At 60.2% G+C, this 230,686-nt stretch carries 197 protein-coding genes, 2 tRNA genes and 5 pseudogenes (2 of these 204 cut by a window edge); 108 read left to right on the top strand and 96 right to left on the bottom strand.

The features are described 5' to 3' along the window. Positions 1-132, top strand: the end of a protein-coding gene (gene betT, locus V6607_RS01270; protein WP_003211865.1) for a choline transporter BetT. Its footprint begins 1,830 nt before the window's first position; only the last 132 of its 1,962 coding nucleotides appear in the window; its start codon lies beyond the left edge, outside the window; it ends in the stop codon at positions 130-132. Between the two features lie 3 nt (positions 133-135). Here the strand turns inward: betT and V6607_RS01275 are convergent, their stop codons facing one another. Both V6607_RS01275 and V6607_RS01280 read right to left on the bottom strand, forming a co-directional pair. Then, complete coding sequence (locus V6607_RS01275) at positions 136-384, bottom strand: hypothetical protein (RefSeq protein ID WP_134325541.1); 249 nt, start codon at positions 382-384, stop codon at positions 136-138. A 177-nt stretch (positions 385-561) separates the two neighbouring features. Then, entirely contained in the window at positions 562-1,293 is a 732-nt protein-coding gene (locus V6607_RS01280) for an SDR family oxidoreductase (protein WP_134325543.1), read from the bottom strand. A gap of 119 nt (positions 1,294-1,412) precedes the next feature. Between V6607_RS01280 and V6607_RS01285 the strand changes: the two genes are divergently transcribed. The 3 genes from V6607_RS01285 (at position 1,413) to mgrA (ending at position 4,940) form a co-directional block, all read left to right on the top strand. Further along, on the top strand, positions 1,413-2,303 hold the full coding sequence (locus V6607_RS01285) for a LysR family transcriptional regulator (protein WP_008435806.1): 891 nt from the start codon (positions 1,413-1,415) through the stop codon (positions 2,301-2,303). Between the two features lie 161 nt (positions 2,304-2,464). Then, positions 2,465-3,793 (top strand): OprD family outer membrane porin, encoded by a 1,329-nt coding sequence (locus V6607_RS01290; RefSeq protein ID WP_134327613.1) that lies wholly within the window; start codon positions 2,465-2,467, stop codon positions 3,791-3,793. A gap of 109 nt (positions 3,794-3,902) precedes the next feature. Beyond that, positions 3,903-4,940 carry an L-glyceraldehyde 3-phosphate reductase gene (gene mgrA, locus V6607_RS01295; RefSeq protein WP_003211877.1) on the top strand — a complete coding sequence of 346 codons (1,038 nt, stop codon included), beginning with the start codon at positions 3,903-3,905 and terminating at the stop codon, positions 4,938-4,940. Between the two features lie 147 nt (positions 4,941-5,087). On the opposite strand, the gene tauD is transcribed toward mgrA, so the two are convergent. From tauD to V6607_RS01330, 7 genes are all read right to left on the bottom strand, one after another. Next, the gene (tauD, locus tag V6607_RS01300; protein ID WP_003213162.1) at positions 5,088-5,924 is read right to left on the bottom strand and encodes a taurine dioxygenase; all 837 of its coding nucleotides are present in this window, start codon (positions 5,922-5,924) and stop codon (positions 5,088-5,090) included. A gap of 21 nt (positions 5,925-5,945) precedes the next feature. Then, positions 5,946-6,782: a taurine ABC transporter permease TauC gene (gene tauC, locus V6607_RS01305; RefSeq protein WP_134325545.1), complete on the bottom strand. Its 837-nt coding sequence runs from the start codon at positions 6,780-6,782 to the stop codon at positions 5,946-5,948. Further along, positions 6,779-7,558, bottom strand: a complete 780-nt coding sequence (gene tauB, locus V6607_RS01310) for a taurine ABC transporter ATP-binding subunit (RefSeq protein WP_023659332.1) — start codon at positions 7,556-7,558, stop codon at positions 6,779-6,781. The genes tauC and tauB overlap by 4 nt, the downstream gene beginning before the upstream one ends. 18 nt (positions 7,559-7,576) lie before the next feature. Next, positions 7,577-8,554: a taurine ABC transporter substrate-binding protein gene (gene tauA, locus V6607_RS01315; protein ID WP_003213167.1), complete on the bottom strand. Its 978-nt coding sequence runs from the start codon at positions 8,552-8,554 to the stop codon at positions 7,577-7,579. A 246-nt stretch (positions 8,555-8,800) separates the two neighbouring features. Further along, a complete protein-coding gene (gene gshA / locus V6607_RS01320) occupies positions 8,801-10,384 on the bottom strand; it encodes a glutamate--cysteine ligase (RefSeq protein WP_003213168.1) in 1,584 nt (527 codons plus the stop codon). A 214-nt stretch (positions 10,385-10,598) separates the two neighbouring features. Beyond that, positions 10,599-10,982, bottom strand: coding sequence for a PaaI family thioesterase (locus V6607_RS01325; RefSeq protein WP_003213170.1), 384 nt, complete (start codon positions 10,980-10,982; stop codon positions 10,599-10,601). Continuing rightward, on the bottom strand, positions 10,982-13,306 hold the full coding sequence (locus tag V6607_RS01330; RefSeq protein WP_102367889.1) for a Tex family protein: 2,325 nt from the start codon (positions 13,304-13,306) through the stop codon (positions 10,982-10,984). Before V6607_RS01330 ends, V6607_RS01325 begins: the two co-directional genes overlap by 1 nt. A 357-nt stretch (positions 13,307-13,663) precedes the next feature. On the opposite strand from V6607_RS01330, the gene ompR reads away from it, so the two are divergent. Together ompR and V6607_RS01340 are read left to right on the top strand one after the other, a co-directional pair. Then, positions 13,664-14,404, top strand: a complete 741-nt coding sequence (ompR, locus tag V6607_RS01335) for a two-component system response regulator OmpR (RefSeq protein ID WP_003213175.1) — start codon at positions 13,664-13,666, stop codon at positions 14,402-14,404. 116 nt (positions 14,405-14,520) lie between these two features. Continuing rightward, a complete protein-coding gene (locus V6607_RS01340) occupies positions 14,521-15,834 on the top strand; it encodes an ATP-binding protein (protein WP_003213176.1) in 1,314 nt (437 codons plus the stop codon). A 124-nt stretch (positions 15,835-15,958) separates the two neighbouring features. On the opposite strand, the gene rimK is transcribed toward V6607_RS01340, so the two are convergent. From rimK to V6607_RS01355, 3 genes are read right to left on the bottom strand one after another with little or no spacing between them, the layout of a single operon-like run. Next, complete coding sequence (gene rimK, locus V6607_RS01345; RefSeq protein WP_003213178.1) at positions 15,959-16,864, bottom strand: 30S ribosomal protein S6--L-glutamate ligase; 906 nt, start codon at positions 16,862-16,864, stop codon at positions 15,959-15,961. Further along, positions 16,861-17,310, bottom strand: coding sequence for an ATP-dependent zinc protease (locus V6607_RS01350; protein WP_172834587.1), 450 nt, complete (start codon positions 17,308-17,310; stop codon positions 16,861-16,863). Before V6607_RS01350 ends, rimK begins: the two co-directional genes overlap by 4 nt. A 49-nt stretch (positions 17,311-17,359) precedes the next feature. Beyond that, positions 17,360-18,139 carry an EAL domain-containing protein gene (locus V6607_RS01355; protein WP_134325546.1) on the bottom strand — a complete coding sequence of 260 codons (780 nt, stop codon included), beginning with the start codon at positions 18,137-18,139 and terminating at the stop codon, positions 17,360-17,362. A 116-nt stretch (positions 18,140-18,255) separates the two neighbouring features. Between V6607_RS01355 and V6607_RS01360 the strand changes: the two genes are divergently transcribed. Next, positions 18,256-18,663: a S4 domain-containing protein gene (locus V6607_RS01360; protein WP_003213184.1), complete on the top strand. Its 408-nt coding sequence runs from the start codon at positions 18,256-18,258 to the stop codon at positions 18,661-18,663. Between the two features lie 42 nt (positions 18,664-18,705). Here the strand turns inward: V6607_RS01360 and V6607_RS01365 are convergent, their stop codons facing one another. Further along, a complete protein-coding gene (locus V6607_RS01365; protein WP_134325547.1) occupies positions 18,706-19,506 on the bottom strand; it encodes a phosphatase PAP2 family protein in 801 nt (266 codons plus the stop codon). Positions 19,507-19,631: 125 nt separating this feature from the next. Between V6607_RS01365 and hslO the strand changes: the two genes are divergently transcribed. Next, on the top strand, positions 19,632-20,534 hold the full coding sequence (gene hslO, locus V6607_RS01370; RefSeq protein WP_134325548.1) for an Hsp33 family molecular chaperone HslO: 903 nt from the start codon (positions 19,632-19,634) through the stop codon (positions 20,532-20,534). Positions 20,535-20,713: 179 nt separating this feature from the next. Continuing rightward, the gene (locus V6607_RS01375) at positions 20,714-22,255 is read left to right on the top strand and encodes a phosphoenolpyruvate carboxykinase (RefSeq protein ID WP_003213191.1); all 1,542 of its coding nucleotides are present in this window, start codon (positions 20,714-20,716) and stop codon (positions 22,253-22,255) included. A 57-nt stretch (positions 22,256-22,312) separates the two neighbouring features. Here V6607_RS01375 and V6607_RS01380 read toward each other — a convergent pair whose 3' ends face one another. After that, a complete protein-coding gene (locus V6607_RS01380; protein WP_087692724.1) occupies positions 22,313-23,164 on the bottom strand; it encodes a DMT family transporter in 852 nt (283 codons plus the stop codon). 39 nt (positions 23,165-23,203) lie between these two features. Here V6607_RS01380 and V6607_RS01385 point away from each other — a divergent pair. Further along, positions 23,204-23,296: pseudogene (locus tag V6607_RS01385) on the top strand (outer membrane lipoprotein carrier protein LolA); the annotation flags it as partial. Here the strand turns inward: V6607_RS01385 and V6607_RS01390 are convergent. The 3 genes from V6607_RS01390 to V6607_RS01400 all read right to left on the bottom strand — a co-directional run bounded on the left by V6607_RS01390 (position 23,286) and on the right by V6607_RS01400 (position 24,712). Then, positions 23,286-23,639 (bottom strand): DUF1493 family protein, encoded by a 354-nt coding sequence (locus V6607_RS01390; protein WP_134325549.1) that lies wholly within the window; start codon positions 23,637-23,639, stop codon positions 23,286-23,288. The pseudogene V6607_RS01385 and the gene V6607_RS01390 sit on opposite strands and share 11 nt — an antisense overlap. Before the next feature lie 309 nt (positions 23,640-23,948). Next, a complete protein-coding gene (locus V6607_RS01395; protein ID WP_003213199.1) occupies positions 23,949-24,542 on the bottom strand; it encodes a putative adenosine monophosphate-protein transferase Fic in 594 nt (197 codons plus the stop codon). Next, positions 24,542-24,712 carry a YhfG family protein gene (locus tag V6607_RS01400; RefSeq protein ID WP_003213201.1) on the bottom strand — a complete coding sequence of 57 codons (171 nt, stop codon included), beginning with the start codon at positions 24,710-24,712 and terminating at the stop codon, positions 24,542-24,544. The genes V6607_RS01395 and V6607_RS01400 overlap by 1 nt, the downstream gene beginning before the upstream one ends. 209 nt (positions 24,713-24,921) lie before the next feature. Between V6607_RS01400 and V6607_RS01405 the strand changes: the two genes are divergently transcribed. The 3 genes from V6607_RS01405 (at position 24,922) to V6607_RS01415 (ending at position 28,323) form a co-directional block, all read left to right on the top strand. Then, positions 24,922-26,859 (top strand): RecQ family ATP-dependent DNA helicase, encoded by a 1,938-nt coding sequence (locus tag V6607_RS01405; RefSeq protein WP_134325550.1) that lies wholly within the window; start codon positions 24,922-24,924, stop codon positions 26,857-26,859. A gap of 114 nt (positions 26,860-26,973) precedes the next feature. Then, on the top strand, positions 26,974-27,831 hold the full coding sequence (locus tag V6607_RS01410) for a M15 family metallopeptidase (protein WP_134325551.1): 858 nt from the start codon (positions 26,974-26,976) through the stop codon (positions 27,829-27,831). A 60-nt stretch (positions 27,832-27,891) separates the two neighbouring features. Beyond that, positions 27,892-28,323, top strand: a complete 432-nt coding sequence (locus tag V6607_RS01415; protein WP_134325552.1) for a thioesterase family protein — start codon at positions 27,892-27,894, stop codon at positions 28,321-28,323. Between the two features lie 165 nt (positions 28,324-28,488). Here the strand turns inward: V6607_RS01415 and V6607_RS01420 are convergent, their stop codons facing one another. The 4 genes from V6607_RS01420 to V6607_RS01435 form a co-directional block, all read right to left on the bottom strand. Beyond that, entirely contained in the window at positions 28,489-28,971 is a 483-nt protein-coding gene (locus V6607_RS01420; RefSeq protein WP_134325553.1) for a YMGG-like glycine zipper-containing protein, read from the bottom strand. 231 nt (positions 28,972-29,202) lie between these two features. Continuing rightward, the gene (locus V6607_RS01425; RefSeq protein WP_102367895.1) at positions 29,203-31,551 is read right to left on the bottom strand and encodes an FdhF/YdeP family oxidoreductase; all 2,349 of its coding nucleotides are present in this window, start codon (positions 31,549-31,551) and stop codon (positions 29,203-29,205) included. Then, positions 31,548-32,387 carry a formate dehydrogenase accessory sulfurtransferase FdhD gene (fdhD, locus tag V6607_RS01430; RefSeq protein ID WP_134325554.1) on the bottom strand — a complete coding sequence of 280 codons (840 nt, stop codon included), beginning with the start codon at positions 32,385-32,387 and terminating at the stop codon, positions 31,548-31,550. The genes V6607_RS01425 and fdhD overlap by 4 nt, the downstream gene beginning before the upstream one ends. 95 nt (positions 32,388-32,482) lie before the next feature. Beyond that, positions 32,483-33,370 carry a LysR family transcriptional regulator gene (locus V6607_RS01435; protein ID WP_134325555.1) on the bottom strand — a complete coding sequence of 296 codons (888 nt, stop codon included), beginning with the start codon at positions 33,368-33,370 and terminating at the stop codon, positions 32,483-32,485. Positions 33,371-33,500: 130 nt separating this feature from the next. Between V6607_RS01435 and lysM the strand changes: the two genes are divergently transcribed. Beyond that, positions 33,501-33,941, top strand: coding sequence for a peptidoglycan-binding protein LysM (gene lysM / locus V6607_RS01440; protein WP_003213215.1), 441 nt, complete (start codon positions 33,501-33,503; stop codon positions 33,939-33,941). Positions 33,942-34,061: 120 nt separating this feature from the next. On the opposite strand, the gene yrfG is transcribed toward lysM, so the two are convergent. Next, positions 34,062-34,724 (bottom strand): GMP/IMP nucleotidase, encoded by a 663-nt coding sequence (gene yrfG, locus V6607_RS01445; protein ID WP_003213217.1) that lies wholly within the window; start codon positions 34,722-34,724, stop codon positions 34,062-34,064. 87 nt (positions 34,725-34,811) lie between these two features. Between yrfG and nudE the strand changes: the two genes are divergently transcribed. Both nudE and cysQ read left to right on the top strand, forming a co-directional pair. Then, positions 34,812-35,378 carry an ADP compounds hydrolase NudE gene (gene nudE / locus V6607_RS01450; protein WP_076018169.1) on the top strand — a complete coding sequence of 189 codons (567 nt, stop codon included), beginning with the start codon at positions 34,812-34,814 and terminating at the stop codon, positions 35,376-35,378. Continuing rightward, complete coding sequence (gene cysQ / locus V6607_RS01455; protein WP_008435771.1) at positions 35,375-36,211, top strand: 3'(2'),5'-bisphosphate nucleotidase CysQ; 837 nt, start codon at positions 35,375-35,377, stop codon at positions 36,209-36,211. The genes nudE and cysQ overlap by 4 nt, the downstream gene beginning before the upstream one ends. Positions 36,212-36,324: 113 nt before the next feature. Here cysQ and V6607_RS01460 read toward each other — a convergent pair whose 3' ends face one another. The 7 genes from V6607_RS01460 to rfbB are packed head-to-tail and all read right to left on the bottom strand — an operon-like array spanning position 36,325 to position 43,409. Next, positions 36,325-36,780 (bottom strand): YiiD C-terminal domain-containing protein, encoded by a 456-nt coding sequence (locus V6607_RS01460; protein WP_003213222.1) that lies wholly within the window; start codon positions 36,778-36,780, stop codon positions 36,325-36,327. 27 nt (positions 36,781-36,807) lie between these two features. Beyond that, positions 36,808-38,193, bottom strand: coding sequence for a sigma-54 dependent transcriptional regulator (locus V6607_RS01465; protein ID WP_003213224.1), 1,386 nt, complete (start codon positions 38,191-38,193; stop codon positions 36,808-36,810). Next, positions 38,190-39,998, bottom strand: coding sequence for an ATP-binding protein (locus V6607_RS01470; RefSeq protein ID WP_023659335.1), 1,809 nt, complete (start codon positions 39,996-39,998; stop codon positions 38,190-38,192). The genes V6607_RS01465 and V6607_RS01470 overlap by 4 nt, the downstream gene beginning before the upstream one ends. A 36-nt stretch (positions 39,999-40,034) precedes the next feature. Then, positions 40,035-40,916: a dTDP-4-dehydrorhamnose reductase gene (gene rfbD, locus V6607_RS01475; protein WP_134325556.1), complete on the bottom strand. Its 882-nt coding sequence runs from the start codon at positions 40,914-40,916 to the stop codon at positions 40,035-40,037. Continuing rightward, a complete protein-coding gene (gene rfbC, locus V6607_RS01480) occupies positions 40,913-41,458 on the bottom strand; it encodes a dTDP-4-dehydrorhamnose 3,5-epimerase (RefSeq protein WP_003213229.1) in 546 nt (181 codons plus the stop codon). The genes rfbD and rfbC overlap by 4 nt, the downstream gene beginning before the upstream one ends. Further along, entirely contained in the window at positions 41,455-42,330 is an 876-nt protein-coding gene (rfbA, locus tag V6607_RS01485; protein ID WP_003213231.1) for a glucose-1-phosphate thymidylyltransferase RfbA, read from the bottom strand. Before rfbA ends, rfbC begins: the two co-directional genes overlap by 4 nt. Further along, complete coding sequence (gene rfbB / locus V6607_RS01490; RefSeq protein WP_003213232.1) at positions 42,327-43,409, bottom strand: dTDP-glucose 4,6-dehydratase; 1,083 nt, start codon at positions 43,407-43,409, stop codon at positions 42,327-42,329. The genes rfbA and rfbB overlap by 4 nt, the downstream gene beginning before the upstream one ends. A 180-nt stretch (positions 43,410-43,589) precedes the next feature. Here rfbB and V6607_RS01495 point away from each other — a divergent pair, with 180 nt between their 5' ends. From V6607_RS01495 to V6607_RS01510, 4 genes are all read left to right on the top strand, one after another. Beyond that, positions 43,590-46,499 (top strand): aminotransferase, encoded by a 2,910-nt coding sequence (locus V6607_RS01495; RefSeq protein ID WP_134325557.1) that lies wholly within the window; start codon positions 43,590-43,592, stop codon positions 46,497-46,499. Positions 46,500-46,624: 125 nt separating this feature from the next. Continuing rightward, on the top strand, positions 46,625-47,503 hold the full coding sequence (gene aguB, locus V6607_RS01500) for an N-carbamoylputrescine amidase (RefSeq protein WP_134325558.1): 879 nt from the start codon (positions 46,625-46,627) through the stop codon (positions 47,501-47,503). Positions 47,504-47,509: 6 nt separating this feature from the next. After that, complete coding sequence (gene aguA / locus V6607_RS01505) at positions 47,510-48,616, top strand: agmatine deiminase (protein WP_102604451.1); 1,107 nt, start codon at positions 47,510-47,512, stop codon at positions 48,614-48,616. Between the two features lie 243 nt (positions 48,617-48,859). Continuing rightward, entirely contained in the window at positions 48,860-49,072 is a 213-nt protein-coding gene (locus V6607_RS01510) for a hypothetical protein (protein ID WP_003213240.1), read from the top strand. Between the two features lie 169 nt (positions 49,073-49,241). Here V6607_RS01510 and V6607_RS01515 read toward each other — a convergent pair whose 3' ends face one another. Then, positions 49,242-51,314 carry a TonB-dependent siderophore receptor gene (locus V6607_RS01515; protein WP_134325559.1) on the bottom strand — a complete coding sequence of 691 codons (2,073 nt, stop codon included), beginning with the start codon at positions 51,312-51,314 and terminating at the stop codon, positions 49,242-49,244. A 225-nt stretch (positions 51,315-51,539) separates the two neighbouring features. Between V6607_RS01515 and V6607_RS01520 the strand changes: the two genes are divergently transcribed. Both V6607_RS01520 and V6607_RS01525 read left to right on the top strand, forming a co-directional pair. Further along, positions 51,540-52,247: a DsbA family protein gene (locus V6607_RS01520; protein WP_102367902.1), complete on the top strand. Its 708-nt coding sequence runs from the start codon at positions 51,540-51,542 to the stop codon at positions 52,245-52,247. Between the two features lie 272 nt (positions 52,248-52,519). Beyond that, positions 52,520-53,806, top strand: a complete 1,287-nt coding sequence (locus tag V6607_RS01525; RefSeq protein WP_003218115.1) for an OprD family porin — start codon at positions 52,520-52,522, stop codon at positions 53,804-53,806. A gap of 72 nt (positions 53,807-53,878) precedes the next feature. Here the strand turns inward: V6607_RS01525 and V6607_RS01530 are convergent, their stop codons facing one another. Continuing rightward, positions 53,879-54,652, bottom strand: a complete 774-nt coding sequence (locus tag V6607_RS01530) for an alpha/beta hydrolase (protein WP_177028481.1) — start codon at positions 54,650-54,652, stop codon at positions 53,879-53,881. A 259-nt stretch (positions 54,653-54,911) separates the two neighbouring features. Here V6607_RS01530 and V6607_RS01535 point away from each other — a divergent pair, with 259 nt between their 5' ends. Genes V6607_RS01535 through V6607_RS01545 form a run of 3 tightly spaced genes read left to right on the top strand, consistent with a single transcriptional unit; the run spans position 54,912 to position 56,516 of the window. Further along, entirely contained in the window at positions 54,912-55,127 is a 216-nt protein-coding gene (locus V6607_RS01535; RefSeq protein ID WP_003218111.1) for a 4-oxalocrotonate tautomerase family protein, read from the top strand. After that, positions 55,124-55,774, top strand: a complete 651-nt coding sequence (locus tag V6607_RS01540) for a DsbA family oxidoreductase (RefSeq protein ID WP_134325560.1) — start codon at positions 55,124-55,126, stop codon at positions 55,772-55,774. The genes V6607_RS01535 and V6607_RS01540 overlap by 4 nt, the downstream gene beginning before the upstream one ends. Positions 55,775-55,805: 31 nt before the next feature. Continuing rightward, the gene (locus V6607_RS01545; protein WP_003218108.1) at positions 55,806-56,516 is read left to right on the top strand and encodes an SDR family oxidoreductase; all 711 of its coding nucleotides are present in this window, start codon (positions 55,806-55,808) and stop codon (positions 56,514-56,516) included. A gap of 166 nt (positions 56,517-56,682) precedes the next feature. Here the strand turns inward: V6607_RS01545 and V6607_RS01550 are convergent, their stop codons facing one another. Further along, positions 56,683-56,964 carry a DUF3077 domain-containing protein gene (locus tag V6607_RS01550; protein ID WP_134325561.1) on the bottom strand — a complete coding sequence of 94 codons (282 nt, stop codon included), beginning with the start codon at positions 56,962-56,964 and terminating at the stop codon, positions 56,683-56,685. 550 nt (positions 56,965-57,514) lie between these two features. Here V6607_RS01550 and V6607_RS01555 point away from each other — a divergent pair. Then, positions 57,515-59,269: an anti-phage dCTP deaminase gene (locus V6607_RS01555; RefSeq protein ID WP_218571481.1), complete on the top strand. Its 1,755-nt coding sequence runs from the start codon at positions 57,515-57,517 to the stop codon at positions 59,267-59,269. 376 nt (positions 59,270-59,645) lie between these two features. Here the strand turns inward: V6607_RS01555 and V6607_RS01560 are convergent, their stop codons facing one another. The 6 genes from V6607_RS01560 to V6607_RS01585 all read right to left on the bottom strand — a co-directional run bounded on the left by V6607_RS01560 (position 59,646) and on the right by V6607_RS01585 (position 64,836). After that, complete coding sequence (locus V6607_RS01560; RefSeq protein ID WP_134325562.1) at positions 59,646-59,945, bottom strand: hypothetical protein; 300 nt, start codon at positions 59,943-59,945, stop codon at positions 59,646-59,648. 185 nt (positions 59,946-60,130) lie between these two features. Then, entirely contained in the window at positions 60,131-60,898 is a 768-nt protein-coding gene (locus tag V6607_RS01565) for a hypothetical protein (protein ID WP_134325563.1), read from the bottom strand. A gap of 16 nt (positions 60,899-60,914) precedes the next feature. Further along, entirely contained in the window at positions 60,915-61,730 is an 816-nt protein-coding gene (locus tag V6607_RS01570) for a phosphatase PAP2 family protein (protein WP_134325564.1), read from the bottom strand. A 14-nt stretch (positions 61,731-61,744) separates the two neighbouring features. After that, positions 61,745-62,587 (bottom strand): MipA/OmpV family protein, encoded by an 843-nt coding sequence (locus V6607_RS01575; protein WP_134325565.1) that lies wholly within the window; start codon positions 62,585-62,587, stop codon positions 61,745-61,747. A gap of 73 nt (positions 62,588-62,660) precedes the next feature. Continuing rightward, positions 62,661-63,695: a DUF1254 domain-containing protein gene (locus tag V6607_RS01580; protein WP_338742988.1), complete on the bottom strand. Its 1,035-nt coding sequence runs from the start codon at positions 63,693-63,695 to the stop codon at positions 62,661-62,663. A 157-nt stretch (positions 63,696-63,852) separates the two neighbouring features. Then, on the bottom strand, positions 63,853-64,836 hold the full coding sequence (locus V6607_RS01585) for an AraC family transcriptional regulator (protein WP_134327615.1): 984 nt from the start codon (positions 64,834-64,836) through the stop codon (positions 63,853-63,855). Between the two features lie 664 nt (positions 64,837-65,500). On the opposite strand from V6607_RS01585, the gene V6607_RS01590 reads away from it, so the two are divergent. From V6607_RS01590 to V6607_RS01615, 6 genes and pseudogenes are all read left to right on the top strand, one after another. After that, positions 65,501-65,776, top strand: a complete 276-nt coding sequence (locus tag V6607_RS01590; protein WP_338742989.1) for a hypothetical protein — start codon at positions 65,501-65,503, stop codon at positions 65,774-65,776. Positions 65,777-65,973: 197 nt separating this feature from the next. After that, positions 65,974-66,165: a hypothetical protein gene (locus V6607_RS01595; protein WP_122509346.1), complete on the top strand. Its 192-nt coding sequence runs from the start codon at positions 65,974-65,976 to the stop codon at positions 66,163-66,165. Continuing rightward, positions 66,165-69,587, top strand: a complete 3,423-nt coding sequence (locus tag V6607_RS01600; protein WP_338742991.1) for a hypothetical protein — start codon at positions 66,165-66,167, stop codon at positions 69,585-69,587. Before V6607_RS01595 ends, V6607_RS01600 begins: the two co-directional genes overlap by 1 nt. A gap of 349 nt (positions 69,588-69,936) precedes the next feature. Then, positions 69,937-70,493 (top strand): annotated as a pseudogene (locus V6607_RS01605) (recombinase family protein). Positions 70,494-70,598: 105 nt separating this feature from the next. After that, positions 70,599-72,755, top strand: coding sequence for an AAA family ATPase (locus tag V6607_RS01610; RefSeq protein WP_338742992.1), 2,157 nt, complete (start codon positions 70,599-70,601; stop codon positions 72,753-72,755). 185 nt (positions 72,756-72,940) lie between these two features. Next, positions 72,941-73,456 (top strand): hypothetical protein, encoded by a 516-nt coding sequence (locus V6607_RS01615; protein WP_338742993.1) that lies wholly within the window; start codon positions 72,941-72,943, stop codon positions 73,454-73,456. 256 nt (positions 73,457-73,712) lie between these two features. On the opposite strand, the gene V6607_RS01620 is transcribed toward V6607_RS01615, so the two are convergent. The 4 genes from V6607_RS01620 to V6607_RS01635 form a co-directional block, all read right to left on the bottom strand. Further along, positions 73,713-73,988 carry a hypothetical protein gene (locus tag V6607_RS01620; RefSeq protein WP_338742994.1) on the bottom strand — a complete coding sequence of 92 codons (276 nt, stop codon included), beginning with the start codon at positions 73,986-73,988 and terminating at the stop codon, positions 73,713-73,715. Next, a complete protein-coding gene (locus V6607_RS01625) occupies positions 73,985-74,965 on the bottom strand; it encodes an integrase domain-containing protein (protein ID WP_338742995.1) in 981 nt (326 codons plus the stop codon). Before V6607_RS01625 ends, V6607_RS01620 begins: the two co-directional genes overlap by 4 nt. Before the next feature lie 928 nt (positions 74,966-75,893). After that, positions 75,894-77,213, bottom strand: a complete 1,320-nt coding sequence (locus tag V6607_RS01630; protein WP_338742996.1) for an integrase arm-type DNA-binding domain-containing protein — start codon at positions 77,211-77,213, stop codon at positions 75,894-75,896. Between the two features lie 162 nt (positions 77,214-77,375). Further along, a tRNA-Thr gene (locus tag V6607_RS01635) sits at positions 77,376-77,451 on the bottom strand. A 138-nt stretch (positions 77,452-77,589) separates the two neighbouring features. Here V6607_RS01635 and V6607_RS01640 point away from each other — a divergent pair. Further along, positions 77,590-77,800: pseudogene (locus tag V6607_RS01640) on the top strand (hypothetical protein); the annotation flags it as partial. Positions 77,801-77,938: 138 nt separating this feature from the next. Here the strand turns inward: V6607_RS01640 and V6607_RS01645 are convergent. Further along, positions 77,939-78,169: a DUF2790 domain-containing protein gene (locus tag V6607_RS01645; protein WP_003218078.1), complete on the bottom strand. Its 231-nt coding sequence runs from the start codon at positions 78,167-78,169 to the stop codon at positions 77,939-77,941. 691 nt (positions 78,170-78,860) lie between these two features. Between V6607_RS01645 and bcsQ (V6607_RS01650) the strand changes: the two genes are divergently transcribed. The 10 genes from bcsQ (V6607_RS01650) to bcsQ (V6607_RS01695) all read left to right on the top strand — a co-directional run bounded on the left by bcsQ (V6607_RS01650) (position 78,861) and on the right by bcsQ (V6607_RS01695) (position 94,367). Next, a complete protein-coding gene (gene bcsQ, locus V6607_RS01650) occupies positions 78,861-79,844 on the top strand; it encodes a cellulose biosynthesis protein BcsQ (protein WP_134325574.1) in 984 nt (327 codons plus the stop codon). Beyond that, positions 79,841-82,060 (top strand): UDP-forming cellulose synthase catalytic subunit, encoded by a 2,220-nt coding sequence (gene bcsA / locus V6607_RS01655; RefSeq protein ID WP_003218076.1) that lies wholly within the window; start codon positions 79,841-79,843, stop codon positions 82,058-82,060. The genes bcsQ (V6607_RS01650) and bcsA overlap by 4 nt, the downstream gene beginning before the upstream one ends. Next, complete coding sequence (bcsB, locus tag V6607_RS01660) at positions 82,057-84,315, top strand: cellulose biosynthesis cyclic di-GMP-binding regulatory protein BcsB (protein ID WP_134325575.1); 2,259 nt, start codon at positions 82,057-82,059, stop codon at positions 84,313-84,315. Before bcsA ends, bcsB begins: the two co-directional genes overlap by 4 nt. Continuing rightward, complete coding sequence (bcsZ, locus tag V6607_RS01665; protein ID WP_008435713.1) at positions 84,312-85,508, top strand: cellulose synthase complex periplasmic endoglucanase BcsZ; 1,197 nt, start codon at positions 84,312-84,314, stop codon at positions 85,506-85,508. The genes bcsB and bcsZ overlap by 4 nt, the downstream gene beginning before the upstream one ends. Beyond that, entirely contained in the window at positions 85,490-89,326 is a 3,837-nt protein-coding gene (locus V6607_RS01670) for a cellulose biosynthesis protein BcsC (protein WP_134325576.1), read from the top strand. The genes bcsZ and V6607_RS01670 overlap by 19 nt, the downstream gene beginning before the upstream one ends. 16 nt (positions 89,327-89,342) lie before the next feature. Then, on the top strand, positions 89,343-90,014 hold the full coding sequence (locus V6607_RS01675; protein ID WP_003218072.1) for an SGNH/GDSL hydrolase family protein: 672 nt from the start codon (positions 89,343-89,345) through the stop codon (positions 90,012-90,014). Then, positions 90,014-90,679: an alginate O-acetyltransferase AlgF gene (locus V6607_RS01680; protein WP_008435711.1), complete on the top strand. Its 666-nt coding sequence runs from the start codon at positions 90,014-90,016 to the stop codon at positions 90,677-90,679. The genes V6607_RS01675 and V6607_RS01680 overlap by 1 nt, the downstream gene beginning before the upstream one ends. Positions 90,680-90,696: 17 nt before the next feature. Further along, complete coding sequence (locus V6607_RS01685) at positions 90,697-92,112, top strand: MBOAT family protein (RefSeq protein ID WP_134325577.1); 1,416 nt, start codon at positions 90,697-90,699, stop codon at positions 92,110-92,112. Positions 92,113-92,124: 12 nt separating this feature from the next. Then, complete coding sequence (locus tag V6607_RS01690) at positions 92,125-93,252, top strand: cell division protein FtsQ (RefSeq protein WP_008435708.1); 1,128 nt, start codon at positions 92,125-92,127, stop codon at positions 93,250-93,252. Positions 93,253-93,425: 173 nt separating this feature from the next. Then, positions 93,426-94,367 carry a cellulose biosynthesis protein BcsQ gene (gene bcsQ, locus V6607_RS01695; RefSeq protein ID WP_102604463.1) on the top strand — a complete coding sequence of 314 codons (942 nt, stop codon included), beginning with the start codon at positions 93,426-93,428 and terminating at the stop codon, positions 94,365-94,367. A gap of 242 nt (positions 94,368-94,609) precedes the next feature. Here bcsQ (V6607_RS01695) and V6607_RS01700 read toward each other — a convergent pair whose 3' ends face one another. From V6607_RS01700 to V6607_RS01720, 5 genes are all read right to left on the bottom strand, one after another. Then, positions 94,610-95,824 (bottom strand): methyltransferase, encoded by a 1,215-nt coding sequence (locus tag V6607_RS01700; RefSeq protein ID WP_102604464.1) that lies wholly within the window; start codon positions 95,822-95,824, stop codon positions 94,610-94,612. Then, a complete protein-coding gene (locus V6607_RS01705; RefSeq protein ID WP_032899447.1) occupies positions 95,805-96,494 on the bottom strand; it encodes an ABC transporter permease in 690 nt (229 codons plus the stop codon). The genes V6607_RS01700 and V6607_RS01705 overlap by 20 nt, the downstream gene beginning before the upstream one ends. A gap of 38 nt (positions 96,495-96,532) precedes the next feature. Then, positions 96,533-97,228, bottom strand: coding sequence for an ABC transporter permease (locus V6607_RS01710; RefSeq protein WP_003218063.1), 696 nt, complete (start codon positions 97,226-97,228; stop codon positions 96,533-96,535). A 73-nt stretch (positions 97,229-97,301) separates the two neighbouring features. Then, a complete protein-coding gene (locus V6607_RS01715) occupies positions 97,302-98,054 on the bottom strand; it encodes an ABC transporter substrate-binding protein (protein WP_003218061.1) in 753 nt (250 codons plus the stop codon). 13 nt (positions 98,055-98,067) lie between these two features. Continuing rightward, positions 98,068-98,841: an ABC transporter ATP-binding protein gene (locus V6607_RS01720; protein ID WP_134325578.1), complete on the bottom strand. Its 774-nt coding sequence runs from the start codon at positions 98,839-98,841 to the stop codon at positions 98,068-98,070. A gap of 554 nt (positions 98,842-99,395) precedes the next feature. Here V6607_RS01720 and gabP point away from each other — a divergent pair. After that, positions 99,396-100,787 (top strand): GABA permease, encoded by a 1,392-nt coding sequence (gabP, locus tag V6607_RS01725; RefSeq protein ID WP_003218057.1) that lies wholly within the window; start codon positions 99,396-99,398, stop codon positions 100,785-100,787. A 135-nt stretch (positions 100,788-100,922) separates the two neighbouring features. On the opposite strand, the gene V6607_RS01730 is transcribed toward gabP, so the two are convergent. Then, positions 100,923-101,336 (bottom strand): hypothetical protein, encoded by a 414-nt coding sequence (locus V6607_RS01730; RefSeq protein ID WP_134325579.1) that lies wholly within the window; start codon positions 101,334-101,336, stop codon positions 100,923-100,925. A 73-nt stretch (positions 101,337-101,409) separates the two neighbouring features. Next, positions 101,410-102,330 (bottom strand): alpha/beta fold hydrolase, encoded by a 921-nt coding sequence (locus V6607_RS01735; protein WP_102604466.1) that lies wholly within the window; start codon positions 102,328-102,330, stop codon positions 101,410-101,412. 172 nt (positions 102,331-102,502) lie between these two features. Here V6607_RS01735 and V6607_RS01740 point away from each other — a divergent pair, with 172 nt between their 5' ends. From V6607_RS01740 to V6607_RS01750, 3 genes are all read left to right on the top strand, one after another. Beyond that, positions 102,503-103,468, top strand: coding sequence for an arsenic resistance protein (locus V6607_RS01740; RefSeq protein ID WP_134325580.1), 966 nt, complete (start codon positions 102,503-102,505; stop codon positions 103,466-103,468). Between the two features lie 87 nt (positions 103,469-103,555). Beyond that, positions 103,556-105,196, top strand: a complete 1,641-nt coding sequence (locus V6607_RS01745; RefSeq protein ID WP_166742136.1) for a glycosyltransferase family 39 protein — start codon at positions 103,556-103,558, stop codon at positions 105,194-105,196. A 252-nt stretch (positions 105,197-105,448) separates the two neighbouring features. Beyond that, positions 105,449-105,724, top strand: a complete 276-nt coding sequence (locus V6607_RS01750) for a hypothetical protein (protein ID WP_008435692.1) — start codon at positions 105,449-105,451, stop codon at positions 105,722-105,724. Positions 105,725-106,326: 602 nt separating this feature from the next. Here V6607_RS01750 and V6607_RS01755 read toward each other — a convergent pair. The 4 genes from V6607_RS01755 to V6607_RS01770 form a co-directional block, all read right to left on the bottom strand. Continuing rightward, positions 106,327-107,889 carry an anti-phage dCTP deaminase gene (locus V6607_RS01755; RefSeq protein WP_134325581.1) on the bottom strand — a complete coding sequence of 521 codons (1,563 nt, stop codon included), beginning with the start codon at positions 107,887-107,889 and terminating at the stop codon, positions 106,327-106,329. Positions 107,890-107,900: 11 nt separating this feature from the next. Beyond that, positions 107,901-108,071, bottom strand: coding sequence for a hypothetical protein (locus V6607_RS01760; RefSeq protein WP_166742137.1), 171 nt, complete (start codon positions 108,069-108,071; stop codon positions 107,901-107,903). 770 nt (positions 108,072-108,841) lie between these two features. Beyond that, positions 108,842-109,066, bottom strand: a complete 225-nt coding sequence (locus tag V6607_RS01765; protein ID WP_134325582.1) for a hypothetical protein — start codon at positions 109,064-109,066, stop codon at positions 108,842-108,844. A 933-nt stretch (positions 109,067-109,999) separates the two neighbouring features. Then, complete coding sequence (locus V6607_RS01770) at positions 110,000-110,611, bottom strand: hypothetical protein (RefSeq protein ID WP_134325583.1); 612 nt, start codon at positions 110,609-110,611, stop codon at positions 110,000-110,002. A gap of 421 nt (positions 110,612-111,032) precedes the next feature. On the opposite strand from V6607_RS01770, the gene V6607_RS01775 reads away from it, so the two are divergent. Then, positions 111,033-111,380, top strand: coding sequence for a hypothetical protein (locus V6607_RS01775; protein WP_134325584.1), 348 nt, complete (start codon positions 111,033-111,035; stop codon positions 111,378-111,380). 15 nt (positions 111,381-111,395) lie between these two features. Here the strand turns inward: V6607_RS01775 and V6607_RS01780 are convergent. After that, positions 111,396-112,546, bottom strand: a protein-coding gene (locus V6607_RS01780) for an IS3 family transposase (protein ID WP_134326149.1) whose coding sequence is annotated in 2 segments (ribosomal slippage) — positions 111,396-112,312 and positions 112,312-112,546 — 1,152 coding nt in all. Because the reading frame shifts where the segments join, the coding sequence is not laid out codon by codon here. A gap of 209 nt (positions 112,547-112,755) precedes the next feature. Between V6607_RS01780 and V6607_RS01785 the strand changes: the two genes are divergently transcribed. Further along, positions 112,756-113,532, top strand: a complete 777-nt coding sequence (locus tag V6607_RS01785) for a hypothetical protein (protein WP_134325586.1) — start codon at positions 112,756-112,758, stop codon at positions 113,530-113,532. 167 nt (positions 113,533-113,699) lie between these two features. Here the strand turns inward: V6607_RS01785 and V6607_RS01790 are convergent, their stop codons facing one another. The 5 genes from V6607_RS01790 to V6607_RS01810 all read right to left on the bottom strand — a co-directional run bounded on the left by V6607_RS01790 (position 113,700) and on the right by V6607_RS01810 (position 119,123). Then, positions 113,700-114,806: a hypothetical protein gene (locus V6607_RS01790; protein ID WP_134325587.1), complete on the bottom strand. Its 1,107-nt coding sequence runs from the start codon at positions 114,804-114,806 to the stop codon at positions 113,700-113,702. 588 nt (positions 114,807-115,394) lie between these two features. Then, a tRNA-Phe gene (locus V6607_RS01795) sits at positions 115,395-115,470 on the bottom strand. 103 nt (positions 115,471-115,573) lie between these two features. Further along, positions 115,574-115,846 (bottom strand): oxidative damage protection protein, encoded by a 273-nt coding sequence (locus V6607_RS01800; protein ID WP_087693327.1) that lies wholly within the window; start codon positions 115,844-115,846, stop codon positions 115,574-115,576. Continuing rightward, positions 115,843-116,910, bottom strand: coding sequence for an A/G-specific adenine glycosylase (mutY, locus tag V6607_RS01805; RefSeq protein WP_087693328.1), 1,068 nt, complete (start codon positions 116,908-116,910; stop codon positions 115,843-115,845). The genes V6607_RS01800 and mutY overlap by 4 nt, the downstream gene beginning before the upstream one ends. Then, positions 116,907-119,123 carry an AsmA family protein gene (locus V6607_RS01810; RefSeq protein WP_134325588.1) on the bottom strand — a complete coding sequence of 739 codons (2,217 nt, stop codon included), beginning with the start codon at positions 119,121-119,123 and terminating at the stop codon, positions 116,907-116,909. The genes mutY and V6607_RS01810 overlap by 4 nt, the downstream gene beginning before the upstream one ends. Before the next feature lie 295 nt (positions 119,124-119,418). On the opposite strand from V6607_RS01810, the gene V6607_RS01815 reads away from it, so the two are divergent. The 7 genes from V6607_RS01815 (at position 119,419) to V6607_RS01845 (ending at position 125,191) form a co-directional block, all read left to right on the top strand. Continuing rightward, entirely contained in the window at positions 119,419-121,080 is a 1,662-nt protein-coding gene (locus V6607_RS01815) for an OFA family MFS transporter (protein ID WP_003218039.1), read from the top strand. Between the two features lie 240 nt (positions 121,081-121,320). Then, a complete protein-coding gene (gene hisB / locus V6607_RS01820) occupies positions 121,321-121,914 on the top strand; it encodes an imidazoleglycerol-phosphate dehydratase HisB (protein ID WP_003218037.1) in 594 nt (197 codons plus the stop codon). After that, complete coding sequence (gene hisH, locus V6607_RS01825) at positions 121,914-122,552, top strand: imidazole glycerol phosphate synthase subunit HisH (RefSeq protein WP_003218034.1); 639 nt, start codon at positions 121,914-121,916, stop codon at positions 122,550-122,552. Before hisB ends, hisH begins: the two co-directional genes overlap by 1 nt. Beyond that, positions 122,552-122,809 carry a DUF2164 domain-containing protein gene (locus V6607_RS01830; RefSeq protein WP_003218033.1) on the top strand — a complete coding sequence of 86 codons (258 nt, stop codon included), beginning with the start codon at positions 122,552-122,554 and terminating at the stop codon, positions 122,807-122,809. The genes hisH and V6607_RS01830 overlap by 1 nt, the downstream gene beginning before the upstream one ends. A 39-nt stretch (positions 122,810-122,848) precedes the next feature. Continuing rightward, on the top strand, positions 122,849-123,586 hold the full coding sequence (gene hisA, locus V6607_RS01835) for a 1-(5-phosphoribosyl)-5-[(5-phosphoribosylamino)methylideneamino]imidazole-4-carboxamide isomerase (protein WP_008435688.1): 738 nt from the start codon (positions 122,849-122,851) through the stop codon (positions 123,584-123,586). A gap of 9 nt (positions 123,587-123,595) precedes the next feature. Next, entirely contained in the window at positions 123,596-124,366 is a 771-nt protein-coding gene (gene hisF / locus V6607_RS01840; RefSeq protein WP_003218030.1) for an imidazole glycerol phosphate synthase subunit HisF, read from the top strand. 66 nt (positions 124,367-124,432) lie between these two features. Continuing rightward, positions 124,433-125,191: an ABC transporter substrate-binding protein gene (locus V6607_RS01845; RefSeq protein WP_003218028.1), complete on the top strand. Its 759-nt coding sequence runs from the start codon at positions 124,433-124,435 to the stop codon at positions 125,189-125,191. Here V6607_RS01845 and V6607_RS01850 read toward each other — a convergent pair. From V6607_RS01850 to V6607_RS01865, 4 genes are all read right to left on the bottom strand, one after another. Beyond that, on the bottom strand, positions 125,144-126,448 hold the full coding sequence (locus tag V6607_RS01850; RefSeq protein ID WP_134325589.1) for a Vps62-related protein: 1,305 nt from the start codon (positions 126,446-126,448) through the stop codon (positions 125,144-125,146). The genes V6607_RS01845 and V6607_RS01850 overlap by 48 nt on opposite strands. A gap of 74 nt (positions 126,449-126,522) precedes the next feature. Further along, on the bottom strand, positions 126,523-127,305 hold the full coding sequence (locus tag V6607_RS01855) for a divergent polysaccharide deacetylase family protein (protein ID WP_008435686.1): 783 nt from the start codon (positions 127,303-127,305) through the stop codon (positions 126,523-126,525). Position 127,306: 1 nt separating this feature from the next. Then, on the bottom strand, positions 127,307-128,614 hold the full coding sequence (locus tag V6607_RS01860) for a S41 family peptidase (RefSeq protein ID WP_003218023.1): 1,308 nt from the start codon (positions 128,612-128,614) through the stop codon (positions 127,307-127,309). A gap of 31 nt (positions 128,615-128,645) precedes the next feature. Further along, positions 128,646-129,950: a murein hydrolase activator EnvC gene (locus tag V6607_RS01865; RefSeq protein ID WP_087693335.1), complete on the bottom strand. Its 1,305-nt coding sequence runs from the start codon at positions 129,948-129,950 to the stop codon at positions 128,646-128,648. Between the two features lie 296 nt (positions 129,951-130,246). On the opposite strand from V6607_RS01865, the gene V6607_RS01870 reads away from it, so the two are divergent. Then, positions 130,247-130,759, top strand: coding sequence for a PBECR2 nuclease fold domain-containing protein (locus V6607_RS01870; RefSeq protein WP_166742138.1), 513 nt, complete (start codon positions 130,247-130,249; stop codon positions 130,757-130,759). Between the two features lie 217 nt (positions 130,760-130,976). On the opposite strand, the gene gpmI is transcribed toward V6607_RS01870, so the two are convergent. Beyond that, complete coding sequence (gene gpmI / locus V6607_RS01875; protein WP_003218015.1) at positions 130,977-132,503, bottom strand: 2,3-bisphosphoglycerate-independent phosphoglycerate mutase; 1,527 nt, start codon at positions 132,501-132,503, stop codon at positions 130,977-130,979. 151 nt (positions 132,504-132,654) lie between these two features. On the opposite strand from gpmI, the gene V6607_RS01880 reads away from it, so the two are divergent. The 3 genes from V6607_RS01880 to secB are packed head-to-tail and all read left to right on the top strand — an operon-like array spanning position 132,655 to position 133,852. After that, entirely contained in the window at positions 132,655-133,068 is a 414-nt protein-coding gene (locus V6607_RS01880) for a rhodanese-like domain-containing protein (protein ID WP_003218014.1), read from the top strand. Position 133,069: 1 nt separating this feature from the next. Further along, the gene (gene grxC / locus V6607_RS01885) at positions 133,070-133,324 is read left to right on the top strand and encodes a glutaredoxin 3 (protein ID WP_003218011.1); all 255 of its coding nucleotides are present in this window, start codon (positions 133,070-133,072) and stop codon (positions 133,322-133,324) included. A 42-nt stretch (positions 133,325-133,366) separates the two neighbouring features. After that, complete coding sequence (gene secB, locus V6607_RS01890) at positions 133,367-133,852, top strand: protein-export chaperone SecB (protein ID WP_003218009.1); 486 nt, start codon at positions 133,367-133,369, stop codon at positions 133,850-133,852. Positions 133,853-133,984: 132 nt separating this feature from the next. On the opposite strand, the gene V6607_RS01895 is transcribed toward secB, so the two are convergent. Continuing rightward, positions 133,985-134,440: a tRNA (cytidine(34)-2'-O)-methyltransferase gene (locus tag V6607_RS01895; protein WP_003218007.1), complete on the bottom strand. Its 456-nt coding sequence runs from the start codon at positions 134,438-134,440 to the stop codon at positions 133,985-133,987. Here V6607_RS01895 and V6607_RS01900 point away from each other — a divergent pair. After that, on the top strand, positions 134,439-134,879 hold the full coding sequence (locus V6607_RS01900; RefSeq protein WP_134325590.1) for a hypothetical protein: 441 nt from the start codon (positions 134,439-134,441) through the stop codon (positions 134,877-134,879). The two genes, V6607_RS01895 and V6607_RS01900, sit on opposite strands and share 2 nt — an antisense overlap. A 624-nt stretch (positions 134,880-135,503) precedes the next feature. Here V6607_RS01900 and ntrC read toward each other — a convergent pair. From ntrC to glnA, 4 genes are all read right to left on the bottom strand, one after another. Then, complete coding sequence (gene ntrC / locus V6607_RS01905) at positions 135,504-136,940, bottom strand: nitrogen regulation protein NR(I) (RefSeq protein ID WP_003218003.1); 1,437 nt, start codon at positions 136,938-136,940, stop codon at positions 135,504-135,506. Then, a complete protein-coding gene (gene glnL / locus V6607_RS01910) occupies positions 136,937-138,022 on the bottom strand; it encodes a nitrogen regulation protein NR(II) (protein WP_003218001.1) in 1,086 nt (361 codons plus the stop codon). The genes ntrC and glnL overlap by 4 nt, the downstream gene beginning before the upstream one ends. A 390-nt stretch (positions 138,023-138,412) precedes the next feature. Beyond that, positions 138,413-138,949 carry a chorismate mutase gene (locus tag V6607_RS01915; protein WP_134325592.1) on the bottom strand — a complete coding sequence of 179 codons (537 nt, stop codon included), beginning with the start codon at positions 138,947-138,949 and terminating at the stop codon, positions 138,413-138,415. A gap of 189 nt (positions 138,950-139,138) precedes the next feature. Next, positions 139,139-140,545, bottom strand: coding sequence for a glutamate--ammonia ligase (glnA, locus tag V6607_RS01920; RefSeq protein ID WP_003217999.1), 1,407 nt, complete (start codon positions 140,543-140,545; stop codon positions 139,139-139,141). Between the two features lie 333 nt (positions 140,546-140,878). Between glnA and thiI the strand changes: the two genes are divergently transcribed. Both thiI and typA read left to right on the top strand, forming a co-directional pair. Next, positions 140,879-142,333, top strand: coding sequence for a tRNA uracil 4-sulfurtransferase ThiI (thiI, locus tag V6607_RS01925; protein ID WP_023659343.1), 1,455 nt, complete (start codon positions 140,879-140,881; stop codon positions 142,331-142,333). A gap of 139 nt (positions 142,334-142,472) precedes the next feature. Continuing rightward, a complete protein-coding gene (gene typA, locus V6607_RS01930; protein WP_003217997.1) occupies positions 142,473-144,293 on the top strand; it encodes a translational GTPase TypA in 1,821 nt (606 codons plus the stop codon). A gap of 203 nt (positions 144,294-144,496) precedes the next feature. Here typA and V6607_RS01935 read toward each other — a convergent pair whose 3' ends face one another. Then, the gene (locus V6607_RS01935) at positions 144,497-144,931 is read right to left on the bottom strand and encodes a YkgJ family cysteine cluster protein (protein ID WP_003217996.1); all 435 of its coding nucleotides are present in this window, start codon (positions 144,929-144,931) and stop codon (positions 144,497-144,499) included. Between the two features lie 235 nt (positions 144,932-145,166). On the opposite strand from V6607_RS01935, the gene V6607_RS01940 reads away from it, so the two are divergent. The 6 genes from V6607_RS01940 (at position 145,167) to V6607_RS01965 (ending at position 154,797) form a co-directional block, all read left to right on the top strand. Next, positions 145,167-147,617: a glycogen/starch/alpha-glucan phosphorylase gene (locus tag V6607_RS01940; RefSeq protein WP_003217995.1), complete on the top strand. Its 2,451-nt coding sequence runs from the start codon at positions 145,167-145,169 to the stop codon at positions 147,615-147,617. A 170-nt stretch (positions 147,618-147,787) separates the two neighbouring features. Beyond that, positions 147,788-151,324: a DUF2339 domain-containing protein gene (locus V6607_RS01945; protein WP_134325593.1), complete on the top strand. Its 3,537-nt coding sequence runs from the start codon at positions 147,788-147,790 to the stop codon at positions 151,322-151,324. Beyond that, on the top strand, positions 151,324-152,679 hold the full coding sequence (locus V6607_RS01950; protein ID WP_008435679.1) for a DUF3999 domain-containing protein: 1,356 nt from the start codon (positions 151,324-151,326) through the stop codon (positions 152,677-152,679). Before V6607_RS01945 ends, V6607_RS01950 begins: the two co-directional genes overlap by 1 nt. A 107-nt stretch (positions 152,680-152,786) precedes the next feature. Then, entirely contained in the window at positions 152,787-153,797 is a 1,011-nt protein-coding gene (locus V6607_RS01955; protein ID WP_003217989.1) for a class 1 fructose-bisphosphatase, read from the top strand. 143 nt (positions 153,798-153,940) lie between these two features. Then, positions 153,941-154,195: a hypothetical protein gene (locus tag V6607_RS01960; protein WP_003217986.1), complete on the top strand. Its 255-nt coding sequence runs from the start codon at positions 153,941-153,943 to the stop codon at positions 154,193-154,195. A 32-nt stretch (positions 154,196-154,227) separates the two neighbouring features. After that, positions 154,228-154,797, top strand: a complete 570-nt coding sequence (locus V6607_RS01965; protein WP_134325594.1) for a lipocalin family protein — start codon at positions 154,228-154,230, stop codon at positions 154,795-154,797. 129 nt (positions 154,798-154,926) lie between these two features. Here the strand turns inward: V6607_RS01965 and V6607_RS01970 are convergent, their stop codons facing one another. Further along, a complete protein-coding gene (locus tag V6607_RS01970) occupies positions 154,927-156,291 on the bottom strand; it encodes a formimidoylglutamate deiminase (RefSeq protein ID WP_087693348.1) in 1,365 nt (454 codons plus the stop codon). A gap of 78 nt (positions 156,292-156,369) precedes the next feature. Between V6607_RS01970 and hutC the strand changes: the two genes are divergently transcribed. The 22 genes and pseudogenes from hutC to V6607_RS02080 all read left to right on the top strand — a co-directional run bounded on the left by hutC (position 156,370) and on the right by V6607_RS02080 (position 182,377). Further along, positions 156,370-157,149 carry a histidine utilization repressor gene (hutC, locus tag V6607_RS01975; RefSeq protein WP_173406113.1) on the top strand — a complete coding sequence of 260 codons (780 nt, stop codon included), beginning with the start codon at positions 156,370-156,372 and terminating at the stop codon, positions 157,147-157,149. Beyond that, positions 157,146-157,706, top strand: coding sequence for a HutD family protein (locus tag V6607_RS01980; protein ID WP_003217978.1), 561 nt, complete (start codon positions 157,146-157,148; stop codon positions 157,704-157,706). Before hutC ends, V6607_RS01980 begins: the two co-directional genes overlap by 4 nt. 325 nt (positions 157,707-158,031) lie before the next feature. Continuing rightward, positions 158,032-159,702 carry a urocanate hydratase gene (gene hutU / locus V6607_RS01985; RefSeq protein ID WP_102370210.1) on the top strand — a complete coding sequence of 557 codons (1,671 nt, stop codon included), beginning with the start codon at positions 158,032-158,034 and terminating at the stop codon, positions 159,700-159,702. Positions 159,703-159,844: 142 nt separating this feature from the next. Then, on the top strand, positions 159,845-161,284 hold the full coding sequence (locus V6607_RS01990) for a cytosine permease (RefSeq protein ID WP_087692903.1): 1,440 nt from the start codon (positions 159,845-159,847) through the stop codon (positions 161,282-161,284). A gap of 21 nt (positions 161,285-161,305) precedes the next feature. Then, positions 161,306-161,418, top strand: a pseudogene (locus V6607_RS01995) (histidine ABC transporter substrate-binding protein); the annotation flags it as partial. Between the two features lie 71 nt (positions 161,419-161,489). Further along, on the top strand, positions 161,490-162,341 hold the full coding sequence (locus V6607_RS02000) for a proline/glycine betaine ABC transporter permease (RefSeq protein ID WP_003209260.1): 852 nt from the start codon (positions 161,490-161,492) through the stop codon (positions 162,339-162,341). Then, positions 162,338-163,162, top strand: a complete 825-nt coding sequence (locus V6607_RS02005) for a glycine betaine/L-proline ABC transporter ATP-binding protein (RefSeq protein ID WP_134325595.1) — start codon at positions 162,338-162,340, stop codon at positions 163,160-163,162. Before V6607_RS02000 ends, V6607_RS02005 begins: the two co-directional genes overlap by 4 nt. A gap of 146 nt (positions 163,163-163,308) precedes the next feature. Then, the gene (gene hutH, locus V6607_RS02010) at positions 163,309-164,832 is read left to right on the top strand and encodes a histidine ammonia-lyase (protein WP_102367932.1); all 1,524 of its coding nucleotides are present in this window, start codon (positions 163,309-163,311) and stop codon (positions 164,830-164,832) included. A 114-nt stretch (positions 164,833-164,946) separates the two neighbouring features. Further along, positions 164,947-166,485, top strand: coding sequence for a histidine ammonia-lyase (gene hutH / locus V6607_RS02015; RefSeq protein ID WP_085984627.1), 1,539 nt, complete (start codon positions 164,947-164,949; stop codon positions 166,483-166,485). A gap of 182 nt (positions 166,486-166,667) precedes the next feature. After that, the gene (locus tag V6607_RS02020) at positions 166,668-168,077 is read left to right on the top strand and encodes an amino acid permease (protein ID WP_003209267.1); all 1,410 of its coding nucleotides are present in this window, start codon (positions 166,668-166,670) and stop codon (positions 168,075-168,077) included. 16 nt (positions 168,078-168,093) lie between these two features. After that, entirely contained in the window at positions 168,094-169,299 is a 1,206-nt protein-coding gene (hutI, locus tag V6607_RS02025; protein WP_134325596.1) for an imidazolonepropionase, read from the top strand. 11 nt (positions 169,300-169,310) lie between these two features. Continuing rightward, positions 169,311-170,111 carry an N-formylglutamate deformylase gene (gene hutG / locus V6607_RS02030; RefSeq protein WP_087692905.1) on the top strand — a complete coding sequence of 267 codons (801 nt, stop codon included), beginning with the start codon at positions 169,311-169,313 and terminating at the stop codon, positions 170,109-170,111. 259 nt (positions 170,112-170,370) lie between these two features. After that, the gene (locus V6607_RS02035; protein WP_008439284.1) at positions 170,371-171,318 is read left to right on the top strand and encodes a choline ABC transporter substrate-binding protein; all 948 of its coding nucleotides are present in this window, start codon (positions 170,371-170,373) and stop codon (positions 171,316-171,318) included. A 154-nt stretch (positions 171,319-171,472) separates the two neighbouring features. Then, complete coding sequence (locus V6607_RS02040; protein WP_134325597.1) at positions 171,473-172,408, top strand: alpha/beta hydrolase; 936 nt, start codon at positions 171,473-171,475, stop codon at positions 172,406-172,408. A 103-nt stretch (positions 172,409-172,511) separates the two neighbouring features. Then, complete coding sequence (gene pip / locus V6607_RS02045) at positions 172,512-173,483, top strand: prolyl aminopeptidase (RefSeq protein WP_008439282.1); 972 nt, start codon at positions 172,512-172,514, stop codon at positions 173,481-173,483. Continuing rightward, a complete protein-coding gene (gene dtd, locus V6607_RS02050) occupies positions 173,480-173,917 on the top strand; it encodes a D-aminoacyl-tRNA deacylase (RefSeq protein WP_134325598.1) in 438 nt (145 codons plus the stop codon). The genes pip and dtd overlap by 4 nt, the downstream gene beginning before the upstream one ends. A 267-nt stretch (positions 173,918-174,184) precedes the next feature. After that, positions 174,185-175,936, top strand: a complete 1,752-nt coding sequence (locus V6607_RS02055) for a glucan biosynthesis protein G (RefSeq protein ID WP_008439280.1) — start codon at positions 174,185-174,187, stop codon at positions 175,934-175,936. Then, positions 175,929-178,504, top strand: a pseudogene (gene mdoH / locus V6607_RS02060) (glucans biosynthesis glucosyltransferase MdoH); the annotation flags it as partial. The gene V6607_RS02055 and the pseudogene mdoH, both read left to right, overlap by 8 nt. 237 nt (positions 178,505-178,741) lie before the next feature. Further along, entirely contained in the window at positions 178,742-179,545 is an 804-nt protein-coding gene (locus tag V6607_RS02065; RefSeq protein WP_338743036.1) for a transporter substrate-binding domain-containing protein, read from the top strand. A 219-nt stretch (positions 179,546-179,764) separates the two neighbouring features. Then, positions 179,765-180,562 (top strand): transporter substrate-binding domain-containing protein, encoded by a 798-nt coding sequence (locus V6607_RS02070; RefSeq protein ID WP_003209284.1) that lies wholly within the window; start codon positions 179,765-179,767, stop codon positions 180,560-180,562. A gap of 128 nt (positions 180,563-180,690) precedes the next feature. Beyond that, positions 180,691-181,650, top strand: coding sequence for an amino acid ABC transporter permease (locus V6607_RS02075; protein ID WP_134325599.1), 960 nt, complete (start codon positions 180,691-180,693; stop codon positions 181,648-181,650). Next, the gene (locus V6607_RS02080; protein ID WP_134325600.1) at positions 181,643-182,377 is read left to right on the top strand and encodes an amino acid ABC transporter ATP-binding protein; all 735 of its coding nucleotides are present in this window, start codon (positions 181,643-181,645) and stop codon (positions 182,375-182,377) included. Before V6607_RS02075 ends, V6607_RS02080 begins: the two co-directional genes overlap by 8 nt. Positions 182,378-182,503: 126 nt before the next feature. On the opposite strand, the gene V6607_RS02085 is transcribed toward V6607_RS02080, so the two are convergent. The 11 genes from V6607_RS02085 to ubiE all read right to left on the bottom strand — a co-directional run bounded on the left by V6607_RS02085 (position 182,504) and on the right by ubiE (position 192,695). Further along, positions 182,504-184,411 (bottom strand): methyl-accepting chemotaxis protein, encoded by a 1,908-nt coding sequence (locus V6607_RS02085; protein ID WP_134325601.1) that lies wholly within the window; start codon positions 184,409-184,411, stop codon positions 182,504-182,506. Positions 184,412-184,583: 172 nt separating this feature from the next. After that, positions 184,584-186,500, bottom strand: a complete 1,917-nt coding sequence (locus V6607_RS02090; protein ID WP_008439275.1) for a methyl-accepting chemotaxis protein — start codon at positions 186,498-186,500, stop codon at positions 184,584-184,586. A 178-nt stretch (positions 186,501-186,678) separates the two neighbouring features. Then, positions 186,679-187,386, bottom strand: a complete 708-nt coding sequence (locus tag V6607_RS02095) for a 16S rRNA (uracil(1498)-N(3))-methyltransferase (RefSeq protein WP_003209293.1) — start codon at positions 187,384-187,386, stop codon at positions 186,679-186,681. Next, on the bottom strand, positions 187,383-188,174 hold the full coding sequence (gene tatC / locus V6607_RS02100) for a twin-arginine translocase subunit TatC (RefSeq protein ID WP_026078063.1): 792 nt from the start codon (positions 188,172-188,174) through the stop codon (positions 187,383-187,385). The genes V6607_RS02095 and tatC overlap by 4 nt, the downstream gene beginning before the upstream one ends. Further along, positions 188,171-188,617 carry a Sec-independent protein translocase protein TatB gene (gene tatB, locus V6607_RS02105; RefSeq protein ID WP_134325602.1) on the bottom strand — a complete coding sequence of 149 codons (447 nt, stop codon included), beginning with the start codon at positions 188,615-188,617 and terminating at the stop codon, positions 188,171-188,173. The genes tatC and tatB overlap by 4 nt, the downstream gene beginning before the upstream one ends. Before the next feature lie 10 nt (positions 188,618-188,627). Then, positions 188,628-188,906 (bottom strand): twin-arginine translocase TatA/TatE family subunit, encoded by a 279-nt coding sequence (locus V6607_RS02110; RefSeq protein WP_003209298.1) that lies wholly within the window; start codon positions 188,904-188,906, stop codon positions 188,628-188,630. Between the two features lie 25 nt (positions 188,907-188,931). Next, positions 188,932-189,264: a phosphoribosyl-ATP diphosphatase gene (locus V6607_RS02115; protein WP_008439273.1), complete on the bottom strand. Its 333-nt coding sequence runs from the start codon at positions 189,262-189,264 to the stop codon at positions 188,932-188,934. Positions 189,265-189,266: 2 nt separating this feature from the next. Then, positions 189,267-189,659 carry a phosphoribosyl-AMP cyclohydrolase gene (gene hisI, locus V6607_RS02120; protein ID WP_003209300.1) on the bottom strand — a complete coding sequence of 131 codons (393 nt, stop codon included), beginning with the start codon at positions 189,657-189,659 and terminating at the stop codon, positions 189,267-189,269. Positions 189,660-189,700: 41 nt separating this feature from the next. Next, positions 189,701-191,305, bottom strand: coding sequence for a ubiquinone biosynthesis regulatory protein kinase UbiB (gene ubiB, locus V6607_RS02125; RefSeq protein WP_003209302.1), 1,605 nt, complete (start codon positions 191,303-191,305; stop codon positions 189,701-189,703). Then, positions 191,302-191,925: an SCP2 sterol-binding domain-containing protein gene (locus tag V6607_RS02130; protein ID WP_003209304.1), complete on the bottom strand. Its 624-nt coding sequence runs from the start codon at positions 191,923-191,925 to the stop codon at positions 191,302-191,304. The genes ubiB and V6607_RS02130 overlap by 4 nt, the downstream gene beginning before the upstream one ends. Next, positions 191,925-192,695, bottom strand: a complete 771-nt coding sequence (ubiE, locus tag V6607_RS02135; protein WP_003209306.1) for a bifunctional demethylmenaquinone methyltransferase/2-methoxy-6-polyprenyl-1,4-benzoquinol methylase UbiE — start codon at positions 192,693-192,695, stop codon at positions 191,925-191,927. The genes V6607_RS02130 and ubiE overlap by 1 nt, the downstream gene beginning before the upstream one ends. 143 nt (positions 192,696-192,838) lie before the next feature. On the opposite strand from ubiE, the gene V6607_RS02140 reads away from it, so the two are divergent. The 3 genes from V6607_RS02140 to V6607_RS02150 all read left to right on the top strand — a co-directional run bounded on the left by V6607_RS02140 (position 192,839) and on the right by V6607_RS02150 (position 194,677). After that, complete coding sequence (locus V6607_RS02140; protein ID WP_008439272.1) at positions 192,839-193,114, top strand: polyhydroxyalkanoic acid system family protein; 276 nt, start codon at positions 192,839-192,841, stop codon at positions 193,112-193,114. Between the two features lie 105 nt (positions 193,115-193,219). Then, positions 193,220-193,642, top strand: a complete 423-nt coding sequence (locus tag V6607_RS02145; protein WP_134325603.1) for a phasin family protein — start codon at positions 193,220-193,222, stop codon at positions 193,640-193,642. Positions 193,643-193,654: 12 nt separating this feature from the next. Next, the gene (locus V6607_RS02150; protein ID WP_134325604.1) at positions 193,655-194,677 is read left to right on the top strand and encodes a phasin family protein; all 1,023 of its coding nucleotides are present in this window, start codon (positions 193,655-193,657) and stop codon (positions 194,675-194,677) included. Between the two features lie 171 nt (positions 194,678-194,848). Here the strand turns inward: V6607_RS02150 and V6607_RS02155 are convergent, their stop codons facing one another. The 10 genes from V6607_RS02155 to V6607_RS02200 all read right to left on the bottom strand — a co-directional run bounded on the left by V6607_RS02155 (position 194,849) and on the right by V6607_RS02200 (position 207,844). Continuing rightward, a complete protein-coding gene (locus V6607_RS02155; protein ID WP_003209312.1) occupies positions 194,849-195,469 on the bottom strand; it encodes a TetR/AcrR family transcriptional regulator in 621 nt (206 codons plus the stop codon). A gap of 27 nt (positions 195,470-195,496) precedes the next feature. Further along, on the bottom strand, positions 195,497-197,179 hold the full coding sequence (gene phaC, locus V6607_RS02160; RefSeq protein ID WP_134325605.1) for a class II poly(R)-hydroxyalkanoic acid synthase: 1,683 nt from the start codon (positions 197,177-197,179) through the stop codon (positions 195,497-195,499). A 101-nt stretch (positions 197,180-197,280) separates the two neighbouring features. After that, positions 197,281-198,126 carry a poly(3-hydroxyalkanoate) depolymerase gene (phaZ, locus tag V6607_RS02165; protein WP_003209316.1) on the bottom strand — a complete coding sequence of 282 codons (846 nt, stop codon included), beginning with the start codon at positions 198,124-198,126 and terminating at the stop codon, positions 197,281-197,283. A gap of 189 nt (positions 198,127-198,315) precedes the next feature. Beyond that, on the bottom strand, positions 198,316-199,995 hold the full coding sequence (phaC, locus tag V6607_RS02170) for a class II poly(R)-hydroxyalkanoic acid synthase (protein ID WP_003209318.1): 1,680 nt from the start codon (positions 199,993-199,995) through the stop codon (positions 198,316-198,318). A 249-nt stretch (positions 199,996-200,244) separates the two neighbouring features. Beyond that, the gene (locus tag V6607_RS02175) at positions 200,245-200,622 is read right to left on the bottom strand and encodes a DUF971 domain-containing protein (RefSeq protein WP_003209319.1); all 378 of its coding nucleotides are present in this window, start codon (positions 200,620-200,622) and stop codon (positions 200,245-200,247) included. 162 nt (positions 200,623-200,784) lie between these two features. Next, positions 200,785-202,122 (bottom strand): ATP-dependent protease ATPase subunit HslU, encoded by a 1,338-nt coding sequence (gene hslU / locus V6607_RS02180; RefSeq protein ID WP_003209321.1) that lies wholly within the window; start codon positions 202,120-202,122, stop codon positions 200,785-200,787. Between the two features lie 38 nt (positions 202,123-202,160). Next, positions 202,161-202,691 (bottom strand): ATP-dependent protease subunit HslV, encoded by a 531-nt coding sequence (hslV, locus tag V6607_RS02185; protein ID WP_003209323.1) that lies wholly within the window; start codon positions 202,689-202,691, stop codon positions 202,161-202,163. Positions 202,692-202,947: 256 nt separating this feature from the next. Next, positions 202,948-203,652: an SPOR domain-containing protein gene (locus V6607_RS02190; protein ID WP_003209324.1), complete on the bottom strand. Its 705-nt coding sequence runs from the start codon at positions 203,650-203,652 to the stop codon at positions 202,948-202,950. Position 203,653: 1 nt separating this feature from the next. After that, entirely contained in the window at positions 203,654-205,390 is a 1,737-nt protein-coding gene (gene argS / locus V6607_RS02195; protein WP_003209327.1) for an arginine--tRNA ligase, read from the bottom strand. Between the two features lie 234 nt (positions 205,391-205,624). Further along, positions 205,625-207,844 carry a primosomal protein N' gene (locus V6607_RS02200; RefSeq protein WP_008439257.1) on the bottom strand — a complete coding sequence of 740 codons (2,220 nt, stop codon included), beginning with the start codon at positions 207,842-207,844 and terminating at the stop codon, positions 205,625-205,627. A 297-nt stretch (positions 207,845-208,141) separates the two neighbouring features. Between V6607_RS02200 and rpmE the strand changes: the two genes are divergently transcribed. From rpmE to V6607_RS02215, 3 genes are all read left to right on the top strand, one after another. Then, positions 208,142-208,372 (top strand): 50S ribosomal protein L31, encoded by a 231-nt coding sequence (gene rpmE, locus V6607_RS02205; RefSeq protein WP_003209330.1) that lies wholly within the window; start codon positions 208,142-208,144, stop codon positions 208,370-208,372. A 41-nt stretch (positions 208,373-208,413) separates the two neighbouring features. After that, positions 208,414-209,202 carry a thermonuclease family protein gene (locus V6607_RS02210; RefSeq protein WP_134327619.1) on the top strand — a complete coding sequence of 263 codons (789 nt, stop codon included), beginning with the start codon at positions 208,414-208,416 and terminating at the stop codon, positions 209,200-209,202. 181 nt (positions 209,203-209,383) lie between these two features. Further along, the gene (locus V6607_RS02215; RefSeq protein ID WP_003209334.1) at positions 209,384-210,652 is read left to right on the top strand and encodes a malic enzyme-like NAD(P)-binding protein; all 1,269 of its coding nucleotides are present in this window, start codon (positions 209,384-209,386) and stop codon (positions 210,650-210,652) included. A 191-nt stretch (positions 210,653-210,843) separates the two neighbouring features. Here the strand turns inward: V6607_RS02215 and V6607_RS02220 are convergent, their stop codons facing one another. After that, positions 210,844-213,303 carry a penicillin-binding protein 1A gene (locus V6607_RS02220; protein WP_003209336.1) on the bottom strand — a complete coding sequence of 820 codons (2,460 nt, stop codon included), beginning with the start codon at positions 213,301-213,303 and terminating at the stop codon, positions 210,844-210,846. Positions 213,304-213,520: 217 nt separating this feature from the next. Between V6607_RS02220 and pilM the strand changes: the two genes are divergently transcribed. The 10 genes from pilM (at position 213,521) to hemE (ending at position 228,024) form a co-directional block, all read left to right on the top strand. Next, positions 213,521-214,174 carry a type IV pilus assembly protein PilM gene (gene pilM / locus V6607_RS02225; protein WP_087692533.1) on the top strand — a complete coding sequence of 218 codons (654 nt, stop codon included), beginning with the start codon at positions 213,521-213,523 and terminating at the stop codon, positions 214,172-214,174. Then, the gene (locus V6607_RS02230; protein WP_003209339.1) at positions 214,174-214,725 is read left to right on the top strand and encodes a PilN domain-containing protein; all 552 of its coding nucleotides are present in this window, start codon (positions 214,174-214,176) and stop codon (positions 214,723-214,725) included. The genes pilM and V6607_RS02230 overlap by 1 nt, the downstream gene beginning before the upstream one ends. Further along, positions 214,722-215,747 carry a pilus assembly protein PilP gene (locus V6607_RS02235; protein WP_134325607.1) on the top strand — a complete coding sequence of 342 codons (1,026 nt, stop codon included), beginning with the start codon at positions 214,722-214,724 and terminating at the stop codon, positions 215,745-215,747. Before V6607_RS02230 ends, V6607_RS02235 begins: the two co-directional genes overlap by 4 nt. A 69-nt stretch (positions 215,748-215,816) precedes the next feature. Then, entirely contained in the window at positions 215,817-217,154 is a 1,338-nt protein-coding gene (locus tag V6607_RS02240; protein ID WP_134327620.1) for a type IV pilus secretin PilQ family protein, read from the top strand. Between the two features lie 4 nt (positions 217,155-217,158). Continuing rightward, complete coding sequence (gene aroK, locus V6607_RS02245) at positions 217,159-217,677, top strand: shikimate kinase AroK (protein ID WP_003209345.1); 519 nt, start codon at positions 217,159-217,161, stop codon at positions 217,675-217,677. 147 nt (positions 217,678-217,824) lie between these two features. After that, positions 217,825-218,925, top strand: coding sequence for a 3-dehydroquinate synthase (aroB, locus tag V6607_RS02250; RefSeq protein WP_003209346.1), 1,101 nt, complete (start codon positions 217,825-217,827; stop codon positions 218,923-218,925). Between the two features lie 10 nt (positions 218,926-218,935). Beyond that, positions 218,936-220,468: an AAA family ATPase gene (locus V6607_RS02255; protein WP_134325608.1), complete on the top strand. Its 1,533-nt coding sequence runs from the start codon at positions 218,936-218,938 to the stop codon at positions 220,466-220,468. A 349-nt stretch (positions 220,469-220,817) separates the two neighbouring features. Further along, positions 220,818-225,263 (top strand): glutamate synthase large subunit, encoded by a 4,446-nt coding sequence (gene gltB / locus V6607_RS02260; protein ID WP_003209351.1) that lies wholly within the window; start codon positions 220,818-220,820, stop codon positions 225,261-225,263. A gap of 32 nt (positions 225,264-225,295) precedes the next feature. Further along, positions 225,296-226,714, top strand: coding sequence for an FAD-dependent oxidoreductase (locus V6607_RS02265; RefSeq protein WP_003209353.1), 1,419 nt, complete (start codon positions 225,296-225,298; stop codon positions 226,712-226,714). 242 nt (positions 226,715-226,956) lie between these two features. Next, positions 226,957-228,024, top strand: a complete 1,068-nt coding sequence (gene hemE / locus V6607_RS02270; RefSeq protein WP_087692524.1) for a uroporphyrinogen decarboxylase — start codon at positions 226,957-226,959, stop codon at positions 228,022-228,024. A gap of 53 nt (positions 228,025-228,077) precedes the next feature. On the opposite strand, the gene V6607_RS02275 is transcribed toward hemE, so the two are convergent. After that, positions 228,078-229,352: an MFS transporter gene (locus tag V6607_RS02275; RefSeq protein WP_134325610.1), complete on the bottom strand. Its 1,275-nt coding sequence runs from the start codon at positions 229,350-229,352 to the stop codon at positions 228,078-228,080. Positions 229,353-229,476: 124 nt separating this feature from the next. On the opposite strand from V6607_RS02275, the gene V6607_RS02280 reads away from it, so the two are divergent. Continuing rightward, a complete protein-coding gene (locus tag V6607_RS02280; RefSeq protein WP_003209358.1) occupies positions 229,477-230,370 on the top strand; it encodes a LysR family transcriptional regulator in 894 nt (297 codons plus the stop codon). A gap of 161 nt (positions 230,371-230,531) precedes the next feature. Here V6607_RS02280 and V6607_RS02285 read toward each other — a convergent pair whose 3' ends face one another. Continuing rightward, positions 230,532-230,686: the end of a hypothetical protein gene (locus V6607_RS02285; protein ID WP_003209360.1), read on the bottom strand. The gene runs 286 nt beyond the window's last position; 155 of the gene's 441 nt are visible here — the last part of the coding sequence; its start codon lies off the right edge, out of view; its stop codon occupies positions 230,532-230,534.

Here is a 230,686-nt window from a genome sequence, read left to right on the forward strand (position 1 = left end):
TACCGGGCGGAAGTGCACTTGAGCGAGGGCAGTCAGGACTACGATCTGGTGGGCTACACCAAGGAGCAGATCATCAACGACATCCTCGACCAGTACGAACGGCACATGCAGTTCCTGCACCTGGTTCGTTAAGGCTCAGGCCCTGATAAACAGGGCCAGTGCCACCAACGGCGCACCGAATACCCCGCTGCCGATCACCAGCTCCGAGATCAGGGGCTGGCCGGCAGTGACCACGCCTACCGCGCCGTTCACCACCGACACCACCAGCCAGATCCCGACAAAGCTGTAGGCCAGAATGTGCCGGCTGACGCCCAGCTTTTGGCCGATGAACAGCATCAGCGCGAGGAGGATCAGGCCGCAGGTGATGACGAGGGCGGTGTGCATATCTGAAGTCTCCTGATACCCGCTGATTTTCCATGGACAGCAAACCTGTGGCGAGGGAGCTTGCTCCCGCTGGGCTGCGCAGCGGCCCCAAAAAAGATGGGAGCGCTGCGCACTCCAGCGGGAGCAAGCTCCCTCGCCACAATAGTAGTTTGCCGTTGAACGAGCGTTTGCCGGCCTTCAGACCAAACCACCATTGGCCCGCAGGATTTGCCCGTTCACCCAACCACCGGCCGGGCTCACCAGGAACGCCACCACGCTGGCGATATCTTCCGGTTGGCCCAGGCGTTCCAGCGGTGCCATCTTGGCCAGGCCCTGGATCTGCTCTTCGCTTTTGCCATGCAGGAACAGTTCGGTCGCCACCGGCCCCGGGGCAACGGCGTTGACGGTGATGCGCCGGCCGCGCATTTCCTTGGCGAACACCTGGGTCAGGGATTCCACCGCTGCCTTGCTGGCGATGTACACCGCATAACCGGGGAAGTTGAGGCCGACGGTGCTGCTGGAGAAATTGACGATGCGCCCGCCGTCGTTCAGGCGGGTGGCGGCTTCACGCAGGGCGTTGAAGGTGCCGCGGGTATGGATGTCGAAGTTCTGGTTGTAGAGCTCATCGCTGTGTTGGGCCAGCGGCAGCACCTTGAGGATCCCGGCGTTGTTGATCAGCACATCAACCTTGCCCAGCTGGGCTTCGGTCTCGTCGAACAGGCGCTTGACGTCGGCGGCGCTGGCCACGTCGCCCTGGATCGCTATGGCTTGGTGGCCGGCCTGGCGCAACTCCACTACCAGCCTTGACGCTTCGGTGGCGCTGTTGGCGTAGTTGATGGCGACGGCATAACCGTCGGCGGCCAGTTGTCTGGCAACCACGGCGCCGATGCCGCGTGAGGCGCCGGTAACGATAGCAACTTGGGTAGTCATGATCGGGTTTCCTTGGGGCAGTGGTTGGGTGTGGAAGCAGATTCACATGTTTACCCAGGCCGATAAATGCGCCAGAGTTGCCTTGACTGTTCAAGAATCGCCAACAATGGAGACGCGCCGTGGACCAGGTCAAAGCGATGAAAGTGTTCGTGAGGATTTACGAACGCAGCAGCTTCACGCTGGCGGCCGATGACCTGAACCTGCCGCGCGCCACCCTGACCCACACCCTCAACCAGTTCGAGGCCTGGCTCGGCACGCGCCTGCTGGAACGCAGCACCCGCCGCGTCCGCCCCACGCTGGATGGCGAGGCCTACTACCTGCGCTGTGTGCAACTGCTGGCGGAGCTGGAAGAGGCGGAACTGGCCTTCCGTTCGGTGGCCCCCAAGGGCCGCCTGCGGGTGGATTTGCACGGCACCCTGGCCAAGTACTTCGTGATTCCGGCGCTGCCGCAATTCATGGCGCGCTACCCGGAAATCGAGCTGTCCATCAGCGAGGCGGACCGCTTCGTCGACCTGATCGCCGAAGGCGTGGATTGTGTGCTGCGGGCGGGCACCCTGGGGGATTCGGCGTTGATCGGTCGCCGGGTTGCGACGCTGCGCCAGGTGACCTGCGCGAGCCCGGCCTACCTGCGCAAATACGGCGAGCCGAAGCGCCTCGCCGACCTGGGCGAGCACCGTGCGGTGAACTATGTTTCACGCACCACCGCGAAGCTGTTCCCCTTCGAATTCATGGTCGACGGCCAGGTGCAGGAAGTGACGATCGAGGGGGCGCTGTCGGTGTTCGGCGCAGAGATTTATGCCGCCAGCGCAGTCGCCGGACTGGGCATTATCCAGTGCCCGCACTACCGCATCGCCGAGCTGATCAACCAGGGCGTGATGCAGGAAATCCTCATTGATACACCACCGCCGCCCATGCCGGTTTCGGTGCTCTACCCGCAAAACCGACACATGTCGCCGAGGGTGCGAGTGTTCGTCGATTGGCTCGCCGAAATCTTCGCCACTGCCCGCTAACCCGCGTCTTTACTGGGTTTCTTAAATTTAATTTCATCCGGGTAAAGGGTGTTTTGACTCCGAACTGTCACATGGCCATCGCCTAATTGTGTGAAGCGTTTGACGCTTTCATTTCAGAACAGTGACGGAGACCGGTACCAATGAAGACGTTATTAAGCCCCATGGTGGGTGCCGCCATGGCGAGCTTTATGCTGTCCGCCCACGCCGATTTTATCGATGACAGCCACGCCGACGTGACCCTGCTCAACCGCTACCTCAACCAGCAGGGGCGGGATGTGGTGAACAGCAATAACAAGGCCCACAGCATCCGCGATTGGGGCCAGGGTTTTGAGTTCAACTTCAAGTCCGGCTACACCGATGGGCCGGTGGGCTTTGGCCTGGACCTGCAGGCGTTCTACGGTTTGAAACTGGACTCCGGCGGCGACCTCAATGACAAGGATCACCAGGGCCGCTACCCCGGCAGCATGTTCCCGCTGGATAACGGCAAGTCGGCCGACCAGTTCGGCGTGCTCAGCCCGACCTTCAAGATGCGCTTCGCCCAGGATGAATTGCGCGTCGGTACGCTGTACGGCAACAGCCCGGTGCTGGCCAACACCGACGGCCGCCTGTACCAGCAGACCAACACCGGCGTGCAGTTGGTTTCCAAGGACTTGACCGACTTCACCTTTACCGCCGGTGACATCCTCAAGACCAAGATCCGCAACGAAACCGGCGACCAGGGCATGATCACCGCCGGCGGTACCAAAGAGAGCGATCGCTTCCTCTACGGCGGCGCGGACTACAAAGGTTTGCCGGACACCACCGTCAGCCTGTGGTACTCCAACCTTGAGGATTACTACCAGCAGTTCTTCCTCGGTGCCAAGCGCCATGACGCCTTGCCTGTCGGCGCGATCGACACCGACGTGCGCCTGTACCGCAGCCTGGGTGTGGGTGAAAACGCCGCGGGCGACAAAGACTATTCGGCTGCGGGTCTCTACGGCGATGGCACCTCCAAGGGCCGCATCAACCAGTCCACCGTCAGCCTGTTGGAAAGCTACAGCCTGGACGGCCACACCGTCGGCCTGGGCATCCAGAAAAACAGCGGCGACAGCGACTTCCCGTACCTGGATTCCGGCCTGAACAGCGGTGCCAGCAACCAGGGCCCGGGCTCGGGCGCCGACACCCCGGCACTCACCAACATGCAACTGAACAAATTCCAGCATGCCGGCGAGCGCACCTGGCTGGCGCAGTACAAATATGACTTCGGCAAACTCGGCCTTAACGGCCTGACCTTCGCCACGTCCTACGCACACGGCGATGACATCCGCACCACCCAAGGCACTACCAGTGAATGGGAACGTAACGTCACCGTGGCTTACCAGGTGCCCACCGGCACCCTCAAAGGCCTCGGCGTAACCTGGCGAAATGCCCACGCCAGCCCGGATATCACCGGTGCCACGGTGCAAGATGAAAACCGCTTCTATGTAAGCTACGTCGTTCCACTCTGGTAGGACTTTGCTGTAAAAGGGATAGGCAGACTTAAGCGATTCAGCTGCTTAAAAGGCCCGGGAATATGCTTATTCCCGGGCCTTATTTGCCCCAAGTCCAAGAGAGGATTCGATGACTTACATTGCTGCCGAAAACCGCTATGAATCTATTCCTTACCGCCGCGTAGGTCGCAGCGGACTGGTGCTGCCGGCACTGTCCCTGGGGCTGTGGCACAACTTTGGCGACAGCACCCCGATCGATACCCAGCGCGCCTTGCTGCGCACCGCGTTCGACCTGGGTATCAACCACTTCGACCTGGCCAACAACTACGGCCCTCCATACGGCAGCGCCGAGATCAACTTCGGTCGTTTGCTGCGGGAAGACTTCAAGCATTACCGCGATGAACTGATCATCTCCAGCAAGGCGGGCTGGGACATGTGGCCGGGCCCTTATGGCCAGGGTGGCGGTTCGCGCAAGTACGTGCTGGCGAGCCTCGACCAGAGCCTGCAACGCCTGGGCGTCGACTACGTGGACATCTTCTACTCCCACCGTTTTGATGCCGACACCCCGCTGGAAGAAACCGCCAGCGCACTGGCCACCGCCGTGCAACAGGGCAAGGCGTTGTACATCGGGATCTCGTCCTACTCCGGCGTGAAAACCCGGGAAATTGCGGCGCTGCTCCAGGAGTGGAAAGTCCCGCTGCTGATCCACCAGCCGGCCTACAACCTGCTCAACCGCTGGGTGGAAAAAGACCTGCTGGACGTCACCGAAGAACTCGGTGCCGGGGTGATCGCGTTCACGCCATTGGCCCAGGGCCTGCTGACCGACAAATACCTCAACGGCGTACCGGCGGATGCGCGGGTCAATCGTCCGGGGGGTGGTTCGTTGCAGGCCAAGCACTTGTCCGAGGCCAACATCGCCCACGCCCGCGCGCTGAATGAAATTGCCAAGCGCCGTGGCCAGAGCCTGGCGCAGATGGCGTTGGCGTGGACGTTGCGTGATCCACGGGTCACCAGCGCCCTGATCGGCGCGAGCCGGCCGGAGCAGATCATTGAAAACGTCGGTGCGTTGCAGAACCTGAGCTTCAGCGCGCAGGAACTGGCGGAGATTGATCGGTTTGCCCAGGAAGGCGGGATTAACTTGTGGGAGAAGCCGTCTACGGCTGAATAAGCGGTAGAGCCCGATTCCTGCATCAACCTCTACCCAATGTGGGAGCGGGCTTGCTCGCGAAAGCGGAGTGTCAGTCACTGGATGTGTCGACTGATTCACCGCTTTCGCGAGCAAGCCCGCTCCCACATTTGATTTGTGGTGTGCCTGCTAGAACGGCACATCTCCAAGAATCGTCGCCCGATGCATCACCCGCCGCTGCGGCCGGTAATCATCCACCGCGTAATGCTGGGTCACGCGGTTATCCCAGAACGCCACGTCATTTTCCTGCCAACGCCAGCGAATGGTGAATTCCGGCCGTGTTGCATGGGCAAACAGCAGCTTCAACACCACGTCGCTTTCCGCCGGCTCCAGTTCGTTGATCTTGCTGGTGAACCCCTCGCTGACGAACAGCGACTTACGCCCGCTCACCGGGTGGGTACGAATCACCGGATGAGACAGCGGCGGGTTCTTGCGCCGGGCTTCTTCCCAGCGCGCCAAATCTTCCGGCGTGTTGCCATAACGCTCCAGCGGGAAGGAGCGGGTGAAGTCATGGGTTGCCGTCAAACCGTCCAACAGTTTCTTGAACGGCTCGGACAGCGCCTCATACGCGGCAATCCCGCTGGCCCACAACGTATCGCCACCAAACTCCGGCAGCAGCTTGGCGCTGAGCACCGCGCCGAGGGCCGGGGTCGGGAGGAAGGTCACGTCGGTGTGCCAGATGGCGTTGTCGCGCACGTCGGTCACGGCGGTGTCGAGGATCAGCACTTCTGGCTGCTCCGGCACGTTGGGGTAGATCGGGTGAATGTGCAGGTCGCCGAAATTCGCCGCGAACCGCGCCTGTTGCTGCGGGTTGATCGGCTGGTTGCGGAAGAACAGCACCGAATGCTTGAGCAGCGCCTGTTCGATGGCGTCGCGGTCTTCAATGTTCAACGGTTGGGTGATGTCGACGCCACTGATCTGGGCGCCAAGGGCGGTGCTGAGAGGTGTTACGGTCAGGCTGCTCATGGGATTCTCGTCGAAAATTTTTCAGTGTGCCTGGCCATGCCACGGCACCAATTTGCGCTGCAGGGCACGCAAGCCCATTTCCATGGCGAAGGCGATCAGCGCGATCACCAGAATCCCCAGCACCACCACGTCGGTGACCAGGAATTGCGCGGCGGACTGCACCATGAAGCCCAGGCCGCTGGTGGCCGCGATCAATTCTGCGGCTACCAGGGTCGACCAACCCACGCCCAGGCCAATTCGCACGCCGGTGAGGATGTCGGGCAGGGCGCTCGGCAGGATCACATGGCGAATCAGTTGTGCCCGGGTAGCGCCCAACGACTGCGCAGCGCGCAGTTTGGCCGGGTCGACGGTACGTACGCCGGTGGCGGTCGCGATGGCGATCGGCGCGAAAATCGCCAGGTAGATCAGCAGTACTTTGGACAACTCGCCGATGCCGCACCAGATCACGATCAGCGGCAGGTAGGCCAGTGGTGGAATCGGCCGGTAGAACTCGATCAGCGGGTCGAGAATGCCCCGGGCGATGCGGTTGGAACCGATGGCAATCCCCACCGGCACGGCGGTCAGCACGGCAAAGCCGAGGCCCAGGCCGATGCGCTTGAGGCTCGCGCCCAGATGCTGCCACAGGGTGGAGTCCATGTAGCCGGTGGTCGCCAGCAGCCAGCCTTTTTGCAGCACGGCCGAAGGCGGTGGCAGGAACAGCGGCTCGATCAGCCCGCTGGCGGTCACGGCCCACCAGATGGCAACCAGGGTCACCAGGGTCAGCACGCTGATCCAGCGGGTGCTCAGGCTGCGGCGCACGGGCACGACGGGTTTGCTCACCGGCTTGGCGGCCGTGGCCGGTAATTCGTAACTGCTCATGCGGACACCTGCCTTTGCGAGAACACCTTGCCCAGCACGTGTTCGCGGGTTTCGATAAAGCGCGGGTCGGACTTGATCGCGCGTGCCGACTCACCGGCGGCGTAGCGCTGGCCGAAGTCCAGGCTCAGGCGCTCGACGATCTGGCCGGGGTTGGGCGCCAGCAGAATCAAATCCGTGGCGAGGAACACCGCTTCTTCGATGTCGTGGGTAATCAGGAATACCGGTTTGGCCGTGCGCCGCCAGACTTGCAGCAACAGCTCCTGCATCTGTTCGCGGGTGAAGGCATCAAGGGCGCCGAAGGGTTCGTCCATCAGCAGTACGCGGGGGTCGGCAGCCAATGCACGGGCCAGGCCGACACGTTGCTTCTGGCCACCGGAGAGTTGCCAGATACGACGGCTGTCGAAACCGGCGAGGTCCACCAGGGCGAGCATTTCCCGGGCGCGGATTTCCCGCTGGTCCTTGGGCACGCCTGCCAACTCCAGGCCGAAGCCGACGTTGGCCAGCACGTCCTGCCAGGGCAGCAGGGCGTCGTCCTGGAACACCACGCCGCGTTCGGCGCTCGGTCCTTTTACCGGCACACCGTCAAGGGTGATGCGCCCGGCGCTGGGTTCGACAAAGCCGGCAATCAGGTTCAACAGCGAAGTCTTGCCACTGCCGGAAGGGCCGAGGGCCACCAGCAATTGCTGGGGCCCAAGGCTCAGGGAAATATCTGCCAGTACTGGCTCCGGGCTGCCTGGGTACTGTGCGCTGATGCGCTCCAGTTGTAGCAAGGCCATCGCGGTTAACTCCTGGTATCAGTTAGTGATGAACTTCGGGCTGACGTACGGGGCGTAGTCCGGCAGTACGGCGTCGACCTTGCCTTGTTCCTTGAGGAACGCGGCGGTATCGGTGACAGCCTTGGTGGTCGGTGCGCCGAGCAGGGTGACCTGGTCAGCCGCCAGCGGGTAGACGTTGCCTTGCAGCAGCAGCGGAATGTCGCTGGCCTTGGCCCCGGAGAGCTTCACCAGTTTGTCGACGTTGCCTTTGTCAGCCAGCCAGGCTTGTGGGTCTTTGCGGTAAGCGGCATAGGCATCCAGGGTGACCTTGGCAAAAGCCGTGACGATTTCCGGGTGCTTCTCGGCGAAATCCTTACGCACGATCCAGGCATCGAAGGTCGGCGCGCCGAACTTGGCCAGTTCGCCGGAGGTGATCAGCACCTTGCCGTTTTCCTTGGCCACGCCAAGCGCTGGGTCCCACACGTAGGTGGCGTCGATATCACCACGTTTCCAGGCGGCGATGATGGCCGGCGGGGCGAGGTTGAGGATGGTCACTTTGGACGGGTCGATGTTCCAGTGCTTCAACGCGGCCAGCAGGCTGTAGTGGCCGGTGGAAACGAATGGCACGGCGACTTTCTTGCCGATCAGGTCCTGCGGGCTGTTGATCCCGGAACCGTTGCGGGCCACCAGGGCCTCGGCCCCGCCGATCTGGGTGGCGATCAGGAAGGTTTCCACCGGAACCTTGCGGGTCACGGCAGCGGTCAGCGGGCTGGAACCGAGGTAGCCGATCTGCACGTCACCGGAAGCGATGGCGGCGATGATGTCGGCACCGTTGTCGAATTTGCGCCAGTCGATCTTGGCGTTGGTGGCTTTTTCGTACGCGCCGTCGGCCTGGGCGACTTTCGCCGGGTCAACGGTGGTCTGGTAAGCGATGGTCACGTCGGCGGCCTGGGCAAACAGGCTGGCACCGGCCAGGGACAACGCCGCCAAGAGGCGAAGGGGGAAGTGCAGTTTCAAGGGGGAAGTCCTCATCAGGCGGCCGGAGGTCGGCGTGTGAGAAGACTAAATGATCTAAGAATCCGAAAATAAATAACATTTTCGAATTAGCTTATGAGGAGAAACTCGCGCGCCAGGCTAGAAGGCGCGTAGGTCAAATGTGGGAGCGGGCTTGCTCGCGAAAGCGGTGAATCAGTCACCGAATACATCGACTGATACAACGCTTTCGCGAGCAAGCCCGCTCCCACAGGGGTCTGTGTCAGGCTTTTAGTTGCTGATGGCGAGGATGCTCGCCTGGTACGACCCGACAAACACGTCAAAATCGCCCACTTCGTTCTGCTCAAGCTCCGCCTGCTGCGCCAGCGAACTGCGCGCCAGCTCCTCAAAACGTGCCTGTTCCTCTGCCTTCAACGGCTCGCTGCGGAAGTACTCCGCATGCACCTGGCTCTGATGCAGCGAGAACTGCGCAAAGCTCTCTTTACGCTCGCTCATCGCCGCCAGCACCTGGGCCGACGGGGTCAGGGACGAATCCTTGACCTTCGCCAGCTGCGCGTCCAGCGCCTGGCTGTGTTCATTGATGCCCTGGCTCTGGTCCAGCATCGCCGCCAGCGGAGCAATCTGCTCCAGCAGCTCTGCCGCCCATTCCTTCATGTCCACCGATTCGCCACGGCGCTGCAATTGCAGGCCCGGACGGCGGCCTTCCTTGACCACGCTGAGGAAGTTGGAGGTGGCGTTGCCGCACTCATTGTCGGCGAACAGCGGGCTGTCATTCAGCGCGCAATACAGCAGGAACGCATCGAGGAAGCGCGACTCTTGCAAGTCGATGCCCATCGGCAGGAACGGGTTGATGTCCAGGCAGCGCACTTCAATGTACTGGATGCCACGGGCCATCAGCGCCTGGATCGGCCGTTCGCCGGTGTAGGTCACGCGCTTGGGCCGGATGTTGGAGTAGTACTCGTTTTCGATCTGCAGGATGTTGGTGTTGAGCTGAACCCACTCACCGTCCTTATGGGTGCCGACTTCGACGTACGGTGCGTAGGGTGTTGCCACAGCTTCGCGCAAGCTGTCGGTGTAGCTCGCCAGGTCGTTGTAGCACGGCGTCAGGCCGGCCTGGGCGTTGCTCTGGTAACCCAGGTCGCTCATGCGCAGGCTGGTGGCGTACGGCAGGTACAGGGTGTCGGCGTCCAGCACTTCGAGCTGGTGCGAACGACCGCGCAGGAAACCCGCGTCCAGGGCCGGCGAGGCGCCGAACAGGTACATCAGCAGCCAGCTGTAGCGGCGGAAGTTGCGGATCAGCGCGATATAGGCCGTGGACTGGTAATCCCGGTCGGTGCCCACAAAGCCTTCGGCTTCCTTGAGCAACGGCCAGAGTTCTTCCGGCAGGGAAAAGTTGTAGTGGATCCCGGCGATGCACTGCATGGTCTTGCCGTACCGCAGGGCCAGGCCCTTGCGATACACGTACTTGAGCTGTCCGATGTTGGAGGTGCCGTAGTAGGCAATCGGAATATCTTCCTCGGCCGGCAACGGGCACGGCATCGATGGACTCCACAGGTACTCGCTGCCGAGCTTGCTGTAGGCAAAACGGTGGATCTTGTCGAGGCTGCTCAGGGTATCGGCCGGGTTGGGCAACGCCGGCGTGATGAACTCAAGCAGCGACTCGGAATAGTCGGTGGTGATCTGTTCGTGGGTCAGTGCAGCGCCCAGGGCCTCGGGATGCGGCGTTTGTGCCAGTCGGCCTTCACCGGTGACGCGCAGGCATTCGCGCTCGATGCCGTGCAGGCATTGCTCGAGCAAAGAGAGGTGTTCGTGCTTGCCGAGCAGGGCCAGGCGGCGGTTGAGAAGTTCGCTCAAGTTGGATTCCTTCACGCGTCAGTCGCCCCAATATGGGGGTGGTCAGGACGGTCTACAAGGGTGAAGTGGAAACTGGCGTTATCGCCTGGTTTTTGAGCCGGATTGACCCACTCTGAAAGAGCCGCCCTCGTCCCTGAATCTGGCTATCGCGCACGAGGAAAAGTTCGGCGCAACTTTCGAAGCGCCGAAATTAACTCAAATCGATGACAGGGAGCTATAGGACAGCGAAGGTGCCTTGTGCTTTTGCGACCAGTTTTTCGTCCTGGTACACGTCCGCCTCGACCACCAGCGTGCGCCGACCCGGGTGAATCACTCGGGCGGTGCACAGCACATCGCCGTCGGAAACGGCGCGGATGTAGTTGATCTTGCATTCGATGGTCGCGCTCTGCTGGTCGAAACCATGGGAGCTGGAACACGCCAGCCCCATGGCAATGTCCACCAGGCTGAAGATCGCCCCGCCATGGAGCTTGCCAGCGCGGTTGCGCAACTGCGGTTCCAGGGTCAAGGCCACCTCGGCAACACCGGTTTCCAGGCGCTGCAGGCGGCAGCCAATGAGTTCGCTGAACGCGCTGTGGGTCAAGCCGGCTGGCAGTTCCATTAACGTTTCTTCAGTTGTTTGGCGTTGGCGAACAGCGAAGCCATGGCGTTGTTGGCCGGGGCTGGCGCAGCGGTTTCCTTGCGGGGGGCGGCGCCTTGGGACTGGCGTGGCGCCGAGCCCGGGCGTGCGCCGCGGGCACCGTCGATTTTCTCGCCCGGGGTGTCGCTCATGCGCATCGACAGGCCGACGCGTTTGCGCGGGATGTCGACTTCCATGACCTTGACCTTGACCACATCACCGGCTTTCACCGCTTCACGCGGGTCCTTGATGAACTTCTCCGAAAGCGCAGAGATGTGCACCAAACCGTCCTGATGCACGCCGATATCCACAAACGCGCCGAAGTTGGTCACGTTGGTCACCACGCCTTCGAGGATCATCCCCAGTTGCAGGTCCTTGAGGTCTTCGACGCCTTCCTGGAATTCGGCGGTCTTGAACTCGGGACGCGGGTCGCGGCCAGGTTTTTCCAGCTCTTGCAGGATGTCGGTGATGGTCGGCACGCCGAAGGTTTCGTCGGTGTACTTCTTCGGGTCCAGGCGCTTGAGGAATGCGGCGTCGCCGATCAGCGAGCGGATGTCGCGGTCGGTTTCAGCGGCGATGCGTTGTACCAGCGGGTAGGCTTCCGGGTGGACAGCCGAGGAATCCAGCGGGTTGTCACCGTTCATGACGCGCAGGAAGCCGGCGGCTTGCTCGAAGGTTTTTTCGCCAAGGCGTGCGACTTTTTTCAGCGCTGCACGGGTCTTGAACGCACCGTTTTCGTCGCGGTGGGTCACGATGTTCTGCGCCAGGGTGGCGTTGAGACCGGAAATGCGGGCCAGCAGCGCAACCGAAGCGGTGTTTACGTCCACGCCCACGGCGTTCACGCAGTCTTCAACCACGGCGTCCAGGCCGCGAGCCAGTTTCAGCTGCGACACGTCGTGCTGGTACTGGCCGACGCCGATGGATTTCGGGTCGATCTTCACCAGCTCGGCCAGTGGGTCCTGCAGGCGGCGAGCAATGGACACGGCGCCACGGATCGACACGTCGAGGTCCGGGAATTCCTTGGAAGCCAGTTCAGACGCGGAGTACACCGAAGCGCCGGCCTCGGAGACCATCACCTTGGTCATCTGCATGCCTGGGTATTTTTTGATCAGCTCGGCGGCCAGCTTGTCGGTTTCACGGCTGGCGGTGCCGTTGCCGATGGCAATCAGGTCCACCGAGTGCTTGGCGCACAGGGCGGCCAGGATGGCGATGGTCTGGTCCCACTTGTTGTGCGGCACGTGGGGGTAAACCGTGGCGTGATCCAGCAGCTTGCCGGTGGCGTCGACCACGGCAACCTTGCAGCCGGTGCGCAGGCCCGGGTCGAGGCCCAGGGTCGCGCGTGGGCCGGCGGGTGCGGCCAGCAGCAGGTCGTGCAGGTTGTGGGCGAATACGCTGATGGCTTCGGTTTCGGCGCCGTCGCGCAACTCGCCCAGCAGGTCGGTTTCGAGGTGGGTGTAGAGCTTGACCTTCCAGGTCCAGCGCACGACCTCACTGAGCCACTTGTCCGCAGGACGATTCTGATTCTGGATGCCGAACTGTTGACCGATCATGCCTTCGCACGGGTGCATGGTGCCTGGCAGCTCGTCGCCGACTTTCAGCGCGGAGCTCAGGATGCCTTCGTTGCGGCCGCGGAAAATCGCCAGTGCACGGTGGGACGGCATGCTTTTCAGCGGCTCGTCGTGTTCGAAGTAATCGCGGAACTTGGCGCCTTCCTCTTCCTTGCCGGCGATTACGCGGGCACTGAGGGTGGCTTCCTGCTTCAGGTAGTTGCGCAGTTTTTCCAGCAGGTTGGCGTCTTCGGCGAAGCGCTCCATGAGGATGTACTTGGCGCCTTCGAGGGCGGCCTTGACGTCGGCCACGCCTTTTTCGGCATCGACAAAGCGTGCAGCTTCGGTTTCCGGGGCCAGGGACGGGTCGTTGAACAGACCGTCGGCCAGCTCGCCGAGGCCGGCTTCCAGGGCGATCTGGCCCTTGGTGCGGCGCTTCTGCTTGTACGGGAGGTACAAGTCTTCGAGGCGCGTCTTGGTGTCGGCGAGCTTGATGTCGCGTTCCAGCTGCGGGGTCAGCTTGCCTTGCTCTTCAATGCTGGCGAGGATGCTGATACGCCGTTCGTCGAGTTCTCGCAGGTAGCGCAGGCGCTCTTCCAGATGCCGCAACTGGATATCATCGAGGCTGCCGGTGACTTCTTTACGGTAACGGGCGATGAAGGGCACTGTGGAGCCTTCATCCAGTAGAGCGACGGCCGCTTCGACCTGTTGTGGGCGTACGCCGAGTTCCTCGGCGATGCGGCTGTTGATGCTGTCCATAAAACCACCTGAAATTCTGAAAGCAGGCTCGCAGGCCCGGAAAACAAGGCTCGCGAGGCTGGTTGAGCGGCCCGTCTGGCGCCGCTGCCTGGGTCAAGAGGCAGCCTATTGACCCTCGAAATCGAAAAAATCACTACAAGCGGGTGAAAAAAATCCCCTGGCAGTAAACGGTAACGAACTGACGTTGCCCTGCACAAAGGCGCCGCATTATAACCAGCGTTCTGCCCTTGGGGGGATTGCCGCCAAGGTTGTAGGGCGCGGGTTCGCTGGCGGTAGAGGAAAAATCTGCTAACAATGCACACGGTGCGTATAACGGCAGCTACGCCATAATGCGCGCCGAGATAAGAGGAGCATCTAATGAGCAGCACTGCACAAACTGCTGAAGGCGAAAAAATTCTCATCGTTGATGACGATCCGGGGCTGAGCAGCCTGCTGGAGCGTTTCTTCAACTCCAAGGGCTACCGTGCCCGCGCGGTGCCAAACACCGAACAGATGGACCGCCTGTTGGGACGTGAAGTCTTCAACCTGGTGGTGCTGGACCTGATGCTGCCCGGCGAAGACGGCCTGACCGCCTGCAAACGCCTGCGCGGCGCCAACAATCAGATCCCGATCATCATGCTGACCGCCAAGGGCGATGAGCTGAGCCGCATCAAGGGCCTGGAACTGGGCGCCGACGATTACCTGGCCAAGCCGTTCAACCCGGACGAGCTGATGGCACGGGTCAAGGCCGTACTGCGTCGCCAGGCCGCCCCGGTACCGGGCGCTCCAGGCAGCGAAGACGAAAGCGTGACCTTCGGCGACTATGAGTTGTCGCTGGCCACCCGTGAGCTCAAGCGTGGCGATGAAGTGCACATGCTGACCACCGGCGAATTCGCCGTGCTCAAGGCACTGGTGATGAACGCTCGCCAGCCGCTGACCCGCGACAAGCTGATGAACCTGGCCCGTGGCCGCGAGTGGGACGCCCTCGAGCGCTCCATCGACGTACAGATCTCCCGTCTGCGCCGGATGATCGAGCCCGATCCATCCAAGCCGCGTTATATCCAGACGGTGTGGGGTGTGGGTTACGTGTTTGTGCCGGATGGCACTGCAACCAAGTGACCGATGATTTGCAGAGGCGGGCGTGCCGGTGATGACTCGATAAGAGTCAGCCGGTTGCCCGGCGTTTGCAATTCTGCGAGCTTGGCTCGCTCCTGCAAGGTGTCCAGCTGTCTTTTATGAAAACCCCGTTGTGGTTCCCGCAGAGTTTCTTCTCACGCACCCTTTGGCTGGTGCTCATCGTCGTACTGTTTTCCAAGGCCCTGACACTGGTTTATCTGTTGATGAACGAAGACGTGCTGGTGGACCGGCAGTACAGCCACGGTGTCGCGCTGACCTTGCGCGCCTACTGGGCCGCAGATCCCGAGAACCGCGAGAAGATCGCCAAGGCCGCTACCCTGGTCCGGGTCGCGGGCGCGGGCGTGCCCGAGGGCGAGCAACATTGGCCCTACAGCGAAATCTACCAGCGCCAGATGCAGGCCGAACTGGGTGAAGACACCGAGGTGCGGCTGCGCATGCATGTGTCGCCGGCGCTGTGGGTACGAGCGCCGAGCCTGGGGGAGGACTGGCTGAAAGTGCCGCTGTATCCGCATCCCTTGCGGGGGCAGAAGATCTGGAACGTGCTGGGCTGGTTCCTGGCGATTGGCTTGCTTTCCACCGCGTCTGCCTGGATTTTCGTGCGCCAGCTCAACCAGCCGCTCAAGCGCCTGGTGTTTGCCGCACGCCAGCTGGGCCAGGGCCGCAGTGTGCGCCTGCCCATCAGCGATACGCCGAGTGAAATGACCGAGGTGTACAGCGCGTTCAACCAGATGGCCGAGGATGTCGAACAGGCGGGGCGCGAGCGCGAGCTGATGCTGGCGGGGGTGTCCCATGACCTGCGCACGCCGCTGACGCGTCTGCGGCTTTCCCTGGAACTGATGGGTAACCACACCGACCTTACCGACGACATGGTTCGAGACATCGAGGACATGGACGCGATTCTCGACCAGTTCCTGGCGTTTATCCGCGATGGCCGGGACGAGGTGGTGGAAGAGGTCGACCTGACGGACCTGGTACGTGAGGTGGTGGCGCCCTACAACCAGAACGGTGAGCAGGTGCGCATGCGCCTGGAGCCGATCCAGCCGTTCGCGTTGCGTCGGGTTTCGATGAAGCGCCTGCTGAATAACCTGATTGGTAACGCGCTGCATCACGCCGGTTCCGATGTGGAAGTAGCAGCCTACGTTTCCGGGGATACCAGCGCGCCTTACGTGGTGCTGAGTGTCATGGACCGTGGGGCCGGTATCGATCCGGCGGAACTGGAAGGTATCTTCAACCCGTTCACCCGAGGCGACCGTGCCCGGGGTGGCAAAGGCACGGGCCTGGGGCTGGCGATTGTGCGGCGGATTGCTTCGATGCATGGCGGCAATGTCGAATTGCGCAACCGGCCGGATGGCGGCCTGGAAGCGCGAGTGCGCTTGCCGTTGGGGCTGATGTTGCCCAGGGACGCGGTCTAAATGTGGGAGCGGGCTTGCTCGCGAAGGCGGTGGGCCAGTCCATAGAAATGTCGACTGATCCACCGCCTTCGCGAGCAAGCCCGCTCCCACACTGGTTTTGCGGTGCTTTATAGGTCGGGTGTATTCAGCCCTTGCCTTTGGTGCGCGTCATATTCGGCCCACCACTCTTCTCCAGATGCTGAATGATGATCCCCGCCACATCCTTGCCGGTGGTGGTCTCAATTCCTTCCAGGCCCGGTGACGAGTTCACCTCCATCACCAGCGGCCCGTGGTTGGAGCGCAATATATCCACACCCGCCACGCTCAACCCCATGACCTTGGCTGCCCGCAGTGCGGTCATGCGTTCTTCCGGGGTGATCTTGATCAGGCTGGCACTGCCGCCACGGTGCAGGTTGGACCGAAACTCACCCGGCTTGGCCTGGCGCTTCATCGCGGCAATCACCTTGTCGCCCACCACGAAGCAGCGGATATCCGCACCGCCGGCTTCCTTGATGTACTCCTGCACCATGATGTTCTGCTTGAGGCCCATGAACGCCTCGATCACCGACTCGGCCGCAGTCGCGGTTTCACACAGCACCACGCCGATGCCCTGGGTACCTTCCAGCACCTTGATCACCAGCGGCGCGCCGTTGACCATCTCGATCAGGTCGGGAATGTCATCCGGGGAGTGCGCAAAGCCGGTGACCGGCAAGCCAATGCCACGGCGCGACAGCAACTGCAGCGAGCGCAGCTTGTCCCGCGAACGGGCGATAGCCACCGATTCATTGAGGGGAGACACCCCCATCATTTCAAACTGGCGCAGTACCGCGCAGCCATAGAACGTCACGGAAGCACCGATACGCGGGATCACCGCATCGAAGCCTTCCAGCGGTTTGCCCCGGTAGTGGATCTGCGGCTTATGACTGGCAATGTTCATATAGGCGCGCAACGTATCGATCACCACCATCTCATGGCCACGTTCGGTGCCGGCCTCGACCAGGCGACGGGTGGAATACAGACGCGGGTTACGCGACAGCACAGCGATCTTCATGCAGCACCTGTGGCAGAGGTAGTAGAGACCGGGAACACCGGCTTGTCTTGAACGTATTTGACGCCGGGACTGACCACCAGTTGGCCGTCAATCAGGGCCTTGGAGCCCAGCAACAGGCGGTAACGCATGGCCTTGCGGCAGGCGAGGGTGAATTCCACCCGCCATACCCGATCGCCCAGGGCCAGGGTGGTGCTGATCACATACCGCACCTGGGCCTGGCCGTTGGAGCTTTTAATGGTTTTCATCGCCACCAGCGGTGCTTCGCAGCGCCGGTGACGCAGTTGCACCACGCTGCCCAGGTGCGCGGTGAAGCGCACCCACTTTGCACCGTCGCGCTCAAATGGCTCGATCTCGGTGGCATGCAGGCTTGAGGTACTGGCGCCGGTGTCGATCTTGGCGCGCAGGCCTGCCACTCCCAAGTCGGGAAGTGCCACCCACTCACGCAGACCCACAACGGTCAAATGGTCAAATGTCTTCAATATGAATAACCGGCAATTAATTCGCCCAGGCGGCGGGTGATACCTCGGCCAGGGCTTTGAATGCAGGCTTGGCGAACCAGTAGCCCTGCATCAGAAATATTCCACAGTCGGCGAGAAAGTCCCGCTCGCCGGCACTTTCGATGCCCTCGGCGATGACAGTAACGCCCAACTGCTCACAGATTGTGACAATCCCCCGGACGATCACCTGACGGACACGATCACGGTCGACATCGCGGATCAGCGCCATGTCGAGTTTGATCAGGTCAGGTTGGAAATCGGCCAGCAGATTCAGCCCCGAATAGCCCGCCCCGAAATCGTCGATGGCGGTCTTGAAGCCGAATTCGCGGTATTCACGCAGAATATTCGTCAAATGGCGATAGTTATCTACATGCTCGCTTTCCAGGGTCTCGAAAATCAGCCGATCCAACGGAAAATTATGCGCGCGGGCCGCCTCCAGGGTGCTGCGGATGCACAGTTCTGGTCGATAGACCGCATTGGGCATGAAGTTGATTGAAAGGTGCGTCTGCATGTTGAGTGTCGAAGCGGTGGCGATCGCGCGGGTGCGGCATTGCTGGTCGAAACGGTAGCGATTGCTGTCGTTGACCTGATCCAGCACCGACATCGCGCCCTCACCATTCACGCCGCGCACCAAGGCTTCATGGGCAAAGATCGACTGGTTACGCAGGTCCACGATAGGCTGATACGCAAAGGCGAACTCAAAGCCCAGCGGCTCACTTTGCTGGCAGCCCGCACAGGCTTGTTTGGGCGAGGTCAGTGAAATGGGAAAGTCGGTCACACGTTAACCTCGCGAAAACAGGATGCTACCTGGCGTATCTTAGGTGAGCTCAAGGGTTTATGCGTTGAAGGGTTTCAACGGTAAAGTTGCGACATTTTTCAGAGCGAGGAATTCAAGTGGCTCAGAAGCAGGAAGAGGAAGAAAAAGTCCGTTTGGACAAGTGGTTGTGGGCGGCGCGTTTCTTCAAGACCCGTGCCTTGGCCAAGGCGGCGATCGAGAGTGGCAAGGTGCATTGGCGCGGCGAGCGTTGCAAGCCCGGCAAGGAGCCACGCATCGGCGATGAGTTTCAGATCCGTGCCGGGTTTGATGAGCGAACCGTCGTGGTCCAGGCCCTTTCAATTGTGCGAAGGGGCGCTCCCGAGGCGCAGGCGTTGTATACCGAGACCGAAGCCAGCATCGCCAAGCGCGAAAACGCGGCGGCCATGCGCAAGGCCGGCTCCCTGGGCATGACCACCGACGGCAAGCCAAGCAAGAAACAGCGGCGCGACCTGTTCAAGTTTCGCGGCAGTGGCAATGATGATTAATCGGCAGACCGCAGGAGCCAGGCCGGCTCCTGCTATTCCAATTCAAACGCTGCGAATCACGCTCAAGCGATTAACCAGCGGTACTCGCCGAAACAACTCAAACACCGGGCCCGTCACTCGCACCAGCCCCCGCGAAACCTTCGCTGCAAAGGGCGTGTAGTAACCCCAGCCCAACGCCAACAGCGCCAGCAACACCCCACCGATATAATCGTCCTGCCCCCAATGCGCACCGGCTACCAGCCGCGGCATCATGAACAGCAGCGCCAAGCCCCAGATCACCAGCACCTGCCCGATCCGCTTGGCAAACACGGTCATGAACATCCCCCAGATCAACAATACCGATGCATGATCCCCCGGGAAGCTCTGGCTGGAGCGGTCCTTCAACTCCCATGTCTTCTCCAGGCCCGGGAAATAGTCGCTCATCTGAATCGCGCCGCTGATCACCATCGACGGGCTATGGTGTTGCCAGCCCATTTGCGCCGCCAGCTTGGAAAACAGCATGCGGATAAACAGCAACAGCAGCAAAATGCCCAGGAAGCCGAAAAACGCCTGGCGCACTTCAATCGCCTTGAACACCCAGTCGCCACGGATCAACAGCGTCAGCAGAATCACCCCGACCACCGCGTCAAACGGCCGCAAACTGGCCACCGCCCACACATGCAGCCACGCCGAGCTGCTTGCCAGCGGGTCATTGAGCAGATGAAACAGCCACTCGTCGAAAACCGTGCAGAGCGCCTGGCCCGCCGGCCAGAGCCAAAAACACAGCAGCCCCACAGCGAGTAAATTACACAGGGCCAATCGCCCGAGGTCCCACCTGGCTTGGAACAAACCCGGATTGTTCATAAACTGTTTCCTCTTTGCTTTAAAGCGCTTCGTTTTCCCGCAGAAGGCCGCACCAAAACGGTGCTAAAGCGTGTAATTCTATAAACCTTGTCATCTTTTTGTCATCAATTCAGATACCCAGACCTATGACTGATCTACCGGATACCGACTTCACCCAACGCTTCATCTTCGACGACAGCGACGCCCGCGGCGAACTGGTCGCCCTGGAGCGCAGCTATGCCGAAGTCCTCGCCAAGCACCCCTATCCGGAGCCGGTCGCGCAATTGCTCGGCGAACTGATGGCGGCTGCCTCGCTGCTGGTGGGCACCCTGAAGTTCGATGGCTTGCTGATCCTGCAGGCCCGTTCCGAAGGCCCGATCCCGCTGCTGATGATCGAATGCTCCAGCGAGCGCGAAATCCGTGGGCTGGCCCGCTACGACGCGGACCGCATCGCCGCCGATGCGACCCTGGCTGACCTGATGCCAGACGGCGTGCTGGCCCTGACCGTCGACCCGACGGTAGGCCAGCGTTACCAGGGTATCGTCGACCTCGACGGCGAAACCCTGTCCGACTGCTTCACCAATTATTTCGTGATGTCCCAGCAAGTGGGCACCCGCTTCTGGCTCAACGCCGACGGCAAGCGCGCCCGTGGCCTGCTGCTGCAACAACTGCCGGCTGACCGCATCAAGGACGAAGAAGACCGCGCCGACAGCTGGGCCCACATCACCGCCCTGGCCGGCACCCTGAAAGCCGAAGAGTTGCTGGGCCTGGATAACGAAACCATCCTGCACCGCCTCTACCACGAAGAGGCCGTGCGCCTGTTCGACGTGCAGTCCCTGCGCTTCCACTGCAGCTGCTCCCGCGAACGCTCGGCCACGGCCCTGGTCAGCCTGGGCCTGGAAGATGCGCAGGACCTGGTGGTGGAACACGGTGGCACCATCGAGATCGACTGCCAGTTCTGCAACCAGCGCTACCTGTTCGACGCTGCCGATATTGCTCAATTATTCGCCGGCGCGGGCGTAGATACCCCTTCAGGCACCCGCCACTAAAACGTTTAAGCACAGGTAAATCACCTGACAAACGCCGGATTTCCGCCGTTCTGACCGGAGGGCCCTACTCTTTTTGGGCTTTTCTGGCATAATCCGGCCCACTTTTTTCGCGGTAGTAGTGCGCAACTTTCTACTACAAAACGTTTGGAGCACTCGGCCACTGGCCGACGGGGAACCTCATGACGCAAGCCAATAACGCCGTATACACCGATCTGAGTGTTGACGATCTGGTCAAAGAAGCCCTGCAGCGCGGTGAAGGCGTGCTTGCCGATACCGGTGCGCTGGTCGTAGAAACCGGTCATCGTACCGGCCGTTCGCCAGTTGACCGCTTCATCGTTGAAGAGCCTTCCACCCAGGCTGCCATTGCCTGGGGCCCGATCAACCGCAAGTTCCCGGCCGACAAGTTCGATGCCCTGTGGGCTCGCGTCGAGGCATTCAACAACGCGCAAGAGCATTTCGTTTCCCACGTTCACGTAGGGGCTGCAGAAGACCACTACCTGGCCGTGAAAATGACCACCCAGACTGCCTGGCAGAACCTGTTCGGTCGTTGCCTGTTCATCAACCCGGCCCAGTACAACCCGGCCGGTCGTGAAGAGTGGCAAGTGCTCAACGTGGCCAACTTCGAATGCGTGCCAGAGCGTGACGGCACCAACTCCGACGGTTGCGTGATCCTCAACTTCGCCCAGAAAAAAGTCCTGATCGCCGGCATGCGTTACGCCGGTGAGATGAAAAAAGCCATGTTCTCGGTGCAGAACTTCCTGCTGCCGGCCTCCGACGTGCTGCCGATGCACTGCGCAGCCAACATCGGCGAAGCCGGCGACGTGACCCTGTTCTTCGGTCTGTCGGGCACCGGTAAAACCACCCTGTCCGCCGACGAAAGCCGCTACCTGATCGGCGACGACGAACACGGCTGGGGCGAAGGTGTGGTGTTCAACATCGAAGGCGGTTGCTATGCCAAGTGCATCGACCTGTCCGAGAAGAACGAGCCGGTGATCTGGAAAGCCATCAAGCACGGCACCGTGCTCGAAAACGTGGTGATCGACGATGCCAAGCACGCCGACTACACCAACGTCAGCCTGACCCAGAACAGCCGCGCCGCCTACCCGCTGGAGCACGTGGCCAAGCGTTCCGAGAAAAACCTCGGTGGCGAGCCAAACGCTGTGATCTTCCTGACCTGCGACCTGACCGGCGTACTGCCGCCCGTGTCGATCCTCAGCGAAGAACAAGCGGCCTACCACTTCCTGTCCGGCTACACCGCTCTGGTGGGCTCGACCGAAATGGGTTCGGGCGGCGGCATCAAGTCGACCTTCTCCACCTGCTTCGGCGCGCCATTCTTCCCACGCCCGGCTGGTGAATACGCAGAACTGCTGATCAAGCGCGTGCGTGGCTTCGGCTCCAAGGTCTACCTGGTCAACACCGGCTGGACCGGCGGCGGATACGGCGTTGGCAAGCGCTTCAACATCCCGACCACCCGTGGCGTGATTGCAGCGATCCAGAGCGGTGCGTTGATTGGTGCCGAGACCGAGCACCTGGATACCATCAACCTGGACGTGCCATTGGCTGTACCGGGCGTCGAGACTGGCCTGTTGAACCCACGTAACACCTGGGCTGACAAGGCTGCCTACGATGAAGCGGCGAAAGCGCTGGCGGGTCTGTTCATCGAGAACTTCAAGAAGTTTGAAGTGAGCGATGCGATCAAGGCTGCGGGTCCGAAGTTGTAAGATTCGGCCGTTGTGAAAAAGCCGCCCCTAGTGGGCGGCTTTTTTGTGGGCGAAGGATCAGTCGACGAGGTGCAGAACCACGGCTCCCACTAACACCAGCACCACACCGGTCACTTGCACCGCTGACAGCCGCTCCTTGAAAAACACAAACCCCAGAATCGCGGCGATCCCACCGGACAGGGTGCTGATCACCGTCACCACGGAAACCGACCCCGCCATTGCGCCCCACGAGAACGCCGAGAACCCACCCAGGTTCATCAGGCTCGCGCTGGTCAGCGTTGCGCAGTTTTTCAGCGGTGGGATTTTCAGGCCGTCTTTGATCTTAAGCACCATCAACACCAGGACGCACAGGCCAACCAAATACCCAAGCCAAAGCATCGTGACCGGGCCAAGCGTCGGCAGGGTGTAGCGGCCCTGTACCCAAAAGCTTGTGCCGTAGAGCAACGCTGCGAGCATCGCGTAGGCGATTGAGCGGCTGGAACTGTTGTGAGGGACGCCATTGTCCTTGTGAATGCTGGACAGGATCACGCCAATTACGCAGAGAGCGATGCAGCCGAGCTGGATCAGGCTGATGTGTTCGCCGCTGGCCCATGACAGCAAAGTAGTCACGACACCGTAGGACGTCACCAGCGGCGCGACAATCGCCGCTTTGCCCAGCGAGAAGGCCTTGGACAGCGCAAGGGCGCCGGAGACGGTCAGCAGGGCTGCTGCGGCTCCCAGGAGCCACACACTCAAAGGCGCCGCGAGGGATTTGACGAGGAAGGCCGGGAATATGACCAGCAGCAGGGTCATGATCAGGAAGCCCAGCGCCTGGCCGAAGTACACCGCGCGTTTGACGCCGACAGCTCGGGCGTTGAGGCCCACGAGGAAGTCCGTGCCGCCCCAGAGCAGGGCGGCCAGCAGGCCCATTAGTACGTCCATGTAAGGTCCTTGGTTGTAGGTGCGAGCTTGCTCGCGAAGGTTGTTAACGATAATGCGGGCTTTCAGGGGGAACGCGGCGCTCTCAGGTTTTTCGCGAGCAAGCTCGCTCCTACAGGTTTTCCAGGGTTTGCGTGTCCCAGCGTTGGGCCTTGATAGCCAGGTAAAGCATGCCGATGGTCAGCGGGATTTTGTCGCCGCGGCCTTTGGCTCTGTGCTTCAGGAAGACATCGAAGACGGGAGGTTGGAAATAACGATAAGCGTCGTAGTCGTTCAAGTCGACAGCGAAGTCTTGCTCCAGAGCTTCCATCAATTGATTGGCTTCGGTGCCGTCGCAGCCCAGTTCGAGGTTGATGGCGGTTTCAAGGCGCAACGTCTTATGTTCGGGCAGGCCAATTTCTTCATGCAGCAGTTGCAGGAGCTGCTGCATCGCGATGTCTTCGGGGAAGTTGGGGGCCAGGTTCATGGTGGTTACGCGAGAGTGGGTGGAGGCGACCGACTTTATCGATGGCACCGCGATCCTTCAAACGAAACTGGTCAAATGTGGGAGGCGGGCTTGCCCGCGATGGCGGTGTTTCAGTGGGAAAGGTGTTGTCTGACACTCCGCTATCGCAGGCAAGCCAGCTCCCACATTTGATCGTTCCCACGCTCCGCGTGGGAATGCATCCCGTGACGCTCCGCGTCACCAGTGTTCATGGCTTGGGTCGTGCGCGGATGACGGGACGCGGAGCGTCCCTGGCGGCATTCCCACGCGGAGCGTAGGGAACGATCGGGGCTAGCGCGGGGTGCTGATACACCGCTCGAAAATCGCCTCCAACCCCCGATAATCACACGCCACCGCATCAATGTTCGCCGGTATCCACGCTGCGTTCTTCACCAGCCACCAGTTCACTGAAAACCCGGCATTCACGATGATCTGCTCGAACAGAATCCGCTGCGCCCGGCCATTCCCTTCGCGAAACGGGTGGATCACGTTGAGGTCGCCATAGGCCTCGGCAATTTGCGTCACCAACTCCGCCTGGGTAACCCCGACAAACCAGTTGGCCTGCGCCATGTGCTGGATGATCTTGCTCGCCTCAGGCGGGATACGCTCCGGTGTGCAGAACAGCGTGTCGCCTTTCTGGATGTTGACCGTACGCAGTTCCCCGGCCCATTCGTAAATGTCTGCGAACAGGGTGCGGTGGATGTGTTGCAGGCGTTCCAGGTCGTAGGGCGGGGGATACAGCGGAAGGCTGCCGACAGCGATTTCAGACAGTTCCCGCTCGGCCTGGTGCAGGCGTTCTTCGTCGAACAAATCGAGGCGGTTACGCAGGACGCTGCTACCGGGGTAGCAGTACGGGTCCTGGCCCACGCCATATTTGTCGAGCATCAGCGTGGGGTGTTGCGGTACTTGGCGAGGACGGCTTCGCGGGTCGGCAGGGGTTTGTCGACGTCGGCGGGCTGGGTGTCGAACCCTTCCAGGCGCAGGCTGGCGAGGTAGTTGGAACGACGGATCTTGTCGTAGTGATCCTGCTTTTGCTCAAACGTCAGTTCGGCCATGACAGCGTCCTCTCGGTGCGAAGGTTGATTGTAGCGCAATGAGTTTCGAGATGCGTCCCGCGTAAGGTTGGAACGATTCTTACGGGTGCCTACTCCACCTCCCAGGCTGTGTATCATCCAGACTCTTTTTTCCTTGCGACCTTTCTCGATTCGCTGAATGCGCTGGTCTATGTTTTGGGCTCGTTCAGCGGTCAATGGAGTGACAGCTTATGCACAACACCCTCCAACAGGTCTTTGGTTATCCACAGTTTCGTTTGGGCCAGGAGGCGGTGGTCAGTGCCGTGCTGGCCGGCCGTTCGGCGGCGGCGATTTTTCCCACCGGTTCCGGCAAGTCCCTGTGTTATCAACTTTCCGCTGTGTTGCTGCCGCACCTGACGCTGGTGGTGTCGCCGTTGCTGGCGCTGATGCAGGACCAGTTGGGTTTCCTGCAGCGCCACGGTATCTCGGCGGGCAGCATCGACTCGGCCCAGAGCCACGATGATGCCAATGACGTCATGGCCCGGGCGCGTTCGGGCGAGCTGAAGATCCTGATGGTTTCCGTGGAGCGCTTGAAGAACGAGCGCTTTCGCAACTTCCTGCAAAGCGTGCCGATCTCGCTGCTGGTGGTGGATGAGGCTCACTGCATTTCCGAATGGGGCCATAACTTTCGCCCGGACTACCTGAAGCTGCCGGATTACCAACGCCAGTTCCGCATCCCCCAGGCGCTGCTGCTGACCGCCACGGCGACGCCCAAGGTGATCGCTGACATGCAGGCCAAGTTCGCCATTGCACCTGACGATGTGATCACCACCGGGTTCTACCGCTCCAACCTCAACCTGCTGGTTGAGCCCGTCAGTGGCCAGGACAAGCGACGACGGCTGGTGACGTGGATGCAGGAGCGAGCCAATCAGCCAAGCATCGTCTACGTCACGCTGCAAAAAACCGCGGAGCAGATTGCCGAGCATTTGAATCGCAATGGAATCCAGGCCGAGGCTTATCACGCGGGGCTGGCTCACGATAAGCGGGAAGCCATTCAGAAGCGATTCATGGGCGGGCAGTCCAACTGCATCGTCGCCACCATTGCCTTCGGCATGGGCATCGACAAAAGCGATATCCGCAACGTGGTGCACTTCGACCTGCCCAAATCCATCGAGAACTACAGCCAGGAAATCGGCCGTGCCGGGCGTGACGGGCAGCCGTCTGAGTGTCTGGTTCTGGCCAACCGCGACAGCCTGAATATCCTGGAAAACTTTGTGTACGGCGATACGCCGGAACAGGAAGGTATTCGCCGAGTCCTGGAGGAAATACAGGCGGTCCGTGCCGATGGACAGTGGGAGTTTATGCTCCGGTCACTGTCGGACCACAGCAACATCCGTGAACTACCGCTGAAGACCTTGCTCGTGCAGCTTGAACTCAAGGCTGTGATCGCGCCGCGCTACGCGTTTTATGCCGAATACCGCTTCAAGTATTTGATTGAACCAGAGGCATTGCTGGCGCGTTTTGCCGGCGAGCGGCAGCAGTTTGTCGCAGCGATTATCCAGGTCTGCAAACGGGCGAAAACCTGGGCGACGGTGGACTTCGACGCGCTGTATCAACAGCACCAGGCCGAGCGCAGCCGGGTGGTGAAGGCCCTGGATTACTTTCAGGAACAAGGCCTGATCGAGATGGAAAGCCGGCAGATGACCGAGGTTTACGCCCTGCTGAATACCGACTTCGATCCACAGGCGCTGAGCACGGAGTTATACACAGGCTTCAAGCAGCATGAGGTGACGGAGGTGGCGCGAATTCACGCCATGCTGGATCTGTTCGCGACACAGGAGTGCCTGGGTTACCGCCTGGCGCACTATTTCGGCGATGAAAACGCGCCCCGGCAGTGCGGGCACTGCTCGGTGTGCCACGGTAACGTCGCCCACTTGCCGGCGCCGCCGAGCTTGCCGCCGCTTGTGGATAAAAACTTTCTCGCGCTTTGCGGTGAATTTATCCACAGCCACCATGAGTACAGCGGCGACTTGCCAAGCGCGGAGCGGCTGACACGGTTTTTATGCGGTCTCAGCGTGCCGTTGTTTACCAAGCTGAAGGCACGAGGGATTCCAGGTTTCGCGGTACTGGAGGAGTATCCCTATGCAGAGGTTCGTGAATGGGCGGAGGCAGGGTTGGAGGCACTCTGATTTCCGGTCTTGAGGGTCGCGCTTTCCCTTCCAGTGGCAGACGCCGCCGACAGCCGGACCGTGCCCGCAGGTGAGAAGGTTTGACGCTTCACTTCTTCTGCAAAGGAATTGCCCATGGCTTTTGGTTTTTCTCGTGGTGTTGTCCCCGGCGTCTTGCTGTTCGCCGGGTTGCTGGTGGCACAAGGCACGCTGGCCTCGGTCATCCCGTTGAGCGTGAATGACTGTCGGCAGATGCAGCTTCGCAACACTATCACCGCCGCCAATCCATTGCCCTGCGCACGCCTGGCGCGGGTGACGTTCAGCTATGTGGACTTTGGCGGAGTGCTGCATAACAACGGGCAGCTCGTGGTGCTGGATGCCATCGCACCCCATGTGGAGGAGATCTTCAGGCAGTTGCTGCAACGTCGGTTCCCGGTGCATCAGGCGGTCAGGCTGGAAACCTATCGAGGCAACGACAAGGTCTCGATGGCCCGCAACAATACCAGTGGTTTTAATGGGCGCCAGGTCAGTGGCGCTTCGGGGTGGTCGCTGCACGCCTATGGCGCCGCAATCGACCTTAACCCTCTGCAAAACCCATTCGTTTTGTTCGGGCGTAACCCGCGAGGTGAATTCACCGGCCAGGCCACTGTTGAGCCCAGGGCAAGTACCGCGACTGCCGTTAACCGCCTGGATGCCCGCCCCGGCAAGCCGGCGCGCCCTGGCCGGGCAGAAGAGGTGATTGACCTGTTCGCCGAACACGGCTTTTTGACCTGGGGTGGTTATTGGGATTTTCCGCTGGATTACCAACACTTCCAGATCGGCCGGCGTTCGTTCGTGGAGTATCTGGCGCGGGTCACGCCGCAGCAGGCCAGCGCTGCAGTCGAGACCTATATCACCGCCTATCGCCAGTGCCTGCAGCAATCGGCCGAGACGGATCAAGCGCTCAAGCGTATGGCGTGCGTCCAGCAAACGATTGAGCAAAGCCCAACCTAGGCTTGCGGGTAGTGCTTGAACCCAGTATCAAGAGAGCCTCCTCCTACCCGGGTTTTACCGATGACCAACGTCATGCCACAACGCGCCGATTACCGCCACTTCCAGCCGATCATCACGCGCTGGCACGACAACGATGTATATGGCCATGTGAATAACGTCACCTACTACAGCTTCTTCGACACCGCGGTGAATACCTACCTGATCGAGCAGGGCGGGTTGGATATTCATGACGGCGAAGTGGTTGGGTTTGTGGTGAGTTCGGCGTGCGACTACTTCGCCTCGATTGCCTTTCCGGACCGCATCGAGATCGGCCTGCGGGTGGGCAAGTTGGGCAACAGTTCGGTGCAGTATGAGTTGGCGGTGTTCAAGGCGGGAGAAGAAGATGCCTGTGCTGCGGGGAGGTTTGTGCATGTGTTTGTGGATCGGGCGTCGAACCAGCCGGTGACGATCCCGGGGATGTTGCGCGAGGCGTTACAGCGATTGGTGATCTGAATACGATCTGCGAAGCAATGAAAATCCAATGTGGGAGCGGCGGTGCGACGATTCGACTTGCTCGCGAAGGCGTTGTATCAGCCAATACATCCGGCGACTGATCCACCGCCTTCGCGAGCAAGCCCGCTCCCACATTAAACCCGCGTTGTTCTTTCGATTCGCGTGTTACCGGTGGTGGCGATAGTGATGCTTGTTTTTGCGATGCCCATAAGCATGGCCGTGCCCGCGATGGTCATCGCGGTCATAACGGCGGTTATCACGCCCACGGTAACGACGATCATCGTCATCGCTCTTGTTGCCCATGTAGTTGCCCAGTGCACCACCGGCGCCACCGCCGGCTGCTGCGCCGATCAGGCTGCCGGTGCTGCCGCCGACACTGCGACCCACCACGTTGCCGCCGGCCGCGCCCAATGCGCCGCCAATGGCTGCTTCACCGCGGCTGCGCTTGTCTGCGCCCACCGCACTGCCGCCTGCGCCGCCAAGAGCCGCACCGATGGCTGAACCAGTGTTACCGCCCAACTGCTGACCTACGACAGAACCTAGAACCCCGCCCAATGCGCCGCCCACACCGGCTTCGGTGGTGCCACCGGCCATGGCTGCGCCACTGACCAGGCCAAGGGACAACAAGAGAATCGAGGAGAACTTCATAGAGGAACCTCAAGAGGATGACGGCGCGATCCTGAGGTTGTATCGAGACGGTGACAATCGAAACCCGACCAGTGGTATGGGTTGTATACAATTCTCTAAGTTACTGTTTTGTATGAGGAACTTAAGTGAGTTTTGCGAGTCTTTAGTTACTTCGGAACGGCCGCTTTTATGCAAAAGCGGCCTTTTTTGTGCCCGTAAGAAACTCGGGTGCTGTCTGTGGCGAGGTGTCGCTTAGGCCGACTTCGCCATGATCAAGCCGGTCGCACTCGCTGCTTCCAGGCGGATCGCCACAAACTTCGACGTTGGCGTATGGCTGCCATCCCCCGTGCTTTCCAGCGGCACCAGCGGATTCACTTCCGGGTAATAAGCCGCAGCCTGCCCCGCCGGAATATCAAATGCCAGCAAGGTAAAGCCCTTCACCCGACGCTCACGGCCGTCGTCCCAGATCGACACGATGTCAGCCTTCTGCCCCGGCTTGAAGCCCAGGCGGATGATGTCGGCTTCGTTGACGAACAACACATCCCGCTGGCCCTTGACCCCGCGATAGCGGTCGTCCAGGCCATAGATGGTGGTGTTGTACTGATCGTGGGAGCGCATCGACTGCATGATCAGGTCCGGCAATTGCCCGGTGTTGCGGGTGCGTTCGTGCACCAGGTCCTTGGGCAGGATGTTCGGGCGGAAGTTGGCGCGGCCCGACGGGGTGTTCCAGCGACGGGCGCCAGCCGAGTTGCCCAGGTAGAAACCGCCCGGGTTTTTCAGGCGCTCGTTGAAGTCCTTGAAGCCCGGAATGGTGTCGGCGATCAGGTCGCGAATACGGTCGTAATCGGCCACCAGCCAGTTCCAGTCCACCGGCTTGCTGCCCAGGGTGGCGGCGGCAATGCCCGCCAGAATCGCAGGCTCGGATTTCATCTGTTTCGACAGCGGCTGCAGCTGGCCGTTGGAGGCGTGGACCATGCTGAACGAGTCTTCAACGGTCACGGCTTGCGGGCCTTCGGCCTGGATGTCGATGTCGGTGCGGCCCAGGCATGGCAGGATCAGCGCGTCCTTGCCATGCATCAGGTGGCTGCGGTTGAGCTTGGTGCTGATCTGTACGGTCAGGTCGCAATTGCGCAGTGCTTCAAAGGTGCGTGGGCTGTCCGGGGTGGCTTGGGCGAAGTTGCCGCCTAGGCCGATAAAGACCTTGGAGCGGCCTTCGAGCATGGCGTGAATCGCTTCCACCACGTTGTGGCCGTTATCGCGCGGTACCTGGAACTGGAAACGACGCTCCAGGGAATCGAGGAACGCCACCGGTGGCCGTTCGTTGATGCCCATGGTGCGGTCGCCCTGCACGTTACTGTGGCCACGCACCGGGCACAGGCCTGCGCCCGGGCGGCCGATGTTGCCGCGCAGCAGCATCAGGTTGGCGATTTCCTGGATGGTCGGCACCGAGTGGCGATGCTGGGTGATGCCCATCGCCCAGCACATGATCACGTTCTTGCCTTTGGCGTACATGCGCGCCGCTTGCTCGATCTCCACCAGGGTCAGGCCGGACTGCTCGACGATTTCATCCCATGAGGTGTCGTCGATCTTGCCCAGGTAATCCAGCACGTTGGCGGTGTGTTCGTTGAGGAAGTCGTGGTCGAACACGGCCTCCTTGCCTTCGGCCTGGGCCTGGCGTTCCCACAGCAGCAGGAACTTGGCCATGCCTCGCAGGATGGCCATGTCGCCTCCCAGCGCCGGGCGGAAGTAGGCGGTGTTGGTTGGCTTGTCGCCGTTGGTGAGCATTTCCAGCGGGTGTTGCGGGTGCTGGAAGCGTTCCAGGCCACGCTCTTTCAGCGGGTTGATGCACACCACCTGGGCGCCGCGTTTTACCGCTTCGCGCAGTGGCTCCAGCATGCGTGGGTGGTTGGTGCCGGGGTTCTGGCCCCAGACGAAAATCGCGTCCGCATGCTCGAAGTCATCGAAGGTCACGGTGCCTTTGCCCACGCCCACGCTTTGCGCCAGGGCGACGCCGCTGGCTTCGTGGCACATGTTCGAGCAGTCCGGGAAGTTGTTGGTGCCGTAGGCGCGCACAAACAGTTGATACAGGTAAGCCGCTTCGTTGCTGGCCCGGCCCGAGGTATAGAACTCGGCCATGTCCGGGTTTGGCAGCGCATTGAGGTGCTTGCCGATCAAGTCGAAAGCCGATTCCCAGCTGATGGGTTTGTAACGGTCGGTTTCGGCGTCGTAGCTCATCGGCTCGGTCAGGCGGCCCTGGTACTCAAGCCAGTAGTCGCTCTGCTCCAGCAGCGCGCTGACGCTGTGCTTGGCGAAGAATGCCGCGTCGACCCGGCGCTTGGTGGCTTCCCAGTTGACCGCCTTGGCGCCGTTCTCGCAGAACTTGACCATGCCGCTTTCCGGCGAGTCGCCCCAGGCGCAGCCCGGGCAGTCGAAGCCGCCGTTCTGGTTGGTCTTGAGCATCATGCGGATGTTTTTCAGCGCGTTGTCGCTGGTCAGCCAGGCTTGCGCCACGCTGATCAGTGCGCCCCAACCACCCGCCGGGCCTTTATAGGGCTTGTAGCGCGGGGTGGGTTTGTCGTCGGCTTGATGATGATTACTCACGCTTGATTCTCCATCGCAGGGCTATAGACCCGCGGCGCACTTTTCTGCGGCAGGTGGATGAGATTGAGGTTGTGCCGGCGAGCCCATTGCAGGGCCAGGCCGGTGGGCGACGACAGGCTGACCAGGGTCTGGATGCCCGCACGCAAGACTTTCTGGATCAGTTCGAGGCTGCAGCGACTGGTAACAATCGCCAGGCCGCCGTCGGTCGGAATCTTTTGGCGGATCAGCGCACCGATCAGCTTGTCGAGGGCGTTATGCCGGCCGATGTCTTCACGGCCCAGCAGCAATTCGCCCTGGTTGTTCATGAACACCGCCGCATGCACCGCGCCGCTGTACTGGCCCAGCGGTTGGAACGCGCTGATGCGCTGGCGCAGGCCATCCAGCCATTCGGCAGGCGGCAACGGCGCGCCGGGCAACACCTTGAGGTTGGGCAGCGCCTGCTCCACGGCTTCTACGCCGCACAGCCCACAGCCACTGGTGCCGGCGAGTTGCCGGCGCTGCTGCTTCATATTCCAGAACGCGCGGCTGGAAATCTGCACCTGAGCGTATTGGGTCGAGCCCGAACCGCTGATTTTCAGGTCATAAATGTCGCTAACGTCTTCGATAATGCCGCTACCGATGCTGAATCCGACAATAAAGTCTTCAAGATCGGTCGGCGTCACCAGCATCACCGCCTGGCTGATGTCGTTATAGGCAATCGCCAACGCGACTTCCTCGGCAAGCGCGGTGCTGTCCGATTCGGTGTGTTCGAGATTACAAAACTGGTAGCTCTGGCTGGCGGCGGGCGCGGGCGTTTCGAGGGCGGGCGCCGCGCAGACTGGGCGCTGGGCGTTCATTGGGCATTACCACCGGGAGTATTCAGCTGTAAGACTAGGCGCGACAAAGGGTCGCGTCTAATCGTCAGTACTGATCTACCGATAGATGCCGTCGATCAAGTCTCGATCAGCGATTTCTGATACAGCGCAAAACACGCTTCCGCCAAGGCCGAACGGGGTGCACTGCGGCGCATGATCAACCCCAGGCGAGCCAAAGTTTGAGCGTCTTCAATGGGTTGCAGGCGCAGGTGCTCGGTGAGGGCATCGAGGCCGCCGTCCAGTGGCATCACCGCGCAACACAGGCCGCCGTGCACCGCTTGTAACAATTGATGGACGGCATCGGTCTGTAACAGTGGCTGCGGGTTGAGGCCACGGCTGTGGAAATTGTGGTCGATGGACTGGCGAAAGTGCATGCCGCTGGTGAGCATGCCCAGGGGCAGTTCGATCAGCGCCTCCCAACTCAGGGGCTTGTCGCCGAAGCTGAAGAACCGTTGGTCGTACAGCAGGCCCATGCGGGTTTCGCCCAGGGCCAGGGAGTCGAAACGTTCGGCGTCCAGGCGCTCGAGGTACGACACACCGAGGTCCAGGCGGTTGCTGGCAAGTTGTTCAAGGATTTGCTCGGAGCTTAACGCGGACAACTCAAAGCGCAGGCTGGGGTGTTCCTTGTGCAGCTTCTGCATCAACGCCAGCGGATCGAAGCTCGACAACGGCACCACCCCCAGGCGCAACGTGCCTACCAGGTTGCCGCGACACGCAGCGGCCTCGGCCTGCAAGCCGTCATAGGCCGCCAGCACCGTGCGTGCCCAGGCCAGCACGCGTTCGCCGGGGGCGGTAAAGCCTTCGAAGCGCTGCCCGCGATTGACCAGCGGCAACTGCAGCTCTTCCTCCAGGCTGCGCAGGCGCATCGACAGGGTCGGCTGGGTGATATGGCAGCGCGCCGCCGCCTGGCCGAAGTGACGGGTTTCGTCGAGGGCGATGAGGAATTTCAGCTGTTTGATGTCCATCTTCGCTCCGGGCTTATTCCAATGCGGTGGGATTCTAGCGTGTTTGGGTCTTTGGTCAGGCTGGAACCCAATTCTGTAGGACTGGTCTAGTCTTTGGCATCTGGAAATTAAATCCCAAGGAGAGTGCACCATGAGTCTTTTAAGCTTTGTTAAGGAAGCAGGCGAGAAGTTGATTGACCTGTTGACACCGGGTAATGCCAACGCGAGCGAGCAGTTAAAAGAGCACGTGGCCAAGGTTGGATTGGGTAACCCCAATGTGCAAACCACCGTCGACGGTGACAAGGTGACCGTGACAGGTGAAGTCGCCAGCCAGGAAGAGAAAGAGAAGATATTGCTGGCGCTGGGCAACATCGCCGGCGTTGCGAGTGTTGATGACCAGATCACCGTTTCCGGTCCTGCTGTCGCGGCGGCCCGCTTTGTCGTGGTGAAAAAGGGCGACACCCTGAGCGCTATTTCGCTGGCGGTGTATGGCAACGCCAACCAGTACAACAAAATCTTCGAGGCCAACAAGCCGCTGCTGTCCCATCCGGACAAAATCTACCCAGGGCAGACGCTGCGTATTCCTGAGTAATCCGCGGACCCAATGTGGGGGCGGGCTTGCTCGCGAAAGCGGTGGATCAGTCAATATATTCAGTGGCTGACACACCGTATTCGCGAGCAAGCCCGCTCCCACATTGGACCTTCAGTGTTGTTACAAACCTACGATCAAGTCCCGGTAATCCCCAACCGCCGCAAACTCCGCCGTGTCCTTGGGCCCCTTCCGGCTGTCCGGTTCCTTCACCGCCAGCAAGTGCCCCACGCCAAAATCCCGGGCGCTGCGCAGGATCGGCAAGGTGTCGTCGATAAACAGGCTGCGGGCCGGGTCGAAGGCGATGTCGGCGTGCAGGGCGTCCCAGAACTGCGGGTTTTCCTTGGCGAAACCATAGTCATGGGAGCTGATCAGTCGCTCGAAATAAGGCGCCAACTCGATGCGTTCCAGCTTCAACGACAGCGAATCCCGATGGGCGTTGGTGATCAGGATCACCCGCTTGCCCGCCTGTTTGATCGCCGCCAGGAAGGTGTCGGCATCCGGGCGCAAGGCAATCAGGTGTGCGGTTTCCAGCTTGAGCTCGCGCACCGGGATCTTGAGTTCGGCGCTCCAGAAATCCAGGCAATACCATTGCAACTGTCCGGCGTTACGCTCGAACAGCGGCTGCAGCTCCATCTCGGCCATGGCCCGGCTCACACCATGCAACTCGGCATAGCGCTGGGGCAGGTGCTCCATCCAGAAATGGTTGTCGAAGTGCAGGTCGAGCAAGGTGCCGTCCATGTCCAGTAGGACGGTGTCGATGGCGTGCCAGGGCAATGGAGGCATAAAGAACACTCATGTAAGAAAAGATATCCGACACAGACAATCGGAAAAGCCACGGTATAGTAACCCGATCACGCCAAGGAGCCGCTCATGCGCCAGAAACCCACCGTCCTCGCCCGCGAAATAGTCGCCAGTAGCCGTTTGTTCCGCGTGGAGGAAGTGCAATTGCGCTTTTCCAATGGCGTGGAGCGGACCTACGAGCGCCTGGTGGGCAGGGGGGCCGGTTATGGCGCGGTGATGATCGTGGCGATGATCGACTCGGACCATGCGTTGCTGATCGAAGAATATTGCGGCGGCACCGACGAGTATGAACTGTCACTGCCCAAGGGCCTGATCGAACCGGGCGAAGACGTGTTGGCGGCAGCCGACCGTGAGCTCAAGGAAGAAGCCGGTTTCGGCGCCCACCAGTTGGAGCACATCACCGAGCTGTCGCTGTCCCCCGGCTACATGAGCCAGAAAATTCAGGTGGTGCTGGCCACCGAACTGTATGAAGAGCGCCTGGAAGGCGACGAGCCCGAGCCGATGCGCGTCGACCGGGTCAACCTGCGGGAGCTCTCGCAGTTGGCGCAGAACGAGCAGTTCAGCGAGGGCCGCGCGTTGGCCGCGCTGTACCTGGTACGCGACCTGTTGACTCAACGTGGAGCGTTCCAGCCATGAGCGAACTGTTCCTGGGTCACCCGTTTATTGCCCCCGCGATCGAATTGGCCCGCCAGGCTGGCGAGGTCATCCTGCCGTATTGGCGCGCCGATGTTGCCGTCACCACCAAGACCGATGATTCACCGGTCACTGCCGCCGACTTGGCTGCCCATCACTTGATCCTCGCCGGGCTGACTGCGTTGGACCCGAGCATTCCGGTGCTCTCGGAGGAAGACGCCGACATTGACCAGAGCGTGCGCGCCGGTTGGCAGCGCTGGTGGCTGGTGGACCCGCTGGATGGCACCAAGGAATTCATCTCCGGCAGCGAGGAGTTCACCGTCAACATCGCGCTGATCGAAAAAGGTCGCGTGGTGTTCGGTGTGGTGTCGATGCCTACCAGCGGTCGGTGCTACTTCGGGGGTGCCGGGCTGGGTGCCTGGCGTTCCGATGTAGGTGCTGCGCCCAAGCAAATCCAGGTGCGCCAGACCCCGGCGAGCGGTGAAGCATTTACCGTGGTTGCCAGTCGTCGCCATACGAGCCCTGAACAGGATCGCTTGCTCGCTGGCTTGAGTGCCGGATTGGGCGAGCTGAAGCTGGCCAATATCGGCAGTTCTTTGAAGTTTTGCCTGTTGGCTGAGGGCAGCGCCGATTGCTATCCGCGCCTGGCGCCCACCTCGCAGTGGGACACGGCGGCCGCGCAAGGGGTGCTGGAAGGGGCGGGTGGGGAAGTGCTGGAGCTGGATGGGCAGCCTTTCAGTTACCCGGCGCGGGCGTCGTTGTTGAACCCGTTCTTCCTGGCATTGCCGGCTAAAGCGGAGTGGCGTGAGCGGTTGCTGACCCTGGCCCGGTCTTAAGCACAGCGCCGATCAAAAATGTGGGAGCGGGCTTGCTCGCGACGGCAGTGTGTCAGTCACCAGATGTATTGGCTGATCCGCCGCTTTCGCGAGCAAGCCCGCTCCCACATTTGTTATGTGTGCAGGACGTACTGCCCGGTAAAGGCCACGGCCCGCTCTTCACTGCCCTCGTTGACGATCCACGTCTCCAGCGCCAAGCGCGCCCGGCCATAACGCTTGTAGGTGGCGACGAATCGCTTCCACACCTTGTCATCAGGCGCCTGGCAAATCGCCGTCGCATCGGTAGTCACCGGCAGCGGATAACTGATCTGCCCTTCCTGAATCACGATGTGCCCGTCTTCAATCCCTTCCTCGCGCAACTGCAAATGCAGCCAGCCCCAACCTGCCAGCACGGCGCCGCAATACAGGCTGCCGCCAAACATGGTGCTCTTGTGGTTGATGTTGGCGTCGAGAGGCAAGCGCAGTTGCAGCTGCCGGTCCTGCCAGTCGATAACCTTGAGGCCCATTTCCCGGGTCAGGGGAATGTCGTGGTGAAGGATCGATTCCAGGTAACGGCTATCGCGACTCATGGTGGCCTCGTGGCAGGGGGAAAAGGGTCATTCGTCGTCAGCGTGACTGTTGCCGCTGTCAGCGAAGTTCAGCCCGTGCTTGCGCAGTTTGTCGTGCAGGGTTTTACGCGGCACGCCCAATGCCTCGGCGAGGCTGCGCATGGAATTGTGGGTGCGCGCCAGTTCGGCGGCGATCAGGCTTTTTTCAAACTGTTCGACCTGTTCGCTCAAGCCGCCGGGCGTGCTGGTGAGGATGCCCGGCGAAGGGCTGTCCGGGGTGCTGTCCAGCGCCAGTTCAAGGCCCAGGGCGAAACGCTCGGCGGCGTTTTGCAGCTCGCGCACATTGCCCGGCCAGCTGTGACGCAACAACAGCGCGCGCTGGCCCGGTTGCAGCTCTTTCATCGGTAGCCCGTGGCGCGTGCTGGCTTCGTCGGCAAAGTGCTGGAACAGCATCAGCGCATCCTCACCCCGTTCGCGCAGCGGTGGAATGCGCAGCGGCGCAACGTTGAGGCGGTAATACAAGTCCGCCCGGAAGCGCCCCTGGTCGGCGGACTGGCGCAGGTCTTCCTTGGTGGCGGCGATGATGCGGATATCCAGCGGGATCAGCTGGTTGCCCCCCAGACGCTCGACCACACGCTCCTGCAACAGCCGCAGCAGCTTGACCTGCACATCCAGGCTCATGCTTTCGATTTCGTCGAGAAACAGCGTGCCGCCGTTGGCGAATTCGAATTTGCCGATGCGCCGCTTCTGGGCGCCGGTAAAGGCCCCGGGCTCATGCCCGAACAACTCGCTTTCCACCACCGACTCGGCCAGGGCGCCGGCGTTGATCGCCACAAACGGGCCGCTGCGGCGGTTCGACAGATCGTGCAGCGCACGCGCTACCACTTCCTTGCCGGCACCGGTTTCACCGAGGATCAGCACATCAGCCTTGGTCGCCGCCAGCGCGCCAATCTGCTCGCGCAGGCGCAGCATTTGCGGGGAGTGGCCCACCAGGCGTGTACTCAATTGCTGACGGTCGCTCAGGGCCAGGCGCAGGCTGCGGTTGTCCAGCACCAAGCGGCGCAGGGCCAGGGCGCGGCGCACGCTGTCGAGCAGGGCGTCACTGGCGAAGGGTTTTTCCAGGAAGTCGTAGGCGCCGGTGCGCATCGCCTGCACCGCCAGTGGCACGTCGCCGTGGCCGGTGATCAGCAGTACCGGCAGCTCCGGGTCCTGGGCGTGGAGTTCCTTCAACAGTTCCAGGCCGTCCATGCCGGGCATGCGGATGTCGCTCACCACAACCCCCGGCCAATCCCGGGACAGGCGCGCGGTCAGGCCCTGGGCTTCGCCGAGGGTCAGGACTTTCAGCCCGGCCAGGTCCAGGGTCTGGCAGAGGGCCTGACGCAGGTGTGGATCATCGTCGATCAACACCACCTGAATCTGGTTATCGATACTCATACACTGCGGTCCTCGGACGGTTGCAGACTGACACCCGGTGCTCCGGCGCGCAGTTTCAAGGTTAACAGTGCGCCGCCTTCCTTGTGGTTGGCGAACAACAGTTCACCGCCAAAGGCGCGCATCAGGGTGTCGCAGATCGCCAGGCCCAGCCCCAGGCCCTGGGTGCGGGTCTTGGTGGTGTAGAAGGGCTCGCTGGCGCGGCCCAGGGCTTCCATGCAGAAACCCGGGCCGTTGTCGCGAATGTACAGGTTGACGCCCTGTTCGGTGGTTTGGGCACTCAGCCAGAGTTTGCGCGGCGGGCCTTTTTCGGTCAGGGCGTCCAGAGCGTTGGCCAACAGGTTGCCCAGCACCTGGCGCAGGCGGGTTTCGCCGGCCGCCACCCACAAGGTGGCCTCGGGCAGGTCGCGGATCAGTTCCACTTCCATTGCCCGCCGCCGCTTGGCCAGCAGCGCCAGGGCATCGTCCAGGGCCGGTTGCAGGGCCACGCTTTCCGGCGCATGCCGGTCGCGCCGGGCGAAGGCGCGCAAGTGAGCGATGATCGAGGCCATGCGCCCGGTCAGTTCGCTGATCAGTTTGAGGTTGCCACGGGCGTCGTCGGTGCGCTCATGGTCGAGCAAAATCCCGGCGTTTTCCGCGTAGCTGCGAATCGCCGCCAACGGCTGGTTGAGTTCATGGCTGATACTCGCCGACATGGTGCCCAGCGCCGACAACTTGCCGGCCTGCACCAGGTCGTCCTGGGCGCGCACCAGTTCCTGCTGGGCATGTTCGCGTTCCAGCACTTCCTGCTTCAGCCGTCGGTTGAGGCCTTCCAGGTCGCTGGTCCGCTCGATCACGCGCATCTCCAGCTCGCGACGGGCCTTGGCTTCGAAGGCGATGCGTTCCAGGTAGTGACGACGGCGCTGCATCATCAGGCCGAGCAACAGCATCAGCACCAGCAAGGCGGCGCCACCCACCGCGACCACGGTGCGCACCGGGCGGCTGATCAAGGTGCGCGGCGCGAGAATCTCGACTTTCCAGCCGGTTTCGGCGATGTCGGTGGATTGGCGCACCCACGCCGTCGGGCTGAGGCTCAGCGGCTGCGGGTCGCGGGTCGGATAGGGCTGGATGGCGATGATGGCGCGGCGTTCTTCATCCGTCAGCGGCCGGGTGGCACGAAAGCGCCATTGCGGGCGCGAGGTCAGGATCACCACGCCGTTGTGGTCGGTGACCAGCAGTTGTTCGGGGGTGTTGCCCCACAGGCTTTCGGTGTGGTCCAGGTCGACCTTCACCACCAGCACGCCGATGATCTTGTCACCATCTCGCACAGCGGCGGCGAAGAAGTAACCGCGTTTGGCCGAGGTGGTGCCCAGGCCGAAGAAGCGCCCGAGGCGCCCGGCCATGGCTTCGCTGAAGTAGGGGCGAAAGGAAAAATTACGCCCGACGAAGCTGTCCTGCTTGTCCCAGTTGGACGCGGCGAGGGTCTTGCCGGTGGTGTCCATCAGGTACATCACTTCCACCCCGGCCTGGGCGGCGACGTCCTTGAGCAGGTGGTTGGCGTTGACCAGGTTGGTGCTGACGTGAGGCGCGTCGATGGCGGTGCGCAGGGCCGGCAGGTCACCGAGGATTTGCGGCAACACTTCGTAGCGGTGCAGGGTGCCCAGCAGGTTGGCGACGTACAGGTCCAGCGTCTGGCGGTTCTGGCCGGCCAGTTCGTTGCGGTAATAACGCTCGGCCAAGTGCTCCAGCGGCCACAACAGCGGTGCCAGGCATAGCGCCAGCAATGCCAGGCTGCGCCAGCGGGGTCTTCGCGGAAGGGGTGGAGTCATGGGAGTCATGCGCCTGTGGGTACAGGCGCATTATGCCTAGTGCTGCTCGGCAAGACACTCGCGCAATGCGTCATGCCACTGCGGTTGCGAGACATGCCATTGCTGTTGCAGGCGGCTGCAATCGAGGCGCGAGTTCAGCGGGCGCCTGGCCGGCGTTGGATAGGCGCTGGAGGGAATCGCTTCCAGCTCGGCGCAGGCACGACCGTTGGCCCGTAGTTGCTTGCCGATGGCCTGGGCAAAGCCGAACCACGAGGTCTCGCCCTGGGCCGTCAGGTGGTAGACACCCCAATCCCCGGCCTGGCCCGCCTGCCAGCGCTCGATCAGTGTACGGGTGCTGTTGGCGATGGTCCCGGCCCAGGTCGGCGCGCCGATCTGGTCGGCGACGATGCGCATCTGCGGTTTTTCCTGCAGCAGGCGTTGCATGGTCAGCAGGAAGTTCTTGCCGTGGGTCGAGTAGACCCAGCTGGTGCGCAGGATCAGGTGTTCACCGCCGACGGCCGCGATCGCCTGTTCGCCCGCCAGCTTGCTTGCGCCATAGACGCCCAGCGGGTTGGTTGCGTCGTCCTCGTTGTAGGGCGCGGCCTTGCTGCCGTCGAACACGTAGTCGGTGGAATAGTGAATCAGCGGAATGCCCAGTGCCTTGGCTTCCTCGGCAAAAATCCCGGGCGCGGTGGCGTTGATGGCGAAGGCCACGTCCGGCTCGCTCTCGGCTTGATCGACGGCCGTATGGGCGGCTGCGTTGATGATCAGGCCCGGGCGATGGGCGCGTACTTGGTCGCGGACCTGCTCGGGACGGGTCAGGTCAAGCTGGTCGCGGCCCAACACGACCAACTCGCCCAGGCCCTGGAGGCGCTGTTGCAGCTCCCGGGAGACCTGGCCGTGTTGGCCGCTGATGAGGATTTTCAACGGGCTGTTCATGGGAACAGGTCGGCTTCTTTCAGGCTTTTACCGTTCTGGTCCTTGGCGGACAAGGTTGGCGTGCCGGTCAGTTGCCAGTTGATGTTGAGGTCCGGATCGTCCCAGCGAATGCAGCGTTCTGCCGAGGGCGTGTAGTAATCCGTGGTTTTGTAGAGGAACTCGGCGTAGTCGCTGAGCACCACAAAACCATGTGCAAATCCCGGTGGAATCCACAGCTGGCGATTATTCTCCGCGGATAAATGCACGCTGGCCCATTTGCCGAAAAGTGGTGAGCCGCGACGGATATCCACCGCCACGTCCAGCACTTCACCGGCGGTTACACGCACCAGCTTGCCTTGAGCGTGTTCCACTTGGTAATGCAGGCCACGCAGCACACCCTTTTGAGAGCGCGAATGGTTGTCCTGCACAAACTCTTGTTGCAAACCGGTCGCCTGGGCGAAAGCCCGGGCGTTGAAACTTTCATAAAAAAAGCCGCGCTCATCGCCAAAAACCTTCGGCTCGATGATCAATACACCGGGCAGTTCAGTGGCGGTTACATTCATTTAGTTTCCCCAGCGAGAGTGAACAAGTACTGACCATAGCCGGTTTTGCCAAAATATTTGGCCCGTTCCAGTAAATGATCACGGTCGATCCAGCCGTTCTCGTAAGCGATTTCTTCCAGGCACGCCACTTTCAGGCCTTGGCGGTGTTCGATGGTCTGAACGTACGTCGAGGCTTCCAGCAGGCTGTCGTGGGTCCCGGTGTCCAGCCAGGCAAAGCCACGGCCGAAGCGTTCTACGTGCAGGTCGCCGCGCTGGAGGTAGGCGTTGTTGACGTCGGTGATTTCCAATTCGCCGCGCGGCGATGGCTTGACCGCCTTGGCGATCTTGATCACGTCGTTGTCGTAGAAATACAGGCCGGTCACCGCGTAGCTCGACTTTGGCTTGGCGGGTTTTTCCTCAATGGAAAGTGCGCGGCCTTCGCTGTCGAAATCGATCACGCCGAAACGCTCCGGGTCCTTCACCCAGTAACCGAACACCGTGGCACCAGATGGGCGCTCTGCAGCAGTGCGCAGTTGGTCGCCGAAATGCTGGCCGTGGAAGATGTTGTCGCCCAGGATCAGGCACACCGGATCATCGCCGATGAACTCTTCGCCAATCAAGAACGCTTGTGCCAGGCCGTCCGGCGACGGTTGTTCGGCGTAGGTAAAACGCACGCCAAACTGGCTGCCATCGCCCAGCAGGTTGCGGTATTGCGGCAGGTCTGCCGGGGTTGAGATCACGAGGATTTCCTTGATCCCGGCCAGCATCAGCACCGAGATCGGGTAGTAGATCATCGGCTTGTCATACACCGGCAGCAGTTGCTTGGAAACACCCAGTGTAATGGGGTGCAAACGGGTGCCGGAGCCACCGGCCAATACGATTCCCTTCATCATGCGATCAGATCCTTAAAGTCAGTGTTACCCAGTCGTTCACCCTGATAACTGCCGTCCTGGACCCTGCGGCACCATTCCAGGTTATCGAGGTACCACTGCACGGTTTTGCGCAGGCCGGTTTCAAAGGTTTCTTCGGGCACCCAGCCCAGCTCGCGTTCGATCTTGCTGGCGTCGATCGCGTAGCGCTGGTCGTGGCCCGGGCGATCCTTGACGAAGGTGATCAGGTCAGTGAATTTCTCCACGCCCGCCGGGCGTTGTGGCGCCAACTCTTCCAGCAGGCCGCAGATGCTGCGCACCACATCGATATTCTTCTGCTCGTTGTGACCGCCGATGTTGTAGGTCTCGCCTACCACACCTTCAGTCACCACTTTGAACAGCGCGCGGGCGTGGTCTTCGACGAACAGCCAGTCGCGCACTTGCAGGCCATCGCCGTACACCGGCAACGGTTTGCCCGCCAGGGCGTTGAGGATCACCAGCGGGATCAGCTTCTCGGGGAAGTGGAACGGGCCGTAGTTGTTCGAGCAGTTGGTCAACAGCACCGGCAGGCCGTAAGTGCGCTGCCAGGCGCGTACCAGGTGATCGGACGCGGCCTTGCTGGCCGAGTACGGCGAGCTTGGGGCGTAGGGCGTGGTTTCGGTGAACAGGTCATCGACGCCGTGCAGGTCGCCATACACTTCATCGGTGGAGATGTGGTGGAAGCGGAAGGCACTCTTGGCCGGCTCTTCCAGCTTCTGCCAATAACCGCGTGCGGCCTCCAGCAGGCTGTAGGTGCCGACGATATTGGTCTGGATAAAATCCGACGGGCCGTCGATGGAACGGTCCACATGGGACTCGGCCGCCAGGTGCATGATCGCGTGGGGCTCAAAGCGCGTCAGTATGGCGCTGACGGTGGCCTGGTCGATGATGTCGGCCTGGACGAACTCATAACGGCTATCGCTGGCGATGCTGGTCAGCGACTCAAGGTTGCCTGCGTAGGTCAGTTTGTCCAGGTTGAGCACTTCGTGCTCGGTGTGTTGAATCAGGTGCCGGATCAGAGCGGAACCGATGAATCCGGCGCCGCCGGTGATGAGAATGCGCATGTCGGAAGCCCTTTTCCTTAGACGGACATTAAGCGAATGGAGCATAGCTTGAGTTGTGGCGCGAGACGGTGCAAGGCCCGATGGCAATTTGCGTGCCGAAACACCGTATTTGCAGGGGTTGCGTAACCCCCTTCAACAATGGCGATATAGGCGCCTGATAAAAACACCAGGGGTCTTCACATGTTGCTCGCCACGTTGATTCATCGCGCCAGCCTGCCTTGCCCGCAAGTCGGGCCTGTGCCTGCGACGCAGCTACTTGAGCAGCATTACGGCCTGGGTGGGGCGTTGCAGTCCCTCGGCAGCCAGCAAGACCTCAATTACCGTATCGACAGCGAGCGTGGCCGCTTTGTGCTGAAAATCTGCCGGGGCGACTACGCCGCCGTCGAGTTGCAGGCTCAGCACGCCGCTTTGAAGCATCTGCAGGGCCATTCGGATGTACGGGTGCCCAAGGTGATCTCGTCGCTTGCTGGCCAAGAATTGCTGACCGAGACCATCGCCGGGCAAACCGTGCACCTGCGGTTGCTGGACTACATCGACGGCCAGCCGCTGACCCATCTGCCCCATCTGGGGCGCGAGGTGATCGCAGGCTTCGGCGAACTCTGCGGGCGGATGAGCCAGGCGCTGGCCGACTTCGAGCATCCGGGCCTGGAACGTACCCTGCAATGGGACCCACGCCATGCCCTTGAGCTGATCACTCATTTGCTGTCGACCCTCGAAAACCTCCCGCATCGGGCCGGGCTGGAGCGCGTGGTGGAGCAGGTCGGGCAGCGTCTGCGGCCGTTGGCCGACCGCCTGCCCTGGCAAGCCGTGCACATGGACATCACCGATGACAACGTGGTCTGGCAGCGTGATGCCCAGCGGCATTGGCAGATTGAGGGGGTGATCGATTTTGGCGACCTGGTGCGCACCTGGCGCATTGCCGACCTGTCGGTGACCTGCGCGGCGCTGCTGCATCATGCCGAGGGTGATCCGTTCGCAATCCTGCCGGCGATCCAGGCGTGCCACCGGATCACGCCGTTGCAGCGCGAAGAGTTGCAGGTGCTATGGCCGCTGATCGTCGCGCGGGCCGCGGTGTTGGTGCTGAGCAGTGAACAGCAGCAACGCCTGGACCCGGATAACGCGTACCTGTTGAAGAATGCCGAGCATGAGTGGGAAATTTTCCACGTAGCCACCTCGGTGCCCTTTGAATTGATGGAGGCGGCGATCCTGAACTGCGTCGGTGCCGAATTGCCGCCGATTGCCGGTGAAGGCTTCGCGCCTTTGTTGCCGGGGCTCGTTGGGCGTGAATTCGCGTTGATCGATCTGGGCGTGCTCAGCCCGCATTTCGAGGCCGGTAACTGGGAGCAGGAGGGCATTGATCGCCGATTGCTGGAACAAGCGGCCGTGGTCCATGGCCTGGCAGCCAGTCGTTATGGTCAATACCGTCTGTCCCGCACCCAACCCGACAGTGCCGTCGAGCCCGACACCTTCGCGCTTCACGTAGAACTGCACATGCCCTTGGGCGCCACGGTGGAAGCACCGTTCGCCGGCACCTTGGGCTATGGCGCCGAAGGCCTGCTGAGCCTGCATAGCGCCCAGTTGAGTGTTCGGTTGTGGGGCGTGAACGCCTTGTTGAAGCACGACGCCGCAGTGGTAAAAGGCCAGGTAATCGGCGACGTGGTCGCTCCGCTGACAGTACAACTGTGCCGCGCCGAGCTTGAGCCGCCGCTGTTCTGCACGCCTTCCCGGGCGCCGGCATGGCAAACGCTCTGCCCATCCCCGGCTACCTTGCTGGGGCTGGCCTGCGACGCCGAGCCGGAGCTGGACCCCGAAGCCCTGCTGGCGCGTCGGGATGCCAGCTTCGCCCGCTCGCAGAAGCACTATTACGTCGACCCGCCGCGCATCGAGCGCGGCTGGCGCAACCATTTGATCGACATGCAGGGCCGTTCCTACCTCGACATGCTCAACAACGTCGCCGTCCTCGGCCACGGTCATCCGCGCATGGCCGAGGTGGCGGCGCGGCAATGGTCGCTGCTCAACACCAACTCGCGCTTCCACTATGCGGCGATTGCCGAATTCTCCGAGCGTTTGCTGGCGCTGGCGCCGGACTCCATGGACCGGGTGTTCCTGGTCAACAGCGGCACCGAGGCCAACGACCTGGCGATTCGCCTGGCCTGGGCCTACAGCGGTGGGCGCGACATGCTCAGCGTGCTGGAGGCGTACCACGGCTGGTCGGTGGCGGCGGATGCGGTGTCGACCTCGATTGCCGACAACCCCCAGGCCTTGAGCAGCCGCCCGGACTGGGTGCACCCGGTGACCGCGCCGAATACCTATCGCGGCGAGTTTCGCGGGCAGGACAGCGCCCCCGACTACGTACGCAGCGTGGAACACAACCTGGCGAAAATCGCCGCGCAGAATCGCCAGCTGGCGGGTTTCATTTGCGAGCCGGTGTACGGCAATGCCGGCGGGATTTCTTTGCCGCCGGGATATTTGCAGCAGGTGTACGCGCTGGTTCGTGAGCAGGGCGGCGTGTGCATCGCCGACGAAGTGCAGGTGGGTTACGGCCGCATGGGGCATTTCTTCTGGGGCTTTGAAGAGCAGGGCGTAGTGCCGGACATCATCACCATGGCCAAGGGCATGGGCAATGGCCAGCCGTTGGGCGCGGTAATCACCCGCCGGGAAATCGCCGAGGCGCTGGAGGCCGAGGGTTACTTCTTCTCCTCATCGGGAGGCAGCCCGGTGAGTTGCCGGATCGGCATGGCGGTGTTGGATGTGATGGACGAAGAAAAGCTGTGGGAAAACGCCCAGGAGGTGGGCGGACACTTCAAGGCGCGGTTGGAGGCGCTGGTCGAGCAGTATCCATTGGTGGGCGCGGTGCATGGTTCCGGGTTTTACCTGGGGCTGGAATTGGTCCGCGATCGACAGACCCTGGAACCGGCCACCGAAGAGACTGCGCTGCTGTGTGACCGGCTGCGGGAGCTGGGGATCTTCATGCAGCCCACCGGCGACTACCTGAACATCCTCAAGATCAAGCCGCCGATGGTCACCTCACGGCACAGTGTGGATTTCTTCGTCGACATGCTGGCGAAGGTTCTGGAGGAAGGCTTGTAACAATAAACTCGATTGTTATCGGTAAAATTTGATCATTTTTCGATGAGCGGATATTTATTAGCTTCAAAAGCCGATTTTTATCCGCTATAAAGGCGTCCACTTGCCCGCCGCCGAGGAGATGATTCATGAGCCGTATCGTTACCGTTGCCGCGACCCAGATGGCTTGTTCCTGGGACCTTGATGCCAATCTCGAAACCGCTGAAAGGCTGGTGCGTGAGGCCGCCGCCAAGGGCGCGCAGATCATCCTGATCCAGGAACTGTTCGAGGCCCCGTACTTCTGCCAGAAGCCGAACCCGGACTACTTGCAACTGGCGACCACGGTTGAAGATAACGTCGCGATCAAGCACTTCCAGAAGGTCGCCCGGGAACTGCAGGTGGTGTTGCCCATCAGTTTCTATGAACTGGCCGGCCGCGCGCGTTTCAACAGCATTGCGATCATCGACGCTGACGGCTCCAACCTCGGGATTTATCGGAAAAGCCACATCCCGGACGGCCCGGGCTACCATGAAAAGTATTACTTCAACCCCGGCGACACCGGCTTCAAGGTGTGGAACACCCGCTATGCGAAGATCGGCGTGGGCATCTGCTGGGACCAGTGGTTCCCGGAGGCAGCACGCAGCATGGCGCTGCAAGGCGCGGAAATCCTGTTCTACCCGACCGCCATCGGCAGCGAGCCCCACGACAAGACAATTTCGTCCCGTGACCACTGGCAGCGGGTACAGCAAGGCCATGCCGGCGCCAACCTGATGCCGCTGATCGCCAGCAACCGCATCGGTAACGAAAAGCAAGACGGCTACGACATCACCTTCTACGGCTCGTCCTTCATTGCCAATCAGTTCGGCGAGAAAGTAGAAGAACTCAACGAAACCGAAGAAGGCATCCTGGTGCACCGCTTCGATCTCGATGAACTTGAACACATTCGCAGCGCCTGGGGTTCGTTCCGCGACCGCCGTCCGAACCTGTATGGTGCGCTTAAAACCCTCGACGGTTCCCTGGAGTCCTGAATCGCCATGACCACTTTGCACAGCACCCCCCGCGCCGACGGCTTCTACATGCCTGCCGAATGGGCGCCACAGACCCAGACCTGGATGATCTGGCCCGAACGCCCGGACAACTGGCGCCTGGGCGGCAAGCCGGCGCAGGCCGCCCATGTGGCGGTGGCCAAGGCCATCGCACGTTTTGAACCGGTGACCGTGGCGGTCTCGGCCGGCCAGTACGAAAACGCCCGGGCGCGCCTGGACGTGCCGAATATTCGCCTGGTGGAAATGTCCAGCGACGACGCCTGGGTCCGCGATACCGGGCCGACCTTCGTGATCAACAACAGCGGTGAAGTGCGCGGTGTGAACTGGGACTTCAACGCCTGGGGCGGTTTTGATGGTGGCTTGTACTCGCCGTGGAACCGCGACTCCCAGGTGGGCGGCAAGATCCTCGAGATCGAGCGCAGCCCGCGTTATCGCACCGAAGGGTTTGTGCTGGAAGGCGGTTCGATCCACGTCGACGGCGAAGGCACCCTGATCACCACCGAAGAATGCCTGCTTAACCGCAATCGCAACCCGCACCTGCAGCGTGAGGAAATCGAAGCGGTGCTCAGCGCCAACCTGGCGGTGGATAAGATCATCTGGTTGCCGGATGGCCTGTTCAACGACGAAACCGATGGGCATGTGGATAACTTCTGCTGCTACGTACGCCCAGGCGAAGTGTTGCTGGCCTGGACCGACGACCCGCAAGACCCGAACTATGCGCGCTGCCATGCCGCCATGGACGTACTGCAAAGCAGCACCGACGCCCAGGGCCGCTCGTTCACAGTGCATAAAATGCCGATCCCGGGGCCGCTGTACGCCACCGAGGAAGAATGCGCAGGCGTGGACCCGGTAGACGGCACCCAGGAGCGCAATCCCACCGTGCGGTTGGCCGGTTCCTACGTTAACTTCCTGATCGTCAACGGCGGCATCATCGCGCCGAGCTTCGACGACCCGCTGGACAGCCGCGCCAAGGAGATTCTGCAGAGCCTGTTCCCGCAGCATGAAGTGGTGATGGTGCCTGGCCGCGAACTGTTACTGGGGGGCGGCAACATCCACTGTCTGACCCAGCAACAGCCGGCCCCGCACAAAAACTGAGTGCACTTGTAACAGCCTGGTGCCGGGTTTACCGGCATTCGAGTGCGCCATGTTTTGCGCGCTCACGGCAAGCCCGCGGCCCGTCAGGTTCGCGGGCTTTTTTGTGTGCAAGTGCCGACAAACCGGGCACATTGGCATAGCTCTTGTATCGCTGTTGCGACACACAGCACGGTGTATGACTAAGCGGTTCTGTCATAAACCTTGAGTAAGTTAGCCGCTCATGCCGTCGGAGAGAGCGCTGAAATGAATGCCGATATCAACCTGATGTACACGCGCACGTTCCACCCTTTGCGGGTGAACGGTGACGCGATCCACGCGCTGGCGCTCTGGTTGAAGGCAAACGGTTCGAGGCAGATCAGGACGCCCGACCCGCGCCGGGTGATGAGCGAACGGTACCCGGCGGGGCTGTTCAGCGAGGACGAGGTGCAGGCGTTGTGTGAATTGATGCAAGGCTGACGGTTGTTTTCAATGTTGCACTGGACCTTGTGGTGAGGGAGCTTGCTCCCGCTGGGCTGCGCAGCAGCCCCAAAACAGATCATCGAGTTCTATCTGAAAAAACACAGTCGCCTATTTTGGGGGCGCTTCGCACCCCAGCGGGAGCAAGCTCCCTCGCCACGCAAGCCTGTTAGAAACTGTAGGTTCCGGTCACCACCAGACTGCGCGGGTCGCCGAACTGAATCTGCGCCGCACTCGTCGCTGACGCGTAGTACGTCTTGTCGCTGATATTGTTCAGCGCCGCCCGCACATCCCATTCCTTCTGCCGAAACCCGGCCAGTGCGTCCCAGCGCCCATAACCCGGCAACGCCACCGTGTTGGCGTTATCCGCATATCGCTCACCCACCAGCGTCAGCCCGGTTTCCGCGTACCAGCCCATCTCCGGTTTCCAGGTGACGAACAGGCTCGCGTTGCGCTTGGCCACGTCGCTGATGCGCTTGCCTTCAAACCCATTGTTGTCTTTCACCACCGTGGCGTCCTGCAGGCCGACGCCACCGCGCATGTACCAGTTGCCGATGATCTTGCCGGTAGCGGTCAACTCCACGCCACGGGAACGCTGCTCGCCGCTGAGCAGGGTGATGGTCGGGTCCAGCGGGTCGCGGGTGCGGCGGTTGTAGAGCTCCAGTTCATACACCGCCAGGGTGGTGCTCAGGCGGTCGTCGAGCCAGTCGCTCTTGACCCCGATCTCCTTCTGTTTGGTCAGCTCCGGGCTCAGGTCGTTGGCGTTGCCCGTGGCATTGGGCGTGATGCCGATCAGGCCGCCGCCGGTCGGCGAGAACGTCTTGCTCCACGAGGCATAGAACGAATGGTGTTCCAGCGGCGTCCAGACCAGGCCCACGCGCGGGCTGGTGCTGTGGCTCACGACCTGTTCCGAGGCGTTGGTCAGCTTGTTGGTGGACTCCACATCAAAGCGGTCATAGCGCAAACCGGCGAGCAGTTGCCATTGATCGTTCAGGCGCAGTTGGTCCTGCACATACACTCCCTGGCTTTGCGCTTCGGTGTGACTGCTGCTGAATGCCGGCAGGCGACCGTAGTGGCGCAGGTCCGGGTTGGGGTTGTACACATCCACGCTCGGCACAGCGGCGAGCGGCGCTCGATAGAGTTTCGGGTCACGGCGCTGGTTGCCCAATTCCACTCCGGTGAGCAAGCGATGCTCCAGGCCGAAGGTGGTGAAGCCGCCTTCCAGTTCGACGTTGTTGAGGATGTTGCGGGTGGTCAAGTCCTGCTGCCAGCGCTGGCGCCCGACCTTGCCGGTTTTTGGGTCGTAGCTGACGGCGTAGGTGTTATCGAAGTCGCTGTCTAGGGTGAACACGCCCAACGTATGGCGCAGTTGCCAACTGTCGTTCAGCTCATAGGCAAGCCGCGAACGCAGGGATTGGGACGTGTCGTCGATGTAATCGCGCTTGTCACCATAAGTGGTGCCGCGGCTGACATCCGCCGGCCGCCCATTGACCCCGGGAATGCCCCGGTCCGGCGTGCGGTTGTAGCGGCTGTATTCGTACTGCACCAGCCAGTTCAGGTCGGGGCTCAGTTGCCAGCTCATGGACGGCGCAAACAGTTGGCGATTGCCGCTGACGCCGTCGCGGAAACTGTTGTTGTCCTGGTTGCCCATGTTCAGGCGCAGGCTGATGGTATCGGTGGGGTCGGTGCTGAGGTCGGCGTACAGGCTGCGCAAATCATTGCTTCCGCCCTGGGCCTCGATGCTGGAGGCGCGACCGGCCTGGGGCAGCTTGCTCACACGGTTGACGATGCCGCCCTGGCCGCCGCGGCCGTACAACACGGCTGCCGGGCCTTTGAGCACCTCGATGCGTTCGATGTTGTGCAGGTCGCGCACGTATTGGCTGTCGTCGCGAACGCCGTCCAGGTAGAAATCGTTGCTGGCGTCGAAGCCGCGGATGCGCAGGCTGTCGAACCGTGTGTCGGCGCCGCTGCTGACGTTGGGTATACCGCTCAAGGCCTGGCCCAGGTCATTGGTGCCGTAGGAACGCAGGTTGTCGGTTTTTACCGAGTCGATGGCCTGGGGCACATAACGCACGGGTGTGGCGGTGCGGGTGGCGGTGCTGGTCTCCTTGACGCGCGGGTCGTCCTCGTCAGCTTCGGCGCTCACGGAGGTTTCCGGCAGGACAGTGGCAGCGCAGGTAAATCCGGCAGACAGCAGAACAGAGAGCCCAAGGGTCATGGGCGTCAGGCGAAGGGCAGGCATCGGGGTGTGTCCAAAAAGGTTGGCAGAATAAAAGCGCGTTAATGGTAATGCTTACTATTTGCGCAGGTTATCTATTCCTAGGCGGACCTTTCTGAAAAATGTTACGGCGTATGTTTTTCAAGGGTATTCGACCGATTCTCGAAACAGTCTGAAAGCCGATCCGGGGTTTTTCCCAATTGTGCGTAAGACTAATCTGCCTGGCATCAATATCCATTGGAGCCCGTCATGTCGGCAGCCACACTTCACTACATTTACGACCCGCTGTGCGGCTGGTGTTACGGCGCCGAGCCGCTGCTGAGCGCCGCCCGGAGCGTGTTATCGATCCAGTTGCATGGCGGCGGCATGATGACCGGCGCGAATCGCCAATCCGTATCGCCGCAGTTGCGTGACTACGTAATGCCCCACGACCGGCGCATCGCCGAGTACACCGGGCAACCGTTTGGCGAAGCGTATTTCGAAGGTTTGTTGCGGGACCACGGTGCGGTGTTCGATTCAGCCCCGCCGACCAGCGCCGTGCTGGCGGCAGAAAAAATCGCCGGTCGAGGCCTGGAACTGCTGGCGCGTTTGCAAACGGCGCACTACGTCGAAGGTCGCCGAATTGCCGATAAGGACGTGCTGCTGACCCTGGCCGAATCCATTGGTTTGGATCCCCAAGCCTTCACCGCCGCTTTCAGTGAAATCCTTGGCGCAGCAACCCAAGCGCACATCAATGACAGCCGCCAATGGCTGGCAAAAGTCGGCGGCCAGGGCTTCCCCACGCTGGCCCTGGAGCAGAATGGGCAACTGCAATTGCTCGATATCAGCCCCTGGTTGGGCAAGCCAGAAGCCTTCGTTGAGTGGCTGAGACAAAGAGTCGCAATTTCGATTCAACCCACCCAATCGAGTGCACCAATGTGTGGCCTGCAAGGGTGTGCAGATCCAGGAAGCGCTTGATAGAGCCTTGCGCAATGATGGCTATTTAATGTTTCTTAGACTTTTTTAGCCTAAATACAGAAGATTCACGAAATTGACACACAGTAAAGGGCGCGGATAGGATTCGCCCCAACGCCTGTGGCTAACCGCCATGACTTCCCCAATAAAAAAAGGCCCGCGGCATTTCACGTCGTCCGCGGGCCTTTTTTTATCTGGGAAAGTCGACACCAGAAAAGCAACACGGAGCCTGGTGTCACAGCGCGTACTCAACCAGTAATAAGGAATATAAGAAAATGTTGAAGCAACGGATGGGGCTGATCGCTCTGGGGATTTTGAGCGCTACGCAAGCAATGGCTGACGACCAATCCCAATCGAAGGGTTTTGTTGAAGACAGCCACCTGAACATCGCGGCACGCAACGCTTACATCAGCCGCGACTACAAAAACGGCAAGCAAGACAAAGCCGAATGGGGCCAGGGCTTCATCGGCAAGTTCGAATCCGGTTTCACCCAAGGCACCGTTGGTGTGGGTGTGGACGTGATCGGCCAATACGCCATTCGCCTGGATGGTGGTAAAGGTCGCAGCGGCGCTGGCGGTATCGACTTCTTCAAGCAAGGCGACAGCGGCGAAGCAGCCAACGACCTGGCCAAGGGCGGCGCTGCCGTCAAGGCACGCATCTCCAACACCGTGATCAAGTACGGTGATCAGATGCCAGCCGTGCCGGTCCTGGAATACGACAACTCCCGCCTGTTGTCCGAAACCTATACCGGTACCTCGATCGTCTCCAAGGAAATCGCCGGCCTGCAGCTGGACGCTGGTCACTTCACCAAGGAAGCTCGCAAGAGCGCCGAGGGTTCCGACAGTGGCGCGCTGAAAAGCATCGACTACATCGGCGGTAGCTACAAATTCACCGAAAGCCTGTCGGCAGCGCTCTACGCTTCCAACATGCAGGACGTGCTGAAGAAGCAATACGTCAACGTCAACTACGTGCTGGCCCTGCCAGAGAAGCAATCGTTGACCTTCGACTTCAACGGCTACAAGACCAAGCTCGACCGTAGCTTCGCCCTGGAAAACCAAGGTGACGCCGACGCTCGCGACAACAAAATCTGGAGCCTGGGCGCCACGTGGGCCGTTGGCCCGCACAGCTTCACCGTGGCTCACCAGCGCAGCACCGGTGACACCGGTTACCTGTACGGCGGCTACCGCAACGCAGGCGGCATCGGCGACGGTGGCAACACCATCCTGCTGGCCAACTCCTACTGGTCTGACTTCAACGGCAAGGACGAGCGCTCCTGGCAAGCAGGCTACGGCCTGGACTTCAGCGCCTTCGGCGTGCCTGGCCTGACCTACAACATCGCCTACGTGCGCGGCACCAACATTGACGACGGTTCCAACCGCGGCAGTGGCACCGAGCGTGAAATCTTCAACCAGTTCAAATACGTAGTACAGAGCGGCCCGGCCAAAGACCTGAGCCTGCGTGCCCGTGCGTCGTGGTTGCGCGTTTCCAACAACGCCAGCAACTACAACGTGGGTGGTAACGAGATCCGCCTGTTCGCCGACTACCCAATCAACGTTTTCTAATTGATTCGGTGTCGCGCCTGATTCAAGGCGATAAAAAACCCCGACTGGTTCGGGGTTTTTTTATGCCTGCGATCAGCGCTTGCTGGCGGCTGCGATGATCACATCTGCGACCTTTTGCGGCTGCGACAGCATCGGCACATGGCTGGTTTGCACCACGGTGGTGGTGGCATTGATTTTCTTCGCGTAGGCCTGCTCCAGGCCCGGGTCGATCATGCGGTCCTTGGCGGCGACGATGTAATAGTTGGGTTTGGTTTTCCAGGCGGCGACCGTGATTTTATCGTCGAACGCCTTGCCCAGAATCGGCCCCTGGGTCACGGCAATCAGGTTGGCCTGGTCGGCAGGCAAGTCCTGGGCGAAGTTTTTCGCCACGGACGCGGCGGGCAAATACAAGTAGCCGGAAGCGTCGGCACTGATGGTCTCGATACCCGGCGGGGTTGGGTAGCCTTTCTCGGACTCGGCAGAGCTCTGGCCCTCGGACGGCGCGAACGCGGCCACATAAACCAGTGCCTTGACCTTGTCGCTGGTGCCGCCCTGTGTGATCACACTGCCGGCCCACGAATGGCCCACCAGAACCACTCGCCCACTCTGGGCATCAATCACCCGCTGGGCGGCGGCCACATCATCGGCCAGGGACGTCAGCGGGTTTTGCACCGCCACCACCTTCAAGCCTTTGGCCTGCAACAACGGAATCACCTTGTTCCAGCTGGAGCCATCGGCAAAGGCGCCGTGCACCAGCACCACGGTGGTGTCCGACAGCGCCGGGGTGGCGGCATAGGCCTGGCCGGTGAGCATCGCGGCGGCCATCAGTGTAGGCAGCAACAGGGTTTTGAATGTGGATTTAAGCATGTGGGGCACGTCCGTAAGTGAGGGGTTATCGGCCAGCACTCAAGGCGTTTGCAGCCTGCCTTAAGCATGTAGGCAAGACGCGCGGGGAGGGCGGTTATTCCAGGGAGCAGTAAAAAAAACGCAGCGCCGGACGTCTCGATTGATTACATGGCATCACTAATGAAGTACTCCGCCCCACCTTTATCCACCTCAGGCAACCTCTTAAATTGGCCTCACTGCCTGCCCACCATGTCGATGGGCAAGTCACTGGAGCCTTGTCATGCCATTTGTCAGCGTACGTATCACGCGCGACGGCGTTACCTCGGAGCAGAAAGCCCAGGTCATTGCCGAAATCACCGAAACCCTCGAACGCGTCCTCAACAAACGCCCCGACCTGACCCACATCGTCATCGAAGAAGTCGACACCGATAACTGGGGCTACGCCGGCATCACCACCACCCAGTACCGCAAACAGCTCGCGGAAAACCCTTCATGAGCACGTCCGTCACCATCGACTTCATCTCCGACGTGGTGTGCCCATGGTGCGCCCTCGGCGCCACCGCCCTTGAGCAAGCCATCGACAACCTGGCGGGCGAAGTGAAGGTTGAACTGACCTACAAACCCTTCGAACTCAACCCCGACATGCCGGCCGAAGGCGAAAACGCCGTCGCCCACATGATGCGCAAATACGGGCGCAGCGCTGAAGAAGTTGCCAGCGGCAAAAGGATGTTGATGGAGCGCGGCGCGGCCATCGGCTTCACCTTCGACCTGGAAAAACGCAGCCACTTTTACAACACCTTCGACGCCCATCGGTTGCTGTTTTGGGCGTTGCAGCAAGGGCGCCAGCTCGAGCTGAAAAAGGCGCTGTTGCGCGGGTATTTCAGCGATGGCCAGAACGTCAGCGACCACGAAACCCTGGCGCGTCTGGCCGCCGAGGCTGGGCTGGAAATTGAAGGCGCACGACGGGTGCTGGGCTCTACCGCCTACGCCAATGAAGTGCGCGAGCTGGAAGCGTTCTACCGCGAGCACGGAATCAACTCCGTACCGGCCATGGTCCTCAATGGCCGCCAGCTGGTCTCCGGGTCGCAATCCGTCAGTTACTACGAACAGATGCTGCGGGAAATGTCCGCCGCGGCTGCTTGAACCATCCCATTTTCCATATAGAGGTTTCATCATGAGCAATTCGAAAAAAGTCGTTGTGATCACCGGCGCATCCCAAGGCCTGGGCGCTGCTGCGGTGAAGGCTTACCGCGAGCTGGATTACCGCGTGGTTGCCACCTCCCGGTCGATCAAACCGTCGACGGATCCGGACATCCTCACCGTGGCCGGCGACATCGCCGACCCGGCCACCGCCGAGCGCGTCATCCGCGAAGGCGTAGCGCGTTTTGGCCGCATCGACAGCCTGATCAACAACGCCGGGATCTTCGTTGCCAAACCGTTCACCAGCTACACCCACGAAGACTACGTAAACGTGTTGGCGGTGAACCTGAACGGGTTCTTCTACATCACCCAACTGGCGATTACCGAGATGCTGAAACAGGGCGCCGGGCACATCGTCAACATCACCACCAGTCTGGTGGACCACGCGATTGATGGCGTGCCGTCGGTGTTGGCATCGCTGACCAAAGGCGGGCTGAACTCGGCGACCAAATCGCTGGCGATTGAATACGCCAAGCGCGGGATTCGCGTGAACGCGGTGAGCCCAGGGATTATCAAGACGCCGATGCATGGGGAAGAGACGCATGCGGCGTTGGGCAGCCTGCATCCGGTGGGGCATATGGGTGAAGCGCGGGATATTGCGCAGGCGATTGTGTACCTGGAATCGGCTGGGTTTGTGACCGGGGAAATTCTGCATGTGGACGGTGGGCAGAGTGCTGGGCACTAAGCGATACGGCTGAATAAAAAACGCCCCGGACCGTGATGGCTCGGGGCGTTTTTTGTGTGGCGGCTTCTAGCCAGACACTCTAAAACAAACAACAAAGAACAAATGTGGGAGCCGGGCTTGCCCGCGATGGCAATGGCCCAGCCAACACACTCACAACCTGACACACCTACAGATTATTGCCCGGCGACTCCAACACCTTCACCACATCATCAATCACTGCCTTGCTCATTTCCTGCAGATAGTGCGAAGCCCAGGCGTATCGGTCCGTATCCCGAATCATCGCCGCATCCTCCGCCAACAGCTTGGCCACATGCAGCAAATCGGAAACGTGAGACAGCGCTTCGCTCAGGGAAACCCCGCTATTAACGCGGAACAGAGGCTGGTCGGAATGAAATGAAAAAGGGGTAACGCCGAGGGTAGTGAGGCCAGACGGATTTGGAGCGCTCATCGGTAAAACTCCCATATCAAGTGAGAGCTACCACGTTCGTTCTCAGGCGAATGGGTGGCAGCTGTGCGCAGGCTGAGAACCGGAGATACAGGAACCCGGCAGACCCGAAGGTCTCCCACGCACAGCCGCCATTGCACGAAACTACGGGCATAAAAAAACGCCTGCAAATCGTGATTGGTGGCGCTGTTGCGCCTGCATCATGTCGGGTTCTCAGGCCCGGTCGCTGAATTGGCAGCGACGGGGGGAGGGTAGCGTGGTAGTGGGAGTGATGCAATTGAGAAGACACGTTTGGTTATAAAAAATTATTCCTGAACATAAAATATGGAATCCCCAAAAAATAATATAAGAGCAGCGAGGGCACGCGTTTGCAGCGTGATGGTGAAGTTGCATTTAACTGATGAAAGACAGCTTATTACCGCGCTGAAGAGGCGGGTGATTAAATTGTTTCAACAGCTTGGCAAGCTGACGCATTAGAGACTAGTCTCTATCGTCATGACGTGGGGTGATAGATTTTATTATTTAATAAGAATTTAATGTGTGGGGCGTGGCTATGCGGTTCGATGGGAGCTTTGAGGAACTTAAGAAAAAATTGGCACCGATATCCTCAGCAGGAGAATGGGTGGAAATAAATAAAAATCAGTATCAGTTCAAGACTAGAAGTAAGGGGATATTAAACTGGTATCCCTCTACTGGAGGTATTTTATTTCAGGGGAAACCTCATTCAGCAGAAAAACTCAGACTTTCGGTTGAGCCGCTACTAAATACAGAGCTTCAAGGTACAGAGTACTCTCGAAATGTAATTGATAGTGCTGAGCATATAGTTGCACAACTTTCTATAGAGGATACTTCGGAAAGTACCTACTTTATAGACGATACATATGCTGATTCTGAATTAATTATTGGCTTGGTTGGCACTATCGGTACGGATTTGCCAGAAGTATCGAAGCTGATATCCGATCGCTTAAAGGTTTTCAAGTATGATGCGCGGAACATTAAGATTTCCACTGACATAATTGCAAATATAGGTAACCCATCAGGCACAATACATGAGTTTGATAGGATTAGTTCTTATATGGAGGAGGGGAATAGGCTGCGTAAGGAGAGTCAAGATAATTCTATATTGGCATTAGGTGCGGCAGCTCAAATAAATAAAATAAGAAAAACTCAAGAGCCTCTTAGGCGAAGTGCCTTTATAGTGAATTCATTAAAAAGTCCTGCCGAGGTTCAAAAATTAAGAAAGATATATTCTGATGGGTTTTTTCTAATTGGTGTGCATGCCGATCATACAAGGCGGCACGAGTTTTTGACAAAAGATAAGTCAATGTCGGAGGAACAAGCTTCTAGGCTAATCGAGCGTGATGCGGATGAAAGAGAAGAGTATGGTCAACATACAAGAGATACATATCACCTTTCTGACTTTTTCATAGATTATAATGGGAACTCGGATTCGTTAAAAAAGCAAATATGGAGAATATTAGATTTGCTTTTTGGTAAGCCTTATATAACTCCAACATTTGATGAGTACGCGATGTTTATGGCGTTCTCAGCTTCATTACGGTCCGCAGATCTCTCCCGGCAGGTTGGGGCGGTTCTCACGAAGAATCGGTGCATTATTTCCACTGGTGCGAATGATGTACCTAGGGCTCACGGCGGACTCTATTGGCCAGATAAGGATGATAAAACGCAGGAAATAACTGATATTGCCGACGGTCGGGACTATATGAAGGGAGAAGACTCAAATGCAATTCAGAAAAAACTGATTATAGAAGGGATTATAGAGTCCGTACCTGAGGAATATAGGGAGAAGTTGGCGCCGTTTATCAGAAGTAGCAAGATTAAAGATATCACTGAATACGGTAGGGTGGTCCATGCGGAAATGGAGGCTTTACTCTCTAGTGCTAGATCTGGTGTTAGTACAGCAGGAAGCGATCTATATTGTACAACCTTTCCGTGCCATAATTGTGCTAAGCACATAGTTGCTGCTGGTATTAAAAGAGTTGTATATGTCGAGCCGTACCCCAAGAGTAAGGCGTTGGAGTTTCATTCGGATTCGATATCCTTGGATAAAAATAGCTGTAACGTAGTATTTGAACCATTTATTGGTGTTGGACCTAGGAGCTTTTTTAACCTATTCTCCACCAATCTCGGTAGCGGGTACCCAGTCGCTCGCAAAACCGATCACGGCGAAACCATTGATTGGAAAGAAAATGATGCCAAATTGCGTACCCAGATGTTGCCTTGTTCGTACATGGAACGCGAGACCATAGCCGCCGCTTTGCTATCAAGGTACATAGAGGAAAACTAATATGAACAGCAATAAGCAAGAATTTCTCAATCACCTTAGCGAGTCTCGTAGGGTTGTCGAGCAATGGCCTGATTGGAAGCAAGAGTCCTTGAAGGCGTCTCACGGTAGCTCTCGCGCATCGCCACCACCTCGAGAACGTGAAAAAAGCTGAACTCCGATCTATACTATTTTTTATCCTTGGGTGTGCTCAAAAATAAGGGCGCGCTCAAGGGTTAGATGATTTTTAAAGTCAGTGCTTGTCATTAATTAAGTTTGAGCAGTTAAATAATTAATCTAGTTGCTCTAATTCGCGTTTTCTTTTTTGAGTGTGCTAGAAGAAGTATGCCGATTGACTCTTTGGGTTGCAGTTCACAGTCCCTGCTCCCTGCTACTCCCTCTATGAAGCAAAATCCCTGTAGTGCTGCTGGTACTCACCCCTTGACCCAAGATGATCCGTCCACTGCCGGACAGGTCCAGCCTCTTGCTCGGTCAGCTTCATCCGTTGCAACTCATCATGAAGAAGGAACACAAAGTCCTCTTCGTCCTGTATCTGCCGCACATTCTGCAGGGTCCAGTGGTGCTCGCTGATCAGATGTAGCCGAAGTTCGTCCATGGCGTCCAGTCTGGTCCAGATTGCCGTGCTGCCTTCGAGCATCCGTTCGGCGAAACACTTGAGCTTGTATAACCCAAGTGCCATGCGGGTGTGCTGATCGGCCAGTAGCCCTTCCCAGCGGAGGTCGGGGTTTTCAGTCAGAAGTTTCTCCTACTTATCAAGCGCTGCTATCCATTCACGGTGGTGATTGAATTCTTGAACCATGTTCCGGCTCTCCGCGACATCCTTTCGGGTGAAATCAAAACAATATTGCGACGTAGCCCAACACCTCAGAATCGCCCACTGATACCCAGCAGTGGCCCCTTCTGGACAATGTCATACACAAACCCGTCATGACGATAATTCACCCCCATGGCCCGGTACCCAGCCACTGCTGAAAATCCCGGCCAGAACTCCCAACCTGCCAGCGCGGCCAGGTCCCAATCCTCCCGAGACTGCCCGGCGCCCGCCATTCCCCAGGATGACAACCAGAACCGGTCGTTCACGGCATAGTGCCCACGCAGTCCCGCCATGGCGTCTGCCCAGGTCGCATTGTCTGAGCCCGATGAGCCCCCAAGAGGTCCACCATGGAAGGTGAGGGTGGTGCCGCTGTACCAGACGCGCACGCCACCGGCGACATCCAGCCGACGTTTTTCATCACCCAGTACGGTGTAGCCGCCACCCAGGAACCCGGAGGCGGTCTTGCTTTCTACCTCAAGTTTGGCGCCCCCAGGCAGGCGGTTGCGGGTGTCGGTGTCGATGTACATCAGGTCGGCGAGTACGCTGTAGGGGCCGCGACGCGCTTCCCCCATCAGCATCACCGACATGTCGACCGTCTTGGCGATGTCGGAGAAGTCGGATTTTATAAACTGTGTTCCGGTGCTGCTGTGACCCACGTGCCCGCGAATGCCGGCGCCCCATACGTAAGGTCCGCCGTTGAACGTCCAGCTATCGTTGTCTGCCGCCATGGCGGGCCCGGCGGTGACAAAGGCGCCAGCCAGTAGCGCCAGGTGTGCGTGCTTGCGCCGCAAAGCCGAGCGGGGTTTCTCACTGTGCATGATGGTGTTTCCCCGATCAGTGCTGGGTCAGCGAGAGCGCCACGCTCTCGGCTGCGCAGTCTTCCGTAGGTTTCAGGCCGGCTTTTTGCGCGGCCTTGACCTCTTCCTTCGCCGCCGCGAGATCCGTCAGGAATGCCGGGTTGCCATGCAGGCTCGCCACCGTGGCGGCCCCCATGATGCGGCCTGCATCCACGTCGCTCTGCCAGTGCGCATCGCAGATGACCCGGCTTTGGCCGAAGGACAACCCGCGGGTCATCAGTTCGGTAGCCCGTGCGGGGTTGATTTCCGCCAGTACCAGGCCCCAGGCCCAGCCCGCCGCCGAGTGGCCGGATGGCCAGGAACCATCGGTACGCAGCAACGGTTCCATGTCTTTGCGACAGGTCCCTTCGTTATGGGCCACGAAGGGGCGGGTGCGGTTGTAGGCATTTTTCCCGGCATAGGTGGAACCGCCGGCATCGGTCAGGGTGCGTTGCATCAAGGTGTAGAGATGCGGTGTATTTTTCTCGCTGATCGGCGTTCCCATCGCACAGGCGAATGCGTTGGCCGGGCCCGGGAATGACAGCTCCGCATCCGCTGCGGCGAGTTTCTCCCGAGCTGTACCGCGTAGCGACAGCGCTGCTCGCCGTGCTTCTTCATCCCGTGCAAGTGCCGCAGAGTCGGGCTTTGGCGGAGCGCCCAGCAACGCCAGGCGCAGTGGCAAGTCTGCCGAGTTCAGATAGCCCGGGGCCAACTTGAAGTGAGGGTCGGTGACCTTGGTGGCGGCATCTTCGGCAAGTACCAGTCCCGACCAGAGCAGGCCGGCCAATCCCAGCTGCTTATGTAGTGTTTTCATCGAGTGTTCCCTGATCAAAACCGGTAAAGGGCATTCAGATAGGCGCCTGCGCCCACGTTTTCACCCGTCAGCGGGCTGTTGCGGGCGTCGGAGACCAGGGCGTAGGTCTTGATGCCGCCTTCCAGCGCCAACTGTGGTTGCCATTGCCAGGTAAGGCCCAGCTTCAAGGTCACGTCGCGCATGCCGCCGCCGGGGTGGTATTCGTCGAAGCCGGTGCGCGCCGCTTGTTGGGCGGTGACGCCGAAGCGCGCCATCATGTCTTTCTCATTGCTCCAGGTGCCGTATAGGGTCGAGTCGAGGGTCAATGTTGAAGACAGTGCGTAGGCGGTGGCGAAACCGGCTTCCAGGAACGCGGTACGCCCCAGGCTCTCGCCGCCGTAATCGCGGCTCTGGCTGGCTTGCAGGCCACGCACGAACAGGCGACCGGCCGGCAGTATCCAATACGCTTCCGCCCCGACAAGCGCAGTGCTGTCCAGGTTACCCATCCCCTTGAGGTAGTCATCACGCCCGCCCAGGGTGTGGATTCTTTCCTTGCGCCCCTGGTCATAACCCAGCAACAGGGCGATCCCGAAAGGCGACAAACCCGGTAGGTCCCAGCGCAGCCCGTCCGGGAAGGATGCGGTAAATTTGCCCCAGTTTTCGGTAGGCAAAACCGCTTTGAGTTTCAGTGACGGGAAGGCGGCGTAGTGAGAAGAGCCTTCGTACAGCGGGCCCACGGCGAGGCCGCCACCGACGGTCACGGAGGGCTCACTTGTATCGTTGGCTTGTACAGGTAGCACCATCGCAAAGGCGAGCGTTGCACCTGTCATCAGCGTCACCGGGTACTTGAGAAAAGTCGAACCATAGAGGGTTGTCATCGCTTGTTTCCTTTGGCGTAAACCAAACGCATTGGCAAGTTTTGCGAAGTTATAAAAGTCGGGAGTCAGCAAATCAGAGTGCGACGGGCTGTGGCTTTGGAAAGCTCCAGTTGCCATTCAGTATTTGTTCGCTGGGCTGATAAAGCCTGATGGTGTAGTTCCAGCCGGTTGGAGTGGGCAGGCAATTAATGATCTTTGCGTCGCAACCGCCGAACTGGATCACGATTGAACCGTCCTCACTCTTCTTGGCGGTGAGGTTGTTCAACGAATAGGCGTCATAGGGATTCTTCTGGAAGTAACCGTCGGCGTTATAAACACTGACAGACCAGAAACCATTGACAGGGACATCCCCCACTTTCAGTCGGTAAATAGTTTTCCCATCGTTATGCGACACCACGCCGCCGAGGTAAATAGCATCCTTGGCCGGGTTCCCGCCCCAGCCTGTTGCAGTGCCGATCAAGTGATGGATTGGGTTGACCGTGCCCTTGGGACCAAAGGACTGGTTGTAGTCAGGAATCGTCGAACCCAGCACCTCCAGCGCCTCGCGCACCTTTGCCTGGGCGGTCGGGTCCCACTTGGGCACTACGAACTCCCCGACCCTGGCCTGGCTGACGGTGATTGCATCCTGCAGTGCATGGACCTTTTCGAGGTCTTCGCCATCTGCGGGATTGAAGAACGTGCGCACAGCCACAAATACATAGCGTGTGCCGACGGCCTCTTTGGTCAGCGTCCGGCGGCCGGCGCCGTACGTGACCATGGGGACGTAGTGATCCTCATTGATCACCGCCATCGACATGAACCGGCCATCGGCCTCAGGCAAGGTAATCGTGACGGGGCCGGCATCCAGGTCGAACACCGCTGACGAATAGAGCGTGTCCCGATTCATCCGCACCACACTTTGGGCGTCGATGGGCACCGCTTCGCGGGTATGGACAAACCGGCCCAAACTGCCACTGGCTACCATTTTCCCCAAGTAGAGGTCGGACTCGGCACGGGTAAAGTTATCCACACCCACCGGTATTGCCGCCTCCGGGGATGACTGGGCGTACGCACTTCCAAACGTTGCCAGTGCGACGGCCAAGGCGCACGCGGTGGATGAGTGAGACATTTAAACCTCATGGACTTATAAGTTGGCGTTATTTTTTTGACTGTATAAGAACGCCTCGACGCAAACTTGCCATTTGGTGCCAAAAGCAAAGTGAGCGCGCACGCGAAGATGGCCGCTGAAATGGGCCGAATAGTTGTACGGGAAGGAAGGGAGGAGGTTAGCGACCCTGTTTCAAGAGGGAGCGATAGTGCGACGGGGGGCTTCCGGTCCAACGCTTGAAGGCACGGGTAAAGTGCGCGGGATCGCTGTAGCCGACCATATACGCAATCTCGGTCGCGCTGTATTTACCGCTGGCCAGTAATTGAAAGGATTCACTGCGACGTGTTTCGTCCCGCAGCGCATCGAAGTCGATGCCGCAATGTTCAAGGCGCCGCTGCAACGTGCGGGGAGACAGCCCAATCTTTTTTGAAATAGTGGCAAGTTTGGACAGTTCCTGGTCCGCTATCTGTTTGGCGAGCACATCAGCGGTTTCAACGGTCGACTTCAAGGCTTGGGTGACTTTCCAGGCGTCATCACGAACCGCCAGCAAGGGCGTGTCGAGCAACTCACGGTCGAACTCGATCATGTTGTAAGTCGCGTTCATTTCGAGATTCGGCCCCAGGTATTCTTCAAGCGCCTCGTCTCCTCTTTCCCTGGGGTTTTTCAGATGCACGCGAATGCCGCCAGGCTCACCGGACATGAGCGGTACTTTTCTAAGCAGCGCCAGGGTGCCGAAAATCACTTGCTTCGGGTCAGCCCCGTGCTGTCCGGTGAATTGGTGGATGAGTTTCGTTGTACGGCCGTCGGTGACGATTTTGACTTCGCTTGCTTGATGCAGTAACTCCGTATGAATCGACGCCACGGCACACGCCTGGGCGAGGTTGGTAGAGCCCAATATCAAGTCGCCCCAGGCGCCAAGTGAGCGTACTTCGATCAAGTGTCCCACCGACGCACCGGCGAAAGGGTCCTGTGCGATAGCTGCCATTTCATTGGCGATATGAAAGCAGGTTGCGCGCGGCACCCACCCATCAGCCTGATGAAAAACATGAGGGGAAATACCAAAACGTCGAAAGAACTCCAGCGGCGACACCCCTCGCATGCCCAGATAGGGTGCTATTTGCCGAAGCGTGCTGAGTTTGATGGAGGGCGTGGCATTCGTCATAAGCGTTTGAACCTGTTTGAAGGCAATACACTTGAAACCCGTTTTGGCGCGCAGGCAGGCACTTGTCGCGCAATTGACAGTAAACATGATGGGCGTGTCAGCGACAAGAAAGGCGAGGAGATAGGCAGGAAGGTAGCGAGGGCCGGGGTGGGACACCCCAGAAACAACAAAGCCCCCGCATTTCTGCGAGGGCTTCGTTTTGTATGGTGCCGGCACCAGGAGTCGAAGAAGTTTTTAACTATCTGATCTATCTATCTTTTATGTATATGTGATGATCCGTCTATCTCTAAAACTATCCCGGCACTCGGGCTCGCTGAGCATTGATCGAGAGGGGAAAGTCAGAGTGGGACCGATTGCCCTTAGTGCGTGGCTGCCTCTTATGCCTTCCTGAATCTGGGGGCGCGTTCTCCAACTACGATAAGCGACAGCTAACGATGAAAGGCTACCGTTGTTAGACGGCCGCTATCAACCCAAAGCCGTCATTCGAGATCCTACGGGGCCCTCTTGTTTCACGGACGTTGCTTAGCAGCGGGAGAGGAAGAACCAGGCATCACTAGGAACCGCATCTGCTTCCCCAACCATCAACCGTATTTTTTCGGGTAGGCGGGATCAAGAGCCGCCAAGGATTCAAGCGTGAGATGACAGGTATGTAGGGTGGCAACCTTTGATCGAAGCGCTGTGCCAGGCCTGCGAGCCCTTTGTTATCGTTCCCCATGCCAAACCTAGAAACGGGCAGCTGGCAATTGAGCTGCCCCCGCATGCGCCCGTCGAGCTTTATCAAATTGCGGAGGAGATTGAGCAGCTTTCTGACTGCATGTGCAAGCGGTGCGGTGACGGAGGAGCGATAGAGATCATGGTGTGGCAGCATGAGTGGATACTGATAGCCTGTCCGGCTTGCCAAGGCATCCTATTGAAAGCGATGAACAACAAGCGGATCTGATTGGCATCAATGAGCGATGTCTTCGGAGTCACAACCTGTTGTGCGGAGGTAGTGCAGGTTGAGTGGCGTTAGCAAGGCTACTCAGCCTGAGACCAGCAATCGTGCAGGCTCGCGCAGCTACCAAGCGGTCACGAATGGCACATGGCTATTCCATGCGGTACGATTAAGATCCTAATAACGATTGGAGGCGCATTGGTATGAGTTTCTCCCTGGCTGAGAATCCCGAGTTGATCCTTGGGGGCGCAGTTGTGTTGTGCTTGGTGTTTTTCGTGACCTTTAAATTTGTATGGAAGCGAAATGTGAACGTGAAGGCAGACAACGGTTCTGCTGCGGTTAACGGAGAAAATTCCGGCAATATCACGATTAATCATCGGAACGAGAAACCGTAGTGAACCTAAGGGATATCTTTAACCGTCTGGCATGGAAGCCTAGCTCTACCAACGTCGTAGCGAAAAACTCCAGTGTTGCAATCAACGGGCCAAACAGTGCTCCGGTGATAATCAACGACGTTGAAACGATTACTGAGGCAGTTAGTAAGTCGAATGCGGCCCAATACGCAGCATTGGCACAAGGGGTCGCGGGAGAACTCCAGACGGAGTTTGATCGTCAAATTGATCACTATCGTGAGCAAATGAACTCGGGTGCTGTTAAGCACGCTCTAGAGTCATTTGAAAAGCTTCTGGTTGATCAAAAAAATAATTTAGGCGATGTTTTGCTGTTCCGGGTTAAGGCGAATATTGCACTCTGTCAATATCAGCTAGGGAATTTCGCTAAGGCTCCAACCCTTCTGCTCGAAGCTTGTACTTATGCGCCAGAAGACAAGCGGGCAATTGCGTTTAAGGCTCTGGCCTTTATTCTAAAGGAAGATTGTGATGCGGCTCTGGAGTATGGTTGCGATAAGATCCGCGAGTACCCAGATAACGAAATCTTAGCGGGCTTTATTTTACAAGCTGCTCGTATAAAATATCAGAATGAAAGCAGTTTTGTAGATCCATTTGAGCAGTTCGGCGAACGCCTCCGATTGAATCAGGGTGTTCGTATTGCGCATATCCACCTGTTGGCGTCGCAGCGAGTTGAAGGTTGGAGAGAGCTGGCTCACGAGTTTCTTAGGGAATACCCAGATGATGCGCAGGTCAAAAACCTGATCGCCATGGGCATCCTCCATTACTATGTGGATAATCGTCAAACGGCCAATGGCTTTACATTCACCCAAGAAGAGGTGAATGAATTGAAGAAGGCTGCTGATTATATATCCGCAGACTGGCAGGAATTTAAAGAAAGCGACAGGGTCGCGCATGCCAGCGACCTCCAGAATATTCAAAATCTACTGATTCTTTACAAGCTAACCAATAACGTAGATGCTCTAGTTAAAGAGTGCTCATACGTGTTGGCTGAACTGACAGATGATCAGCAGATTATCGAGACAACTGCTCAGAGTTTAATCGATCTCCAAGAGGTGGAGTTGTTCGAGCAGGCTGTATTAAAAGTAGCTGATCCGGTTAATGCAAAGAAGCTCCAATTTCTCAATAAAATGGCTAGGAAGGACTGGCAGAGCCTGAGCAAGGTCCAAGACTATAGCTTTGAAAAGTTCGATGAGAAATTTTCAACTCATGCCCGAGTGGCGGTGTACATAGCAAGAGCCTTTGTCGGCCAAGCTCGTGGTAAAGATCAACTGTCAGATCTTCTCACTAGCTGCGAACTGGACAGTCGGGGGCGGTTGCTCCTGTTTGAATTTTCTGCGGCAAGTCAAATTCTCTCAATCGCTAAAATGGCTCATGAGTATGGTTATGGCCGTGTGACAGAACGCACTGAGGGTATAGAGTTCTTTCACTACATGAAGCTTGTACGCTTCCTTATGCTGTGGCGAGAGATTGTGACGCGGCTTGAGCCGCATCCTGCTGCCAGTGAAAGTTATGAGCTGAAACACATGCTCGCGTTAGGTTTTCTCAATGAGCACCCGATAAGAGCAGAGGCCGTCGCTTTTTTTGAAAAACATATTACCCCGAATTCGCGTGGATTCGAGCTTCTGGCTGGCGCCTTTTACTACAAGCGTAATGACTTTGCGCGCGCCGTGCCTCTGGTTGAAAAATATCTAAGTGAAGGTGGAGAGGATTTATTCGCCTTTATTGTCCTATGTGATATTGCAAAATTAAGCCATGATGCAGTTGCATTAAAAAAGCTTTTTGATACGTATGACATTGATGCTTTGGATGGCACTCCTGAGCAGTTCATGCATGTCGCGAGGCTTCGCGCGTCAATCGGACAAGGAGAGAATGCCCTAGCAGAGGCCTATCAATTGTGGATCGAACATCCTGACTCCGCACCAGTGGCTCTGGGTTTTTTCGGCACTTTTATCATGGTCGAGAAGGATGCCATTTTAGGTGCCGTGACGGTTGTTTGTAACGGCTGCCACTACCGCCTTGTGCCGTCAGAGGGTAAGGCAATTGAGAAGACGGTTGAACCCGGCACTGAGGATCTTCTGGAGCTATCTCCAGAAAAGGTAGATTTTTACACTCAGCAGGTATGGGGGAAGGCCGTTGGCTACGAGTTTACCCAGCAAAAGCTGCAAGGCGACATTGTATGGAGGCTCGAAGAGGTAAAGCACCCTTATCTCCACGCCTTCCATGATGTGTGCCAGACATACGAAACCCGCTTCCCGACGGCGGGCGGATTGTGGTCTCTACAGGTAGAGAATAACAATATCGACTCGCTGCTTGCTCTCATTCAACGGCAAAATGACTGGGATGATGCGCTATTCGGTCAGATTCTTGAGAAGAGCATGCCTCTCGAAATTGCCTCGGGATTGAGCAAGAAGGGCATTTTTGATGTGTACGATCTTGTTCGATCTAGAAGTGGGATGATCAGCACCTGCGTAGGTACTAAAGAAGAACGACAGGGCGCGATGCAGTTAGTCGAGAGCTATCAGGGAAGACCCGCAGTTCTAGATACTTATACGGCGAAGGTTGTGGTTGAGCTTGGCATCCTGGATGCTCTTAAAAAGTTTTTCGGCAGTATTATCGTTTCGCAAAATACGTTGCAGACATTGCAGATGATGTCTGTGGATAAAGCGGATTTTCTTGGCGTCGTAGGGTCTGTTCATTCCGATTTGGTTCAGATTGTCACTAAGATTCAAGAAATTTGTGAGGTTGTTGAGCATAACTTTCCTATGAGTTTGGATGAATTGACGGACAAGCTGGTCGAAACGAACGCTGGGTCAATTTCTCCATATTTCATAGCCAAGGATCGAGGGGCTCTATTTATTTCTGAAGACTCCTACTCCAGAGGGTTTGCTGCTCACCTTTATAAAGTGACAGACGGAGCATGGCTTCAGGTCGTTATAAATGTGTTGGCGCAGCGCGGGGTAATCCCGCGAGACTTGTATGCCAGCTCTGTTCTAGGCGTTGCGGAGCGTAAGCACAAATTCGTATCTGTCGGTCCGATCCTTTTGGATTACGTATATCAGACTGATACGAGTGCTGATCTTTCTCAGATCTCAACCTTGTGTGGTTTTATTGGCGGGCCTGGTGCAGAGCTGGAGAGTCACTATCAGCTGATCCTCCAGTTCATATTGGCTCGGTGGGTGTTCGACTATAATCCCAGGTATGATCTGGCGGTTGAGAACATGCTGGCAATCAGTCATGGAGATGCATTTCCGTCTGCTAAGGCAATGAAAGCTACGGCGATGCTGCTAGAACGTCTGATCCTGATACCTGGCGGTAAAGGAAAACTGCTGGAACTCCGTGACCTTCCTGTGCTGAGGATTAGAAATTTCATCATTGGATGGTGGCAGGGACATTTCTACAAATGGTGATGGATGATAACAGCAACCAGATGGGCAAAAGCCGGAAACTCTTTGCACGATTTGTCTAAGCGTCGTACAGCTACCAGCTTCGCTGAAAATGCCCAGTGGGGGTTAGGCTTCCACTTCGTGCATGACGCATCGGGGTCGCATCCAGCCGCTCAGCCCCTCTGCGAAGGTTCATTTCTTCTCCTAGCTTGGTTAGTTGGTATCGTTCGAATAATGTTGATGGGCTTTGAGTGTTGCATATATTCAAAGTTATGCGACAGGGTTTAGATGTGTTTATATCAGTGGTCGTGGTGTCGCGTTAGTTTGTCGCAAATTATGTTAAGCTTGGAATATAATTTGCGACGGAATAATAATGAGCCACTTGATTGGTTACGCTCGCGTTTCTACGCGAGGCCAGAGTCTTGAACATCAGCATTCTCAGTTAGTTGAGCAGGCATGCGCTAGAATTTTTGAAGAGAAAGTGAGTGGTGCGAAAAGGGATCGGCCAGAGCCGACTCGGATGCTTGATCACCTCAGAGACGGAGATATCGTAATTGTGACGCGCCTCGACCGACTCGCTCGGTCTACATCGGATCTGCTCTCCATTGCGGAGTTGCTACGAGCCAGGGGTGCTGGGTTACGCTCGCTTGCGGAGCCATGGGCGGATACGACGACCCCGGCAGGTCGGATGATCTTGACTGTCTTCGCAGGAATTGCAGATTTCGAGCGGTCATTGATCGCAGAGCGCACCAGTGCTGGCAGGGAAGCTGCTAAATCCAGAGGGGTAAAATTCGGCCCCAAACACGCGCTCAGTCCCTCGCAGACCACGCACGCTCGTGAATTGCTGGAAGCAGGGCGTCCAGTGTCGGAAATTTCAAAGATCTTCGGGTACACAGAGCGACGGTTTACCGCGCCTTAGGCCGAGCCTAATGACATCAGCATGCCGATCACCGTGGCACGCTGCGCTTAGCTCACCTATGCTCCTCCTTGCCAACAGTGATGGCCCAAAGCCACCCAGCATTTAGGAGTAAGGTTGTGATCACGGAATTGAACATTGATGGCGTCACCAGTTACAGATCCAAATCCACACTGTCGCCCGCCAACAAGACGTCGCTTATCTATGGGCTCAATGGAGCAGGCAAGAGCACCATATCCGAATTTTTGTACAACCAGAGCGCGCCACGATTCGCTAAATGTAGCCTGAAAACTAGTCAGCCTTGCGAAATTTTGGTGTACAACCAGAGCTTTCTGAACGACTACTTCTACGTTGAGGATAATTTAAAAGGGATTTTTACTCTCTCCAAAGAGAACAAGGTTGCACTCCAACAAATTGAAGCTGAGACGAAGCAGCTGGATAAGCATCAGACGGCTCAGCAAGAGAATTTAAAACTTTCCACTGAAAACTCCACCAAGCTCGAACAGGAAAAGTCAAAAGCGAGTAGCAAAATCTGGGAAATTAAAACGAATTTCGCAGGCGGCGACCGAGTACTGGAGTTTTGTTTGGAAGGGTTGAAGAGGACAGAACTTCTTTTCCAGCACATCGTTGGCCTAACCATGCCGGAAGCCGCGCCTGGTTACACGGCTGATGATTTGAAGGCTGAGGCCACCTCAATCGAAGGCGAGGGCGCAGCTCCGCTCGCAAAGATTCCAACTCTTTCGGCTAGCTGGTTGACAATTGAGGAAGATGCACTGTGGTCCAAGATTATCGTTGGTAGTCAAGAGGGCTCTGTTGCCGAGTTCATCTCCAAGACTGGAAACTCTGACTGGGTAAAGCAAGGACTCCAGTACCTCTCAGAGGATGAGGAGCCTCAAGCTTGTCCGTTCTGCCAGCAAGAGACGGTCACTCAGAATATCATCGACTCAATCAGACAGGTTTTCGACGAGGCCTATGAGAAGGATGTCAATAATCTGGAGGCATATAAGACACGATATGAAGCGCTGACGTCTGGGCTGAATATACAGGACATTTCAAATTCTCCCCTCGCCAGCAAAGAGCTTGTAGATGCCTGGAGCATCGCATGCGAGGCTTTGAAAGCGTCAATCCGCGAAAACGTCCTTCACATTGGCAACAAGCTCAAAAGTCCAAGCACGGCGGTTGCTCTCACCAATACTCAGTCCGCCGTTGAAACAATCAATGACTTGATTAGCGGGCTGAACGAGTTGATCGAGGCGCATAACGACAAGTTAGCGAACAAGAAAAGGACTCGGGAAAACATCAAGACGCGTTTTTGGACTCTGATGAGGTGGGACTATGACCAGACGATTTCCGCCTACACTCACGCAGCCGCAGACCTTAAGGTCGAGGCCAGCGAGATAGGCGACCAGGCCACCAAGATAAGCGAAAACGTCGCGGCCTCTAACGGCAAGCTTGCTGCCCTTCGAAAGCAAACAGTCAACATTGAGGAGTCAATTGAGAATATCAATGCCGGGCTTCTGGAAATAGGCATTGATGGTTTTTCCGTTGTGTCATACGGTGAGAATTTCTACCGGGTGTCCAGGACTACTGACCAAGCGAATGCATTCCACTCATTGAGTGAAGGTGAGAAGACTGTTATTAGTTTTCTTTACTTTATTGAGCTGTGTAAAGGACAGAAAACTACCACGGCAGTGCCTCAAGCCAAAGTGGTTGTGATTGATGATCCAATCTCCAGTCTTTCGCATCTATACGTATTTAATATTGGGCAGTTGATTAAGAAATATTTAATCAATGACGATCTCTACAAGCAGATTTTTGTGCTCACTCATAGTCTGTATTTCTTCTATGAGTTAACACACACGAACCATAAGACGCGCGGCGAAACCCAGCATTTGTTCAGAGTCTTCAAAAATACAAACGGAAGCTCTGTGGTTACGATGAAGTATGAAGAGATTCAGAATGACTATCAGTCGTACTGGTCGATCATCAAGGACCAATCTTCGCCTCCTGCATTGATCGCTAACTGCATGCGGAATATCGTTGAATATTTCTTCAATTTTGTTCAGAAGAGGGACTTTAATAACGTATTCCAGAAGCCAGCGCTGTCGACTGATAAGTTTACGACGTTCTATCGGTACATGAATCGAGAGTCACACTCGTTGGGGCAGAATATTTTTGACATAAAAGAGTTCGACCATGAGGTGTTCAAGGACGGATTGAGGCTGATTTTTGAAGAGTGCGGATATTCGGAGCATTATCAGGCAATGAGTAAATAGAGCTTGAATGTCTGGAAGGTATTTCTGTGCCTGGACGGATCGTAGACCTACTGACGGTTCATTCCATAGAGATGCCTTCCAACCCCCATTACACTCTAATCCAGGGTACTGGCGTTACTCGTCAATGGCATGTGCTCATGCCTCTTTGATCCCGCCTCGTGGTGCTAGGCATCCAGGTTTTGCCAGTGTCGGAAATAGAAAACTTTCTGCTTCTTCCCGCCGTGTCACGCGCGATCCTTGAAATGAACGATATCGACGGGGCTAAGTTAGAAGAAAAGCTCTCCAATCTTAAGGCAGCAATTATCGCCGATGCTTCCGATCCAAAGAACGCGAGCGAGGTAGTCCTTGGATACTGTCGTCGGCGTATCGACAGGATGCTTAAGCAAATTGATTTATCTGCGGACAAGTCGATCACGGATTTAGCCGCCAGTTACGCTGCTCGTACGAGCGAACTTGATGTCGCCGCGCTAGCAACTGAAATGGAAACCAAAATAGCGGCGGCAATCGCGGCTGTTGATTTGGCCGCTCTACTCGCCATCTATGATCGAAAGAAGCCACTTTTAGCGCTGGCAGCGTCCCATTTACGCAATTGGAAAGTCGAGGTTTTCAGTGCATGGGTTGCGCGAACCGTTCAGAGTTCGCGCGACGATCGCCTTCGCAATGCAATTCGTTCAGTGATGCCGGAGATCACTACCGCTTAAAATCAAACACCTGGCCTCCGTGCCTCGGTAGCGCGAGGGAGTACTCATCCGGCAACTGGCTGCTTTGGCGGTTGCCGGATCTCTTGAAGCGTAAGTTTTTTGTCCGCCTGGACCATCCTTGTAAACAGACCCTCAGCGCTCTTGGATAGGTGGATGTTCATTTCACGTACCGTCCAGTTCTAGCGGTTTTTGCCGGTGCCGAGCGGCTGCAATTGGCCGAGTGCAGCCGGTCATGATTATCAGGATCAGATCCCCATCAGAGCTTGAAAACCCATGATGTTTCTAGACGTCGCGCTAGCAGCCGGACCGTCAGCACATAGTAATACTGCGTTGCCTGACTGTGTTCGCTCAAGCAATTCTCAAGAAACCACACCACATGCTTCTTTTGCCAAGTCCTAGGGTTTTCCCGGTGCCAGCGCTTTGCGATTGCAACCTGAATGATTTTTGCCTGGCGAACATGACGTTGCCGCGTTGCGTGCGATCCAATCAGCATGCCAGCCAAAAACAGTTCCATATCGAATGACTTACTCACGTCTGTCCTCCGATGTAGGCAGCGACCACATCGATCCGACCGTGCCCTAGCTCATAGCTGACTTGCTTCCGCGCTTCATGATCGAGGCGCTGATCCAGTTGGCAACATTTTCCGCCGTTGATAGGCGCGCGATGTAGGGTGATTTGCTCGTAGCGCTCACATGCGTACGCCGCTCGTAGCTCGTGGAAGCCTTTGAGCTTGTGGGTATGAATGGTGTCGCGTGCAGGACGGACGATTTCCTGCAGAATGGTCGCGTAGCTTTCGCTCGGAGCAATCAAGTTCCGGCTACCAGCAGGCGACACCTGCTTCGCAAACTCAAGCGCGCCACGAATATGGTCGTCCACTTCAATCCAGCGATGTGCTGATGCACCGGCGCGGCCGCCTTTGGTGCCGTCCTGAATGTTGATCTTGGCTAAGCTTTCAGCCTCGCGGCTCAACCGGGGCAGGTCAGCCAAGATGGCCTCACGCAAACGCATACCGGTGGTTCTTGCCAGCTGCACGATCGCCGCGGCCCGGAGATGTTGACGGCTGCAAAGCGCCTCGACTATTCGCTGTATGTGTTCGCGATCTTGGCCCTGCGGCACCGATTGCCGAACCCCGGTGCGCTGCACACCCAACGCCTTGCTCGGGCTTGGTACTTTCACATACCGATCACCGCGAAGCGCTGCCATGGTCCTATTAACGCTGGATAGCCGGTTTTGCGCGGTGCTGATAGCTAGGTTGCCGTGCTCAACAAGGCCGCGAAGGTATGCGGCATAGTTCGACAACACCTGGCAGTTGATCTGCCGCGCATCGTTGACCCCGGGCCCCGCTTCAGACCGGCACCACTTTACGAATGCCCGCCACCGGTCACTATGCGCCTTGAGCGTGCCGTAGTGGCCGCTGCCAAACATGTCTTTCAGCGCCTGCGGCCCCGCGTAGCTCAATTGTCTGCCGTAGCCGAAATTACGACCATCGCGTCTACCCACTAATGCCATGTCGTACACCTCCTACCCGTTTCTCCAGTTCTGCCCCACGTCATCCCGCCAAGAATGCTGAGTGTTATCAAGGATCAAGGCCCCTGCGGCCTGTGGGGATGTCCTCTAACGCGGGACTGGCGGCTCCTTACGTCCGGGAGCATGGGCATCTCATGATCTGTCCTCCTGAGCACCGTTACCGGTGGGCGGGTGGAGGCTGCGATGGCTGACGAAACCAGCGCCGCGAGATCCTGAGTCGGGTGAAGGCAGCTATGCGGTGACCGGGGCATGCCTGGCTGTCAGCCAGGTGCAGTCCAATCCATGGTCTGCGGCACCATCATCTACATCGCTGTTGCTAGTGACTTCGGGGTTTGTCACGCCGATTGTCACGAAGAGGGTTGCGGCAAAGCCACGTTCTATATGGGCTGCAGCAGTGGTAGGAGCGCCCGTCTCTTTCCTGGAGAAAGAGACGGGCAAAGGGTTGGCGCACACGAAATGGCCAAGCGGGTAGGTTGCTGCTGGGCAGGAGGGTAGGGTGATTGCCGCAGTGGCAACGATGTTAAGTAGGCATCCATCACATGGGTAGTGACCGTACGAGCTACCGGACGCGAATCGTACTTGGGATGAACCGCCTCACGAGGGGCGTGACCTTTCAGGTTTCCGGGCCACATTTTGCTGCCTCGGCAGCGCTTGCAATTCCGGTTTACGCCTGTGGACAAAAGTCGTCAAGCGTCCTGAATTCGGATAATTAGCGCCTGTGGATAAAACTATCCCCCGGTGGACAATGGTGGTTTTCCACAGACGTTCAGCTGTGCCAGCCGTTTTTTCCAACGTTCGGTCCTTTTAAACGGGGCGGCTTTGCAGCCCCGTTTAAAAGGACCCGCGCGGAGGAGCTTCATGCGGTGCGGCGAGTAACTTCAAAGCGGGTTTGTAGCGGTGGGGCGGCGGGCTACTCGGCCCACCTGGCACTGCGAATTCGCGTGACGTTCTCGCCAGACTGCTTGGCAAATTCATGCGGCGTCACATGGTCCTCGCGGTTCGCCTCCAGAAACCGGCTCCACCAAGTCATGATCATCCGCCGCTCCTCAAGGAACTCGGCCTTGTGGATATACGCGGCGCGCACATTGTTGCGCTCCTTATGGCTCATCTGCCGCTCGATTGCCGTCTCTGACCACAACCCGGACTCGATCAGTGCGCTACACGCCATGGCGCGAAAGCCGTGGCCGCAGATGTCCGCCCTGGTGTCATAGCCCATCGTCCTCAATGCAGCATTCACCGTGTTTTCGGACATCGGTTTCCACGGCTTGGCGTCTCCGGCAAACACCAGGTCGAATTTGCCGGTGATCTTGTGGATCTGCTCCAGCAGGGTCACCGCGTGCGGGGATAAGGGTACGAGGTGAATGTCTCCGGCCATTTTTGTACCCCGTGTGGAAAAGGGTACGCCGTCCAACGCTGGGCGGGTGTCGGGTATCTCCCAGATACCGCGCTGGAGGTCAAACTCGTTCCAGCGAGCGAAGCGCAATTCACTGGAGCGCACGAACACGTGCAAGGAGAGCATCACCGTCAGCCGCGTGAGGGCCCTGCCGCGATAGGTGTCTATGAGTTCCAGCAGTTCTGGCAGGCGAGCCAGTGGCAGTGCGGGCCTGTGTTTCACGCGGGGGGCCTTTATTGACCCTTCGAGATCGTGCGCTGGGTTCTGGGTAATCAGCCGGAGCCGTTTGGCTTCCCGCATGATGCTCTGGAGGTAGTTTTGTACCCTTAAGGCAACGTCGATCGTGCCGCGCTTCTTGATGGCCTCAAGCGGCGTCATCAAGTCATGGGTATCCAGTTCGACGATGGCTCGGGCGCCAATCAAGGGGAAGACGTGAGTCTTGAGCCGGCTCAGTACGGTTTTGGAGTGCCCGGGCGCCCACTTGGCAGACATTTCCTTGTGCCAGTCCAACGCTACTTCTTCGAATGTGCGGCCGTTGATAGCAGCCGTGGTCTTGGCGTCACGCTTTGACTCAATGGGATCAATACCATTCGCCAGCTGCCTTTTCGCCTCGAGCCGTTTCCGTCGTGCATCGGCGAGGGTTATCACCGGGTAGTTGCCGAAAGAGGTCAGGCCCTCTCGCCCGTCTGGCTTTACATAGCGAAGACGCCAGCCTTTGCGGCCATTGGGTTGAACGAGGAGGTAGAGCCCGTCGCCATCGAAGAGCTTGTAGGCGCGGTCTGTAGGCTTTGCCGAGCGGCAAGCAGTGTCGGTAAGAGGTGCGGTTGTACGCGACATAAGGGTACTCCCTATTATCGAATTGAAACCTACCCTAATCTTTACCCTTAAAAGCGCTGGCTGCCACCGGAATCCGACGGAACGCCAAAACGAAAAAACCCGCCAGAAGGCGGGTTTTTCGGGGGTTCCAAAGATTTTGAAAGCCTTCTCTGGAACCTTGTATGGTGCCGGCACCAGGAGTCGAACCCGGGACCTACTGATTACAAGTCAGTTGCTCTACCAACTGAGCTATACCGGCGTGTTAGGGCGACGATTATAGCGATTGGCAAGCATCTGTAAACCCCTGAATTCTGACTATTTTTGCAACCGACCGGGTTTTCTCTGCGCGGCCTCGTTTCAACCACCCCAGCCCCGCCAATCCCATGCGCTGGATCACTGGAAAGGCCTGCGTGCAGAAAGCGGCAAGTGCCAGTTCCTGTCCTGGAACAATAACCTCAAGCCCGGCGGCCGCTTCACCATCACGTTTTTCCGCGATGCGCAGCAAACCCAGCCGATTCAAACCGAGAACGGCACCTGGTGTGGCGGCGGACCCGACTGGCGATTGCCAGGCGGATTATGAGTTCACCGAGCACCGTATTCGCGGTTAAAGCCATTTAGCTTCAGATGAGGTTTTGTGGCGAGGGAGCTTGCTCCCGCTGGGCTGCGCAGCAGGCCCAAAACAGTGGGAGCGCTGCGCACTCCAGCGGGAGCAAGCTCCCTCGCCACAGGTTTTGCTGTTCACCGTGTTAGCTGCCTTCGTTACACGAATCGGCAAATTTCTTGTACTCAAACACCCGCTTCTGCCCATGGGAATCCAGGTAGGTCATCCGCGCATTCACCACGCCACACGCCGCGCCTCCATCGTCCACGGTCGACAGTACCTGCTGTACATCCAGCTTGGGGCTGGCCTGGGCCGAAAAGGCGGCAACGTTGAGCAAGGCAAACAAGCTGCTGGCGATGAGGGTGTTGCGGTTCATGGTGGTGTCCTCTGAGGTTCAATAGGGTGTGTGTTGCGTTGGAGCCTATTGAGCGCCCGGGAGGTATCCGGCCTGTGTCATGCACCCCGGCGTTTTGCCTCGGCATGTGTTGAGAAGGGGATTGCATACAACTTGATACAGAAACTTATCCATTAGAGGTATTAGTGCCTCAGGGTCTTTCTCTTAGATGTTTTCGACATAACGGTCATCGTTTTTTCCTTGAATAAGGTGGGTCTTACCGTATTCTGTTTCGAAATATTAAACGTCATATAAATAGCGGAATCGTTTAACCCGGTTTACGGAACGTTGGCGGTTAATTACTAAGTTGTAATTTGATTCGTCAGCTAAGCAATTTTTCCTGACCAGGCGGCCAGAAAAACTGTTAGAAGCCTCCGCAAGCTTCTGATCTGAAAGAAATTGATAAAAATTCGCCAAATAAGTCAAAAATACGGCACTAAGCCGCTCGTCGGAAAGAATTCATCAAAAAGCATCAAAATACTGACACCATCAATCTGATATCACAGAATGCCGCCAGCCAACACATAACTAGAAAAACCAAGGTCAGCCCAACGGGCTGACCTTTTTAACGCCTTTAAAGCGTAATAACCGGGGAGGGCCGTGGGTGAGTCGCGCAGACGATATTTCAAAACTATTCAATAAGCTGGGCGCCAATCCAAATGGCTACCGGGAGATGTACGCCGTCCATGATTATCTTGAGGATGACGTGGTGGTCGAGCCTTTCGACGCCGTGCCCATCCCGGCCCAAACCGCTTGCACCGTCGCGCTGGATGAGCCGCCATCGGCGCCATTGCTGCGCTTGCTCGAAGAGCTGACCCAGGGCGAAGCCGATCACCTGCAACCTCCCGAAGTGGTCGAAGGGCCGACCGGTGAGGTGTACTCGGATCAATCCTCACCCAAGGTGATCGTGGTGGTCTCGCTCAAGGGCGGTGTCGGTCGCAGCACGCTGACCGCGGCCATTGCCAGCGGCTTGCAGCGTCAAGGCCACCCGGCCGTGGCGCTGGACCTGGACCCGCAAAACGCCCTGCGTCATCACTTGTGCCTGGGCCTGAATTTGCCCGGCATCGGCGCGACGAGCTTGAGCAATGAGTCCTGGGAAGGCTTGGCTGAGCGCGGCTTTGCCGGTTGCCGTCTGGTGGCCTTCGGTGAGACCAACAACGACCAGCAAAAAAACCTCAATCGCTGGCTCGGCGAAGACGCCCAATGGCTGCCCCGGCACCTGGCCGGCTTGCAGTTGAATGGCCAGGACACGGTGGTGATCGACGTGCCTGCCGGCAACACGGTGTACCTGCACCAGGCCATGGCCCTGGCAGACGTGGTGTTGGTGGCGGTGCAGGCGGATGTTTCCTCATTCAGCACCCTGGCCCAGATGGACAGCGTGCTGGCGCCGTACCTTGAGTGCGAAAAACCACCACAGCGTTACTACGTGATCAACCAACTCGACGGCGCCCACCGCTTCAGCCTGGACATGGCCGAAGTGTTCAAGGCCCGCCTCGGCGATGCACTGCTCGGCAAGGTCCACCGTGACCCGGTGTTCAGTGAAGCCCAGGCCTGCGGCCGCGACCCCCTCGACCCTACCGTCAACAGTCTCGGCTGCCAGGACATTCATGCCCTGTGCCGCACGCTGCTCGAACGAATCGATTCGGACCTTCCATGACCGACACTACGTCCTCTACGCCCCACACTCCGGGGCGCGCCGAGCAGCGGCTGGACGCCGCGATTTCGCGCTTCAATCGCTGGCCCGATACGCTGCGCAAAGTGCTGGTGGTGATCAGTTGTGTGGTCGGCACCTTGCTGTTGGTGAGCATTGTCAGCGCCCCGCTGGACCTCTATAGCCAATGCCTGTTTGCCGCCGTGTGCTTCCTTGCGGTGCTGCTGCTGCGCAAGATTCCCGGGCGCATGGCGATCCTCGCGCTGGTGGTGTTGTCGCTGGTGGCGTCGCTGCGCTACATGTACTGGCGGCTGACTTCCACCCTGGGTTTTGAAACCTGGCTCGACATGCTGTTCGGCTACGGCCTGGTGCTCGCCGAGCTGTACGCGCTGGTGGTGCTGATCTTCGGCTACGTGCAAACCGCCTGGCCGCTGCGCCGCGAGCCGGTGTGGCTCAAGACCGAACCGTCGGAGTGGCCCACGGTCGACGTGTTCATCCCGACCTACAACGAGGCGTTGAGCATCGTCAAACTGACCATCTTCGCCGCCCAGGCGATGGACTGGCCCAAGGACAAGTTGCGCGTCCACGTGCTCGACGATGGCCGTCGCGACGACTTCCGCGATTTCTGCCGCAAGATCGGCGTGAACTACATCCGTCGCGACAACAATTTCCACGCCAAGGCCGGCAACCTCAATGAAGCGTTGAAGGTCACCGACGGCGAGTACATCGCGCTGTTCGACGCCGACCACGTGCCGACCCGTTCCTTCCTGCAAGTCAGCCTCGGCTGGTTCCTCAAGGACCCCAAGCTGGCGATGCTGCAAACGCCGCACTTCTTCTTTTCACCCGACCCGTTTGAAAAGAACCTCGACACCTTCCGCGCCGTGCCCAACGAGGGCGAGTTGTTCTACGGCCTGGTGCAGGACGGCAACGACCTGTGGAACGCGACGTTCTTCTGCGGCTCGTGTGCGGTGATCCGCCGCAAGCCCTTGCTGGAAATCGGCGGCGTGGCCGTCGAGACCGTCACCGAAGACGCCCACACCGCGCTCAAGCTCAACCGCCTGGGCTACAACACCGCTTACCTGGCGATCCCGCAAGCCGCGGGCCTGGCCACCGAAAGCCTGTCACGCCACATCAACCAGCGCATCCGTTGGGCGCGGGGCATGGCGCAGATTTTCCGCACCGACAATCCGCTGCTGGGCAAAGGCCTGAAGTGGGGCCAGCGCATCTGCTACGCCAACGCCATGCTGCACTTCTTCTATGGCTTGCCGCGGCTGGTGTTCCTCACCGCGCCGCTGGCCTACCTGATTTTCGGCGCGCAGATTTTCCACGCCTCGGCGCTGATGATTGTCGCCTATGTGTTGCCCCACCTCGTGCATTCGAGCCTGACCAACTCGCGGATCCAGGGGCGCTTCCGCCACTCGTTCTGGAACGAGGTCTACGAGACCGTACTGGCCTGGTACATCCTGCCGCCGGTATTGGTTGCGCTGGTCAACCCCAAGGCGGGCGGCTTCAACGTCACCGACAAGGGCGGGATCATCGACAAGCAGTTCTTCGACTGGAAACTCGCCCGGCCGTACCTGGTACTGCTGGCGGTGAACCTGGTCGGGCTGTGCTTCGGTCTTTATCAGTTGATCTGGGGCGACGAGTCCACCGCGGTCACCGTGGCGATCAACCTGACCTGGACCCTCTACAACCTGATTATCACCAGCGCTGCAGTGGCGGTGGCTTCCGAAGCGCGGCAAGTGCGCTCCGAGCCGCGGGTCAGCGCGAAATTGCCGGTCAGTGTGATCTGCGCCGACGGGCGTGTGCTCAAAGGCACGACCCAGGATTTCTCGCAGAACGGCTTCGGCCTGATCCTCGCCGACGGGCACCAGATTGCCCGGGGCGAACAGTTGCAGTTGGTGCTGTCGCGCAACGGTCAAGACAGCCTGTTCCAGGCGCGGGTGGTGTTCAGCAAGGGCGCGCAGATTGGCGCGCAATTCGATGCACTGTCCCTGCGCCAACAAAGCGAACTGGTACGCCTGACGTTTTCCCGCGCCGACACCTGGGCCGCGAGTTGGGGTGCCGGCCAGCCCGATACACCGTTGTCAGCCCTGCGTGAAGTCGGTGCCATCGGCATCGGCGGCCTGTTTACCCTGGGTCGCGCCACGCTGCATGAATTGCGTCTGGCCCTGCGCCGCACTCCCTCACAACCGCTCGATACGCTGATGGACAAGCCATGACTTCCACACTATTTGCCCGCCCGCAGTCGCGCGGCGTGCTCGCGCTGATGATCGCTTCGCTGCTGGGCCTGGGCTCGCAGGCACAGGCCGCTGCACCCGCTGTTGCGGTGCAGAGCACTGACGAGGGCTACAGCCTGACCCTCAAGCAACTGGGCCGTCGCGACACCATGAACCTGCAAGGCGTGGAAGCGTCCGACAGCGTCAACTTCGACATCCGTGCCGATGAAGTGGTGAAGGGCGCGCAACTGTTGCTCAAGTACAGCTACTCGCCGGCGCTGCTGGCGGACCTGTCGCAGATCAACGTGCTGGTCAACGACGAAGTCGCTGCCAGCCTGCCGCTGCCCAAGGAAGGCGCGGGCATCCAGCAGGAAAAACTGGTGCAGATTCCGGCGCACCTGATCACCGAATTCAACCGCTTGAGCCTGCAGTTCATCGGCCACTACACCATGTCCTGTGAAGACCCGCTGCACAGCAGCCTTTGGGCCAAGATCAGCAACAGCAGTGAGCTGAAAGTGCAGGTGCAGCCGATCGTCTTGAAAGACGACCTGTCGGTGCTGCCGCTGCCGTTCTTCGACAAGCGCGATGCGCGCCAGGTCAGCCTGCCGTTCGTGTTTGCCAGCGCGCCGGACAACGCCGCGCTGGAAGCTGCCGGTGCGCTGTCGTCGTGGGTAGGCGGCTTGGCCAGCTACCGGGGTGCGACGTTCCCGACCACCCTTGGCGAGATTCCGGCCAAGGGCAACGCCATCGTGCTGGTGCAAAGTACCCAGGCTGTGGATGTACACGGTGTGGCGGTCCCTGAGCCTAAAGGGCCGACCCTGACCCTGATCACCAACCCCAACGACCCGAATGGCAAGCTGCTGATCGTCTCCGGCCGTGATGGAGCCGAACTCAAGCGTGCCGCCACCGCCGTGGTGCTGGGCAACCCGGTGTTGACCGGCAACAGCGTGGTCATCACCAGGCTCGACACCCTGGCCCCGCGCAGCCCTTACGACGCGCCGAACTGGCTGCCCAGCAACCGTCCGGTACGCCTTGGCGAGCTGGTAGAACTGAAAAAACTCAACGTCTCCGGCTACAACCCGGGCCCGATCAGCGTCGACCTGCGCCTGCCGCCCGACCTGTTCAACTGGCGTGAAGAAGGCGTGCCGCTCAACGTCAAATACCGCTACACGCCGCAGCAGGTGTCCACCAACTCCTCCTTGCTGATCGGCCTGAATGACCAGTTCATGAAGTCTGTCGCGTTGCCGTCGGTGAGCAACCTGGGCGGCGGGCAGAGCCTGCTGGACCAGCTGAAGAAAGACGAAACCCTGCCCCGTGAAGTGACGACCCTGTTGCCGATCAGCTCGGCCTCGCCCAAGTCCAAGCTGCAACTGCGCTTCATGTACGACTACATCAAGGAAGGCGAATGCCGGGACATCATCGTCGACAACATGCGCGGTGCGATTGACCCGGACTCGAGCCTGGACCTGAGCAGCTACCAGCACTTTATCGCCATGCCGAACCTGGGCGTGTTCAACGATTCCGGCTTCCCGTTCACCCGCCTGGCTGACCTTTCGGAGTCGGCGGTGGTGATGCCGGACAACGTCGGCACCGATGAATTGAGCGCCTACCTGACTGTGATGGGCCGCTTCGGCGAGTCCACCGGCTACCCGGCCACCGCCGTCAAAGTGGTGCAGGCCAAAGACGTGCAAAGCGTTGCCGACAAAGACCTTCTGGTGCTCGCCACCGGCGGCAACCAGCCGCTGCTGCAGCAATGGCAGCAATACCTGCCGGCCACCAGTGACGGCCTGCAGCACCACTTCCTGTTGTCTGACCTGCCACGTTATGTGCGCAGCTGGATCAGCCCGGACGCCGCGGCCAACCAGCATACGGCCAATGCCGGCATCACCTTCAGCGGCCTGAGCAACAGCACCTGGTTCGCCGGCTTCCAATCGCCGCTCAAGGCCGGGCGCAGCGTGGTGCTGATCGCCAGCAACCAGCCTCAGGGCCTGCTTGAAGCGACCTCGGCGCTGATTGGCGGTGACGACTACAAAGACTCGATCCAGGGCAGCCTGGCGGTGGTGCAGGGCACGCAGATCAGCTCGTTGGTCGCGGACCAGCAGTACTACGTCGGCGACCTGAACTACTTCAAATTCATGCAATGGCAGCTGTCCCAGAACCTGGGCTGGATGCTGGCGATTACCTTCCTGGGGCTGTTGGTGCTGACCTGCCTGATCTACCTGGCACTGCGTGCCCGTGCAAAACGGCGGTTGGCATGAGCCCTTTGCGTAGCGCGATCCTGGCGGTGATTGGCAGCACATTGCTTGCCGGTGCCGCCCAGGCACAGACCTGCGATTGGCCGCTGTGGCAGAACTATGCCAAGCGCTTTATCCAGGACGATGGCCGGGTGTTGAACTCGTCCATGAAGCCGACGGAAAGCAGTTCGGAAGGGCAGTCGTACGCGATGTTCTTTGCCCTGGTGGGCAACGACCGGGCGACCTTCGACAAGCTCTGGACCTGGACCAAGTCCAACATGGCGGGCGCCGACATCGGCCAGAACCTGCCGGCCTGGCTGTGGGGCAAGCGTGACGATGGCAAGTGGGGCGCGATCGACAGCAACTCCGCCAGCGACGCCGATTTGTGGATGGCCTATGCGTTGCTCGAAGCCGCGCGTGTGTGGAACGCACCGCAGTACCGCAGCGACGCGCAACTGGTGTTGGCCAACGTTGAACGCAACCTGATCGTGCGCGTACCGGGCCTGGGCAAGATGCTGTTGCCGGGGCCGGTAGGCTATGCACACGCGGGTGGCCTGTGGCGCTTCAACCCCAGCTATCAAGTACTGCCGCAACTGCGCCGTTTTGCAAAAGAGCGCCCGAACGCCGGCTGGAACGAAGTGGCCGAGAGCAACGCGAAGATGCTCGCCGACCTGCCGAGCAATCCCCATGGCCTGGCGGCCAACTGGGTCGGTTATCGCGCCACCAGCGCGAACACCGGGCTGTTTATCGTCGACCCGTTTTCCGATGACCTGGGCAGCTACGACGCGATCCGCACTTACCTCTGGGCCGGCATGACCGCCAAGAGCGACCCGCTGGCCGCGCCGATGCTCAAGGCCTTGGGCGGGATTTCCCGTGCCACTGCTGCGTCGGTCAGCGGTTTGCCGCCGGAGAAAGTCCACGTGCTGACCGGTGAAGTCGAGAAAAACAACGGCTACACGCCGACGGGTTTCTCGGCCTCCACCATGGCCTTCTTCCAGGCCCGGGGCGAAACCGCCCTGGCGCAATTGCAAAAGCAGAAAGTCGACGACGCCCTCGCCAAGGCGCTCGCGCCTTCGGCCCCGGACAGCGCCCAGCCGATTTACTACGACTACATGCTCAGCCTGTTCGGCCAGGGCTTCGCTGATCAAAAGTACCGTTTCGAACAAGACGGCACGGTGAAATTATCCTGGGAGTCAGCATGCGCCGTCACACGCTAGCCATTGCGATTCTGGCGGCCCTGGCTTCCAGCGCCAGCTTTGCCGAAACCACTGACCCGCAAAGCCTGCTGATCGAGCAGGGCTATTACTGGCAGTCGAAAAAGAACCCGGAACGCGCCCTCGAGACCTGGCAGAAACTGCTGCGCCTGAGCCCTGAACAGCCGGATGCGCTGTACGGCATTGGCTTGATCCAGGTGCAACAACAGCGTCCGGCCGAAGCGCAAAAGTACCTGGCCCGCCTGCAGGCGTTGAGCCCGGTACCGCGCCAGGCCTTGCTGCTGGAGCAGGACATCACCGTCAACATCCCGGCCAACGCGAAGTTGCTGGAACAGGCCCGTGAACTCGGCGAGCCTGAAGAAGAGCGCGAACAAGCGGTGGCGCTGTATCGCCAGATCTTCCAGGGGCGCCAGCCCCAGGGCCTGCTTGCCCGCGAGTATTACAACACCCTGGGCTTCACGCCCAAGGGCACGAACGAGGCCATCGCCGGCTTGCAGCGTTTGTCCCGCGAGCGGCCGAACGACCCGATTGTGGCGCTGTTCCTGGCCAAGCATCTGGCGCGTAACCCGGCCACCCGCGCCGACGGCATCCGCGCCCTGGCCAAGCTGGCACCGAACAACGACGTGGGCGGCAACGCCGATGAAACCTGGCGCTTTGCGCTGATCTGGCTCGGCCCGCCGAAGAGCGACCAGGTGCCGTTGTTCCAGCAGTTTCTGGCGGCGCATCCGGACGACAGCGAAATCCGTGCGCTGATGAACAAGGGCATTGCCCAAGGCAAGACCGGCGCCGGTTGGCAGCGTGATCCGCAGATGACCAAGGCGTTCAAGGCGCTGGATGACGGCGACCTGAAAACCGCCGAGCCGCTATTGGCGGCGCGCCTCAATGAAAAATCCAATGACGTCGATGCCCTCGGCGGCATGGGCGTGCTGCGTCAACAGCAGCAGCGCTTCAGCGAGGCTGAAAGCTACCTGGTTCAGGCCACCCGTTTGCCGGGTGGCGCGGCATGGCAGTCGGCGCTCAATGATGTGCGCTACTGGAACCTGCTCAACCAGGCCCGTGACGCCCAGCGTGGCGGGCGCGGCAGCCAGGCCCGCGACCTGGTGGCCCAGGCCGAACGCTTGAACCCTGGCCAGCCCGGCGCTGCCGTGGCACTGGCGGGTTTCCAGGCCCAGGACAATCAGTTCGACACCGCCGAAGCCGGCTACCGCAAAGTGCTCGCCCGTCATCCTGGCGACCCGGACGCGCTGAGCGGCTTGATCAACGTGCTGTCCCAATCCGGGCAGCCGGAAGAAGCCTTGAAGCTGATCGACTCGGTGTCGCCCGCCGAGCGCGCGAAGTTCGCGCCGAGTGTGAAAATCACCGCGTTGCGCGCTACCCAGGTGGGCAAGCTGGCCGAGCAGCGGGGGGATTTGAAAGCCGCGCAAGCCGCCTACAAACAAGCCCTTGATGCCGACCCGGAAAACCCGTGGACACGCTTCGCCCTGGCGCGCATTTACCTGCGCGACGGCCAGATTCGCAACGCCCGTGCCTTGATCGACGGCTTACTGGCCAAGCAGCCGAACCAGCCGGACGCGCTGTACACCAGCACGCTGCTGTCGGCGGAGCTGGGTGAGTGGAAAAAGGCTGAAGAGACCCTGGCGCGTATCCCTGCGGGGCAACGGACCGCTGACATGAACGAGCTGGGTATCGATATCGCGCTGCACAAGCAGACCGACATCGCCATCGAGACCGCCCGCCGTGGCCAACGCCCGGAAGCCCTCGCGCTGCTGGGTCGCAGTGAAGCCATGACCCGGCAGAAGCCTGAGCGCCTGGCGGTGCTGGCGGCCGCTTATGTGGAAGTCGGCGCGACGCAGCAGGGCCTGGATATCATGCAGAAGGTTCTGGATAACAATCCGAACCCGACCGTCGACCAGAAACTGCTGTACGCCAATGTGCTGCTCAAGGCCAACCACTACACCGAGGCGGGCGACATCCTGCGTGAAGTGCAGGGCAAGCCGCTGAGTGAAACCGGTCGCCAGCGTTACGACGATTTGATCTACCTGTACCGGGTCAAACAGGCTGATGCGCTGCGGGAGAAAAACGACCTGGTCGCGGCCTACGACATGCTGTCGCCGGCCCTTGCCCAGCGTCCCAACGACGCAATGGCGGTAGGTGCCCTGGCGCGGATGTACGCGGCCAGCGGCAATAGCAAAAAGGCCATGGAGCTTTATGCGCCGCTGATTCAGCAGAACCCGAACAACGCTCGCCTGCAACTGGGCCTGGCGGATATCGCCTTGCAGGGCCGTGATCGTGGCCTGGCGGAAAGCGCCAGTGAAAAGGCGCTGTCCCTGGAACCGGGCAACCCCGAGATCCTCACCTCGGCTGCGCGCATCTATCAGGGGCTGGGCAAAAACAACGAAGCCGCTGCGCTGCTGCGCAAGGCGTTGGCGATTGAGAACAGCCAGAAGAGCCAGACGCAATTGGCTCAGGCCGGCTCCCAGGGCGTGCCTTACAACCCCTTCGTCGGCTTGCCGGGCCAGCGTCGCCAGGTCACCGACCTGACCGTTGCGGGCGCCGTGCCGCCGCCGATTGATGCACCGACCAATGTCGTGCCGGACAATGCCCTGGCAGCCTCCGCGCGTCCGGCGTCGAACAACTGGAACGAGCCGTTCGAGCCACCGTCGAGCATTGCTGCACTCGACACCGCCAACCTCAGCCCGGCACGTCGTGCGCTGGATACGATCCTGCGGGATCGCACCGGTTACCTGGTGCAGGGCTTGAGCGTTCGCAGCAACAATGGCGAAAGCGGCTTGAGCAAAATCACTGACGTCGAGGCGCCATTCGAAGCGCGGATGCCGGTGGGGGATCTGAACGTTGCGCTGCGCGTGACGCCGGTGCACTTGAGCGCTGGTAGCGTAAGCGACGATGCCTTGTCACGTTTTGGCAAGGGCACTCCGAAACCGGCCGGCTCGCAGAGCGACACCGGTGTAGGTCTCGCTGTGGCGGTGGAAGATCCGGACAAGGGGCTCAAGGCTGACGTCGGCGTTAGTCCGCTGGGCTTTACCTACAGTACCGTGGTCGGTGGCGTCAGTGTGGCCCGACCGTTTGAAGCCAATTCGAACTTCCGTTATGGCGTCAATGTATCCCGGCGTCCGGTCACCGATAGCGTGACGTCCTTTGCGGGTTCTAAAGACGGCGATGGGAATAAGTGGGGCGGCGTCACCGCCAATGGTGGCCGTGGCGAGTTGAGCTATGACAACCAGAAACTTGGTGTGTACGGCTATGGTTCGTTGCACGAATTGCTGGGCAATCACGTCGATGACAACACCCGTCTGGAATTGGGGAGCGGCATCTACTGGTACCTGCGCAACAACCCGTCCGACACCCTGACGTTAGGTATCAGTGGCTCGGCCATGGGCTTCAGTGAGAACCAGGGTTTCTACACCTACCGCCAAGGCGGGTACTTCAGTCCGCAACGCTTCTTCTCTCTAGGTGTTCCGGTGCGTTGGGCCCAGAGTTTTGACCGTTTCAGCTACCAGATAAAAAGCTCGGTGGGTGTGCAGCATATCGAGCAAGATGGCGTCGCTTATTTTCCAGGCCACAAAGAGCTGGGTAATCAAGCATACGACTCCAGCAGCAAGACCGGCATCGGCTACAGCTTCAACGCCGCCGCCGAATACCGCCTCAGCTCGCGCTTTTACCTGGGTGGCGAAGTCGGTCTCGACAACGCCCAGGACTATCGCCAGTACGTAGGTAACGCCTACCTGCGCTACTTGTTTGAAGACCTGAGCGGGCCTATGCCCTTGCCGGTCAGTCCGTACCGTTCCCCTTATTCGAATTGATTGATAGGAGTCATCCATGCCTGTTTCCGCTTCTGCTATTGCCGGCCTGACCCTGCTGGTATTGGGCGAAAGTCACATGAGCTTTCCTGATTCACTGCTCAACCCGCTGCAGGACAACCTCACCGCCCAGGGCGCCAAGGTTCACTCCATCGGCGCGTGCGGCGCCGGTGCAGCCGACTGGATCGTGCCGAAGAAAGTCGAGTGCGGTGCCGAGCGCCTGCCGGTTGGCAAGGCCGAGATTTTCGGCAAGAACGCCATGAGCACCACCCCGATCAAAGACCTGATCGCCAAGGACAAGCCGGACCTGGTGGTGATCATCATCGCCGACACCATGGCCTCGTACCCGGAGCCGCAGTTCCCGAAAGTCTGGGCCTGGAAAAGCGTGACTTCCCTGACCAAGGCCATCACCGAAACCGGCACCAAGTGCGTGTGGGTCGGGCCGGCGTGGGGCAAGGTCGGTTCGCAGTACAAGAAGGATGATGCGCGCACCAAGGTGATGTCGCAGTTCCTCGCCACCAACGTGGCGCCGTGCACCTACGTTGACTCGCTGACCTTCTCCAAGCCGGGCCAGTGGATCACCACCGACGGCCAGCACTTCACCATCGACGGCTACCAGAAGTGGGCCAAGGCGATCGGCGACTCCCTGGCGAAGTTGCCACCGGCCGCCGTGGGCAAAGGAGCGCAATAATGAAACGGATCACCCTGGGCCTGGCGACCTTGCTCGCCAGCGTCAGCGCCTACAGCGCCGACATCCCGCTTTACCCCACCGGCCCGGAGAAGGATTCGGCCTTCCTGCGCCTGGCCAACGGCACCGACGGCGAGCTGAAATTGCTGCCCCAGGGTTCCAAGGCCAGCCTGGTGTTGGGTGGCGACAAACTGGTGTCTGACTACCTGCCGGTGTCGGGCGGCAAGACCCCGATCAAGGGTGTGTTGAGCCAGGGCGGCAAGGATTCCGAGCTGGCCGTGACCGTCGCGCCGGGCGAGTTCGCCACCGTAGTGGCCGTGCCGGACGCCAAGGGCGGCACGCGCCAGTTGGTGATCCACGAACAGCCGGATGACTTCAACGCACTGAAGGCCTCGCTGGCCTTTATCAACGCCGACGCCGCCTGCGCCGATGCGAGCCTGGAAGCCGTGGCGCAAAAAGCCGAGCTGTTCAAGAAGGTCGCCGAAGGCGCGATTTCGCGCCGCATGATCAACCCGGTGGAACTGTCGGTGCAGCTCAAGTGCGCCAACGCGCCGGTGGGCCAGCCGCTGACCTTCACCCTCAAGGCCGGCGAACGCTACAGCGTGCTCGCACTGCCATCGGCCGCCGGTTCGAGGTTGCTGTTTACCTCCGACACGCTCGCTAACTGATCGGGCCCGACACCACCATGGTCTTTGCCTCACTGGAATTCCTCACGCTGTTCCTGCCGGCCTTCCTGTTGATTTATGCGCTGGCCCGTCCGGGCTGGCGCAACGTCATCCTGTTGATCGGCAGCTGGCTGTTCTACGGCTGGTTGAGCCCGCTGTTCCTGTTCCTGCACATGGTGTTGACCGTGGTGGCGTGGGTCGGCGGTTTGCTGGTGGACCGTTCCCGTGAAGACGGCAAGGGCCGGGTGCGGCTGTTGATCGCGTTGATCGTGTTCAACACCGCGGTGCTGTGTTGGTACAAGTACGCCAACATCGTCGCGGGCACCGTGAGTGAGGTAATCACCTGGTACGGCGCGATGCCGCTGGATTGGCAGCGCGTGGCGTTGCCGGCCGGGTTGTCGTTCATTGTGCTGCAGGCGATTTCGTACCTGGTGGATGTGCACCGGCACACGGTGCCGGTGGAGCGCAGCTTCATCAATTACGCGACCTATATCTCGATGTTCGGCCACTCGATTGCGGGCCCGATCATTCGTTATGACTGGGTGCGGCGCGAGCTGAACCAGCGTTATTTCAACTGGCCGAATTTCAGCCTTGGCGCTCGGCGTTTCATGATCGGCATGGGCATGAAAGTGCTGGTGGCCGATACCTTGTCGCCGCTGGTGGACATCGCCTTCCACCTGGAAAACCCGAGCCTGGTGGATGCCTGGATCGGCTGCCTGGCGTACTCGTTGCAACTGTTTTTCGACTTCGCCGGCTACAGTGCCATGGCCATCGGCCTGGGCTTGATGCTGGGCTTCCACTTCCCGGAAAACTTCAACCGGCCGTACCTCGCCAGCAGCATCCAGGACTTCTGGCGGCGCTGGCATTTGTCGTTGTCCAGCTGGCTGCGGGACTACCTGTACATCGCCCTCGGCGGTAACCGCGATGGCGTATGGCGCACCTACCGCAACCTGTTCCTGACCATGGCGATTGCCGGGTTGTGGCATGGCGGCGACAGTTGGAACTACCTGTTGTGGGGTTCGGCCCACGGTATCGCGTTGTGCATTGACCGGGCGTGGTCGCGCTCGAGCCTGCCGAGCATTCCGCCGGTGCTGTCGCACATCTTGACGCTGCTGTTTGTGTGCCTGGCCTGGACGCTGTTCCGCGCACCGGACTTCCATTCGGCACTGACCATGTACGCCGGCCAATTCGGCATGCATGGCATGGCCTTGGGTGATGCGTTGGCCGTGGCCATGCGCCCGGCTCATGGCATGGCCGCGTTGCTCGGTTTGGTGTGCATCATCGCGCCGATCTGGCAGACCCGCTGCGAGCAGCGTTTTGGTACGCAGCCCTGGATTGTGGTGGCCGCATCCCTGTGGCCGGTTGCCGGGTTTGTGTTGTCGTTCGCGCTGATTGCCAGCCGCGATGCCGTGCCGTTTCTGTACTTTCAGTTCTAAGGAAGCCTGACGATGCCCGCCCCTACCGCGCCGACCCCACCGAGTGAATTGGCCGTCCGCACCAGCCCCCTGGCGGGCTGGGTGTTGGTGCCTTTCCTGGCGGCGGGGCTGTTGTCTTGCGTCTGGCTGATGGTCAAGGGGCCGGTGAGTTTCCTGCCGCCCAAGGTCGACAGCGACATGCTGCTGCACGGTGAAGTGACCCATCGGTTTGCCAAGGAACTGTCCAAGGCACCGATGGCCATCGAAGCGGCAAACCTGGAGCGCGGCGCCAGTTGGCTGGCGTTCGGCGACACCGGGCCGCGGGTGCGCCAGGGCTGCCCGGGCTGGCTGTTTATCAGCGATGAACTGAAGCTCAACCGGCATGCCGAAGACAATGCGCGCACCAAGGCCGACGCGGTGATCGACCTGAAAAAGCAGCTAGGCCAGCGCGGTATTGATCTGCAAGTGATGGTGGTGCCGGATAAAACCCGCATCGCCGCTGCCCAGCGTTGCGGCTTGTATCGTCCGGCCGTGCTGGATGGCCGGATTCAGCAATGGAGCACGCTGTTGCAAGCGGCGGGCGTTGAAGTGCTGGATTTGACCGACACCCTGAAACCCCTCGGCCCGGACGCCTATCTGCGTACCGACACGCACTGGAGCGAAATCGGCTCGAATGCCGGCGCCCGCGCCGTGGCCCTGCGCATCCAGCAGCGCGGTATCCAGGCCACGCCGGAGCAAGCCTTCGACATTACCCAGGCACCGCTCGCACCGCGACCGGGTGACCTGGTGCGCCTGGCCGGTCTCGATTGGTTGCCGCCGAAGTTACAGCCGGTGGGCGAGCAGGTTGCGGCTAGCACCGCGCATGAGAACGGCCCGGCGGCGTCGAGTAACCCTGACGATTTGTTTGGTGACGCCGGCCTGCCGAACGTGGCGCTGATCGGTACCTCGTTTTCGCGCAATTCGAATTTCGTGGGTTTCCTGCAAAAAGCCCTGAACGCTCCGGTGGGTAACTTCAGCAAGGACGGCGGCGAATTTTCAGGCGCCGCCAAGGCTTATTTCGACAGCCCGGCGTTCAAGCAGACGCCGCCCAAGCTGCTGATCTGGGAGATCCCGGAGCGGGATTTGCAAACACCTTACGACCCGATAAAGATTAGTCAGTAAATTGACCATTTACCGCTCGTCTTAAAGATTTCTTCAGAAACACCAAAATAATGACACTTTCATTCCTTTGTCACAGAATGCGTACACAAAGGCGCCCACAAAAAGACCTGCGGTAAGCATCAGTACAGCTGACCTTTCACGTCTTTAAGATGCGTCGTGAGGGAGTGTTGGCGATGAGCCGTACCGATGATCTTTTTTCGTTGTTCGATAAGACGACTGCCAGTGATGTTCAAGGGATGGATTCGATGCTGCAGTTCTTCGAAGACATGCCGGTCGACGACAGTGCCAGCCTCAATATGGGCAGTGGCGCGTCGTTCTCCCGACATTCCCCTTGTGCCAACGAGCAGTCCCGCGAAGCCGCGAACATCCGGGCGAAGGTGGTAGCGCTGGTTTCGGTCAATGGCGGCGTCGGCCGCAGCACCCTGGCCACCGCGCTGAGCAGCGGTTTGCAGCGCCTGGGACAGCCAGTGGTGGCGCTGGACCTGGACCCGCAAAACGCGCTCTATCACCACTTCGGCCTGAGCCATACCTTGCCCGGCATCGGGCGCACCAGCCTGCACAACGAGCGCTGGAGCCAGATCCTTCATTCAGGCTTTGCCGGTTGCCAGGTGATCACGTTTGGCGAAACCGATATCCGTCAGCAGGAAGACCTCCAGCGCTGGCTGAAACAGGAGCCGCATTGGCTGGCGCAACATTTGTCGGCCCTGGGCTTGGGTGAGCAGGACACGGTGATCATCGACACCCCGGCGGGTAATAACGTCTACCTGCATCAGGCACTGAACGTGGCCGATGTGGTGCTGGTCATCGCCCAGGCGGATGCGGCTTCCCTTGGCACCCTGGAGCAGATGGAGCAGTTGCTGGCGCCACACCTTGATGATCGGCCGGCGCTGCGTTGCCACTTCGTGATCAACCAACTCGACGAGACCTCGGGCTTCAGCCTGGACATGGTCGAGGTGTTCAGGAAGCGCCTGGGTGACAGCCTGTTGGAGGTGGTGCATCGGGATCCGGCGATCAGCGAGGCCCTGGCTTTTGGCAGCGATCCGCTGGATAACCAAGCCGCAAGCATGGCCTGTGACGATATAAACGCGCTTTGCCGCCTGCTGGTTGCCCACTGAAAAGCCCGGGTTATGCCGCTAACCTCAGATGCTTATGCACAATCGGTTGGTTCGACCTGTCATCAAACCGCAATTTTGCGGAGCGGTTCTCATCACGCTGCAACTGCCTGTTTTGCGTGCGTTTTATTTTGTGAACAAAAAATGACCAGTCAGCATTTTGCGCCGCGAAGCTTGCCGGCAGGGCCTCTGCCAGAATTCCATCAACAGAGTTATCCACAGGGCACGCTGCGACAAAATGCCCTTTAATTGCGCTCGGCGAGCAGCATCAGGTTGCGCGGGGTGAGCGGTGTTTCGCAGAAGCTGCCGACTTGAACCCTGTAACCGTTTTCTTCGAGAAACAATGCCCGGTCCAGCACCAGCCACATTTCCAGCGGGCGCCGAAACAGACCACGCACTAATTCCAGGTTTCGCACCTGTGCCAAGCGCTGCCAGCCTTGGGCCTCCAGTGCCGACCAATCCTGTTCCCCTGTGGATAATCCCTTGAGGGCCGCCAGTTCGCGGCAGTAGTCGGCGAACGGCTTGGCCAGCCAACTCGCGGGCAGGGACGGAGTGGGCAGGTAAGCATCGCTCCCGCGCAGTTGCCGCTGCAGAACATCAAAACCCAGGCGCCTGGCCATCGACGTATCGCGCTGCTGACGCACCCGCGCGCCTGCGGTAACGGTTTCGCTCAGCGGCAGGCCGAGGTCTTCCACCGATAAATGCAGTGACGACGCCTGGGCGGCAATCGACAGCGGCTGGTACTGCTCGGCGCGGATGCGGTTGTAGCAGCAGGGCGCCACGGCCAACTGCTGGCAGCCGGCGGCGCTGGCCAGCTGGAGCAGGCGCACATGCAGGTCGCCGCAGGCGTGCAGTGCCACCGGGGTTTGGTCGCGGCTGATCTGTACGTCGGCCATCACATCTTGCAGGCGATGGGTGACGGGCAATTGATGGTGTTCGCTGAGGGCTTGCCCTGAGGCGATGAGGGCCGGGTCGTATTCCAGGCAGGTCAGTTGCTGCCCGGGTTGCAACAGGCGGCGGCCGAGGTGGCCCTTGCCGGCACACCAGTCGAGCCAGTGTTCGGGGGGGTGGCGAAATTGCAGTGCGGCGCCGAAGGCTTCGATCTGCTGCCATTTGCGGCCGGGTACATCGACGTTCAGGCGATGGCGGGCGGCGGGTAGCGGGCGGGACGGTAAGTTATCCACAGCGCTGAGATTCAGCGACTGCATGGCCAGCTCAGGGAAAGGCGCAGGCGCCGGCAAGTGGTGAGGCTGGTTATGGCTGCTTTCCGCTTCGGCCAGCGAGCGCTGGTGCAACCAATGGGCCAGTTCGGGATGCTGGGTTTCCCACGGCAATTGCAGATGGGTAAAGGGCCGTGGTCGCCACAGCCCTTGATGTTCGGTGAGGAACGCATCCAGCGCCTGGAAGCGGGCGAGCAGTTGCTCACCCGTCAACAAGGCGTCAGCGGCCCTGGCAGGCATCGACCCGCAACCAGCGCTCCAGCAGCTTGAAGAAGCGCACCAAAACGTACGACATCAGCAGGTAGAACAACCCGGCAGCGAAGAAGATCTCCACCGGCAGGTAGGTGCGGGCAATGATCGTGCGGGCCATGCCGGTCAGTTCCAGCAGGGTCACGGTACTGGCCAGGGCGCTGGCCTTGAGCATCAGGATCACTTCGTTGCTGTAGGCCGGCAGGCCGATGCGCGCGGCACGCGGCAGGATGATGTAGAACAGCGCCTTGGGCCTGGACATGCCCAGCGCCCGCGCGGCTTCGATTTCACCCGGCGGGATGGCCTGGATCGCGCCGCGCAGGATCTCGGCGATATAGGCGGCGGTGTGCAGGGTCATGGTGGCGGTGGCGCACCAGAACGGGTCCCGCAGGTACGGCCACATGAAACTCTCACGCACGGCGTCGAACTGTGCCAGGCCGTAGTACACCAGGAACAGCTGCACCAGCAGCGGCGTGCCGCGGAAGAAGAAAATGTAGCAGTAGGGCAGGGTGCGCACGTACCACAGGCGTGACGAGCGGGCGATGCCCAGCGGGATTGCCAGCAGCAGGCCGGCGATCACGGCGATGGCCACCAGCTCCAGGGTCAGGGTTGCGCCCTGGGCCAGTTTCGGCAGCCATTTGATGATCACGGCCCAGTTCAGGCCCAGGTCGAAATGCGACAGCCAGCTGTAGTCGCCACTCATTGCGTGCTCCTCGCAAAGCCGCGCGCGGCACGTTTTTCCAGGAAGTGCATGCCGGTCATCGCCAGGACAGTGAGGCCCAGGTACATGAAGGCCGCGACCATAAAGAAGGTGAAGGGCTGCTTGGTGACGGTCACGCCGATCTGCGCGTGGCGCATGATTTCTTCCAGGCCGATCACCGAGACCAGCGCGGTGTCCTTCATCAGAATCATGAACAGGTTGCCCAGGCCCGGCAGCGCGATGCGCCACATCTGCGGCATGATCAAGCGGGTGAAGATCCGGACCTTCGACAAGCCCAGTGCGACACCGGCTTCACGGTGGCCCTTGGGAATGGCCAGGATTGCGCCGCGGAAGACTTCCGTGGCGTAGGCGCCAAAGCACAGGCCCAGGGCGATCACCCCGGCGGCGAAAGCGCTGAGGGAAAGGTCGGGGTTGCCGAAAAACTCCCCGAGGGAGCGCATCAGGTTGACCGTGCCGAAATAGATCAGCAGGACCCACAGCAGTTCCGGGATGCCGCGAACCAGGGTGGAGTAGCTGCCGCCAAGCCATTGCAGCGGCTTGTACGGGGAAGTCTTGGCCAGGGCGCCGGCCAGCCCGAGCACCAGCCCGAGGCACAGGGCGGTGAGCGCCAGCTTGACGGTCATCAGCGCACCGGCGGCGAGTGCCGGGCCGAATCCGTAGAGGTCGAAATTCATGGTTTAGTCGTTTCGCAAGGCAAAGCTCAGGACCGGCGCACTCAAGCGAGCACGCCGGGCAGGCCATTCAGGATCACTCGATACTGAAAGGGAAGTACTTGTCGTTGATCTTCTTGTAGGTGCCGTCGGCCTTGATTTCAGCCAGGGCTTTGTTCAAGCGCTCGCGCAGCGGGTCGCCTTTGCGTACGGCGATACCGATCTTGTCGCTCTCGACCACCGGGTCGCCCTTGAATTCGTAGGCGGAGCCGTCTTTGCTTTTCAGCCACTCGTACTGCACGTACTTGTCGGCGAGCATCCCGTCCAGGCGGCCGGAAGTCAGGTCGAGGTAGGCGTTTTCCTGGGTGTCGTAGAGCTTGGCGGTGGTGTCCGGCAGCTTGTCTTCCAGGTAGGTACCGGCCAGCGTTGCGCGCTGTGCACCGATGATCTTGCCCTTCAGGTAGTCCGCGTCGGTCTTGAAGTCTTTGTTGGCTTTGGGCGCGATGAACTGCAGCTTGTTGGAGTAGTACGGGTCGGTGAAGTCGACGGCCTGCTTGCGTTCATCGGTGATGGACAGCGAGGAGACCAGGAAGTCGAACTTCTTGGCATTCAGGGCCGGGATGATGCCGTCCCAGTCGGAGACATACACTTCGCACTTCTCGACTTTCATCTTGGCGCATAGGGCGTCGCCGATGTCCTTGTCGAAGCCGACGACGTTGCCGCTGGCATCTTTATTGTTGAACGGCGGGTAGGCCGCTTCGATCCCCATTTTCAAGGTTTCAGCCATCGCCGTGGCGCTGAACGCCATCGAAACAGCGGCGGCCAAGAGGAATTTTTTATAGTTCTGCATGCATGTTGCTCCGTTAGCGGTTGCTGGACATGAATTGTTTGCAGCGCGCCGAAAGCGGGTTTTCAAATACCTGCTGTGGCGATCCTTGCTCTTCGACCAGGCCCTGGTGCAGGAACACCACTTCACTGGACACCTGGCGGGCAAAGCCCATTTCATGGGTGACCAGCAGCATGGTGCGGCCTTCTTCGGCCAGGGCGCGGATCACATTAAGTACTTCCTGAACCATTTCCGGGTCAAGGGCCGATGTGGGCTCGTCGAACAGGATGACTTTGGGCTGCATGGCCAGGGTGCGTGCGATCGCGGCGCGTTGTTGCTGGCCGCCGGACAGTTGCGCGGGGTAGGCATGACGCTTGTCAATGATGCCGACCTTGGCCAGCAAGGCTTCGGCGATTTCAGTGGCTTCGGCCTTGCTCTGGCCGAGCACGCGGCGCGGGGCCTCGATGATGTTGTCGAGGACGCTCATGTGCGGCCACAGGTTAAAGTTTTGAAACACAAAACCGATTTCGCTGCGCAGGCGGTTGATCTGTTTGCCGTCGGCGGCCACCAGTTCGCCGTTTTTCGCAGCCTTGAGCTTGAGCTCTTCACCAGCCACCAGGATTTGCCCCTGGTGCGGGTTTTCCAGCAGGTTGATGCAGCGCAGGAACGTGGACTTGCCGGAACCGGAGGAACCCAGGATCGAGATCACATCGCCGTCGCGGGCGGTCAGCGAGATACCTTTAAGCACCTCCAGCTCACCATAGCGTTTATGCAAGTTGCGGATTTCAAGCGCGGGCGTGGCCTCAGCCATGTGCGGTCCTCATTGTGTTCATTGCGCTCCTGCTGTTGGCCCGCCTTCCTGGCGAGGCGCCAAGCTAGCATAGCGTCCGGATGACAGCCAACAGCCCTGCAGGCGGTAAACAGACGGTCTGCGGCAGGGTGTCGCATCGGCACAGCAGTGTGTCGCGCCATCAACAACCGAACAGCCGTTTGAACCAGTATTCCTACAGGTTTCGCGTAAAAAAGGGCGCGATGGTGCCAGCTTTGGCCGGGTGTTGGAAGGGTTAAACCGGCGAACGGTCCTTATCAGCCCTTTTATGGGGCGTCACGCACAAATTGTGTGTGTTTTTGGTGCACTGATTCGTCTTTCAAGTGAGTCGCACAGTAACGCTATAGCGGAATGCCATTAGTGTCAGTGACTTACGAGAGCTATTGAGTTTCCCTACAGCCCGCGTCAATCGTGGCTCTGTAACATTTTGGCGCAAATCTTGCGTAAAAAATAAAGAACGCCCCGTTGGTTTCTTTTCACGAGAAAGACGCCAGACCGGGTGGACCGTATTCGCAATTCCTCGCAAAGGTGTGTCAATGAGTAGTACGCAAAGCTCCAATGACCTCGAACAGGGGCTCAAACCGCGTCACGTCACCATGCTGTCGATTGCCGGCGTTATCGGTGCCGGGTTGTTTGTGGGCTCCGGCCACGCGATTGCTGCGGCGGGCCCGGCCGTGCTGCTGGCTTATGCCGCCGCCGGTACGCTGGTGGTGTTGGTGATGCGCATGCTGGCCGAGATGGCCGTGGCATCGCCGGACACGGGTTCGTTCTCTACTTATGCCGACCGTGCGATCGGGCACTGGGCCGGTTTCACCATCGGCTGGTTGTACTGGTGGTTCTGGGTGCTGGTGATTCCGCTGGAAGCCAACGCTGCCGCGACCATCCTGCACGCTTGGTTCCCCGGCGTGGCGATCTGGGCCTTCACCCTGATCATTACCTTGCTGCTGACCGCGACCAACCTGTTCAGTGTGAAGAACTACGGCGAGTTCGAGTTCTGGTTTGCGCTGATCAAAGTGGTGGCGATCATCGGGTTTGTGATCCTCGGCATCCTGGCGATCTTCGGCTTCCTGCCGGGCAGTCAGGTCAGCGGCGTTTCGCACCTGTTCGACACCCAGGGCTTCCTGCCCAACGGCATGGGCGCGGTATTGGCGGCGATCCTGACCACCATGTTCTCGTTCATGGGCACCGAGATCGTGACCATCGCGGCCGCTGAATCGAAGAACCCGGGCCAGCAGATTTCCAAGGCCACCAACTCGGTGATCTGGCGGATCGGCTTGTTCTACCTGGTGTCGATCTTCATCGTCGTGGCCCTGGTGCCGTGGAATGATCCTGCGCTGGCAGCGGTCGGTTCCTACCAGACCGTGCTGGAACGCATGGGCATCCCGAATGCCAAGCTGATCGTTGACCTGGTGGTGCTGGTGGCCGTGACCAGTTGCCTGAACTCGGCGCTGTACACCGCTTCGCGCATGATGTTCTCCCTGGGCCGTCGCGGTGATGCACCGGCGGTGTCCAAGATCACCAACAAGAGCGGCACGCCTTACTGGGCGGTGTTGCTGTCTACCGGCGCGGCGTTCCTGGCGGTATTCGCCAACTACGTGGCACCGGCGGCGGTGTTTGAATTCCTGCTGGCCAGCTCCGGCGCCATCGCGCTGCTGGTGTACCTGGTGATCGCCGTGTCGCAGCTGCGCATGCGCCAGAAACGCACGGAAGCGGGCGAGAAGATTGCCTTCAAGATGTGGCTGTTCCCGGGCCTGACGTATGCGGTGATCGTGTTCATCGTGGGCGTGCTGACGATCATGTTGTTCCAGGAAGCGCATCAGGTGGAGATCATTGCCACCGGGATCCTGAGCTTGCTGGTAGTTGCGGCGGGGCTGATGGTGTCGCGTCGGCGCAAGGGCCGGAAGGTTGGGGCTGCGGTGCTTAACTGACGGAATGCTTTCGTCGCAATACCGTTGATCAAATGTGGGAGCGGGCTTGCTCGCGAATGCGGTGGATCAGTCGACATTTGAGCTGACTGACACACTGCCTTCGCGAGCAAGCCCGATCCCACATTTCGTTTTGTATCAGCCTTCGGAGCTAACAAGCGCCTGTGACGCCGCGACGTAATCAGCCTGGAATTCCGGCGATTCAATCCACGCCAGCGCTGCCGCTTCATCCTCGGTATCCGTGGCCCACTGGCGATACTCGATCAGCGCCGCGAGTATAAAGTCCGTCGCTTCTTCTTCGCCTTCCTGCTCCAGTACCACTGCCAGCAGCGGGTGCGCCAGGAACACGGCACACAGCGCCTGCTGGCTGGTTTCGCCAGCGGTGCGCATCTCCAGGAACAGCTCGGTCAAATCCACCGATTCAAGATCAATGCGGCTGTCATCGCCGGCAAAGGCATCCGGCTTGGTGGCGACGGCGCGTTGGGTGCGATTCTGCTTGGCCTTGGCTTTTGCCCGGTGGGCGCGTTTTTGCTGCTTGTTCGGCGAAGCCATGGGCTCACGTCCTTGGTGTCAGGATCTGGGGATGGGGTATTGAAGCGCAGGTCTGGAGAAATCCCAAGGCTTTCTAGGTGCGATCCGTCACTTGGCGCCCCGGCGTGCCGTTGGCCAACTCTCCCCGTTGCAGCCAAGCCAATGCAATCGGCCACAACCGATCCTGATACTGGCTGCGAAAGAATGCGAAGTGTCCGACCTCTTTTTCGCCGATATCTTCAGGGGCGATCCGCAGGTGCGTGCGCTCGCTGCCGTCGAAGTAACCCAGCAGGCGCTCGATTGCCGCCACCGTGCCAAACGGGTCGTCGGTAATGCTGATGGCCAATATCTGTGCCTTCACCCGCGAAAACGGCAACTCGGGCAAGGCTCGCCCACTCGGACGTTTTTCATAACTCGGCGTCGGCGTACTCCAGTCGCGTACCACGCCCGCCGGGGTATCCTCCAGCCAGCCTATGCGCTTGCCCGGGAAGTAGCCAAAAACCGCTGTCACCAGCGGCATCACCACATGCCATTTGGCAAGCATCCGCCAGCGCCCGCTCGCCTCGTAGTCGCGCCAGTAGGCAAACTGCGCGCCTACCGTCACCAGGCGCCGAATCACCGCGCCGGAAGCCCCGAGCCCCGCCGCACATCCGCCAAAACTGTGCCCGACCACATCAATCGGTTGGCCGGCAAACTCCCGCTGGGCCCGCTGCAGGATCGCTTCGAAGTCCAGCACGCCCCAATCCGACCACGAGGCCTTGAACCCTTTCAGCGAGCCGCTGCGGGATTCGCCGATGCCGCGGTAGTCGTAGGTGATGACGTCGAAGCCATTGGCAAACAGGTAATCGGCAAACCGTGAGTAGTGACGGCAGCGTACGGAGGTGGCGGCGTTGATGATGACGACCGGGCGTTCAACGTCTGTGCGCGGATGGCGCCACGTGAAGCCGCCGATGGAATGCCCATCGGCTGTGGGCTCGCGGAATGCTTCGGCTTGAGGTCGGACTGGCAGGTTCATGAACAGGCTCGATCATTGCGCTTTCGATGGGGGGTCAAAGGCCCGTGCGCAGTTTTATGAGAAGTCGAAACTAACAAATTTCTGCTATGAAGACCCCGGGGATTTTTCTAAGGCTCGACCTGAGCGGCACAGATGCCTAGGCTTAGACCCTTTCGCCCACCAGAGCCGGCCCATGACCCGCGACACCCTCGAACAAAACCAGATCCTGATCTACTTCGCCAGCGTGGTGCTGGCTGCCGTTGTCGGCCTGCTGGCGCCCTCCATGGCTCAAGGTGTGGCCGCCCTGGTTACGCCCGCCATCGCCGTGCTGATGTACGCGATGTTCCTGCAAATCCCGTTTCTGGACCTGCGCCAGGGGCTGGGCAACAAACACTTCATGGCCGCGTTGCTGCTGGCCAACTTCATCCTGATTCCGCTGCTGGTGTGGGCGCTGACTCGGGGCCTGGTGGAACACCCGGCGATCCTGGTGGGTGCGTTGCTGGTGCTGTTGACGCCGTGCATCGACTACGTGGTGGTGTTTACCCATATCGGCAAGGGTGACTCGCGGTTGATGCTGGCGGCGACCCCGATTCTGTTGTTGCTGCAACTGCTGCTGTTGCCGGTCTACCTGGGGTTGATGCTGGGGGCGCAGTCGCAGGTGGTGGTTGCAGTGGGGCCGTTTGTCGAGGCCTTCCTGCTGCTGATCGTTGCCCCCATGATTCTGGCGGTGCTGACCACTTCCCAGTCCCGGCGCTCACCGGTCGTCAGTGCCTGGAACGATGCCTGGGCCTGGCTGCCCGTGCCGGCCATGGCGCTGGTGCTGATGGTGGTGATCGGTTCGCAGATCACCGCCGTGGTCCGCGATATCGGCCTGCTGGCGCCGGTGATCCCGGTGTATATCGGCTTCCTGTTGCTGGCCCCGCTGATGGGGGCGCTGGCTTCGCGCCTGTTCAAGCTATCGGCGCCCACGGCGCGGGCGGTCACCTTCAGCACCTCCACGCGTAATTCCCTGGTGGTGCTGCCGCTGGCGCTGGCGTTACCCGAAGAGATCCGTGGGCTCGCTGCTGCCGCAGTGATCACGCAAACCCTGGTGGAATTGGTAGGGGAGCTACTCTATATCCGCCTGCTGCCGCTGCTGATCTGGCCCGCTCGTCGTTAGGCGGATGAATGTTTGATTCCGTTCAGGGCTTATTCAGGGTGGCGTTCGGCAACATGAGCCGGTTTACCCCACCTGACAGGCTGAATAATGGATCAACACAATCGCTTTCGAATGGAATCGCTGGGTATTTTCCTCATCGCCCTGCTGCTGTTCACCCTGGGCATCTGGGACCAGCAGCCACAGGGCTTCGACGGCCGCTGGGCCGTGTTCATGCAAGAGATGTTTCGCCACGGCGCGAGCCTGTTTCCTACCACCTACGGTGAGCCTTACCCGGACTATCCGGGCACCGCGACCTACCTCAGCTACCTCTTTGCCCGTTTATTCGGCGCGCCCAACGACCTGGCTAACGTGATGCCCACCGCCCTGGCGTCTGCCGGGGTCATGGCGCTGATCTATCGCTTGCTGGTGCCGTCGGGCCGGGCGTGGGCGCTGCTGACGGTGCTGCTCACCGCATTGACTGCCCAGTTGCTGGAGAAGTCGCGCTCGGTGTGCCTGGACCAGATGATCTCGTTGTTGTGCCTGGGGTGTTTCTACCTGCTGCATACCGGTGAGCGCCTGGGCTCGCGGCTGCGCCAATATGCGATCTTTCCGTTGTTCGTGGTGGCGTTTGCCATTCGCGGGCCGCTGGGGTTGATCGAGGTGTGCGGGGTGGCCTGTGTCTACTGGGCGCTGGGCACCGCTCGTATGCGGCAAGAGCGGATTGCGCTGCTGAAAAAGGTGATTGCCCACGGAGTGGTCGGTTTGATCCTGCTGGCCGGCTGTTGGTGGGCGCTGTTGAAACTGGCACGGATCAGCGGTGGCGATGCTTTCGTCGATGATGTGCTGCGGATGCAATTCACCGGGCGCCTTGATGAAACCGGTGAGGCGTTCTACTTCTACTTCAAGCTGAGCCTGTACCGCTATTTCCCGGTGGTGCCGCTGGCCCTGGCGACGATGATTGCCCTGCGCCACAAATGGTCGGCCCGCCACGACGATGCCGATGTGCAGTTGATGCTGCGTTTGGCCGCCTGCGGCCTGATGATTTTGCTGGGCTTGTCGGTGCCGCACTTCAAGCGCGCCTACTACATCGTGCCCATGGTCCCGATGTTTGCCGCGGTGGCCGCCTATGGCTTGCTCCAGGCCCAGGGCTGGTTGCTCGGCGTGCGGCGTGGCTATGAGTGGCTGGTGGCGGTCCTGCCGGTGCTGGGCATTGTCGTGGTGTTTGTCTGTCGGCATCTGTGGCACAAGCACGGCTACTGGCCGGACGTTTCAGTGCCGGCGCTGGTGGGTGTGCTGATCGTGCTGCAACTCGCAGCCGTGATTGCCTGGCGCCGTTTGCAGGGCAATCTCGGCCAGCGCCTGGTGGTGCTCAGCCTGATTGCGCTGGCCACCCAATGGCTGGTGCTGGTGAAGGTTGTGGAGCCGGCCAAGGATCTGCAATTCGACACCAGGAACTTCGTAAGCGCGGTGGAAAAGCTGCGTGCCGATAATCCCGGGACCCTGGTGTTCGTCGATCTGGCCAAGGACACCTGGGCGATTCGCTACATCATGAATCTGGATCACGACGAGCAGCCGCTGTTCATCGGGCGCAACCAACCCTTGCTGGTGGATACACTGCCGCGCCCCGCCTGGGTGATTGTGGAGCGCAAGCAAACCGCACTGCTCAGCGGCACGCCGCTGGAACACATGGCGCCGGTGTTCAATGGGCGGTTGAATGACAACCCGCTGCTGGTGTTCCTGGTGAACTGACTCAGTCGCCTTGACATCATTGTCGGTGGTAACGCCGACAAGAGTGGCGATCACTGGGGAATTAAGGATGGATCAATGGGGTCGGAATGAGGTGTTGATAACCGGCGCTTTGGATCGTCTTACTGTATGGTCGCCGCCTGGATGACCGGTTGGTCTGATTGGAGCGCTTTGCAGCCTGCCGCAAAACAGGCGCCTGCTAGGCTTGGGTACTTTCGTGGTGATGAGTTTGGGTGCGACATGGAAGCAGTAAAAATGGATTTTGAGTATGCCGGTGCCGAGAGCGTCGGTAGTGCCCACGTGATCGGCCGTTCCTGGCTTGGCGGCCTCAGCATCTGTTTCGACGGAGGCTGCAGCTACCCCTCGATGATCAGCGTGCTGGAGGCTGTGTTCAGGCGCTACGGACGCCTGGTGCGTTTTGGCGAGTCGCTCTCGGCGCAGGATTGGATTGCGCGCGTGGAGGAGAGTGGTTTTCACATCTCCGAGCAGGAGCGGGTTGCGGTGTTGACGTTGATGCGGGGCGGTGGCTGAAGGAGTCAAAAACGGCAGGCAACAAAAAACCCGCACCAGGCGGGTTTTTTGTGTGTTTCAGATGATGTTTGCACCACCTGAAACTAATTAGTGGTGCCAGAGACGGAATCGAACAGATGGCTATAGGTCACGTCTTTTAAGGGTCTGTCTTGCGGCTATATGTAAATCTACTCACAAATCTACTCTCTTTTTTAAATGTACCTCCGATTTGACCCCCTTCCGGCTGCGACAGATTTGATGCTGTTCTCCAATGTTGATTCCTGACAAGTGGTTTGGCAGCCTGGTCGTACTCTTCCTGAGTTGGTCGCGGCGCCATGTGATATTTCCACCATTGTGAGGCGCTCTCGTCGGTGTCTCATGCCGGCGCTACCCCGTATCGAGGTAGTGGCCGCTTTTTTTTGGGGGGGGCACAAGTGAGATACGTCGTGGTGCTGGGCGTGCCAGGTTCAGTAAATTTACATAAGTATAAGAGACCCGGGATGGCGAGGGTCTCTATTTGAATGAATTAGTGGCGTTTTTTGCGTGAAGCGGTAGGGAGTAATTTTAATATTTCAATATCGGTGAAAGAATCAAACAAGAGAGGGCGGTGCGCTCTCTTGTTCTTAGTTTGGTAGCGGAACGTTGTGTGTGCGAGCAAGGTTAAAAACCTTAGCCTCGACATCTAAGTAAGAGTCTAATATTTCTTGAGATACATGGCTGGCTTCTTTATTCATTATCGAGATCGCCAATCCTTTCTCATCCTTTCTCTTGGTGTTGAACGCAAAGAAAGCAGTGTATCGTTTCGGTGATACGCCCTCGAAAGTCTCGAAGATTATTTTATTTTCTGCTATCTGATCGATGGAAATCGCATCAGAATGAAGTGCCATTGCTAGGCTTTTTTCATAAGGTTCGATATAGACAACTCGATCTATACCTGAGGCTATTATATGTCTCGCGCAGTTGTGGCACGGGTAAGTTGTAGTGTACATCACCCCTCCGGTGGTTGTGCCGGCCGGTTTGCGAGCAATGTTTAAAATGGCCTCCATTTCTGCATGGATCGCACGAGAGTACTCAATCAATGCACCTGCCGGTGTTTCTTTTAATATTTTTTTTGAGATTTCTTCGGCGAGGCTGGGAGGGATTTTTCCCGATGTTTCTAATATCCTTACAATGCTTTCGACTAGTCGACTTTTATGGAAGTCGTTGTAACATTTCCTTCCGTGGTTGACACATCTTTGGTCATTTACATTATCAGCTGAATAAAGACCTCCACCGGCTTGCGGAACGTCATTCCAGCCTACTGAAAGGATATTACCGGCTGAGTCAGTGATCGCAGCTCCGACCTGCCGGCTGAGACAGGCAGATTTCAGCGAGGCTGAGTGGGCAGCATACATCCCCGATTCATCTCGAGTTGGAGTGATGCCATTTTGTCCGTGAACAAGCCCTACGAACCTGCCGCAAGGTTTAGATAAGTTGCCGATACTTGTCAGATGATTTCTTATGAAGAAGTCCGATTTTTGAACTGTCTTCTCTAGTAGCTGACCATGATCAAGATTCTCGTTTCGGTCTCTTTCAATCAGCTCTTGAGCAGCTACGGAATTCATTCCTTCCTGCTTGAGTTGATCTATTCTTGAGTGCTGAGGGCTCATTACGCCAACGAGATAGAATATATTTTTGTAAACTAGTCTGAAGAGTTCTACTTCTGCGGGGTTTTTAAGTTGGTCAATGATATAAACAGTTCGCGGTGGGTCTTCTTCTTCGCTAGCGTTAATCTGGAGTTGCCGAGATAATGAAAGATTGTGAATAGCTAGGGTCGCTAGAGCATCATCCCCAAGTCGCTTGCGAATACTATTGCCGAGGTCTTGAAGTACACGATAGCGCTCATCAACACCAAGGCGATTTAAGTCTTTTCCGAAGTGTTCTGATGGAAGGGGGTGAGTTGCGAAATATTCTTTAATTATTGTACTGAGCTTAATAGGAATTACGTGGTAATTACATAAGCCAAACTGGTTTTTTAGCTCTTCGACTACATCGGCTAGATTGCAGCCAACAGCACCGCATACGCCAATTACAATTTCCTTTGTCAGTCGAGATTTTATGCGTGCTTGTATATTTTTTTCTTTTTCTTCGTTAGCAGCAGTAGCTTCGCCCATGCTGGGCAAAGCTTTTACATTCCCTGTACTCATCTGATTCCTGCTTACCAGTCGGTTTTTTGAGCGCGCCTTGAGATTTGCTCGGCCGCAATCTCGTACTCATTTTTTTTCTTTTTAGCCGCAAAAGCATCGGTATAGATCACAGCGCCTTTCAGGTCGTCCTGGGTTTTCAAGTCCGTCCGATCTGACCTTCCCGTTCTTTCCTGAATGTTCATATGCTATCCCTTATGGATCGGTTAAAAGCCTTGCAATTCTCTATCTACTTGTGCTAGGGCTTGCTTGGTGTGGCCCGCGTAGATGATAAACGGTATAGCTCAGAATTTGTTATGCGTTGGTCTGAATTCATAATTGTTTTTTTCTACTAGAGAAGGGTTTTACCAAGAAAACCCAGATCTTGAGGCGCTTTCATCAGAGTGTGGTCATGTGCGAACTGCAAAGGCATTAATTCGTAATGGCTGGGATAATCATTAGCAGTGACTGCGCCCCGGGAGTCATCGTTCAATTTTACGGATGCGCTTGGTCCTTAGGTCTGACAGATTGTGTTGTATCTCCTAAGCTATCTCCCAGATTAAAAATTGTTTTGGTGTCCTCGGAAATATCTGATGCGGCAAGCACCATCGCGTCACTACTCACGCTTGAAGCGGCGTATTTATTGGATCGCGGGTGATTTGACGCTGGCATGTCGGGGGAAATCCATCAAGGGGCTGTCTCGTATGGCCTGGAGCGCTAACGATTTTTTCTGGCTCGGTATTTCACCACTCCATCCCTCCAGCGTGGGCCTGGATATCGATCGGGCAGTTACCTTGACAGCTACCTCTTGAATTCTTGACGAGGCCGGCGCTGGCCAAGCTGCGCGAATGCGCGCAAAGCTTTGCCCTGCGTGGCTTTCAGCGTTTCCAGCGCTGGTGGCGCCGGAGAAATCCGTCAAGACCTGTCTAAAATTCGTCAAGGTTAGTTAAGGATTGGAGTGAGCTATCACAGGCCCTTACACATCGCCCAGACTGACGGCGACGGTCAGCTCGGCAATGCCCTGGCGAATGAACACCAGGTTCTCGTCGAGGGTTTCCAATGCGCCGCGCACGTTGTTGGCAATGTCTGCCGATCCGCGCTGTTCGACCCAGTTGGAAAGCTCCTCCACCGCGGCGCCCAGGGCGAGCAGGATTTGGTTGAGGCGGTCGAACAGGCTGGCAATCAGTTTGGTTTCCGTCATGGTGGCTCTCCGTGTTTCGGGAGAGCGTAGCACCGGCGCCGCGAATGCCCGGAATCACCTTTACGTGGTTTGCGTCTGCCGGCGGCAAAGTGCCCTGGTGATGTGATACGGAATTTCCCCGCATCTAAGCGTGAGCCCCGCCCGCATTGGTCGCTGCGCGTTCTCAGGCGGCCACGCTCGCCGAATCCGTCTCATGCCTGTCTCACATTCGCCAGCGATTCGGTAAAGGCCAGGTAAAAGTAGGCGGGCCGAAGCGCCGTATCCGTCTGGGGCCTGTCAGGGGTATCAGCGGCCACGGTGCGCTTGTTTCACGGGCTGGCCACGCGATAAGCCTCAGACGCCCACCCGGCGTGGTTTTGGTCTGATGGCTGTCTCGCATTAAGTCAAAGTGTGGTCAAAGTAAATGCCGGCGCCAGCGTGTTGCGATCTACACGGTGAGTTGAATTCAACACTCAATGCTGGCGCGGATCGTGCGCGCCGGCCAGTCGACGCCCGGGGCGTGGGTTTGGTCTGGGCCCGGCCAGGTTGCCAGTGGAAACCACTGCAAAACCCTGGAAACCACAGTGGAAACCAGCGCCAGGCAACCATAACTTTTGATAGCAGGCTGGCGGCCTGGTTCCCGTTAGAGGGTGCGAACCAGAGATGCGAACCTCAGTGCGAACCTGCTACCGGTACGCGCCCAAATGCTTACCAACCGTGCGTGATGAGCTGCGTACTTCATGTGCGCAATTTGCGCAGTTAATGCGCATTCCGGTGGCGAGCCGTCGCTGGCGCGGTGGAGCCTACATGCCGGCCTGAGCATCACGCCGCCCCAGTGCGTGAATATGCTGCGTGAAGGGTGCGTGAGACCTTGGCGGGGGGAGGGCTTCGCGCATTGACCAGGTGCGCGAGGGCCGTGCGCGAAGTACTGCGCGAAATCGCGGATGCCTGCGCCTATTGAATACCGCACTGACGTAATGCGACCTCCAGCGATTGGTCCAGTACATATTCCCCGGTCGTAGACGCTGCTTGATTCAGTCCAACAGTGCGATAGATAAGTGTCTTGCCGGATCGCATCTCTTTGAGAATTGATTGAGCCTTCTCACCTGTTGACGCGGTAAACGGAGACATGGACCGTGCTGTAGCCTCCATCGCAGTCTTATAGGCGTTTTCCACTATTTGTTGCTGCTGGGGATCTTTCGGTGCGTAGGCTTGCATAGCTTTGAGCTGGCCCTCGGACACATAGTCCAGCGGGGTTTCGCTGGTGCTGATCGTCCATGCCTTGTTCTGATCGACTCTGAGCTGGACGTCGCCGACCGGGATCAAGAAGCGGCCGCCGCTTTTCACGCCCACTCGTAGGTCGCCATTTACCACCTCAATGTATGGGTAGTATTGATTGCTGACGGTGTATATCCCGCCCCTTGTGTAATAGGTGCCCACCGTGACCGCACAGCTGGATTTATCAGTGAATTTGTCAGTGTTGCGTACAGTCACCCATTCGACGGCGGGGCCGGTAGCGCAGCCTGACGTCAGTAGGGCGAGCAATAAGACAGGGACGAGCTTCACATTCACATTCCTTGTATTGGGGTGGGTTGGGTTGGTCAGGCGGACGGCAATATAGCAGGCGTGAATGCTATACCGCGTGGATCGGCCAGTATTTGGTTCGCTCCTGGTGTGTTTCTCCGAGAGGTGTTGGACAAACAGTTGGCCAATCAAAAGTGGTCACTGATGGCGGTCAGCGCGACTGATTAGCGTCAGGGGTATACGCCCGCATTGGCTTCAAACTGTGTATGCCTAAGTGGAGACTTTTCAGCTTTTGAATGCTGCTGGTCAGGACATCCACGAATCAAAAGAAAGTTCGATGCCCGCTGAGAATTAGCTTGGTGATCGCTCACTGCTCTATGACAGTAGGGCTGGTTCGGTACTCGTAACTCAACCTGCTATTCTCTGTGCCGCACCTCCGACGAGCAGGCCGGGAGCCTTTGAGATGAGCTTCATCCCCAGCTGTGATAACAAAGAAGATGCAATCACAACTCTCTCCAAAATCTATTCCGTCTCGGCTAAGGAAATTGAAAAAATCCTGACGCACCCTGATGTGCTCGAGATAGGGAGATGCGACACAGAACTTTTGTCGCCCTGGTTCCCCTTTATAGTTAGCCGTCTATTGGGGGCCACCCCGCGTTATGAGATAACGAGTGCCGCTTACTATCATTCAACGAGCTACGACGGGTGTTCTGCGTGGTTTGATGAGGGATTGCTTGGCTCATCAGATGGCATTCAACGGTTTATCGAAAAGATTTCATCGTTGATTCCAGAAGAAAAAAGAGAGGCCTGAATCGCCCCGGGTTTTCTAGACACTCTCCAAGCTCGCTGTGTAACGCTTTTCAAACTCTACCGGTGACAGTTGATTGTTGAAACCATGACGTCGTTTTGGGTTGTAAAACATCTCGATGTAATCGAATACATCCCCACGAGCATCTTGCCGCGTGGTGTAGATTTTTCTCTTGATTCGTTCCCGTTTCAGCAGCTGGAAAAAACTCTCAGCTACGGCGTTGTCGTGGCAGTTACCTCGACGGCTCATGCTGGCGACCAGGTTGTTGGCCTTTAAAAAGCTGCGCCAATCAGAGCTGCTGTACTGGCTGCCCTGATCAGAGTGAATCATTACTTCCTGCTTCGGCTTACGCCTCCACACCGCCATTAGCAGTGCATCGATGGCCAAGTCGCTCGTCATTTGTGACTTCATTGACCAGCCAACGACTTGGCGTGAAAACAGATCGAGCACCACGGCCAAATACAGCCAGCCTTCATATGTTCGGATGTAGGTGATGTCGGTGACCCAGACTTTGTTGGGCTCTCTGACATCGAACTGGCGCTTCAATAAATTTGGTGAGGCAACCGCTGGTTTGCCGCCAGATTTTCCTGGGCGTCGCCGATACCCAGTTTGAGAACGCAAACCCTCAAGGCGCATTAACCTAGCCACCCGATGGCGGCCACAGCTCTCGCCGACCTCGCGCAGGTCATCATGGATCTTGCGATAACCATAAACACCACCGCTTTCCAGCCAGGAATGCTTGATCAAACCGAGCAGTCGTTGATCATCCTTGGTTCGCGCAGATTTTGGTTCGGATAGCCATGCGTAGTAGCCGCTGGGATGAACCTTCAGCGTCAGACAAAGACGTCGAATGGAGTAGTCACCCGCAAGCTGCTTAATAAAGGCGTACTTCAGCCGCACTCCTTGGCAAAGTACGCGGCGGCCTTTTTTAAGATGTCTCGCTCCTCCGTCACCCGCTTTAGCTCAGCACGTAGACGGCGAAGCTCGGCACTCTGATCGTCCTCCTGAACGCGCTGCTCTTGGGGCTTGGTGTAGCGCTTAATCCAGGCGTAGAGGCTGTGCACGGACACACCCAATCGGGCAGCCACCTCCGAGACAGGAAGCTGCTTTTCGGTCACTTGGTTGACCGCCTGGATTTTGAACTCTTCGGGATAACGCTGGTTGCTCATGGCACCTCCTAATGGGCCTCATTTTAAGGCATGGAGGTGTCTACGAAACCCGGGGCGATTCAGTTAGCAAAAGTTAGTCCCGTGAGAGGTGTGCCCCAAGTGGTAAGACTAGCTTCAGTCTCTCCATCTACGACTATCATTGCGCTTTCAAGTGGGCAGCCTGAATCGTCGACAATTCCAAATATCTCTAGATCGCAAGGAGCCGTCCGATGGGGTTTTTTTTCGAGCCATACCAAACTGACTGCTGCTGTCTGTGTGGCTCCCCAGAATCTCTCACGGGAGAGCACAAGGTAAAAGCTTCTGCTTTACGAAAGATCTTTGGCAGAGAGCCTATGGTCATCGGCAGCTTTGATGGCACGAGCGTCCCCCGCGACGCGCAAGGTCCAAAGTCCCAGGCCTTTCATTTCTCGGCTCGCATATGTGCATTATGTAATAGCACTCAAACCCAAGCTCCTGATCGCGAGTTTGACCGGTTTCATGCCTTGGTATCTGAGCTGCTTTCGCAAGGTAAGGCTCCAGAAACCGTATTCAGCCTGCCGCAATATGATCTGTCCTCCACTCCGTACCTCAACGTATCCCGCTACTTCGCCAAACTTCTATGTTGTCACGTTGCGGAGTCGGGTGGCCCGCGCCCATTAGCTGTTAGCGAATTTTCATTGGGCCGCACGGGTATTAACGCCGTAGGTTTGTATATCGATGCTGATCCAACATATGAAACCTTTCATGAAAGTTTCGGAGAGCATAAATATGCGGCGCACGGAGGGCTCATTGTGCCTGTAGATTCAAAAACACAGCTTCCTACCAGCTTTCGCAGTTCGCTCACGCTAGGTGCGGTTCGCTATATATTTTGGGTCAGGTTTGGCGCACTGGCTGGACTAGCTCTTCAAGTGTTTCACCAGCCTTTTTTCGAAAAATGCCAAGCGGCATATCGTGAAGCGCTAAGAAATCCGCTGTCAGATGATGAAAGGCGTCGCCTAGGTATCTAATGGTGCTGACCGGATATTCCTTTGATGGATGGTAACCAGGAGAGGTGGTTTCATTTGGTAATTGACAGGTGATCTGGTATACGCCGAAAACTTGTCAAAACTTGACATAGGGGCAGCGTGGAGCCTGACAAAGCCTGACATTAAGCGAGTAATCGAACTCCTGTAGATCATGCCACTAGAACTTCCTCGACAACGGGCAGCGAGGCTTTGAATTGCTTCCCGTTTGAGATTTTTTGAAATCCAAAAGGTGTCGACATGAGCACACTTCCAAAATCATTTTCTGGAATTAGCCCTGGGCTCCACAATTGATGCCTCTCTACTTCAGCTACAAGATCTGCAAATTGATCCTCACTCTCGAATTCCACTATTAAAACCTCAAATCCAATTGTTGAGATCTCTGCAATGAGCCCCGGTGGCAAGTCCGCGCCTGGTTCAATGTAAGCCGCCACCATACGCCCGCCCAAACGGTCATTAATCCGCATCTGTCGTTCATACCCTTCATCGTATTGTGGACCAGGCGCATCGCTAGAAAGGGAGAATCTCCCATCATCGGATAATTCGATTTTCCAGGCCATGGGTGGGTTCTCGCTGAACCTTCCGACAATAGTTCGGGCCGGGCGAAATGACTCTGCAATTTCCTGTCGGAAAGATTGGAGCAATTCAAAGAAGAAAATTGCTATCTGTAAAGCCTCTCCGATCTTTGCGTGGGAGACAATGACTGGCTGGCCTCCGTTTCTTCGCCTTACTCGCAACCCTTCAGGAACGAGAACGTAGTCGGCATGCGCTATGGCATTTCTGATGTCGTCCCGAAAGGTGGTCTCTAACAATCTCGCCAGGCTGCTCATCCCTATTTCAGTCGCAACCCGTGCTAGGTGCCGAAACATCGCGTTAGCGTTTGGGCCGATTATAGCTCTGGGTTCAGGACGCACTCGGACGAGCTTTTGAAACGGCCAGAGGTTGTAAGCCTTCAACTGAGGGATCTGCATGGTGTTCAATAGCCCCTCGTACACACCACCCGCCTCGGCAAGATGCGCATAGAGGCATAGCACTTGGCGAAGCTCAGGCCTAGTCAGAGGGGCACCCTTCGATCCAAGCACTTTCAGCTCATCGAATACCTCGATAGCGGTTGCGATCGTATTCCAGCCGGCATCTTGAATGCCACGAAACTCAGCGAACAGGGCAGCAGCAGTGTCTATCTCGTTAATTTTTCGCGCATATTCAAACAAGTAGGTGAGCTGGGTGTTCAGCTCCCGAAGATAGGCTTGAGCTTCCATGTTTTGCCTCTGTATGCATGTGGTTGCTAACGGATTACGATTGAGCAGAGTGGTTACTTTTGGTGGTTACCGGAGTGGTTACGGCGGCCCAGCGAGGCGGGGGTGAAACAGACGATTTGGTCTGAGTGAGACCATATCGTCTGTTTCAAAGCGTGACAAAGCCGCCGGGAGGCGGCCCTATCTTTTCGTTACAGCGTGGTAGGGAGAATGTCTAAAACACCGTCACCGCTTGTTGATACGCGGTAGTTTTTCACCTTTCCGTCCGTGACGATTGCCTCTCGCTCTTGCCTTTCCGCACCCATCCCGCAGATGCCGCTTCCTTGGTATGCCGCACCGACTACGACCGAGCCAGCAGGGACGTGGAGGGTAACCCTTTCTCCAGGCTTGAGTAATGCGGCCGCACCAGGCGGGCGTATTGCCGTTCTGGTGTGATTAGATTTCTAGACCGAACTGGATCTACTCACGATCTACTCACATATGTTTGGGCTTACAAGGGAACGGTTGGGAACCGTAGAAAGCAAAAAACCCGCACTAGGCGGGTTTCTTGTGTGCTTTCAGGTGTGCTTGGCATCACCTGAAAACGAAAGGTGGTGCCCAGAGACGGAATCGAACCGCCGACACGGGGATTTTCAATCCCCTGCTCTACCGACTGAGCTATCTGGGCAACGGGGCGCATTAAACGGGTTTTTCAGGGGGTCGTCAAGCAAGTTTTCAAAAAATATTTAATTATTACCGTCGCTTACGGGCCAACCCCCAAATTTGATCAATTATTCAGCAGGTGGCACGTAGCCGTCGGCCTTGGCGTAATCCTCGCCGGAAAAGTACTTGTCCATCTCGCCCTGCAGGTATTTGCGGTCTTCGGCGTTCATCATGTTCAGGCGCTTTTCGTTGATCAACAGGGTCTGGTGCTTTTGCCAGTCAGCCCAGGCCTTGGCGGAGACGTTGTCGAAAATGTCCTGGCCCTTGGCGCCAGGGAACGGGGCGCGCTCCAGGGCGGGCAGTTCTTCGTGGTACTTGCGGCAGATGATGGTGCGGGTCATGACGGAACTCCTGCGTTCAATACTTCAGCCGCGCGCTTCAGCAGTTTCTTGACCGGGGCGGCAAGGCCCAGGCGCGGCGGGGTGGCGAGGTTATACCAGAGCCAGTCAGCCTCGGCCACGTGATGGGCAGACTCCTGGACCTGGACCAGCCAGGGTTCGATAGCCAGTTGGAAGTGGCTGAAGGTGTGGATCAGGCTCGGCAGCTCCTGGTGTTTGCCCAGCGCCAGCGAGTGCTGGTTGGCCAGGTGTTCCAGGTCGGCCAGGTCATCCAGCTCCGGCAGGCTCCACAAACCGCCCCACAGGCCCGTGGAAGGGCGACGGTAAAGCAGGATCGCGCCCTCGTCATTGGCCAGCAACGGCATCAGCGTGCGCTTCTGGGGCACGGTCTTGCGTGGCTTGGGGATCGGGTAGCGGGTTTCCAGGCCGAGCAGGTGCGCTTCGCAGCCCTTTTCCAGCGGGCACAGCAGGCAGCTGGGCTTGCTGCGGGTGCAGAGGGTGGCGCCCATGTCCATCATGGCCTGGGTGTAGGCGTTGACGCGGTCATGGGGCGTAAAGCGCTCTGCGGTGGCCCACAGCTGTTTGGCGACCTTCGGCTCGCCCGGGTAACCCTCTTGCGCGGTAAAGCGCGCCAGCACGCGCTTGACGTTGCCATCGAGGATCGGCGCTCGCAGGCCCATGCTCAGGCTGGCAATCGCACCCGCGGTGGACAGGCCAATGCCGGGCAGTTCGGTGAGTTTTTCGACGTCACGGGGAAACTCGCCGCCATATTCGGCAACGACGATCTTCGCGGTCTTTTGCAGGTTGCGCGCCCGGGTGTAGTAACCCAGCCCGGTCCACAGGTGCAGCACTTCGTCTTCCGGCGCGGCAGCCAGGGCTTCGACCGTTGGCAAGGACGCCATGAACCGGTCGAAGTAGTTCAGCACGGTGCTGACCTGGGTCTGCTGCAACATGATCTCCGAGACCCACACCCGGTAAGGCGTGATGCCCTGTTGCCAGGGCAGGTCATGGCGACCGTGGCGGTCGTACCAGTCGAGCACCGCCGTTGAAAACTGCTCGTTTCTCATCGTTTGAACAGGCCTTTAAGCGCGTCTTTCAGCTGTGGATTGACCTTGTCGAGCTTCTGTTCAAGCTTCTCGCTGAGCTTGTTGCCCGCCGCCTTGATGGCGACCTGGCTCAAGCCGTCCTTGTCCAGGCGGCAGGCCTTGGCGCCCAGTTCCAGCGGGCCACGGCAGCGCAGCGGGACTTCGATGTTCTGGAAATTGGAGCCCACCTGGCAAGCCGGGTCCGGCACGTCGCGCTGGTCGCCTTCGACGATGATGCCGACGCGGTAGTCCATGCCCAGCACGCGCAGGTCGACGTCACCGTCGCCGTTGACGGTCAGGCCCGGGATGCGCACTTTCAGGTCGGGGTTGCTGGCCACACCATTGCGCAAGGTCAGGTTGCCCTTGAGTTCCTGGAACGGGGTGTCCTTGCCGCGCTGGTCGCCGCTGAGGGTCTTGCGGTTGAGCAGGGCGATGCCGGTGCACAGCTGTTGCTCGATGTTGGCGTTGAGCAGCACGCCGTTGTTGATCGCGAAGCTGGCGGTACCGTTGAGGCTGTCGATCAGGGCTTTCTGGCTATTGCCGCGGCCGTTGAGGTTGCTGTCGAGGGTGAGCTGGCCCTTCACCGGCGGGTTCTGCCCCTGGGCTTGCAGGATGCGTTCGACCGGTACCTGCTTGATGCGGGTTTGCAGCGCCAGCAGCGGGATGTCCTGGCGCACGTCAAGGTTGCCGTTGGCCTGGAAGGTGCCGTTGTAGAGGCCGCCGCTCAAGGTTTCGAGCTTGAGCTGGCCATCGAGGCCGGAGGCTTTCAGGGCGGCATTCTGGATTGGCAGCTTGCTCAGGGTCAGTTGGCCAAAGGACAGGTCGGCGTTTACGTCCAGGGTGCGCAGGCGGGTCAGCGGCAGCAGCTTGTCGGTACTCCACGCGGCTTTGGTCGGGGCGTCCGGCAACGGTGTGGTGCCACCGGCCGCCATGGCGCCGGCTTCGCTGTTCTGCACTTCAGCCTGGCGTGCGGCCGCGGCGCCCTTGGCGGCTTCGGACTTGGCCGGCAGGTAGTTGTCGGCGTTGAACGTATCGGCCTTGAGCTGCACCCGCAGGGATTGCCTGGCGAAATCATCCACGGCCACGCGACCGGTGAAGGTGCTGTCGTCGAGTTTCAGGTTGAGGTCTTCAAGCGCCAGGCTGGTCGGCGTGCCCTTGAGGCGGCTGACCAGTTCGACCTTGCTCAGGCTGCCGGCGGCCATCGGTGGCAGCGGGTTGCCGACGCTGTCGAGGAACTTGGCCAGGTCAAACTGGGCAATCGACAGGGCGCCGCTGAGCTGTGGAGTCTTGTCCAGGTCGTTGACCTTCAACTCGCCCAGGGCGCGCAGTTGGTTCAGCGACAGCTTCATGCCGGTCCATTCGGCGATATTCGCAGACTGGTCCACCAGCAATTGGCCCTGGGTCGAAAAGGTCACAGTCTTGCCTTGCAGCGGCTCGCCGGTGGCTTCACCAGTGACCTTCATGTCTTCGAACTGGTAGCGCTTGAGGGCGCGCTGAATGCGCAGGTTGCCGTTGACCTCGGTCTTGACGCGCATCAGCGGCTGGTTGGTGCCGAAGAACGCGGTGAGTTTGACCGGGATGCTTGCACCTTCGTGCACGGCGCCGGCACTCAGCTGGATGCTTTCGGCGCTGAACTGCTTGCCGGTCTGCTCGTCGTTGTATTCGACGCGGGCGTTGTTGATGGTCAGGCTGTCGATGTCCAGGCGGATCGGCTGCGGCGGCTTTTCAGGCTTGGGCGGTGTGGCCGCTTCAGCCACGGCAGGCGTGGTGGCGGCGGTAGCCGGGTCCGGCACATTCTTGCCGATGTCTTCCCAGTTGCCGTGGCCATGCACGTCTTTGTTCAGGCGCAGGTTCAGGCCTTCGACACGTACATCGCTCATCTGCACTTCACGGCGCAGCAGCGGCAGCACGCGCACCGACAGGCCGAGCATCTGTAGATCGGCAAACGGTTGGCTCGGATTGGTCAGGGTCGCAACGCTGGCCTCGTGCAATTCAAGACCGAGCCAGGGGAACAGGCTCCAGCCGATGTCGCCATTGAGCGTCAGCTCGATGTGGGCCTTGTCGCGGGCAATCTGGCGAATCTCGTCTTTGTAGTCGTTGGGATCGAAGAGATGGGTCAGGGCAAAGCCTAGAGCCACAATGATCAGCAACAGCCCGAGAAGTACCAGACCCAGGATTTTGCCGAACGCTTTCATGGGCGAGTCCTTGTATGTCGATTTTAAAATTTAGCCGAAGAGTATAACGCTCGTAGCCCTATGGCTGTTTAGGGATCGTTACATGGCGTCAAACAAATCAGATAACTCCAGAAAGGTGATATCAGTTTGGTTTTTCTGTCATCCACAGATGCTAATCTGCGCATGTTCGTCTGCCGTCTGCGACTAAACGTCGCGTTTAAAAGGAGCTTTACTCAACAAAACGGCCACGCCTTGCGTGTAAGGCCGAGGGAGAGAGCGCCCGACGGACACATACTAATAACTGGGGGAAACACCAATGAGCACTAGCACTGCGGCGGGTAATACTGCTGCACAGCCTGCGTTCCTGTCCAAGGAACGCATTATCGCCAAGCCCGGGTTCAACCGTTGGCTGGTACCACCGGCCGCCCTGGCGATCCACCTGTGTATCGGCATGGCCTACGGTTTTTCGGTGTTCTGGCTGCCGTTGTCCAAGGCGCTGGGGATCACCGCACCGGTCGCTTGCGCGCCGGACATGAGCTTCATCAGCCAGGTCTTCTCGTCGCAATGCGACTGGCCCATCTCCATGCTGGGCTGGATCTACACCCTGTTCTTCATCTTCCTCGGCTGCTCCGCAGCGATCTGGGGCGGCTGGCTGGAACACGCCGGGCCACGCAAGGCTGGTGTCGTTTCGGCCTTGTGCTGGTGTGGCGGCCTGCTGATCTCCGCGCTGGGGATCTACACCCACCAGATCTGGCTGATGTGGATCGGCTCCGGGGTCATTGGTGGTATCGGCCTGGGCCTGGGTTACATCTCGCCGGTCTCGACCCTGATCAAGTGGTTCCCGGACAAGCGCGGCATGGCCACCGGCATGGCGATCATGGGTTTCGGCGGCGGCGCGATGGTTGGCGCTCCGTTGGCAGCCGCCTTGATGGGCCACTTTGCCTCGCCGACCAGCGTTGGCGTGTGGCAGAGCTTCGTGGTCATGGCCGTGATCTACTTCGTGTTCATGATCGGCGGCGCCTTGTCCTACCGTGTTCCGCCTACCGGCTGGAAGCCTGAGGGCTGGACTGCCCCGGCGAAAAAAGCCAGCAACGCGATGATCACCCACCGTCACGTGCACGTGAACGTGGCCTGGAAAACCCCGCAATTCCGCCTGGTGTGGCTGGTGCTGTGCCTGAACGTGTCTGCCGGCATCGGCATCCTCGGCATGGCTTCGCCGCTGCTGCAGGAAGTGTTCGGCGGCAAGTTGCTGGGTAACGGCCTGGCATTTGGCCAACTGGATGCCGGCCAACTGGCTTCCATCGCGGCCATCGCAGCCGGCTTTACCGGCCTCTTGAGCCTGTTCAACATCGGTGGCCGGTTCTTCTGGGCATCGTTCTCCGACTACCTTGGCCGTAAAAACACCTACTTCGTGTTCTTCGCATTGGGCTTTGCCCTGTACGCGCTGATCCCGAACCTGGGTCACCTGGGCAACGTCGCGCTGTTCGTGGCGGCGTTCTGCATCATCCTGTCGATGTACGGCGGTGGTTTTGCGACGGTGCCGGCTTACCTGGCGGACCTGTTCGGTACGCAAATGGTGGGTGCGATCCACGGTCGCCTGCTGACCGCTTGGGCAGCGGCGGGCGTACTGGGCCCGGTGCTGGTGAACTACCTGCGTGAGTATCAGTTGAGCATCGGCGTTGAACGCGCTGCCGCCTACGACATCACCTTGTACATCCTCGCCGGCCTGCTGGTGCTGGGCTTTATCTGCAACCTGCTGGTACGGCCGGTGGCAGACAAGTACTTCATGACCGACGCCGAACTGGCTGCCGAGCAGGCGCTGGGCCATGACAAGGGCGCCGATTCCAGCACCGTGCTGGAGTGGAAAGCCTCCTCCGGCAGCGTGCCATTGGCGGTTGCCGCCTGGCTGGCGGTGGGCATTCCGTTGGCGTGGGGCGTGTGGGTCACCCTGCAGAAAACCGCAGTACTGTTCCACTAACACCGCGTAACCCTTGTGGGAGCGGGCTTGCTCGCGAATGCGATGGATCAGTCAGCACATGTATTGGCTGACACACCGCTTTCGCGAGCAAGCCCGCTCCCACGCAAAGCTGCCCCCACACTTGTACTGACATGTCTATCCCCGACACTCCATCAGTCTTATCCCCTCCGATGTTTCTGTTTAGCGCCCGCGCCCCTATAATGGCTGCCTTTTTCGCCCAATGATTTTGCGGAGCTGGTGATGGCCGAACGTAAGGCGTCCGTCGAGCGCGACACTCTGGAAACCCAGATCAAAGCCTCGATCAACCTGGATGGCACCGGAAAGGCCCGATTTGATATCGGTGTACCTTTTCTTGAGCACATGCTGGACCAGATCGCCCGTCACGGGCTGATCGACCTGGATATCGTCAGCAAGGGCGACCTGCATATCGACGACCACCACACGGTGGAAGACGTCGGTATCACGTTGGGCCAGGCATTTGCCAAAGCCATCGGCGACAAGAAAGGCATCCGTCGCTACGGCCACGCCTATGTCCCGCTGGATGAAGCGCTGTCGCGTGTGGTCATCGACTTCTCCGGCCGCCCGGGCCTGCAGATGCACGTGCCGTACACCCGCGCCACCGTGGGCGGCTTCGACGTCGACCTGTTCCAGGAATTCTTCCAGGGTTTCGTCAACCACGCCCTGGTCAGCCTGCACATCGACAACCTGCGTGGCACCAACACCCACCACCAGATCGAGACCGTGTTCAAGGCTTTCGGCCGTGCCCTGCGCATGGCCGTGGAGCTGGATGACCGCATGGCCGGGCAAATGCCGTCGACCAAGGGCGTCCTGTAATGCAGACGGTCGCGGTTATCGACTACGGCATGGGTAACCTGCACTCGGTGGCCAAGGCCCTTGAGCACGTAGGTGCCGGCAAGGTGCTGATCACCAGCGATGCCGACGTGATTCGCGAAGCCGACCGGGTGGTGTTCCCGGGGGTTGGCGCGATTCGCGACTGCATGGCCGAGATTCGTCGCCTGGGCTTCGACAGCCTGGTGCGTGAAGTCAGCCAGGACCGGCCGTTCCTCGGCATCTGCGTGGGCATGCAAGCCTTGCTCGACAGCAGTGAAGAGAACGACGGCGTCGACTGCATCGGTCTGTTTCCGGGCCAGGTGAAGTTTTTCGGCAAGGACCTGCACGAAGACGGCGAGCACCTGAAGGTGCCGCATATGGGCTGGAACGAAGTGCGCCAGACCGTGGATCACCCGCTGTGGCACGAAGTGCCGGACCTGGCGCGTTTCTATTTCGTACACAGCTATTACATCGCCGCCGGTAACCCGCGCCAGGTGGTGGGTGGCGGGCACTATGGCGTCGACTTCGCCGCGGCCCTGGCCGACGGTTCGCGCTTTGCCGTGCAATTCCACCCGGAGAAGAGCCATACCCATGGCCTGCAATTGCTGCAGAACTTCGCCGCGTGGGACGGGCGCTGGTAATGGCCAAGAAGGTCAAGCCGCCGATCTTGAACCTCACTCCCCAGCAGGAGAGTGAGGCCACCGACAAGATCAAGCGTTTCATGGAAGACCGCTTCGAGCTCAAGCTCGGCTCGTTCGAGGTTGCAGAAATCCTCGAACTGTTCACCACTGAAATTGCTCCGCACTATTACAACAGGGCGATTTTCGATGTGCAGACGCACCTTAAAGAAAGGTTCGAAAGCATCGAAAGCGACTTGTGGGCGCTCGAGAAACCCTGATTTCCCGGGCAACGCTGAATATCGAATAAGGTTTGCCAGATGCTGATTATTCCCGCTATCGATCTCAAGGACGGCGCCTGCGTACGTCTGCGCCAGGGCCGCATGGAAGATTCCACGGTGTTCTCCGATGACCCGGTGAGCATGGCTGCCAAGTGGGTGGAAGGCGGTTGCCGTCGTCTGCATCTGGTGGACTTGAACGGTGCGTTCGAAGGCCAGCCGGTCAACGGCGAAGTGGTGACGGCGATCGCCAAGCGCTACCCGAACCTGCCGATCCAGATCGGCGGCGGTATCCGCTCCCTGGAAACCATCGAACACTACGTGAAAGCAGGCGTGAGCTACGTGATCATCGGCACCAAGGCGGTGAAAGACCCGGCCTTCGTCGCCGAAGCCTGCCGTGCGTTCCCCGGCAAAGTGATCGTGGGCCTGGACGCCAAGGACGGTTTCGTCGCCACCGACGGCTGGGCCGAGATCAGCACCGTCCAGGTGATCGACCTCGCCAAGCAGTTTGAAGCCGACGGCGTCTCCGCCATCGTTTATACCGACATCGCCAAAGACGGCATGATGCAGGGCTGCAACGTACCGTTCACCGCTGCGCTGGCCGCCGCCACCAGGATCCCGGTGATCGCTTCCGGCGGTATCCACAACCTGGGCGACATCAAGTCGCTGCTGGACGCGAAGGCGCCGGGGATCATCGGCGCGATCACCGGCCGGGCGATCTATGAAGGCACCCTGGACGTCGCTGAAGCCCAGGCTTACTGCGACGCCTACAACGGCTGAGGACTGACCATGGCGCTGGCCAAACGCATCATCCCTTGCCTGGACGTCGACAACGGTCGCGTGGTCAAGGGCGTCAAGTTCGAGAACATCCGTGACGCCGGCGACCCGGTGGAAATCGCCCGTCGCTACGACGAACAGGGTGCCGACGAGATTACCTTTCTCGACATCACCGCCAGCGTCGATGGTCGCGACACCACGCTGCATACCGTGGAGCGCATGGCCAGCCAGGTGTTTATCCCGCTGACCGTGGGCGGTGGCGTGCGCACCGTGCAGGACATTCGCAATTTGCTGAATGCCGGCGCGGACAAGGTTTCGATCAACACCGCGGCGGTGTTCAACCCGGAATTTGTCGGCGAAGCCGCACAGCACTTCGGTTCGCAATGCATCGTGGTTGCCATCGACGCCAAGAAAGTCTCCGGCCCGGGCGAAACCCCGCGCTGGGAGATCTTCACCCACGGCGGGCGCAAGCCGACCGGGCTGGATGCCGTGCAGTGGGCGATGAAGATGGAAGCCCTGGGTGCCGGTGAAATCCTGCTGACCAGCATGGACCAGGACGGCATGAAAAACGGCTTCGACCTGGGCGTGACCCGCGCCATCAGCGACGCACTGGGCATCCCGGTGATTGCTTCCGGCGGCGTCGGCAACCTGCAGCACCTGGCCGACGGCGTGATCGAAGGCCACGCCAGCGCAGTGCTGGCGGCGAGTATTTTCCACTTTGGCGAATACACCGTGCCTGAGGCCAAGGCCTACATGGCGGCGCGCGGTATCGTCGTACGCTAAACGTCACTGGACACCATGGCAGGCTCGCGGCACTCTCTGGGCTTGCCATGGATTCCGGTAACTTTCATGTTCAAAGACCTGCTGCTCGCCCTCGCCAGTACCACCGTTCTGCTGACGGGTTCGGCTTACGCTGATGAACCGTCCGACGGCGCTTCCCTGGTGTTGCTGACGGAAAACTTCCCGCCGTACAACATGGCGAAAAACGGCAAGAACTTCGCCAAGGAAGAGAACATCGAAGGCATTGCCGTGGACATCGTCCGCGAGACGTTCCAGCGTGCCGGTATTTCCTACAACCTGACCCTGCGGTTCCCTTGGGACCGGATCTACAAACTCGCCCTGGAAAAACCCGGTTACGGCGTGTTCGTGATGGCGCGCTTGCCGGACCGTGAGGCGCTGTTCAAATGGGTCGGCCCCATCGGCCCGGACGATTGGGTGCTGCTGGCCAAGGCTGACAGCAAGATCCAGCTGAGCGACCTTGAGCAGGCGCGGCGCTACAAGATCGGCGCCTACAAGGGCGACGCCATCGCCGAGAGCCTGGAGAAGCAGGGGCTCAAGCCGGTGATCGTGTTGCGGGATCAGGACAACGCGAAAAAGCTGGTGGATGGCCAGATCGACCTGTGGGCCACCGGGGACCCGGCGGGCCGTTATCTGGCACGCCAGGTCGGGGTGACCGGGCTCAAGACTGTGTTGCGTTTCAACAGCGCGGAGCTGTACCTGGCGCTGAACAAAAACGTGCCGGATGACGTAGTGGCGAAACTCCAGGCGGCCCTCGATCAGTTACGGCAGGAGGGTGTCGTCGATGAAATCATGGGGCGTTATCTCTAGGTTGTTTTCTGTGGGCTCGGGCACCGCTGCTGGTACTTCCTCTGGCTCCTCAACAGCAGTAACCGCCGCTTCAGGTTGCAGCAGCTCGCTGAAGTAGACGTTATCTCCGCTGGCATAGGTCAGGGTTGGCCCGAGCTGGCTGCCGTCAGCCCGCAATAGCTCGTATCGGCTTTTGACCAGGTAGGCAGCGATGGATTTATTCGCCGGGATGTAAGCCATCACATCCGCCACGCCCTCCCGTTCCCAGCCTTGTGCGGTCAAGCCCGTATGCGTGAAGTCGCGATTGAGGTTGGCACTGATACTCAACGGATGCCGGGGTGCCCAGGCAGCCTTTATATCGACGCCGGTCAAGGAGCGCAGGCCCATGGAGAAGTCACTGATCTCTCCTTTTGCGAATACCCAACTGAAGGTTTGGCTTGCTGGCGTGGTGTTTTGACCGCTGGCCACCAAGCTGTACTGGTCGATTCTTTTCAACCGATATACCGGGCACGTTTGCAGTTTTTCCAGGGGCGTCAGGGTCGGGTCGTTCACGGTAAACCAGGGCAGTTCGCACACATGAATGCCCTCTGTTACCTGCTCCGGCATCGTGCGTCCTGGTGCCATTTCGGGTGAAAGTGGCGGCAAATCTTCGGAATGAAGCGCAAGGTCCAGCCGCAGGGCGTGCACCGGGCTTTGCCTGGTTGGCTTGGCATAGCCCTCGGCGCCGGTAAAGGTGCCCGGTGCCAGGTAGGCTTGGCCAGGAGCTGCTTGCGACGGGGAGACACCCCAGGCGCTAAAGTCCCGGTGGGCGCCGCTGCCTTGGTCGCTCCAGATCAATTGGTCGACATAGGCCTGAGTCACCAGGTCTTCTCTGACACAGCGGATGGTATTGCGTGGTGGTTTGTCGTTACCGAGGCCACAGACCAGCCCCATCGCCACATAACCTTCTGGAGCGGTGGGCCGCCAGATTGAGAAATTGGCGCGTGCCCTTGGTCCCGAGTGTTCCCAGACTCTCTCGAAGTCGACGGGGGGCCGCAAGGCGGTGCCATTCTCCCGGTCAACTTCGCTGACAACAGCGACGATGTTCAGTTGATTGATGTTGTGGTAACCCGCCACCGCCACATCACCCAGCGGGACGAAGTTGCCCAGCGCGTCGGAGGATGTGCTCGGGCGCCAGAAGGTCACGGGTTTTTCGGCGCGAGTGCCTTTGTCGTTCCATACAGGAACGAACTCGGTGGTGAAGTTGATCAGCAGGTCTTTGTATTGCAGTGAGTTCATCTACAGACTCTCCAGTGGATACGAAGATCCACTATCGAAGAGTCCGCTCGGTCAGGCGCGGTAGCTATATAGCACTAGCGGTAAGTGCCGTTTTTTCCGTGCCCGGCCATGGCCTGGTTGCTGCGCAGGCTGATCATCAACTTGATGTCGATCCACTCGACGCCCTGGGCCTTGAGCTTGGGCAGCTCACGTTCGAGTACCGCCAGGGTCTGTGGATAAGGGTGGCCGATCATCACCGCCGACCCCTGTTTGTGGGCCAGCTTGATCGCGGTCTGCAGCTGGGTGGTGATGGCCGCTTCGGTGCGTTCGTCGTCGAGGAACACATCCCGCGAGACGCTGGCCAGGCCAATCTTTTGCGCCTCGGCGGCGGCGACGGTTTTAGCGCTGGTGCGGCTGTCGACGAAGAACTTGTGGCGTCGTTGCAGCTCACCCATCAACCAGGCCATGGCCTCCGGCTGGGCGGTCATGCGGCTGCCCATGTGGTTGTTGATGCCGGCGGTGTAGGGCACGGCCTTGAAGGCTGCGTCCAGGCGTTTGCCGAGCTCTTCGATGGGCAGGTCGGGGTGCCAGGCGAACGGGCCGGTGGCCGGGTCCATGGGCATGTGCAGGATGACGATCTTGCCGGCCTTGTGGGCTTCGCGGGCGAATTCGGCGGCGTGGGGTGTGTCGGGCATGATCGCCGTGGTCACCGGGCCGGGCAGGGCGAGCACACGACGATCCCGGGGCAGGTTTTGCCCTAGGTCGTCGATGATCAGGGTCAGGTAGGCTTTGTGTTCAGCGGGGGCTGCACTGGCGGGGTTGCCTTGGGCGACTCCCGCCAGACAGCACAGCAAAGCGATGATCAGTCCACGGCGCATATCAACGGCTGCGCGTAATGCTCAGGCCCTTGAGCAGGCTCAGCGCCTGGGCCAACTGATAATCGTCGTCCTGCGGCATCGGCTTGGCTTTCGAGCCGCTGCCGGTCGGCTGGTCGGCGCCGCCGTTGCCATTGCCCAGGTGGCCTTGCAGGTCCGCTTCCTTGTAGAACTCGCTGTCGGCTTCGTTGGTGATCTTGGCCTTGCGCACTTCGATGTCCGGCACGATGCCCTGGGCCTGGATCGAGCGACCGTTCGGCGTGTAGTACAGCGCCGTGGTGATCTTCAAGGCACGCTCATTGTTCAGCGGCAGCACGGTTTGCACCGAGCCTTTGCCGAAGCTGGTGGTGCCCATCAGCACGCCGCGTTTCTGGTCTTGCAGGGCGCCGGCGACGATTTCCGAAGCCGAGGCGCTGCCGCCGTTGATCAGCACAACCATCGGCACGCCTTCGCTGAGGTCGTTGCCGGTGGCCGAGAAGCGCAGCTCGGAGTTGGCGATACGGCCCTTGGTGTAGACGATCAGGCCCTTGGTGATGAAGTGGTCGACCACCTCCACCGCTGCCTGCAACACGCCGCCCGGGTTGTTGCGCAGGTCGAGCACGATGCCGCTGAGTTTCTTGCCGTTGTCTTTGCGCAGCTTGGCGAGGGCCTTGGCCACTTCGTCGCCGGTCTTGACCTGGAACTGGGTGATACGGATGTAGCCGTAGCCCGACTCCAGCAGCTGGCTCTTCACGCTCTTGACCGTGATGGTGGCGCGGGTCAGGGTCACGTCGAACGGCGTGCCGCCGTCGCGCACCAGGGTCAGGGTGATTTTCTGGCCGATCTTGCCGCGCATCTTGTCGACGGCTTCGGTCATGGTCTGGCCGCGGGTCGGCTGGCCGTTGATCTTGACGATAAAGTCACCGGCCTGGATGCCGGCCTTGGACGCAGGGGTGTCATCGATCGGCGAAACGACCTTGATGTTGCCGTCGTCGGCGCCGACTTCAATGCCCAGGCCACCGAATTCACCACTGGTGCTCTCCTGCAGCTCGGCGAAATCTTCCGGGCCCAGGTAGGCGGAGTGCGGGTCAAGGTTGCTGAGCATGCCCTTGATGGCATTTTCCAGCAGGGTCTTGTCGTCCACAGGTTCGACATAAGCGGCCTTGATCCGGTCCATGACCTCGGCAAAGGTGCGCAACTCGTCCAGCGGCAGCGGGGCCTTGGTGGTCGCGGCCGTGGCCGACTGGGCGGTCTGGTCGGCGAATGCCAAAGGCGCGCCGATCACCAGAGCGATCGTCAGGGCCAGCGATGTGAGGCGGGACAAATGCAGCATGTCGAACGAACTCCTAATGTAGATGCGACCCTTATCCTTGGGTACGGCACCATTGTGCCGGGTCGCTCGGGCGGCCCTGCTGACGAATAGCGAAGTACAGCGCCGGGGTGTCCTGGCCACCACTGTTACCGACAGTGGAGATGGATTCACCGGCTTTTACAACATCACCTGCCGCTTTAAGCAAAGTTTGATTGTGGCCGTAAAGGCTCAAATAGCCATTACCGTGGTCAAGAATCACCAACAAACCTGCGCCACGCAGCCAATCGGCAAATACCACGCGGCCGCCGTGGATAGCGTGGACCTGGGTGCCGGCACCGGCACTGATCATCACACCGTCCCACTTGGCGCGGGTGTCATCGCCACGGGTTTCACCAAAGCGTGCCAGTAATCGACCATCAACTGGCCATGGAAGTTTGCCCCGAGCTGAAGCAAAAGGTCCGCCGAAGGATTCGCCGGCGCTGGAAACCAGCGGGCCAGGCGCTGCACGCGCCGGTTTACGCGGGGCCGGGGCGTCGGTAGTGGCGCTGGCGACTGCCTCGGCGGCTTCACGCTCGCGCTTTTTTTCGGCTTCCTGCTGGGCAATCAGCGCTTTTTGCCGCGCCTGCTCTGCCTCACGGGCCTGGCGCGCCAGGGTTTCCTCGATGGTTTTCAGGACTTTACCGAGGTCAGCCTGGTCTTGCTCGCGGGCCTGGAGCTTGGCGTCACGGGCCTTCACGTCGTCATTCAGCTTGGCCAGCGCCTGCTGGCGCTCCTTGCGGACCTTGTCCAGTTCGTCGCGCTGGCTGTCGAGGGCGGTTTTCTGGTCGAGCAGCTGCGACTGCTGGTTGGCGATTTCCTGCTCGACGTTGGCCAACTGGCGCAGGGTCTCGTTGAAGCTTTTCAGTTGCTCCAGGCGGGCCTTGCTCAGGTAGTCGTAATAGGTAAGGGTGCGGGCGAACTTTTCCGGGTTCTGCTGGTTGAGCAGCAGCTTGAGGTATTCCTGGCGGCCGTTCTGGTAAGCGGCGCGGGCCTGGATCGCGATCAGGCGTTGCTGTTCAACGCGGGCGCTCTGGAGTTTTTTTTTCTCAGCGTCGAGTCGCTCCAGTTCCGACTCGCTCTTCTTTAGTTCTTTTTGCAGCTCCTGGACCTGCTTCTCCAGCTTGCCCATCTCGGTTTCCGTACCGCGCAGGTCTTTCTGCACGCCGGACTTCTCTTCCTGGAGCTTGCCGAGCAGCTTCTTCAGCTCGGTAATGTCCTGACGCGTAGCGTCCAACTGTTGTTGGGTTTGTGCGCGCTCATCGGCAAACGCCGGTTGGAGCAGGCAGACAAGAGCAAGGGTAATCAAGGCGCGAAGCATAGAGGCGGGCGACACCAGGGAAAGGGACGGCCTAGTATGCCCGCCAAGCGCTGCAAAAAAAACGCCCAATTCGGCTTGGCAGGCAAGTTAGGTGCCCAGTGGCCGCATTCTGCAAGCAATTGTGCGCAAGTCCCATAGCCCTTTGAAGGCGACGAGCGGTTGAGAGCGTCGTGTCGTGCTTCTGCAGTTGTTTTGTGTGCTTCGCGAAATGCCTTGAAATGCTCCGCCCTGACGGTGCATTTGCGCTCGGAATAGACTCTTCGGCCCTGTTAATCCGACGGTCGGCATAGTCAGTAATGCCTTGTATTCACGAGTCAAAAGGCCAGCAAACGTGGCTTGATTATGGGCTTCCCGACCTTCGTAGTCTGGATCGGGCTTTGCGAGCGCGTCCACTTGAGGAAGTGGCCGCCGGCAACGATGTCGAAGCGGCCATCGATATAGTCGCAATGCATTTTGGCATTGCCCATTCGAGCTGTTCGGAAGTGGAAGTTGCCTCGCCTTTGGGGCAAATAGCGATCAGGCGTAGCTGTCTGCAGCACATTGTTGAAAAGCGGCAGGACGCCAGAGAGCGTTATGTCAGGTTCGCCTTGGACACATTGACGGGGCCTCTGGAAATATGGCGTGTTGCTTATAGCGATTGCTCCGCTCGTTTAGCATTCATTGGGGCTTATGAATCCAGGAGGCAGATGCTGGTGGTGGTCAATATTCAGGCTGGCAATGTGCTGTGGAACTTCATGCAGACAGACGCCAAGGCCTTGAACAAGCATCGTCATGGTGAGTTGCTCTACAAGCGTTACGAGCTTTTGTGACGCCCAAAGAAAAGGGCAGCTCTTTCGAACTGCCCTAAGTAGTGCTTGCTTGATATTCATATACACACCCTCAAGCAGGGGTGTGGAGGTCTCACCCTACGCGGATATCCAGCCATCTGCGGGGTTCCTACGCCAGTTATCGCCGCTGGAGGCAACTGGTTTCGCGCTCGAGTCCATTATTGACGGGCTGCCTGTTTTGAGCAACCCCTGAACTGTGTCAGACCAGAATCGAAGTGCCAGTCATCTCTTTCGGCTTCTCCAGCCCCATCAGCATCAACATGGTCGGTGCCACGTCGGCCAGCACGCCGCCATCACGTACTTTAAAGTCACGTTTGCCTACGTAGATGAATGGCACCGGCTCGGTGGTGTGGGCGGTGTGGGCCTGTCCGGTGGATTCGTCGGACATTTGCTCGCAGTTGCCGTGGTCAGCGGTGATCAGCGCTTCGCCGCCCACCTTTTCCAGCGCGTCGACGATGCGGCCGACGCACAGGTCCAGGCATTCCACGGCTTTTACCGCCGCTTCCAGGTTGCCGCTGTGGCCCACCATGTCACCGTTGGCGTAGTTGACCACGATCACGTCGTAGCGCTGGTGTTCGATGGCGTCGACGATCTTGTCCGTGACTTCCGGGGCACTCATCTCCGGCTGCAGGTCGTAGGTGGCGACTTTCGGCGACGGGATCAGGATGCGTTCTTCACCCGGGAACGGTTCTTCACGACCGCCGGAGAAGAAGAAGGTGACGTGGGCGTATTTCTCGGTTTCGGCAATGCGCAGTTGGGTCTTGCCGTTTTTCGCCAGGTAATCCCCCAGCACGTTTTCCAGGCTGCCCGGGGCGAATGCCGACGGGGCCGGGATGTTGGCGGCGTATTGGGTCAGCATCACGAATTCGACTTTCGGCTGGCGGGCGCGCTCGAAGTCCTTGAAGCCGGCATCGACGAATACGTGGCTCAGCTCGCGGGCACGGTCGGCGCGGAAGTTCATGAACACCACGGCGTCGCCATCTTCGACCTTGACCGGTTCGCCGATGGTGGTGGCCTTGACGAACTCGTCACTCTCGCCACGGGCGTAGGCGGCCTCCAGGCCTTCCTGGGCGGTGGCGGCGTTGAATTCGGCCTGGCCGTCGACGATCAGGTTGTAGGCCTGTGCCACGCGGTCCCAGCGGTTGTCGCGGTCCATGGCGAAGTAGCGGCCAACCAGGCTGGCGATGCGGCCTTTGCCGAGGGTCTTGAAGGTTTCGTCCAGCAGTTCGATGGAGGACTGGGCACTTTTCGGCGGGGTGTCGCGGCCGTCGAGGAACGCGTGCAGGTAGATCTTCTCGGCGCCGCGCTTGAAGGCCAGTTCGGCCATGGCGATCAGGTGGTCCTGGTGGCTGTGGACGCCGCCGTCCGACAGCAGGCCCATGAAGTGCACGGCCTTGCCGGCCTTGACCGCTTTATCCACTGCCGCGCAGATGTTTGGGTTCTCGAAAAACTCACCGTCGCGGATCGCTTTGGTCACGCGGGTGAAGTCTTGATAGACCACTCGTCCGGCACCGAGATTCATATGGCCGACTTCCGAGTTGCCCATTTGGCCGTCCGGCAGGCCAACATCCATGCCCGAGCCCGAGATCAGGCCGTTCGGAACGGTAGCGCTCAGACGGTCCAGTACTGGCTTGCTGGCCGAGTACACGGCGTTGTCGTGGTGGCTTTCACTGTGTCCGAAGCCATCGAGAATTATCAGGACCAAAGGTTTAGGCGTAGTAGTCATAGATCCTCTCGCGGCGGTAATGAATGAAGGGAATAGAAAAGGGAGTGGCAGTTTAAAGCGAAGTTCCGACCACGTCACCGCTTTACGGGGGTTGGCCGACCATGACGGCTGTGTATACTTACCGCCATTTTAACGCCCTGGAACCTCCTTGATGGTTGATCACCTGATTGCATTTGCCACTACCCACTATTTGCTCGCTGGTGCGTTCGTCGTACTGCTGGCGCTGCTGATCGCTCACGAATTGAGCCGCGGTGGCCGCAGCCTCAGCACGTCCGAGCTGACCGCCCTGGTCAACAAGGATGAGGCCGTAGTGGTGGACATTCGTCCCGCCAAGGATTTCGCCGCCGGTCACATTGTCGGCGCGCTGAACATTCCCCAGGACAAACTGATTTCGCGCCTGGCCGAGCTGGAAAAGCACAAGGCCAAGACCATTATCCTGGTCGACGCCCAGGGCCAGCACTCCGGCACCCACGCCCGCGAGATGCTGAAAACCGGCTTCAACGCCGCCAAACTGTCGGGTGGTATTTCCAGCTGGCGTGGCGATAACCTGCCGCTGGTGAAGTGATATGAGCCAGGTTGTCGTTTATTCCAGCGATTATTGCCCTTATTGCATGCGGGCCAAGGCCCTGCTTGTGAAAAAGGGCGTTGTCTTCGAAGAGATCAAGGTTGATGGCAAGCCCCAGGTGCGCGCCGAGATGACCAAGAAAGCGGGACGCACGTCCGTGCCGCAGATCTGGATCGGTGACAAGCATGTCGGTGGTTGCGATGACCTGTTCGCACTCGAGCGCGCCGGTAAACTGGATGCGCTGCTTCACGTCTGACTCCTAACCCCTAAAAGACCCCAAGATCACGAAGGATCTGCGATGACTGACCAACAGAACACCGAAGCGGCAGCAGAAGAAGCTCAAGGCCCACAATTTTCCCTGCAGCGTATTTACGTGCGTGACTTGTCGTTCGAAGCGCCGAAAAGCCCGGCCATCTTCCGTCAGGAATGGACCCCGAGCGTTGCGCTGGACCTGAACACCCGTCAGAAGGCCCTGGAAGGTGACTTCCACGAGGTCGTGCTGACCCTGTCGGTCACCGTCAAGAACGGCGAAGAAGTGGCCTTCATTGCTGAAGTGCAACAGGCCGGTATCTTCCTGATCCAGGGCCTGGACGAAGCGTCCATGAGCCACACCCTGGGCGCGTTCTGCCCGAACATCCTGTTCCCGTATGCCCGTGAGACCCTGGACAGCCTGGTCACCCGTGGCTCGTTCCCGGCGCTGATGCTGGCTCCGGTGAACTTCGATGCCCTGTATGCGCAAGAGCTGCAGCGCATGCAACAGGAAGGCTCGCCAACGGTTCAGTAAGCTGTTCTGAGCAACGACGCCGATCCAATGTGGGAGCGGGCTTGCTCGCGAATGCGGTACTTCAGTCGATATCTTCGTTGACTGGCACTCCGCTTTCGCGAGCAAGCCCGCTCCCACATTCGTTATGCAGTGTTACTTGAACCCCAGTTGCCGCCAACCTTCGTAAACGGCGACGGCCACGGTATTGGACAGGTTCAGGCTGCGGCAGCCTTCGCGCATCGGCAACCGCAGGCGGTGGCCGTCTGGCAGGGCGTCGAGCACGTCTGCCGGCAGGCCGCGGCTTTCCGGGCCGAACAGGAAGGCGTCGCCTTCGGCAAAGCTGGCATCATGGAACGGCCGCGAACCCTTGGTGGTAAACGCGAACAACCGTGGGTGGTTCAGGCTTTCCAGGCAGCTGGCAAGGTCGGCGTGGCGTTGCAGGGTGGCGTACTCGTGGTAGTCCAGCCCGGCGCGGCGCAGGCGCTTGTCGTCCATGTCGAAACCCAAGGGCTCGATCAAATGCAGGTGGCAGCCACTGTTGGCGCACAGCCTGATAACGTTGCCGGTATTCGGCGGAATTTCTGGTTGAAAAAGGATGACGTGAAACATGCACGGCTCCGAAGGCAAAGATGCGCTGCATTCTACCCCTGAAGAAGACCCCAGGCCGAAGCTATTGCCACGGGTTTTAGGCTCGTTGGCGATTGTCGGCTTGATGGTAGGCCTGATGATCGGCCGGCTGACCACGCCAGACCCGGTTGAGCTGCAGCAGGTAGAGCCCGCCGCCGATGGCCTGGTGGTGTGGTTCAACAGCGAACCCAAGCTGCACGGCGAGCATATCGACGGCACCGTGGCGCTGCTGTTCGACGCGCTTGGCAAGGCCCAGGGCGGCCAATTGAAGCTCAATGACAAGGATGTGAACTGGCGCGTACGCAAGACCGATGGCGGCTTGCTGCTGAACCTGGTGGCGGCTCGGCCGTTGCGCGGGGAGTGGTCGGGAGAGAAGGCCGATGGACGCTGGCGGGTGGAGATCCATCTCCAGGAGCAATAAAAGAGGGAATCCCCGGCCTGCCTGTACCAAGGTTCCCAAAACGGGCTGGGGCTATGGGCGCGTTGCCTCATAAGCCCCGGGTGTAAAGAAGGGAGTTCCCGGCCTGCCTGTACCAGGGCTCCCAAAACGGGGTGAAGCCAAAGGCTTCGGTGTTAAAGAGGGAATCCCCGGCCTGCCTGTACCGAGGTTCCCGAAACGGGTGTGGGGCGCGACGCGATCCGCATCAAGCACCCCGGGTGTTAAAGAGGGGATTCTCGGCCTGCCTGTACCAAGGTCCCCGAAACTGGGTAGTAACAGGGTTATTGCAGGGCGCGTGCCAGAATTGCGAAGTGGCGCCAAAAAATTTCTTCAGAAAGCGCAAAGCCCCGGAATACGGGGCTTTGGCTTTTTTGGGTTTTAATATTTTCTTAACAAGGCATGGGTTTCAGGCGTTGGATAAGTGCGCGATGCCGGTTCGTGGTGCATTGAAGCGGTGCACAGTGCTGAAACCTTGTGGAGATCCAAATGTGGGAGCGGGCTTGCTCGCGAAGGCGGCGCGTCAGTCGATACGCATGTTGACTGAACCATCGCCTTCGCGAGCGAGCCCGCTCCCACACTGGATCTTCGGTGTACTTGAGGGATCAATCAGCCTTCATCGCCCTCATCATCATCCCCACCGTCAACCTTCATCCCCAGCTCCTTGATCTTGCGTGTCAGCGTATTGCGGCCCCAGCCCAGCAGCACGGCGGCGTCGCGACGACGTCCAGCAGTATGCTTGAGGGCGGTTTCGATCATGATCCGCTCGAAAGCCGGCACAGCGCTGTCCAGCAGGTTCGACTGGCCACGTGCCAGGGCCTGGTCGGCCCATTGGCGCAGCGCCTGCTCCCAGTTGGTCACCGGTGCCGAATCCTGCGGCAGGCTCAGCAGCTCAGGCGGCAGGTCGCTGATATGCACTTCGCGCCCCGAAGCCATCACCGTGATCCAGCGGCAGGTGTTCTCCAGCTGACGCACGTTGCCCGGCCATGGCAGGTTCTTCAGGTATTCCTCGGTCTCGCTTTTCAGCAGCTTCGGCTCGACGGCCAGCTCCTGGGCGGCGCGGCTGAGGAAGTGACGGGCCAGGGTCGGGATGTCCTCGCGGCGGTCCGACATCCGTGGGATGTGGATGCGGATCACGTTCAGGCGGTGGAACAAGTCTTCACGGAATTTCCCGGCGTGCACCAGGGTTTCCAGGTTCTGGTGCGTCGCCGCGATGATACGTACGTCGACCTTGACCGGCGTGTGCCCGCCTACCCGATAAAACTCGCCGTCGGCCAGGACCCGCAGCAAGCGCGTCTGGGTGTCGGCCGGCATGTCGCCGATTTCATCGAGGAACAGCGTGCCGCCGTCGGCCTGTTCAAAACGGCCACGGCGCAGGTTGGCTGCGCCGGTGAACGCGCCTTTTTCATGGCCGAACAGTTCCGACTCCATCAAGTCTTTCGGGATCGCCGCCATGTTCAGCGCAATGAACGGCGACGCCGCCCGTGGGCTGTGACGGTGCAGGGCGTGGGCCACCAGCTCTTTACCGGTACCCGACTCGCCGTTGATCAGCACGGTGATGTTGGAGTGGCTCAAGCGCCCGATGGCGCGAAACACTTCCTGCATCGCCGGCGCTTCGCCGATGATTTCCGGGGTACGGGTCAGGGCCGGCGGGGCTTCCTGGTTCTGCTGTTCCTGGGCGTGCTGGTTGGCGCGTTTTACCAGCGCCACCGCTTCGTCCACGTCGAACGGTTTTGGCAGGTATTCAAAGGCGCCGCCCTGATAGGACGCGACAGCGCTGTCCAGGTCCGAGTGCGCGGTCATGATGATCACCGGCAGGCGCGGGTGCTGCTCGCGAATCCGCGCCAGCAAGTCCAGGCCGCTGGCGCCGGGCATGCGGATGTCGGAGATGATCACATCGGGCTGCTGGCGAGCCAGGCGGCTCATCACCCCGTCGGCGCTGTCGAAGCTCTGGGTGGTCATGCCTTCCTGTTGCAAGGCTTTCTCCAGGACCCAGCGGATAGAACGGTCGTCATCGACGATCCAGACAGTTTCACTACGGCTCATGTCGATGGGGCTCCTTGTTCCAGTGGCAGAAAGATCGAGAAGGTGGTGTGACCGGGATGGCTCTCACATTCGATCAAACCCTGGTGCTGGCTGATGATGTTCTGGGTAATGGCCAGGCCGAGCCCGGTACCGTCCGGGCGGCCGCTGACCATTGGGAAAAAGATGGTTTCCTGCAGTTCTGCAGGGATGCCGGGGCCGTTGTCGATGATCTCGACCTTGGTCACCAGGCGATGGCGCACGTGGCCAATGGTGAACTGGCGCAGGGCACGGGTGCGCAGGCTGATGCGGCCCAGGCGCAGCTCGTTCTGGCTGCTGATGGCCTGCATGGCGTTACGCACGATATTGAGCACCGCCTGGATCATCTGCTCGCGGTCGATCAATACGTCGGGAATGCTCGGGTCGTAGTCGCGCACCAAGGTGATGCAGCCCTGGCTTTCGGCCTCCACCAACTGGCAAACCCGCTCCAGCACTTCGTGCACGTTGGTCATTGCCAGCGACGGCAGCTTGTTGGAGCCGAGCATGCGGTCTACCAGGTTACGCAGGCGGTCGGCTTCCTCGATGATGACGTTGGTGTAGTCCTTGAGGTTTTCGTCCGGCAGCTCGCGGGCCAGCAGTTGTGCGGCACCGCGAATCCCGCCCAGGGGGTTCTTGATCTCATGGGCCAGGCCGCGCACCAGCATCTTGCTGGTTTCCTGCTTGGACAGCTGCGCCTCTTCCTTGGTGATGCGCAGCAGGCGATCGCGGGGATGCACCTCCAGCAGCAACAAGGTGGCGCCGTGGCTGAGGATCGGTGTTACCGCGTAGTCGACGGTGAGGGTCTGGCCGGTGAGGGCGGTGAGCATCGCTTCGCGCTTGGTGAACGGGTGCGCCTGCTCCACGGCCTGGCGCAACGAGCTCAAGGCCTCGGCCGACTCAGTGAACAGCTCACTGATGAATTGCCCATGGCTGCGCTGCCCGCTGATGGCCAGCAGCATCTCCGCCGCCGGGTTCATGTACTCAAGGCGCAGTTCGTCATTGAGCAGAATGGTCGCGGTGGTCAGGTTGTCGAGTAACAGGCGGTGCAGTGCGTCGCTGATGGTCATTAGGACCTCTTTTGGAGCAAGGCGCGGGCTTGAGGCACACGCTGATACAAGGAAAATGCAAAAACCAAACCAAAGCTCCGAAAAGAAGCGTTAAAGCCCTGAAATGGGGGCTTAAGGCGCGAAACTGTGGCGTTCTGCCAGCTTGGACGGGAAGTTTCGAACCAAAATGGGTTGCGTAAGTGGGAAGGGTGCAGCGTATCGCACCAATATAGTGCGGTTTTGAAAAGTCTGTTCAGGAAGCTGGTGGCAGCGACTGATTGGCTGAATGGGTCGGATCTAAATTGTGGGAGCGGGCTTGCTCGCGAAGGCGGCGTGTCAGTCATGCATATATCAACTGACACACCGCCATGCGAGCAAGCCCGCTCCCACATTTTGATGGGGTTCGCAATTTTAGATTTTATAGATACACAGCTCGGCAGTGGCGCGGATCATTGCCAGCTGGTGCAGCGAGTCTTTGGCAGGTGCGTGATTGGCCTGGGCCAGCCATTGCGGGCATTGCGGGTTGGTGCGCTCCGGGGTGAAGTCCGCCAGCTGTTGCAGCAGGCGTTTTTGCAGCAGGTCCAGTTTAGGGCGGATCTGGCCGACCAGATCCGGGCGTGGGTCATTCGGCGCCTTGCCTTGCAGCTGCCAGTCGGAAAGGTGGGCGTACTGCACCAGTTTGTTCGCCTCGATCTGGGCCGAGAAAAACTGCTCGGCCTGTGCCGGTGCCAGTTTGTAGCTCGGCGCCTGGGCGACGACGCTGGCGATCACGTCCTGCTCCCGTGGGCGGTCTTCGACGGGCTTGTGGCTGTCCCATTTGCTCAGGGCCACCTGGTCGGCAATCGCCAGGCGTTCGGCAATGCTGTCGAGCAGCGGGGCGAGGGTGGGTGGTGCTGCGAATACATTGGCGCTGATGGCCAGCAAGATGAACCCAATTTTGAGTTTCAAGGCAGATCCCTCTTCTGTAGGGGCGAGCTTGCTCGCGAAGGTCGTTAACGATAACGCGTAAATATTGAAGAAATGCGGCGCCTTTGAATTTTTCGTGGGCAAGCCCGCTCCAACAGGGTTTTGCGGGCAAAAAAAAGACCTCCCGAAGGAGGCCTTTTTCATCACGCCGCGTTACGCAGCGCTACCGGATCAGCAGCTGTAGTACAGCTCGTATTCCAGTGGGTGTACGAAGGTGCGGACCTTGATTTCTTCTTCGCTTTTCAGGGCGATGTAGGCATCGATAAAGTCGTCGCTGAACACGCCGCCTTTGGTCAGGAACGCACGGCCCTTGTCCAGCTCTTCCAGGGCTTCTTTCAGGCTGCCGCACACTTGTGGGATCTCTTTGGCCTCTTCAGGCGGCAGGTCGTACAAGTTTTTGTCGGCGGCATCGCCAGGGTGGATCTTGTTCTGGATACCGTCCAGGCCGGCCATGACCAGGGCAGCGAAGGCCAGGTACGGGTTGGCTGCCGGATCCGGGAAACGGGCTTCGATACGGCGAGCGCGAGGGCTGGACACGTAAGGAATACGGATCGAAGCGGAACGGTTGCGAGCCGAGTAGGCGAGCATTACCGGAGCTTCGAAACCTGGGACCAGACGCTTGTAGGAGTTGGTCGATGGGTTGGTGAAGCCGTTCAGGGCCTTACCGTGCTTGATGATACCGCCGATGAAGTACAGGGCAGTGTCGGACAGGCCGGCATAACCTTCGCCAGCGAAGGTGTTCTTGCCTTCTTTGGCGATGGACAGGTGAACGTGCATACCCGAACCGTTATCGCCGTACAGAGGCTTAGGCATGAAGGTAGCGGTACGGCCGTAGGCATCAGCCACGTTGTGTACGCAGTACTTCAGGGTCTGAACTTCGTCAGCCTTGGCAACCAGGGTGTTGAACTTCACGCCGATTTCGTTCTGGCCGGCAGTCGCCACTTCGTGGTGGTGAACTTCGATGACCAGGCCCATCTCTTCCATGGCGTTGCACATGGAGGTACGGATTTCGTGGTCGTGGTCGAACGGAGGAACCGGGAAGTAGCCGCCTTTGATACCTGGACGGTGGCCTTTGTTGCCGCCTTCCACGTCCTGGTCGGACATCCACGAACCTTGTTCGGAGAAGATCTTGAACATGGAGCCAGAGATGTCGGACTTGAACTTGACCGAATCAAAGATGAAGAATTCTGGTTCCGGGCCTACGAATACGGTGTCGCCGATACCGGTCGACTTCAGGTATTCCTCGGCACGCTTGGCGATCGCACGTGGGTCACGGTCGTAGCCCTGCATGGTCGAAGGCTCGATCACGTCGCAGACGATGATCAAGGTTGGGTCTTCGGTGAACGGGTCGAGTACGGCAGTGCTGTCGTCCGGCATCAGGATCATGTCGGAAGCTTCGATGCCTTTCCAGCCGGCAATGGAGGAGCCGTCGAACATTTTGCCTTCTTCGAAGAAGGCGTCATCCAGCGCGTCGCGAGCCGGCATGGTCACGTGGTGCTGAGTGCCTTTGGTGTCCGTGAAGCGCAGATCAATCCATTTGACGTCATGATCTTTGATGAGTTGAACCGACTTCGACATAGTGTCCTCCGGGTGGCTTCGGGCTGGGGTAGTGGAGTAGCCCTTAGAATGTGGGTGATGCCGGCGCGAATACTCGACCAAGGCAACCTGCCTCACAAGAGAGCAAATTGCATGCCAGTGCCCCGACATGGGTTTTTTGCCACAAAAACGCCCCTATAAAGGTGCAATCCGCTGAAACGGAAGAAATTGCGCACCGCAATGTAGCGCTTATTTTGGTTTATGACCCGTTTTGGTGCGCGAAAGGTCAGTTGCATATTAACTGGTTAAACCTTGAGCGATTTCCGCTATAATCCGCGCCCCCCTTTTTCGGCTGGGCCTGCGCGCGCTGTTTTCATGAAATTAATCGTTAAAGTCTTCCCCGAGATCACCATCAAGAGCCGACCGGTACGGATGCGTTTCATCCGTCAATTGGCCAAGAACATCCGTGCCGTGCTCCGCGATCTGGACCCGGCTGTGGTGGTGAATGGTGTGTGGGACAATCTCGAGCTGGAAACCCGCCTCACAGACCCCAAGGCCCTGAAGGACATGACCGAGCGCCTGAGCTGCGTGCCGGGCATCGCGCATTTCCTGCAGGTCGACGAGTACCCGCTGGGCGACTTCGACGACATCACCGAAAAGTGCAAGCAGCACTACGGCGATGTGCTGGCAGGCAAGGTGTTTTCAGTGCGTTGCAAACGCGCCGGCAAGCACCCGTTCAGCTCCATGGATGTCGAGAAATATGTGGGCAGCAAGCTGCGTCGCGAGTGCGGCGCTGCCGGAATTTCCCTGAAAGAGCCGCAAATTGAAGTGCGGATGGAAATTCGCGACCAACGGTTGTTTGTGATCCACAGCCAGCACGACAGCATCGGCGGCTACCCGCTGGGTGCCCTGGAACAGACCCTGGTATTGATGTCCGGCGGTTTCGATTCCACTGTCGCGGCCTACCAGATCATGCGCCGCGGGCTGATGAGCCACTTCTGCTTCTTCAACCTGGGCGGGCGTGCACACGAATTGGGCGTGATGGAAGTCGCGCATTACATCTGGAAGAAGTACGGCAGCTCGCAACGGGTGCTGTTTGTCAGCGTACCGTTCGAGGAAGTCCTGGGAGAAATTCTCGGGAAAGTCGATAACAGTCATATGGGCGTAGTATTGAAGCGTATGATGTTACGCGCTGCGTCCCGAATCGCGGATCGGCTGGAAATCGACGCACTGGTCACCGGTGAAGCGATTTCCCAGGTGTCCAGCCAGACCCTGCCGAACCTGTCGTTGATCGACTCTGTGACCGAGAAGCTGGTACTGCGCCCGCTGATCGCCAGTCACAAGCAAGACATCATCGACCTGGCGACCCAGATCGGCACGGCGGATTTCGCCAAGCACATGCCGGAATATTGCGGGGTCATCTCGGTGAACCCCAAGACCCACGCCAAGCGCAACCGCGTGGAGTACGAAGAACAACAGTTCGATATGGCGGTGCTCGAGCGTGCGCTTGAGAACGCCAAGCTGGTGCCGATCGATCGGGTTATCGACGAATTGGGCCAGGATTTGCAGATCGAAGAAGTCAGCGAGGCTCTGGCCGGTCAGATCATCATCGACATCCGTCACCCGGATGCCGCTGAAGACGAGCCGCTGGAAATTGCTGGCATCGACGTACAAACGCTGCCGTTCTATGCATTGAATGCGCGTTTCAAGGAACTGGATGACAGCCGTCAGTACCTGTTGTATTGCGACAAAGGCGTGATGAGTCGCCTGCATGCCCACCATTTGCTCAGTGAGGGGCATGCCAATGTGCGCGTTTATCGACCGAGCTAAGAGCCCGGGGCTGTTTGCCTGTGGCCTGCGTCACCGGCCCCCCGACTCTGCCGTCAAGCTGTAACGGCAAGGCCTGACTCTACTGTTAATCGCTGCCACGACCTGTCAGCACACCGAATCCTCTGATCGAGATACACAAGTGATCGAAAATCTACGCAACATCGCCATCATTGCTCACGTTGACCATGGTAAGACCACCCTGGTAGACAAACTCTTGCGTCAATCCGGCACCCTGGAGCGCAACGAGCTCAACGACGAGCGCGTGATGGACTCCAACGACCAGGAGAAAGAGCGCGGTATTACCATTCTGGCGAAAAACACCGCCATCAACTGGAACGGCTACCACATCAACATCGTGGATACCCCGGGCCACGCCGACTTCGGCGGCGAAGTTGAACGCGTAATGTCGATGGTTGACTCCGTTCTGCTGCTGGTTGACGCTCAAGACGGCCCTATGCCGCAAACCCGTTTCGTGACCAAGAAGGCTTTCGAAGCCGGCCTGCGTCCGATCGTGTGCATCAACAAGGTTGACCGTCCAGGCGCGCGTCCGGACTGGGTTCTGGACCAGATCTTCGACCTGTTCGACAACCTGGGTGCCACCGAAGAACAGCTGGACTTCAAAGTCGTCTACGCCTCGGCCCTGAACGGCATTGCCGGTCTGGAACACACCGACATGGCTGAAGACATGACCCCGCTGTACCAGTCGATCGTCGACAACGTACCGGCTCCGAAAGTTGACCGTGAAGGCCCGTTCCAGATGCAAATCTCGGCACTGGACTACAACAGCTTCCTGGGTGTTATCGGTGTTGGCCGTATCGCTCGTGGTAGCGTCAAGCCGAACACTCCGGTGGTCGCCATCGGCGCCGACGGCAAGAAGCGCAACGGTCGTATCCTGAAGCTGATGGGTCACCACGGCCTGCACCGCATCGACGTTGAAGAAGCGTTTGCCGGTGACATCGTGTGTGTGAGCGGTATGGACTCGCTGTTCATCTCCGACACCCTGTGCCAGCCGGACAACGTCGAGGCGATGAAGCCTCTGACCGTTGACGAGCCGACCGTTTCCATGACCTTCCAGGTAAACGACTCGCCTTTCTGCGGTAAAGAAGGCAAGTTCGTGACTTCCCGTAACATCAAGGAACGTCTGGACAAAGAGCTGCTGTACAACGTTGCTCTGCGCGTTGAAGAAGGCGACTCGGCTGACAAGTTCAAGGTTTCCGGCCGTGGTGAGCTGCACCTCTCGGTACTGATCGAAACCATGCGTCGCGAAGGCTTCGAAATGGGCGTTGGTCGTCCTGAAGTGATCATCCGTCAGGTTGACGGCGTGAAGCAGGAACCGTTTGAAAACGTCACCATCGACACCCCTGAAGAATCCCAGGGCAAGGTCATGGAAGAGATGGGCCTGCGTAAGGGCGACCTGACCAACATGGTGCCGGATGGCAAAGGCCGTGTGCGTCTGGAATACAACATCCCTGCTCGTGGTCTGATCGGTTTCCGTAACCAGTTCCTGACCCTGACCAACGGTGCTGGCATCCTGACCTCGATCTTCGATCGCTACGACACCATGAAGTCCGGCGACATGTCCGGCCGTCAGAACGGTGTTCTGGTATCGGTAGAAACCGGCAAGGCGCTGACCTACTCCCTGGAAACCCTCCAGGCGCGTGGCAAGCTGTTCGTTGAACACGGTCAAGAGATCTACAACGGTCAGATCGTTGGCCTGAACAGCCGTGACAACGACATGGGCGTCAACCCAACCAAAGGCAAGAAGCTCGACAACATGCGTGCTTCGGGTAAAGACGAAACCATCGCTCTGGTTCCACCTGTTCGCTTCACCCTGGAACAGGCTCTGGAATTCATCCAGGACGACGAGCTGTGCGAAGTTACGCCTAAGTCGATCCGCCTGCGTAAGAAGATCCTGGACGAAGGCGAGCGTACCCGCGCTGCCAAGAAAGCCAAGAACTGAGTTAACTCAGGCTGAATGAAAAACGCCCCCGGTCGAAAGGCCGGGGGCGTTTTTTTATGCCTGCAATATCTGTAGTGACTGTGCGGGCCCCTTCGCGAGCAAGCCCGCTCCCACATTCGACCGCGTTTTCTCAGGATGAGTAAGGTCAAGTGTGGGAGCGGGCTTGCTCGCGAAAGCGGTAGTTCAGGTAATAAGAATCTGGATCAGAACTTGTCGAGGGTCTTGAACCTGGTCTCGCGCACCACTTCCTTCGGCTTGTACGCGCAATACCCCGGGCGCGGCCCGATTTTCGGGTGATTGCGGCAAGTATCCGGGCGCTTGTCATAAATAGTGCAGAAGCGGCTCTTACGATCCAGGTACAGGCAATCGTTGTTGCTCATGCGCTGCAGGGTGAAGATCTCGGATTTGGCGTTGAAGCGCTCGACGATGCCTTCCTTCTGCAAGCGCTTGGCGATGTTCTTCGGCGGGTCGCCACGCTCGAACTCATCGACGATGCCGATGCGGATCAGGTCCTTGATCTTCACCTCAACCGGCAGGGTGCAGCAGCTCGACACACAGCCGCCACACATATGGCTTGAGTATTTCTGCCAGGTCTCGAGACGGTCGAGTTCCGCGGCGGCGATCAGTTGAGGCTTCATCAGGTTTCCAAGAGGGGTGTTATCCGGCGCGGGATCATACCGGAACTGGTGGTTTTTTGAACAATATCTTCCAGCTTTCAGCTCGAAGGCTGTGCCGGGCCACAAACGGGCACGGCCCCTGCATCAAATTCCCGCAAAGGTGAATGAGTTAAAAAACTGCCGAACCAGAGCGTCTACCGTCTGTCAGACCGTCTAGGCTCTAGCAACTCCTTCTATCTCGCCCGAGGTCGCATCGATGTCTCAGGAACCGCTTGTACGAGAAGCAGAGGTAGCCGCATTTCGCGATGCCGTCTTGACCAAACTTACCTATGCGGTGGGCAAGGACCCCGACCACGCCTTCGACCACGATTGGTTTGAAGCCATCGCACTGGCCGCCCGCGACCACATGGTCGACCACTGGATGGACCACACGCGGCACATCTACCGCAAGGGACAGAAGCGGGTCTATTACCTCTCGCTGGAATTCCTGATCGGCCGTCTGCTCTACGACAGCCTGAGCAACCTTGGCTTGCTGGACGTGGCCCGTGAGGCCATGAGCGAGTTGGGTGTGGACATGGAGCGCATTCGCCTGCTGGAGCCCGACGCGGCCCTGGGCAACGGTGGCCTTGGCCGCCTGGCGGCCTGCTTCATGGAAAGCATGTCGACCCTGGGTATTGCCGGCCATGGCTATGGCATTCGGTATGAGCACGGGCTGTTTCGCCAGGCGATTGTCGATGGCTGGCAGCAGGAGCAAACCGAACGCTGGCTGGATTTCGGCAACCCCTGGGAGTTCGAGCGCGCCGAAGTGATCTACCCGATCGGCTTTGGCGGTGGTGTGGAAACCGTGCTGGACGCGTCCGGCAAGTCGATCCAGGTCTGGTCGCCAAATGAAACCGTACGCGCGGTGGCGTATGACACCCCGGTCGTCGGCTGGCGCGGCGCCAGCGTCAACACCCTGCGCCTGTGGCGCGCCCGGGCCGTCGAAGACCTGCACCTGGAGCGCTTCAACGCCGGTGACCACCTGGGCGCCGTCGCCGAAGTGGCCCGCGCCGAAAGCATCTCCCGAGTGCTTTACCCGGCCGACAGCACCGAAGCAGGGCAGGAGCTGCGCCTGCGCCAGGAGTACTTCTTCGTCTCCGCCTCGTTGCAGGATCTGCTGCGTCGCCACAAGAACATGCACGGCTCGGTATTGAGCCTGGGCGAGCACGCGGCCATCCAGCTTAACGACACTCACCCCTCGATCGCGGTGGCCGAGTTGATGCGTCAGTTGGTGGACCTGCACGACATCCCGTGGGATGCCGCCTGGGACGTCACCGTCGAAACGCTGTCGTACACCAACCACACCTTGCTCCCCGAGGCGTTGGAAACCTGGCCAGTCGGCCTGATGGAGCGCATGCTGCCGCGGCACATGCAGATCATCTACCTGATCAACGCCCAGCATATCGACTCGCTGCGGGCCAAGGGCATCCATGACTTCGACGTGCTGCGTGCCGTCTCGCTGATCGAAGAAGACAACGGTCGCCGCGTACGCATGGGCAACCTGGCGTTCCTCGGCTCCCACAGTGTCAACGGCGTATCCGGCCTGCACACGCAACTGATGCGCAGCACGGTGTTCTCCGAACTGCACAAGCTCTACCCGGACCGCATCAACAACAAAACCAACGGCATTACCTTCCGCCGCTGGCTGTACCAGGCCAACCCCAAGCTCACGGCGATGCTGGTGGAGGCACTGGGCCCGGACGTGCTGGATAACCCCGAACAGCGCCTGGCAGACCTGGAACCGTTTGCCGAGAAGCAAGCCTTTCGCAAGGCCTTCGCCGAACAGCGCCTGCACAGTAAGCGGGCACTGGCCGACATCATTCACGAGCGCCTGGGGATTTCGGTCAACCCGGCGGCGATGTTCGATGTGCAGGTCAAGCGGATCCACGAGTACAAGCGCCAGCTGCTGAACCTGATGCACACCGTCGCGCTGTACCAGGCGATCCGGGCCGAGCCGGGCACCGACTGGGTGCCGCGGGTGAAGATCTTCGCCGGCAAGGCCGCGGCCAGCTATCACCAGGCCAAGCTGATCATCAAGCTGACCAACGACATCGCCCGTACCGTCAACAACGACCCTACCGTGCGCGGGTTGCTCAAGGTGGTATTCCTGCCCAACTACAACGTGAGCCTGGCGGAAAGCATCATTCCGGCGGCCGACTTGTCGGAGCAGATTTCCACCGCCGGCTTTGAAGCCTCGGGCACCAGCAACATGAAATTCGGCCTCAACGGCGCGCTGACCATCGGCACCATGGACGGCGCCAACGTCGAGATGCACGAGCGCGTGGGTGCCGACCACATGTTCATCTTCGGCCTCAGCGCCCAGCAGGTGGAAGCGCGCAAACACGCGGGCGAATTCAACGCCGGGCCAGAGATCGCCGCGTCCCATCGCTTGAATGATGTGCTGCAAGCGATTCGTGGCGGGGTGTTCTCACCGGATGATCCGGGCCGTTATGCCGGGTTGGTGGATTCGCTGATCGACTACGACCGCTTCCTGGTCTGTGCCGACTTCGATTCCTACTGGGATGCCCAGGCGCGGGTCGAGGCCCATTGGCACGACTCCAAGGAATGGTGGCGTTCGGCGGTGCTCAATACCGCGCGCATGGGCTGGTTCTCGTCGGACCGGACCATCCGCGAATACGCGACGGAAATCTGGAAAGCGTTGGATTAGACACTGCAATAAAAAATGTGGGAGCGGGCTTGCTCGCGAAAGCGCAGCGTCAGTCGACAAATTTGTGACTGATCCACCGCCTTCGCGAGCAAGCCCGCTCCCACATGGGGTCCGTGTCGATATACTGAGCATCGCCTTTGCCCGCTTCGGGCTGCTTAGGGATATCGACCATGCAATGGATTTTCATGCTGATTGGCCTGGTGCTCGGCTGGACGCTCGATGAGTCGTTCAGTGATGCGGGCATTGGAGCGCTGCTCGGTTTGGGCATTGGCCAGGCGATTCGCCTGTCGATGCTCGCCTCGCGTACGGAGGAACAAGGCCGTCAGCTGGAGTCTGCCCGCAACGCCCTGAAAGTGGTCGAGCAACGCCTGGCCTTGCTGGAAAGGCCTGCCGCCGTTGAAACCCCCGGACCTGTGTTTGTCGAAGAGCCGCTGCCGGTAGCGGCGCCGCCCGAACTCGTCTGGGAATTACCCGCCGAACTGGAACCCGCCTACGCAAGCGTGGTGGCCGAACCCAGCCAGCCATTGCCGGCTGATGTGTGGCGGGCCGAACCGAGCGCGAAAATCCCTGAACAACCTGCCGCGCCTGCGGTGCCTCGCGGCCCCAACTTTATCGAGCGCGCAATCAGCGGTGCCCGCAACTGGCTGTTCGGTGGCAACACCGTGCTGCGGGTCGGCGTGGTGTTGTTGTTCCTCGGCCTGGCCTTCCTGCTGCGCTATGCCACTGAAGGCATGGTGGTGCCAATCGAGTTGCGTTACGCAGGTGTCGCCGGTTGCGCATTGGCACTGCTGGGTCTGGGTTGGTGGCTGCGGCTGCGCAACAGTAATTACGGGTTGATGCTGCAGGGCACCGGCATTGCGGTGTTGTACCTCACGGTGTTCGCCGCGATGCGCCTGCACCCGTTGCTCGACCCCGGCGCGGCACTCGGCTTGCTGGTGGCGGTCACCGTTTTCTCGGCGATCCTGGCGATTACCCAGGACGCCCTCGGCCTGGCCTGCGCCGCCGCCCTCGGCGGTTTTGCGGCACCGATCCTCACGTCCACCGGCGCCGGCAACCATGTGGCGCTGTTCAGCTATTTCGCCCTGCTCAACGCAGGCATTCTCGCCATCGCCTGGTTCAAGGCCTGGCGCCTGCTCAATTTGATCGGTTTTGTCGGCACCTTCGGCATCGGCTTCGCCTGGGGCATGCGCTCCTATACACCGGAGTTGCTGTGGAGCACCGAGCCGTTCCTGATTCTATTTTTCCTGATGTACCTGGGCATCGGCCTGTTGTTCGCCCGGCGCAAGTTGCTGGAGATGCGCGACGCGCCGGACGATGACAGCCGTGGCGCGTTGCTGCGCTGGTCGGCGGCCAAGGGCGATTATGTCGACGGCAGCATGCTGTTCGGTCCGCCGCTGGTGGGCTTCGGTTTGCAGTTTGCGCTGGTGCAGCACCTGGAGTTTGCCGCTGCGTTCAGCGCGCTGGCCCTGGGCATTATCTATATGGGCCTGGCTCGTTTGCTGAGTGGCGGGCGCGCCTTGATGCTGGCGGAAACTTGCCTGGCGCTGGGTGTGATCTTCGCCAGCCTGGCGATTCCGTTGGGCCTCGACGCACGCTGGACCGCGGCGGCCTGGGCCGTGGAAGGCGCCGGGATTTTCTGGCTCGGCCTGCGTCAGCAGCGGCCTTTGGCACGGGCGTTTGGCTTGCTGTTGCAAGTCGGTTCGGCGCTGGCGTTCCTCAGCGAATTGCGGATTGGCGAGACCAGCCTGCTGGACGGTGCACCCTTGGGTGCGTTGTTGCTGGGGGCGGCCTTGCTGTTCAGTTTCGACCAGTTGCGCAAGGCGCCGGTGGAGCACGCGGCGCAGTGGGAGCGTCGAGGCTTGCCGGTATTGGCCAGTGTGGGCCTGGGCTTCTTGTACCTGCTCGCACCGTTGCTGCTGTGGACCCAAGGCACGGCCATCAGTTGGGCGCTTGCCGGTCTTGCGACCTTGCTGGTGGGCCTGCGCATCGGCTCGCGTACGTTCCTCTTCACCGCGTTTGCCGTGCAACTGCTGGGTGGTGCGCTGTTCCTGCTGCGCCTGCAAGCGGGGGCTGATTCAGGCGCGGTGTTCAGTGCGGGCTGGAGCGGCTTGCTCACCGCATCGCTGATTGGCCTGGCATTGATCGGCGGCATGCTGCTGGCCGCGCGGGACACCATGGTGCGCAGCGATGTGCGGTTGTTGCGTGGCCTGTCGGTGGTGTTGCTCGCCGGGTTGGTGCTGATCAACCTGGCGGTGCTGTTTGTGCTGCCTTGGGAGACCGCCAGCGGCGTGTGGGCGGCCAGTGGTTTGTTGATCATCTGGCTGAGCCTGTACCTGCAACAGCGCGTCAGTTTTGTCTTCGGGTTGTTGCTGCAAGTGATCGGCGGCGCTTCGTTCCTGATCGCGGTGCCGGACCTGCTCGGGCCGCTGACCAGCGAGGGTTTGCGTCCTTTGGGCCATAGCGGTTTCTGGACGCCAATGGTGCTCGGGCTGGCGGCGCTGGTCGGTGCCTGGCGCTTGCAGCGCAGGCCTCATGCGCCGGTGTTCGAGGCGTTGAGCTTGCAGCGGCTGTCCGACGTGCTGCTGGTGTGGGGTGCGGGTTGGTGGACGCTGGCGTTGGTCAGCGAAGTGCTGCGGTTTGCACCGTCGATGCTGCAAGGCACCTGGCTGTTGGCGGTAGCGGCGGTGAGTGTGGCGATCTGGGCGGTATTGGCCCTGAGGCTGCAATGGGCGTCGCTGGGCTTGCTGTGCACGCTGTTGATGCCGGCGGCGGGCGTGGTGTTGCTAGGCTCGTGGGGCTCGCGTTATCACCCGGCGGCGGACTTCGCCTGGCTGGCGTGGGTAGCGGTATTTGCGGTGCATTTCGTGTCGCTGCGGCGCCTGGCGTTGGTCATCCCGGAAAAAGCCCTGGGCGCCGCGCACGTACTCGGCTGCTGGCTGCTGATCGGTATGCTGGCGCTGGAGTTGCGCTACGGCCTGTTGTTGCTGTCCGAGGAATACAACGCCTGGCGCTGGCTGGGCTGGGCGATTCTGCCAAGCCTGTACCTGGTGCTGGCCGCCGCGCCGCGCAGTTGGCCGTGGCCGGTGTCGGCGTACCCGCGCGAGTACCGGTTGTATGCCGCGTTGCCGCTGGCGGTGTTGATGCTCGGCTGGTTCTGGCTGGCGAATATCTTCAGCGACGGCACCGCCGAGCCGCTGCCGTATGTGCCGCTGCTCAACCCGCTGGATATTGGATTGCTATTCGCGCTGCTGGGTGTGTACCTGTGGTCCCGCAGTGCCGCACCGCAACGCGGCCCGCGCGCCGAACTGGTCGCTCAGGCGGTCGCCGGTGTCTCGTTGTTCGCCTTCTTCACTGCGCTGGTGATGCGCACGGCTCATCACTGGGGTGGCGTGCCGTTCCATCTGGATGCGTTGCTGGAGTCGATGCTGGTGCAGGCCGGGCTGTCGATCGTGTGGACCCTGATTGCCCTGAGCCTGATGATAGGCGGCCATCTGCGTCACCGGCGTGAGGTGTGGCTGATCGGTGCGGCATTGATTGCCGTGGTGGTGGCCAAATTGTTCTTCGTCGAATTGAGCAACCGCGGCGGGCTGGCGCGGATCGTATCGTTTATCGGTGTGGGCGGGCTGTTGCTGGTGGTGGGCTATTTCGCCCCGCTGCCGCCCAGGCGCCCCGAGCCGGTGGTTGAAACTGAAGGAGTGGCCTCTTGATGGGCAAGCTGAGTGTGGCGCTGTTGGGGTTGTGCACGACGTTATCGGCCTGGGCCCAGGAGACGCCCGCCGATTTCACCACGCGTGTGCCGCTGACGGTCAGTGGCGAAGGCCCGTGGTACCGCCTGGAACTGCCGCTGGCGGTGCAATTGAGCGCCCGTCAGGCCGACCTGGGTGATGTGCGGGTGTTCAACGCCGCTGGCGAGCCCCAGGCTTACGCACTGGCGCGGCAGTCGGCGCAAAGCACCGAAAGCCGCAGCCTGTCCAACGTGAAGTGGTTCCCGTTGTACGCTGCGGCTGACTCCTCCGAAGCCGTGCCCAGCGTGCGTGTGCAATCCACGTCCACCGGCACGCTGGTGCAAGTGCAGCCGCCGAGCCAACTGGAGGCCGGCGAAGAAGTGCTGCGCGGCTGGCTGCTCGATGCGAGTGCGATCAAGGCCCCGTTGCAGCAACTGATCCTCGACTGGACGAGCGAGCGCGACGGCTTCCAGCGTTTCAGCATCGAAGCCAGCGACGACTTGCAGCACTGGCGCGCCTGGGGCGAAGGGCAGGTGGCGCGGTTGTCGTTTGCCGATGAGCGCGTCGAGCAGCATGAAGTGAGTTTGCCGGGGCAGTCGGCGCGGTATCTGCGTCTGCTGTGGAAAGGCCAGGCGGCACCGGCGCTGACGTCGGCGCAGTTGGAGAGTGTCAGCGCCCACAACCTGCCGTTGCCGCTGGTGTGGTCGCAGCCGTTGTCGGGCAGCCGGCTCAAGGCCGGGGAATACAGCTGGCAGTTACCCAACGCACTGAACGTCGAACGCTTGCGAATCGACTTGAGCCAACCCAACAGCCTGGCGCCGGTCACCTTGTCGGGCCGCCGGGAAAGTAATCAGGCCTGGCAGCCCATGAGCAGCGGTTTGCTCTACCGGTTGACACAAAATGGCCAGGACGTTTTACAGAACGAACTGCAGTTGCCGGGCCAGGCTGTTGCGCAGCTCAAGCTCGACGTGGACGAGCGTGGGGGTGGCCTGGGCGTGGAGGCGCCGACCTTGAGCTTTGCGGTGCGGGCCACGCAGTTGGTGTTCCTGGCGCGGGGCGAGCCACCGTTCACCCTTGTGCTCGGCAATCCGTCGGTGAAAGGCGCGAACTTGCCGCTGTCGACCCTGATTCCGGACTACAGCGCCGAACGTCTCGCGGGGCTTGGGCAGGCCAAAGTGGCGGGCGAGGCGGTGGTCACATCGGCTGCGGTCGCGGCCCCGGTTGTTGCCGGGCCGAACTGGAAAAAGCTCGGTCTTTGGGCCGTGCTGCTGCTCGGTGTGGCGGCCCTGGGCGCCATGGCCTACAGTTTGCTGCGCAAGCCACCGGTGGCACGTTAAATAAAGTCCATGAACTCTATTGGGTTTAAATCCTCTGATAGGAGGAAATACGCCCCGACTCGCGTTAAACTGCGCGGGTTTTTAGCCCCCCATTTCCGGAGCCTTCCATGTCCCGCGTTACCCTGAGTCGCTATTTGATCGAGCAGACCCGCAGCAACAACACGCCTGCCGATCTGCGCTTCCTTATCGAAGTGGTGGCGCGTGCTTGCAAGGAAATCAGCCACGCCGTGTCCAAAGGCGCGCTGGGTGGTGTCCTGGGCAGCATGGGCACTGAAAACGTACAAGGCGAAGTGCAGAAGAAGCTTGACGTGATCTCCAACGAAATCCTGCTCGAAGCCAACGAGTGGGGCGGTCACCTGGCCGGCATGGCGTCCGAAGAAATGGACAATGCCTACCAGATCCCGGGCAAATACCCGAAAGGCGCATACCTGCTGGTATTCGACCCGCTGGACGGTTCGTCGAACATCGACATCAACGCGCCAGTCGGCACCATCTTCTCGGTACTGCGTTGCCCGAACGAATACCTGAGCCAGAACGAAGCCCTGAACGAAAAGGCCTTCCTGCAGCCGGGCACCGAGCAGGTAGCTGCCGGTTACGCGATCTACGGCCCACAGACCATGCTGGTGCTGACCCTGGGCGACGGCGTCAAGGGCTTCACCCTGGACCGCGAAATGGGCAGCTTCGTGCTCACCCACGAAGACATCACCATTCCTGCGTCCACCCAGGAATTTGCAATCAACATGTCCAACCAGCGTCACTGGGAAGAGCCGGTTACCCGCTATGTGGGTGAGTTGATGGCCGGCGAGGAAGGCCCGTTGAAGAAGAACTTCAACATGCGCTGGGTGGCTGCGATGGTTGCCGACGTGCACCGCATCCTGACCCGTGGTGGCCTGTTCATGTACCCACGCGACAGCCGCGAGCCGTCCAAGCCGGGCAAGCTGCGCCTGATGTACGAAGCCAACCCGATGTCGTTCCTGGTTGAGCAGGCGGGCGGTGCGTCCACCGACGGCCACCAGCGCATCCTCGACATCCAGCCTGAAGGCCTGCACCAGCGCGTGGCGGTGTTCCTGGGTTCGAAGGAAGAAGTTGAGCGTGTGACCGGCTACCACAAGGCGTAAGTCCTTGCGGTAAGCAAAAGCCCCGAAACGTTTCAGCGTTTTCGGGGCTTTTTTGTTTTCGCTCGTCGGGAACCAGACACCTCTTTTCCCTTCTAAGCTTCTGGCAGACCCCCAAGCTGCTTCGTCTCTCCAGGAGTTTTTCCATGTCGTTACGCCGTCTCGCCCTGTTGTCGTTTTGCGTGCTTCTGGCCGCTTGCAGCAAGGTCACTCAAGAAAATTACGCAAAACTGTCGGCCGGCATGCCAAAGGCCGAGGTGGAGTCGTTGTTGGGCAAGCCGACTGATTGTTCTGGCGCGCTGGGTATGTCCAGTTGCACCTGGGGCGATAAAAACAGCTTTATCAGCGTGCAATATGCCGGTGACAAAGTACTGATTTTTTCCGGGCAAGGCCTGAAGTAAACCGGGGCGAAAGCCTGCGGGAGAAAAACAACATGATGCGTTTCGTTCTATACCTCTGCGCCAGCCTGTTTTTGGCGGGCTGCGCCAGCCATTCTGGCGATGATCTGCAACCCAAGACTGTTGGCAGCGTCAACCTCAAGCGTTACCAGGGCACCTGGTATGAGTTGGCCCGTTTGCCGATGTACTTCCAGCGCAATTGTGCGCAGTCCGAAGCCCGCTACACGCTGTTGCCCGATGGCAACATGTCGGTGTTCAACCGCTGCCTGACCCCTGAGTGGAAGTGGCAGGAAGCCAAGGGCACCGCAACGCCGCAGGTCGCCGGCAAGACCGACAAACTGTGGGTCGAATTCAATAACTGGTTCACCTCGCTGTTGCCGGGCGTGGCCAAGGGCGATTACTGGGTGCTGTACGTCAGCGATGACTACAAGACCGCCATTGTCGGCAGCCCGAGCCGGCGCTACATGTGGTTGCTGTCGCGCACGCCGACGGTCAGCGCCGACACCCGCGAAGACCTGCTGAGCAGGGCGCGGCAGCAGGGGTATGACACCACGCGTTTGATCTGGCGTGCGTCGGACAAGCAGATGGCGAAGACCTCGCAGTAATACGAAACAGCGCCAATCCAATGTGGGAGCGGGCTTGCTCGCGAAGGCGGTGTGACAGTCACCAGATGTATTGACTGATCCACTGCTTTCGCGAGCAAGCCCGCTCCCACATTTGTTATGTGTCGTCTGTCAGCCCAGCAAATCCCGCAGGACCTGGGTAAACGCCCGGCTGCTGTCTTCTTCGGCGGCGTGATGCCCGTCGCGCACCACCCACTTCCCGTTGACCAGCACGTCGCGCACCTGGCGATCACCACCGGCAAACAACCAGCGATTGAGGATCCCGTCTTCGTTCGCTGTTGCCAGGTACGGATCGTTGCCGTCCAGCACCAGCCAGTCCGCACGCTTGCCAACTTCCAGACGCCCAATCGGCTGCCCCAACGCTTCGGCACCGCCGTCCAGCGCGGCATCGAACAGCGTACGCCCAACCATCGGCTGATCGCTGCGATACAGCCGGTTGCGCCGCTGGTCCCGCAGCCGCTGCCCATATTCCAGCCAGCGCAATTCTTCCACCACGCTCAGTGATACATGGCTGTCGGAACCAATCCCCATGCGCCCGCCCTGGGCCAGGAAGTCCACCGCCGGGAAAATCCCGTCGCCCAGGTTGGCTTCAGTGGTCAGGCACAACCCGGCAATCGCCCGGCTCCTGGCCATCAACGTCACTTCTTCCGGATTGGCGTGGGTGGCGTGCACCAGGCACCAGCGCTGATCCACTTCAACATGGTCATACAACCATTGCAGCGGGCGCTGGCCGCTCCAGGCCAGGCAGTCGTCGACTTCCTTCTGCTGCTCGGCGATGTGGATATGCACCGGGCACGCCTTGTCGCTGGCGGCCAGCACTTCGCTGATCTGTTGCGGTGTGACGGCGCGCAGCGAGTGGAAACACAGGCCCAGCCGTTGTGCCGGTTGCGCGGCCAGAATCGGTTGCAGGCGTGATTGCAGGCTCAGGTAATTTTCGGTGCTGTTGATAAAGCGGCGCTGGCCTTCATTGGGTGCCTGGCCGCCGAAACCGGAGTGGCTGTAGAGCACCGGCAACAACGTCAGGCCGATACCGCTGCTGGCGGCCGCCTGGCTGATTTGCCGCGACAGCTCCGCAGGGTCGGCATAGGGCTGGCCGCTGACGTCGTGGTGCACGTAGTGAAATTCGGCCACCGAGGTGTAGCCGGCCTTGAGCATTTCGATATACAACTGGCGCGCGATGACCTGCAACTGGTCGGGGCGGATCTTGCCGACCATCCGATACATCAGGTCGCGCCAGGTCCAGAAACTGTCATTCGGGTTGCCGGCCACTTCCGCCAGCCCGGCCATCGCGCGCTGGAAAGCGTGGGAATGCAGGTTCGGCATGCCCGCCAGCACGGGGCCCCTGAGCCGTTCGGCACCGTCTGCACTGGCATTGGGCTCAACCTTGGTCAGCAGGCCATCGGCGCTGACTTCAAGACGTACATCGTTGGCCCATCCATTAGGCAGCAGCGCGCGTTCGGCAAAGAAAGCGGACATGATTCAGGCACCCCAGTCGTGTGTTTATTTGTATATACATATACAGACGTTTGCCTGCTCGGTAAACTCCGGCAAGCTATGCTTCTTTTTCACCTACAAGGATTTCCTGTGTCGACTCCGCCCGCCAAGTCTCCACTGGCTGCCCACATGGACGAAAGTCCGGCGCCCTTGTATGCCCGCGTCAAACAGATGATCAGCCAGCAGATTCTCAACGGCAACTGGCCGCCGCATTATCGCGTGCCTTCGGAGAGCGAACTGGTCAACCAGTTGGGCTTCAGCCGCATGACCATCAACCGCGCCCTGCGCGAGTTGACTGCTGAAGGCCTGCTGGTACGCATGCAAGGTGTGGGCACCTTTGTCGCCGAGCCCAAGAGCCAGTCGGCGCTGTTTGAAGTGCACAACATTGCCGATGAGATCGCCTCCCGCGGTCATCGCCATACGTGCAAGGTCATTACCCTCGGTGAAGAAGCCGCCGGCTCCGAGCGCGCCGTCGCGCTGGAAATGCGCGAAGGCGGGCGGGTGTTCCACTCGTTGATCGTGCACTACGAAAACGACATTCCGGTGCAAATCGAAGACCGTTTCGTCAACGCCCTGGTAGCACCGGAATACCTGCAGCAGGATTTCACCCAGCAAACGCCCTATGCCTACCTCAACCAGGTGGCGCCGCTGACCGAAGGCGAGCACGTGGTCGAGGCGATCCTGGCCGACGCCGACGAATGCAAGCTGCTGCAAATCGAAACCAGCGAGCCGTGCCTGCTGATTCGCCGCCGCACCTGGTCTGGCCGCCAGCCGGTCACGGCCGCACGTTTGATCCACCCCGGTTCCCGTCATAGCCTGGAAGGACGTTTCAGTAAATGAGTTCGATGAAAGTCTGGCGCGCTACCGATTACATTCGCATGCCGTGGAAAAACGGTGGCGGCAGCACTGAAGAAATCACCCGTGACGCGGGGGAGGGCCTGGACGGTTTCGGCTGGCGCCTGTCGATTGCCGATATCGCCGAGTCGGGCGGGTTCTCCACCTTTGCCGGGTACCAGCGCATTATCACCGTGCTGCAAGGCTCGGGCATGGTGCTGACGGTGGATGGCGAGGAACAGCTCGGGTTGTTACCGCTGCAGCCATTCCCGTTCAAGGGTGACAGCCAGGTGTCCTGCCGCTTGATCGGCGGGCCGATCCGCGATTTCAACCTCATCTATTCGCCGCAGCGCTATCAAGCGCGGTTGCAATGGATGGACGGCACGCAGCGTTTCTTCAGTGCCGCGCACACCGTGCTGGTGTTCAGCGTGGCCGATGAAGTGAAGGTGCTCGGTGAGCGGCTGAACCGTCACGACTGCCTGCAACTGGACGGTAACACCGGCCTGCTGGACGTCAGCGTGACTGGCCGTTGCTGCGTTATCGAATTGACTGCCGCCGCCTGAACAGGTGGGGGTTTCTTCCCCCACATTTTGTTTCCCTCTTCCCGCACCAACTTGTTACCGAACGCCCCAGCATGGCGCAAAGCCCTGCCTCGATGACAAGTCTCCCGCACTGTAAAAATCCCCCGTAAGAAAATTCATCATGCTGCGAAGCCTTGTTTTCCAAGGCTTCCACCCTCGTCCCGGAAAAATCTTCAAACCTTGCGCGCAAAGTTGGCCGCTTGATTGCATATGCTTGTATGTACAAGTAAAGATGTGTGCGTAAGAGTCCATGAACTTCCTCTTCGCACCCATCAATGTTCGCGCATTGATCGTTGAGGATTTTTTTGTGACCAAGCCTACCCAATACCGTGACGTTGAAATCCGTGCCGCACGCGGCAACACGCTGACCGCCAAAAGCTGGCTGACTGAAGCGCCGCTACGCATGTTGATGAACAACCTCGACCCGCAGGTTGCCGAAAATCCGAAAGAACTGGTGGTGTACGGCGGCATCGGCCGTGCGGCACGTAACTGGGAATGCTACGACAAGATCGTCGAGAGCCTGACCAACCTCAACGACGACGAAACCCTGCTGGTGCAATCCGGCAAACCCGTCGGCGTGTTCAAGACCCACAGCAACGCCCCGCGCGTGCTGATCGCCAACTCCAACCTGGTGCCGCACTGGGCGAGCTGGGAGCATTTCAACGAACTGGATGCCAAGGGCCTGGCCATGTACGGCCAGATGACCGCCGGCAGCTGGATCTACATCGGCAGCCAGGGCATCGTGCAGGGCACCTACGAAACCTTCGTCGAAGCCGGTCGCCAGCACTACAACGATGACCTCAAGGGCCGTTGGGTCCTGACTGCCGGCCTCGGCGGCATGGGCGGCGCCCAGCCACTGGCCGCGACCCTGGCCGGTGCCTGCTCGCTGAACATCGAATGCCAGCAGGTCAGCATCGACTTCCGCCTGAGCAGCCGCTACGTCGACGAACAAGCCACCGACCTCGACGACGCCCTGGCGCGCATCGACAAATACACCAAGGCCGGCCAGGCGATCTCCATCGCGTTGCTGGGCAACGCCGCTGAAATCCTTCCGGAACTGGTCAAGCGCGGCGTGCGCCCGGACATGGTCACCGACCAGACCAGCGCCCACGACCCGCTCAACGGCTACCTGCCCGCCGGCTGGACCTGGGACGAATACCGCGCCCGCGCCAAGACCGAACCGGCCGAAGTGATCAAGGCTGCCAAGCAGTCGATGGCCGTGCACGTCAAAGCCATGCTCGAGTTCCAGAAACAAGGCATCCCGACGTTCGACTACGGCAACAACATCCGTCAGATGGCGCAAGAAGTGGGCGTGGAAAACGCCTTCGACTTCCCGGGTTTCGTCCCGGCCTACATCCGTCCGCTGTTCTGCCGTGGCATCGGCCCGTTCCGTTGGGCTGCGCTGTCGGGCGACCCGCAAGACATCTACAAGACCGACGCCAAAGTCAAAGAGCTGATCCCGGACGACGCGCACCTGCACAACTGGCTGGACATGGCCCGCGAGCGCATCAGCTTCCAGGGCCTGCCGGCGCGTATCTGCTGGGTTGGCCTGGGCCAGCGCGCCAAGCTCGGCCTGGCATTCAACGAAATGGTGCGCAGCGGCGAGCTGTCGGCACCCATCGTGATCGGCCGCGACCACCTGGACTCCGGCTCGGTGGCCAGCCCCAACCGTGAAACCGAATCGATGCAGGACGGTTCCGACGCCGTGTCCGACTGGCCACTGCTCAACGCCCTGCTCAACACCGCCAGCGGCGCGACCTGGGTTTCGTTGCACCACGGCGGCGGCGTCGGCATGGGCTTCTCCCAGCACTCGGGCATGGTGATTGTCTGCGACGGTACCGACGAAGCCGCCGAGCGTATCGCGCGCGTGCTGCACAACGACCCGGCGACCGGCGTGATGCGTCATGCGGATGCGGGCTACCAGATCGCCATCGACTGCGCCAAAGAGCAGGGCCTCAATCTCCCGATGATCAAATAACTAATGTGGGAGCGAGCTTGCTCGCAAATGCGGTGTATCAGTCACTGAAGTCGTTAGCTGACCCATCGCTTTCGCGAGCAAGCCCGCTCCCACATGTGATCTGCGTTTCACCCAAAAACAATCCATCAGAGGTTGAACATAAATGGCAGTAAAAGACGCTCGTGCAAGCACCACCCCGTTGATCGAAAGGCGTTCGATCGACTACATCCCGGAAGCGGAAAGACACGGCCGTCTATTGAGTCAGTTCACCCTGTGGTTGGGTGCCAACCTGCAAATCACTGCGATCGTCACCGGGGCCCTGGCCGTGGTGCTGGGCGGTGATGTGTTCTGGTCGTTGATCGGTCTGTTGATCGGTCAACTGCTGGGCGGTGGCGTCATGGCCCTGCATGCGGCGCAAGGCCCGCAACTGGGCTTGCCGCAGATGATCTCCAGCCGCGTGCAGTTCGGCGTGTATGGCGCGGTGATTCCACTGGTGCTGGTGTGCCTGATGTACATCGGTTTTTCCGCCAGCGGCTCATTGCTGGCGGGGCAGGCGGTGGCGCAGTTGCTTCACGTTGAAGACTGGGTCGGCATCGTGTTGTTCGCGGGGCTGATCATGGTGTTTACGATCTTCGGCTACCGGGTGATCCACGGCATCGGTCGCATCGCCAGCGTGCTGGGGGTGGTTGCCTTCGTGTACTTGTTCTACAGGCTGCTGGCCGGCAACGACATCGGTGCGTTGCTGGGCAACAAGCATTTTTCCCTCAGCAGTTTCTTGCTGGCGATTTCCCTCTCGGCGTCCTGGCAGATTGCGTTCGGCCCGTATGTGGCGGACTACTCGCGCTACTTGCCGCGCAGCACGCAGGCCTCGAAAACCTTCTGGGCCGTGGGCCTCGGTTCGGTGATCGGCGCGCAGGCTTCGATGGTGTTCGGTGTGTTTGCGGCAGCCCTGGCAGGCTCGCAATTCGCTCACCACGAAGTGTCGTTTATCGTCGGCCTGGGCGGCACCGGGATCGTCGCGGCGCTGCTGTATTTCAGCATCGCCTTCGGCAAGGTCACCGTCACCACCCTCAACGCCTACGGCAGCTTCATGTCGATCGCGACAATCATCAGTGGTTTCCGTGGCAGCCGGCATATCGGCAGTGGCACGCGGCTGTTGTACATCTTCGTGATGGTGTCGATTGCCGCCGCGCTGGCGTTGCTGGGCAAGGACTCGTTCCTCAAGGATTTCTCCGCGTTCATCCTGTTCCTGCTGGCGTTTTTCACGCCCTGGAGTGCGATCAACCTGGTGGACTTCTACTGCATCACCAAAGAGCGCTATGACATCCCGGCCCTGTCCAACCCCAACGGTCGCTACGGTCGCTGGAACCTGATGGGCATCAGCATCTACGTGTTCGGCGTGCTGATTCAGATGCCGTTCATCTCGACGCATTTCTACACCGGCCCACTGGTCGCGAGCCTGGGCGACACCGATATCTCGTGGATCATCGGCCTGGTGGTGCCGGCGGCGTTGTACTACTGGGCTGCGAAAAAATGGCACAGCCCGATTCCTGAGCGCCTCGTGCTGCCCGATGTGCAGGGCGCCGCTGCTCAACCTGCTTAACCAGAACCCGGTACGCATGACAAACAGCGAATTGAAACAGCAAAACTGGCGAAAACTTTCCTCAAGGGACATCCTGAACTCTGGCACGCATGGTGAGCGACAACGCAGCCAAGAAAATCGACGCGGCCTTGTAGGTTGAGCGTTTCCGGTTGCCGCCACAGGCAACCGGGCGCCCGGCCACAATCCACTGGATCGAGAGCACACTATGTTTCCTGAGAGTTTTACGTTTTCCATCGCCGACTGGGTCAACAGTTGGGTCGATGCGCTGGTGACCAACTACGGCGATGTGTTCCGGCACATCTCCGATACGTTGCTGTGGGCCATCGTTAACCTGGAAGGTTTGCTGCGCGCAGCGCCCTGGTGGTTGATGTTGCTGATTGTCGGCGGTATTGCCTGGCATGCCACTCGCAAGTGGTTCACCACCGTCGTGATCGTCGGCCTGCTGTTTCTGGTGGGCGCGGTCGGGCTGTGGGACAAGCTGATGCAAACCCTGGCGCTGATGATGGTGGCCACGGTGATCTCGGTGCTGATCGGCATTCCCCTGGGGATTCTGTCGGCCCGCAGCAACCGCCTGCGTTCGGTGCTGATGCCGCTGCTGGACATCATGCAGACCATGCCCAGCTTCGTGTACCTGATCCCGGTGTTGATGCTGTTCGGCCTGGGCAAGGTCCCGGCGATTTTCGCCACGGTGATCTACGCCGCACCGCCGCTGATTCGTCTCACCGACCTGGGCATTCGCCAGGTGGACGGTGAAGTCATGGAAGCGATCAACGCCTTCGGTGCCAACCGCTGGCAGCAACTGTTCGGCGTGCAACTGCCGCTGGCCCTGCCGAGCATCATGGCCGGGATCAACCAGACCACCATGATGGCCCTGTCGATGGTGGTGATCGCCTCGATGATCGGCGCCCGTGGCCTGGGTGAAGATGTACTGGTGGGCATCCAGACCCTCAACGTTGGACGCGGCCTTGAAGCCGGTCTGGCGATCGTGATTCTTGCCGTGGTCATCGACCGCATTACGCAAGCCTATGGTCGTCCACGGCATGAGGCGAGCAAATGACTACTGTCAGCAAAATTGAAGTCAAAAACGTATTCAAGATTTTCGGCAACCGCTCCAAGGATGCACTGGCGTTGATTGGCCAGGGCAAGAGCAAGGACGAGGTGCTGGCCGAGACTGGTTGCGTGGTGGGTGTGAACGACCTGTCCCTGAGCGTCGACACCGGTGAAATCTTCGTGATCATGGGGCTGTCGGGCTCCGGCAAGTCGACCCTGGTGCGTCACTTCAACCGGCTGATCGACCCTACCAGCGGTGCGATCCTGGTGGACGGTGAAGACATCCTGCAACTGGACATGGAAGCCTTGCGCCAATTCCGCCGGCACAAGATCAGCATGGTGTTCCAGAGCTTTGGCCTGCTGCCTCACAAGAGTGTGCTGGACAACGTTGCCTACGGCCTGAAAGTGCGTGGCGAAACCAGGCAAGTGTGCGCCGAGCGTGCGCTGCACTGGATCGAAACCGTGGGCCTCAAGGGCTATGAAAACAAATACCCGCATCAACTTTCCGGCGGCATGCGTCAGCGTGTAGGCCTGGCCCGGGCGCTGGCGGCCGACACCGACATCATCCTGATGGACGAGGCGTTCGGTGCGCTCGACCCGCTGATCCGTGCCGAGATGCAAGACCAGTTATTGGAGCTGCAAAAGACCCTGCACAAGACGATCGTGTTCATTACCCACGACCTCGATGAGGCGGTGCGCATCGGCAACCGCATTGCGATCCTCAAGGACGGCAAGCTGATCCAGGTCGGCACGCCCCGCGAGATTTTGCATTCACCGGCGGATGAGTACGTGAACCGGTTTGTCCAGCGGCGGGTGGCGGTGGTTTGATCCGGTATTTGTGGTGAGTTGGCTGACGCTATCGCAGGCAAGCCAGCTCCCACATTTGGAATGCGTTTCCCCTGTGGAAGCTGGCTCGCTTGCGATGAGGCCAGTGAAGCTGCACAACAATTGCGAATTTCATGAAGAGGTCAACGATGTCCCAGGCTGAAAAAATCATCATCGCCGACGCCCCGATGCGTTGGCAGGACGTGGTCGCCGTGGCTCGCCACGGTGCGATCCTCGAACTCTCGGGCCAGGCCTGGGCTCGCATCGACAATGCACAGGCCATCGTCCAGCGCATCGTCACCAGCGGCGAGCGCGCCTACGGCATCAACACCGGCCTGGGTGCCTTGTGCAACGTGTCGCTCAAGGACGAACAACTGAGCCGGCTGTCGCGCAATACCCTGCTCAGCCATGCCTGCGGCGTCGGTGCGCCACTGAGTGTGGAGCAAACCCGCGCGATCATTTGTGCGGCAATCATTAACTACAGCCACGGCAAATCCGGCTTGCATCCGCAGGTGGTGCATTCGCTGCTGGGGCTGCTCAACCATGGCATCACGCCGCAAGTGCCGTCCCAGGGGTCCGTGGGTTACCTGACCCACATGGCGCACATTGGCGTCGCCTTGCTCGGCGTCGGCGACGTCAGCTATCGGGGTCGTATCGTTCCCGCACACCAGGCGCTGGCTGAAGAAGGTTTGCAGCCGGTAGTGCTCGGTGCCAAGGACGGGCTGTGCCTGGTCAACGGCACGCCGTGCATGACCGGCCTCAGCAGCCTGGCCCTGGCCGATGCGCACCGCCTGCTGCAATGGGCCGATGTGATCGGTGCCATGAGCTTCGAAGGCCAGCGCGGCCAGATCGACGCCTTCGACGAAGAAATCATCGCGCTCAAGCCGCACCCGGGCATGCAGCAAGTGGGCATCAACCTGCGCGCGTTGCTGGACGGCAGCGAAGTGATCGCCAGCAGCAAAGGCATTCGTACCCAGGACGCCCTGAGCATCCGTTCGATTCCCCAGGTGCACGGCGCGGCCCGCGACCAACTGGAACACGCCACCCGGCAGATCGAAACCGAACTCAACGGTGCCACCGATAACCCGCTGGTGCTCGGCACGCCAGACAGCTACCGCGTGGTGTCCCAGGCCAATCCCCACGGGCAGTCCGTGGCCCTGGCGGCAGACATGCTGGCCATCGCCATGGCCGAAATCGGCTCCATCGCCGAGCGTCGCCTGGACCGTCTGATCAACCCGCACGTCAGTGGTTTGCCGGCGTTCCTGGTGAGCAACCCCGGGGTCAACTCCGGGATGATGATCGTGCAGTACGTCGCCGCCTCGCTGTGCGGGCAAAACCGCCAGTTGGCGCAACCGGCGGTGCTCGACAACTTCGTCACCTCGGGCCTGCAGGAAGACCACCTGAGCATGGGCACCAACGCCGCGCTGAAGCTGTATTCGGTGCTGGAAAACGTCACCCAGATCCTCGCCATCGAGTACTTGCTGGCGGCCCAGGCGTTCGAGTTCCTCCAGGAGCAACGCTTCGGCGCCGGCACCGATGCCGCCTGGCGTTTGCTGCGCGAACACGTCCCGGCCTACGACCAGGACCGCTGGCTGGCGCCAGACATCGCAGCCACCGCCGCGTTGCTCAAGGACGCCGATTTACTGCAACGCACGCTACCGAATTTGCACTGACCTTTTCCCAACAATAACCAGCGTGCCAAGCCGACTGATCCTCTAAAAGAGCACAGCGGCGGATAACGGAAGCATCCGGAGCGACTGGTAGTTAACAACACTCTCAAAAGGAGCATGAATGTGACTGCGCTAAACCTGATTCCAGGCCAACTGAGCCTTGCCCAACTGCGGGCCATCTACCAGCAGCCGGTAACCCTCAGTCTGGATGACAGCGCCTCGGCCCAGATCGAAGCCAGTGTCGCCTGTGTGGAGCAGATTCTCGCCGAGAACCGCACCGCCTACGGCATCAACACCGGTTTCGGCCTGCTGGCCTCGACCCGCATTGCCAGCGAAGACCTGGAAAACCTCCAGCGTTCCCTGGTGCTGTCCCACGCCGCCGGCGTCGGTGAGCCCATCAGCGATGCGCTGGTACGGCTGGTCATGGTGCTCAAGGTCAACAGCCTGAGCCGGGGCTTTTCCGGGATTCGCCGGCAGGTCATCGACGCGCTGATCGCCCTGATCAATGCCGAGGTCTACCCGCACATTCCACTGAAAGGTTCGGTGGGCGCCTCCGGTGACTTGGCACCATTGGCCCACATGTCGCTGGTGCTGCTGGGCGAAGGCAAGGCCCGCTACAAAGGCGAATGGCTGGAAGCTACCGAAGCGCTGAAAGTTGCCGGCCTGACGCCGCTGACCCTGGCGGCCAAGGAAGGCCTGGCGCTGCTCAACGGCACCCAGGTTTCCACCGCTTATGCATTGCGTGGGCTGTTCGAGGGCGAAGATCTGTTCGCCGGTGCCCTGGCCTGTGGCGCCCTGACGGTGGAAGCCGTGCTGGGTTCGCGCTCGCCGTTCGACGCACGCATTCACGCTGCCCGGGGCCAACGCGGCCAGATCGACTCTGCGGCCGCGTATCGCGCCCTGCTGGGTGAAAGCAGCGAAGTGTCGCAATCCCACGAGAACTGCGACAAGGTCCAGGACCCGTACTCCCTGCGTTGCCAGCCACAAGTCATGGGCGCCTGCCTGACCCAGTTCCGCCAGGCGGCCGAAGTGCTGGTGGTGGAAGCCAACGCCGTGTCGGATAACCCGCTGGTGTTTGCGGCTGAAGGTGACGTGATTTCCGGTGGCAACTTCCACGCCGAACCGGTGGCCATGGCGGCGGACAACATGGCGCTGGCCATCGCGGAAATCGGCTCCCTGAGCGAACGTCGCATCTCGTTGATGATGGACAAGCACATGTCGCAACTGCCGCCATTCCTGGTGGGCAATGGCGGTGTGAACTCCGGCTTCATGATCGCCCAGGTGACGGCGGCGGCATTGGCCAGCGAGAACAAGGCACTGGCGCATCCCCATAGCGTCGACAGCCTGCCGACGTCAGCCAACCAGGAAGACCACGTGTCGATGGCTCCGGCGGCGGGCAAGCGCCTGTGGGAAATGGCCGAGAACACCCGCGGTGTGCTGGCGGTGGAATGGTTGGCGGCTTGCCAGGGCCTGGACCTGCGCAATGGCTTGAAAACCTCGCCGGCGCTGGAAAAGGCGCGCGGGATCCTGCGCAGCAAAGTTGCGTTTTATGAGAAGGACCGCTTCTTTGCGCCGGACATCAATGCCGCCAGTGAGCTGCTGGCAACGCGTTGCCTGAACGAGCTGGTGCCGGCGAAGTTGTTGCCGAGCTTGTAAGAGCGACACCGATCCAGTGTGGGAGCTGTCGAGCCCCGGCGAGGCTGCGATGGCGCCGGAACAGGCAACACTTTCGTAGCCTGACCCACCGCTATCGCAGCCTCGCTGGGGCTCGACAGCTCCCACATTTGATCTTCTACAGATTCGAATTTTCTCAGGATAAAAATAATTAAGGACGAGAAATGCACCAGCAAGAAAAGACGTTAAAACGCGGGCTCTCCGCCCGACATATTCGCTTCATGGCCCTCGGTTCCGCGATCGGTACCGGGCTGTTCTACGGCTCTGCCTCCGCCATCCAGATGGCCGGCCCGGCCGTGCTCCTGGCCTACCTGATCGGTGGCGCCGCGGTGTTCATGGTCATGCGCGCCCTCGGCGAAATGGCCGTGCATAACCCGGTGTCCGGCTCCTTCGGCCAGTACGCCAGTACCTACCTGGGCCCGATGGCCGGCTTTATCCTCGGCTGGACCTACGCCTTTGAAATGATCATCGTCTGCCTCGCCGACGTCACCGCCTTCGGCATCTACATGGGCTTCTGGTTTCCCGAAGTCGCGCGCTGGGTCTGGGTGCTGGGCATCGTGTTGCTGATCGGCGGCCTGAACCTGTGCAACGTCAAAGTCTTTGGCGAAATGGAGTTCTGGCTGTCGCTGCTCAAGGTTGGTGCCATCGTCGCAATGATCCTCGGCGGCTTCGGCATCATGCTGTTCGGCATTCACTCGGCGGGCGAAGCACCCGCTACCGGCCTCAGCAACCTGTGGGCTCACGGTGGCTTCATGCCTAACGGCGTGGGTGGCTTGATCGCATCCTTCGCGGTGGTGATGTTTGCGTTTGGCGGCATCGAAATCATCGGCATCACCGCCGGCGAAGCCAAGGACCCGCAGCGGGTGATCCCCAAGGCAATCAACGCCGTGCCGTTGCGTATCCTGCTGTTCTACGTGCTGACGTTGTTTGTGCTGATGGCGATCTACCCGTGGCCGCAGATCGGCAGCCAGGGCAGCCCGTTCGTGCAGATCTTCAGCAACCTGGGGATAGGCTCGGCGGCGACCATCCTTAACATTGTGGTGATCTCGGCCGCCGTCTCGGCCATCAACAGCGACATTTTCGGCGCCGGTCGCATGATGTATGGCCTGGCCCAGCAAGGGCAGGCGCCCAAGGGTTTTGCCCAACTGTCGAGCCAGGGCGTGCCGTGGATGACCGTAGTGGTGATGGGCGCCGCGTTGCTCGGCGGTGTGGTGCTCAATTACCTGATCCCGGAAAACGTGTTCCTGGTCATCGCCTCGATTGCGACCTTCGCCACGGTGTGGGTATGGCTGATGATCCTGGTCACCCAGGTGGCCATGCGTCGCTCGATGACCAGGGAACAGATTGCCGAGCTGAAATTCCCGGTGCCGTTCTGGCCCTACGCGCCAGCGGCCGCCATCGTGTTCATGCTGTTCATCTTCGGCGTGCTGGGTTACTTCCCGGACACCCAGGCCGCTCTTATGGTCGGCGCCGTGTGGATCGTCTTGCTGATCGTCGCCTATCTGCTGTGGGTCAAGCCCGCCGCCGGGCAAACGGCCAAGGTCCACTACGACCCGGCTTTGTCTCATCGATAACCTAATGGAGGCGTTGATGAAAACGCTTTGGCAACACTGCCACGTTGCAACCATGGCCCAGGGCAACTACTCGATCATCGAGGACGCCGCCATTGTTACCTCGGGCACGCTCATCGAGTGGATCGGCCCGCGCGCCGATCTGCCGGATGCGAACTACGCAACCACCCATGACCTGCAAGGGGCGTGGGTCACGCCCGGGCTGATCGACTGCCACACCCACACGGTGTTCGGCGGCAATCGCAGCGGCGAGTTCGAGCAGCGGCTGCAAGGCGTGAGCTACGCCGAGATCGCAGCGGCCGGTGGCGGTATTGCCAGCACCGTGCGCGCCACGCGTGCGGCGAGCGAAGATGAACTGTTTGCCAGCGGCCACAAGCGCCTGCGCAGTTTGCTGCGCGACGGTGTAACCACCGTCGAGATCAAGTCCGGCTACGGCCTGGACCTGGCCAGCGAGCGCAAGATTTTGCGGGTGATCCGTCGCCTCGGCGCCGAGTTGCCGGTCAGTGTGCGCAGCACCTGCCTGGCGGCGCATGCGTTGCCGCCGGAGTACGTGGACCGGGCCGATGCCTACATCGAACACATCTGCACCGAAATGCTCCCGGCGCTGGCAGCGGAAGGCCTGGTGGACGCGGTCGACGCCTTCTGTGAGTACCTGGCGTTCTCGCCGGAGCAGGTGGAGCGCGTGTTCATCGCCGCCCGGAAACTTGGCTTGCCGGTAAAACTGCACGCCGAACAGTTGTCGTCCCTGCATGGCTCCAGCCTGGCGGCGCGGTACCAGGCGCTGTCGGCGGACCACCTGGAATTCATGACCGAGGAAGACGCCATCGCCATGGCCGCTTCCGGCACCGTCGCGGTGTTGCTGCCGGGCGCGTTCTACTTCCTGCGGGAAACCCAGTTGCCGCCGATGGATGCCCTGCGCAAGCACGGCGTGAAGATCGCGATCGCCAGCGACCTCAACCCGGGCACCTCGCCGGCGTTGTCGGTGCGCTTGATGCTGAACATGGCCTGCACCCTGTTCCGCATGACCCCGGAAGAAGCCCTGGCCGGCGCCACGCAACACGCGGCCACCGCCCTGGGCCTGGGCAACAGCCATGGCTCGCTGGAAGTGGGCAAGGTCGCGGATTTTGTCGCCTGGCAGATTGATCGTCCCGCCGACCTGGCCTACTGGCTGGGTGGCGAGCTGGATAAACGCGTCGTGCGCCACGGCGTCGAAGTCACCGTTTAAGGAGTACCGCTGTGGATAAGGTTCTGAACTTCAAACAAGGCCGTGTGCCGCTGCTGATCAGCATGCCCCACGCGGGCCTGCGCCTGACGCCGGCGGTGCAAGCCGGGCTGATCCCCGAGGCGCAAAGCCTGCCGGACACCGACTGGCACATTCCCACGCTGTACGACTTCGCCGAAGCGCTGGGCGCCAGCACCCTGGCGGCGGAGTATTCGCGCTTTGTCATCGACCTGAACCGGCCTTCAGACGACAAGCCGCTGTACGTTGGCGCAACCACCGGCCTGTACCCGGCGACACTGTTTGACGGTGTGCCGCTGTTCCGCGAAGGCCTGGAACCGTCCAAGGCCGAGCGCGCCACGTACCTGGAGCAGGTGTGGACGCCGTATCACCGCACCCTGCAAAACGAACTGGCCCGACTCAAGGCCGAGTTCGGTTATGCGCTGCTGTTTGATGCGCACTCGATCCGCTCGGTGATCCCGCACCTGTTCGAAGGCAAGCTGCCGGACTTCAACCTCGGCACCTTCAACGGCGCGGCCTGCGATCCGCAGCTGGCCAGCGAACTGGAAGCCATCTGTGCCGGCCACCCGCAGTACAGCCATGTGCTCAACGGGCGCTTCAAGGGCGGGCATATCACCCGTCACTACGGCAACCCGGCCGAGAACATCCACGCCGTGCAGCTGGAGTTGGGGCAGTGCACCTACATGGAAGAGTTTGAGCCCTTCCGTTATCGCGCCGACCTGGCCGAGCCGACGCGGGTGGTGTTGAAGGAACTGCTGGAAGGGTTCCTGGCGTGGGGCAAGCGGCATTACTCCTGAGTGGCGTCGCTGCTGAGATAGCCTTCGCGAGCAAGCCCGCTCCCACATTCGACCGTGTTTCTTCAGGAGGAACACGGTCGAATGTGGGAGCGGGCTTGCTCGCGAAGAGGCCCTCAACAGCAACACACCTCCCAAGTCGTCTGTGTGCAAATCCCTGTCGCCACAGTTCGCTTTGATCAAGGTCTCGCTGGGTAAGGTGTTGGGCACGGCGCGTCAGACGCCACTCCCACAATAAAAACTGCCGAGTGAGACCGCATCGATGAAAAGACTGTTCAACCGTTGTCTGTTGATTCTCACCGGCGCCGCACTCTTGAGCGCCAATGCGATGGCTGCCGACCCGGCCTCGTGCAAGGTCGTGCGCATGGGCGTGGTCAGCTGGACTGACGTGATCGCCACCAGCGGCATGGCCGACGTGCTGCTCAATGGCCTGGGCTATGACAGCAAGCAAACCAGCGCCGTGCAGCAGATCATCTTTGCCGGCATCCGCGACAAGCGCCTGGATATATTCCTGGGCTACTGGAAACCGGCGATGGACAACAACATCGCGCCATTCCTCGCGGCCAAGCAGGTCAAGGTGTTCGACAAGCCGAGCCTGTCCGACGCCCAGGCGACGCTGGCGGTGCCGCAGTACGTTGCCGACGCCGGCTTGAAAACCTTTGCCGACATTGCCCGCTTCAAGGACAAGCTGGGCGGCAAGATCTATGGCATCGAGCCGGGCAGCGGTGCCAATACCGATATCCAGAAAATGATCGACAGCAACCGCTTTGGCCTCGGCGGCTTCAAGCTGGTGGCGTCCGGCGAGGCAGGCATGCTGGCGGCGGTGCAGCGGGCAGTGAATCGCAAGGAGTTCGTGGTGTTTGTCGGCTGGACCCCGCACCCGATGAACATCAACATGAAAATGGCGTACCTGACCGGCAGTGAAGATGTGTTCGGTGCCAACGAAGGCATGGCCACGGTCTCCACGGTGACGGCGCCGGATTACGCCGAACGTTGCCCCAATGTGACACGCCTGCTGGAGAACCTGACCTACACCGCGGCCCAGGAAAGCCAGTTGATGGTGCCGATCATGGACCGCAAGACGCCGCAGGATGTGGCCAGACAGTGGCTGCGCGACAATCCCGAGGATTTGCAGCGCTGGCTGGCGGGTGTAACGACCCTGGATGGAAAAGACGGCGTGGCGGCGGTGCAGGCCAGCCTCAAGCCCTGAGCAAATGAAGATCAAAATGTGGGAGCGGGCTTGCTCGCGAATGCGGTGGGTCAGCCACACAAGTATTGACTGATACACCGCATTCGCGAGCAAGCCCGCTCCCACATTGGATTCGTGGCGGCTGTTAAATCCTTATCTTCAGGACGATCCTTCGATGTCCCATTACCCGATTTCCGCGCAGATGTGCGCCTTCGTCGAAAAAACCGAATCCTTCACCAGCGACGACACATCGCTGGCCGGATTGCGCCGAGGCTATGACCGCATGTGCCAGGCGTTCACCCCGGCGCGGCCCGAAGGGTTACAGGTGTCAGACGTTTCCCTGGGTGGCGTGGGCGTACGCATTTATCAGCCGGCGACGCCAATCCCTGATGGCGGCTGGCCATGCATCCTTTATATGCACGGTGGCGGCTGGGTGGTCGGCGGCCTGGATTCCCATGACTTCATGTGTGCTGAACTGGCCGACTCACTGCAAGTGCTGGTCATCGCCATCGATTACCGCCTGGCACCCGAACACCCGTTTCCGGCCGCCTTTGAGGATTGCCGTGCGGTCTGGCAGGCGATCCAGGTGGGCGAAGCGCCCCAGCCGATCAACCTTCAGCGTCTGGTGGTGGCCGGTGACAGCGCCGGCGGTAACCTGGCGGCGGCCCTGTGCCTGGGCCTGCGGGATGACCATCAGCCGCAGCCCCTGGCGCAAGTCCTGATCTACCCCGGCCTGGGCGGCCCCGCCGACCTGCCGTCCCGCCGCGATTGCGTCGACGCGCCGCTGCTCAGTACCGCCGACACCGAGTGCTACCTCGCCCTTTACCTGCGTGGGCCGGACAAGCCGTCGCCCTACGCCATGCCATTGCTGGCCGTGGATTTCAGCGGGTTGCCGCAGGCTTTGATCGCTGTCGCCCAGTTCGACCCGTTGCGGGACGACGGCATGCTCTACGCCGAACGCCTGCAAGGCGCCGGGGTGGCGGCCACGCTGTATCCCGGCAAAGGCCTGGTTCACGGCTGCCTGCGGGCCCGGGGCCAGGTGTTGGAGGTCGACCGGCTGTACGTTTATCTGCTGGACTACCTGCGTGGTGTTCTGCTGACACAGGTCTAGGTCCACGAGGACATGCTCATTGCACAATTCGGGTTTATGATGCCAGACGGCAAAATAATAGACGTCCCCCCAGGGATGAACTCGACCCCTTACGGAGCGCGCAATGCAGACTTTGTACCCGCAGATCAAACCCTACGCCCGGCACGATCTGGCCGTCGATGAAACCCACGTCCTGTACGTCGACGAAAGCGGTTCCCCGGAAGGCTTGCCCGTTGTGTTCATCCATGGCGGCCCCGGCGCCGGGTGTGATGCCAATAGCCGCTGCTATTTCGATCCTAATCTGTACCGAATTGTTACTTTTGATCAGCGTGGCTGCGGGCGCTCCACCCCACGGGCCAGCCTGGAAAACAACACCACCTGGGACCTGGTGGCCGACCTTGAGCGGATTCGCGAGCACCTGGGCATCGAAAAATGGGTGCTGTTCGGCGGTTCCTGGGGCTCGACCCTGGCCCTGGCCTACGCGCAAACCCACCCGGAGCGTGTGCACGGCCTGATCGTGCGGGGCATTTTCCTGGCCCGCCCCCAGGACATTCAGTGGTTCTACCAGGCTGGCGCCAGCCGGCTGTTCCCCGATTACTGGCAGGACTACCTGGCGCCCATCCCGGCGGAGGAGCGGCACGACCTGCTCAGCGCCTACCACAAGCGCCTGACCGGCAACGACCAGATCGCCCAGATGCACGCCGCCAAGGCCTGGTCCACGTGGGAAGGGCGCATGTTGGGCCTGTGCCCGAACCCGCAATTGATCGAGCGTTTCTCCGAACCCCAGCGCGCCCTGTCGATTGCCCGTATCGAATGCCATTACTTCACCAATAACTCGTTCCTTGAACCTGACCAACTGATCCGCGACATGCACAAGATCGCCCACCTGCCTGGCGTAATCGTGCATGGCCGCTACGATATGATCTGCCCGCTGGACAATGCCTGGGAGCTGCATCAGGCCTGGCCCAACAGTGAGCTGCAGATCATCCGCGAGGCCGGCCATGCGGCTTCCGAACCCGGAATTACCGATGCGCTGGTGCGTGCGGCGAGTGAAATGGCACGGCGCCTGCTTGATTTGCCGCCTGAAGAAGCATGAAGGGCCTTTTGCAACGGGTGCGCGGCGCCCGGGTCGAGGTAGAAGGGCAGGTGGTCGGGGCGATAGACCAGGGTTTGCTGGTGCTGGTGGCTGTCGAGCCTTCGGATACGCAAGCCAGCGCCGACAAGCTGCTGCATAAGCTGCTTAACTATCGGGTGTTCAGCGACGACGAGGGCAAGATGAACCTGTCCTTGAAAGACATTGGCGGCGGTTTGCTGCTGGTGTCGCAGTTCACCCTGGCGGCAGACACCAGGAGTGGGCTGAGGCCGAGCTTCTCCACGGCGGCACCGCCGGCGTTGGGCGAGGCGCTTTTCGACTATCTGCTGTTACAAGCGCAACAATTGCATGGCACGGTAGCGGCAGGGCGTTTTGGCGCTGATATGCAGGTGCATTTGGTCAATGATGGGCCGGTCACCTTCCTGTTACAGACGTGAATGTACTGAAAACGACTTGTGATGCCCAAAAAACCGGGTTTTCGCTACAAATACTTCGCTGACCCTGATGCGTTGTCACGCGGGCTACTAGATAATCGCGCGCTACGGGGATCAGCGTTAATTGGTCCATTTTTGACTTAGGTAGAGACTTGTCCGATAGCCATTGGGGAATCATTTAGCCCCATGGGAGTCGGAACAATGCTCGCCAACCTGGCATATAGATAGCTGGCCGTTGGTTTTTTGATCTGTTTTCGGCGAGGGTTGCTCGTGATTGTTAGTCCCTGTAATGCACCAAAATTGTCTGCCAAACGGTTACGAAACGTACTGGTGACGGGCTCTGCCCTGTTTTGCCTGTTCGGCGCGGGTCAACTGTGGGCATTCAGTCTGGATGATGTGTCGGCCAAGGCAAAAGAGCTGGCCGGGCAGAAATACGAAGCTCCGCGCAGCAATTTGCCGAACGAATTCCGCGAAATGAAATTCGCTGATTACCAGAAAATTCGTTTCCGCAACGAAAAAGCCGAGTGGGCCGATCAGAACACCCCGTTCAAGCTGTCCTTCTACCACCAGGGTATGCATTTCGATACACCGGTGAAAATCAACGAAGTCACCGCCGACAGCGTTCAGGAAATCAAGTACGACCCGTCCCGCTTCGATTTCGGCGACGTCAAGTTTGATCCCAAATCCACCGAACAGCTGGGTTATGCCGGTTTTCGTGTGCTGTACCCGATCAACAAGGGCGACAAGCAAGACGAAATCATGACCATGCTCGGCGCCAGCTATTTCCGCGTCGTGGGCAAGGACCAGGTCTACGGCCTGTCTGCCCGCGGCATGGCGATCGACACTGCGTTGCCGTCCGGCGAAGAATTCCCGCGTTTCACCGAGTTCTGGATCGAGCGTCCAAAACCGGGTGAGAAACAGCTGGTGATCTACGCCCTGCTGGATTCGCCGCGGGCCACCGGCGCTTATCGCCTGATCCTGCGCCCGGGTACCGACACCATCGTCGACGTCAAATCCCAGATGTACCTGCGTGACAAGGTCACCAAGCTGGGCATCGCCCCGCTGACCAGCATGTTCCTGTTCGGCGCCAACCAGCCGTCCAAGGTCCTCAACTACCGTCGCGAGCTGCACGATTCCAGCGGCCTGTCGATCCATGCCGGCAACGGCGAGTGGATCTGGCGCCCACTGAACAACCCCAAACACCTGTCGGTCAGCAACTTCACCGTGGAAAACCCGCGTGGTTTCGGCCTGCTGCAACGCGGCCGCAACTTCAGCCACTACGAAGACCTCGACGACAACTACGACAAGCGCCCAAGCGCCTGGATCGAGCCTGAAGGCGATTGGGGCAAGGGCTCCGTCGACCTGGTAGAGATTCCGACCGCCGATGAAACCAACGACAACATCGTTGCGTTCTGGAGCCCGGAAACACTACCGGAGCCAGGCAAGCCGCTGGACGTTGCCTACCGCCTGCACTGGACATTGCAAGACGCCGAGTTCCATTCGCCAGAAAGCGCCTGGGTCAAGCAGACCCTGCGTTCCACCGGCGACGTCAAGCAATCCAACCTGATCCGTCAGCCAGACGGCAGCGTGGCTTACCTGGTGGACTTCGAGGGCCCGTCCCTGAAGAAACTGCCAGCTGACGCACCGGTTCGCAGCCAGGTCAGCGTGGGCGACAACGCCGAAATCGTTGAGAACAGCGTGCGCTACAACCCGCACACCCAAGGCTGGCGCCTGACCCTGCGCATGAAGATCAAGGACGCAGGCAAGCCGACTGAAATGCGCGCTGCTCTGGTTCAGGACATCGTGCAGCCGGAACCGGAGAAGGTTTCGACCCAAGTGTTGAAAGCCGACAAAGTACTGGCCAAGCAGCACGAGAAAGCGGCCAAGAAAGACGCCAAGGACAAGGACGCCAAGCAGCCGGAAGCGGCTGCCCCAGCCACACCACTCCCTACCCAGGATCAGGCCAAGACAGAGCAAGTCCTGACCGAAACCTGGAGCTATCAGTTGCCTGCCGATGAGTAATTCTCAAGTCCAGCCAGAGACTCTTGCCGAGTACCTGGCGCATCTACCGATGACCGATGAGCAGCGCGCCGAACTGGCGGGCTGCGAGTCCTTCAGTGAATTGCACAAGCGCCTGTCATCGTCCACGTTCGACGCGCCTGCCGACGCTGCCCAGGCATCGGTAGGCGCCCGGCTGACCCTCAACACTGCCGAAGAGCTGCAAGACGCCGAAATGCTGGTGCTCGACGCCAGCGGCCGGGTTTGCCTCAAGGCCACGCCGCCGATCCGTCGGACCAAGGTCGTGCCTGAGCCGTGGCGCACCAATATCCTGGTGCGTGGCTGGCGCCGCCTGACCGGCCGCACCAATCCACCGGCCCCGCCGAAGGATGAGCGCGTACTGCCGGCCGCCCGCTGGCGCACCGTCGGTTCGATCCGTCGCTATATCCTGCTGGTGCTGATGCTCGGCCAGACGATAGTTGCCGGCTGGTACATGAAAGGCATCATGCCGTACCAGGGCTGGTCCTTCGTCGACTTTGACGAGATCCGCAACCAGACCCTGCTGCAAACCGCGACCCAGGTACTGCCTTACGCCCTGCAAACCAGCATCCTCGTGCTGTTCGGGATTCTGTTCTGCTGGGTCTCGGCCGGTTTCTGGACCGCGCTGATGGGCTTCCTGGAACTGCTGACCGGTCACGATAAATACCGTATCTCCGGTAAAAGTGCCGGTGACGAGCCGATTCCGAAAGACGCCCGCACCGCCCTGGTCATGCCGATCTGCAACGAAGACGTGCCCCGGGTATTTGCCGGCCTGCGCGCGACGTTCGAATCGGTGGCTGCCACCGGTGACCTGGACCGTTTCGACTTCTTCGTCCTCAGCGACAGCAACGAGGCCGACATCTGCATCGCCGAGCAGCAAGCCTGGCTCGACGTGTGCCGCGAAGCCGGTGGCTTCGGCAAGATCTTCTATCGCCGTCGTCGCCGTCGCGTCAAACGCAAGAGCGGCAACCTCGACGACTTCTGCCGTCGCTGGGGCGGTGACTACAAGTACATGGTGGTGCTCGACGCCGACAGCGTGATGAGCGGCGAATGCCTGACCAGCCTGGTGCGTCTGATGGAAGCCACGCCGGATGCCGGGATTATCCAGACCGCGCCACGTGCGTCGGGCATGGATACCCTGTATGCGCGCATGCAGCAGTTCGCCACCCGGGTGTACGGCCCGCTGTTTACCGCCGGTCTGCACTTCTGGCAGTTGGGTGAATCCCACTACTGGGGTCACAACGCGATCATCCGCATGAAGCCGTTTATCGAGCACTGCGCCCTGGCGCCGTTGCCGGGTAAAGGTGCGTTTGCCGGTGCGATTCTTTCCCACGACTTCGTTGAAGCTGCGCTGATGCGCCGCGCCGGCTGGGGCGTGTGGATTGCCTACGACTTACCGGGCAGCTACGAAGAGCTGCCGCCGAACCTGCTGGACGAACTCAAGCGTGACCGTCGCTGGTGCCACGGCAACCTGATGAACTTCCGCCTGTTCCTGGTAAAAGGCATGCACCCGGTGCACCGTGCGGTGTTCCTCACCGGCGTGATGTCGTACCTGTCGGCACCGTTGTGGTTCTTCTTCCTGGTGCTGTCCACGGCCTTGCTGGCGGTCAACACACTGATGGAGCCGCAATACTTCATGGCGCCGCGCCAGTTGTATCCGTTGTGGCCACAATGGCATCCGGACAAGGCGGTGGCGCTGTTCTCCACCACCATCGTTTTGCTGTTCCTGCCTAAATTGCTGAGCATCATCCTGATCTGGGCCAAGGGCGCGAAAGAGTTCGGCGGCAAGTTCAAGGTGACCCTGTCGATGCTGCTGGAGATGCTGTTCTCCATGTTGCTGGCGCCGGTGCGGATGATTTTCCACACCCGTTTCGTACTGGCCGCGTTCCTCGGCTGGGCGGCGACCTGGAACTCGCCACAGCGTGACGACGACTCCACACCATGGAGCGAGGCAGTCAAGCGCCACGGTCCGCAGACCCTGCTCGGCTTCTTCTGGGCGCTGCTGGTGGTGTGGTTGAACCCAAGCTTCCTGTGGTGGCTGGTGCCGATCGTCGGTTCGCTGATGCTGTCGATTCCGGTGTCGGTGATTTCCAGCCGGGTCAAACTGGGCCTCAAGTCTCGCGACGAGAGCCTGTTCCTGATCCCCGAGGAATACAATCCGCCCCAGGCGCTGTTGTCGACCGACAAGTACACCCACGAAAACCGTTGGCATGCGCTCAATGACGGTTTTGTGCGGGCGGTGGTCGATCCGCAGCAGAACGCCCTGGCGTGCGCCTTGGCAACTTCCCGTCACGGGCAGGCGGAGCCGATTGAGTGGCTGCGTGTTGACCGGGTTCGCCACGCGTTGAAAGTCGGCCCGGCCGGCCTCAACAACGGTGAACGCCTGGCCTTGCTCAGCGACCCGGTCGCCCTGGCACGCTTGCACGAGCAGGTCTGGAGCGAAGGCCACGCCGAGTGGCTGAGCGCCTGGCGCGAATCGGTCAAGGCCGATCCGCATGCGCCATTGCTGCCATTGAAGCCGCTGTCGTCCCAGGCTCAACCGGCCTGATTCCGACGCCCCCGAGGTGCCACCTCGGGGGCGTTTGCGATAACCGTCCTACGTTGTTTTTCCCTTCTGCTGTATCGCGCTAACTCCTTGTTATTTCGAAACAAAAGACCCTTCTCCGAGGCATATTGCCGTGCCTGCGAGTGGGTTAGCATCGCCCCCCAAATCTGACTCGAAGCCTGGGGCTTACGCGAACTTGCGCGTGGCCGGGTGTGGGAGTGTTTAATGGAACAGGGGCTTTTTTCATGATCAAAAGGTATTTGTCGATGCTGCTGCTCGGCATCGTCACATTTTCCCACGGTTACCTGGCGCATGCCGGAGCCATAGATGAGGCCGTTCGGCGGGGGGTGTTGAAAGTCGGCACCAATCCGGCCTACGTGCCCTTTGAGATGACCGACAAGAAAGGCCGGATCGTCGGGTTTGAAATTGACCTGCTTCGGGAGATGAGCAAGGCGCTGGGGGTCAAGCTGGAGCTGGTTTCGGTACCGTATATCGACCTGATTCCCGGCCTGCTGGCCAGCCGGTTCGACCTGATCGGCAGCGGCATGACTGTCACGCAGGAGCGCAACCTGACCCTCAATTTCAGCGACTCGTTCATCATCGTCGGCCAGACCGTGCTGCTGAACCCTCGGTTGGCCGACAAGGTCCAGAGCATCGAGGACTTGAACGAGGCCGGTTACCGAATCGTGGCCGCCGAAGGCACCACAGGCGAGGCGGCGGCGAAAAGGTTTCTCGGCACTGCACGGCTGCGCAGTTTTCCAACACCTGAAGAAGGCGTGCGCCAGGTGGTGGAGGGCAAGGCCGATGCGTTTATCCATTATGCGCCGTATAACCTGATCGCCATTACCAAGCCCCAGAACAGTGCGCTGTTGGCGCTGGAGCAACCCTTCACCTACGAGCCCCTGGCGTTCGGCTTGAAAAAGGGCGATTACGACAGCCTCAACTGGATCAATCATTTCCTCAACCAGGTGGCCCAGGACGGCACCTACGATCGGCTGCATGACAAGTGGTTCAAGGACTCGGGTTGGATGGCGGAAGTGGGCTGGTAGTCATAACTGCTTACACATCAAGCAATTGGCTGGGCCGTGGGTCGAGGTGTCTAGCCATGCCTTTCTCTGCACGGTTGTGGGGCTTTTCTGTCATACCTTGGCAACAAATCCCGGCGAAACCTTTGTACCCGGCGGTGAGTGAGTTAGGATCGCACCCCGAAATGGTGCAGCCCTTTTGCGCGCCGACCTCACAAGAAAATGAGTTCAGGGGACTTGATGATGAAAAAGTATCTTTCGATGCTGCTGCTGGGCGTCACCGCACTGGTGGCGGTCAACGCGGCACATGCCGGCGCCATCGATGATGCGGTCAAGCGCGGTACGCTGAAAGTCGGCATGGACCCGACCTACATGCCGTTCCAGATGACCAACAAACGCGGTGAAATCATCGGCTTTGAAGTCGACATCCTCAAGGCCATGGCCAAGTCGATGGGCGTGAAGTTCGAGCCGATTTCCACCGGTTACGACGGCATCATCCCGGCCCTGTTGACCGACAAGTTCGACATGATCGGCAGCGGCATGACCCTGACTCAGGAACGCAACCTGCGCCTGAACTTCAGCGAACCGTTCATCGTGGTCGGCCAGACCCTGCTGATCCGCAAGGAGCTGGAGGGCACCATCAAGTCCTACAAAGACCTGAATGACGAGAAATACCGCCTGACCTCCAAGCTCGGCACCACCGGCGAGATGGTGGCCAAGAAGCTGATCTCCAAAGCCAAGTACCACGGCTATGACAACGAGCAGGAAGCTGTTCTGGACGTGGTCAACGGCAAGGCTGACGCCTTCGTCTATGACGCCCCGTACAACGTGGTGGCCGTGAACAAGGTCGGCGCCGGCAAACTGGTGTTCCTTGATCAGCCGTTCACCTTTGAACCCCTGGCGTTCGGCCTGAAGAAGGGCGACTACGACAGCATCAACTTCATCAACAACTTCCTGCACCAGATCCGCAACGACGGCACCTACGATCGCATCCATGACAAGTGGTTCAAGAGCTCTGAGTGGCTCAAGGACATGGAATAAGGTTGGCTTAATACCGAGTCGAGCCCTTCGCGAGCAAGCCCGCTCCCACATTAGATCGCGGTCGAAATGTGGGAGCGGGCTTGCTCGCGAATAGGGCCTGCCAGGCGATACACATCCCGGAACCTGAAATGAAACAGAAAAAAGCCCAATGGCCCTGGCACCTGCTGACGGTGCTGGTGCTGGTCGGCCTGGCCGGCGCGTTGTATTACGCCACCTCGCTGATGTCCTACGAATGGCGCTGGAACCGCGTGCCGCAGTACTTCGTCTACCAGGCCGAAGAATCCCAGCGTGCGTTGGACATTTCCACCGTCAGCGAGCTGGTGCGCAAGGGCGATGTGGCTGACGTCACCCTGCGTAATGACGAGGGCGACGAACAGCACCTGACCGTGGCCGAGAACAGCCTGCAAGTGGCCAAGGGCGATGACGTGGCCGAGGGCGATGTGGTCGGCGTCACCCGGCATTGGGCTGCAGGCCCTCTGCTGTGGGGCTTGTGGACTACGTTGTGGCTATCGGTGGTGTCCGGGGTGCTGGGACTGTTGATCGGCCTGGCTACCGGATTGTGTCGCCTGTCGAACAACCCAACTTTACGCGATCTGTCGACGATCTACGTCGAACTGGTGCGCGGTACGCCGTTGTTGGTGCAGATCTTTATTTTCTATTTCTTTATCGGCACGGTGCTCAACCTGTCCCGGGAATTCGCCGGGATCGCCGCGCTTTCGCTGTTTACCGGTGCCTATGTGGCGGAAATCATCCGCGCCGGCGTGCAGTCGATTGCCCGTGGGCAGAATGAGGCGGCACGTTCCCTGGGGCTCAGTGCCGGTCAGTCGATGCGCCACGTGGTGTTGCCGCAAGCCTTCAAGCGCGTGCTGCCGCCCCTGGCCGGGCAATTTATCAGCCTGGTCAAGGACACGTCCCTGGTGTCGGTGATCGCGATTACCGAGCTGCTCAAAAGCGGCCGCGAGGTCATCACCACCTCGTTCTCGCCATTCGAAATCCTGTTCTGCGTCGCAGGCCTGTACCTGCTGATCAACCTGCCGCTGTCGAAAATCGCCAGCCGGCTTGAGCGGAGGCTCGCGCAAAGTGATTGAAGTCCGCGATCTGGTAAAAGTCTTCGACACCCGTGGCCACGTCGTGCGCGCGGTGGATAACGTGACCACGCAGGTGGCCAGGGGTGAAGTGCTGGTGGTGATCGGCCCGTCCGGTTCCGGCAAGTCGACGTTCCTGCGCTGCCTTAACGGCCTGGAGGAATTCGATTCCGGCTCGGTAAGCATCGACGGCCTGCAACTGGCAGACCCGAAAACCGACGTGAACGCCTACCGCCGTGAAGTCGGCATGGTGTTCCAGCACTTCAACCTGTTCCCCCACATGACCGTGCTGGAAAACCTCTGCCTGGCGCAAAAAGTCGTGCGCAAGCGCGGCAAGAAAGAGCGCGAGGCCAAGGCCCTGGCGCTCTTGGAAAAAGTCGGCATTGCTCAGAAAGCCAACGAGTTCCCGTCGCGGCTTTCCGGTGGCCAGCAGCAGCGCGTCGCGATTGCCCGCGCGCTGGCGATGGAGCCCAAGGTGATGCTGTTTGACGAGCCCACCTCGGCCCTGGACCCGGAAATGGTTGGCGAGGTGCTGGACGTGATGAAGACCCTGGCCCTGGAAGGCATGACCATGGTCTGCGTCACCCATGAAATGGGCTTTGCCCGGGAAGTGGCTGATCGCGTGCTGTTCTTCGATCACGGCAAACTGTTGGAGGACGCCGCCCCGGCGCAATTCTTCGATGCGCCGAAGGACCCTCGCGCCCAAGCCTTCCTGCGCCAGGTTCTATAAATGCGTGGGAATGCTTCTTGTGGCGAGGGAGCTTGCTCCCGCTGGGCTGCGTAGCGGCTCCCAAAAAAGATAGGAGCGCTGCGCACTCCAGCGGGAGCAAGCTCCCTCGCCACAGGTTGGGTTTTTTCAGACCTTGAACTTGCCCACCCACACCTGCAAATCCGCCCCCAGGCGCGCCAGTTCGACACTGGCCGCCGCAGTGTCCTGACTCGCGGCCCAGGTCTGTTCCGATACATCCTTGACCTTCAGCACGCTGCGGTTGATCTCCTCGGCGACCGCGGTTTGTTCCTCGGCGGCAGCGGCAATCTGCGGGTTCATCTCCTGGATCACCGACACGGTACGGGTGATGCCAGCCAGCGCCTCTCCTGCGCGACGGGTCAGTTGCACGCTGTTGTCGGTGAGGCTGCGACTGTTGTCCATGATGTCGGCCACCTGCTGCGTGCCCCGGTGCAGACCGCTGATCAACTCCTCGATTTCCTCGGCCGACTGCTGGGTGCGTTGTGCCAGGCTGCGCACTTCATCTGCGACCACGGCAAACCCCCTGCCGGCTTCGCCTGCGCGGGCCGCCTCGATCGCGGCGTTGAGGGCCAGCAAGTTGGTCTGTTCCGATACCGACTTGATCACCTCCAGCACGCTGCCGATCTTCCGGCTTTCCTGTTGCAGGCCTTGCATGGCCTGGCTTGAACGCGCCATCTCCTGAGCCAGGTGCTCGATGTGGGTAATGGCCTCAGCCACCACCTGATCGCCCTGGCCCGCCTGCCGGTCGGCCTCGGCAGCAGCCAGCGACGCTTGCTCGGCATGGCGCGCAACTTCCTGGGAGGTGGCGAGCATCTCGTTCATGGCGGTGGCCACCTGTTCGGTTTCCTGCTTCTGGCCGTCGACCCCGTCGCGGGTTTGCTCGGTGACCGCCGAGAGTTGCTCGGCGGCGCTGGCGATCTGCTGGGCGCTGTCGCCGATGCCGCTGATCAAGCCCCGCAGGTTGAGGGTCATTTGCCCGATGCTGCGCTGCAACTGCCCCAGTTCATCCTGGCGCGAGGCCTGGATGTCGTGGCTCAGGTCACCTTCGGCAATCCGGTTGGCCACGGACAGGGCCTGGCGCAGCGGCGCGACGATCTGGCCGGCGATCAACCAGGCGGCCACGACGCCGAGCAACAGCGCCGCTGCAGTAACGTTGAGCAGCAGGGTGCGGGCGAGGCTGGCTTCGTTGTCACGCTTGGCGGTCTGGTCCTGGCTCAGCAGGTCGCTTTCCGTGAGCAACTGATCCAGCCACTGTTCAAGCTGGTTCTGGGTGGTTTCGGCGCTGAGTTGGGCGTCCTTGAGGCGTGTCAGGTGAGTCCGAAAGTCGAGCAGGACTTTTTTCAGGGCGCTGGCGTCAACCGGCAGCGCGCCTACCGCCGCCTGGGCGCCATCCAGGGCCAGTAGCGCATCACCCACGCCCTTGGCGTAGGCGTCCAATGACGCAGCGGCCCAGGCGGGGCTCTGGGCGCGGTCTTCGGCTTGTTCCAGGGCCTGGCGCAATTGTTCCACGGCATCGAGGGCCTTTTCATCGTCTTGATTGGGCAGGTTGCTCGACAGTTCAGAGAGGCTGTCACTGCTCTGGACTGAGCTGCGCTTGAGCTGTTCACGGGCGTTTTCACGTTGCTTGATCAGCCCCTCCAGGCCGCTTAAGGCGGTCTTGAAACTGGTGACGAAGCGTCGGCTTTCCTGCAGCTGTTGTTGGTTGACCGGGTCGGTAAATCGCGGGGAAAGATCCACCAGGAACTGGTCGATCTTGTCCATGTGCAGCTCTATTTTGGACAGGCTGGCCGGGTCGTTCAGGGTGCGATAGACGATGCGATCAGCGCGCAACTCTTCGCCGACGACTGCCAATTGCGAGAGCAGCGTGAGTTTTTGGGAGCGCTCGAGGGATGCGCTCAAGGCTTGCCAACCGGTAGAGGCGATGATCAGGCTGAGGCTGAGCACCAGGCCAAAGCCCAGGGCAAGTTTGAGGCTGATGCTGATGTTTCCGAGCAGGCGGGTCAGTGGACGAAACATGGTGAACCTCCAACGAATCAAAAGGAGCGTCTCAAGCGTCCGGCCAACAATGGTCAGGGGAGTTGAAACGCTACTTTTATTCGGCGCCAGGTGTGTGATCCACGACCTGAAAAACGCGTAGGAAATTTCACATATTGTCGGAGCGGCGGCCCTGATGGCCGCCGGAAGCGGGTCAGACCTTGAAGCGACCTACCAGGCTTTGCAGGTAAACCCCCAGGCGCGCCAGCTCGGCACTGGAAGCCGCAGTTTCTTCGCTGGCCGCCGAGGTTTGTTCGGAAACGTCCCGCACGTTGAGCACGCTGCGGTTGATCTCTTCGGCCACGGCGCTTTGCTGCTCGGCGGCGGTGGCGATCTGCTGGTTCATCGCCTGGATCGCCGAGACGGTACGGGTGATGTTTTCCAGGGCATTGCCGGCCCGACGGGTCAGCTCGACGCTGCTGTCGGTCAGGCCGCGACTGTTGTCCATGATGGTTGCCACCTGCTGGGTGCCGCTTTGCAGGCCGACGATCAACTCTTCGATTTCCTCGGTGGACTTCTGCGTCCGCTGGGCAAGGCTGCGCACTTCATCGGCAACCACCGCAAAACCGCGTCCGGCTTCACCGGCGCGCGCCGCTTCAATCGCTGCGTTAAGGGCCAGCAGGTTGGTTTGCTGGGCCACCGACTTGATGACGTCCAGCACACTGCCGATCTTGTCGCTCTCACGCTTGAGATGGCCCATGGCTTCGGTGGAGTTGCCCACCTCGCTGGCCAGGCGCTCGATCTGGGCGATGGCCTCACCGACCACCTTGTCGCCTTCACGGGCCTGCTGGTCGGCGGCTACGGCGGCTTCCGAGGCTTCTTCAGCGTTACGGGCGACTTCCTGCACGGTAGCGGCCATTTCGTTCATGGCGGTGGCCACCTGGTCGGTCTCGACCTTCTGGCTGTTGACCCCGGCGCTGGTCTGCTCGGTAACGGCCGATAGCTGCTCGGCGGCACTGGCGATCTGGGTAACGCCGTCGCTGATACCGCCAATCAGCTCCCGCAGGCCCACGGTCATGCTTTGCATCGACCGTTGCAGCTGCCCCAGTTCATCCTGGCGCAGGGAGATCAGGTTGTGGCTCAGGTCGCCGGACGCCACGCGCTCGGCGACTTTGAGGGTCTGGTTCAGTGGAATCACGATCTGCCGGGTAATGGCCCAGGCGGCGAGTACACCAAACGCCAGCGCGAGGGCGGTGGCCAGTAACAGCAGGTTCTTGGCGTGGGCGGCATCGGTATCACGCACCACGGTTTGCGAAGTGGTGAGTTTGTTACTGCGATCGAGCAGGATATCGCCCTGCTCGCCCATGATTTTCATCGCGGCGGCACTGGCCACCTGGGAGTCGCGGTACTGGCTCACGGCGGCGCGGTAGGCCTGCAGCGAGGCGCTGGCCTCTTGCAGGTTGGCCCGGTATTGCTCGGGTAACTGGTCGTTGAGGTCGGTGATTTTCTTCAGGGCGTTGTCGATGGCATCCAGCGCCGGCTGTTCGGCCTCGACCTTGCCGCTGTAGGTGTAGCCGCGCACCTGGAAGCGCGCTTGCTGGATCAGTTTGCTCAGGTCGACCACGCTGTTGAACAGGGTGACGCTGTCGCCTTGCAGCAGGGATTTTTCCACTTCGTTGATTTTTGCGACGGCGTTGTCGGCGGTATCGCCCAGTTTGCTGCGGGCGCCTTCACGCTTGAGGCCGGCCTGCACCATGGCGCCGAAGGCTTTTTTGTATTGGCCCAAGGCATCCTGTTGCTGCTCTACCACGAGCTTGTCGTCGGGTTGCTCGATCAGGTCTGCGGCGGTTTTCAGGCCACTGTCCAGCTGGGTGATCAGGTCGTTGACCGCGCTGGTGCCTTGTTCGCCGCGGCGCATTTCGAAGTCCAGTCGCGCCAGGCGCAGGTCCTTGGTCAGCCCGTTGAGGCTGGAGATGTAGCCCAGCTTGTCGCCACGGCTGATCACGCCGCTGAGGCCGGTCCAGCCGGTGAAGGTGATCAATAGGGTCAAGACCAATACCAGGCCGAAGCCTATGCTCAGCTTGCGGTTGACGCTGACATTCCCCAGTTTCTCGGCTAACCAACGATACATGCTGCGAACTCCCCTGGAACAAGGCTTGGACTTATTCAGAGCGTATCGGCAGATTCGGATGTTTCTGTAGGAGCGAGCTTGCTCGCGAAGGTCGTCAACGATAACGCGGGCATTCTGAGTGAGCGCGGTGTCCTTGAGTTTTTCGCGAGCAAGCTCGCTCCTACAGGAGAGGGCGGTGTTAGAAAAGGCGGGCGAGCAATGCGGTGACGGCGGTTTCGACTCTCAGGATGCGCGCGCCGAGTTGCACCGGCTGCAACCCGGCCTTGGCCAACAGGTCCACCTCGTAGGGAATCCAGCCGCCTTCCGGCCCGATGGCCAGGGTGACCGGCTCATCCAGCCCGCGAGGGCAGGGCGGATAGTCGCCGGGGTGACCAATCAGGCCGAGGGTGCCTTGCGCCATGGCGGGCAGGCGGTCTTCGACGAATGGCTTGAAGCGCTTTTCGATCACGATCTCGGGCAGCACCGTGTCCCGGGCCTGTTCCAGGCCGAGGATCAATTGCTCGCGAATCGCTTCCGGCTCCAGGAACGGCGTCTGCCAGAAGCTCTTTTCCACGCGATAGCTGTTCACCAGCACCACCCGCGGCACGCCCATGGATGCAACGGTTTGCAGCACCCGGCGGAGCATTTTCGGACGGGGCAGGGCCAGCAGCAGGGTCAGGGGCAGTTTGGCCGGCGGCGGCTGGTCGAAGGTCACTTCCAGCTCGGCTTCCCGGGCTTCCAGGCGCAGCAACTGCGCGTTGCCCATCAAACCGCCAATGCGTCCGACCCGCAGGCTGTCGCCTACGGCGGCACGGTGGACTTCCTGCATATGCACCAGGCGCCGATCACGCAGCACCACCCGGTCGGCCGCGATAAAGTCGGCCTCCTCAAGCAGCAGCAGGTTCACGGCTGGGTCGCTGGCGGCTGGTCGTCATCGGCGGGTTGGTCATCGGGGTGATCGCCACGCTTGCTCACCAGGCTGCCAAACAGGATGCCAATCTCGAACAGCATCCACATGGGTACGGCCAGCAGGGTCTGGGAGAAGATGTCCGGCGGGGTCAGGATCATGCCGACCACGAAGCAGCCGATGATCACGTACGGGCGGATCTTCTTCAGGTATTTGACGTCGACCACGCCGATCCACACCAGCAGCACCACGGCCACCGGGATTTCGAAGGCCACGCCGAAGGCGAAGAACAGCGTCATCACGAAGTCGAGGTAGCTGGTGATGTCGGTCATCATTTCCACACCGGCCGGGGTGGCGGCGGCGAAGAACTTGAAGATCAGCGGGAACACCAGGAAGTAGGCAAAAGCCATCCCGGTATAGAACAGCAGGATGCTCGACACCAGCAGCGGCACGGCGATGCGTTTTTCATGCTTGTACAGGCCCGGCGCGATAAAGCCCCAGATCTGATGCAGGATCACCGGGATCGCCAGGAACAGCGAAACCATCATCGTCAGCTTCAACGGCGTGAGGAACGGTGACGACACGTCGGTGGCGATCATCGTCGCGCCAGCCGGCAAGTAGTCGCGCAGCGGCGTGGAGACGAAGGTGTAGATCTGCTGGGTGAAGGCAAACAGCCCGGCAAAGATGATGAAGATCGCCGCGACACAGCGCAGCAGGCGGGTGCGCAACTCGGTGAGGTGCGAGACCAGTGGCATGTGCTGGTCGGTTTCCGGTTTATCAGCGCTCATGGGGCTCGCGGCGGCAATGTAGGGTCGTGGGGCGCGGGCGACACGGCAGGTGTCGGCGCGGGTTCGGTCGGGGTCACGGGCACAGTGGGCGCAGGCTCGACGGCGTGCACGGGTTCAGCGACCGGTGCAGGCGCGGGTGCGGCGGGCGGAGCAATCGAATGCTCGGCCACAGGCTCGACCGGCTTGGGCGTTTCCTGCACCGGCGAGAGAATCTTCCGTGCCTCCTGCTCCAACGACAGAATGTGTTCGTTGTGCAGTTGCCGGCGAATCTCGTCGGCGCCGATTTCCCGTTCAACTTCCTGTTTGATCGCGTTGAAACTGCGTTTCAGGCGCCCGATCCACAGGCCGGCCGTGCGCGCGGCACCGGGCAGGCGTTCCGGCCCCAGTACCAGCAGGGCCACGAGGCCGACGAGCAGCAGTTCAGAGAAGCTGATACCAAACATTATTCAGTACTCACGAGTCTTTTTGGTTCTGCTCTTTGACGTGCTCGGCCTGCACGTCGAAGGTGCGACGTTCAGTGATCGGCTGAGTGGCCTGCGGGTGTACAGGCTGCGCCGGTGGCACCGGATTGACGGCCGGGTCGGCAGGCTTTTCGTCGTCGTTCATGGCCTTGCGAAAGCCCTTGATCGATTCACCGACGTCGGTGCCGAGGTTTTTCAGTTTCTTGGTGCCGAACACCAGCACAACGACCACAAGAATGACGATCCAGTGTTTCCAGTCAAAAATGCCCATGCTGCAATTCCTCTGTAAAAGTTGGTCAGACGGACGGGCGCGAGGCCTTTTCGGCATGCCCGGACAAGCCGAAGCGACGGTCCAGTTCATCAAGCACTGCCTGTGGATGCTGCCCCAGTTGGGCGAGCATGACCAGACTGTGGAACCACAAGTCGGCAGTTTCGTAGATCACGTCGCTGCAGTCGCCGCTGATTTGCGCGTCCTTGGCCGCAATAATCGTCTCGACGGATTCTTCGCCGAGTTTTTCCAGGATCTTGTTAAGACCCTTGTGGTACAGGCTGGCGACGTAGGAGCTGTCGGCGTCCGCGCCTTTGCGGTCTTCCAGCACCTGGGCCACACGGTTGAGGGTATCGCTCATGTTCAGTGTCCTGCCGAATAGATAGCGTGCGGGTCTTTGAGCACGGGCTCGACGGTCTTCCACTCGCCGTTCTGGAACACGCGGTAGAAGCAGCTGTGACGGCCGGTGTGACAGGCGATATCGCCGATCTGCTCGACCTTGAGGATCACCACATCGGCATCGCAGTCGATGCGCATCTCATGCAGGGTTTGCACGTGCCCGGACTCTTCGCCCTTGCGCCACAGTTTGCCACGGGAACGTGACCAGTAGATGGCGCGGTTCTCGGCGGCGGTCAGGCTCAGGGCCTCGCGGTTCATCCAGGCCATCATCAGCACGCGCCCGGTCTTGTAGTCCTGGGCAATGGCCGGCACCAGGCCGTCACTGTCCCACTTGATCTCGTCCAGCCAGTCTTTCATTTTCGGCTCCGGCAATTTGCGACAGTGTATAACCGGATTGGCTATCGACGCACGATCAGATACACGCCCACCGCGACCATGATGCCGGCCGGCCAGTGGCCCAGTTCGTTCAGCGGCCCGCCGGCGGCCAGTATCGTACCGCCCACCAGGTGCGCGGCACCCAGCAGGCGCAGGAACCAGTCGTCCTTGCGCTTGTGCCACGGCGGTGCGGGGTCCTTGGCGTGGGGCTGGGACATGCGCTCCAGCAGGTCGCGGGTCATGTTGGCCAGGTGCGGCAGTTGCTCGACCTGGCTTTGCAGGTTGCCCAGCAGGGTTTTCGGGCTGATACGGTCCCGCATCCAGCGCTCGAGGAACGGCTGGGCGGTGTTCCACAGGTCGAGGTCCGGGTACAGCTGGCGGCCCAGGCCTTCGATGTTCAGCAGGGTCTTTTGCAACAGTACCAACTGCGGCTGCACTTCCATATTGAAGCGCCGCGCCGTCTGGAACAGACGCATCAGCACCTGACCGAAGGAAATATCCTTTAACGGTTTTTCAAAGATCGGCTCGCACACAGTGCGGATCGCCGCTTCGAATTCGTTGAGCTTGGTCTCAGCCGGCACCCAGCCCGAATCGATGTGCAACTGCGCCACGCGGCGGTAATCACGCTTGAAGAAAGCGAACAGGTTGCGCGCCAGGTAATCCTGGTCTTCCGGGGTCAGGCTGCCGACGATGCCGCAGTCGATCGCAATGTACTGCGGGCTCCACGGGTTCACGGTGCTGACGAAGATGTTGCCGGGGTGCATGTCGGCATGGAAGAAGCTGTCGCGGAATACCTGGGTGAAGAAAATTTCCACGCCGCGCTCGGCAAGCATCTTCATGTCGGTGCGCTGGTCGGCCAGGGTCGCGAGGTCGGTGACCTGCACGCCGTAGATGCGCTCCATGACCAGCACTTTCGGGCGGCACCAGTCCCAATAGACTTGCGGCACGTACAGCAGCTGCGAGCCTTCGAAGTTGCGCTTGAGCTGGCTGGCGTTGGCCGCTTCGCGCAGCAGGTCGAGTTCGTCGTAGATGGTTTTTTCGTAGTCCAGCACCACGTCTACCGGGTGCAGCAGGCGTGCATCGGCAGAAAAGCGCTCGGCGGCGCGGGCAAGGATGAACAGCCACGCCAGGTCCTGGCCGATGATCGGCTTGAGGCCCGGGCGGATCACCTTCACCACCACTTCTTCGCCGCTTTTCAGTTGCGCGGCATGCACCTGGGCCACCGAGGCTGAAGCCAATGGCGCGATGTCGAAGCGGCTGAAGACTTCGCTGATCTTCTTGCCCAGTTGCTCTTCAATCAGCGTGACTGCCAGTTGCGAGTCGAACGGCGGCACGCGGTCCTGCAACAGCATCAGTTCGTCGGCGATGTCTTCGGGCAACAGGTCGCGGCGGGTGGAGAGGATCTGCCCGAACTTGATGAAGATCGGCCCCAGGTCCTGCAACGCCAGGCGCAGGCGCGCGCCACGGCTCAGCTCGAGGGTCTTGCGCGGGAACCAGCGCCACGGCAGCACATAGCGCACCGCCAGCAGAAACCACGGCAGCGGCAGGGCGAACAGCAGGTCATCGAGGCGGTAGCGGATTACGACGCGCTGGATACGAAACAAACGGCGGACGGCGAGCAGCTTCATGCGTTATCGCTTGAATCAAGGGAGCGGCTCAGGCGCTCGAAGCGCGCCTCAAGTCGTTCCAGGTCGAGTTTGGCCTGGTCGAGTTCGCGAAAGCGCGCTTCCGCTTCCCGTTGTCCGACCAGGGTGCGCGATTCTTCGCTCAGGTATTCGGCGAGGTTCTGGTTCAGGCTGGCGAAACCCTGCTGGTACCAGCGCGTGCGGCTGCGCAGGTGACCGCTGATCAGTTGGGTGGCCACCGGGCCGAGCCAGCGTGACAGCTCGTATTCCCAGTCCAGTTCCAGGTCTTGCAGCACGGCGGCCAGGTCCATCAGCACCGCGCTGTCGCCTTCAAGTTCCACGTCCGGGCCGTGGAGGATCGCCGTCTTGTCCCGGCTCAGGGCCAGGCGCAGCAGGCTTGAGCCGGAAGCACGCAGGGTGCAGTCGGCGTCGGCGGCCCAGTGGGACGCCAGCAACAGGCCTTCATCGCTGGGCAGGATAAACAGCTGCAAGGCGGGGCTGGTGCAGTCGACGGCGATGATCCTGCCGTTCAGGTGCGCCAGCCGTGCCAGGGCGGTGCTGTCCAGGCGCAGTACACGGTTGAGGCCGTGTTCGACGCTGGCGAGAAGGCCTGCGAACAGCATCAGGGCTTGATGCCGCGGTGCAGGGCGACGATGCCCGAGGTCATGTTGTGGTAGGTCACGCGGTCGAAACCGGCCTCTACCATCATCGACTTCAGGGTTTCCTGGTTCGGGTGCATGCGGATCGATTCGGCCAGGTAGCGGTAGCTTTCGGCGTCATTGGTGATCAGCTTGCCCATCAACGGCATGAAGGCGAACGAGTAGGTGTCGTAGACCTTGGACATCAGTGCGTTGGTCGGCTTGGAGAACTCCAGCACCAGCAGGCGACCGCCGGGCTTGAGTACGCGCAGCATCGAGCGCAGTGCGTCTTCCTTGTGGGTCACGTTACGCAGGCCGAAGGCGATGGTCACGCAGTCGAAGTGGTTGTCCGGGAACGGCAGCTTTTCAGCGTCGGCCTGGACGAACTCGATATTGCCCGCCACACCTTTGTCCAGCAGGCGATCACGACCGACCTTGAGCATCGAGCCGTTGATGTCGGCCAGTACCACCTGCCCGGTGGGGCCCACCAGCTTGGAGAACTTGGCGGCCAGGTCGCCCGTGCCGCCTGCGATATCCAGCACACGGTTGCCGGTGCGTACACCCGACAACTCAATGGTGAAGCGCTTCCACAGGCGGTGCATGCCGCCGGAGAGCACGTCGTTCATCAAGTCGTACTTAGCGGCGACCGAGTGAAACACCTCGGCGACTTTTTCCGCTTTCTGGCTTTCCGGGACGTTCTTGAAGCCGAAGTGAGTGGTGGGTTCGGCATCGCTGCCTTTGCGCTGATCAGTCATATCGCTGTCACCAAAAGAGAATGGGGGCATTCTAATCCCCAAGGCATGCTTTGTCTTGGCAAGGCTGAAGGTAAGATAGGTGGTCACCGAGACCTTTTGCCGCATGGCGGGTCGACAAGTCTCTATAACGAGGAGTCATTCAAATGGCCCGTATACAGGTTGAACGTGCCCACACACTGGGCAAAGACGCTGCCCGAGAAAAAGCCGACAAGTTGGCGAGCAAACTCAAGGAGCAATATGGCCTGGAGTCTTCGTGGGCCGGCGACACACTGAACCTCAAACGTTCGGGCGTTAAAGGCACCGTGAAAGTGGCGGAAGATTCCCTGCGGATTGAAGTCGAGCTGGGTCTGTTGATGTCGGCCATGAGTGGCACCATCAAGTCCGAAATCGAGAAGGCACTGGATAAAGCCCTGGCCTGATTTGCGACCTTCTTAGGGTGCCGATTCTAATTTTTCTGCCTACTTTGTGCCCAAGCCCCCAACTTCTGTGGGCAGTTCCTCCCCCCTTTATGCGTGAGGTGCACCATGGCCAAAGTTATTTTGAAGAAAAAAATTGCTACCGGAACTAACGCCCTGACTGACGTTAAATCCTATGCCCGCAAGATCTGGCTGGCCGGTTTGGGGGCTTACGCCAAGGTCGGAAGCGAGGGCGCCGAGTACTTCAAAGAGCTGGTTAAGACTGGTCAACATGTTGAAACTAAAGGCAAAAAAGTTGTGATTGAACAACTTGATGCAGCCAACAGTCAGATTGATCAAGTCAAGAGCGAAGTCTTCGGCGTCAAAGGTCGAGTCGAAGTGCAACTGGATAAAGTTGAAAGCGCTTTTGATAGTCGTGTTGGAAGTGCCTTGAATCGGATCGGCATTCCGTCTAAACATGACGTGGAGACACTCTCTGCTAAGCTCGATGAGCTGACGGCATTGCTCGAACGTGTCGCGCGTAAACACTAAGGAGACAACGGGATGGCTGGTAAAAAGACTACTGATAAAGAAGGCAGCTCGTGGATCGGGGAAGTTGAAAAATACTCCCGCAAGATCTGGCTGGCCGGTTTAGGCGTGTACTCGAAGGTGAGCAGTGACGGCGGTAAATACTTCGAGACTTTGGTTAAAGACGGCGAGAAGGCCGAGAAGTTGACCAAGAGCACAGTGGGTAAACAAGTCGATGCGGCAAAGGCTTCCGCCGGTTCTGCCAAATCACGTATCAGCGACAAGTGGGGCGAACTGGAAGGGGCTTTTGACAAGCGCCTGAACAGTGCCATTTCGCGACTGGGCGTACCTAGCCGTACTGAAGTGAAAGCGCTGCACAGCAAGGTCGATACCTTGACCAGGCAAATCGAAAAACTCACTGGCCTTAAAGCTGCGCCAGTTGCGGCTAAAACTGCAGCGGCTAAACCGGCTGCCAAGCCTGCCGCAAAAACTGCAGCGGCCAAGCCTGCTGCTAAAACCGCCGCTAAACCGCTGGTCAAGGCCGCCGCCAAACCGGCAGCCAAGCCCGCCGCCAAGGCGCCGGCCAAAGCTGCTGCAAAACCGGCTGCCAAGCCTGCGGCGAAAACCGCAGCGGCGAAACCGGCCGCCAAGCCTGCCGCTAAACCAGTGGCCGCTAAAGCAGCTGCAAAACCTGCGGCGAAACCTGCAGCCAAGCCGGCAGCAAAAGCAGCAGCCAAGCCAGCGGCGAAAACCGCTGCCGCCAAACCTGCTGCAGCGAAGCCTGCTGCCAAGCCAGCCGCTGCGAAACCTGCAGCCAAGCCGGTTGCTGCCAAACCCGCCGCCAAGCCTGCGGCTGCAAAACCTGCAGCGGCCAAGCCAGCTGCAAAACCGGCTGCGGCGAAGAAGCCTGCCGTAGCCAAAAAGCCAGCAGCGCCGAAGCCAGCGGTAGCGGCCAAGCCTGCAACTGCAGCGCCGGCGACCAACTCGGTCACGCCACCGACGCCTGCTGCTACCCCGACTGCAACGCCGGCAACCCCGACGCCTACCAGTCAGTCCTGATTTTTACGGGACACATAAAAACGCCCGGCCTGCGAAGGTCGGGCGTTTTTTATGGAATCTACAGAACAACACAAATCCAATGTGGGAGCGGGCTTGCTCGCGAAAGCGGTGGATCAGTCACACATGTATTGACTGACACTCCGCTTTCGCGAGCAAGCCCGCTCCCACATTTTAGTCCGCGTCGTCCAGGTAGCGCAGCGCCAACCTCTCTGTCGCCAGCCTCGCCGGCATCAGCAGATGCGGGGCCACCAGCATCATGATCTGGTACACCACCACCCGCACTTCACCTTCTCGGTCGAGAATCCGCTGGTAGTCCAGGGAAAACAGCAAGGTCATGGTGATCTGTTCCACCAACTGCCCCAGCGCCTGGGTTTCACTGACCAGTTGCCCATCCGTCTTGAGGCGGGCCAGCAACGAGGCCAGCGTGCGCTTGAGCGCCGTCAGCAGGTTGCGGATGCCCTTGGCCAGTTTCGGCAGGCGGCCCGCCAGGTTCGACAGGTCCTGGAACAGAAACCGATAGTGCGCCATGCGCTCCACGATCAGGTGCAGGAACAGCCAGTAATCCTCGGCCGCCAGTTGTGCGTCTTCCGGCGGATCGAGCAACGGCGCCAATTCGTTTTGAAAGCGCTCGAACAGCCCGAGCACCAACGGTTCCTTGCCATGGAAGTGGTAATAGAGATTGCCGGGGCTGATCCCCATTTCATTGGCCACCTCCATGGTCGACACGTTCGGCTCGCCCTTGTGGTTGAACAACTGCAAGGCACATTCAAGGATACGGTCGCGGGTCTTCATCCAGTCTTCTTAAAGTCGTCGTGGGGCTCAGCGGACTCGCACATAGGTGCCCGGCGCCGCTTCCATCGGTGGGTAATTCTGGTTGCCCAGGGCGGTCAGTGTTTCGCGCTGTACACCGGAGCGCTGCTGGATCCACGCCAGCCAGTTGGGCCACCAGCTGCCCTCGACATGATTGGCGTCGTAGTACCAGGCGCGCGGGTCGCTGCTCAGCTTGAGGTTCTCGACGTAGTTGGCCTTGGGGTTGCCCGGCGGGTTGAGGATGCTCTGGACATGCCCGCTGTTGGACAGAATGAAGCGCTTGTCGCCGCCCAGCAGCTGGGTGGAGCGGTACACCGCGTCCCACGGCGTGATGTGGTCGTTGATGCCGCCTACGCTGAAACTGTCCACCGTGACTTTCTGTAAGTCGATGGGCGTGCCGCACACCTCCAGGCCGCCGGGGTGGCTCAGCGGGTTGTGCTTGAAGAAGTCCAGCAAGTCGCCATGCAGCGCGGCGGGCAGGCGGGTGTTGTCGTTGTTCCAGTACAGGATGTCGAAGGCCGGCGGTTCCTTGCCCAGCAGGTAATTGTTGATCCAGTAGTTCCAGATCAGGTCGTTGGGACGCATCCAGGCGAATACCTTGGCCATGTCCCGGCCGTCGAGTACGCCTTGCTGGTAAGAGCGGCGCTTGGCGGCTTCCAGCGTCTGTTCGTCGGCGAACAGGGTGGCGGGGCTGTCGATCTGGCTGTCCAGCAGGCTCACCAGGTAGCTGGCGCTGGAGATGCGGCGCAGCTGGCGCTTGGCCTGCAGATGGCCTTGCAGCGCGGCGATGGTCAGGCCACCGGCGCAGGCGCCCATCAGGTTGACCTCACGGGCGCCGGTGATTGCGCGGGTTACGTTCAGCGCTTCTTCCAAAGCCGCGACGTAGGTGGACAAGCCCCATTCCCGGTGGCGTACATCCGGGTTGCGCCAGCTGACCATAAACACTTGCAGGCCATTTTTCAGGGCGAACTGGACGAAGCTGTTGTTCGGGCTCAGGTCGAAAATGTAGTACTTGTTGATTTGCGGCGGCACCACCAGCAGCGGCTTGGCGTACTGTTTTTCGCTCATGGGCTTGTACTGGATCAGCTCCAGCAGTTCATTGCGAAACACCACCGAACCGGGTGTGGTGGCCACCGTCTTGCCGACTTCAAAGGCCTGCTTGGTGACCTGGCGCGGCAAGCCGTTGTTGTGCAGCAGGTCGTCGAACAGGTTGCTGACGCCACGCACCACGCTGTTGCCGCCGGAGTTGAGCAGCTCCTTGATCGCCAGCGGGTTGAGCAGGGTGTTGGATGGCGACACCGCATCGTTGAGCAGGGCAAAGGCAAAGTGCGCCCGGGCCCGGTCGTCGGCGCTGAGGTTGCTGTCGTCGATCCAGTGGCGGGTCTGTTTTTGCCAGCTCAGGTAGGCTTGCAGGCTGCGCCGATAAAACGGGTTGAGCTGCCAGGTCGGGTCGGCGAAGCGGCTGTCCTTCGGGTTCGGCTCGTGCACCGTTTCCCCGAGCAGCACGCGGCCCAATTGCCCGCCCAACTTCAAGGCGTGGCGGGCGGTGTGCACCGGATTGCGCAAGCCGTGTGCGGCGACGCTGCGCAGGGTCGAGAGCAAATCCCGGCCGCGCAGGCCGGTGATCGCACTTTCAATATTGATGAACGCGGCGGGTGTGGGCACCGGGTTCGATACGGGTCTTTCTCGCATGCGCCAACACTCCTTCGTCAAGCCATCAACAAGCACGCCAATTCAGAACCATAGTCGGTTCTGGCCAAGTTGCGCGGCGCGGTCGTCCTGACCGCTGCCGTCTAAAGTGCGGGTTGCGGGTGAATCACCGCCCTCAGGCGTTCCTCCTGGAGAAACTTCATGATGATCGGCGCCACGGCCTCGGCCCGGGTAATCAGGAACAGATGGCCGTCGTCGATGATGTGCAGTTGGGCGTTGGGAATACGCCAGGCCAGCATGCGCATGTTGATCAGCGGGATCAGTGGGTCGTCGTCGCCGGCCAGCACCAGGGTCGGCTGCTTGATCTTGTGCAGCCAGTGGATGCTGGTCCAGCCAAGCCCGGCGAACAGTTGCCAGTAGTAACCCAGCTTGCCCGCCGAACGCACTTTGCTCGCGTGTTCGGCGGCCAGTTTCGAATCCCGACGGAAGGAGCCGCCGTAGATCATCGGTGCAATGCGCACCACGTGGGACGGTTGGATATAACGCCGGGGGCTGGCCATCAGCCACAAGACTTTCGGCTTGCCCGGCACCATGAAGGCACCGGCGGCGGTGGCGGCCAGAATCAGCTTCTTGCAGCGTTCCGGATAGTCATAGGCGAACTGCTGCGCCAGCGCGCCGCCCCAGGAAACGCCCACCGCGTTGACCTGGCCATAGTCCAGGTAGTCGAGCATGCGCGCGGTGAGTTTGGCCAGGCCGGGAAAGCGATAAGGCCGGCTGGGGGTCGACGATCCGCCGACGCCTGGCACATCAAAGGCAATCACTTCCAAGTCCGGGTCCAGGGCCTGGACGAACGGAAACACCAGCTCAAGGTTGGCGCCGATGCCATTGAAAATCAGCAGCGGCGTCAAGTGAGGCTTGCCCGGGCGTACCGCCGTGCGGATGGCTTGGCCATCCAGGTCGATGGTACGGAAGATGAACGGTTGCGGCATGGGCTTACCCTGCAAAGTGGCGCGCTATTCCCTGTCGGAACTCGGTCAGTGTGGGAGCGGCGGTGCGACGATTCGACTTGCTCGCGAAGGCGGTGAATCCGTCTCTAGATGCATCAACTGACACACCCCCTTCGCGAGCAAGCCCGCTCCCACAGTTGATACCGTTCCAGTCACAAAAGTGTGTGTGCTTTATCGTTCATGTACATAAGTGCCCGGCGCCGCTTCCGCCGCTGCATAAGTCTTGTTGCCCAGGTTCGCAGGCGCCTTCTTCAACTTGCCCGACCGCTCCGCCTGCCACGCCTGCCAATGCAACCACCACGAATCGGTGTGCTTGGTGGCGTTCTCCTGCCAGTCCAGGGCCTTGCCCGGCATTGTATCGCTGGTCTGGTAACGCGATTTTGGATTGCCCGGCGGGTTCAGAATGCTCTGGATATGCCCGCTGCTTGACAGCACAAACTCCACCTTGCCGCCAAACAGCTGCGCCGACTTGTAGCAGGACTGCCACGGTGTGATGTGGTCGTTGGTGCCGGCCAAAGAATAAATATCGGCAGTGACCTGCTTCAGGTCGATCGGCGTGCCGCACACTTCCAGGGCATTGGCCCGCACCAAGGGATTGTTCTTGAACAGTTCGATCAGGTCGCCATGGAACGCGGCCGGCAAGCGGGTGGTGTCGTTGTTCCAGAACAGGATGTCGAACACCGGTGGCTCGTTGCCCAGCAGGTAGTTGTTGACCCAGTAGTTCCAGATCAGGTCATTGGGGCGCATCCAGGCAAACACCTTGGCCATGTCGCGGCCTTCCAGCACACCGGCCTGGTAGGAATGGCGCTTGGCTGCTTCCAGGGTCTGTTCGTCGACGAACAACGCCACCTGGGTGTCCAGGGTCGTGTCCAGCACGCTCACCAGCAGGGTCAGGGCGTTGACCTTCTTCTCGCCCAGCGCCGCGTAGTGGCCCAGCAGGGCGGTGCAGGTGATGCCGCCGGAGCAGGCGCCGAGCATGTTGATGTCTTTGCTGCCGGTGATCGCGCTCACCACATCGACCGCTTCTTTCAGCGCCTCGATGTAGGTCGACAGGCCCCACTCGCGCTGGGCCTTGGTCGGGTTGCGCCAACTGACGATAAACGTCTGCTGGTTATTGCGCAGGCAGAAGCGCGCCAGGCTCTTGTCCGGGCTCAGGTCGAATACATAGAACTTGTTGATCTGCGGCGGCACCACCAGCAGCGGACGTTCGTGCACCTGCTCGGTGATCGGCCGGTATTGGATCAGCTCCAGCACATCGTTGCGAAACACCACGGCGCCTTCGGTGGTGCCCAGGCTCTTGCCCACTTCAAAGGCGCCCATGTTGACCTGGCTCGGCATGCCGCCGTTGTGCACCATGTCCTTGGCCAGGTGGGACAGGCCATCCAGCAGGCTCTTGCCGCCGGTTTCAAAGAAGCGTTTGACCGCCGCCGGGTTGGCTGCGCTGTTGGTGGGCGCCATGGCCTCGGTCATCAGGTTGATGACGAAGTGGCCGCGGCTGATGTCGTGTTCCGACAGGTTGCTGTCACCGATCCAGTCGTGCAGCTCCTTGCGCCACGCCAGGTAGGTTTGCAGGTAACGTTTGTAGAGCGGGTTCTGAGTCCACGCCGGGTCGTTGAAACGACGGTCGTCGGCCTCGGGTGTCAGCTGTGATTTGCCGAACACCACGTTCTTCAATTCGACGCCGAAATGGGCGACATGCTTGACGCTGTGCAACGGTTGTTTGATGGCCTGGGTCAGCACCATCCGAGCGGATGCCAGTAAATCCTTTTTCCGTAACGCGATGATCGGGTTCAGCCCCAGGGTGTTTTCCGAGGCCTGGCGTTTCAAGTCATCGTTGTTCTTGTTACTCATCTACGACGCTCCATTGTCCGACAGACGAGTACCGGGTACCGCTGTGTACCACTACTTGCCACACAGCACAGCCTGGTACTACTGCTCGGGTGACCGTTAATACCGCATCGTCAAATGCAGGGAACTTGCCAGTTCCATTGGTTACCCGAGTTTAATTTTTTTCGCAAGCGGGCCAATCGTTGGCCACGACAGAGGGGCATTCAAGCAGATGGAATTAGAAAATGCCCACTAATGAGCAAGAGGCCTGGGCTAGAGCATCAGCCGCACGACCGACTGGCTCGGGTCGCGGGTTTTTCCGGCGGCTTTCAGCTCGGCAAGATAGTCAGCCCACAGCGCGTCCTGACGCACGGCCAGTTGATAGAGGTAGTCCCAGGTGAACAATCCGCTGTCATGGCCATCGTCGAAGGTCAATTTCAGTGCGTATTGGCCGGCGGGTTCGATCTTGGTCAAGCCGACATTGAGCTTGCCGAATTGCAGGATCGGTTTGCCGTGGCCCTGGACCTCGGCGGAGGGGGAGTGCACGCGAAGGAATTCGGCGGGCAGTTGATACACCTCGTCGGGACCGTAGGTGAGGCCCAGGGTCCTGGAGGCTTTGTGCAGGTTGATGGCGGTAGGCAGTTTGGTCATTTGGGGAACCGCTCAGAGATGATCCTGAAGGAACCGGCTTTAAACTGTGGGAGCGGGCTTGCTCGCGAATGCGGTGGGTCAGTTCATGCAATTGTGACTGACCCACCGCATTCGCGAGCAAGCCCGCTCCCACATTAAAGCAGAGCGGTTCCTGCGTGAGGCTTACAGGATATAACGAGACAGATCTTCGTTCTGCGCCAATTCGCCCAGGTGGCTGTTGACGTAGTCGGCGTCGATCTTGATTGCCACGCCATTCTGCGCGCCCGCCATGTCGCCGGCACTGAAGGACACTTCCTCCAGCAGGCGCTCAAGCAGGGTGTGCAAGCGACGGGCACCGATGTTCTCGGTCTTCTCGTTGACCTGCCAGGCAATCTCCGCCAGACGCTTGATACCGTCCGGCAGGAACTCAATCCCCAGGCCTTCGGTTTTCAGCAGCTCGCGGTATTGCTCGGTCAGCGACGCGTGGGGCTCGCTGAGGATGCGTTCGAAGTCGCCCGGCGTCAGCGCTTTCAGTTCAACGCGAATCGGCAGGCGACCTTGCAGCTCCGGCACCAGGTCGCTTGGCTTGCTCAGGTGGAAGGCACCGGACGCGATAAACAGGATGTGGTCGGTCTTGACCATGCCCAGCTTGGTGTTGACGGTGCAACCTTCGATCAGCGGAAGCAGGTCGCGCTGCACGCCTTCGCGGGACACGTCGACGCCGCCGGAATTGCCGCGCTTGGCCACCTTGTCGATCTCGTCGATGAACACGATGCCGTGCTGCTCGACCGCTTCCAGGGCCTTGGCCTTGAGTTCTTCCTCATTGACCAGGCGCCCGGCCTCTTCGTCACGCACCAGTTTCAGCGCTTCCTTCACCTTGAGCTTGCGGCTTTTCTTCTTGCCCTTGCCCATGTTGGCGAACAGGTTCTGCAACTGGCTGGTCATTTCTTCCATGCCAGGCGGTGCGGAGATGTCGACACCGGACACTTCGGCGACTTCGATCTCGATTTCCTTGTCGTCCAGCTGACCTTCACGCAGGCGCTTGCGGAACAGCTGGCGGGTATTGGAATCCGAGCTTGGCGCGGCGTCTTCGTTGAAGCCCATGCGTGCCGGTGGCAGCAAGGCGTCGAGGATGCGTTCTTCAGCGGCGTCTTCGGCGCGATGGCTGACCTTGGTCATTTCCTGTTCGCGCAGCAGCTTCAGGGCAGCGTCGGCCAGGTCACGAATGATCGACTCGACGTCACGGCCCACATAGCCCACTTCGGTGAACTTGGTGGCTTCGACCTTGATGAACGGAGCATTGGCCAGCTTGGCCAGGCGCCGGGCGATCTCGGTTTTACCGACACCGGTCGGGCCGATCATCAGGATGTTCTTGGGGGTTACTTCAACGCGCAATTCTTCGGGCAGTTGCATCCGGCGCCAGCGGTTACGCAGGGCGATGGCAACGGCGCGCTTGGCATCGTCCTGGCCGATGATATGGCGATTGAGTTCATGGACGATTTCGCGGGGAGTCATGGACATAGTAATTGGCGGTCCTCAAGCGGGAATAAGCCTGCGGCTTATTCGGCGAGGTCCTGCTCCTCAATGGTCAGGTTGTGGTTGGTGAAGACACAGATGTCGCCAGCGATACCCAGGGCAGTCTCGACGATTTCCCGGGCCGACAGGTCGGTTTTCTTCAGCAGGGCGCTGGCCGCCGCTTGTGCGTAGCCGCCGCCGGAGCCCATGGCGATCAGGCCTTCTTCGGGTTCAACCACGTCGCCGTTGCCGGTGATGATCAGCGAGGCGTCTTTGTTGGCGACGGCCAACATGGCTTCCAGGCGGCTGAGGGAGCGGTCGGTGCGCCATTCTTTGGCGAGTTCGACGGCGGCACGGACCAGGTGGCCCTGGTGCTTCTCAAGTTGGCCTTCAAAGCGCTCGAACAGGGTAAAGGCGTCAGCGGTGGCGCCGGCGAAACCGGCGAGGACCTGGCCGTGGTACAGGCGACGGACTTTTTTCGCGTTGCCTTTCATCACGGTATTGCCAAGTGAAACCTGGCCGTCGCCGCCCATGACGACTTTGCCGTGGCGGCGAACTGAAACGATGGTGGTCAAGGGGAGAGTCTCCACGCTGCGGGGCGAAAATGCCCTGATGGAACTCATATGGGGGTGGCGGGGGGGATTTCAACTGTAGGACGGGAGGGCGGACGAGTGGTGTTTATGTGTCGGACTCGGTCCTGAGGCCGATGAAAATCAAATGTGGGAGCGGGCTTGCTCGCGAATGCGGTGTGTCAGTCACCTAAAATATTGACTGATCTACCGCATTCGCGCGCAAGCCCGCTCCCACATTAACCCGATGCTGTTTCCGGAATCAGCGGCTCTGGCGTTGTTGTAACAACAGGTTGCTAAACCCAGCGCCGGCCAGTTGTTTCTGAGCCACGGTCAGCTGTTCACGGTTGCTGAACGGCCCTACCAGTACGCGATACCAGGTCGCGTCCTTCACAGTGCCCGACTCCACCGTCACCGCCTGCCCCAGCAAAATAATCTGCGCGCGCACACGGTCCGCATCCGCCTGTTTCGGGAACGAGCCCGCCTGCAGGAAGAACTTGGTCACCGGCGCGGCCTTGGTCGTGGCAACCGGCGGCGGTGGCGGCGGGGTAATCCCGGCCAACGCAGCCTGGGCCCGGGCCGTGTCGATCTTCGCTGCTTCCGCCGGGGTAACCGGCGTAGTCGGCACCGGCTGCGGCGTCGGCAGGGTTTTCTCCGGCACGGCGTCCGGCGGCACGATCACTTCCGATTCCGGCAGCAGCGTGTAGAAGTCGTATTTCGGCTTCACCGGCGCGGTCGGGCTAGGCGGTGTCTTGTTCGCCTCGGCCATTTTCGTGGCCTTCTGCTGTTCTTGCTTGACCCGTTTGACGTCATCGCCCTTGCCCGGGTCGAGCTTCATCAGGAACACCACAAACGCGCCGACCGTCAGGCCGATGGCCATCCACAACCAGCCCGGAATAGGCTTCTTCGCCGGTGCCTGGTAGCGGCTGGCGCCGCGCTTGGGTGCAGGTTTTTTCTTGGCAGCCAACTTACATACGCTCCAGAGTTTCCAGGCCCAACAATTCCAGGCCTTGCTTGAGGGTCCGTCCTGCCAGTGCGGCGAGGCGCAGGCGGCTCTGCTTTTGGGCTTCGTCGTCTGCGGTCAGGATCGGGCAGTTCTCGTAGAAGCTGGAGAACAAACCGGCGACTTCGTACAAATAGGTGCAGAGGATGTGCGGTGTGCCTTTTTCGCCGACGCTGTTCAGCACTTCGCCGAATTGCGCCAGTTTGGCGGCCAGTTCCTGTTCGTGTGGCGCCTCAAGGTTGATCTGGCCTTCGACTTCGCTGAAGTCCTTGCCCAGCTTGCGGAACACGCCGGCCACCCGCGTGTAGGCATACAGCAGGTACGGCGCGGTGTTGCCTTCGAAGTTGAGCATCAATTCGAAGTTGAAGCTGTAGTCGCTGGTGCGGTGCTTGGACAGGTCGGCGTATTTCACCGCGCCAATCCCCACGACGCGGGCGATGTTGCGCAGGTCGGCTTCGGCCAACTCCGGGTTCTTTTCCTTCACCAGGTTGTAGGCGCGGTCCTGGGCTTCGTTCAGCAGGTCGATCAGCTTCACGGTGCCGCCGTCACGGGTCTTGAACGGGCGGCCATCGGCGCCGTTCATGGTGCCGAAGCCCATGTGTTCCATCTGCATCGGGTGGGTCACGAAACCGGCGCGGCGCGCCACTTCGAACACTTGCTGGAAGTGCAGGGCCTGGCGCTGGTCAACGAAATACAGGGCACGGTCGGCTTTCAGCACGCCGCTGCGGTAGCGCACGGCGGCCAGGTCGGTGGTGGCGTAGAGGTAGCCGCCATCGGCCTTGACGATGATCACCGGCAGCGGGTCGCCGTCGGCGGTCTTGAATTCTTCGAGGAACACGCACTGCGCGCCGTTGCTTTCAACCAGCAGGCCCTTGGCCTTGAGGTCGTTGACCACGTTGATCAGGTCGTCGTTGTAGGCGCTTTCGCCCATCACGTCGGCCATGGTCAATTTGACGTTGAGCAGCTCGTAGATTTCCTGGCAGTGGGACAGCGAGATCTCGCGGAAGCGGCCCCACAGTTCCAGGCATTCGGCATCGCCGGCTTGCAGCTTGACCACCAGGCCACGGGCGCGGTCGGCGAATTCTTCGGATTCGTCGAAACGCTTCTTGGCGGCGCGGTAGAAATTCTCCAGGTCCGACAGCTCGTTGCTGGTGATCGGGTTTTCCTGCAGATAGGCCATCAGCATGCCGAACTGGGTACCCCAGTCGCCCACGTGGTTCTGGCGGATCACGTCATCGCCGAGGAACTCCAGGACCCGCGCCACGCCGTCACCGATGATGGTGGAGCGCAGGTGGCCCACGTGCATTTCCTTGGCCAGGTTCGGTGCCGACAGGTCGATGGCCACGCGCTGTGCCGGGCCGGCCTTGCGCACGCCGATTTTCGCGTCGGCCAGGGCCGCGTCCAGGCGCGAAGCCAGGGCCTGGGTGTTCTGGAAGAAGTTGATGAAGCCTGGGCCGGCGATTTCAGCCTTGGTCACCTGCGGGTCGGCCGGCAGCGCGGCGATGATTTTTTCCGCCAGGTCGCGCGGCTTCAGGCCGGCCGGCTTGGCCAGCATCATCGCGATGTTGCTGGCGAAATCACCGTGGGTCTTGTCGCGGGTATTTTCCACCTGGATCGCCGGCGTCAGGCCTTCAGGCAACACACCTTCGTTGACGAGTTGGGTGAGGGCTTGTTGGATCAGCTGGCGAATGGTGTCTTTCATGGTGTTCTCTTTCGACCGCAAGCGGTGGCGCGCGATGCGCAGGTGGAAAAACTGGGCATTATCCGTGGCGAGGGCGGGCTTGCCAACCTTCGCGGGACCTTGACGGACGATTAACCTGTGGCGAGGGAGCTTGCTCTGGCGAGGGAGCTTGCTCCCGCTGGAGTGCGTAGCGCTCCCGGCTTTTTTGGGGCTGCTACGCAGCCCAGCGGGAGCAAGCTCCCTCGCCACAGGGGGTTAGTACAAATCTACCGGGTCTACGTCCAGCGACCATCTCACCTGGCGACCACTGGGCATTTGCTCCAGCGCAAGTAACCAGCTGCTTAATAAACGATGCAGCGGCGCGCGGGCGCTGGCTTGCAAGAGTAGCTGGGCGCGGTAACGCCCGGCGCGGCGTTCCATCGGTGCTGGCACCGGGCCCAATAGCTCGATGCCGGTCAGACCCAGTTCCCCCAGCAAACGTTCAGCCTCGCTGCACGCTTCATCCAGGAAACCTTCGGCCTGCCCCGGCTTGTGCGCTTCGGCCCGCAGCAGCGCCAGATGCGCAAACGGCGGCAAGCCGGCCGAGCGGCGTTCGCTCAAGGCCTGTTCGGCGAAGGCAAAGTAGCCTTGTTCTGTCAGTTGAATCAGCAGAGGGTGGTCGGCCAGGTGCGTCTGGATGATCACCTTGCCCGGCTCTTCGGCCCGCCCGGCCCGGCCTGCGACCTGCACGATCAACTGCGCCATGCGCTCGCTGGCGCGAAAATCCCCGGAGAACAGCCCGCCGTCGGCATCCAGGATCGACACCAGGGTCACCCGTGGGAAGTGATGCCCTTTGGCAAGCATCTGCGTGCCCACCAGAATGCACGGCTGGCCCTTCTGGATCGTGGCGAACAACTGATTCATCGCGTCCTTGCGCGAGGTGCTGTCGCGGTCGACCCGCAGCACCGGGTAATCCGGGAACAGGATGCCCAGTCGTTCTTCGGCGCGCTCGGTGCCCGCACCCACCGGTCGCAAGTCGACTTTGCCGCACTGCGGGCAGTGACGCGGCACCCGTTCCACATGGCCGCAGTGATGGCAGCGCAACTCGCCGGAGCGCTGGTGCACGGTCATTCGCGCATCGCAGCGATTGCACTCGGACATCCAGCCGCAGTCGTGGCACAGCAGCGTCGGCGCAAAACCCCGGCGGTTGAGGAACACCAGCACTTGCTGGCCCGCCGCGAGGGTTTGCCCGATGGCTTGCTGCATCGGCCCGGAAATGCCGCTGTCCAGCGGGCGACTTTTTACATCCAGGCGCAGGAAGCGGGGTTGCTTGGCACCGCCGGCACGTTCATTGAGACGCAGCAGGCCGTAGCGCCCGGTGTAGGCGTTGTGCAGGCTTTCCAAGGAAGGCGTGGCCGAGCCCAGCACAATCGGGATGTTTTCCTGGCGAGCACGCACCAGCGCCAAGTCGCGGGCGTGGTAGCGCAGGCCTTCCTGCTGTTTATAGGAGCCGTCGTGTTCTTCGTCGATGATGATCAGCCCGGGATTTTTCATCGGGGTGAACAGCGCCGAACGGGTGCCGATAATAATGTCGGCCTCGCCGTCCCGGGCGGCGAGCCAGGATTCCAGGCGCTCGCGGTCGTTGACCGCCGAGTGCACCAGGGCGATGCGCGCGTTGAAACGCTGCTCGAAACGCGCCAGGGTTTGCGGGCCGAGGTTGATCTCGGGGATCAGCACCAGTGCCTGTTTGCCGGCTTCGAGGGTTTCGCGGATCAGTTGCAAATAGACTTCGGTCTTGCCGCTGCCGGTGACGCCCGCCAGCAGGAACGCGTGGAAACTGTCGAAACCGGCGCGAATCGCTTCATAGGCGGCACGTTGTTCGGGGTTGAGCGGCAGTTCCGGCTGGGCCAGCCAGTGTTCGTGGCGCTCGCCGGGAGCGTGCTTGCGAATCTCCACCTGCACCAGGCCCTTGGCCAGCAGCAAGTCCAGGCTGTCCTTGCTCAGCATCAGCTTGCTTAACAGCTGATGGGCGACGCCGTGGGGATGCTGGGCCAGGGTTGCCAGGGCTTCACGCTGGCGCGGGGCGCGGGCGATGCGCGGGTCGTCCATGCGCGCCCCCGGGACCATCGACCAGAAACGCTCCTGGCGCGCCTCGGCCAGTTCGCCCTGGCGCAACAGCACCGGCAGCGCCCAGCTCAAGGTGTCGCCGAGGCTGTGCTGGTAATACTGCGAGGTCCACAGGCACAGCTTGAACAGCGCAGGCGGCAGCGGCGGCGTGCTGTCGAGGATGGCCACGGCGGGCTTGAGCTTCTCGGCGGGCACTTCGCTGTGATCGGCGACTTCCACCAGGATGCCGATCATCTCCCGCCGGCCAAACGGTACCCGTACGCGCATGCCGGGCTGCAACTGCGACCGCAATACGCCGGCAGGAGCCCGATAATCGAACAGGCGGCGCAGGGGCGAGGGCAGGGCGAGGCGCAAAATGGCGTCGGGCACGCGGGGGTTCTCATATGACGGGCGGCGAAGAAGGGCGGGAGCCTAGCAGACCAGCGGTGGATGTGGGAGCCGGGCTTGCCCGCGATAGTATCGACACGGTGCACCTGAGGCACCGCAGCGCCTGCATCGCGGGCAAGCCCGGCTCCCACAGGGCCTTGTGTATGCCGCGCTTTTCTGATGAAAGGGGCCGTTGTGCTTCTTGCGCGTTTAAAAAGGTCTGGTAGAATCCGCGGCCTAATTACGTGCGGTATTCAACAATAGTGTTGATTGGCGGCACGCTAGCCTGAGGAATACACCATGAAAGCCGATATCCATCCAAACTATGTTGCCATCGACGTTACCTGCAGCTGCGGTAACAAGTTCGAAACCCGTTCGACTTTCGGCAAAGCTCTGCCAATCGACGTGTGCAACGAGTGCCACCCGTTCTACACCGGTAAGCAGAAGACTCTGGATGTTGGCGGCCGTGTTGACCGCTTCAAGACCCGCTTCGGTGCTTTCGGCGCTAAAGCTGCTCCTAAAGCCGAGTAAGGCTGGTCCGCTTGGATGGCCTGTATGGCTTGTCCTCGCTGATGAAAAAGGCGTCCCTTGTGGGCGCCTTTTTTGTGTCTGCGATTTGGCTGGCGCCCGCCCAGGCCGAGGTGTTCTGCCCGGCGCCCGGCGATGTCGCGACCTTCGACGTGCAGCGGGTAGTGGATGGCGACACCGTGCGCCTCAAGGATGGCCGCAGCATACGCATGATCGGCGTCAATGCCCCGGAAACCGGCAAGCAGGGGCGCACTGACGAGCCCTTCGCCGTGGCCGCTCGCGAGCGCCTGCAAAGTCTTGTGGGCGCGAGCGGTGGGCGCGTTGGAGTGGTGCCCGGACGGGAGAGCAAGGACCGTTACGGCCGCACCCTGGCCCATCTCTACGGTGCCAATGGAGCAAATCTGGAAGCGCAGTTGCTCGCCGAAGGCCTTGGCTTCCAGGTGGCGGTCGCGCCGAATGTGGAACTGGTGGCCTGCCAGCAAGCCGCCGAACGCAGCGCCCGGCAGGCCCGGCTGGGGGTGTGGCGCCGGTCACCGGTGGTCGATGCGGCGAAGATCCAGCGCTCGGGCTTTGCCGTGGTCAACGGCCGAGTGAGCAAAATCGAACGCAATCGCGGCGGAGTCTGGATTGAGTTGCAGGGCTCACTGGTACTGCGCATTGCACCCAATCTTGTGGGCCGATTCGACAGTGCGCTGTTGAAAGGTTTGCAGGGCCAGTCCATCGAAGCCCGCGGCTGGGTGCTGGACCGCTCCCGACGCGGCGGCCTGGAAAAGGGCCAGGCACGCTGGCTGTTGCCACTGACCGATCCCGGCATGCTCGAGCAGGCGCCGTAAGAAAAAATTGTAGACATTTTTCAGGTCGATTGTGAACAGTTGAGCCCTTGTATCCCGTGGCTCTTGGCCAAAAGTCGTAGGGCAGGGCCCTTGACACCTGTGACTGCCCAGTCTTGTGGGGACTTTGCGACACGCGTATCCTCGGCGGTCCGTCGACCAACAGTAAAAGCGGAATGCCGATATGTCTGATTTGAAAACTGCCGCTCTCGAATATCATGCCCATCCTCGTCCAGGAAAGCTGAGTGTAGAGCTCACCAAAGCCACTGCCACCGCCCGCGACCTGTCGCTGGCCTACAGCCCTGGCGTTGCCGAGCCCGTACGTGAAATCGCCCGCGATCCTGAACTGGCCTACAAGTACACCGGCAAAGGCAACCTGGTTGCAGTGATCTCTGATGGCACCGCGATCCTCGGCCTGGGTAACCTCGGCCCATTGGCTTCCAAGCCAGTCATGGAAGGTAAGGGCGTGCTGTTCAAGCGCTTCGCCGGCATTGACGTATTCGATATCGAAGTCGATTCCGAGAGCCCGCAGGCTTTCATCGACACCGTAAAGCGCATCTCCATCACCTTCGGTGGCATCAACCTGGAAGACATCAAGGCACCTGAGTGCTTCGAGATCGAAAAGGCCCTGATCGAACAGTGCGACATCCCGGTATTCCACGATGACCAGCACGGCACCGCGATCGTTACCGCGGCCGGCATGATCAACGCCCTGGAAATCGCCGGCAAAACCCTTGGCGAAGCCAAGATCGTTTGCCTGGGCGCCGGCGCCGCGGCCATCTCCTGCATGAAGTTGCTGGTGAGCATGGGCGCCAAGCTGGAAAACATCTACATGGTCGACAGCAAGGGCGTTGTGCAGTCCGAGCGTACCGACCTGAACCAGTACAAGGCGATGTTCGCGCATCCGTCCTCCAAGCGTACCCTGGCTGACGCCCTGGACGGTGCAGACGTGTTCGTTGGCCTGTCCGGCCCGAACCTGCTGAGCGCCGAAGGCCTCAAGTCCATGGCGGCCAACCCGATCGTGTTCGCGTGCTCCAACCCGGATCCGGAAATCTCCCCGGAGCTGGCCCACGCCACCCGTAGCGACGTGATCATGGCCACCGGCCGTTCGGACTACCCGAACCAGGTCAACAACGTACTGGGCTTCCCGTTCATCTTCCGTGGTGCCCTGGACGTTCGCGCCAAGCGCATCAACGAAGAGATGAAAGTCGCGGCCGCCAACGCCCTGCGCGAACTGGCCAAACTGCCGGTTCCTCAGGAAGTGTGCGACGCCTACGGCGGCATCAAGCTGGAATTCGGTCGTGAGTACATCATCCCGAAACCAATGGACAAGCGCCTGATCACCCTGATCTCCGATGCCGTGGCCAAAGCCGCAATCGAGACGGGTGTGGCCACCCTGCCGTATCCGAAGAACTACCCGCTGCAAAGCGTGGATGATGTGTTCAACGGCTAAGCCGTTGTAGCGCACCACCAAAAAGCCCCGGCTCTTGCGAGTCGGGGCTTTTTTTGTGGCTGGCAATTGGCTCGAGCCTGGCGGTGATCCAACTGTGGGAGCGGGCTTGCTCGCGAAGACGGTGTGTCAGTCGGCCCATGTGAGCCTGATACTCCGCTTTCGCAAGCCCGCTCCCACATTGGAACTGCGTGTTAGAACAAGTCGATCGGCGCCGCCTCGTCCGCCGGCAGCGGGCTGCCCGGTGCAACACCATTGCCCAGCTCGTTGACCGACGGCGGCGTGTCCTCGCTCTTGAACAGCTCGAAGTACGCATTCGGCGTGCTCGGCGCTGCTGCACGGCCGCTGACCGGGTCGATCCGCAGGCTCAGGATGCCTTCCGGTTCCGGCTGGGTATGCAGCGGCATATCCTTCAGCGCGGCGCCCATGTAGCTCATCCAGATCGGCAGCGCGACGGTGCCGCCGAACTCCCGGCGACCGAGGCTTTCCGGCTGGTCGTAACCAGTCCATACGGTGGTCACGTAGTCGGCGTTGTAGCCGGAGAACCAGGCATCCTTGGAGTCGTTGGTGGTACCGGTCTTGCCGGCGATATCGGCACGGCCCAGGGCCAGGGCGCGACGCCCCGTACCTTTCTTGATCACGTCTTCCAGGATGCTGTTGAGGATGTAGGTGGTACGGCCATCCACAACGCGTTCGGCTACCGCCGGCGCTTGTGGTGCGGCGGGAGCACCGGCTGCCGGGGCTTCGCCTGGCGTCGGCTCGATGGTGATGCCGCCGTTGGCCGGTGCTGCCTGGCCGTCAGTGGCCGCGACGCCATTGACCACGTCGCCCGGGACCCGTGGTGGGTTGGCGGTGAACAGGGTTTCGCCGCTACGGCTTTCTATCTTGTCGATCAGGTACGGGGTGATCTTGTAGCCGCCGTTGGCAAAGGTGCTCCAGCCGGTGGCGATTTCCATCGGCGTCAGCGTGGCGGTACCCAGTGCCAGGGACAGGTTGGGCGGCAGGTCCGACTTGTTGAAGCCGAAGCGGGTGATGTAGTCGATGGTCTTGCCTACGCCCATCGCCTGCAGCAGGCGGATCGACACCAGGTTACGCGACTTGTACAGCGCCTCGCGGACGCGGATCGGGCCGAGGAAGGTGTTGGTGTCGTTCTTCGGGCGCCAGACCTTGTCCAGGTACTCGTCGACGAACACGATCGGTGCATCGTTGACCAGGCTGGCGGCGGTGTAGCCGTTATCCAGTGCAGCGCTGTAGATGAACGGCTTGAAGCTGGAACCCGGCTGGCGCTTGGCCTGGGTGGCGCGGTTGTAGTTGCTCTGCTCGAAGGCAAAGCCGCCGACCAGGGCACGGATTGCACCGTTCTGCGGGTCAAGCGACACCAGCGCGCCCTGTGCCACGGGCACCTGGCTGAATTTCAGGCTGTCATCCTTCTGGCGCTGCACGCGAACCAGGTCACCGACCTGGGCCACGTCCGACGGCTGCTTGGGCATCGGGCCCATGCTGTTGGTGTTCAGGAAAGGACGAGCCCATTTCATGCTGTCCCACGACACATGCTCTTCGCCGGTGCGGGTCAGTACCTGCACGCCATCTTTCTTCACCTGGGTGACGATGGCGGGTTCAAGGCCGCTGATCGGGCGCTGTTTGCCCAGCTCGACGGTCCAGGCGCTCAGGGTCTTGCCCGGCAGGCGCGATTCAGGGCCGCGGTAGCCATGGCGCTGGTCATAGGCGACCAGGCCATCGTGTACCGACTTGTTGGCGATTTCCTGCAGGTTGCTCGGAATCGTCGTGGTCACGCGGAAACCTTCGGTGTACGCCTCGCTGCCATAGCGGCCGACCATCTCGGCACGGGCCATTTCGGCGATATACGGGGCATTCACTTCCGGGGTCGGCACGTGATAGCTGGCGTTCAGCGGCTCGGCCACCGCACTTTCGTACGCGGCCTGGTCGATCTTGCCCAGCTTGTACATGCGGCCCAGGATCCAGTCGCGGCGCTCTTTGCTGCGCGCCGGGTTGGCCAGCGGGTTGAAGCGTGAAGGCGCCTTGGGCAGGCCGGCAATCATCGCCATCTGCGCCAGGCTGGCGTCACGAATCGACTTGCCGTAGTAAACCTGTGAAGCCGCCTCGATGCCGTAGGCGCGGTTGCCCAGATAGATCTTGTTGACGTACAGCTCAAGGATCTCGTCCTTGGTCAGCTGACGTTCGATCTGCAACGCCAGGAGGATTTCCGTGGCTTTGCGGGAAAAGCTGCGTTCGCTGGTGAGGAAGAAGTTCTTCGCCACCTGCATGGTGATGGTGCTGCCACCGGATTGAATGTGTCCGCTTTTTACCAACTGCGTGGCCGCCCGCACCAGGCTGCTTGGGTCGACGCCATAGTGATTGGCGAAGTTATCGTCTTCAGCCGACAGCAGGGCGTTGATGAAATTGGGTGGAATGTCGGCGAAACGGATCGGTGTGCGGCGCATTTCGCCGAACTCCGCGATCAGTTTTTCATCGCTGCTGTAGACCCGCAAAGGAATCTGCAACTGGATACTTCTCAGGGCCTCTACGGAGGGCAAACCCGGACTAAGGTAGAGATAGGCCCCGCTGAGCACGAGCATCAGCCCGCAGACGATCGCGACAATGGAGTACCCGAAAAACTTCAGCAGACGAATCAAGGCTTTTGGATTTCCAAGGAAAAGAATGGGTTAGGCGTCGGGGCATGCACGGCAAGTGGTGGATCGACCCGGCCAGCAGATAAACGCGGGAAAAAACGCTGGGCATTAAAGCATTTTTCGGCTTCGGGCGTCATTCGCGCCGCTCATACAAGCCGACCGAATGCAGGAAGCCTGGCAGCAATCAGTCCGTAAGACAGGGAAAGTTTTGGGGAGTTTTATGAGAAAGGGATTTTTCAGGCGAAAAGCCGATGCCGTCCTGGGTATCGACATCAATGACACCGGCGTCAGGCTGGTGGAACTGGAGGCGTCAGGCACTGGCTACAGCGTGCGGGGCTACGCTATGCAGCAGTTGCCGGCCCATGCGGTGGTCGACAGCAGCGTGGTTGATTTCGATGCCGTCGCGCAGGCACTTTCCCGGGCGCTGGTACAGGCGCATACATCACTCAGGCATGCCGCCGTGGCCGTGGCAGGGCCCTCGGTGATTACCCGCGTGCTGGAGATGGACGCGGGGCTGACGGATGCTGAAATGGTGCGTCGAATCCATGGGGAAGCAGACCAGTACATTCCTTATCCGCTGGAGGATGTGGCTATCGACTTCCAGGTGCAGGGCCCGTCGGCCCATGACCCGCAAAGCGTCGATGTGCTGCTGGTTGCCTGCCTCAAGGAACAGGTGGAGGCCCGTGAGGCGGTTTTGGCCCTTGCGGGGCTGGCGACGCGGATAGTGGATGTCGAAGCATTTGCATTGGCTCGCGCGGGCAGGCAGGCTTCGGACAGCATCACGCCGGGCCGTCGTGTCGATGGCGCGCAATGGGCCGTGGATGCCCAGGGAATGGGAGTGGCCTGCGGGCTGGCCCTGAGGAGTTTCGACTGATGACACGAATCAACCTGTTGCCGTGGCGCGCAGAACGGAATGAGCGGCGGCGCAAATATTTTCTGGTGTTTTTAGCGGGGGCTGCAGCGGTGGCGCTGGCTGCGGTTTGGCTGGCAGACCAGGTGATCGACCGTGCAATCGATCGGCAGTTGGCCCGCAATAACCAGTTGAGCCAGGGTGTCACCGGGCTCGACTCGCGGATCAAGGCCATCGACGAACTGCATGAGCAGCGCCAGCAGTTGATGGAACGGATGAAAGTTGTGCAGGGTTTGCAGGACGATCGTGCGGCGGGTGCTCAGTTGCTGGACCAGTTGGCCCGTGCCGTGCCGGAGGGGGTGCAGTTGCGCGAAGTGAGCGTCGACGGCGGTTCTGTTTCCATCAGCGGCACGGCCGGATCGAACCGGGACATTGCTCAGTTCATGCGAGGCCTCGAAGCTGCCGAAGACTTGGAAGCGCCCCGGCTTCAACGGGTTCGCGGCGCGCAGGAGGGCGACGACAATGGCTTCCAGTTGACGGTTCGCCATGGACACTCGGATGAGGTGCGCCAATGAGAGGGGCGTCAGGCCTGCCAGGGCTGACGGAATCCGATACAACCCAGCTCTGCCAGAACGCCGCCAACTGGCCCTTGCCGGGCAAGGCGTTGCTGGCTGGCGCGGTGGTTTGCCTGCTGTGGGCGGTGGGCAATACCTTCTACTTGAGTGGGGCGCGGGAGCAACTGCGCCAGCTTGAGTCGCAGGAAGTGGCGCTTGAACAGCAGGTCGCGCTGAAAACCATCCAGGCTGCCGGCCTGGAGTCCCTGGTCCGCGAACTCGAAACAATGCGAGGCCATTTCGCCAACCTGTTACGGCGGCTGCCTGCCGACCCCCAGGTACCCGGCCTGCTTGAAGATATTGGCCGCCTGAGTGCCGCCAATGGCTTGGTGCTGGAGGCCATCGAACTTCGGGATGACCAGCCTCGCGCCCTGTACATCGAATCGCCCATGCAGATTGGCGTCACCGGGACTTTTCACGACCTGGCGGCGTTCATCGACGGCATGGCCAGCTTGCCAGGAATTGTCACGGTGCATGACTTGGCATTCAGTCCTGTCGATGCCTCGGTGTTGCACCTCAGTCTGGTAGCCAGGACCTATCGTCACAACCGCCAGGCGGGCGATGACCTGAAGGTTGATTTGCACCCGCCGGCACAGGCTGTCGCCGAGCCCGGGCCGCAGCAAGTGGCCTACGATTTTGCAGCCTTGCGCGACCCTTTCCAGCCGCCCTCTCGCCAACTGGTTCGACCCGCCGGGCGACCGGCTGCCGGACCTGATCTCGCCAGGCCTCGCGGAATCCTCGAAGGCTTCGCCGTGGAGCAGTTCGAAATGGTCGGGACCTTGTCCCTGGGGGCTCAAACCTTCGCCCTGCTGCGCGGAGCGTCGTCTGTCCATCGGCTGGCAATCGGCGATTACCTGGGCCCGGACCACGGGCGCATCACGGCGATTCATGACTCCCATGTCGAACTGGCCGAGCTTTTCCCGGATGGCCAGGGCGCGTGGCTGGAACGCTCGCAAACCCTTGCCCTGAACGTGAACTCATAACGGAAACAAACAATGAAAAGGACTTTTTCGTCCTTCGGTGTGGCGCTATGGATAGCGTTCACGGCACCGATGGTCATGGCTGTGCCCAATCGAATCGACTTGATTCACCTGCCGCCACCTGGCAATGCGCCCCTGAGTTCCGGACGCGTGGCATTCACCGGGGACAAGCTGTCCCTCAACTTCCAGAACATCGAGTTGCGCGCGGTGCTGCAGCAGATTGCCGACGTTGCCGGCCTCAATCTGGTGACCAGTGACGACGTGCAGGGTTCGATCACCCTGCGCCTCAAGGACGTGCCCTGGGACCAGGCCCTGGACCTGGTGCTGCAAACCAAGGGGCTGGACAAGCGTGTGACGGCCAATGTGCTGCTGGTCGCGCCGGCCGAGGAGTTGGCCGCCCGCGAGTTGCTGGCGATGGAGTCGCGCAAGCAAATGACTGACTTGGCACCGCTGCGCCGCGAGTTGCTGCAAGTCAATTACGCCAAGGCGTCGGACCTGGCCAAGCTCTTCCAGTCGGCCGTGGGCCTGGAAGGTGCCACCGATGAGCGCGGCTCGGTGGCGGTGGATGACCGCACCAACAACATCATCGCCTACCAGACCCGGGAGCGGCTGGAGGAGCTGCGTACGATTGTGGCGCAACTGGATATTCCGGTAAGGCAGGTGATGATCGAGGCGCGGATCGTCGAGGCCAATGTGGATTACGACAAAAGCCTTGGCGTGCGCTGGGGCGGGCAACTGAATCGGGGTAACTGGAGCGCTGGCGGGATCAGGAAACCGCTGGCCGAAGGCACCGAGCCGCCTGAAACCCCGCCCAGCTCGCCGTTTGTGGACCTGGGGGCGGTCAACGGCAGCGCCGGCCTGGGTGTCGCGTTTATCACCGACAACCTGCTGCTGGACCTGGAACTGACCGCCATGGAAAAAACCGGCAATGGTGAAATCGTTTCGCAGCCCAAGGTCGTCACCTCCGACAAGGAAACCGCGCGAATCCTCAAGGGCACCGAGATTCCCTATCAGGAGTCCAGCTCCACCGGCGCGACCTCGGTGTCGTTCAAGGAGGCCTCCTTGTCATTGGAAGTGACCCCGCAAATCACCCCGGACGGCTGGGTGATCATGGAGGTCAAGGTCACCAAGGACGAGCCCGACTACCTGAACAGGCTCAACGATGTGCCGCCGATCAAGAAAAACGAGGTCAATGCCAAGGTGCTGGTCAAGGACGGGGAGACCATCGTGATCGGCGGGGTTTTCTCCAATACTCAAAGCAAAGTGGTAGATAAAGTGCCATTTTTGGGCGATGTGCCGTATCTTGGCCGCCTTTTCCGGCGGGATGTGGTTTCGGAGAAAAAATCCGAGCTGCTGGTATTCCTGACTCCGCGTATTATGAATAACCAGGCGATTGCTGTGAGTCGTTGATTCTGTGCGAAATTTGATTCTTGTAGGACCGATGGGGGCTGGAAAAAGCACCATCGGCCGTTTGCTGGCCAAAGAGCTGCGCCTGCCATTCAAAGACTCCGATAAGGAAATTGAATTGCGCACGGGCGCCAATATCCCGTGGATCTTCGATAAGGAAGGCGAACTGGGCTTTCGCGACCGCGAGCAGGCGATGATTGCCGAACTGTGCGGCTGCGATGGCGTGGTATTGGCCACCGGCGGTGGCGCAGTGATGCGCGACGAGAACCGCCGGGCGCTGCACGCCGGCGGTCGCGTGGTTTATCTGCACGCGTCTGTCGAGCAGCAGGTGGGCCGCACCGCTCGCGATCGCAATCGCCCATTGCTGCGCACCGCAGACCCGGCAAAAACCCTGCGGGACCTGCTGACGCTGCGCGACCCGCTTTATCGGGAAATCGCCGATCTGGTGGTGGAAACCGATGAGCGGCCGCCACGAATGGTGGTTCTCGACATTCTCGAGCGCCTGGCACAGTTGCCACCCCGTTAAAGCCAGGGCCGAAATGCGCTATCCTCGGCGGCGCGTCATGACCGTCCGAGTTGTGGCGTAGAGCCATCAGGCAGCGTCAGATCCCGACGTTGCCGACAACGTTAATGTAGGGCAGGACGCCTGCTTTCATCTTCAACGCGGGGACACATGCAGACACTTAAGGTCGATCTTGGCGAGCGCAGCTACCCGATCCATATTGGCGAAGGTTTGTTGGACCAGCCCGAGTTGCTCGCACCGCATATTGCCGGGCGGCAAGTGGCGATCATCTCCAATGAAACGGTCGCGCCGCTGTATCTTGAGCGTCTGAGCCGCAGCCTGGCGGCGTACTCGGTGATCTCGGTGGTGCTGCCGGACGGCGAGGCCTTCAAGACCTGGGAAACCCTGCAACTGATCTTTGATGGCCTGCTGACGGCCCGTCATGACCGGCGCACCACGGTGGTGGCCCTGGGTGGCGGTGTGATCGGCGACATGGCCGGCTTTGCAGCCGCCTGCTATCAGCGCGGCGTGGACTTTATCCAGGTACCGACCACCTTGCTGTCCCAGGTCGATTCGTCGGTGGGCGGCAAGACGGGCATCAACCACCCGCTGGGCAAGAACATGGTTGGCGCGTTCTATCAGCCGAATGTGGTGCTGATCGACACTGCCACCCTCAATACCCTGCCACCCCGCGAGCTGTCGGCGGGCCTGGCGGAAGTCATCAAGTACGGGCTGATCTGCGACGAGCCGTTCCTGACCTGGCTGGAAGAACACGTCGACGCCCTGCGCGCCCTCGACCAGGTGGCACTCACCGAAGCGATTTCCCGCTCCTGCGCCGCCAAGGCGCTGGTGGTGAATGCCGACGAGCGTGAGTCCGGCGTGCGCGCCACCTTGAACCTCGGCCACACCTTCGGCCATGCGATCGAGACCCACATGGGCTATGGTGTGTGGTTGCATGGAGAGGCCGTAGCGGCTGGCACAGTGATGGCATTGGAGATGTCGCAACGCCTGGGCTGGATCAGCGCCCAGGAGCGTGATCGCGGGATCCGCCTGTTCCAGCGCGCCGGGTTGCCGGTCATTCCTCCCGAAGAGATGACCGAGGCAGATTTTCTCGAACATATGGCAATAGACAAGAAAGTGATCGACGGTCGACTGCGACTGGTGCTGTTGCGCCGAATGGGCGAAGCGGTAGTGACCGACGATTATCCGAAAGAGATTTTACAGGCCACGCTGGGAGCGGATTACCGCGCCCTGGCCCAGCTTAAAGGTTAATAAGATCCCGATGACTAGTTTGCATGCCGACGAGGCGTTCCTCGGCCATTACCAGTTAAGCCACGACCCTTTTGCTCCTCGGGTGCCTGGTTTCAAGTTTTTCCCTGCGCAACGCAAGCCGGTGCTGGGGCAACTGCACCACCTGGCGCGCTACAGCCAGTTGCTGCTGGTGGTCACCGGCCCATTGGGCAGCGGCAAGACCTTGCTGCGCCAGGCACTGGTGGCCAGCACCAACAAGCAATCGGTACAGAGCGTGGTGGTTTCCGCCCGTGGTGCCGGTGATGCGGCAGGCGTGTTGCGTCAAGTGGCCCAGGCCCTCGACGTGTCCACTGCCGAGCCGAATGCGATCCTCAAGCAAGTGGTGCAACTGGGCCTGACCGGCCAGGAAGTCTACCTGCTGGTGGATGACGCCGAGCAGCTCGACGAATCTGCCCTGGAAGCGTTGCTGGCCCTGGCGGCCGGTACGCCTGAAGGGCGCCCGCATGTGTTCCTGTTTGGCGAGTCTTCGCTGATCGCCGAACTTGAACAGATCAGCGGCGAGCAGGAGCTGTTCCACGTCATCGAACTGCAGCCTTACGAAGAAGAAGAAACCCGCGAATACCTGGCCCAGCGGCTGGAAGGCGCAGGGCAGGGCATCGAACTTTTCTCCGCTTCGCAGATCTCTGATATTCACGAAAGCTCCGACGGCTGGCCTGGCACCATCAACCAGGTTGCCCGGGATGCCATGATCGAAGCCATGATTGCCAGCCGCTCAGCGGTAAAGCGTCCAAAGATGGGGTTTACTATGCCGAAGAAGCACGTATTGGCAATTTCTGCCGTTGTCGTGGTTGCCGTCGCCGCCGCCTGGTTGATTCCAGGTCGCAACAAGGCACCGACCACCGCTGGCGCGCCAACCGAACAGGCGCAGTTGCCACTGGGCAAGCCAACACCGAACGTTGAGTTTGCCAACTCCGGCCAACCCACCAACCTGCCAATGGTCGGCCAACCGGTGATGCGCGGCCCGCTCGCCGAAGAAGCTGGCGGCATCACCGAAGGCGACGATGGGGTGCCCGTTGAAGGCTCCAGCGCCACGCCGCCGACCGTGACCACCACCGCGCCACCTGCGGGCGTGCCAGCCGGTCAGCCAGCGGCCAAGCCGACGCCAGCGCCAGCCCAGGTCGCCACCGCCAAGCCTGCGCCTGTGGCCAAGCCGGCTCCAGCCGCCAAGCCTGCCGAAAAACCGGCCGTCGTGGCCAAGGCCGCAACTGGCGCTGCCGGCAGCAGCTGGTATGCCAGCCAGCCTACCGGTAACTTCGTGGTGCAGATCCTCGGCACCAGCTCCGAAGCCAACGCCCAGGCGTTCGTGAAAGAGCAGGGCGGCGAGTACCGTTATTTCAAGAAAGTGCTCAACGGCAAGCCTCTCTACGTGATCACTTACGGCAACTTCTCCAGCCGTACAGCAGCGGAATCCGCTATCAAGGCCTTGCCAGCGAAGGTTCAGGCTGGTAAACCTTGGCCTCGCACTGTCGCCAGCGTTCAACAAGAACTGGCAACAACTCGCTGAAGATCCGGCGGCCTTACCCAGGCCGCCCTCTCGGCACCTCAAAAAAACAACACAGCGTGCAGCCCTGAAGGCCGCGCGCTTTGTGGTGTCTGCGTCACAGTGGCTTTTGAGTCGTAGCGGTCAAAATTAAAAAAGTTTTGACTAGCACAGCATATCGCTTTAAACCTTTCATAAATGCGACATAGATTTGCGACATTTCGTCGCTAAATTTGTGAGCGTCTGTGTCGGTGTGTACAATGACCTCCCTTTTGCCCCCGCTAAGCCGGCGTACGTTCGGCGTGGAAGGTAACCGGTTGAATTGAAAAGAAATTTGCCTCGGAATAAGAGGCAGCCTGGTGAGAAAGTGTCTATGAAAGCAGGTCTGTACCAACCCGATGAATTCAAGGATAACTGCGGTTTCGGCCTGATAGCCCACATGCAGGGCGAGCCCAGTCATACCCTTTTGCAAACGGCCATCGAGGCCCTGACCTGCATGACCCACCGCGGTGGGATCAACGCCGACGGCAAGACCGGTGACGGTTGCGGCTTGCTGATTCAAAAGCCCGACCAGTTCCTGCGCGCAGTCGCCAAGGAACATTTCGGCGCCGATTTGCCCAAGCAGTACGCTGTGGGCATGGTGTTCTTCAACCAGGACCCGGTAAAAGCCGAAGCTGCTCGCGAGAACATGAACCGCGAGATCCTGGCCGCTGGCCTGCAGCTCGTCGGCTGGCGCAAAGTGCCGATCGACACCAGCGTACTGGGCCGCCTGGCCCTGGAGCGCCTGCCGCAGATCGAACAAGTGTTCATCGCAGGCGACGGCCTGAGCGACCAGGACATGGCGATCAAGCTGTTCACCTCTCGTCGTCGCTCGTCCGTGGCCAATGCCGCCGACACCGACCACTACATCTGCAGCTTTTCCCACAAGACCATCATTTATAAAGGCCTGATGATGCCGGCGGACTTGACCGCCTTCTATCCAGACCTGAGCGATGAGCGCCTGCAAACCGCAATCTGCGTGTTCCACCAGCGCTTCTCCACCAACACCCTGCCGAAATGGCCGCTGGCCCAGCCATTCCGCTTCCTCGCCCACAACGGCGAGATCAACACCATCACCGGCAACCGCAACTGGGCCGTGGCCCGTCGCACCAAGTTCGCCAACGACCTGATGGACCTGGAAGAGCTCGGCCCGCTGGTCAACCGCGTGGGTTCCGACTCCTCCAGCATGGACAACATGCTCGAACTGATGGTCACTGGCGGCATCGACCTGTTCCGTGGCGTGCGCATGATCATTCCGCCAGCGTGGCAGAACGTCGAGACCATGGACCCCGACCTGCGGGCGTTCTATGAGTACAACTCGATGCACATGGAACCGTGGGACGGCCCGGCCGGCGTGGTAATGACCGACGGTCGCTACGCCGTGTGCCTGCTCGACCGTAACGGCCTGCGCCCGGCGCGCTGGGTGACCACTACCAACGGCTTCATCACCCTGGCGTCGGAAATCGGCGTGTGGAACTACAAGCCGGAAGACGTGATCGCCAAGGGCCGTGTTGGCCCGGGCCAGATCCTCGCCGTGGACACCGAGACCGGTCAGATTCTCGACACCGATGCCATCGACAACCGCTTGAAGTCCCGTCATCCGTACAAGCAATGGCTGCGCAAGAATGCCCTGCGCATCCAGGCAACCATGGAAGACAACGACCACGGTTCTGCCTTCTACGACGTCGACCAGCTCAAGCAGTACATGAAGATGTACCAGGTCACCTTCGAAGAACGTGACCAGGTGCTGCGCCCACTGGGCGAGCAGGGCTACGAAGCCGTCGGCTCCATGGGCGATGACACGCCAATGGCCGTGCTGTCCCAGCGCGTGCGCACGCCGTACGACTATTTCCGCCAGCAGTTCGCCCAGGTGACCAACCCGCCGATCGACCCGCTGCGCGAAGCCATCGTGATGTCCCTGGAAGTGTGCCTCGGTGCCGAGCGCAACATCTTCCAGGAATCGCCTGAGCACGCTTCCCGCGTGATCCTCAGCTCGCCGGTCATTTCCCCGGCCAAGTGGCGCTCGTTGATGACCCTGGATCGCCCAGGCTTCGACCGGCAGATCATCGACCTGAACTACGACGAGAGCCTCGGCCTGGAAGCCGCGGTGCGCAATGTCGCCGATCAGGCGGAAGAAGCCGTGCGCGCCGGCCGTACCCAGATCGTGCTGACCGACCGTCATATTGCCCCGGGCAAGCTGCCGATCCACGCCTCCCTGGCCACCGGCGCAGTGCACCATCGCCTGACCGAAAAGGGCCTGCGTTGCGACTCCAACATCCTGGTTGAAACCGCCACCGCCCGCGACCCGCATCACTTTGCGGTGTTGATCGGCTTCGGCGCCTCGGCGGTGTATCCGTTCCTGGCTTACGAAGTACTCGGCGACCTGATCCGTACCGGCGAAGTGCTGGGCGACCTCTACGAGGTGTTCAAGAACTACCGTAAAGGCATCACGAAGGGCCTGCTGAAGATCCTGTCGAAGATGGGCATCTCCACCGTCACGTCCTACCGCGGCGCGCAATTGTTCGAAGCCATCGGCCTGTCGGAAGAAGTTTGCGAGATGAGCTTCCGTGGCGTGCCGAGCCGCATCAAGGGTGCGCGTTTCGTCGACATCGAAGCCGAGCAGAAAGCCCTGGCCGCCGAAGCCTGGAGCGCGCGCAAGCCGATCCAGCAAGGTGGCCTGCTGAAGTTCGTGCACGGTGGCGAATACCACGCCTACAACCCGGACGTGGTCAACACCCTGCAAGCCGCCGTGCAGCAAGGCGACTACGCCAAGTTCAAGGAATACACCGCGCTGGTGGATAACCGCCCGGTGTCGATGATCCGCGATTTGTTCAAGGTGAAAACCCTGGACACGCCGCTGGCCATCAGCGAGATCGAGCCACTGGAATCGATCCTCAAGCGTTTCGACTCCGCCGGTATTTCCCTGGGCGCCTTGTCGCCTGAGGCTCACGAAGCCCTGGCCGAAGCCATGAACCGCCTGGGTGCGCGTTCCAACTCCGGCGAAGGCGGTGAAGACCCGGCGCGCTACGGCACCATCAAGAGCTCGAAAATCAAGCAGGTCGCCACTGGTCGTTTTGGTGTAACCCCGGAATACCTGGTCAACGCCGAAGTGCTGCAGATCAAGGTTGCCCAGGGCGCCAAGCCGGGCGAAGGCGGGCAACTGCCAGGCGGCAAGGTCAACGGCCTGATCGCCAAGCTGCGTTATGCAGTGCCGGGCGTGACATTGATTTCGCCGCCGCCGCACCACGACATCTACTCGATCGAGGATTTGTCGCAGCTGATTTTCGACCTGAAACAAGTCAACCCGCAGGCCCTGGTCTCGGTGAAACTGGTCGCGGAAGCCGGCGTGGGCACCATCGCCGCCGGTGTGGCCAAGGCCTATGCCGACCTGATCACCATCTCCGGCTACGACGGCGGCACCGGCGCTTCGCCGCTGACCTCCATCAAGTACGCCGGTGCGCCGTGGGAACTGGGCCTGGCCGAGACTCACCAGACCCTGCGCGGCAACGACCTGCGCGGCAAGGTCCGGGTGCAGACCGACGGTGGCCTGAAAACCGGCCTCGACGTGATCAAGGCTGCAATCCTCGGCGCCGAAAGCTTCGGCTTCGGCACCGCGCCAATGATCGCCCTGGGCTGCAAATACCTGCGCATCTGCCACCTGAACAACTGCGCCACCGGCGTGGCCACTCAGAACGAGAAGCTGCGCAAGGACCACTACATCGGGACCGTCGACATGGTGGTGAATTTCTTCACCTACGTCGCCGAAGAAACCCGTGAGTGGCTGGCCAAGCTGGGCGTGCGTTCCCTGGAAGAGCTGATCGGCCGTACCGACCTGCTGGACATCCTCGAAGGCCAGACCGCCAAGCAACAGCACCTGGACCTGACGCCGTTGTTGGGCAGCGATCACATCCCGGCCGACAAGCCACAGTTCTGCCAGGTTGACCGCAACCCGCCGTTCGACAAGGGCCTGCTGGCCGAGAAGATGGTCGAGATGGCCACTTCGTCGATCAACGACGCAAGCGGCGGCGAATTCGCCCTGGATATCTGCAACTGCGACCGTTCCATCGGCGCACGCATCTCCGGCGAAATCGCGCGCAAGCACGGCAACCAGGGCATGGCCAAGGCGCCGATCACCTTCCGCTTCAAGGGTACCGCTGGCCAGAGCTTCGGCGTATGGAACGCCGGTGGCTTGAACATGTACCTCGAAGGCGACGCCAACGACTACGTGGGCAAGGGCATGACCGGCGGCAAGCTGGTGATCGTCCCGCCAGTGGGCAGCGTCTACAAGACTCAAGACAGTGCCATCATCGGCAACACCTGCCTGTACGGCGCAACCGGCGGCAAGCTGTTTGCTGCGGGCACGGCCGGTGAGCGTTTCGCAGTGCGTAACTCCGGTGCCCACACCGTGGTTGAAGGTACCGGCGATCACTGCTGCGAATACATGACCGGTGGTTTTGTCGCGGTGCTGGGCAAGACCGGCTACAACTTCGGTTCGGGCATGACCGGCGGTTTCGCCTACGTGCTCGACCAGGACAACACCTTCGTCGACAAGGTGAACCACGAGTTGGTGGAGATCCAGCGGATCAGCGGCGAAGCGATGGAATCCTATCGCAACCACTTGCAGCATGTGCTGGACGAATATGTCGAGGAAACCAACAGCGAATGGGGTCGCAACCTCGCTGAAAACCTCGATGACTACCTGCGTCGTTTCTGGCTGGTCAAGCCCAAGGCTGCCAACCTGAAATCGTTGCTTTCCAGCATCCGTGCCAACCCGCAGTGATATGCGCCTGAAGAGTTTGATGAGGTTTTAACATGGCTGAACGTCTGAATAACGACTTCCAGTTCATCGATGTCGGGCGCAAAGATCCGAAGAAGAAACTGTTGCGTCAACGCAAGAAAGAGTTCGTGGAAATCTACGAGCCCTTCAAACCCCAGCACTCGGCCGACCAGGCCCACCGCTGCCTGGGTTGCGGTAACCCGTATTGCGAATGGAAGTGCCCGGTGCACAACTTCATTCCGAACTGGCTGAAGCTGGTGGCCGAGGGCAACATCCTCGCCGCCGCCGAGTTGTCGCACCAGACCAACACCCTGCCGGAAGTGTGCGGCCGGGTGTGCCCGCAGGACCGTCTGTGCGAGGGTGCGTGCACCCTCAACGACGGCTTCGGCGCGGTGACCATCGGTTCGGTGGAGAAGTACATCACCGACACCGCGTTCGCCATGGGCTGGCGCCCGGACATGTCCAAGGTCAAGCCGACCGGCAAGCGCGTCGCGATCATCGGCGCGGGCCCGGCGGGCCTGGGCTGTGCCGACGTGCTGGTGCGTGGCGGCGTGACCCCGGTGGTGTTCGACAAGAACCCGGAAATCGGTGGCCTGCTGACCTTCGGCATCCCCGAGTTCAAGCTGGAAAAAACCGTACTGAGCCATCGTCGCGAAGTCTTCACCGGCATGGGTATCGAGTTCCGCCTCAATACCGAAATCGGCAAGGACGTGACCATGGAGCAACTGCTCGAAGAATACGATGCCGTGTTCATGGGCATGGGCACCTACACCTACATGAAGGGTGGCTTCGCCGGTGAAGACCTGCCGGGCGTGTACGACGCTCTGGACTTCCTGATCGCCAACGTCAACCGCAACCTGGGCTTTGAAAAGTCGCCGGAAGATTTCGTCGACATGAAAGGCAAGAAGGTCGTGGTGCTGGGCGGTGGTGATACCGCGATGGACTGCAACCGCACTTCGATTCGCCAGGGCGCCAAGTCGGTGACCTGTGCCTACCGTCGTGACGAAGCCAACATGCCGGGTTCGCGCAAAGAGGTGAAGAACGCCAAGGAAGAAGGCGTGAAATTCCTCTACAACCGCCAGCCGATCGCTATCGTCGGTGAAGACCGTGTCGAAGGCGTGAAAGTGGTCGAGACCCGTCTCGGCGAACCGGATGCCCGTGGCCGTCGCAGCCCCGAGCCGATCCCGGGTTCCGAAGAGATCATCCCGGCAGACGCCGTGGTCATCGCCTTCGGTTTCCGCCCAAGCCCGGCGCCGTGGTTCGAGCAGTTCGAAATCCAGACCGACAGCCAGGGCCGCGTTGTAGCCCCGGAACAAGGCCAGTACAAACACCAGACCAGCAACCCGAAAATCTTCGCCGGTGGCGACATGGTTCGCGGGTCTGACCTGGTAGTGACGGCCATCTTCGAAGGCCGCAACGCCGCCGAAGGGATCCTGGATTACCTGCAGGTCTGACCCCGATCCCGGATTGAAATGGGATCAAAATGTGGGAGCGGGCTTGCTCGCGAATGCGGTATATCAGTCACCAGATGTGTTGGCTGACCCACCGCTTTCGCGAGCAAGCCCGCTCCCACATTTGTTTTGTGGCGCTTTCATATCCGCGACAAATTGACCCGATAGACAAAAGGCACGGCTCTTGCCGTGCCTTTTGCGTCGCGCTCTGAGAAAATGCCCGCACTTTTTTTGCGGATGCCGACATGACTGCCCTCAAGAACGACCGTTTCCTTCGTGCCCTGCTCAAGCAACCCGTGGACGTCACCCCTGTGTGGATGATGCGCCAGGCCGGTCGCTACCTGCCGGAATACCGCGCCAGTCGCGCCCACGCCGGCGACTTCATGAGCCTGTGCATGAACCCGGAGTTCGCCTGCGAAGTCACCATGCAACCGCTGGACCGCTATCCACAGCTGGATGCGGCCATCCTGTTCTCCGATATCCTGACCATCCCTGACGCCATGGGCCAAGGCCTGTACTTCGAAACCGGCGAAGGCCCGCGTTTCAAGAAAGTCGTCAGCACCCTGGCCGACATCGAAGCCCTGCCGATCCCCGACCCCCACAAGGACCTGGGCTACGTCATGGACGCCGTCAGCACCATCCGCCGCGAGCTGAACGGCCGCGTGCCGCTGATCGGCTTCTCCGGCAGCCCGTGGACCCTGGCCACCTACATGGTCGAAGGCGGCTCGTCGAAAGACTTCCGCAAGACCAAGGCCATGCTCTACGACAACCCGCAAGCCATGCACCTGCTGCTGGACAAGCTGGCGCAGTCGGTCACCTCCTACCTCAACGGCCAGATCATGGCCGGCGCCCAGGCGGTACAGATCTTCGACACCTGGGGTGGCAACCTGTCGGCGGCGGCGTACCAGGAGTTCTCCCTGGCCTACATGCGCAAGATCGTCAGCGGCCTGATCCGCGAACACGAAGGCCGCAAGGTGCCGGTGATCATGTTCACCAAGGGCGGCGGCCTGTGGCTGGAAAGCATCGCCGACGCCGGCGCCGACGCGCTGGGCCTGGACTGGACCTGCGACCTCGGCGAAGCCCGTCGCCGCGTGGGCAACAAGGTTGCGCTGCAAGGCAACATGGACCCGACCGTGCTGTACGCCAAGCCGGAAGCCATCCGTACTGAAGTGGGCCGCATCCTCGCCAGCTACGGCAAAGGCAGTGGTCACGTGTTCAACCTTGGCCACGGCATTACTCCGGAAGTTGATCCGGAGCACGCAGGCGCGTTCCTGCGGGCGGTGCACGAGTTGTCGGCGCAGTATCACGAGTGATCGCGCGGCAATGAAAAAGCCCGGCAGATGCCGGGCTTTTTTGTAAGCGCTGGTTAAGCCTTGGCTTCCTGCAACGGCGGCAACTTCGCCAGCTTCAACGCCACCAGCAACGCGACGATCAACAGCGCGACGATAAACCCGCCAATCCCGTTCCACCCGGCGTAGTGCCAGAAAAACCCGCCCGCCGTCCCCGCAATACTCGATCCCACGTAGTAACTGAACAGGTACAGCGACGACGCCTGCCCCTTGGCTTTCAGTGCGCGGCGGCCGATCCAACTGCTGGCCACCGAGTGGGCGCCGAAGAAGCCGAAGGTGAAGATCAGCATGCCGGGCACTACCAGCCACAGCGGGGTAAACAGCGTCAGGGCGATACCGCCGAGCATCAGCACGATGGTGCCCCAGAGCACACGGCGACGGCCCAGGCGGTCGGCCAGGGAGCCGATTTTCGCCGAGCTGTAGATACCCGAGAGGTAGACCAGCGACAGCAGGCCTACCACGGCCTGGCTCAAATCGTACGGGTCCGCCAGCAAGCGGTAGCCGATGTAGTTGAACATCGTCACAAAGGCGCCCATCAGCACGAAGGCTTCGAGGAACAGCCACGGCAGGCCGGCGTCCTTGAAGTGCATGGTGAAGCCGTCCATCAGGCTGCGCGGGTGCAGGGTGCTGGCGCGGAAGTTGCGCGATTCGGGGAGGATCTTCCAGAACACCGTGGCTGCGATCAGCGCCAGGGCGCCGATGATCAGCATCGCCGTGTGCCAGCTGACGAAGTCGATCAGCACACCGATGATCAAGCGGCCGCTCATGCCGCCAATGGCGTTACCACCGATGTACAAACCCATGGCCAGGCCGATGTGTTGCGGGTGGATCTCTTCACTCAGGTAGGTCATGGCCACCGCTGCCAGGCCGCTGAGGGACAGGCCCACCAGTGCGCGCATCAGCAGGATGCCTTCCCAGCTTGGCATCAGGCCGCTGGCGATGGTGCACAGCGCGGCGCAGAACAGTGCGGCAACCATCACCGGCTTGCGCCCCAGGGTGTCGGAAATCGGCCCGGTGATCAGCAGGCCAATGGCGAGCATGCCGGTGGCCACCGAGAGAATCAGGCTGCTTTGCGCGGCATTGATGGAAAATTCGTGGGACAGCGCCGGCATCATCGGCTGTACGCAGTAGAGCAGGGCGAAAGTGGCGAAACCGCCGGAGAACAGCGCCAGCACCGTGCGCATGAACATCGGGGTGCCTTTTTCGATGTACTGCTCGTTGAGCTGTGCCACCACTTCATCGAGGGCGGTGGGCGGTACTTCTTGAGCAAGCGGAGCGACAGCAGATTTCACGCGGGACCTCGGGGAGGAAAGGCTGCCAGGGCTGGCAATGCAAAAAAGAATATAGCTCCCTATTGATTCTTTCCAATATATTGTTCGACCTGTTTAAGAGCTTTTACGACCTAATGAGGTTTTCATGGAACTGCGCCACCTGCGTTACTTCATCGCCGTGGCTGAAGAGCTGCATTTTGGCCGCGCCGCGCAGGTGCTGGGGATCTCCCAGCCGCCCCTGAGCCAGCAGATCCAGGCGCTGGAGCAGGAGATAGGTGCGCGGTTGTTTGAGCGTACCAATCGTCGGGTCGAGCTGAGCGAGGCCGGCAGGTTGTTCCTGCAAGAGGCGAGGTTGGTGCTGGCGCAGGTGGATAAAGCGGCGGACGTGGCGCGTCGGGCGCAGTTGGGGGAACTGGGGGAGTTGAAGATTGGCTTCACCTCTTCTGCGCCGTTCAACTCCAGCATCCCACAGGCGATCTTCGCGTTTCGCCAGGCATTCCCGGCGGTGCATTTGAATCTGCAGGAGATGAGCAGCACGGAGGTGGCCGAGTCGCTGGTGGATGAGTCGATTCAGGTGGGGTTGATGCGACCGTTGCCGTTGCCCGATTCCTTGAGCGTCGTGGAACTGATGCGCGAGCCCTTGGTGGCCGTGCTGAACGCCGGGCATCCGCTGGTGGAGGGCAGTGAGCGTGGTTTGCACCTGGCGCAATTGGCCGAAGAGCCGTTTGTGTTTTTCCCGCGGACTTACGGCAGCGGGTTGTATGCCCAATTGATGAGCCTGGCGCGTGATGCCGGCTTCAGCCCGCACTTCGCGCAGGAGGCCGGGGAGGCGATGACCATCATCGGCCTGGTGGCGGCGGGGTTGGGTGTCTCGGTGTTGCCGGCGTCGTATCAGCGGATCCGCATTGATGGCGTGGTGTATCGCACGTTGCTGGATCAGGAGGCGGTGACGGCGGTGTGGCTGGTGCAGCGCAAGGGCCAGCAGACGCCGATGGCCAAGGCGTTTGTCGAGCTGCTGACCCGCAAGGCATTGGTATGACCGACGCATAACCTGTGGCGAGGGAGCTTGCTCCCGCTGGGCTGCGCAGCAGCCCCGAAACCCGACGACTGAGTTTTACCAGGCAACCTTCAATCGCAGGTTTCAGGGGCGCTTCGCGCCCCAACGGGAGCAAGCTCCCTAGCCACAGGGAAGCGGGTGTTTCAGTTCTGCTTCGACGTCCCGGTCTGCTGGAGCAACTGCGCCGTGTCACTCACACCATTGGTGCGCAACGCCGCCAGGATGTCACGGTCCAGCATGCTCACCCAGCGGTTGTAGTTGCGGTGAATCTTGCCGTCCTTGTAGCCCAGGTCGCGGC

It is taken from the genome of Pseudomonas sp. KK18, assembly GCF_037094675.1.
GTDB lineage: Bacteria > Pseudomonadota > Gammaproteobacteria > Pseudomonadales > Pseudomonadaceae > Aquipseudomonas.

Excerpts from the sequence above, each read along its gene's own strand:
- nudE (WP_076018169.1), top strand. The coding sequence starts at position 34,812 with ATGCGCCAGAAACCCACCGTCCTCGCCCGCGAAATAGTCGCCAGTAGC.
- V6607_RS01330 (WP_102367889.1), bottom strand. The coding sequence starts at position 13,306 with ATGGACAGCATCAACAGCCGCATCGCCGAGGAACTCGGCGTACGCCCA.
- V6607_RS02150 (WP_134325604.1), top strand. The coding sequence starts at position 193,655 with ATGGCTGGTAAAAAGACTACTGATAAAGAAGGCAGCTCGTGGATCGGG.
- tatB (WP_134325602.1), bottom strand. The coding sequence starts at position 188,617 with ATGTTTGGTATCAGCTTCTCTGAACTGCTGCTCGTCGGCCTCGTGGCC.
- V6607_RS01525 (WP_003218115.1), top strand. The coding sequence starts at position 52,520 with ATGTTGAAGCAACGGATGGGGCTGATCGCTCTGGGGATTTTGAGCGCT.
- V6607_RS01810 (WP_134325588.1), bottom strand. The coding sequence starts at position 119,123 with ATGAAAGCGTTCGGCAAAATCCTGGGTCTGGTACTTCTCGGGCTGTTG.
- hisB (WP_003218037.1), top strand. The coding sequence starts at position 121,321 with ATGGCCGAACGTAAGGCGTCCGTCGAGCGCGACACTCTGGAAACCCAG.
- V6607_RS01390 (WP_134325549.1), bottom strand. The coding sequence starts at position 23,639 with ATGAACCTGGCCCCCAACTTCCCCGAAGACATCGCGATGCAGCAGCTC.
- mgrA (WP_003211877.1), top strand. The coding sequence starts at position 3,903 with ATGACTTACATTGCTGCCGAAAACCGCTATGAATCTATTCCTTACCGC.
- V6607_RS01710 (WP_003218063.1), bottom strand. The coding sequence starts at position 97,228 with ATGAATTTCGACCTCTACGGATTCGGCCCGGCACTCGCCGCCGGTGCG.
- mutY (WP_087693328.1), bottom strand. The coding sequence starts at position 116,910 with ATGAGAAACGAGCAGTTTTCAACGGCGGTGCTCGACTGGTACGACCGC.
- rimK (WP_003213178.1), bottom strand. The coding sequence starts at position 16,864 with ATGAAGATCGCTGTGCTGTCGCGTAACCCGCGTCTGTATTCCACCCGT.
- V6607_RS02155 (WP_003209312.1), bottom strand. The coding sequence starts at position 195,469 with ATGAAGACCCGCGACCGTATCCTTGAATGTGCCTTGCAGTTGTTCAAC.
- bcsQ (WP_134325574.1), top strand. The coding sequence starts at position 78,861 with ATGTACGCCGTCCATGATTATCTTGAGGATGACGTGGTGGTCGAGCCT.
- V6607_RS01850 (WP_134325589.1), bottom strand. The coding sequence starts at position 126,448 with ATGAACTCACTGCAATACAAAGACCTGCTGATCAACTTCACCACCGAG.
- V6607_RS01900 (WP_134325590.1), top strand. The coding sequence starts at position 134,439 with ATGCACGGCTCCGAAGGCAAAGATGCGCTGCATTCTACCCCTGAAGAA.
- V6607_RS01545 (WP_003218108.1), top strand. The coding sequence starts at position 55,806 with ATGAGCAATTCGAAAAAAGTCGTTGTGATCACCGGCGCATCCCAAGGC.
- hslO (WP_134325548.1), top strand. The coding sequence starts at position 19,632 with ATGACTGATCTACCGGATACCGACTTCACCCAACGCTTCATCTTCGAC.
- tauB (WP_023659332.1), bottom strand. The coding sequence starts at position 7,558 with ATGGCCTTGCTACAACTGGAGCGCATCAGCGCACAGTACCCAGGCAGC.
- hslU (WP_003209321.1), bottom strand. The coding sequence starts at position 202,122 with ATGTCCATGACTCCCCGCGAAATCGTCCATGAACTCAATCGCCATATC.
- V6607_RS02210 (WP_134327619.1), top strand. The coding sequence starts at position 208,414 with ATGAAAAAGGCGTCCCTTGTGGGCGCCTTTTTTGTGTCTGCGATTTGG.
- V6607_RS01580 (WP_338742988.1), bottom strand. The coding sequence starts at position 63,695 with ATGTCTCACTCATCCACCGCGTGCGCCTTGGCCGTCGCACTGGCAACG.
- fdhD (WP_134325554.1), bottom strand. The coding sequence starts at position 32,387 with ATGAACGCCCAGCGCCCAGTCTGCGCGGCGCCCGCCCTCGAAACGCCC.
- phaC (WP_134325605.1), bottom strand. The coding sequence starts at position 197,179 with ATGCGAGAAAGACCCGTATCGAACCCGGTGCCCACACCCGCCGCGTTC.
- hisH (WP_003218034.1), top strand. The coding sequence starts at position 121,914 with ATGCAGACGGTCGCGGTTATCGACTACGGCATGGGTAACCTGCACTCG.
- glnA (WP_003217999.1), bottom strand. The coding sequence starts at position 140,545 with ATGTCGAAGTCGGTTCAACTCATCAAAGATCATGACGTCAAATGGATT.
- V6607_RS01965 (WP_134325594.1), top strand. The coding sequence starts at position 154,228 with ATGATGCGTTTCGTTCTATACCTCTGCGCCAGCCTGTTTTTGGCGGGC.
- V6607_RS01680 (WP_008435711.1), top strand. The coding sequence starts at position 90,014 with ATGAAACGGATCACCCTGGGCCTGGCGACCTTGCTCGCCAGCGTCAGC.
- V6607_RS02145 (WP_134325603.1), top strand. The coding sequence starts at position 193,220 with ATGGCCAAAGTTATTTTGAAGAAAAAAATTGCTACCGGAACTAACGCC.
- V6607_RS01410 (WP_134325551.1), top strand. The coding sequence starts at position 26,974 with ATGGCTTTTGGTTTTTCTCGTGGTGTTGTCCCCGGCGTCTTGCTGTTC.
- gabP (WP_003218057.1), top strand. The coding sequence starts at position 99,396 with ATGAGTAGTACGCAAAGCTCCAATGACCTCGAACAGGGGCTCAAACCG.
- V6607_RS01855 (WP_008435686.1), bottom strand. The coding sequence starts at position 127,305 with ATGCGCCGTGGACTGATCATCGCTTTGCTGTGCTGTCTGGCGGGAGTC.
- V6607_RS01945 (WP_134325593.1), top strand. The coding sequence starts at position 147,788 with ATGCAATGGATTTTCATGCTGATTGGCCTGGTGCTCGGCTGGACGCTC.
- V6607_RS01745 (WP_166742136.1), top strand. The coding sequence starts at position 103,556 with ATGGATCAACACAATCGCTTTCGAATGGAATCGCTGGGTATTTTCCTC.
- V6607_RS02075 (WP_134325599.1), top strand. The coding sequence starts at position 180,691 with ATGAAACAGAAAAAAGCCCAATGGCCCTGGCACCTGCTGACGGTGCTG.
- V6607_RS01785 (WP_134325586.1), top strand. The coding sequence starts at position 112,756 with ATGGGGTTTTTTTTCGAGCCATACCAAACTGACTGCTGCTGTCTGTGT.
- V6607_RS02040 (WP_134325597.1), top strand. The coding sequence starts at position 171,473 with ATGTCCCATTACCCGATTTCCGCGCAGATGTGCGCCTTCGTCGAAAAA.
- V6607_RS01565 (WP_134325563.1), bottom strand. The coding sequence starts at position 60,898 with ATGCACAGTGAGAAACCCCGCTCGGCTTTGCGGCGCAAGCACGCACAC.
- V6607_RS01955 (WP_003217989.1), top strand. The coding sequence starts at position 152,787 with ATGTCCCGCGTTACCCTGAGTCGCTATTTGATCGAGCAGACCCGCAGC.
- V6607_RS02215 (WP_003209334.1), top strand. The coding sequence starts at position 209,384 with ATGTCTGATTTGAAAACTGCCGCTCTCGAATATCATGCCCATCCTCGT.
- V6607_RS01815 (WP_003218039.1), top strand. The coding sequence starts at position 119,419 with ATGAGCACTAGCACTGCGGCGGGTAATACTGCTGCACAGCCTGCGTTC.
- V6607_RS01510 (WP_003213240.1), top strand. The coding sequence starts at position 48,860 with ATGAATGCCGATATCAACCTGATGTACACGCGCACGTTCCACCCTTTG.
- grxC (WP_003218011.1), top strand. The coding sequence starts at position 133,070 with ATGAGCCAGGTTGTCGTTTATTCCAGCGATTATTGCCCTTATTGCATG.
- V6607_RS01755 (WP_134325581.1), bottom strand. The coding sequence starts at position 107,889 with ATGAGTACAGGGAATGTAAAAGCTTTGCCCAGCATGGGCGAAGCTACT.
- V6607_RS02070 (WP_003209284.1), top strand. The coding sequence starts at position 179,765 with ATGAAAAAGTATCTTTCGATGCTGCTGCTGGGCGTCACCGCACTGGTG.
- V6607_RS02140 (WP_008439272.1), top strand. The coding sequence starts at position 192,839 with ATGGCCCGTATACAGGTTGAACGTGCCCACACACTGGGCAAAGACGCT.
- V6607_RS01645 (WP_003218078.1), bottom strand. The coding sequence starts at position 78,169 with ATGAACCGCAACACCCTCATCGCCAGCAGCTTGTTTGCCTTGCTCAAC.
- V6607_RS02255 (WP_134325608.1), top strand. The coding sequence starts at position 218,936 with ATGACTAGTTTGCATGCCGACGAGGCGTTCCTCGGCCATTACCAGTTA.
- V6607_RS01970 (WP_087693348.1), bottom strand. The coding sequence starts at position 156,291 with ATGTCCGCTTTCTTTGCCGAACGCGCGCTGCTGCCTAATGGATGGGCC.
- thiI (WP_023659343.1), top strand. The coding sequence starts at position 140,879 with ATGAAATTAATCGTTAAAGTCTTCCCCGAGATCACCATCAAGAGCCGA.
- V6607_RS01730 (WP_134325579.1), bottom strand. The coding sequence starts at position 101,336 with ATGGCTTCGCCGAACAAGCAGCAAAAACGCGCCCACCGGGCAAAAGCC.
- V6607_RS02090 (WP_008439275.1), bottom strand. The coding sequence starts at position 186,500 with ATGTATCGTTGGTTAGCCGAGAAACTGGGGAATGTCAGCGTCAACCGC.
- V6607_RS01865 (WP_087693335.1), bottom strand. The coding sequence starts at position 129,950 with ATGCTTCGCGCCTTGATTACCCTTGCTCTTGTCTGCCTGCTCCAACCG.
- V6607_RS01290 (WP_134327613.1), top strand. The coding sequence starts at position 2,465 with ATGGTGGGTGCCGCCATGGCGAGCTTTATGCTGTCCGCCCACGCCGAT.
- V6607_RS02110 (WP_003209298.1), bottom strand. The coding sequence starts at position 188,906 with ATGGGCATTTTTGACTGGAAACACTGGATCGTCATTCTTGTGGTCGTT.
- V6607_RS01585 (WP_134327615.1), bottom strand. The coding sequence starts at position 64,836 with ATGACGAATGCCACGCCCTCCATCAAACTCAGCACGCTTCGGCAAATA.
- V6607_RS01860 (WP_003218023.1), bottom strand. The coding sequence starts at position 128,614 with ATGCTGCATTTGTCCCGCCTCACATCGCTGGCCCTGACGATCGCTCTG.
- tatC (WP_026078063.1), bottom strand. The coding sequence starts at position 188,174 with ATGAGCGCTGATAAACCGGAAACCGACCAGCACATGCCACTGGTCTCG.
- tauC (WP_134325545.1), bottom strand. The coding sequence starts at position 6,782 with ATGAGCAGTTACGAATTACCGGCCACGGCCGCCAAGCCGGTGAGCAAA.
- V6607_RS01720 (WP_134325578.1), bottom strand. The coding sequence starts at position 98,841 with ATGGCTGAGGCCACGCCCGCGCTTGAAATCCGCAACTTGCATAAACGC.
- V6607_RS01540 (WP_134325560.1), top strand. The coding sequence starts at position 55,124 with ATGAGCACGTCCGTCACCATCGACTTCATCTCCGACGTGGTGTGCCCA.
- V6607_RS01570 (WP_134325564.1), bottom strand. The coding sequence starts at position 61,730 with ATGAAAACACTACATAAGCAGCTGGGATTGGCCGGCCTGCTCTGGTCG.
- V6607_RS01395 (WP_003213199.1), bottom strand. The coding sequence starts at position 24,542 with ATGCTCGACAAATATGGCGTGGGCCAGGACCCGTACTGCTACCCCGGT.
- V6607_RS01880 (WP_003218014.1), top strand. The coding sequence starts at position 132,655 with ATGGTTGATCACCTGATTGCATTTGCCACTACCCACTATTTGCTCGCT.
- V6607_RS01535 (WP_003218111.1), top strand. The coding sequence starts at position 54,912 with ATGCCATTTGTCAGCGTACGTATCACGCGCGACGGCGTTACCTCGGAG.
- V6607_RS01460 (WP_003213222.1), bottom strand. The coding sequence starts at position 36,780 with ATGAGTCGCGATAGCCGTTACCTGGAATCGATCCTTCACCACGACATT.
- V6607_RS02035 (WP_008439284.1), top strand. The coding sequence starts at position 170,371 with ATGAAAAGACTGTTCAACCGTTGTCTGTTGATTCTCACCGGCGCCGCA.
- V6607_RS02085 (WP_134325601.1), bottom strand. The coding sequence starts at position 184,411 with ATGTTTCGTCCACTGACCCGCCTGCTCGGAAACATCAGCATCAGCCTC.
- V6607_RS02230 (WP_003209339.1), top strand. The coding sequence starts at position 214,174 with ATGACACGAATCAACCTGTTGCCGTGGCGCGCAGAACGGAATGAGCGG.
- V6607_RS01735 (WP_102604466.1), bottom strand. The coding sequence starts at position 102,330 with ATGAACCTGCCAGTCCGACCTCAAGCCGAAGCATTCCGCGAGCCCACA.
- dtd (WP_134325598.1), top strand. The coding sequence starts at position 173,480 with ATGAAGGGCCTTTTGCAACGGGTGCGCGGCGCCCGGGTCGAGGTAGAA.
- V6607_RS01740 (WP_134325580.1), top strand. The coding sequence starts at position 102,503 with ATGACCCGCGACACCCTCGAACAAAACCAGATCCTGATCTACTTCGCC.
- V6607_RS01420 (WP_134325553.1), bottom strand. The coding sequence starts at position 28,971 with ATGAAGTTCTCCTCGATTCTCTTGTTGTCCCTTGGCCTGGTCAGTGGC.
- V6607_RS01400 (WP_003213201.1), bottom strand. The coding sequence starts at position 24,712 with ATGGCCGAACTGACGTTTGAGCAAAAGCAGGATCACTACGACAAGATC.
- V6607_RS01625 (WP_338742995.1), bottom strand. The coding sequence starts at position 74,965 with ATGGCATTAGTGGGTAGACGCGATGGTCGTAATTTCGGCTACGGCAGA.
- phaZ (WP_003209316.1), bottom strand. The coding sequence starts at position 198,126 with ATGCCGCAACCGTTCATCTTCCGTACCATCGACCTGGATGGCCAAGCC.
- rfbC (WP_003213229.1), bottom strand. The coding sequence starts at position 41,458 with ATGAATGTAACCGCCACTGAACTGCCCGGTGTATTGATCATCGAGCCG.
- V6607_RS02175 (WP_003209319.1), bottom strand. The coding sequence starts at position 200,622 with ATGACCAAACTGCCTACCGCCATCAACCTGCACAAAGCCTCCAGGACC.
- cysQ (WP_008435771.1), top strand. The coding sequence starts at position 35,375 with ATGAGCGAACTGTTCCTGGGTCACCCGTTTATTGCCCCCGCGATCGAA.
- V6607_RS01670 (WP_134325576.1), top strand. The coding sequence starts at position 85,490 with ATGCGCCGTCACACGCTAGCCATTGCGATTCTGGCGGCCCTGGCTTCC.
- V6607_RS02065 (WP_338743036.1), top strand. The coding sequence starts at position 178,742 with ATGATCAAAAGGTATTTGTCGATGCTGCTGCTCGGCATCGTCACATTT.
- V6607_RS01980 (WP_003217978.1), top strand. The coding sequence starts at position 157,146 with ATGAGTTCGATGAAAGTCTGGCGCGCTACCGATTACATTCGCATGCCG.
- V6607_RS01845 (WP_003218028.1), top strand. The coding sequence starts at position 124,433 with ATGTTCAAAGACCTGCTGCTCGCCCTCGCCAGTACCACCGTTCTGCTG.
- V6607_RS01760 (WP_166742137.1), bottom strand. The coding sequence starts at position 108,071 with ATGAACATTCAGGAAAGAACGGGAAGGTCAGATCGGACGGACTTGAAA.
- V6607_RS01520 (WP_102367902.1), top strand. The coding sequence starts at position 51,540 with ATGTCGGCAGCCACACTTCACTACATTTACGACCCGCTGTGCGGCTGG.
- rfbA (WP_003213231.1), bottom strand. The coding sequence starts at position 42,330 with ATGATGAAGGGAATCGTATTGGCCGGTGGCTCCGGCACCCGTTTGCAC.
- V6607_RS01340 (WP_003213176.1), top strand. The coding sequence starts at position 14,521 with ATGAAAACCCCGTTGTGGTTCCCGCAGAGTTTCTTCTCACGCACCCTT.
- pilM (WP_087692533.1), top strand. The coding sequence starts at position 213,521 with ATGAGAAAGGGATTTTTCAGGCGAAAAGCCGATGCCGTCCTGGGTATC.
- V6607_RS01685 (WP_134325577.1), top strand. The coding sequence starts at position 90,697 with ATGGTCTTTGCCTCACTGGAATTCCTCACGCTGTTCCTGCCGGCCTTC.
- V6607_RS01775 (WP_134325584.1), top strand. The coding sequence starts at position 111,033 with ATGAGCTTCATCCCCAGCTGTGATAACAAAGAAGATGCAATCACAACT.
- V6607_RS01555 (WP_218571481.1), top strand. The coding sequence starts at position 57,515 with ATGCGGTTCGATGGGAGCTTTGAGGAACTTAAGAAAAAATTGGCACCG.
- V6607_RS01870 (WP_166742138.1), top strand. The coding sequence starts at position 130,247 with ATGCCTTGTATTCACGAGTCAAAAGGCCAGCAAACGTGGCTTGATTAT.
- V6607_RS01800 (WP_087693327.1), bottom strand. The coding sequence starts at position 115,846 with ATGACCCGCACCATCATCTGCCGCAAGTACCACGAAGAACTGCCCGCC.
- V6607_RS01790 (WP_134325587.1), bottom strand. The coding sequence starts at position 114,806 with ATGGAAGCTCAAGCCTATCTTCGGGAGCTGAACACCCAGCTCACCTAC.
- tauD (WP_003213162.1), bottom strand. The coding sequence starts at position 5,924 with ATGAGCAGCCTGACCGTAACACCTCTCAGCACCGCCCTTGGCGCCCAG.
- V6607_RS01405 (WP_134325550.1), top strand. The coding sequence starts at position 24,922 with ATGCACAACACCCTCCAACAGGTCTTTGGTTATCCACAGTTTCGTTTG.
- bcsB (WP_134325575.1), top strand. The coding sequence starts at position 82,057 with ATGACTTCCACACTATTTGCCCGCCCGCAGTCGCGCGGCGTGCTCGCG.
- V6607_RS01515 (WP_134325559.1), bottom strand. The coding sequence starts at position 51,314 with ATGCCTGCCCTTCGCCTGACGCCCATGACCCTTGGGCTCTCTGTTCTG.
- V6607_RS01895 (WP_003218007.1), bottom strand. The coding sequence starts at position 134,440 with ATGTTTCACGTCATCCTTTTTCAACCAGAAATTCCGCCGAATACCGGC.
- V6607_RS02005 (WP_134325595.1), top strand. The coding sequence starts at position 162,338 with ATGACTACTGTCAGCAAAATTGAAGTCAAAAACGTATTCAAGATTTTC.
- V6607_RS01960 (WP_003217986.1), top strand. The coding sequence starts at position 153,941 with ATGTCGTTACGCCGTCTCGCCCTGTTGTCGTTTTGCGTGCTTCTGGCC.
- V6607_RS02265 (WP_003209353.1), top strand. The coding sequence starts at position 225,296 with ATGGCTGAACGTCTGAATAACGACTTCCAGTTCATCGATGTCGGGCGC.
- hutI (WP_134325596.1), top strand. The coding sequence starts at position 168,094 with ATGAAAACGCTTTGGCAACACTGCCACGTTGCAACCATGGCCCAGGGC.
- V6607_RS02000 (WP_003209260.1), top strand. The coding sequence starts at position 161,490 with ATGTTTCCTGAGAGTTTTACGTTTTCCATCGCCGACTGGGTCAACAGT.
- V6607_RS01700 (WP_102604464.1), bottom strand. The coding sequence starts at position 95,824 with ATGCCTGCCAGGGCCGCTGACGCCTTGTTGACGGGTGAGCAACTGCTC.
- V6607_RS01575 (WP_134325565.1), bottom strand. The coding sequence starts at position 62,587 with ATGACAACCCTCTATGGTTCGACTTTTCTCAAGTACCCGGTGACGCTG.
- hemE (WP_087692524.1), top strand. The coding sequence starts at position 226,957 with ATGACTGCCCTCAAGAACGACCGTTTCCTTCGTGCCCTGCTCAAGCAA.
- V6607_RS01380 (WP_087692724.1), bottom strand. The coding sequence starts at position 23,164 with ATGGGCCTGCTGGCCGCCCTGCTCTGGGGCGGCACGGACTTCCTCGTG.
- ntrC (WP_003218003.1), bottom strand. The coding sequence starts at position 136,940 with ATGAGCCGTAGTGAAACTGTCTGGATCGTCGATGACGACCGTTCTATC.
- V6607_RS01715 (WP_003218061.1), bottom strand. The coding sequence starts at position 98,054 with ATGCAGAACTATAAAAAATTCCTCTTGGCCGCCGCTGTTTCGATGGCG.
- rfbD (WP_134325556.1), bottom strand. The coding sequence starts at position 40,916 with ATGAACAGCCCGTTGAAAATCCTCATCAGCGGCCAACACGGCCAGGTC.
- hisA (WP_008435688.1), top strand. The coding sequence starts at position 122,849 with ATGCTGATTATTCCCGCTATCGATCTCAAGGACGGCGCCTGCGTACGT.
- pip (WP_008439282.1), top strand. The coding sequence starts at position 172,512 with ATGCAGACTTTGTACCCGCAGATCAAACCCTACGCCCGGCACGATCTG.
- argS (WP_003209327.1), bottom strand. The coding sequence starts at position 205,390 with ATGAAAGACACCATTCGCCAGCTGATCCAACAAGCCCTCACCCAACTC.
- V6607_RS01465 (WP_003213224.1), bottom strand. The coding sequence starts at position 38,193 with ATGAGTATCGATAACCAGATTCAGGTGGTGTTGATCGACGATGATCCA.
- secB (WP_003218009.1), top strand. The coding sequence starts at position 133,367 with ATGACTGACCAACAGAACACCGAAGCGGCAGCAGAAGAAGCTCAAGGC.
- V6607_RS02020 (WP_003209267.1), top strand. The coding sequence starts at position 166,668 with ATGCACCAGCAAGAAAAGACGTTAAAACGCGGGCTCTCCGCCCGACAT.
- V6607_RS02115 (WP_008439273.1), bottom strand. The coding sequence starts at position 189,264 with ATGAGCGATACCCTCAACCGTGTGGCCCAGGTGCTGGAAGACCGCAAA.
- V6607_RS01750 (WP_008435692.1), top strand. The coding sequence starts at position 105,449 with ATGGATTTTGAGTATGCCGGTGCCGAGAGCGTCGGTAGTGCCCACGTG.
- V6607_RS01765 (WP_134325582.1), bottom strand. The coding sequence starts at position 109,066 with ATGACGGAAACCAAACTGATTGCCAGCCTGTTCGACCGCCTCAACCAA.
- bcsQ (WP_102604463.1), top strand. The coding sequence starts at position 93,426 with ATGAGCCGTACCGATGATCTTTTTTCGTTGTTCGATAAGACGACTGCC.
- hutC (WP_173406113.1), top strand. The coding sequence starts at position 156,370 with ATGCTTCTTTTTCACCTACAAGGATTTCCTGTGTCGACTCCGCCCGCC.
- hisI (WP_003209300.1), bottom strand. The coding sequence starts at position 189,659 with ATGAAAGACTGGCTGGACGAGATCAAGTGGGACAGTGACGGCCTGGTG.
- hutH (WP_085984627.1), top strand. The coding sequence starts at position 164,947 with ATGAATGTGACTGCGCTAAACCTGATTCCAGGCCAACTGAGCCTTGCC.
- V6607_RS01950 (WP_008435679.1), top strand. The coding sequence starts at position 151,324 with ATGGGCAAGCTGAGTGTGGCGCTGTTGGGGTTGTGCACGACGTTATCG.
- rpmE (WP_003209330.1), top strand. The coding sequence starts at position 208,142 with ATGAAAGCCGATATCCATCCAAACTATGTTGCCATCGACGTTACCTGC.
- ubiE (WP_003209306.1), bottom strand. The coding sequence starts at position 192,695 with ATGACTGATCAGCGCAAAGGCAGCGATGCCGAACCCACCACTCACTTC.
- gltB (WP_003209351.1), top strand. The coding sequence starts at position 220,818 with ATGAAAGCAGGTCTGTACCAACCCGATGAATTCAAGGATAACTGCGGT.
- aguB (WP_134325558.1), top strand. The coding sequence starts at position 46,625 with ATGAGCCGTATCGTTACCGTTGCCGCGACCCAGATGGCTTGTTCCTGG.
- V6607_RS01280 (WP_134325543.1), bottom strand. The coding sequence starts at position 1,293 with ATGACTACCCAAGTTGCTATCGTTACCGGCGCCTCACGCGGCATCGGC.
- V6607_RS01675 (WP_003218072.1), top strand. The coding sequence starts at position 89,343 with ATGCCTGTTTCCGCTTCTGCTATTGCCGGCCTGACCCTGCTGGTATTG.
- hisF (WP_003218030.1), top strand. The coding sequence starts at position 123,596 with ATGGCGCTGGCCAAACGCATCATCCCTTGCCTGGACGTCGACAACGGT.
- V6607_RS01435 (WP_134325555.1), bottom strand. The coding sequence starts at position 33,370 with ATGGACATCAAACAGCTGAAATTCCTCATCGCCCTCGACGAAACCCGT.
- aroB (WP_003209346.1), top strand. The coding sequence starts at position 217,825 with ATGCAGACACTTAAGGTCGATCTTGGCGAGCGCAGCTACCCGATCCAT.
- V6607_RS01365 (WP_134325547.1), bottom strand. The coding sequence starts at position 19,506 with ATGAACAATCCGGGTTTGTTCCAAGCCAGGTGGGACCTCGGGCGATTG.
- V6607_RS01830 (WP_003218033.1), top strand. The coding sequence starts at position 122,552 with ATGGCCAAGAAGGTCAAGCCGCCGATCTTGAACCTCACTCCCCAGCAG.
- V6607_RS02235 (WP_134325607.1), top strand. The coding sequence starts at position 214,722 with ATGAGAGGGGCGTCAGGCCTGCCAGGGCTGACGGAATCCGATACAACC.
- V6607_RS01990 (WP_087692903.1), top strand. The coding sequence starts at position 159,845 with ATGGCAGTAAAAGACGCTCGTGCAAGCACCACCCCGTTGATCGAAAGG.
- V6607_RS02280 (WP_003209358.1), top strand. The coding sequence starts at position 229,477 with ATGGAACTGCGCCACCTGCGTTACTTCATCGCCGTGGCTGAAGAGCTG.
- V6607_RS01375 (WP_003213191.1), top strand. The coding sequence starts at position 20,714 with ATGACGCAAGCCAATAACGCCGTATACACCGATCTGAGTGTTGACGAT.
- V6607_RS01690 (WP_008435708.1), top strand. The coding sequence starts at position 92,125 with ATGCCCGCCCCTACCGCGCCGACCCCACCGAGTGAATTGGCCGTCCGC.
- V6607_RS01560 (WP_134325562.1), bottom strand. The coding sequence starts at position 59,945 with ATGGCACTTGGGTTATACAAGCTCAAGTGTTTCGCCGAACGGATGCTC.
- bcsZ (WP_008435713.1), top strand. The coding sequence starts at position 84,312 with ATGAGCCCTTTGCGTAGCGCGATCCTGGCGGTGATTGGCAGCACATTG.
- V6607_RS01630 (WP_338742996.1), bottom strand. The coding sequence starts at position 77,213 with ATGTCGCGTACAACCGCACCTCTTACCGACACTGCTTGCCGCTCGGCA.
- rfbB (WP_003213232.1), bottom strand. The coding sequence starts at position 43,409 with ATGCGCATTCTCATCACCGGCGGCGCCGGATTCATCGGTTCCGCTCTG.
- phaC (WP_003209318.1), bottom strand. The coding sequence starts at position 199,995 with ATGAGTAACAAGAACAACGATGACTTGAAACGCCAGGCCTCGGAAAAC.
- hutH (WP_102367932.1), top strand. The coding sequence starts at position 163,309 with ATGTCCCAGGCTGAAAAAATCATCATCGCCGACGCCCCGATGCGTTGG.
- lysM (WP_003213215.1), top strand. The coding sequence starts at position 33,501 with ATGAGTCTTTTAAGCTTTGTTAAGGAAGCAGGCGAGAAGTTGATTGAC.
- V6607_RS01935 (WP_003217996.1), bottom strand. The coding sequence starts at position 144,931 with ATGAAGCCTCAACTGATCGCCGCCGCGGAACTCGACCGTCTCGAGACC.
- V6607_RS02240 (WP_134327620.1), top strand. The coding sequence starts at position 215,817 with ATGGTCATGGCTGTGCCCAATCGAATCGACTTGATTCACCTGCCGCCA.
- V6607_RS01495 (WP_134325557.1), top strand. The coding sequence starts at position 43,590 with ATGTTGCTCGCCACGTTGATTCATCGCGCCAGCCTGCCTTGCCCGCAA.
- V6607_RS01550 (WP_134325561.1), bottom strand. The coding sequence starts at position 56,964 with ATGAGCGCTCCAAATCCGTCTGGCCTCACTACCCTCGGCGTTACCCCT.
- V6607_RS01415 (WP_134325552.1), top strand. The coding sequence starts at position 27,892 with ATGACCAACGTCATGCCACAACGCGCCGATTACCGCCACTTCCAGCCG.
- gpmI (WP_003218015.1), bottom strand. The coding sequence starts at position 132,503 with ATGACTACTACGCCTAAACCTTTGGTCCTGATAATTCTCGATGGCTTC.
- ubiB (WP_003209302.1), bottom strand. The coding sequence starts at position 191,305 with ATGAAGCTGCTCGCCGTCCGCCGTTTGTTTCGTATCCAGCGCGTCGTA.
- V6607_RS01325 (WP_003213170.1), bottom strand. The coding sequence starts at position 10,982 with ATGGAACTGCCAGCCGGCTTGACCCACAGCGCGTTCAGCGAACTCATT.
- V6607_RS01470 (WP_023659335.1), bottom strand. The coding sequence starts at position 39,998 with ATGACTCCACCCCTTCCGCGAAGACCCCGCTGGCGCAGCCTGGCATTG.
- bcsA (WP_003218076.1), top strand. The coding sequence starts at position 79,841 with ATGACCGACACTACGTCCTCTACGCCCCACACTCCGGGGCGCGCCGAG.
- V6607_RS01940 (WP_003217995.1), top strand. The coding sequence starts at position 145,167 with ATGTCTCAGGAACCGCTTGTACGAGAAGCAGAGGTAGCCGCATTTCGC.
- V6607_RS01530 (WP_177028481.1), bottom strand. The coding sequence starts at position 54,652 with ATGCTTAAATCCACATTCAAAACCCTGTTGCTGCCTACACTGATGGCC.
- ompR (WP_003213175.1), top strand. The coding sequence starts at position 13,664 with ATGAGCAGCACTGCACAAACTGCTGAAGGCGAAAAAATTCTCATCGTT.
- aguA (WP_102604451.1), top strand. The coding sequence starts at position 47,510 with ATGACCACTTTGCACAGCACCCCCCGCGCCGACGGCTTCTACATGCCT.
- V6607_RS01595 (WP_122509346.1), top strand. The coding sequence starts at position 65,974 with ATGAGTTTCTCCCTGGCTGAGAATCCCGAGTTGATCCTTGGGGGCGCA.
- V6607_RS01275 (WP_134325541.1), bottom strand. The coding sequence starts at position 384 with ATGCACACCGCCCTCGTCATCACCTGCGGCCTGATCCTCCTCGCGCTG.
- glnL (WP_003218001.1), bottom strand. The coding sequence starts at position 138,022 with ATGACCATCAGCGACGCACTGCACCGCCTGTTACTCGACAACCTGACC.
- V6607_RS02130 (WP_003209304.1), bottom strand. The coding sequence starts at position 191,925 with ATGCTGTTCGCAGGCCTTCTCGCCAGCGTCGAACACGGCCTCAACCGT.
- yrfG (WP_003213217.1), bottom strand. The coding sequence starts at position 34,724 with ATGCCTCCATTGCCCTGGCACGCCATCGACACCGTCCTACTGGACATG.